The 221,938-nt window shown below is 67.5% G+C and carries 205 protein-coding genes, 1 tRNA gene, 41 pseudogenes and 1 riboswitch (2 of these 248 running past the window's edge); of the genes and pseudogenes, 119 read left to right on the top strand and 128 right to left on the bottom strand.

Annotation, left to right across the window (positions count from 1 at the left end):
* Positions 1 to 576, top strand: the 3' portion of a protein-coding gene (locus K6K41_RS06300) for an exopolysaccharide biosynthesis protein (protein WP_261405662.1). It extends 18 nt beyond the left edge of the window; 576 of the gene's 594 nt are visible here — the last part of the coding sequence; its start codon lies off the left edge, out of view; the stop codon is at positions 574 to 576.
* 30 nt (positions 577 to 606) lie between these two features.
* On the opposite strand, the pseudogene K6K41_RS06295 reads toward K6K41_RS06300, so the two are convergent.
* The 13 genes and pseudogenes from K6K41_RS06295 to K6K41_RS06235 form a co-directional block, all read right to left on the bottom strand.
* Positions 607 to 1,353, bottom strand: a pseudogene (locus K6K41_RS06295) (molybdopterin-dependent oxidoreductase).
* Positions 1,350 to 2,042, bottom strand: coding sequence for a cytochrome b/b6 domain-containing protein (locus K6K41_RS06290; RefSeq protein ID WP_261404349.1), 693 nt, complete (start codon positions 2,040 to 2,042; stop codon positions 1,350 to 1,352). The pseudogene K6K41_RS06295 and the gene K6K41_RS06290 overlap by 4 nt, the downstream one beginning before the upstream one ends.
* A 4-nt stretch (positions 2,043 to 2,046) precedes the next feature.
* Positions 2,047 to 2,871: a glycosyltransferase family 2 protein gene (locus K6K41_RS06285; protein WP_261404348.1), complete on the bottom strand. Its 825-nt coding sequence runs from the start codon at positions 2,869 to 2,871 to the stop codon at positions 2,047 to 2,049.
* Positions 2,868 to 3,410, bottom strand: coding sequence for a class I SAM-dependent DNA methyltransferase (locus K6K41_RS06280; RefSeq protein WP_261404347.1), 543 nt, complete (start codon positions 3,408 to 3,410; stop codon positions 2,868 to 2,870). The genes K6K41_RS06285 and K6K41_RS06280 overlap by 4 nt, the downstream gene beginning before the upstream one ends.
* A gap of 31 nt (positions 3,411 to 3,441) precedes the next feature.
* Complete coding sequence (locus K6K41_RS06275) at positions 3,442 to 4,128, bottom strand: PIG-L deacetylase family protein (protein WP_261405661.1); 687 nt, start codon at positions 4,126 to 4,128, stop codon at positions 3,442 to 3,444.
* Positions 4,125 to 4,346 carry a hypothetical protein gene (locus K6K41_RS06270; protein ID WP_261404346.1) on the bottom strand — a complete coding sequence of 74 codons (222 nt, stop codon included), beginning with the start codon at positions 4,344 to 4,346 and terminating at the stop codon, positions 4,125 to 4,127. Before K6K41_RS06270 ends, K6K41_RS06275 begins: the two co-directional genes overlap by 4 nt.
* Positions 4,347 to 5,226: 880 nt before the next feature.
* Positions 5,227 to 6,261 carry a glycosyltransferase gene (locus tag K6K41_RS06265; protein ID WP_261405660.1) on the bottom strand — a complete coding sequence of 345 codons (1,035 nt, stop codon included), beginning with the start codon at positions 6,259 to 6,261 and terminating at the stop codon, positions 5,227 to 5,229.
* On the bottom strand, positions 6,258 to 7,202 hold the full coding sequence (locus K6K41_RS06260; RefSeq protein ID WP_261404345.1) for a glycosyltransferase family 2 protein: 945 nt from the start codon (positions 7,200 to 7,202) through the stop codon (positions 6,258 to 6,260). Before K6K41_RS06260 ends, K6K41_RS06265 begins: the two co-directional genes overlap by 4 nt.
* Positions 7,199 to 8,293: a glycosyltransferase gene (locus tag K6K41_RS06255; protein WP_261404344.1), complete on the bottom strand. Its 1,095-nt coding sequence runs from the start codon at positions 8,291 to 8,293 to the stop codon at positions 7,199 to 7,201. Before K6K41_RS06255 ends, K6K41_RS06260 begins: the two co-directional genes overlap by 4 nt.
* Positions 8,294 to 8,349: 56 nt before the next feature.
* Complete coding sequence (locus K6K41_RS06250) at positions 8,350 to 8,829, bottom strand: YciE/YciF ferroxidase family protein (RefSeq protein ID WP_261404343.1); 480 nt, start codon at positions 8,827 to 8,829, stop codon at positions 8,350 to 8,352.
* Positions 8,830 to 8,945: 116 nt separating this feature from the next.
* Positions 8,946 to 9,194, bottom strand: a complete 249-nt coding sequence (locus tag K6K41_RS06245; protein ID WP_261404342.1) for a hypothetical protein — start codon at positions 9,192 to 9,194, stop codon at positions 8,946 to 8,948.
* Positions 9,194 to 9,919: a Crp/Fnr family transcriptional regulator gene (locus K6K41_RS06240; protein ID WP_261404341.1), complete on the bottom strand. Its 726-nt coding sequence runs from the start codon at positions 9,917 to 9,919 to the stop codon at positions 9,194 to 9,196. The genes K6K41_RS06245 and K6K41_RS06240 overlap by 1 nt, the downstream gene beginning before the upstream one ends.
* Before the next feature lie 49 nt (positions 9,920 to 9,968).
* The gene (locus K6K41_RS06235; RefSeq protein WP_261404340.1) at positions 9,969 to 10,247 is read right to left on the bottom strand and encodes a hypothetical protein; all 279 of its coding nucleotides are present in this window, start codon (positions 10,245 to 10,247) and stop codon (positions 9,969 to 9,971) included.
* A gap of 308 nt (positions 10,248 to 10,555) precedes the next feature.
* On the opposite strand from K6K41_RS06235, the gene K6K41_RS06230 reads away from it, so the two are divergent.
* Positions 10,556 to 10,765, top strand: a complete 210-nt coding sequence (locus K6K41_RS06230; RefSeq protein ID WP_261404339.1) for a CsbD family protein — start codon at positions 10,556 to 10,558, stop codon at positions 10,763 to 10,765.
* A gap of 135 nt (positions 10,766 to 10,900) precedes the next feature.
* On the opposite strand, the gene K6K41_RS06225 is transcribed toward K6K41_RS06230, so the two are convergent.
* The 3 genes and pseudogenes from K6K41_RS06225 to K6K41_RS06215 all read right to left on the bottom strand — a co-directional run bounded on the left by K6K41_RS06225 (position 10,901) and on the right by K6K41_RS06215 (position 13,982).
* Entirely contained in the window at positions 10,901 to 12,982 is a 2,082-nt protein-coding gene (locus K6K41_RS06225) for a catalase (RefSeq protein ID WP_261405659.1), read from the bottom strand.
* A gap of 144 nt (positions 12,983 to 13,126) precedes the next feature.
* Positions 13,127 to 13,657, bottom strand: a pseudogene (locus K6K41_RS06220) (SDR family oxidoreductase); the annotation flags it as partial.
* Positions 13,658 to 13,802: 145 nt separating this feature from the next.
* Positions 13,803 to 13,982, bottom strand: coding sequence for a hypothetical protein (locus K6K41_RS06215; RefSeq protein WP_261404338.1), 180 nt, complete (start codon positions 13,980 to 13,982; stop codon positions 13,803 to 13,805).
* Between the two features lie 32 nt (positions 13,983 to 14,014).
* Here K6K41_RS06215 and K6K41_RS06210 point away from each other — a divergent pair, with 32 nt between their 5' ends.
* Together K6K41_RS06210 and K6K41_RS06205 are read left to right on the top strand one after the other, a co-directional pair.
* Positions 14,015 to 14,209 (top strand): hypothetical protein, encoded by a 195-nt coding sequence (locus K6K41_RS06210; RefSeq protein WP_261404337.1) that lies wholly within the window; start codon positions 14,015 to 14,017, stop codon positions 14,207 to 14,209.
* A gap of 234 nt (positions 14,210 to 14,443) precedes the next feature.
* Positions 14,444 to 14,911, top strand: a complete 468-nt coding sequence (locus tag K6K41_RS06205) for a hypothetical protein (RefSeq protein WP_261404336.1) — start codon at positions 14,444 to 14,446, stop codon at positions 14,909 to 14,911.
* Between the two features lie 177 nt (positions 14,912 to 15,088).
* Here the strand turns inward: K6K41_RS06205 and K6K41_RS06200 are convergent, their stop codons facing one another.
* The 6 genes from K6K41_RS06200 to K6K41_RS06175 form a co-directional block, all read right to left on the bottom strand.
* A complete protein-coding gene (locus tag K6K41_RS06200; protein ID WP_261404335.1) occupies positions 15,089 to 15,571 on the bottom strand; it encodes a hypothetical protein in 483 nt (160 codons plus the stop codon).
* Between the two features lie 312 nt (positions 15,572 to 15,883).
* Entirely contained in the window at positions 15,884 to 16,165 is a 282-nt protein-coding gene (locus tag K6K41_RS06195) for a hypothetical protein (RefSeq protein WP_261404334.1), read from the bottom strand.
* An 842-nt stretch (positions 16,166 to 17,007) separates the two neighbouring features.
* Positions 17,008 to 17,232 carry a hypothetical protein gene (locus tag K6K41_RS06190; protein ID WP_261404333.1) on the bottom strand — a complete coding sequence of 75 codons (225 nt, stop codon included), beginning with the start codon at positions 17,230 to 17,232 and terminating at the stop codon, positions 17,008 to 17,010.
* Positions 17,233 to 17,616: 384 nt separating this feature from the next.
* A complete protein-coding gene (locus K6K41_RS06185; RefSeq protein WP_261404332.1) occupies positions 17,617 to 17,823 on the bottom strand; it encodes a hypothetical protein in 207 nt (68 codons plus the stop codon).
* A gap of 376 nt (positions 17,824 to 18,199) precedes the next feature.
* Positions 18,200 to 18,974 (bottom strand): IS5 family transposase gene (locus K6K41_RS06180; protein ID WP_428978572.1). Its coding sequence is split into 2 segments (ribosomal slippage): positions 18,200 to 18,646 and positions 18,648 to 18,974, totalling 774 coding nucleotides; the frame shifts between segments, so codons are not numbered across the junction.
* A gap of 354 nt (positions 18,975 to 19,328) precedes the next feature.
* Positions 19,329 to 19,511 (bottom strand): hypothetical protein, encoded by a 183-nt coding sequence (locus K6K41_RS06175; protein WP_261404330.1) that lies wholly within the window; start codon positions 19,509 to 19,511, stop codon positions 19,329 to 19,331.
* Positions 19,512 to 19,663: 152 nt separating this feature from the next.
* Here K6K41_RS06175 and K6K41_RS06170 point away from each other — a divergent pair, with 152 nt between their 5' ends.
* A complete protein-coding gene (locus K6K41_RS06170; protein WP_261404329.1) occupies positions 19,664 to 19,834 on the top strand; it encodes a hypothetical protein in 171 nt (56 codons plus the stop codon).
* A 365-nt stretch (positions 19,835 to 20,199) separates the two neighbouring features.
* Here the strand turns inward: K6K41_RS06170 and K6K41_RS06165 are convergent, their stop codons facing one another.
* Positions 20,200 to 20,358, bottom strand: a complete 159-nt coding sequence (locus K6K41_RS06165) for a hypothetical protein (RefSeq protein WP_261404328.1) — start codon at positions 20,356 to 20,358, stop codon at positions 20,200 to 20,202.
* Between the two features lie 255 nt (positions 20,359 to 20,613).
* Between K6K41_RS06165 and K6K41_RS06160 the strand changes: the two genes are divergently transcribed.
* The 5 genes from K6K41_RS06160 to K6K41_RS06140 all read left to right on the top strand — a co-directional run bounded on the left by K6K41_RS06160 (position 20,614) and on the right by K6K41_RS06140 (position 23,434).
* On the top strand, positions 20,614 to 20,766 hold the full coding sequence (locus K6K41_RS06160) for a hypothetical protein (protein WP_261404327.1): 153 nt from the start codon (positions 20,614 to 20,616) through the stop codon (positions 20,764 to 20,766).
* Positions 20,763 to 20,993, top strand: a complete 231-nt coding sequence (locus tag K6K41_RS06155; RefSeq protein ID WP_261404326.1) for a hypothetical protein — start codon at positions 20,763 to 20,765, stop codon at positions 20,991 to 20,993. Before K6K41_RS06160 ends, K6K41_RS06155 begins: the two co-directional genes overlap by 4 nt.
* Before the next feature lie 565 nt (positions 20,994 to 21,558).
* A complete protein-coding gene (locus tag K6K41_RS06150) occupies positions 21,559 to 21,756 on the top strand; it encodes a hypothetical protein (RefSeq protein ID WP_261404325.1) in 198 nt (65 codons plus the stop codon).
* Positions 21,672 to 22,175 carry an outer membrane protein gene (locus K6K41_RS06145; protein ID WP_315855209.1) on the top strand — a complete coding sequence of 168 codons (504 nt, stop codon included), beginning with the start codon at positions 21,672 to 21,674 and terminating at the stop codon, positions 22,173 to 22,175. Before K6K41_RS06150 ends, K6K41_RS06145 begins: the two co-directional genes overlap by 85 nt.
* A 728-nt stretch (positions 22,176 to 22,903) precedes the next feature.
* Entirely contained in the window at positions 22,904 to 23,434 is a 531-nt protein-coding gene (locus K6K41_RS06140; RefSeq protein WP_261404324.1) for a calcium-binding protein, read from the top strand.
* A 69-nt stretch (positions 23,435 to 23,503) separates the two neighbouring features.
* On the opposite strand, the gene K6K41_RS06135 is transcribed toward K6K41_RS06140, so the two are convergent.
* The gene (locus K6K41_RS06135; protein WP_261404323.1) at positions 23,504 to 23,728 is read right to left on the bottom strand and encodes a hypothetical protein; all 225 of its coding nucleotides are present in this window, start codon (positions 23,726 to 23,728) and stop codon (positions 23,504 to 23,506) included.
* Positions 23,729 to 23,815: 87 nt separating this feature from the next.
* Positions 23,816 to 24,376, bottom strand: a complete 561-nt coding sequence (locus K6K41_RS06130; RefSeq protein ID WP_261404322.1) for a thermonuclease family protein — start codon at positions 24,374 to 24,376, stop codon at positions 23,816 to 23,818.
* A 22-nt stretch (positions 24,377 to 24,398) separates the two neighbouring features.
* Between K6K41_RS06130 and K6K41_RS06125 the strand changes: the two are divergent.
* Positions 24,399 to 24,845: pseudogene (locus K6K41_RS06125) on the top strand (Ros/MucR family transcriptional regulator).
* A gap of 186 nt (positions 24,846 to 25,031) precedes the next feature.
* Here the strand turns inward: K6K41_RS06125 and K6K41_RS06120 are convergent.
* Positions 25,032 to 25,262, bottom strand: coding sequence for a DUF2934 domain-containing protein (locus tag K6K41_RS06120; protein WP_261404321.1), 231 nt, complete (start codon positions 25,260 to 25,262; stop codon positions 25,032 to 25,034).
* A 184-nt stretch (positions 25,263 to 25,446) separates the two neighbouring features.
* Between K6K41_RS06120 and K6K41_RS06115 the strand changes: the two genes are divergently transcribed.
* From K6K41_RS06115 to K6K41_RS06105, 3 genes are all read left to right on the top strand, one after another.
* On the top strand, positions 25,447 to 25,647 hold the full coding sequence (locus K6K41_RS06115) for a hypothetical protein (protein WP_261404320.1): 201 nt from the start codon (positions 25,447 to 25,449) through the stop codon (positions 25,645 to 25,647).
* Between the two features lie 20 nt (positions 25,648 to 25,667).
* Positions 25,668 to 25,895 carry a hypothetical protein gene (locus tag K6K41_RS06110; RefSeq protein ID WP_261404319.1) on the top strand — a complete coding sequence of 76 codons (228 nt, stop codon included), beginning with the start codon at positions 25,668 to 25,670 and terminating at the stop codon, positions 25,893 to 25,895.
* Positions 25,896 to 26,192: 297 nt separating this feature from the next.
* The gene (locus K6K41_RS06105; RefSeq protein ID WP_261401868.1) at positions 26,193 to 27,257 is read left to right on the top strand and encodes an IS110 family RNA-guided transposase; all 1,065 of its coding nucleotides are present in this window, start codon (positions 26,193 to 26,195) and stop codon (positions 27,255 to 27,257) included.
* 449 nt (positions 27,258 to 27,706) lie between these two features.
* Here K6K41_RS06105 and K6K41_RS06100 read toward each other — a convergent pair whose 3' ends face one another.
* The 4 genes from K6K41_RS06100 to K6K41_RS06085 all read right to left on the bottom strand — a co-directional run bounded on the left by K6K41_RS06100 (position 27,707) and on the right by K6K41_RS06085 (position 30,938).
* Entirely contained in the window at positions 27,707 to 28,411 is a 705-nt protein-coding gene (locus K6K41_RS06100) for an anti-sigma factor (RefSeq protein ID WP_261404318.1), read from the bottom strand.
* Positions 28,408 to 28,950, bottom strand: coding sequence for a sigma-70 family RNA polymerase sigma factor (locus K6K41_RS06095; RefSeq protein ID WP_261404317.1), 543 nt, complete (start codon positions 28,948 to 28,950; stop codon positions 28,408 to 28,410). Before K6K41_RS06095 ends, K6K41_RS06100 begins: the two co-directional genes overlap by 4 nt.
* Before the next feature lie 167 nt (positions 28,951 to 29,117).
* A complete protein-coding gene (locus K6K41_RS06090; RefSeq protein WP_261404316.1) occupies positions 29,118 to 30,011 on the bottom strand; it encodes a ferritin-like domain-containing protein in 894 nt (297 codons plus the stop codon).
* 138 nt (positions 30,012 to 30,149) lie between these two features.
* Positions 30,150 to 30,938: an outer membrane protein gene (locus tag K6K41_RS06085; protein WP_261404315.1), complete on the bottom strand. Its 789-nt coding sequence runs from the start codon at positions 30,936 to 30,938 to the stop codon at positions 30,150 to 30,152.
* Positions 30,939 to 31,860: 922 nt separating this feature from the next.
* On the opposite strand from K6K41_RS06085, the gene K6K41_RS06080 reads away from it, so the two are divergent.
* Positions 31,861 to 32,631 (top strand): Crp/Fnr family transcriptional regulator, encoded by a 771-nt coding sequence (locus K6K41_RS06080; protein ID WP_261404314.1) that lies wholly within the window; start codon positions 31,861 to 31,863, stop codon positions 32,629 to 32,631.
* Here the strand turns inward: K6K41_RS06080 and K6K41_RS30945 are convergent.
* The 6 genes and pseudogenes from K6K41_RS30945 to K6K41_RS06060 form a co-directional block, all read right to left on the bottom strand.
* Entirely contained in the window at positions 32,566 to 32,790 is a 225-nt protein-coding gene (locus K6K41_RS30945; RefSeq protein WP_487308380.1) for a hypothetical protein, read from the bottom strand. The two genes, K6K41_RS06080 and K6K41_RS30945, sit on opposite strands and share 66 nt — an antisense overlap.
* 55 nt (positions 32,791 to 32,845) lie before the next feature.
* Positions 32,846 to 33,214 (bottom strand): annotated as a pseudogene (locus tag K6K41_RS30940) (cytochrome c biogenesis protein CcdA); the annotation flags it as partial.
* 83 nt (positions 33,215 to 33,297) lie between these two features.
* On the bottom strand, positions 33,298 to 33,621 hold the full coding sequence (locus K6K41_RS06070) for a thioredoxin family protein (RefSeq protein ID WP_261404313.1): 324 nt from the start codon (positions 33,619 to 33,621) through the stop codon (positions 33,298 to 33,300).
* 103 nt (positions 33,622 to 33,724) lie between these two features.
* A complete protein-coding gene (locus tag K6K41_RS29315) occupies positions 33,725 to 33,859 on the bottom strand; it encodes a hypothetical protein (protein ID WP_315855149.1) in 135 nt (44 codons plus the stop codon).
* Positions 33,856 to 34,305, bottom strand: a complete 450-nt coding sequence (locus K6K41_RS06065; protein WP_315855148.1) for a rhodanese — start codon at positions 34,303 to 34,305, stop codon at positions 33,856 to 33,858. Before K6K41_RS06065 ends, K6K41_RS29315 begins: the two co-directional genes overlap by 4 nt.
* A gap of 8 nt (positions 34,306 to 34,313) precedes the next feature.
* On the bottom strand, positions 34,314 to 35,111 hold the full coding sequence (locus K6K41_RS06060; RefSeq protein ID WP_261404312.1) for a quinoprotein dehydrogenase-associated SoxYZ-like carrier: 798 nt from the start codon (positions 35,109 to 35,111) through the stop codon (positions 34,314 to 34,316).
* A 211-nt stretch (positions 35,112 to 35,322) separates the two neighbouring features.
* Between K6K41_RS06060 and K6K41_RS06055 the strand changes: the two genes are divergently transcribed.
* Positions 35,323 to 35,724 (top strand): hypothetical protein, encoded by a 402-nt coding sequence (locus K6K41_RS06055; protein WP_261404311.1) that lies wholly within the window; start codon positions 35,323 to 35,325, stop codon positions 35,722 to 35,724.
* A 13-nt stretch (positions 35,725 to 35,737) separates the two neighbouring features.
* On the opposite strand, the gene K6K41_RS06050 is transcribed toward K6K41_RS06055, so the two are convergent.
* Positions 35,738 to 36,436: a DUF1223 domain-containing protein gene (locus K6K41_RS06050; RefSeq protein WP_261404310.1), complete on the bottom strand. Its 699-nt coding sequence runs from the start codon at positions 36,434 to 36,436 to the stop codon at positions 35,738 to 35,740.
* Positions 36,437 to 36,474: 38 nt separating this feature from the next.
* Positions 36,475 to 36,747: a hypothetical protein gene (locus K6K41_RS06045; RefSeq protein WP_261404309.1), complete on the bottom strand. Its 273-nt coding sequence runs from the start codon at positions 36,745 to 36,747 to the stop codon at positions 36,475 to 36,477.
* Positions 36,748 to 36,941: 194 nt separating this feature from the next.
* Between K6K41_RS06045 and K6K41_RS06040 the strand changes: the two genes are divergently transcribed.
* The 5 genes and pseudogenes from K6K41_RS06040 (at position 36,942) to K6K41_RS06020 (ending at position 41,497) form a co-directional block, all read left to right on the top strand.
* On the top strand, positions 36,942 to 37,628 hold the full coding sequence (locus K6K41_RS06040) for a metal ABC transporter permease (RefSeq protein WP_261404308.1): 687 nt from the start codon (positions 36,942 to 36,944) through the stop codon (positions 37,626 to 37,628).
* Between the two features lie 84 nt (positions 37,629 to 37,712).
* Complete coding sequence (locus K6K41_RS06035) at positions 37,713 to 38,570, top strand: cytochrome b/b6 domain-containing protein (protein ID WP_261404307.1); 858 nt, start codon at positions 37,713 to 37,715, stop codon at positions 38,568 to 38,570.
* Positions 38,567 to 39,343 carry a molybdopterin-binding protein gene (locus tag K6K41_RS06030; RefSeq protein WP_261404306.1) on the top strand — a complete coding sequence of 259 codons (777 nt, stop codon included), beginning with the start codon at positions 38,567 to 38,569 and terminating at the stop codon, positions 39,341 to 39,343. The genes K6K41_RS06035 and K6K41_RS06030 overlap by 4 nt, the downstream gene beginning before the upstream one ends.
* Positions 39,344 to 39,571: 228 nt before the next feature.
* Positions 39,572 to 39,952 (top strand): hypothetical protein, encoded by a 381-nt coding sequence (locus K6K41_RS06025; protein WP_261404305.1) that lies wholly within the window; start codon positions 39,572 to 39,574, stop codon positions 39,950 to 39,952.
* Positions 39,953 to 40,428: 476 nt separating this feature from the next.
* A pseudogene (locus tag K6K41_RS06020) lies at positions 40,429 to 41,497 on the top strand (DUF2254 domain-containing protein).
* 25 nt (positions 41,498 to 41,522) lie between these two features.
* On the opposite strand, the pseudogene K6K41_RS06015 reads toward K6K41_RS06020, so the two are convergent.
* Positions 41,523 to 42,284 (bottom strand): annotated as a pseudogene (locus K6K41_RS06015) (IS5 family transposase).
* Between the two features lie 74 nt (positions 42,285 to 42,358).
* The gene (locus K6K41_RS06010; protein ID WP_261404304.1) at positions 42,359 to 43,264 is read right to left on the bottom strand and encodes a LysR substrate-binding domain-containing protein; all 906 of its coding nucleotides are present in this window, start codon (positions 43,262 to 43,264) and stop codon (positions 42,359 to 42,361) included.
* A gap of 185 nt (positions 43,265 to 43,449) precedes the next feature.
* Between K6K41_RS06010 and K6K41_RS06005 the strand changes: the two are divergent.
* Positions 43,450 to 44,621: pseudogene (locus tag K6K41_RS06005) on the top strand (MFS transporter).
* A gap of 133 nt (positions 44,622 to 44,754) precedes the next feature.
* On the opposite strand, the gene gcvA reads toward K6K41_RS06005, so the two are convergent.
* Positions 44,755 to 45,657 carry a transcriptional regulator GcvA gene (gcvA, locus tag K6K41_RS06000; protein ID WP_261404303.1) on the bottom strand — a complete coding sequence of 301 codons (903 nt, stop codon included), beginning with the start codon at positions 45,655 to 45,657 and terminating at the stop codon, positions 44,755 to 44,757.
* A 95-nt stretch (positions 45,658 to 45,752) separates the two neighbouring features.
* On the opposite strand from gcvA, the pseudogene K6K41_RS05995 reads away from it, so the two are divergent.
* Together K6K41_RS05995 and K6K41_RS05990 are read left to right on the top strand one after the other, a co-directional pair.
* Positions 45,753 to 46,924 (top strand): annotated as a pseudogene (locus K6K41_RS05995) (MFS transporter).
* Positions 46,925 to 46,954: 30 nt separating this feature from the next.
* Positions 46,955 to 47,716, top strand: coding sequence for a glucose 1-dehydrogenase (locus K6K41_RS05990; RefSeq protein WP_261404302.1), 762 nt, complete (start codon positions 46,955 to 46,957; stop codon positions 47,714 to 47,716).
* Between the two features lie 12 nt (positions 47,717 to 47,728).
* On the opposite strand, the gene K6K41_RS05985 is transcribed toward K6K41_RS05990, so the two are convergent.
* A complete protein-coding gene (locus K6K41_RS05985; RefSeq protein ID WP_261404301.1) occupies positions 47,729 to 48,175 on the bottom strand; it encodes an NUDIX hydrolase in 447 nt (148 codons plus the stop codon).
* Positions 48,176 to 48,306: 131 nt separating this feature from the next.
* Between K6K41_RS05985 and K6K41_RS05980 the strand changes: the two genes are divergently transcribed.
* The gene (locus tag K6K41_RS05980; RefSeq protein ID WP_261404300.1) at positions 48,307 to 48,699 is read left to right on the top strand and encodes a DUF930 domain-containing protein; all 393 of its coding nucleotides are present in this window, start codon (positions 48,307 to 48,309) and stop codon (positions 48,697 to 48,699) included.
* Positions 48,700 to 48,718: 19 nt separating this feature from the next.
* Complete coding sequence (locus tag K6K41_RS05975; RefSeq protein ID WP_261404299.1) at positions 48,719 to 49,396, top strand: MgtC/SapB family protein; 678 nt, start codon at positions 48,719 to 48,721, stop codon at positions 49,394 to 49,396.
* A 7-nt stretch (positions 49,397 to 49,403) separates the two neighbouring features.
* Here K6K41_RS05975 and K6K41_RS05970 read toward each other — a convergent pair whose 3' ends face one another.
* The 6 genes from K6K41_RS05970 to K6K41_RS05945 form a co-directional block, all read right to left on the bottom strand.
* Complete coding sequence (locus tag K6K41_RS05970; protein WP_261404298.1) at positions 49,404 to 50,411, bottom strand: inorganic phosphate transporter; 1,008 nt, start codon at positions 50,409 to 50,411, stop codon at positions 49,404 to 49,406.
* Positions 50,412 to 50,414: 3 nt separating this feature from the next.
* On the bottom strand, positions 50,415 to 51,059 hold the full coding sequence (locus tag K6K41_RS05965) for a DUF47 domain-containing protein (protein ID WP_261404297.1): 645 nt from the start codon (positions 51,057 to 51,059) through the stop codon (positions 50,415 to 50,417).
* Positions 51,060 to 51,112: 53 nt separating this feature from the next.
* A complete protein-coding gene (locus K6K41_RS05960; RefSeq protein ID WP_261404296.1) occupies positions 51,113 to 51,361 on the bottom strand; it encodes a hypothetical protein in 249 nt (82 codons plus the stop codon).
* Between the two features lie 175 nt (positions 51,362 to 51,536).
* A complete protein-coding gene (locus K6K41_RS05955; RefSeq protein ID WP_261404295.1) occupies positions 51,537 to 51,716 on the bottom strand; it encodes a hypothetical protein in 180 nt (59 codons plus the stop codon).
* 175 nt (positions 51,717 to 51,891) lie between these two features.
* Positions 51,892 to 52,569: a substrate binding domain-containing protein gene (locus tag K6K41_RS05950; protein ID WP_261404294.1), complete on the bottom strand. Its 678-nt coding sequence runs from the start codon at positions 52,567 to 52,569 to the stop codon at positions 51,892 to 51,894.
* Positions 52,509 to 52,778 carry a helix-turn-helix domain-containing protein gene (locus K6K41_RS05945; protein ID WP_261404293.1) on the bottom strand — a complete coding sequence of 90 codons (270 nt, stop codon included), beginning with the start codon at positions 52,776 to 52,778 and terminating at the stop codon, positions 52,509 to 52,511. Before K6K41_RS05945 ends, K6K41_RS05950 begins: the two co-directional genes overlap by 61 nt.
* Before the next feature lie 138 nt (positions 52,779 to 52,916).
* On the opposite strand from K6K41_RS05945, the pseudogene K6K41_RS30220 reads away from it, so the two are divergent.
* Positions 52,917 to 54,013: pseudogene (locus K6K41_RS30220) on the top strand (oxidoreductase).
* 31 nt (positions 54,014 to 54,044) lie between these two features.
* Positions 54,045 to 54,426, top strand: a pseudogene (locus tag K6K41_RS05935) (RidA family protein).
* A 65-nt stretch (positions 54,427 to 54,491) separates the two neighbouring features.
* On the opposite strand, the gene K6K41_RS05930 reads toward K6K41_RS05935, so the two are convergent.
* Both K6K41_RS05930 and K6K41_RS05925 read right to left on the bottom strand, forming a co-directional pair.
* Positions 54,492 to 55,259, bottom strand: a complete 768-nt coding sequence (locus K6K41_RS05930) for an SDR family NAD(P)-dependent oxidoreductase (protein WP_261404292.1) — start codon at positions 55,257 to 55,259, stop codon at positions 54,492 to 54,494.
* Between the two features lie 14 nt (positions 55,260 to 55,273).
* Positions 55,274 to 55,972 (bottom strand): NADPH-dependent F420 reductase, encoded by a 699-nt coding sequence (locus tag K6K41_RS05925; RefSeq protein ID WP_261404291.1) that lies wholly within the window; start codon positions 55,970 to 55,972, stop codon positions 55,274 to 55,276.
* A 92-nt stretch (positions 55,973 to 56,064) separates the two neighbouring features.
* On the opposite strand from K6K41_RS05925, the gene K6K41_RS05920 reads away from it, so the two are divergent.
* The 4 genes and pseudogenes from K6K41_RS05920 to K6K41_RS05905 all read left to right on the top strand — a co-directional run bounded on the left by K6K41_RS05920 (position 56,065) and on the right by K6K41_RS05905 (position 58,952).
* Complete coding sequence (locus K6K41_RS05920) at positions 56,065 to 56,976, top strand: LysR family transcriptional regulator (protein ID WP_261404290.1); 912 nt, start codon at positions 56,065 to 56,067, stop codon at positions 56,974 to 56,976.
* Between the two features lie 155 nt (positions 56,977 to 57,131).
* Positions 57,132 to 57,347: pseudogene (locus K6K41_RS29305) on the top strand (NAD(P)-binding domain-containing protein); the annotation flags it as partial.
* Between the two features lie 664 nt (positions 57,348 to 58,011).
* The gene (locus tag K6K41_RS05910; RefSeq protein ID WP_261404289.1) at positions 58,012 to 58,686 is read left to right on the top strand and encodes a LysR family transcriptional regulator; all 675 of its coding nucleotides are present in this window, start codon (positions 58,012 to 58,014) and stop codon (positions 58,684 to 58,686) included.
* Positions 58,683 to 58,952, top strand: coding sequence for a LysR substrate-binding domain-containing protein (locus K6K41_RS05905; RefSeq protein WP_428978571.1), 270 nt, complete (start codon positions 58,683 to 58,685; stop codon positions 58,950 to 58,952). The genes K6K41_RS05910 and K6K41_RS05905 overlap by 4 nt, the downstream gene beginning before the upstream one ends.
* A 39-nt stretch (positions 58,953 to 58,991) precedes the next feature.
* Here K6K41_RS05905 and K6K41_RS29300 read toward each other — a convergent pair.
* Positions 58,992 to 60,405: pseudogene (locus tag K6K41_RS29300) on the bottom strand (amidase).
* A 102-nt stretch (positions 60,406 to 60,507) separates the two neighbouring features.
* Between K6K41_RS29300 and K6K41_RS05885 the strand changes: the two are divergent.
* The 3 genes and pseudogenes from K6K41_RS05885 (at position 60,508) to K6K41_RS05875 (ending at position 64,515) form a co-directional block, all read left to right on the top strand.
* Positions 60,508 to 61,069 (top strand): annotated as a pseudogene (locus K6K41_RS05885) (TetR/AcrR family transcriptional regulator).
* A gap of 992 nt (positions 61,070 to 62,061) precedes the next feature.
* Positions 62,062 to 63,165 carry an alpha/beta hydrolase family protein gene (locus K6K41_RS05880; RefSeq protein ID WP_261404286.1) on the top strand — a complete coding sequence of 368 codons (1,104 nt, stop codon included), beginning with the start codon at positions 62,062 to 62,064 and terminating at the stop codon, positions 63,163 to 63,165.
* A gap of 309 nt (positions 63,166 to 63,474) precedes the next feature.
* Positions 63,475 to 64,515 (top strand): alpha/beta hydrolase family protein, encoded by a 1,041-nt coding sequence (locus tag K6K41_RS05875; RefSeq protein WP_261404285.1) that lies wholly within the window; start codon positions 63,475 to 63,477, stop codon positions 64,513 to 64,515.
* 101 nt (positions 64,516 to 64,616) lie between these two features.
* Here K6K41_RS05875 and K6K41_RS05870 read toward each other — a convergent pair whose 3' ends face one another.
* Together K6K41_RS05870 and K6K41_RS05865 are read right to left on the bottom strand one after the other, a co-directional pair.
* The gene (locus K6K41_RS05870; RefSeq protein WP_261404284.1) at positions 64,617 to 65,612 is read right to left on the bottom strand and encodes a helix-turn-helix domain-containing protein; all 996 of its coding nucleotides are present in this window, start codon (positions 65,610 to 65,612) and stop codon (positions 64,617 to 64,619) included.
* 326 nt (positions 65,613 to 65,938) lie between these two features.
* A complete protein-coding gene (locus tag K6K41_RS05865; RefSeq protein WP_261404283.1) occupies positions 65,939 to 66,712 on the bottom strand; it encodes an alpha/beta hydrolase family protein in 774 nt (257 codons plus the stop codon).
* Positions 66,713 to 67,318: 606 nt separating this feature from the next.
* On the opposite strand from K6K41_RS05865, the pseudogene K6K41_RS05860 reads away from it, so the two are divergent.
* From K6K41_RS05860 to K6K41_RS05850, 3 genes and pseudogenes are all read left to right on the top strand, one after another.
* Positions 67,319 to 68,563: pseudogene (locus K6K41_RS05860) on the top strand (carboxylesterase/lipase family protein); the annotation flags it as partial.
* Positions 68,564 to 68,639: 76 nt separating this feature from the next.
* A complete protein-coding gene (locus tag K6K41_RS05855; RefSeq protein ID WP_261405656.1) occupies positions 68,640 to 68,987 on the top strand; it encodes a carboxylesterase family protein in 348 nt (115 codons plus the stop codon).
* A gap of 418 nt (positions 68,988 to 69,405) precedes the next feature.
* On the top strand, positions 69,406 to 70,470 hold the full coding sequence (locus K6K41_RS05850; RefSeq protein ID WP_261401868.1) for an IS110 family RNA-guided transposase: 1,065 nt from the start codon (positions 69,406 to 69,408) through the stop codon (positions 70,468 to 70,470).
* 369 nt (positions 70,471 to 70,839) lie between these two features.
* Here K6K41_RS05850 and K6K41_RS05845 read toward each other — a convergent pair whose 3' ends face one another.
* Together K6K41_RS05845 and K6K41_RS05840 are read right to left on the bottom strand one after the other, a co-directional pair.
* The gene (locus K6K41_RS05845) at positions 70,840 to 71,277 is read right to left on the bottom strand and encodes a hypothetical protein (protein WP_261404282.1); all 438 of its coding nucleotides are present in this window, start codon (positions 71,275 to 71,277) and stop codon (positions 70,840 to 70,842) included.
* Between the two features lie 171 nt (positions 71,278 to 71,448).
* Positions 71,449 to 72,570, bottom strand: coding sequence for a 2'-deoxycytidine 5'-triphosphate deaminase (locus K6K41_RS05840; protein WP_261404281.1), 1,122 nt, complete (start codon positions 72,568 to 72,570; stop codon positions 71,449 to 71,451).
* A 158-nt stretch (positions 72,571 to 72,728) separates the two neighbouring features.
* Positions 72,729 to 72,808, top strand: a riboswitch (SAM riboswitch).
* 51 nt (positions 72,809 to 72,859) lie between these two features.
* Between K6K41_RS05840 and K6K41_RS05835 the strand changes: the two genes are divergently transcribed.
* From K6K41_RS05835 to K6K41_RS05825, 3 genes are all read left to right on the top strand, one after another.
* A complete protein-coding gene (locus K6K41_RS05835; protein WP_261404280.1) occupies positions 72,860 to 74,059 on the top strand; it encodes an O-succinylhomoserine sulfhydrylase in 1,200 nt (399 codons plus the stop codon).
* A gap of 188 nt (positions 74,060 to 74,247) precedes the next feature.
* Complete coding sequence (locus tag K6K41_RS05830; RefSeq protein ID WP_261404279.1) at positions 74,248 to 74,439, top strand: hypothetical protein; 192 nt, start codon at positions 74,248 to 74,250, stop codon at positions 74,437 to 74,439.
* An 83-nt stretch (positions 74,440 to 74,522) separates the two neighbouring features.
* A complete protein-coding gene (locus K6K41_RS05825; protein WP_261404278.1) occupies positions 74,523 to 75,050 on the top strand; it encodes a DUF3060 domain-containing protein in 528 nt (175 codons plus the stop codon).
* A 417-nt stretch (positions 75,051 to 75,467) separates the two neighbouring features.
* On the opposite strand, the gene K6K41_RS29295 is transcribed toward K6K41_RS05825, so the two are convergent.
* The 6 genes from K6K41_RS29295 to K6K41_RS05800 all read right to left on the bottom strand — a co-directional run bounded on the left by K6K41_RS29295 (position 75,468) and on the right by K6K41_RS05800 (position 82,160).
* Positions 75,468 to 75,827 (bottom strand): glutamine amidotransferase-related protein, encoded by a 360-nt coding sequence (locus K6K41_RS29295; RefSeq protein WP_315855145.1) that lies wholly within the window; start codon positions 75,825 to 75,827, stop codon positions 75,468 to 75,470.
* On the bottom strand, positions 75,820 to 76,278 hold the full coding sequence (locus K6K41_RS29290; protein WP_315855144.1) for a type 1 glutamine amidotransferase family protein: 459 nt from the start codon (positions 76,276 to 76,278) through the stop codon (positions 75,820 to 75,822). Before K6K41_RS29290 ends, K6K41_RS29295 begins: the two co-directional genes overlap by 8 nt.
* Positions 76,275 to 77,456 carry an iron-containing alcohol dehydrogenase gene (locus K6K41_RS05815; RefSeq protein ID WP_261404277.1) on the bottom strand — a complete coding sequence of 394 codons (1,182 nt, stop codon included), beginning with the start codon at positions 77,454 to 77,456 and terminating at the stop codon, positions 76,275 to 76,277. Before K6K41_RS05815 ends, K6K41_RS29290 begins: the two co-directional genes overlap by 4 nt.
* A gap of 159 nt (positions 77,457 to 77,615) precedes the next feature.
* Complete coding sequence (locus K6K41_RS05810) at positions 77,616 to 79,001, bottom strand: aldehyde dehydrogenase family protein (protein WP_261404276.1); 1,386 nt, start codon at positions 78,999 to 79,001, stop codon at positions 77,616 to 77,618.
* Between the two features lie 137 nt (positions 79,002 to 79,138).
* On the bottom strand, positions 79,139 to 80,503 hold the full coding sequence (locus K6K41_RS05805; protein WP_261404275.1) for a glutamine synthetase family protein: 1,365 nt from the start codon (positions 80,501 to 80,503) through the stop codon (positions 79,139 to 79,141).
* A gap of 151 nt (positions 80,504 to 80,654) precedes the next feature.
* Positions 80,655 to 82,160: an amino acid permease gene (locus K6K41_RS05800; RefSeq protein WP_261404274.1), complete on the bottom strand. Its 1,506-nt coding sequence runs from the start codon at positions 82,158 to 82,160 to the stop codon at positions 80,655 to 80,657.
* Between the two features lie 185 nt (positions 82,161 to 82,345).
* On the opposite strand from K6K41_RS05800, the gene K6K41_RS05795 reads away from it, so the two are divergent.
* Entirely contained in the window at positions 82,346 to 83,230 is an 885-nt protein-coding gene (locus K6K41_RS05795; RefSeq protein WP_261404273.1) for a MurR/RpiR family transcriptional regulator, read from the top strand.
* A 10-nt stretch (positions 83,231 to 83,240) separates the two neighbouring features.
* Here K6K41_RS05795 and K6K41_RS05790 read toward each other — a convergent pair whose 3' ends face one another.
* On the bottom strand, positions 83,241 to 83,402 hold the full coding sequence (locus K6K41_RS05790) for a hypothetical protein (RefSeq protein ID WP_261404272.1): 162 nt from the start codon (positions 83,400 to 83,402) through the stop codon (positions 83,241 to 83,243).
* Between the two features lie 100 nt (positions 83,403 to 83,502).
* Positions 83,503 to 84,018, bottom strand: coding sequence for an SRPBCC family protein (locus tag K6K41_RS05785; RefSeq protein WP_261404271.1), 516 nt, complete (start codon positions 84,016 to 84,018; stop codon positions 83,503 to 83,505).
* A gap of 200 nt (positions 84,019 to 84,218) precedes the next feature.
* Between K6K41_RS05785 and K6K41_RS05780 the strand changes: the two genes are divergently transcribed.
* From K6K41_RS05780 to K6K41_RS05750, 6 genes and pseudogenes are all read left to right on the top strand, one after another.
* Positions 84,219 to 85,358 (top strand): outer membrane protein assembly factor BamB family protein, encoded by a 1,140-nt coding sequence (locus K6K41_RS05780; protein ID WP_261404270.1) that lies wholly within the window; start codon positions 84,219 to 84,221, stop codon positions 85,356 to 85,358.
* Positions 85,359 to 85,438: 80 nt separating this feature from the next.
* Positions 85,439 to 86,128 carry a fumarylacetoacetate hydrolase family protein gene (locus K6K41_RS05775; RefSeq protein WP_261404269.1) on the top strand — a complete coding sequence of 230 codons (690 nt, stop codon included), beginning with the start codon at positions 85,439 to 85,441 and terminating at the stop codon, positions 86,126 to 86,128.
* Between the two features lie 153 nt (positions 86,129 to 86,281).
* A pseudogene (locus tag K6K41_RS05770) lies at positions 86,282 to 87,884 on the top strand (inorganic phosphate transporter).
* A gap of 3 nt (positions 87,885 to 87,887) precedes the next feature.
* A pseudogene (locus K6K41_RS29285) lies at positions 87,888 to 88,870 on the top strand (CorA family divalent cation transporter).
* A 221-nt stretch (positions 88,871 to 89,091) separates the two neighbouring features.
* A complete protein-coding gene (locus tag K6K41_RS05755) occupies positions 89,092 to 90,387 on the top strand; it encodes an MFS transporter (protein ID WP_261404267.1) in 1,296 nt (431 codons plus the stop codon).
* Positions 90,388 to 90,400: 13 nt separating this feature from the next.
* A complete protein-coding gene (locus tag K6K41_RS05750; RefSeq protein WP_261404266.1) occupies positions 90,401 to 91,105 on the top strand; it encodes a spermidine synthase in 705 nt (234 codons plus the stop codon).
* A gap of 133 nt (positions 91,106 to 91,238) precedes the next feature.
* On the opposite strand, the gene nth is transcribed toward K6K41_RS05750, so the two are convergent.
* On the bottom strand, positions 91,239 to 91,964 hold the full coding sequence (nth, locus tag K6K41_RS05745) for an endonuclease III (protein ID WP_261404265.1): 726 nt from the start codon (positions 91,962 to 91,964) through the stop codon (positions 91,239 to 91,241).
* Between the two features lie 20 nt (positions 91,965 to 91,984).
* Here nth and K6K41_RS05735 point away from each other — a divergent pair.
* Both K6K41_RS05735 and K6K41_RS05730 read left to right on the top strand, forming a co-directional pair.
* Positions 91,985 to 92,505 (top strand): annotated as a pseudogene (locus K6K41_RS05735) (DUF2244 domain-containing protein).
* Between the two features lie 156 nt (positions 92,506 to 92,661).
* Positions 92,662 to 92,823: a Thivi_2564 family membrane protein gene (locus K6K41_RS05730; protein WP_261404264.1), complete on the top strand. Its 162-nt coding sequence runs from the start codon at positions 92,662 to 92,664 to the stop codon at positions 92,821 to 92,823.
* Positions 92,824 to 92,937: 114 nt separating this feature from the next.
* On the opposite strand, the gene galE is transcribed toward K6K41_RS05730, so the two are convergent.
* A complete protein-coding gene (gene galE / locus K6K41_RS05725; RefSeq protein ID WP_261404263.1) occupies positions 92,938 to 93,957 on the bottom strand; it encodes a UDP-glucose 4-epimerase GalE in 1,020 nt (339 codons plus the stop codon).
* A 211-nt stretch (positions 93,958 to 94,168) separates the two neighbouring features.
* Here galE and K6K41_RS05720 point away from each other — a divergent pair, with 211 nt between their 5' ends.
* From K6K41_RS05720 to K6K41_RS05690, 7 genes and pseudogenes are all read left to right on the top strand, one after another.
* A complete protein-coding gene (locus tag K6K41_RS05720) occupies positions 94,169 to 96,295 on the top strand; it encodes a putative bifunctional diguanylate cyclase/phosphodiesterase (protein WP_261404262.1) in 2,127 nt (708 codons plus the stop codon).
* Positions 96,296 to 96,386: 91 nt separating this feature from the next.
* Positions 96,387 to 97,279: pseudogene (gene argB, locus K6K41_RS05715) on the top strand (acetylglutamate kinase).
* 185 nt (positions 97,280 to 97,464) lie between these two features.
* On the top strand, positions 97,465 to 98,151 hold the full coding sequence (locus tag K6K41_RS05710) for a hypothetical protein (protein WP_261404261.1): 687 nt from the start codon (positions 97,465 to 97,467) through the stop codon (positions 98,149 to 98,151).
* Positions 98,152 to 98,228: 77 nt separating this feature from the next.
* Complete coding sequence (locus K6K41_RS05705) at positions 98,229 to 98,558, top strand: hypothetical protein (protein WP_261404260.1); 330 nt, start codon at positions 98,229 to 98,231, stop codon at positions 98,556 to 98,558.
* Between the two features lie 118 nt (positions 98,559 to 98,676).
* Positions 98,677 to 99,447 carry a pyrimidine 5'-nucleotidase gene (locus K6K41_RS05700; RefSeq protein WP_261404259.1) on the top strand — a complete coding sequence of 257 codons (771 nt, stop codon included), beginning with the start codon at positions 98,677 to 98,679 and terminating at the stop codon, positions 99,445 to 99,447.
* Between the two features lie 139 nt (positions 99,448 to 99,586).
* Complete coding sequence (locus tag K6K41_RS05695; protein ID WP_261404258.1) at positions 99,587 to 100,756, top strand: FIST N-terminal domain-containing protein; 1,170 nt, start codon at positions 99,587 to 99,589, stop codon at positions 100,754 to 100,756.
* 16 nt (positions 100,757 to 100,772) lie between these two features.
* Positions 100,773 to 102,146: an ATP-binding response regulator gene (locus K6K41_RS05690; protein WP_261404257.1), complete on the top strand. Its 1,374-nt coding sequence runs from the start codon at positions 100,773 to 100,775 to the stop codon at positions 102,144 to 102,146.
* Positions 102,147 to 102,156: 10 nt separating this feature from the next.
* On the opposite strand, the gene K6K41_RS05685 is transcribed toward K6K41_RS05690, so the two are convergent.
* From K6K41_RS05685 to pedF, 4 genes are all read right to left on the bottom strand, one after another.
* Positions 102,157 to 102,831, bottom strand: a complete 675-nt coding sequence (locus K6K41_RS05685; protein ID WP_378146877.1) for a response regulator transcription factor — start codon at positions 102,829 to 102,831, stop codon at positions 102,157 to 102,159.
* A 137-nt stretch (positions 102,832 to 102,968) separates the two neighbouring features.
* Positions 102,969 to 104,729, bottom strand: coding sequence for a PQQ-dependent methanol/ethanol family dehydrogenase (locus K6K41_RS05680; RefSeq protein ID WP_261404255.1), 1,761 nt, complete (start codon positions 104,727 to 104,729; stop codon positions 102,969 to 102,971).
* 158 nt (positions 104,730 to 104,887) lie between these two features.
* On the bottom strand, positions 104,888 to 105,742 hold the full coding sequence (locus K6K41_RS05675) for a substrate-binding periplasmic protein (RefSeq protein ID WP_261404254.1): 855 nt from the start codon (positions 105,740 to 105,742) through the stop codon (positions 104,888 to 104,890).
* A complete protein-coding gene (gene pedF / locus K6K41_RS05670; RefSeq protein WP_261404253.1) occupies positions 105,742 to 106,179 on the bottom strand; it encodes a cytochrome c-550 PedF in 438 nt (145 codons plus the stop codon). Before pedF ends, K6K41_RS05675 begins: the two co-directional genes overlap by 1 nt.
* A 177-nt stretch (positions 106,180 to 106,356) precedes the next feature.
* On the opposite strand from pedF, the pseudogene K6K41_RS05660 reads away from it, so the two are divergent.
* The 5 genes and pseudogenes from K6K41_RS05660 to K6K41_RS30210 all read left to right on the top strand — a co-directional run bounded on the left by K6K41_RS05660 (position 106,357) and on the right by K6K41_RS30210 (position 112,178).
* Positions 106,357 to 107,646, top strand: a pseudogene (locus tag K6K41_RS05660) (ABC transporter substrate-binding protein).
* Between the two features lie 245 nt (positions 107,647 to 107,891).
* Positions 107,892 to 108,892 (top strand): annotated as a pseudogene (locus K6K41_RS05655) (PQQ-dependent catabolism-associated beta-propeller protein).
* Positions 108,893 to 109,121: 229 nt separating this feature from the next.
* A pseudogene (locus tag K6K41_RS05650) lies at positions 109,122 to 111,196 on the top strand (4Fe-4S binding protein); the annotation flags it as partial.
* 24 nt (positions 111,197 to 111,220) lie between these two features.
* Positions 111,221 to 111,613: pseudogene (locus tag K6K41_RS30215) on the top strand (FAD:protein FMN transferase); the annotation flags it as partial.
* A 133-nt stretch (positions 111,614 to 111,746) separates the two neighbouring features.
* Entirely contained in the window at positions 111,747 to 112,178 is a 432-nt protein-coding gene (locus K6K41_RS30210) for an FAD:protein FMN transferase (RefSeq protein ID WP_428978594.1), read from the top strand.
* 299 nt (positions 112,179 to 112,477) lie between these two features.
* Here the strand turns inward: K6K41_RS30210 and K6K41_RS05640 are convergent, their stop codons facing one another.
* Both K6K41_RS05640 and K6K41_RS05635 read right to left on the bottom strand, forming a co-directional pair.
* Positions 112,478 to 113,353 carry an FAD-dependent oxidoreductase gene (locus K6K41_RS05640; protein WP_261404250.1) on the bottom strand — a complete coding sequence of 292 codons (876 nt, stop codon included), beginning with the start codon at positions 113,351 to 113,353 and terminating at the stop codon, positions 112,478 to 112,480.
* Entirely contained in the window at positions 113,350 to 114,120 is a 771-nt protein-coding gene (locus K6K41_RS05635) for a GNAT family N-acetyltransferase (protein ID WP_261404249.1), read from the bottom strand. The genes K6K41_RS05640 and K6K41_RS05635 overlap by 4 nt, the downstream gene beginning before the upstream one ends.
* 831 nt (positions 114,121 to 114,951) lie before the next feature.
* Between K6K41_RS05635 and K6K41_RS05630 the strand changes: the two are divergent.
* Positions 114,952 to 115,951: pseudogene (locus K6K41_RS05630) on the top strand (glycosyltransferase family 2 protein).
* A gap of 251 nt (positions 115,952 to 116,202) precedes the next feature.
* Here K6K41_RS05630 and K6K41_RS29280 read toward each other — a convergent pair.
* Positions 116,203 to 116,577 carry a polysaccharide biosynthesis protein gene (locus K6K41_RS29280; RefSeq protein ID WP_315855143.1) on the bottom strand — a complete coding sequence of 125 codons (375 nt, stop codon included), beginning with the start codon at positions 116,575 to 116,577 and terminating at the stop codon, positions 116,203 to 116,205.
* Positions 116,499 to 117,536 (bottom strand): lipopolysaccharide biosynthesis protein, encoded by a 1,038-nt coding sequence (locus tag K6K41_RS05625; protein WP_315855141.1) that lies wholly within the window; start codon positions 117,534 to 117,536, stop codon positions 116,499 to 116,501. Before K6K41_RS05625 ends, K6K41_RS29280 begins: the two co-directional genes overlap by 79 nt.
* Positions 117,537 to 117,645: 109 nt before the next feature.
* Here K6K41_RS05625 and K6K41_RS05620 point away from each other — a divergent pair, with 109 nt between their 5' ends.
* The 11 genes and pseudogenes from K6K41_RS05620 to K6K41_RS05570 all read left to right on the top strand — a co-directional run bounded on the left by K6K41_RS05620 (position 117,646) and on the right by K6K41_RS05570 (position 131,497).
* A complete protein-coding gene (locus K6K41_RS05620; RefSeq protein WP_261404248.1) occupies positions 117,646 to 119,250 on the top strand; it encodes a GumC family protein in 1,605 nt (534 codons plus the stop codon).
* A 310-nt stretch (positions 119,251 to 119,560) separates the two neighbouring features.
* Positions 119,561 to 120,312, top strand: a pseudogene (locus K6K41_RS05615) (polysaccharide deacetylase family protein).
* Positions 120,309 to 121,541, top strand: coding sequence for a glycosyltransferase family 4 protein (locus K6K41_RS05610; RefSeq protein WP_261404247.1), 1,233 nt, complete (start codon positions 120,309 to 120,311; stop codon positions 121,539 to 121,541). Before K6K41_RS05615 ends, K6K41_RS05610 begins: the two are co-directional and overlap by 4 nt.
* Positions 121,538 to 121,879 carry a glycosyltransferase gene (locus tag K6K41_RS29935; protein WP_346433453.1) on the top strand — a complete coding sequence of 114 codons (342 nt, stop codon included), beginning with the start codon at positions 121,538 to 121,540 and terminating at the stop codon, positions 121,877 to 121,879. Before K6K41_RS05610 ends, K6K41_RS29935 begins: the two co-directional genes overlap by 4 nt.
* On the top strand, positions 121,765 to 122,661 hold the full coding sequence (locus K6K41_RS05600; protein ID WP_346433452.1) for a glycosyltransferase family 4 protein: 897 nt from the start codon (positions 121,765 to 121,767) through the stop codon (positions 122,659 to 122,661). Before K6K41_RS29935 ends, K6K41_RS05600 begins: the two co-directional genes overlap by 115 nt.
* 39 nt (positions 122,662 to 122,700) lie before the next feature.
* Positions 122,701 to 124,896, top strand: a complete 2,196-nt coding sequence (locus K6K41_RS05595) for a glycoside hydrolase (protein ID WP_261404246.1) — start codon at positions 122,701 to 122,703, stop codon at positions 124,894 to 124,896.
* A gap of 131 nt (positions 124,897 to 125,027) precedes the next feature.
* The gene (locus K6K41_RS05590) at positions 125,028 to 126,359 is read left to right on the top strand and encodes an O-antigen ligase family protein (protein ID WP_261404245.1); all 1,332 of its coding nucleotides are present in this window, start codon (positions 125,028 to 125,030) and stop codon (positions 126,357 to 126,359) included.
* Positions 126,360 to 126,540: 181 nt separating this feature from the next.
* Entirely contained in the window at positions 126,541 to 127,536 is a 996-nt protein-coding gene (locus K6K41_RS05585; RefSeq protein ID WP_261404244.1) for a SulP family inorganic anion transporter, read from the top strand.
* Positions 127,537 to 127,702: 166 nt separating this feature from the next.
* Positions 127,703 to 128,308, top strand: coding sequence for a sodium-independent anion transporter (locus K6K41_RS05580; protein WP_261404243.1), 606 nt, complete (start codon positions 127,703 to 127,705; stop codon positions 128,306 to 128,308).
* The gene (locus K6K41_RS05575) at positions 128,305 to 129,225 is read left to right on the top strand and encodes a LysR family transcriptional regulator (RefSeq protein WP_261404242.1); all 921 of its coding nucleotides are present in this window, start codon (positions 128,305 to 128,307) and stop codon (positions 129,223 to 129,225) included. Before K6K41_RS05580 ends, K6K41_RS05575 begins: the two co-directional genes overlap by 4 nt.
* 143 nt (positions 129,226 to 129,368) lie before the next feature.
* Positions 129,369 to 131,497, top strand: a pseudogene (locus tag K6K41_RS05570) (molybdopterin-containing oxidoreductase family protein).
* Positions 131,498 to 131,563: 66 nt separating this feature from the next.
* On the opposite strand, the gene K6K41_RS05565 reads toward K6K41_RS05570, so the two are convergent.
* The 5 genes and pseudogenes from K6K41_RS05565 to K6K41_RS05545 form a co-directional block, all read right to left on the bottom strand.
* Positions 131,564 to 132,808 (bottom strand): Shedu anti-phage system protein SduA domain-containing protein, encoded by a 1,245-nt coding sequence (locus K6K41_RS05565; protein WP_261404241.1) that lies wholly within the window; start codon positions 132,806 to 132,808, stop codon positions 131,564 to 131,566.
* Positions 132,809 to 132,917: 109 nt separating this feature from the next.
* Positions 132,918 to 133,214, bottom strand: a complete 297-nt coding sequence (locus K6K41_RS05560) for an AzlD family protein (RefSeq protein WP_261404240.1) — start codon at positions 133,212 to 133,214, stop codon at positions 132,918 to 132,920.
* A pseudogene (locus tag K6K41_RS05555) lies at positions 133,211 to 133,914 on the bottom strand (AzlC family ABC transporter permease). Before K6K41_RS05555 ends, K6K41_RS05560 begins: the two are co-directional and overlap by 4 nt.
* 129 nt (positions 133,915 to 134,043) lie before the next feature.
* On the bottom strand, positions 134,044 to 134,319 hold the full coding sequence (locus K6K41_RS05550; RefSeq protein ID WP_261404239.1) for a hypothetical protein: 276 nt from the start codon (positions 134,317 to 134,319) through the stop codon (positions 134,044 to 134,046).
* Positions 134,320 to 134,527: 208 nt separating this feature from the next.
* Positions 134,528 to 135,550 (bottom strand): polyprenyl synthetase family protein, encoded by a 1,023-nt coding sequence (locus K6K41_RS05545; RefSeq protein ID WP_261404238.1) that lies wholly within the window; start codon positions 135,548 to 135,550, stop codon positions 134,528 to 134,530.
* 344 nt (positions 135,551 to 135,894) lie between these two features.
* On the opposite strand from K6K41_RS05545, the gene K6K41_RS05540 reads away from it, so the two are divergent.
* The 3 genes and pseudogenes from K6K41_RS05540 (at position 135,895) to K6K41_RS05530 (ending at position 136,903) form a co-directional block, all read left to right on the top strand.
* On the top strand, positions 135,895 to 136,125 hold the full coding sequence (locus K6K41_RS05540; RefSeq protein ID WP_261404237.1) for a putative signal transducing protein: 231 nt from the start codon (positions 135,895 to 135,897) through the stop codon (positions 136,123 to 136,125).
* Between the two features lie 141 nt (positions 136,126 to 136,266).
* A pseudogene (locus tag K6K41_RS05535) lies at positions 136,267 to 136,476 on the top strand (tRNA1(Val) (adenine(37)-N6)-methyltransferase); the annotation flags it as partial.
* Between the two features lie 148 nt (positions 136,477 to 136,624).
* The gene (locus K6K41_RS05530) at positions 136,625 to 136,903 is read left to right on the top strand and encodes a hypothetical protein (protein ID WP_261405908.1); all 279 of its coding nucleotides are present in this window, start codon (positions 136,625 to 136,627) and stop codon (positions 136,901 to 136,903) included.
* 66 nt (positions 136,904 to 136,969) lie between these two features.
* Here the strand turns inward: K6K41_RS05530 and K6K41_RS05525 are convergent, their stop codons facing one another.
* Both K6K41_RS05525 and K6K41_RS05520 read right to left on the bottom strand, forming a co-directional pair.
* Positions 136,970 to 137,131, bottom strand: a complete 162-nt coding sequence (locus K6K41_RS05525) for a hypothetical protein (protein ID WP_261404236.1) — start codon at positions 137,129 to 137,131, stop codon at positions 136,970 to 136,972.
* Between the two features lie 141 nt (positions 137,132 to 137,272).
* Positions 137,273 to 137,557 carry a hypothetical protein gene (locus K6K41_RS05520; protein WP_261404235.1) on the bottom strand — a complete coding sequence of 95 codons (285 nt, stop codon included), beginning with the start codon at positions 137,555 to 137,557 and terminating at the stop codon, positions 137,273 to 137,275.
* A gap of 277 nt (positions 137,558 to 137,834) precedes the next feature.
* On the opposite strand from K6K41_RS05520, the pseudogene K6K41_RS05515 reads away from it, so the two are divergent.
* The 7 genes and pseudogenes from K6K41_RS05515 to glyS all read left to right on the top strand — a co-directional run bounded on the left by K6K41_RS05515 (position 137,835) and on the right by glyS (position 144,112).
* A pseudogene (locus K6K41_RS05515) lies at positions 137,835 to 138,662 on the top strand (S49 family peptidase).
* Positions 138,663 to 138,745: 83 nt separating this feature from the next.
* Complete coding sequence (locus tag K6K41_RS05510) at positions 138,746 to 138,982, top strand: hypothetical protein (protein ID WP_261404234.1); 237 nt, start codon at positions 138,746 to 138,748, stop codon at positions 138,980 to 138,982.
* A gap of 127 nt (positions 138,983 to 139,109) precedes the next feature.
* Entirely contained in the window at positions 139,110 to 139,688 is a 579-nt protein-coding gene (locus tag K6K41_RS05505; protein ID WP_261404233.1) for an EF-hand domain-containing protein, read from the top strand.
* Positions 139,689 to 139,751: 63 nt separating this feature from the next.
* Positions 139,752 to 140,671, top strand: a pseudogene (locus K6K41_RS05500) (glycine--tRNA ligase subunit alpha).
* Between the two features lie 34 nt (positions 140,672 to 140,705).
* A pseudogene (locus K6K41_RS30205) lies at positions 140,706 to 141,095 on the top strand (Fic/DOC family N-terminal domain-containing protein); the annotation flags it as partial.
* Positions 141,096 to 141,349: 254 nt separating this feature from the next.
* The gene (locus tag K6K41_RS05495; protein WP_261404232.1) at positions 141,350 to 141,814 is read left to right on the top strand and encodes a Fic family protein; all 465 of its coding nucleotides are present in this window, start codon (positions 141,350 to 141,352) and stop codon (positions 141,812 to 141,814) included.
* A 137-nt stretch (positions 141,815 to 141,951) separates the two neighbouring features.
* Positions 141,952 to 144,112, top strand: a pseudogene (glyS, locus tag K6K41_RS05490) (glycine--tRNA ligase subunit beta).
* A 566-nt stretch (positions 144,113 to 144,678) separates the two neighbouring features.
* Here the strand turns inward: glyS and K6K41_RS05485 are convergent.
* The 3 genes from K6K41_RS05485 to K6K41_RS05475 all read right to left on the bottom strand — a co-directional run bounded on the left by K6K41_RS05485 (position 144,679) and on the right by K6K41_RS05475 (position 146,492).
* A complete protein-coding gene (locus K6K41_RS05485) occupies positions 144,679 to 144,936 on the bottom strand; it encodes a hypothetical protein (RefSeq protein WP_261404231.1) in 258 nt (85 codons plus the stop codon).
* A gap of 70 nt (positions 144,937 to 145,006) precedes the next feature.
* Positions 145,007 to 145,171: a hypothetical protein gene (locus K6K41_RS05480; RefSeq protein WP_261404230.1), complete on the bottom strand. Its 165-nt coding sequence runs from the start codon at positions 145,169 to 145,171 to the stop codon at positions 145,007 to 145,009.
* 22 nt (positions 145,172 to 145,193) lie between these two features.
* On the bottom strand, positions 145,194 to 146,492 hold the full coding sequence (locus K6K41_RS05475; RefSeq protein WP_315855140.1) for an ABC transporter ATP-binding protein: 1,299 nt from the start codon (positions 146,490 to 146,492) through the stop codon (positions 145,194 to 145,196).
* Positions 146,493 to 146,548: 56 nt separating this feature from the next.
* Between K6K41_RS05475 and K6K41_RS29275 the strand changes: the two genes are divergently transcribed.
* Positions 146,549 to 146,677 carry a hypothetical protein gene (locus K6K41_RS29275; RefSeq protein ID WP_315855139.1) on the top strand — a complete coding sequence of 43 codons (129 nt, stop codon included), beginning with the start codon at positions 146,549 to 146,551 and terminating at the stop codon, positions 146,675 to 146,677.
* 519 nt (positions 146,678 to 147,196) lie between these two features.
* Here the strand turns inward: K6K41_RS29275 and oxlT are convergent.
* From oxlT to K6K41_RS05455, 4 genes and pseudogenes are all read right to left on the bottom strand, one after another.
* Positions 147,197 to 148,380 (bottom strand): annotated as a pseudogene (gene oxlT, locus K6K41_RS05470) (oxalate/formate MFS antiporter); the annotation flags it as partial.
* 774 nt (positions 148,381 to 149,154) lie between these two features.
* Positions 149,155 to 149,322: a hypothetical protein gene (locus tag K6K41_RS05465; RefSeq protein WP_261404229.1), complete on the bottom strand. Its 168-nt coding sequence runs from the start codon at positions 149,320 to 149,322 to the stop codon at positions 149,155 to 149,157.
* Positions 149,323 to 149,719: 397 nt separating this feature from the next.
* Entirely contained in the window at positions 149,720 to 150,136 is a 417-nt protein-coding gene (gene dksA, locus K6K41_RS05460) for an RNA polymerase-binding protein DksA (RefSeq protein WP_261404228.1), read from the bottom strand.
* Between the two features lie 164 nt (positions 150,137 to 150,300).
* Positions 150,301 to 150,720 (bottom strand): flagellar assembly protein FliX, encoded by a 420-nt coding sequence (locus tag K6K41_RS05455; RefSeq protein ID WP_261404227.1) that lies wholly within the window; start codon positions 150,718 to 150,720, stop codon positions 150,301 to 150,303.
* 214 nt (positions 150,721 to 150,934) lie between these two features.
* On the opposite strand from K6K41_RS05455, the gene K6K41_RS05450 reads away from it, so the two are divergent.
* From K6K41_RS05450 to K6K41_RS05435, 4 genes are all read left to right on the top strand, one after another.
* Positions 150,935 to 152,191 (top strand): flagellar basal body P-ring protein FlgI, encoded by a 1,257-nt coding sequence (locus tag K6K41_RS05450; RefSeq protein ID WP_261404226.1) that lies wholly within the window; start codon positions 150,935 to 150,937, stop codon positions 152,189 to 152,191.
* Positions 152,191 to 152,532: a rod-binding protein gene (locus tag K6K41_RS05445; RefSeq protein WP_261404225.1), complete on the top strand. Its 342-nt coding sequence runs from the start codon at positions 152,191 to 152,193 to the stop codon at positions 152,530 to 152,532. The genes K6K41_RS05450 and K6K41_RS05445 overlap by 1 nt, the downstream gene beginning before the upstream one ends.
* Positions 152,529 to 153,014 (top strand): hypothetical protein, encoded by a 486-nt coding sequence (locus K6K41_RS05440; RefSeq protein WP_261404224.1) that lies wholly within the window; start codon positions 152,529 to 152,531, stop codon positions 153,012 to 153,014. Before K6K41_RS05445 ends, K6K41_RS05440 begins: the two co-directional genes overlap by 4 nt.
* A 149-nt stretch (positions 153,015 to 153,163) precedes the next feature.
* Positions 153,164 to 153,454, top strand: coding sequence for a hypothetical protein (locus K6K41_RS05435; protein ID WP_261404223.1), 291 nt, complete (start codon positions 153,164 to 153,166; stop codon positions 153,452 to 153,454).
* A gap of 46 nt (positions 153,455 to 153,500) precedes the next feature.
* Here K6K41_RS05435 and flaF read toward each other — a convergent pair whose 3' ends face one another.
* On the bottom strand, positions 153,501 to 153,830 hold the full coding sequence (gene flaF / locus K6K41_RS05430) for a flagellar biosynthesis regulator FlaF (protein ID WP_261404222.1): 330 nt from the start codon (positions 153,828 to 153,830) through the stop codon (positions 153,501 to 153,503).
* Positions 153,802 to 154,236 carry a flagellar biosynthesis repressor FlbT gene (locus tag K6K41_RS05425; protein ID WP_261404221.1) on the bottom strand — a complete coding sequence of 145 codons (435 nt, stop codon included), beginning with the start codon at positions 154,234 to 154,236 and terminating at the stop codon, positions 153,802 to 153,804. Before K6K41_RS05425 ends, flaF begins: the two co-directional genes overlap by 29 nt.
* 136 nt (positions 154,237 to 154,372) lie before the next feature.
* Here K6K41_RS05425 and K6K41_RS29270 point away from each other — a divergent pair.
* A pseudogene (locus K6K41_RS29270) lies at positions 154,373 to 155,603 on the top strand (acyl-CoA dehydrogenase family protein).
* Here K6K41_RS29270 and K6K41_RS05405 read toward each other — a convergent pair.
* From K6K41_RS05405 to K6K41_RS05395, 3 genes are all read right to left on the bottom strand, one after another.
* Positions 155,510 to 156,871: a hypothetical protein gene (locus K6K41_RS05405; RefSeq protein ID WP_261404219.1), complete on the bottom strand. Its 1,362-nt coding sequence runs from the start codon at positions 156,869 to 156,871 to the stop codon at positions 155,510 to 155,512. The pseudogene K6K41_RS29270 and the gene K6K41_RS05405 overlap by 94 nt on opposite strands.
* Before the next feature lie 178 nt (positions 156,872 to 157,049).
* Positions 157,050 to 158,633 carry a flagellin N-terminal helical domain-containing protein gene (locus K6K41_RS05400; protein ID WP_261404218.1) on the bottom strand — a complete coding sequence of 528 codons (1,584 nt, stop codon included), beginning with the start codon at positions 158,631 to 158,633 and terminating at the stop codon, positions 157,050 to 157,052.
* A gap of 182 nt (positions 158,634 to 158,815) precedes the next feature.
* The gene (locus K6K41_RS05395; RefSeq protein WP_261404217.1) at positions 158,816 to 160,411 is read right to left on the bottom strand and encodes a flagellin N-terminal helical domain-containing protein; all 1,596 of its coding nucleotides are present in this window, start codon (positions 160,409 to 160,411) and stop codon (positions 158,816 to 158,818) included.
* Between the two features lie 313 nt (positions 160,412 to 160,724).
* Between K6K41_RS05395 and K6K41_RS05390 the strand changes: the two genes are divergently transcribed.
* Positions 160,725 to 162,245, top strand: a complete 1,521-nt coding sequence (locus tag K6K41_RS05390) for a sulfatase (protein WP_261404216.1) — start codon at positions 160,725 to 160,727, stop codon at positions 162,243 to 162,245.
* A gap of 199 nt (positions 162,246 to 162,444) precedes the next feature.
* Here K6K41_RS05390 and K6K41_RS05385 read toward each other — a convergent pair whose 3' ends face one another.
* The 3 genes from K6K41_RS05385 to K6K41_RS05375 all read right to left on the bottom strand — a co-directional run bounded on the left by K6K41_RS05385 (position 162,445) and on the right by K6K41_RS05375 (position 167,347).
* On the bottom strand, positions 162,445 to 164,001 hold the full coding sequence (locus K6K41_RS05385; RefSeq protein WP_261404215.1) for a flagellin family protein: 1,557 nt from the start codon (positions 163,999 to 164,001) through the stop codon (positions 162,445 to 162,447).
* An 8-nt stretch (positions 164,002 to 164,009) separates the two neighbouring features.
* Positions 164,010 to 165,839 (bottom strand): flagellar hook-associated protein FlgK, encoded by a 1,830-nt coding sequence (flgK, locus tag K6K41_RS05380; RefSeq protein WP_261404214.1) that lies wholly within the window; start codon positions 165,837 to 165,839, stop codon positions 164,010 to 164,012.
* Between the two features lie 146 nt (positions 165,840 to 165,985).
* Positions 165,986 to 167,347, bottom strand: coding sequence for a flagellar hook protein FlgE (locus K6K41_RS05375; RefSeq protein WP_261404213.1), 1,362 nt, complete (start codon positions 167,345 to 167,347; stop codon positions 165,986 to 165,988).
* Between the two features lie 329 nt (positions 167,348 to 167,676).
* Between K6K41_RS05375 and K6K41_RS05370 the strand changes: the two genes are divergently transcribed.
* Positions 167,677 to 168,867: a PQQ-dependent sugar dehydrogenase gene (locus K6K41_RS05370; RefSeq protein WP_261404212.1), complete on the top strand. Its 1,191-nt coding sequence runs from the start codon at positions 167,677 to 167,679 to the stop codon at positions 168,865 to 168,867.
* Positions 168,868 to 168,937: 70 nt separating this feature from the next.
* On the opposite strand, the gene K6K41_RS05365 is transcribed toward K6K41_RS05370, so the two are convergent.
* From K6K41_RS05365 to flgF, 6 genes and pseudogenes are all read right to left on the bottom strand, one after another.
* Positions 168,938 to 169,360 carry an N-acetylmuramoyl-L-alanine amidase gene (locus tag K6K41_RS05365; RefSeq protein ID WP_261404211.1) on the bottom strand — a complete coding sequence of 141 codons (423 nt, stop codon included), beginning with the start codon at positions 169,358 to 169,360 and terminating at the stop codon, positions 168,938 to 168,940.
* Positions 169,361 to 169,419: 59 nt separating this feature from the next.
* Positions 169,420 to 169,545 carry a hypothetical protein gene (locus K6K41_RS05360; RefSeq protein WP_261404210.1) on the bottom strand — a complete coding sequence of 42 codons (126 nt, stop codon included), beginning with the start codon at positions 169,543 to 169,545 and terminating at the stop codon, positions 169,420 to 169,422.
* 287 nt (positions 169,546 to 169,832) lie between these two features.
* Positions 169,833 to 170,600, bottom strand: a complete 768-nt coding sequence (flgH, locus tag K6K41_RS05355) for a flagellar basal body L-ring protein FlgH (RefSeq protein WP_261404209.1) — start codon at positions 170,598 to 170,600, stop codon at positions 169,833 to 169,835.
* Between the two features lie 11 nt (positions 170,601 to 170,611).
* Entirely contained in the window at positions 170,612 to 171,571 is a 960-nt protein-coding gene (gene flgA, locus K6K41_RS05350; protein WP_261404208.1) for a flagellar basal body P-ring formation chaperone FlgA, read from the bottom strand.
* Between the two features lie 5 nt (positions 171,572 to 171,576).
* A pseudogene (gene flgG / locus K6K41_RS05345) lies at positions 171,577 to 172,363 on the bottom strand (flagellar basal-body rod protein FlgG).
* A gap of 31 nt (positions 172,364 to 172,394) precedes the next feature.
* Positions 172,395 to 173,138, bottom strand: coding sequence for a flagellar basal-body rod protein FlgF (gene flgF / locus K6K41_RS05340; RefSeq protein WP_261404207.1), 744 nt, complete (start codon positions 173,136 to 173,138; stop codon positions 172,395 to 172,397).
* A 299-nt stretch (positions 173,139 to 173,437) separates the two neighbouring features.
* On the opposite strand from flgF, the gene K6K41_RS05335 reads away from it, so the two are divergent.
* The 8 genes and pseudogenes from K6K41_RS05335 (at position 173,438) to K6K41_RS05300 (ending at position 181,544) form a co-directional block, all read left to right on the top strand.
* Positions 173,438 to 173,995: a flagellar basal body-associated FliL family protein gene (locus K6K41_RS05335; protein ID WP_261404206.1), complete on the top strand. Its 558-nt coding sequence runs from the start codon at positions 173,438 to 173,440 to the stop codon at positions 173,993 to 173,995.
* A gap of 19 nt (positions 173,996 to 174,014) precedes the next feature.
* Complete coding sequence (gene fliM / locus K6K41_RS05330) at positions 174,015 to 175,160, top strand: flagellar motor switch protein FliM (RefSeq protein ID WP_261404205.1); 1,146 nt, start codon at positions 174,015 to 174,017, stop codon at positions 175,158 to 175,160.
* Complete coding sequence (locus tag K6K41_RS05325; RefSeq protein WP_261404204.1) at positions 175,160 to 175,720, top strand: DUF6468 domain-containing protein; 561 nt, start codon at positions 175,160 to 175,162, stop codon at positions 175,718 to 175,720. The genes fliM and K6K41_RS05325 overlap by 1 nt, the downstream gene beginning before the upstream one ends.
* Positions 175,717 to 176,439 carry a MotE family protein gene (locus K6K41_RS05320; RefSeq protein ID WP_261404203.1) on the top strand — a complete coding sequence of 241 codons (723 nt, stop codon included), beginning with the start codon at positions 175,717 to 175,719 and terminating at the stop codon, positions 176,437 to 176,439. Before K6K41_RS05325 ends, K6K41_RS05320 begins: the two co-directional genes overlap by 4 nt.
* Positions 176,440 to 176,862: 423 nt before the next feature.
* A pseudogene (locus K6K41_RS05315) lies at positions 176,863 to 177,152 on the top strand (GIY-YIG nuclease family protein).
* A gap of 499 nt (positions 177,153 to 177,651) precedes the next feature.
* Positions 177,652 to 179,481: a hypothetical protein gene (locus K6K41_RS05310; protein ID WP_261404202.1), complete on the top strand. Its 1,830-nt coding sequence runs from the start codon at positions 177,652 to 177,654 to the stop codon at positions 179,479 to 179,481.
* On the top strand, positions 179,481 to 181,142 hold the full coding sequence (locus tag K6K41_RS05305) for a hypothetical protein (RefSeq protein ID WP_261404201.1): 1,662 nt from the start codon (positions 179,481 to 179,483) through the stop codon (positions 181,140 to 181,142). The genes K6K41_RS05310 and K6K41_RS05305 overlap by 1 nt, the downstream gene beginning before the upstream one ends.
* A 198-nt stretch (positions 181,143 to 181,340) precedes the next feature.
* Positions 181,341 to 181,544 (top strand): hypothetical protein, encoded by a 204-nt coding sequence (locus K6K41_RS05300; protein ID WP_261404200.1) that lies wholly within the window; start codon positions 181,341 to 181,343, stop codon positions 181,542 to 181,544.
* Between the two features lie 149 nt (positions 181,545 to 181,693).
* Here K6K41_RS05300 and fliP read toward each other — a convergent pair whose 3' ends face one another.
* From fliP to K6K41_RS05285, 3 genes are all read right to left on the bottom strand, one after another.
* On the bottom strand, positions 181,694 to 182,497 hold the full coding sequence (gene fliP / locus K6K41_RS05295; protein WP_261404199.1) for a flagellar type III secretion system pore protein FliP: 804 nt from the start codon (positions 182,495 to 182,497) through the stop codon (positions 181,694 to 181,696).
* The gene (locus K6K41_RS05290) at positions 182,475 to 183,647 is read right to left on the bottom strand and encodes a FliO/MopB family protein (RefSeq protein WP_261404198.1); all 1,173 of its coding nucleotides are present in this window, start codon (positions 183,645 to 183,647) and stop codon (positions 182,475 to 182,477) included. Before K6K41_RS05290 ends, fliP begins: the two co-directional genes overlap by 23 nt.
* Before the next feature lie 311 nt (positions 183,648 to 183,958).
* Positions 183,959 to 184,081, bottom strand: a complete 123-nt coding sequence (locus tag K6K41_RS05285) for a hypothetical protein (RefSeq protein WP_261404197.1) — start codon at positions 184,079 to 184,081, stop codon at positions 183,959 to 183,961.
* A 242-nt stretch (positions 184,082 to 184,323) separates the two neighbouring features.
* On the opposite strand from K6K41_RS05285, the gene flgC reads away from it, so the two are divergent.
* From flgC to flhB, 5 genes and pseudogenes are all read left to right on the top strand, one after another.
* Positions 184,324 to 184,695 carry a flagellar basal body rod protein FlgC gene (flgC, locus tag K6K41_RS05280; protein WP_261404196.1) on the top strand — a complete coding sequence of 124 codons (372 nt, stop codon included), beginning with the start codon at positions 184,324 to 184,326 and terminating at the stop codon, positions 184,693 to 184,695.
* Positions 184,696 to 184,713: 18 nt separating this feature from the next.
* Positions 184,714 to 185,031, top strand: coding sequence for a flagellar hook-basal body complex protein FliE (fliE, locus tag K6K41_RS05275; RefSeq protein WP_261404195.1), 318 nt, complete (start codon positions 184,714 to 184,716; stop codon positions 185,029 to 185,031).
* A gap of 38 nt (positions 185,032 to 185,069) precedes the next feature.
* A complete protein-coding gene (gene fliQ, locus K6K41_RS05270; protein ID WP_261404194.1) occupies positions 185,070 to 185,336 on the top strand; it encodes a flagellar biosynthesis protein FliQ in 267 nt (88 codons plus the stop codon).
* 117 nt (positions 185,337 to 185,453) lie between these two features.
* Positions 185,454 to 186,143 carry a flagellar biosynthetic protein FliR gene (gene fliR, locus K6K41_RS05265; RefSeq protein ID WP_428978593.1) on the top strand — a complete coding sequence of 230 codons (690 nt, stop codon included), beginning with the start codon at positions 185,454 to 185,456 and terminating at the stop codon, positions 186,141 to 186,143.
* Between the two features lie 3 nt (positions 186,144 to 186,146).
* Positions 186,147 to 187,207 (top strand): annotated as a pseudogene (flhB, locus tag K6K41_RS29930) (flagellar biosynthesis protein FlhB).
* 43 nt (positions 187,208 to 187,250) lie between these two features.
* Here flhB and K6K41_RS30200 read toward each other — a convergent pair.
* Together K6K41_RS30200 and K6K41_RS05255 are read right to left on the bottom strand one after the other, a co-directional pair.
* Positions 187,251 to 187,400: a hypothetical protein gene (locus K6K41_RS30200; RefSeq protein ID WP_428978592.1), complete on the bottom strand. Its 150-nt coding sequence runs from the start codon at positions 187,398 to 187,400 to the stop codon at positions 187,251 to 187,253.
* Between the two features lie 107 nt (positions 187,401 to 187,507).
* A pseudogene (locus K6K41_RS05255) lies at positions 187,508 to 188,587 on the bottom strand (phytase); the annotation flags it as partial.
* A 201-nt stretch (positions 188,588 to 188,788) separates the two neighbouring features.
* Here K6K41_RS05255 and K6K41_RS05250 point away from each other — a divergent pair.
* The 5 genes from K6K41_RS05250 (at position 188,789) to K6K41_RS05230 (ending at position 192,752) form a co-directional block, all read left to right on the top strand.
* Positions 188,789 to 188,863: transfer RNA gene (locus tag K6K41_RS05250), tRNA-Val, on the top strand.
* Positions 188,864 to 189,131: 268 nt separating this feature from the next.
* Entirely contained in the window at positions 189,132 to 189,788 is a 657-nt protein-coding gene (locus tag K6K41_RS05245) for a hypothetical protein (RefSeq protein ID WP_261404191.1), read from the top strand.
* A gap of 223 nt (positions 189,789 to 190,011) precedes the next feature.
* The gene (locus K6K41_RS05240; RefSeq protein WP_261404190.1) at positions 190,012 to 190,818 is read left to right on the top strand and encodes a 3-hydroxybutyrate dehydrogenase; all 807 of its coding nucleotides are present in this window, start codon (positions 190,012 to 190,014) and stop codon (positions 190,816 to 190,818) included.
* Between the two features lie 12 nt (positions 190,819 to 190,830).
* On the top strand, positions 190,831 to 191,574 hold the full coding sequence (locus tag K6K41_RS05235) for an acetoacetate decarboxylase (RefSeq protein ID WP_261404189.1): 744 nt from the start codon (positions 190,831 to 190,833) through the stop codon (positions 191,572 to 191,574).
* A gap of 14 nt (positions 191,575 to 191,588) precedes the next feature.
* Positions 191,589 to 192,752, top strand: a complete 1,164-nt coding sequence (locus tag K6K41_RS05230) for a patatin-like phospholipase family protein (RefSeq protein WP_378146203.1) — start codon at positions 191,589 to 191,591, stop codon at positions 192,750 to 192,752.
* Positions 192,753 to 192,786: 34 nt separating this feature from the next.
* Here K6K41_RS05230 and K6K41_RS05225 read toward each other — a convergent pair whose 3' ends face one another.
* From K6K41_RS05225 to K6K41_RS05190, 8 genes and pseudogenes are all read right to left on the bottom strand, one after another.
* The gene (locus tag K6K41_RS05225; protein ID WP_261404188.1) at positions 192,787 to 193,245 is read right to left on the bottom strand and encodes a response regulator; all 459 of its coding nucleotides are present in this window, start codon (positions 193,243 to 193,245) and stop codon (positions 192,787 to 192,789) included.
* 132 nt (positions 193,246 to 193,377) lie between these two features.
* The gene (locus K6K41_RS05220; protein ID WP_261404187.1) at positions 193,378 to 193,866 is read right to left on the bottom strand and encodes an SRPBCC family protein; all 489 of its coding nucleotides are present in this window, start codon (positions 193,864 to 193,866) and stop codon (positions 193,378 to 193,380) included.
* A 90-nt stretch (positions 193,867 to 193,956) separates the two neighbouring features.
* A pseudogene (locus K6K41_RS05215) lies at positions 193,957 to 194,843 on the bottom strand (HpcH/HpaI aldolase/citrate lyase family protein).
* A 292-nt stretch (positions 194,844 to 195,135) separates the two neighbouring features.
* Positions 195,136 to 196,041 (bottom strand): metal ABC transporter substrate-binding protein, encoded by a 906-nt coding sequence (locus K6K41_RS05210; RefSeq protein ID WP_261404186.1) that lies wholly within the window; start codon positions 196,039 to 196,041, stop codon positions 195,136 to 195,138.
* Positions 196,042 to 196,069: 28 nt separating this feature from the next.
* Positions 196,070 to 196,945 (bottom strand): metal ABC transporter permease, encoded by an 876-nt coding sequence (locus tag K6K41_RS05205; protein ID WP_261404185.1) that lies wholly within the window; start codon positions 196,943 to 196,945, stop codon positions 196,070 to 196,072.
* Positions 196,942 to 197,634: pseudogene (locus tag K6K41_RS05200) on the bottom strand (metal ABC transporter ATP-binding protein); the annotation flags it as partial. The pseudogene K6K41_RS05200 and the gene K6K41_RS05205, both read right to left, overlap by 4 nt.
* A 56-nt stretch (positions 197,635 to 197,690) precedes the next feature.
* Positions 197,691 to 197,894 carry a hypothetical protein gene (locus tag K6K41_RS05195; RefSeq protein ID WP_261404183.1) on the bottom strand — a complete coding sequence of 68 codons (204 nt, stop codon included), beginning with the start codon at positions 197,892 to 197,894 and terminating at the stop codon, positions 197,691 to 197,693.
* A 170-nt stretch (positions 197,895 to 198,064) separates the two neighbouring features.
* Complete coding sequence (locus K6K41_RS05190) at positions 198,065 to 198,331, bottom strand: hypothetical protein (RefSeq protein WP_261404182.1); 267 nt, start codon at positions 198,329 to 198,331, stop codon at positions 198,065 to 198,067.
* 186 nt (positions 198,332 to 198,517) lie between these two features.
* On the opposite strand from K6K41_RS05190, the pseudogene cckA reads away from it, so the two are divergent.
* The 3 genes and pseudogenes from cckA (at position 198,518) to alaS (ending at position 205,402) form a co-directional block, all read left to right on the top strand.
* Positions 198,518 to 201,066, top strand: a pseudogene (gene cckA / locus K6K41_RS05185) (cell cycle histidine kinase CckA).
* A gap of 323 nt (positions 201,067 to 201,389) precedes the next feature.
* The gene (recA, locus tag K6K41_RS05180) at positions 201,390 to 202,469 is read left to right on the top strand and encodes a recombinase RecA (RefSeq protein WP_261404181.1); all 1,080 of its coding nucleotides are present in this window, start codon (positions 201,390 to 201,392) and stop codon (positions 202,467 to 202,469) included.
* A gap of 277 nt (positions 202,470 to 202,746) precedes the next feature.
* A pseudogene (gene alaS, locus K6K41_RS05175) lies at positions 202,747 to 205,402 on the top strand (alanine--tRNA ligase).
* A 197-nt stretch (positions 205,403 to 205,599) separates the two neighbouring features.
* Here the strand turns inward: alaS and K6K41_RS05170 are convergent.
* The 4 genes from K6K41_RS05170 to K6K41_RS05155 form a co-directional block, all read right to left on the bottom strand.
* Entirely contained in the window at positions 205,600 to 206,022 is a 423-nt protein-coding gene (locus K6K41_RS05170) for a hypothetical protein (RefSeq protein ID WP_261404180.1), read from the bottom strand.
* A gap of 69 nt (positions 206,023 to 206,091) precedes the next feature.
* The gene (locus tag K6K41_RS05165; RefSeq protein ID WP_261404179.1) at positions 206,092 to 206,310 is read right to left on the bottom strand and encodes a hypothetical protein; all 219 of its coding nucleotides are present in this window, start codon (positions 206,308 to 206,310) and stop codon (positions 206,092 to 206,094) included.
* A gap of 305 nt (positions 206,311 to 206,615) precedes the next feature.
* Positions 206,616 to 207,827 carry an NADP-dependent isocitrate dehydrogenase gene (locus K6K41_RS05160; protein WP_261404178.1) on the bottom strand — a complete coding sequence of 404 codons (1,212 nt, stop codon included), beginning with the start codon at positions 207,825 to 207,827 and terminating at the stop codon, positions 206,616 to 206,618.
* 83 nt (positions 207,828 to 207,910) lie between these two features.
* Positions 207,911 to 208,654: a hypothetical protein gene (locus K6K41_RS05155; RefSeq protein ID WP_261404177.1), complete on the bottom strand. Its 744-nt coding sequence runs from the start codon at positions 208,652 to 208,654 to the stop codon at positions 207,911 to 207,913.
* Positions 208,655 to 208,852: 198 nt separating this feature from the next.
* On the opposite strand from K6K41_RS05155, the gene K6K41_RS05150 reads away from it, so the two are divergent.
* From K6K41_RS05150 to K6K41_RS05140, 3 genes are all read left to right on the top strand, one after another.
* Entirely contained in the window at positions 208,853 to 209,176 is a 324-nt protein-coding gene (locus K6K41_RS05150; RefSeq protein WP_261404176.1) for a hypothetical protein, read from the top strand.
* A 164-nt stretch (positions 209,177 to 209,340) separates the two neighbouring features.
* The gene (locus tag K6K41_RS05145) at positions 209,341 to 210,540 is read left to right on the top strand and encodes an MFS transporter (protein WP_261404175.1); all 1,200 of its coding nucleotides are present in this window, start codon (positions 209,341 to 209,343) and stop codon (positions 210,538 to 210,540) included.
* Positions 210,541 to 210,595: 55 nt separating this feature from the next.
* Positions 210,596 to 211,435, top strand: coding sequence for an RNA methyltransferase (locus K6K41_RS05140; RefSeq protein WP_261404174.1), 840 nt, complete (start codon positions 210,596 to 210,598; stop codon positions 211,433 to 211,435).
* Here K6K41_RS05140 and K6K41_RS05135 read toward each other — a convergent pair.
* The gene (locus K6K41_RS05135) at positions 211,419 to 211,952 is read right to left on the bottom strand and encodes a hypothetical protein (RefSeq protein ID WP_261404173.1); all 534 of its coding nucleotides are present in this window, start codon (positions 211,950 to 211,952) and stop codon (positions 211,419 to 211,421) included. The two genes, K6K41_RS05140 and K6K41_RS05135, sit on opposite strands and share 17 nt — an antisense overlap.
* A gap of 106 nt (positions 211,953 to 212,058) precedes the next feature.
* A complete protein-coding gene (locus K6K41_RS05130) occupies positions 212,059 to 212,508 on the bottom strand; it encodes an RrF2 family transcriptional regulator (protein WP_261404172.1) in 450 nt (149 codons plus the stop codon).
* Positions 212,509 to 212,940: 432 nt separating this feature from the next.
* Between K6K41_RS05130 and K6K41_RS05125 the strand changes: the two genes are divergently transcribed.
* Positions 212,941 to 213,138, top strand: a complete 198-nt coding sequence (locus K6K41_RS05125; protein WP_261404171.1) for a hypothetical protein — start codon at positions 212,941 to 212,943, stop codon at positions 213,136 to 213,138.
* A gap of 289 nt (positions 213,139 to 213,427) precedes the next feature.
* On the opposite strand, the gene K6K41_RS05120 is transcribed toward K6K41_RS05125, so the two are convergent.
* The 3 genes from K6K41_RS05120 to K6K41_RS05110 all read right to left on the bottom strand — a co-directional run bounded on the left by K6K41_RS05120 (position 213,428) and on the right by K6K41_RS05110 (position 216,062).
* The gene (locus K6K41_RS05120; protein WP_261404170.1) at positions 213,428 to 213,877 is read right to left on the bottom strand and encodes an EF-hand domain-containing protein; all 450 of its coding nucleotides are present in this window, start codon (positions 213,875 to 213,877) and stop codon (positions 213,428 to 213,430) included.
* Positions 213,878 to 214,026: 149 nt separating this feature from the next.
* The gene (locus K6K41_RS05115; protein ID WP_261404169.1) at positions 214,027 to 215,340 is read right to left on the bottom strand and encodes an ATP-binding protein; all 1,314 of its coding nucleotides are present in this window, start codon (positions 215,338 to 215,340) and stop codon (positions 214,027 to 214,029) included.
* Positions 215,337 to 216,062, bottom strand: a complete 726-nt coding sequence (locus tag K6K41_RS05110; protein ID WP_261404168.1) for a response regulator transcription factor — start codon at positions 216,060 to 216,062, stop codon at positions 215,337 to 215,339. The genes K6K41_RS05115 and K6K41_RS05110 overlap by 4 nt, the downstream gene beginning before the upstream one ends.
* Before the next feature lie 246 nt (positions 216,063 to 216,308).
* Here K6K41_RS05110 and K6K41_RS05105 point away from each other — a divergent pair, with 246 nt between their 5' ends.
* Positions 216,309 to 216,965, top strand: a complete 657-nt coding sequence (locus K6K41_RS05105; protein ID WP_261404167.1) for a hypothetical protein — start codon at positions 216,309 to 216,311, stop codon at positions 216,963 to 216,965.
* Positions 216,966 to 217,038: 73 nt separating this feature from the next.
* Here the strand turns inward: K6K41_RS05105 and K6K41_RS05100 are convergent, their stop codons facing one another.
* Positions 217,039 to 217,224, bottom strand: a complete 186-nt coding sequence (locus K6K41_RS05100) for a hypothetical protein (protein WP_261404166.1) — start codon at positions 217,222 to 217,224, stop codon at positions 217,039 to 217,041.
* Positions 217,225 to 217,396: 172 nt separating this feature from the next.
* Between K6K41_RS05100 and K6K41_RS05095 the strand changes: the two genes are divergently transcribed.
* The gene (locus tag K6K41_RS05095) at positions 217,397 to 218,071 is read left to right on the top strand and encodes a helix-turn-helix domain-containing protein (protein ID WP_261404165.1); all 675 of its coding nucleotides are present in this window, start codon (positions 217,397 to 217,399) and stop codon (positions 218,069 to 218,071) included.
* Between the two features lie 13 nt (positions 218,072 to 218,084).
* Here K6K41_RS05095 and K6K41_RS05090 read toward each other — a convergent pair whose 3' ends face one another.
* The 4 genes from K6K41_RS05090 to K6K41_RS05075 form a co-directional block, all read right to left on the bottom strand.
* On the bottom strand, positions 218,085 to 219,548 hold the full coding sequence (locus K6K41_RS05090) for a CYTH and CHAD domain-containing protein (RefSeq protein WP_261404164.1): 1,464 nt from the start codon (positions 219,546 to 219,548) through the stop codon (positions 218,085 to 218,087).
* Positions 219,549 to 219,635: 87 nt separating this feature from the next.
* On the bottom strand, positions 219,636 to 220,034 hold the full coding sequence (locus K6K41_RS05085; RefSeq protein WP_261404163.1) for an MAPEG family protein: 399 nt from the start codon (positions 220,032 to 220,034) through the stop codon (positions 219,636 to 219,638).
* Positions 220,035 to 220,166: 132 nt separating this feature from the next.
* Complete coding sequence (locus tag K6K41_RS05080) at positions 220,167 to 221,168, bottom strand: Ldh family oxidoreductase (RefSeq protein WP_261404162.1); 1,002 nt, start codon at positions 221,166 to 221,168, stop codon at positions 220,167 to 220,169.
* A 6-nt stretch (positions 221,169 to 221,174) separates the two neighbouring features.
* On the bottom strand, positions 221,175 to 221,938 hold the 3' portion of the coding sequence (locus tag K6K41_RS05075; RefSeq protein WP_261404161.1) for a hydroxyacid dehydrogenase. The gene runs 169 nt beyond the window's last position; only the last 764 of its 933 coding nucleotides appear in the window; its start codon lies off the right edge, out of view; it ends in the stop codon at positions 221,175 to 221,177.

The raw sequence follows: 221,938 nt of genomic DNA, 5'->3' as shown, positions 1-221,938 counted from the left end.
AAAGTCGCCGACATCCTGGATCGCCTCGACGACGCCGCTGACGACGGCTCGAGCGTCAGTCTCGGCGCCATCGTGGATGCGTTCGGCGCGCGTGGCTACGGTCCATTCCTGATCGCGCCGGCGTTGCTCGTGCTGACGCCGCTTGGAGCGATCCCCGCTGTTCCGTCGCTGCTGGCCGCGCTTATCGCCCTGTTTTCGATCCAGATGACTTTGGGTCGAGACCAGATGTGGCTGCCGGAACGCGTCAAGAAATGGTCTGTGTCACGGGAGAAAGTGGACGCCTCTACGGACAAACTGAGGCCGATCGCGGATCGACTGGACCGGTTGTTTCATGGTCGGCTCGAGTGGCTCACCGAAGGCCCGGCGGTTCGCATCGCGGCCACGGCATGCGCGCTGCTGGCGCTCACCGTGCCGCCTCTCGAACTGCTGCCATTTGCGAGCGCTGCTCCAATGGCCGCGATCGCGGCCTTCGGCCTCGCCCTGACAGTCAAGGATGGCGCGCTGATGCTGGTCGCCATCGGATTGATGATCGCCGCGGTGGCGGTTGGCCTGGGGTTCGCCGCGACGCCTGGCTGACCGAACCCTTCGAAAAGACATCCAAGGACTTCAGATCCCAGCGTACCAAGAAAACCCGAGTTCCGAGAGCATGCTTCCGCGGCCCGCTCCGAGTCCGTCGACGGCCGCGACAGCCTCGATGCTTGTCAGGTACTTCAAAGACTTATAGCCCAGCTGCCGCTCGACCCTAAGCCGGACTGGGGCGCCATGCGCGACCGGAAGGTCGCGTCCGTTCATGCCGTAGGCGAGGATCGTCTGTGGGTGAAGGGCGTCGAAAGATCGTAGCTGTCCCACCAGCCATCGACCGATCGGACGACGATGAAGCGGGCTTCGCGCTTCAGGCCGACTGACGCCAGAAGATGGGACAGCTGGACGCCGGTCCACCCGCCGATCGCCGACCAGCCCTGCTCGCAGGAGTGAAGCGTAATCTGGGTGCGCGCGGGCATGGCGCGCAAGTCGACAAGCGACACAGACGACGGCCGCTCGACCAGCCCGCTGACGCGCAAGCGCCAGTCGGCGAAGCCCTGGGCTTTTGAGCGTTGGTAGTCCGAACTGTCCGGATTGGTGGTGTTGATCGTGGGAAAGACGTCCGAGATCGCGTCCGGCCCGAACTGTCGCGCCAACGGCTGGTTGCGCAACAAAAAAACGCTGGGTGGCGAAGGTCAGCGTGTCCGATAGGCCGTAGACGCCGCCTCTACTCGGTCCGCCTTCGAGGAGATCGCAGCCACCGACTAGGCCGGCGGCGCCGATCGCCGAACCGCCGACGAGGAGCCGACGGCGGCTGAACGAGGTGGTCATGGTCGACGGTCTCCTCGTCCCGTCAGCATTCCGCGGATCAGGGCTTTAGGATCGTTGGCCAAGACCTGCCAGACATGGACGACGACGAACGCCAGCAGGACGCAGGCGCTCAGAAAATGGATCGTCCGCGCCGACTGCCGGCCGCCGAACATCCAGAACAGCTCGGGATAGGCCGCTGTCACACCCGGCGACATGGTCAGCCCCGTAAGGACCATGAGCGGCGCGAGAATGACGATGACGGCGAGGTAGGCGAGCTTCTGCAGAACGTTGTAGCGACGGTCGTTCGCGTTCTCTAAGCGCGAGCCGCCGAAGCGCAGGTGAGCTCGCGCTTCGGAGAGGATGTGGCCTGGCCGCAATTGGTCTCGTTCGGGAAGAAGGCGACCGCGGAGCCGACCGCCGAAAACGCTGGCGACCAGATAGACCGCTCCGGCAATCACCAGAATCCAGGCCGACAGGAAATGGAGGTTCCGGCCCCAGCCTGTCTGCTCGGTGTTGGTCGGCAGGGGCAGCACAATCCAGCCGGGCGATGCGTTCGAGCCAGTCTCGCCCCAGAACAGGCGAGGGAGCGCCAACAGGATCGCGATGCCGCTGACGACGAGCGCGAAGAAGGCCGCAGCGCCAACCCAATGCGTGATGCGCACCCACGCCGGGTGACCCGGATGCTGTGTGTGGATCCGCGCCTCGGTCATCTGGTCAAGCGCTCGTGGCGGACAGCGCCGGTGACATCGAGACTGAGCTTCTGTCGGAGGAGAAGGCGATCTGGCCCTCAGCCTCGAAGGCATTCAGCCAGCCCTCCATCGGCCACCAGCCCCATTTCCGGCGGAAGACCTGTGCGTTCCGGACAATGTCCCCAAGATGCTCTACGGGAGGGTCGCTGACCGGATGGTGCTGGTGGAACACGACGTCGCCGCCAGTGAATAGAAGAGGGACGTCCAGCTGCTTCGCGCGAAAACCGAAATCGGTGTCCTCGCCGCCATAACCGGTGAAGGCCTCGTCAAAACCTCCGATCCGGTCGAACGTCGTTCGCCTGACGCCGAACGCCAGAGACCAGAACAGCCCGTAGTTCGTTTCTCGCAGGAGGCCGGCGTCGGGAAACACGCGCGCGGGATGAGGTCGACCGGCCGCGACGAGCTCGGCTTCGGTCCACGCGCCGCGCGCGTCTTCCGGACCGAGATAGAGCGCCTGCGGACAGACCAGCCCATCGACCTTGTCGAGGGCGCTTTCGATCAGCTCGAGCAGAGCGCGGGACGGGATGCAGTCGGCGTCCAGAAACAGCAGACGATCGCCGCCCGCCGATCGGGCGGCGAGGTTGCGGGCCGTGGCGAGCGGGAGACGCTCGCCCCTCAGCGCGATCCGTCGGATCGGAAACGGGGCGCCGGGGATCGGCGGCGGGGCGTCATTCATATCGACCAGGACGAGCTCGGCCGGAAGCGGTCGGCAACGTTTCAGGCCCTCGACAAGCTGGTGAAGATGAGCGGTCCGACCTCGTGCGAGCGTCAACACGCTGACGCCGGTCATGGCGCGCGCTCCCAGATGTCCAGACGATAGCTCTCGGTCCGTTCGGCTCCGACCGACCATATGAAGGGCGTCGCCGCTTGCGCGAGCTTCCCGACGGCCTCATCGCCGGTCTGCGGATAGTCGGTAGCTCCGGTCCAATGGACCAGGAGCACCCTGCCGTTTTTGGCCAGCGCTTCCGACATCCAGTGGCCGGCCGCGTTCAGATCCCGGTCGCTCCAGTAGTAGGCGACCTCGGAGACGATGATCAGATCGAACTCACCGGGGGGCGCTTGCTCGGGGAATGTCATCTGCCCGAACCGGATGCCTGCCAGATCGGCGCAGCGGCGGCGCGCGCTCGCAAGCGCTGAGGCGCTGACGTCGACCGCGATCAGCTCATCGACGCGGGGCGCGAGCCGGCTCGTCAAAACGCCGTTGGCGCAGCCGATCTCCAGCCCGCGGCGGAACCGACGGTTTTCAAACGCCGCGATCGTGCGATCGTATTTGGCGCGTTCGTAGGCGCTGCTCTCGAACCGCCATGGGTCGGGATCGGCCGCAAACATGTTCTCGAAGTAGGACGGTGGCAGCGAAGCGTCAGGGCGCATGGCGGTCCGCCTTGAGATAGAGAGTGTCCGCGTTTGGCATTCGCCTAAGGCGCTCCGGCACACGAAAGCCTTCTCCGTGGAGCGGCGTCATTTGGCTGCGGTGGGCGGCGAGCGCCAACCGTCTGGGGCCAGGGGGATATGGCCCCGTGCGGAACGCCCGACCCTGCGGAACGTCATTGGCCCAAACGACATAATCGAAGACGTCGATGCGCCTCATCGCTGTGAGCGCGACCTCGCGCGCAAGCGCCGAGGCCGCCTGATGATCGCAGTGCGGATCGAGCGCCGAGGTTGTCGCGATCGCGTCGACAGCCCGCGACCGGCACAGCGCTCCGAGTAATCGGACTGCGTCGGCCCACATCGGCGCGCCGGGACTGGGAGGCTTGGCGTCCGGCCAGTTCAGGAAAACGGGATCGGGGCCCTGAGGAGCAAGCAGCCGAAGGGCTGCGCGCGCCTCTAAGCGCCGGAGCGCTGCGAGATCCGGCGGACCGTCGGAACCATGAGACGCTGATCCGTCGGTGATGAACACGACGCCTGCAAGGCGCCGCTCGGCGGCGCTTTCGGCGATGAGCGCCCCGGCGCCGATGGTTTCGTCGTCCGCATGTGGAGCAAGGACGAGCCATCGCGTGTCGCGCCAACGGGTCGAGCGGAGCGGAGTGGTCAACCGCCCACACTTCACCAAAGCTCGTCTCCTTCGTGCCAAACGTCGCGTTCGAGAAAGGCTTTGGCGGCTTCATCACGGGCGTAGTCGGGACCCGCCTGACGGAGGTAGAGGCTGAGATCACGGATGATCTTGTCGATACGGGTTCCGTCGGCTGCGCTTCTCGTGCCGACGATTCGAGCTGAAATCTCCATGACGTCGAGGGCCGCGCGCTCGACCACGCCGCGCGCCAGCAACACGATCGGCTTTGCGTCCGGATGATCGCTTGCGGCGCGGTCGGCCGCCTCCCGGACCCAGAGACCCCGCCCCTAGTCGCGGCGACAGCGTCCGCGAACTTGGCTCGCTGAAGAGGATCTGAGCGCGCCGCGTCGGACATCGCGGACCGCGTTTCGCGCAGCAACGCTTCCACGCCGCCGAGCTGGACCGCCAGGAAACGCCATGCGCCTGCAGTGAAACGGGGCTCGCGATCGTAGTCACCCGCCGCGCCCAGTAGATCGCGCTCGACCGGCCGAAAGCCCGTCAGGTCGTATGTCCCGCTGATGGTGGCGCGCATGCCGCGCACCCGCCATCCTGAGATGTCGGCCCGTTCCTGCTGGTTGGCCGGGATGATGACGAGACGACGCTCGCCGCTCGAAGGACGGGCCGTGACCAGTGCATAGTCCAGTCGGCCGGCGCCGGTCGCGAACCGCTTCGAGCCTGACAGACGGTCGCCGAACGGATCGGCTTCGAGCGCGACGCCGGGCGGCGGCTCGGTCGCCCAGACGCCGAACATGCGCCCGGCGTCGAGATCGATGGAAAGGCGCTCCAGCTGCTCGGGTGATCCGTACCAGCCGAACAGCTTCAGCGCGTTGACATGCCCCTCATAGATGCGGCCGAGGCTGAGATCGGCCCGCCCGACCAGGCGCAGCGAATTGAAGAGCGCGCAGTTCTCGTCCTGCGGCGATGGAAACGTCCGTCCGCCTGCGGCCCTCGGCGCGAAAGTGCGGTGGCATCCAGCGCGGATTAGAAGATCGACGCTTTCGGCCGGCCAGACGCCTTCTGCATCGTAGCGGAGGCCGAGCGCAGCGACGCGCGCTTCATAGAGCGAGAAATGGAGATCGGTCGATGGAGCCTGCGTCATCGATCCGCCCAATCCAGAATAGTGGCCGCCGCTTTCGCGACGCCGTGCCGATCATGGAAGCCAGCGATCGCCCGGGTACCTATCGCTGAAGCTTTCCGCAGGACTTCGGGCCATTCGCCAGGCTGTGGCCATCGCTGCAGCACGATCGCCGCGCCGGCTGCGTCCAAGGCCTCTGCCTTGGCGCGCTGTTCGCCGAAGGGGCGATCCTCTGGAATGCAGACATAGGCCTTGCCGCAAGCCGCGACCGCGCCGAGCACGCCGTCTCCGGCGCCGCCGACCACAACGCCCGCGGCTCCAATTTCTTCATCGGCATGATCAATCCATCCGGCGACGTCCAGGTTCGGAGGCGCCGGCGACGGGCAGCCGATCGGACCCATCACCCGCCATTGTCGGTCAGGCGTGGCGCGCGCGGCATCGTCGAGATCTTGGACGGTGGTCCGGCTTCCGCCCCGACCGAACGCGACCAAGACCACATTGTCCGTTCGGTCAGACGCGGCGGAATAGGAACCGAGACCCGAGGCGTAGAATGTCTTCGCTCGGACCCAGTCCGGCGCGTCGGCGGTTTCGCAACGTGGATCGAAGGGCGCAAGCAGCGCTTGGGCTCCGCGAAAGGCGTCAAGATGGGCCGCGTCCCAACGCGCGCCGGCGAGCCTCACATAGACGGTGGGCGTAGCGCACAGTCTGGCCAGCATCGCCATCTCGACCGAGACGTCGACGACCATAAGCGCGGGGCGTCGTTCCGCGATCCAGCTTGCGACGAGCCGCGTGCGCTCCCGGACGCCCTCGTGATGGATCGGCGCGTAATGCAGGGCGTCCGGCCGCACGATCTCGCCGTCCGCGCCGTCGAAGTCGTCGCGATCGAACGGTCGGTCGTCGGGCAGCTCGACTGTGTCGAAGGGACCGGACAGGTGCTCGACGCCGGTTCCAATAAGGGTGAAGCGGCCTGGCGCTCGAGCAGCGATCGCCCGCGCGCGCTGTCGATGTCCTTCGCCATGATGATGCACGTAATAGCCGATTGGTCCGCCGCTCATGCTGCGGTCTCGATCACGGCAGGCGTCACGATGATGTTGCAGATCATGGGGGCCAGGTCGGGCTCCAGAGCTGCAACGCGCGCATCGCCGCCGACCAGCCGAACAGAGCGGCGCCAATGCGCGCGCTCCCGCCACTGTTCGAGCGAAGGCGCGGCCATGGCGTCGGCGGCTGACCCGGCGAGCGCTTGCATTTTTGTCGCCATCCCGCCGATCGCGCGGGCGTCCGTCCGCGGCGAGACCCGTGTCCAGACCGTAGCCGGATGCCTGAGCCGAAAGCCGAGCGCTCGGGCCTTCATGACGTAGGCCCCGTCTTCGCCGACCGGAATGGCAGGAACGCCGCCGGTGGCGCGATAGGCTACCGCGGTCGTCGCCAGGCTGCCGCCGGTGTGGTCGCCATGACGAGGCGGCGGGTCCCAGGCCACCGGATCGATCTCGTCCTCGATCGCCCGAACCGCTCGCCAATAGGCTGAGAGGGCTTCCCACCGCGATCGGACGAGGAGCGGCACGGCCTCGTCTTCGCCGAGCATTAGCGCGCCGCCGACGAGGTCGGCGCCGTCGATGATCGTTTCGACGTTTCGCCGGACCCAATCTCTTGGCGGACGAGCGTCGGCGTCGGTCGTGAGGAGCACGGCGCCGTCGTCGCCTCCGACGATGTCGAGGCCGACGTCCATCGCCCGCCGACGGGCCGATCCTGCATGAGCGACGCTCGGTTCGAAATCTTGCTCGTCCACGAAAACGCGAAGCCTGTCCGCCAGTTCTGAGGCGAGACGCTGAACGACATCACGCGATCCGTCGCTCGTGTTGTTGAGCGCGATCACCACGGGCAGCGGCGCTTCCCAATCCTGCTGGGCGAGCGAGCGGAGCAGTCGAGGCAGTCTGTCTTGCTCGTTTCGCGCGGGCACGCACACGCAGACTTGTCGCTGGGCGGTGGAGGAGCTCATACCGCGACCACCAGTCGATCCGCACTCGAGGCCACGGGCTCACATTCGATCATTCGCTCGTAGAGCCGCTCATAGGCGTCGATCATTACCTCGACATCACAGTGACGCTCGGCTCGCCTTCGACAGTCGCGACGACCAAGTCTTTGCGCCATCATGCAGGCTTGGGCCAAGGCTTCGGCATCGTCAGAAGCGGCGAGCACGCCGCACGTGTGATCCAGGACTTCGGCGATCGCCCCGCGCGCGAACGCTGCGACGGGAGTTCCGCAGGCCAACGCTTCGGCGGCCACCAGACCGTATGGCTCTTCCCAGCACGGCGTGAACAGCAGGGCGCGCGCGCCGCCGATGACATCGGCGAGCTCGCCATGATCGAGGTGCCCGAGATGCAACGCGCCGTGACCCAGCCGCGGCCGGATTTCGCGATCATAGTAGGCCGGGTCCGCAATCGGCCCGGCGATGCGCAGGGGCATGCCCACGCGGTGGGCCGCGTCGATGGCGAAATGAAGTCCCTTTTCCGGGACGATCCGTCCCGACCAAGCCAAATAAGGGTCAGGGCAAGGCGTTTCGCGGAAGGCAAAGCGTTCGAGATCGATGCCGTTTAGCACTACGCCCTGGACCGCTGCGATCGGAGCCCACTGGCGCCTGAGCGCGTCCGAGACGGTTACGAAAGTGGAGCGCGACGACCGGCACAGACGAACGCCGCTTTCCAGCCAGCAGAATGGCGGAGTGTGGAGGGTCGTCAGCATGGGCGTCGAGACGGCGTCCGCCATGGCGACCGGCAGGTAGTGCAACGCGTTGTTGTGAATGACGTCGAAGGCTCTCGTGCGTAGCTCGACCATGAGCTTCAGATAGGCGTGGTGTTCCTGAAAGAAGGCGACGTCGGTCGCTTCTGACAGACCGACCTCCTGTATGGCCGTTTCATCACAGATCGGCTCGACTCCAACGGTCACATCCGAGCCGTTCGAAGCAAAGACCGTGACGTCGTGACCACGTCGCCGAAGTCCGCGCGCCAGAAGATGAGTATGAGTCTCGAGACCTCCGGCGAAAGGCTCGCCGATCCTGTACTTGAGATGAGCAATGATGCCGATACGCAAGGCGTTACCTACCGTGTTCGTGGTCGATCACGCGGGTTTCCGCGAGCGAATAGGGTTCAAGCTGCAAGCTGCTCAGCGATCTTGGACAGTCGCTCGTCCGCGGCCTTTTCCTCCTGCAAAGTCTTTTCGAGCAGCGGCGTCGCCTCGTCGTAACCCAGCTTCACCGACCATGATTTCAGCAGCCCGTAGCGAGCCATTTCATAATGCTCGACCGCCTGAGCGCCGCCGATCAGAACGTCGTCCGAGGCTGGCGAGTGGGCGAATTCTTCGAGGTCTTCTTCCATCTCGGAAGTGATGCCCTGCATAGCCTCGCAAATCTTGGCGCGCGGCGACTTCCCGATGATCTCGAAGATCTCGGTCAGGCGCTCAATCTGCGCTTCGGTTTCTTCAAGGTGCTCTTCGAAGGCGCGTTTGAGATCGAGCTCTTTTGCAGCTCGCGCTGATTTCTTGAGCGCGCGCGCCGAAGCTCGCTCGGCGTAGAGCACGTCCTTGAGCGTTTCGTGGAATGCGTCCGCGAGCGTCTTGGTCGTCGTCATCGGCGATCTCCTCGAGCCATACGACTCAAGGAGTCTGCGCCTTGCCCGCTCGTTCCAGTCCGCGGCGAATGAATCTGCCAAAACAGCTCAGTCAGCCATTCGAAGGCTGAAATCGATTATAGGGCTATAAAGTCGGAAAGCTGTTTTCCGATCCAGCGCTCCGCCGCCTCAAGGTTGGCGAACAGAGGCGGCTTGGTGCTGTCGACGCCGTTGAAGCCGGCTTCGAGGCTCCATTGTCCCACCACGGCGCCGTGGCCTGCGTCGTCGAGGCGAACGAGCACTGCGATCAGTTTTTCCTCGTGAAAGACCAGCCGTCCCTCCTCATCCGCAGAGCCGGTGGCGACCTTCACGTGTTTGAATTCCATCACGGACGATCCTCTCGATCCTGCCGGAAATGCAGATAGCTCGGGTCGAAGGCCGCAAAACGCTTGAGCGCCGCGACGTCCGGGATGGTGATCTCGCGTCCTGCCTGAACAATCAGCTTCGAACCACGCAGCCGTTGCAAGGCTCGGTTCACCGACACTGTCGTCAGTCCGACCGTGTCGCCGAGTTCGGCTTGGGATAGCTCCAGCTTGAACCCATCGGCCGTAGCCTGCCCGACGACCTGAAGCCTGACCAGCAGTTCGCAAAGGATGTGCGCCACGCGGGCGCTCGGCGAACGCCGGCCCATGTTGACCAGCCACTCACGCAGGATGGCGGCGTTCACAAGCTCCGACCACCACAACGCCCGCGCCAGCGCCGGACGGGATGTCAGCATCAGGATATGTTCTTCAGTGAGCTCGGCGATCTGGCACTGCGTCCGCGCCGCCATGCCGTGATCCATCTTGTCGAGCAAAAACCCGTAGAGGTCGCAGAAGTCGCCCGGCACCAGGTAACCGATGATCTGCCGCTTGCCGTCGGCCAGCGTCTTGTAGCGGTAGCCGTGACCTTCGATGATGACATGAACGATGTCGGTATGGTCGCCTTCGCTGACGATGTCCTCGCCAGACTTGAGCGTTCTTCCGCGCCCGACGACCGCGTGTAGGAGCTTCTTGTCTTTATCGGGAAGCGGATGCAGAGCTTCAAGCTTTCCGATGATCGAAGTCGACATGCGCTCGTGAGCTCCGATTAAAAAGTTATTGGCTGAGTTGCGCCGTTAATCACACGGCGGTCTCGGCGTCTCGATCGGCGCCCGCGCTATCGATTGTCGATTGCGCTGTCGCCAACGCCATGTCGATCCGCGACGATATATAGGCCGCCATGCGGCCATCGAGTCTCATCTCGTCGAATGCGGCTTTCAGATCGACAAGAGCTTGAACCGGGCTCTGTTGAGCTTGAAGGAGATACGCCTCGATGTGCTGGTCAACAGCTCGCGTGGCGTCGCCTTGCGCTCCGACGACGACGACTAAAGACGCCATGCAGGTCTGGATGTCGCTCATTCCACGTTTGTAAGGCGTGCAATAAAGTGGCGCTATAAACCCCTATAATGTTCGTCGCTGTTTCTGCTTCTGGGCACGGATTGGCGTATTCATATCGCCACCAACAGTACGACGCTCGTCTGCGCACCCGCTGAAACCAGACGGTGCGGACCTATCGACGAAATGCAGGCTGACAGCCTGAACGCGGTCTGTTCGAGATCGCGCTCTCAATGCGCGATGCGCGGGGCTTGGTCACAGGTTCGAGCGATCTCGCAACGATGTCCGTCGGCTGTGCGTTCTTCCCGTACGAACAACAAAAGGAGGCTCCCATGGCTTGGGATCGCGTCGAAGGAAACTGGAAGCAGGCGAAGGGCAAGGTCAAGGAACAGTGGGGCAAGCTCACTGACGACGACCTCGACGTCATCGCCGGCAAGCGTGACCAGCTCGAGGGCAAGATTCAGGAGCGCTACGGAATCGAGAAGGCGAAAGCCAAGGAAGAGGTGGACGCCTGGTCGACGAAGTACGACAGCCGCCACTGATCCCATTTCGAGTTATGGAAAAGCGTCGCGCCCACAAGGCCGCGGCGCTTTTTTCTGGTTCCGAGAAGGCCGTCTGGTGCGCAGCATCGACGGAAGCGACCGCGACTAGTCCGCCGCGGTCGCCGGCGCCCTTTCTCAGGCGAGCGTGCGGACGTTCGGCTCGCGGTCCCAGTAGCGCTTCTTCGCAGCCTCTACGAAGCCGTCGAGATCGACGACGCCCTCGTCCGGTTCAACGCCTGCCTTGTCGAGCAGCGGCTTGGCGGCAGCGTTGTGGCCGATGGCCTTGAGATGCCCGAAGGCGTCCATGACCCACTGCACCGCAGCGCCTTCCTTAGTCAGCCTCGCAGTCGCTTCTTTCGACAGCACCACCGCGCAGGCGTCGACGGTGACGGAGGGCTGGCCGAAGAGCTGCGCGTCCGCGCTGACGCTCGAACCGTCCGACAGCGGCACCGCGCCGACTTTCGGCGCGATCAGCAGCGTATGACCGCCGGCTTTCTTGACCGCGTCCCTGACGCCCTTCAGCTCGGCTGCGTCGCTGCCGTCCGCGAACAGGACGCCGACCGTCCGTCCCTCCAGCGTGTGCTTCTCGAGCGGCCCCCGGATGATCCGCAGGGCCGGCGATGGCTCCATGTCGATCGGAGCCACCTTCGTGGGCGAGGCCTTCGGAAGCTCCATCGCCAGCCCATCTGCGACGCGGCGTGCGAGCTTCTCGTCGACGTTGCGTAGGTTCGCCATCACCGCGCGACGAATGTGCTCGATCGACACCTTGCTGAGCTCGAACACGAAGGCCGATGCGATGTGCGCTTGCTCCGCTGGGTCCATCGAGCGCCAGAACAGCCGGGCCTGACTGTAGTGGTCCGCGAAGCTTTCCGCGCGGATGCGCAGCTTCTGGCCCTGCTCTTCGGCCGGGTAGCTCTTAAAGCCGTTGTCCGGATCTTCGCGCGGACCGCCAATCTCTCCGGCGAGATGCAGCGAGTTCGGCTCGTAGTTGGCGCGCCCCTTCGGCGCCTGCATCTGCATGTGGCCGTCGCGCTGGAGATTGTGGAACGGGCAGCCGCCCTCGCGCCCCTTCGCCTGATTGACCGGGATCTGGTGCCAGTTCGTCGAACCCAGCCGCTTGATCTGGGTGTCCTGGTAGGAGAACAGCCGGCCTTGCAGCAGCGGGTCGTTCGAGTGATCGATGCCCGGCACGAGGTGGCTCGGGCAGAACGCGACCTGCTCGGTCTCTGCGAAGAAGTTGTCCGGGTAGCGGTCCAGCACCAGCTTGCCGACGATCCGGACCGGCAGGACTTCCTCCGGAATGATCTTGGTCGCGTCGAGCACGTCATAGGGCTGGCTGTTCGCGAACTCCTCATCGAAGAGCTGCACGCCGAGATCCCATTCGGGATAGTCGCCGCGGCCGATACGCTCGAACAGGTCGCGACGCTGGTAGTCGGGGTCGGCGCCAGCCGTCTTGACGGTCTCGTCCCAGATCGACGAGGCGAGGCCGGCTTTCGGTTTCCAGTGAAACTTGACGAAAGTGCTCTTTCCGTCCCGGTCGACCAAGCGGAATGTGTGGATGCCGAACCCTTCCATCGTGGCGAAGCTCTTCGGAAGTGTCCGGTCCGACATCGCCCACATGATCATGTGGGTGGATTCCGGCATCAGGCTGATGAAGTCCCAGAAGGTGTCATGCGCGGTCGCAGCCTGGGGATAGCCTCGGTCGGCTTCCATCTTGGCGGCGTGGATGAGGTCCGGAAACTTCATCGCGTCCTGGATGAAGAAGACGGGGATGTTATTGCCGACGAGATCCCAGTTGCCCTCGCGGGTGTAGAACTTGACGGCGAAGCCACGCACGTCGCGCGGCGTGTCGACCGAGCCGGCGCCGCCCGCAACGGTCGAGAACCGCACGAAGACGTCGGTGCGCTGCCCCTTCTTCTGGAACAGGTCCGCCCGAGTGATGTCGGCGAGGCTGTCGGTGCATTCGAAATAGCCATGCGCAGCAGACCCGCGCGCGTGCACGATGCGCTCGGGTATGCGCTCGTGGTCGAAGTGGTTGATTTTCTCCCGGTAGACCTCGTCCTCGAGAAGCACCGGGCCGCGCGGGCCGACCTTGAGCTGGTTCTGGTTGTCGCTGATCGGCGTCCCATGATTGGTCGTGAGGACCGGATGGTCGGCGTCGGTGGTCTGATGGGTTTCGCCGCCGTCGCCGGCGTTTGTTGAAACGTTTTTGGTCATAGCGTCCTCGTTAGACTCAAGGGCGCAACGGCTGCGCTTTACACTAGTTCCAGACCCAAAACGCCTCTCCGCGTGTCGTGGTGATTGGGCAGACGCCATGCCGCTGTCGTCCGCTGCGGCTTCGGTCGAGACTTCTTTCTCGCATCAAACGACCGTCTGGCCGCCCGCGATGGTGAGCAGCGCGCCGGACGTGTAGCTCGCCTCGTCGGAGGCCAGCATGACGTAAGCTGATGCAAGCTCGGCCGGTTGGCCCGGCCGTCCGAACGGCGTCTTCGAACCGAAGGTCTCGACAGCCTCGGGCGGCATGCCCGCTGGGATGAAGGGCGTCCAGATCGGACCCGGCAGCACGGCGTTCACGCGAATGCCCTTGCCGGCGAGAAGCTGGGCCAGCCCGATGGTCAGGTTCGCGATCGCGCCTTTGGTGGCGTATGGCAAGAGCTGGGGCGACGGATCCTTGGAGTTCACCGACGCCGTGTTGATGATGGAGCCGCCGGGCTTCATATGCCGCGTGGCGAGTTGCGTCAGATGGAAGGTCGCATGGACGTTGGTGTCGAACGTCTTGGTCCACTTTTCGAGCGAAACCTCGTCGATCGATTGGAAAGGCTTCTGGTAGGCGGCGTTGTTGACGAGGATGTCGACCCCTCCAAGCTCGGCGACAGCGCGCTCCACGATCTGTTCGCGGATGAGATAGAGGCTAAGGCATTAGAGACGCTTCGCATTCTTGTGGATAGGACGTCCGTCGAAGCGTTGACGCAGTAGGCAGGCCCGTTTGTCGAGGTGTCCATCGGACTGTTAGCTCTCGTCCAGCGTAGTCCTAAGCTCAGTTGATATCCCCCACTCCCTCACTCCGCCCCTCCGCTTCGAGCGCGGCCATCTCTAGAAGGTACGCCAGCGTACTCTCGCCGGCGCGCTTCGCCTGAGCTTGCAGGGCTCGTATCGCCTCCGCCATCTCGCGCATCTGGTTTTCGCCAACGGGCGCTTGTTCATCTTTCGTTCCCATGGAATCAATTCCTCTCAGCCAGGGAGGACGCTATGCCGGACGCCGCCGAGAAACTGTTCGAAGATGAAAGCGTAGAGTGGACTGAAGCCGTCGTCGACGAGCTGATTATAAGGGCCCGCGGGGATGAACGAGCGGCCATCCGCGAGCTTGTGATCGAGCTCGCCGAGGTCCGCGCCGCCGTTTCGCTCGGCTATCTGCGCGGCGTCCAGCCCGAACGGCCCCGATGAGCCGGCCGCGGGGCCCCAAGCGCTACGATCGGATCGAGGACCGGGAAGAGATCAAGGCGATCTGTCTCGAGGCTCGAGACAAGCTGTCGGCAGTCGTGAGGCGGGTAGATTTCGGCGCGCCGCACTACCACGCCACGGTGAACGTTGGGATCGCCCTACGCCGGCTTGCCGAAATGCTTGGGCACCCTGAGCCTGTTGGCCACACGATCGGCTGCAACCCTCCGGGACATAGGCGTGACGACTGAAAGCGACCTGGTCCGGAACGAGCGGCTCAAGGCGCTCGGCCTGATGTTCCATCAGCTGGCGGTCGCGATCTTCGTCGCGGCCGTGGCGGTCTCAATCGCGGCCGCAGTGACGAGCGACGGCTTGGCGCTCCGGTATCTCGCCGCGGCGCCCGTGGGGCTGCTCCTGACTTCTGGCTGCGTCGCGCTCGGGCAGCAGCCGCTTCAGCGAAGCAGCGTCGCCCAGCCGGGTCGCGGCCGGGCTCGCAGGCTAATCGAGCTGGCTCATGTAGACGAGCGTCGCGCCCATGGCGCTTGCTTCGTTAGGTCTGAGCTGCATCTTTACGTGAACCAAGCCGGGATCGTAGATCTCGAGCACGATCTCGCCGTTGACGACGTTGAGCGACTACCTTCGGGCATCTTCTCTCATGACACACTCCATCAGCCGCTGAGTTGCGGTGACAGAGCGTCTCGCGAATAAAAATTGAAGGTAATCGGGTCACACTTAGATCAACAAAATTTGTATAAAATCGGTGGTTATTTGAAATGCCGATGTTTCATTTTGAAACATCTACGCAAGCTTGTCTGGCTGCTTGTTTTGTCCATTCGGATTGAGGACGCCCGCGGTTAGACCGAGCGCCCTCAGTCCGAGAGGCGACTACTTGCTGTACGAAATACCTTTCCAGATGCGCCCTTCATTGCGGTGACGACCGCCCCAAACCGCACCGATCGTGGCAGCCGCAGCTGCGACGAGCGCGGACGCGGCAAGTAAGAAAGCCGTGAGGATGCTGGCTTTGCGGGCTTTCTCGGCGGCGATCTCGGCCTGCGCCTTGGCGTCGTCGAACTGCTTCTGAGCCTCGACCTTCAGCCTGTTCGCTTCGGCCTTGGCGTCATCGACTTTCTTCTGCGCTTCGGCCCGCAATTCCTGGGCCTTCCCGACGGCTTCCTTGACTCGCGCGTCCGACTCCTCGGCGCTCAAGCCGGTCCGCGCCACGACCTGATCTCGGAGAAAGAGCCGATCCCCTTCAGTTATGTTCCCGGTGGTCGCCAGATTGCTCAGGATGGTCGCGGTCTGCTTCTGCGCCGCGGCGGGATCCTGCGGCGTGCTGGCGCCGTCTCGGTTGGGAGCGGGTCGAACCATCTGATCAATGAGATAGTCGACCGGGTTCGAACGCAGCCCTTCGGCAGCGCGTTCTGGACGGACGGCGCCGCGGCGCCCTGTGCGATGCCGCCTGCTGCCTGACCAAGCCCACTGACAGCGCCACCAGCTAACTGGCCCGCTCCCTGAGCGACACCGCCTGCCGCAGACCCTGCCGCCTGCACGGCCGTCTGCGCAGCCCCGCCGATCGTACGCGCAGCGCCGCCGGCGAGCGACGCCGCAAAAGTCCCGGCGACGAGCATTCCAAGGCCCCACACCACTAGGCCGTGAAGACCGTCTCGGGCCGAGGTCTCGTCAGGCGTGGGCGTCGCCGACGCCTCTGCGCATCCGCCCGGCGATATAGCCGCCAAGCAAATAAACAGCCGCTACGGAGACCGCGGTGAAGAGTCCGGTGACGATCAGGCCGAAGGTGCTGACGCCGCCGTCCTTACCGACTGAAACGGAACTGAGGCCAAGGGCCCCCGCAAATGTCGTGAGTACGAGGGACGCACCTCCGGCGACGACTGCGCCGGCGAAGATCGCACCCCAATCGGCATAGCTATGGCTGGTTGCGGCGGGAGATGTGGTCTCGCTCATCAGCGCAATCCAACAGCGACAGGACAGCGAGCACGATGACGACGAGGCCGACTAAATAGATGATCGAATTCATGGATCCCTCCTGCTTCCGCGGAGGAAACGTGCGGCGTGCGTCGATGATCCGAGCCGACTTGGTCCAATGGTCGAATGCCGGCCGTCCGCAGACTCAGGCTAGTGGACGTCGCCGACGGGTTTTGGGCCTGATCAAGATACGGTTTGAGCCTCGAGCCAAGCCATATCGAGAAGGTATTACAACGTCGCGAGGTCGAGGCGGCGAGCCAGCTCCACCCTCCGGGCTAAGCCATGACGCATCACCTTTACGAATCGACCCCTTGCGCTGTCTCCAAAGGGCCACATCTCGCGACGGTCGATCTCAGCCGCTTGGTTGCCGGAAACGGAACCGTTAAGCGCGCGTTGGAACAGCGGGCGCTGTGGGGAACGCAATGACTGATCCTGCCAATCACATTAATGGCTGTTGTATTGGCCATCGCTGGAGCCGCGGCCACCGCGCCGAAGTTCAGACCCGCGACCGAGCTCGCGGGCCATGCGGAGATTTCGGCAGCGTCCGCGATAAGCCAACGTTGACTAGATGGGCGCTTTCGATCGACCCCGAACCGCGTTGACGATCGCCGCGGCCCTGGTCCTCGCCATCGTTCTGCTGATCCTTCTGGACCGGCTGGTTTTCGATCGACCTGTATCGTCGACTGACCCAGAGCGCGGCCGGTGCGCCGTTGCGCGCCAGGCGCTCGACGCATTCGACCAAGGTCGACGCCCACCGGCGGAATGGATCCAAGATCGGGCTGCTGCAGCCGAGGCGGTTAAGGGATGCGATCGGCAGTAGGTTACTTCACCTTGCCCTGCTTCTGTTCGTCCGCCGGATCTTTGTAGGGCCCCTCAGGGCGCTTTTCATGGCGCTCGCCGCCATCTTCGTCTGCCGAGCCTTCAGAGCGCTTTTTGTCTAGTGTTTCAATATCGAGATCTTGAGCCGGTAAGTCGACGGGGCTATCCGACCTAACGTGGCTACCCGTTTCGTCCGATCGCATCGGGGGCATTTTGATCTTGCTCATAGAGCGCTCCTATTGCTTCGTCGCTAGGGAGAGATAGAAAGCCTCAGCTATAAAGCCGCGGCCTCGATGCGTTCATCCCGGGTTTACCGTTGGCCCACCTTTGGGCAGCGGTTCAGTCACTTCGTCCTTGTTCAGCAAGAGCGCCGACGCGGCGACAGCGAGCGCGGCCACGAACGCCAACATGAAGGCGAGAGGCTTCCATCGAGTTTGGGACCGTTGCTCGCTCATGCTCATCTCCTCACGCGTTTCGGAGCTTAAGCACGTGTGAACGCGCAAGGTTCCGACGACAGAGATGGAGCGCTGCCGATCGCGAGCGCCGCGAGGCCGAGATGGAAGCGACGTATCAAACGTAGATAGCTGCAGGGTAGGACTTCCGCCGCACGATCAGAGGCTATTGGCCAATGCCTTCAGGTAGGCCAGATGGCCAGCAATCGTGACTGACCACCCCTCGATCGACTGCCTGACGAAACCGCGCGCTTCGAGGTCTAGCAGCAGCTGCCGATTCCGGATCTCGAGGGCACGCTCGGCCAACAGCAACTTCATGGCCGCGACGTCGGCTTCAGACAGAGGCGGGTCGGCACGGTCAAGCATGGCGGCAATGTGGCAGACGCCGCGGTAGCAGGCGAGCGTCTTAAGACATTGGCGGCGCAGAATTTTCGAGCGCGACAGCTAAGAGACAGGCTGGTGAAGGCCTGCTGAACCTAGCGATCAGGCTGGCGTCAGCTTCGCCGAGATACCCTCAGTGCGCTTCGGCTGGCCCCCGCTCGGAAAAGGCGTTGGACGGGTTTCCGCCCCTCTCCGTTCAAACGGACTGAAGCATGGCCCGTTCGTTTGGGGATCGGACGGGCCGCCTTCAATGAAGATCGCCGACGCTTTCCGGAACTGAGCGAGACGCTGTCTCAGCCTCCAACCAGGCCATGTCGAGAAGATAGACCAGCGTCTTGAGATCGTAGTGGCGCCACGCGCCTTAGGAAGCGGACTCATAACGCGTTGACCAGAGACGCGCGGCGACGAGCTTGATGGCTGCGAGGAAGTTGTCGGCCCTGCGGTCGTAACGGGTGGCGATGCCGCGCATTTGCTTGATACGATTGAAGAAGCGCTCGACGAGATTGCGCTGGCGGTAGACCCAGCGACTGAAACTGAAGGTCGCCTTGCGGATCGAGCGCGGCGGGATGTTGGGCCAGGCTCCGCGGTCTTGCACGAAGGCGCGGACGCCATCGGTGTCGTAGGCCTTGTCGGCGACGACCGCGGCCCCCGGCCGAATGTCAGCCAGCAGCGTCGCGGCGACCGGCGCGTCGCCTGCCTGTCCCGCGGTGAGCTCGATCCGGATCGGTCGGCCCTCGGCGTCGACGAGGGCGTGGATCTTGGTCGTCAGGCCGCCGCGGGAACGTCCCATGCAAGGATCGCCGGAGCCCCCTTTTTGCCCGCGGCCCCATGCTGGTGGACCGGACGCAGGAACTGTCGATCATCACGATGTCGCCGTCGTAAGCCTCCGACACCGCAGCCAGAAGCCGGTCCCAGACGCCGGCCGCCCGCCATCGGCTGAAGCGGTTGTAGAGCGTCGTTCGCGGCCCGTAGCGTTCCGGAACGTCGCGCCAGGACGAGCCCGTCCGGAACCGCCACAGGATGCCGTTGATCACCCGTCGGTCGTCCACCCGCGCGACGCCCCGGGAGTTCCGCGGAAGCAGCGGCTCGATGATCCGCCACTCGTCGTCCGACAGTTCGTGTCGTCGCATGCCCATCTCCTTCAAAGGAGATGGAATCAGCACGCGCTCGAAAACGAAACCCCGTTAATGGGGACGCTCCCTAGTCCCTCTATCTCGGTCGCGATGTAGTCCGCGGCGTGAAGCCGAGAGTGACTTAACCCGCCCTTGCCGTCGCCATTGCTGGCCATGTGCGTCGCCTCGCGCGCAAGTAGAACGCGCTAAACGAAGTTGAGACGGCCAAGGTTGCTTTGAGGAGCGTCATCCTTTTGGGCGCCGGTGCGGCTGGGCGATGACCAGAGCCTCCGTCCAGCCGCCGCCCACCTAGCTTCGGGCGAGAAGCTCGGCAGGCGCCTCATAATGCTAGAGCCGCCGTGAGTCGTTCCCTACGACTTATTTCGCCTTGGCGGCGTCGCGAGCTTTCCGGGCCGCTCGCAGCCGGGCCGTCTTGGCGTCTTCGGCCGCACGGTTACGATCCACTATTTCTTTGGCGGCCTCGGTCGTCTTGTCTAGGCGAGCCGCGACCTTATCGGACGAGAAAGGGTGCGGAGGTGACTTCTTCTCTTGGTCGATCATCTGCGCCCGCTCGTGGAGACAATGACCGAGGGGGAGCCATGTCCCCCAACAGGCTCTCCCCTCGAGGATCGCGGAAGGGTCGGGCCAATCCGCATCCGATCGCTTTTTAGGGCGCCGAGCGCCAACAACTACGATGCGTTTGGCGCATAGTTTTGGATCTCGCGCAGCGCGCGCTCAAGCAAGCCCGCGATTTCGCCGACGTTCGCGCCGGCACCAATGAGTTCCTCAGCCCATTCGGCCAGGCCGAGATCAACCCATCGGAGTTGGGTGAGTATCGAAGGGATATCGTCCATGTCGCTAAGATGACGCAGCTTTTCGAGTGAGCGCTCTATCAAAAGACCTGATGCGACGCACAAAATGCGGCTTTCAACGTGACGGCAAATGAAAAGCCCGCCGCGTCGGGGAGCGCGGCGGGCTTCTTAAAGGCGAAACGCATCGGGGGAAGGTACGCTTCGTCTGCTAGACGCAGCAGGCTGCAAATGGTTCCGCGTCAGGTAGGCGATTGCGCCTCTTCCGGATCTTCAGGAGCAGGCGGCTCTCGATCGTCGTCCGCGCTGCCGGGCTCGGCTTCTTCTCGGGCTTCCTTGTTCGTCGCAGCTGCGGGCTTTTCTCCGCCGCCGACCTCGACGCCAGCCTTTTCGTTCGGCTTTGACGTGTCGGTCCATAGACCGACGGCTTGTCAGTCATGTCAGGCTCGGCGGTTCGCCGGATCGCGCTGCTCGGCCGCGTAGACGTCGCGCGTTCCGCGCTCGGTCAGCCGGCGCTTTTCACCCGTCATCCCCTGGCGGCTCTTGAACGCCGCGTAGGCGATCGTGATCCCGAGCAGGCTCACGCCAAGCACGGTCATCAAGAGCCACAGATCTCCGCCACCATTCGCCATGTGTCTTCTCCCTGATTTCGTGTCCCAAGGAGAAAGGCTCGCGCTTCAAAACGTTCCCGCCTGCAGCCAAAGCGTGATGATCGCCAGTTGAGCGAAGCGCTGGAACGAACCGCAAAGCCCGCGGTTGAGGCCATCGGGAGTCACACTTCGGGTTGAACCATGACGCCACGCCTCGACGGCCTGTCGATTAAGCAGGTTTGCGCACTGAAGACCGTAGAAGCCATGAGGCTCCGCGAGCTCGATCTCGTTCTGTCGGCTCTGGAGGACGACGGACTGATCGAGTGGAAAGAGCGGGCTTGGGCGCTCACGGAAGCGGGCAAATTCGCCGTCCGCCGAAACACGGACCCGCGATCCGGCGAGGTGGTCCGCGCATGACCGGCGCACGCGCCCTTTCGCCGGAAGGCGTCGCCATCCTTGAAGCGTTGATCGAAGGGGCCGACAGCCCTCTGCTGTCCGGCAGCGTTTTCCGCGCGCTGGAAAACACTGGACTGATCCGGCGGCAGGGAGACGGCTGGCTGCTGACCGATGACGGCTTGCGGTCGCTCAACGAAGCGCGCGAACGGATGGCAAGCGATCCGCAAATACGGCATGGGATCGGATGACGTTCGCTGGCCTGTGAATCGCCGCTATTTCCAAGCGATCAGATTGATCAGCCCGATTAGCGCGACGCCGGCCAACGCGTAAGACGCCATCCAGAAAACAAACCGAAGCCCCAAACCCTTCCAACGGGGAGCTGCCTTCGGCTGAGGTAATAAGTCGTGCCCTAAGGTCGTCATGCCCGAGGCTCCATTGGAGCGCCCTCGAGGGGAATAACCGACGGACACACCAAAGGTTCAAAGCGTCTGCCGAACGACGAGAGCAGCGAAGTAACAAGGAGACCGCCCGAGCTTGGTGCGCGACGCAGCTACAGGCGGCCTGTTTGCGCGACGGGACTTCAGCGCGAGAGAAGTCTCGCTGAAGATGGTCAGCAATCACTTAACACGCTGGCGCGCTGGTTCTCTTGGCGTCGTGCTACGAGCAGCCGTTGCGGACGAGCTGTCGACGACTCGCCATGCGCCTGGATAGGCTTTGTTTCCCGCGACTGTTGCGCCAAAGGCGCAGACAAATCAGCCGAATTACACGCATTAGGACACCCATCGCCGGGCTCGCCGGTACCAGGAAACCTAAATGCGCAATCTCTTCGTTGGCGTCGCGGCGGCGGCTCTGCTTTCGACCGGCGCCATGGCGGCCGACCTCCCGATGGAAGCGGCCCCGGCCATCGTCGCCGTCCCCTCGTTCAGCTGGACCGGCGGCTACGTCGGCGTTCAGGCCGGTTACGGCAAGGATCGCCTCGGCGGCGGCGCCTTCAAGCCGAAGGCGCTCTGATCGGCGGCTACGCCGGCTACAACTTCCAGTTCGACAACTCGCCGATCGTCATCGGCGCCGAGACCGATTTCAACTGGTCCGACCAGGACGACAAGATCAGCTTCGGCCCGCTCGGCAGCGTGAAGGCTGACGTGAAGTGGGCCGGCGCCACGCGCGGCCGCGTTGGCCTCGCCTTCGACCGCTTCCTGGCGTACGGCGCCGCGGGCGTCGCTTATTCGCGTGTTAAGGGCAACGCCGCGGGCATCACCTCGTCGCGCACCTTCACCGGCTGGACGGCCGGTGGCGGCCTCGAGTACGCCTTCACCGACAGCGTCGTCGGCCGCGCCGAGTACCGCTACTCCGACTACGGCCGCCGCAACGGCGTGAAGCTGACCGAGAACCGCGTCATGGGCGGCCTCGCGATCAAGTTCGGCTGGTGACGCCAAAGCTGTCGTCCTGACGACGGCAAGAACGAGAGGCCCCGGCATCAACCGGGGCCTTTTCTATGAAGCGCCAAACGTTTGATGACTAGGCCAAATAAGCTCGCTTGCAGGCAACGAATTACGATAGCTAATCTCTAGTTCTCTCCTATATTATTTGGCCACCTGTCAACTCTGTATTGCGACTGTTTATTTTTTACCTGCTCCGCTGTCCTCGCGTGAACCGCGCTCGATACGTTTCGAAGCGCCGCTCCTCGATCATTTCGGCCAACTCACTTTCGAGCCGCTTTTGCGTCAGTCGCGAAGCGCGTAGGTCCAGGCCCAATGAACTCAGGTAGCTGCGGTGGAGCGCGAGTTCCGCGAGCCGCCGTCTTGCAAGAGCGATACGGTCGTCAATCTCCGTGAGAGCGGTGGTCCGTTGATGCATCACCTCACTACGGATCACCCGCCTACCGGATTAATCGAAGGTTAGGCTCTCGCGTAAATTGTCGATTATCTTATTGACCGTTCGGGCCGGCGCGGAAAGGGTGCTGTATAAAAGAAGAGCGCAACCGCATTTGGGTGGATTTGCTAAAAAAGCTTTTTGACAGCTCTTTCTGTTATTACAGAATTGTTCCATCACATATTTCTGAAGCACAAAAATTTTTGCTCGGCGCCATTTGGTTGTGCGCGCCTATGTCTGCCATCGGAGACGCTGCAAGGGTGGCGTACATTTTCAGAGAAATTAGATGGCTAAGATCAACGGCAACGCCAAAGCGAACGAACTTCGTGGCACTGAGCGCGACGACGTTATCAATGGGAAGGGCGGCGATGACGAGCTCGAAGGGCGCGGGGGCAACGACGAGCTCAACGGCGGTTCCGGCAATGACGACCTTGAAGGCGACAGCGGCAACGACACCCTTAACGGCGGCTCGGGCAATGACGATCTCGACGGCGGCTCGGGCAAGGACGTCCTGAAGGGCGGCAAGGGTAACGACGAGCTCGATGGCGGATCTGGCAACGACATTCTGACCGGCGGCAAAGGCTCCGACGTATTCAAGTTCGAACGAAACGACGGAGCCGACACGATCACGGATTTCGCCGGCGGTAAGGATCGAATTGAGTTCGATATCGACGGTCTTGACTTCAACGACCTGACCATCCGAAACAATGCGGACGGCGATGCGGTAATTACTTGGGGTGATAGAGGTTCCTCGATCACGCTCGAGGGCGTCGACGCATCCAAGCTCGATCAGAACGACTTCGTCTTCGACAATTGATCGACTGAACTGCTGTCTTAGATATATGAAGAGCCCGGCGTGCTTTCTCGACGCGCCGGGCTCTCTTAGCTAAGCGCTGCCTTCGCCGATGATCGGAGTGGGCTTGTCGAACTGCTCCTCGACCTCTGGCGCGGAGTTTGGATCAACCGGCTTAACGGCCCCAGGGGTGCCAACAGCCAGATCCGCGTGGATCAGAGCCGCCTGGCGACTAGGGTAATTATCCGAGACCGCATCGCCGATCTTGTAGGCCCAACCGTCGGCTGTCTCGATGATCTCGTATCGATCGTTCGCCATCTTTTCCTCCTCTTCGAGTACGGAACGGCGGTCGGTTGACCTTGTTCCGGATCGAAGAAAGTCGCTCGCGCAGCGCAGGCGCTAGCATCAGGTCGGCCGATCCTTCGCCAGCAAGGACGACCACGGCTTAGCGTGGCCCTCGCGGACCAGCCGCGCGCCCACATCTTCCCCGACTGAATAGACGACGGTCACCGTCCGGCCGTAGCGGTCCCGTCCTCGTCGATCGATCGAGAAATCATTCGGCGCCTTGAGCTTCTCAAGCCGTTCCTGCGCTGCCTGGGCCCGAAGCAGCTCGAGCGGACATTTCGCCCTCCCGAATTCCGGCGCATCGATCGGGCCCGCTTCCGAGCGCAGCGGGATCCGCTCGCCGGACGCGTCAAGCGTGTCGCCGTCGACGTCATAGACGTCGGACGCTAGGGCCGACCCGGGCACCGTAAATGCGCCCGATAAAACGAGAAATGCGGCTAAAGCGCCTCCGAAGGTCCGAATGACGTAGCGTTTCGTGCGCGCGATTAAGCTACAAAATGCCCGGCTGGCCGGACGTCTGCAAGGCGTCTTCATTCCGGAATCATAGGTATTCGTATCGAGTAACTCGCCGCTTACTTCACAACCACCATTGCCAAGATCACGACGCAGCGCAGTTATCAAATCAACGCAATGGAGAATGCAAATGGAAGATCAGGTCGATTTCGTCGCGCTGACGGGAGATGTCGTCAGCGCCTATGTCGGGAACAACTCGGTGGCTGTGGCGGATCTTCCGACGCTCATCCAGTCGATCCATGGCGCGCTCAGCGCCGCCGCCAAGGACAGAAGGCCGAGCCTATCGCCGAGCCTGCGAAGCCCGCCGTCTCCGTGAAGAAGTCGGTCACGCCCGACTTCATCATCTGCCTGGAGGATGGGAAGCAGTTCAAGTCGCTCAAGCGTCCCTCCGGACCAAGTACGACATGTCGCCGAGGAATACCGCGAGAAGTGGGGCTTGCCGCACGACTACCCGATGGTCGCGCCGAACTATGCGGCCGCGCGCTCCGAGCTTGCGAAGCAGATGGGCCTTGGCCAGAAGCGCGCCGCGGCGAAGGCCGCTGCCGCGCCGGCCAAGCGGACCAAAAAGGCCGCGTGACGATCGCTTGGCGGGAAGGACACGAAAGCATTCCCGCCGAGCTCGCTAGGCCAGCAGCCTGGTGCGGGGCGCGGGCGGTGCGGATAGCCCGGTCTCCAAAACTGACAGTCGGGTGGTCAGAAGCGAACAAAAAAGGCGACTCCTGGATCGGAGCCGCCTCGGGTGTGAGGTCGACCAGCTACGCTTTTACGGCTGCGTCGCTGATGGCGGATCGCTCGCCGGCACCGATTCCTCAAGCTCTTGATCGAGCTTTTCGTTCGCCTCCATCGAGCCACCCTTGTTCGCGGCGGCAGGATCATCGCCACTGATGTCCCGCTCCGCCTGATACCAGAACTGCTCGGAGTTCCCTTCCGGCTGCCCAGCCTGCACCCAAAGCTCGTAGGCGCGCTGCTTAATTTGGGCTTCTCGATCGCTCATAGCGCTGGCTCTCTCGAATGATCTCCGACCGCGTCGGATCATCCGCAAAACCCGCGCTCGCCGTCTTCGTTCCAGAAGGAAGTTCACGGGTCGGCGCCGCGGCTCACGACCCTGGCATTTGCGGTCCCTACCGGAACGAACGGACGACTGCTGAGCTTCACATCGGTAGCCGAAGGAGAGCGCCGTGGAGTTCCGGGAGAAGCTGAAAGAGGATCTCGCCATCTTCCGTCAGCGCCTGATCTGGCTCGAGGATGGGACCATGCGGTCCTACGAATATTCGCGCGGCCATCGCATGGACCGCGTCCCCGACGCCATCGATTACACGAAGCGCATCATCGCGGAGATCGAGAAGTGCCTCGCGGAACACAGCGAGCGCGGCGGCTGAGTGAGGCCACGGGAGGGCCCATGAGCACGACCTTCAAATCCAACAATGACAACACTCTGGCGACAGGCAGATCCGAGCCCGACAAGGCCAAGCTTGTCCCATTCGAGGATCGAAAAGACGCCGGCCCGAACAACAGCGAAAAAAGCAAAAGCGATGAGCCGCGGGATGCGGGCGACATCGCGGAAAAGAAACAGGGAAGCGGCGAGCGGACAAAGCGCCGCTCGGGGCTATTTCGCCTGAGAAGCTGACGACTGAAACGGACGACGGGGCGGTATGACACGTGAGGCGGCGACGGGTGGCCGCCTGACGATTGCTCGACGGACCACCGTCGTCTTCCGACGCGAAGGCAGCTACGGCGCTCCCGCATCCTCGCCACGAAGATCAGCGAGATGATCTCAGCTGGCACATCATTTGCGACTGACGCAGTCGCTTCAAACAAGCGGATAGCGGCCCTTCACAACGTCGGCTAATGGGATGGACCGGCTGCTTCCCTCGGCGGGTTAGCCTTCAAGGCTGTTGCCCGCGAAGACCTGGAGAAGCAGCCCATGCAAACGACCCGCGAAACCACAACGCCCGCGCTGACATCCGTCGGAATCGATATCGGCAAGGACGTCTTTCACGTCGTGGGTTTTGGCCCCGACGGGAAGATCGCGTTCCGGAAGAAGATCCGACGGCTTGCCCTCGTCGAGACGTTCAGGGCGCTTCCGCCCTGCATCGTCGGAATGGAGGCCTGTCTGAGCGCGCACTTTGTCAGCCGGACGCTGCGTGAGCTCGGCCATGAGCCTCGGATCATTCCGGCGATCTACGTGAAGCCCTTCGTGAAGGGCCAGAAGAATGACTACAACGACGCAGAGGCGATTGCTGAGGCGGCATTGCGGCCGAACCTAAACCTGGTTCGGGAGAAGACGCAGGATCAGCTCGATCTCCAATCCTGTCATCGAGTGCGCTCGCGGCTGGTGTCCCGCCGCACCGCGACCATCAACCAGATCCGCGCCTTCCTGATCGAACAGGGCATCGCGGTCAGGACAGGTTCGCGCTCGCTGCGCAACTCGCTGTTCGAGATCTTGAGGAACAGGGAGAGCGAGATCTCGCCGCGCATGCACGACCTGATCGTTGGGCTTTATGAGGACTGGCTCTGGTTGGACGAACGCATCGAGACCATCACCCGTGAGATCGAGCAGATCAGCCAGACCGAAGAGAACTGCCGTCGGTTGATGAGCGTGCCGGGTGTCGGGCCGCTCATCTCCACCGGCGTGGTCGCCGCGATCGGAACGGGCGAAGCCTTCGAACGCGGACGCGATTTCGGCGCCTGGCTCGGCCTTGTGCCGCGGCAGTACAGCACTGGCGGGAGGTCGATCCTCGGGCGCATCTCGAAACGCGGCAGCCGCTATCTGAGAACGCTGTTCATCCAGGCTGCGAACGTCATCCTCATGCGGCCGCAGAACTGGGAGCGGTTCAGCTTCGGATCGTGGCTGAAGGAAGCGGCGACGCGCCTTCACCGCAACAAGCTGGCGACGGCGCTGGCCAACAAGCTCGCCCGCATCGCCTGGAGCGTTCTACGTCATGACAGGGCGTTCGACGCTCACCCTGTTGAGGCTACGGCGATCTGAAGCCGTAGCCTCGTTAAGTTCGCGACCGAGAACTGCATGGAACGGATCGATCAACGCGCTCGGAGTCTGATGACCCTTAGGGTCGCTTGGCGACCTGTCCGCTAATGAGACCAAATGCGCGTGCGTATTCCCATCAAGGCCACGGCCCGCGAGCCGATCAAACAGGCCGGATACATATCAGCGACTTCCGCACCAGCACGCCTCAGTTGCGAACAGCAGCCGGTCCATACATTCGGGTCAGGTCGGGACCAGCGCTCACGGCTGAGACGCGCCAAGAACGGACATCCGCCGACGTCCGCGAACCCGACGGGCATGCCGGGTCAAAGAGGCGCCGCCTCGCTGTCAGCGCGCATGGCAGCCTGTCAGCTTCACACGACGGCCGTTAGACAAAACGCGCGGATTGGCTTCCGAACTCGATAGGCTCTTTGAATGTTGCCTCCGCAATCTCTTTAGGATGGACCGATCGACCCGCTCGCGACGATCTGGCCGGTCGGGAGGCCGGTTGGAGATCCGCCAAACGGCTCTACGGACACGGCGAGCGTTGCTCCGTCGATCAACGCGGCGCGGCGATCCTCGGGAATGACCACAACTCCACCGGGACCGGGCGCAAAGACGCCGAGCGATTTTGGCTGACCTGAACCCGGCACAAGCCAAAGCTCTAGAGATTTTTCTTTCGGCTGCCCGCTAGCCGCAGGCGTGACTCGCAGGATGCCTGCTGCCTGATCGTAGGTCGCCACGAGGGATATATTTACATCCGGAGCCGTCAGAAGAGCCACCAACGGCGGCTCGATAGGCTTTTGAGGCAACAGAGTGAAAGCGTAGATGACCGCAGCCGCGGCCGCGGTTGAAGACGCGAAGGAGATCCCCCTCCAGAACGACAGGGAACTCCAGATTTCCAAACGCTGCTCCGCCTCGCCGAACAGGCGACGTTCGATCTCAGCAAAAGCCGCTTTTGGAGGCGCGGCCTCGCCGTAGTCGTCGTTGAACGAGGCGAGCATGGCCTCCCAGCGGCGAACTCGACGGGCGAACTCCGGGTCGTCGGCGATACGCTCATCGGCCTCCGACCGCAGGTCGGCCGACAACGCTCCGACGACGTACTCGCCGGCGAGGATCTCATCAGTGATCTGGTCATTCTGCGAAGGACCAGACGTCATCGCAGCATGCACTCCCGAAGCTTCATCAGGCTGCGTCTCAACCAGGTCCGGACGGTGTTGAGCGGCGCTTCGAGCTCGGCTGCGATCTCGGCGTAGCTCAGGCCTTCGACATAGGCCCGGCGCACCGCGCCGGCATGCGCCGGATCAAGCTCCTCCATGCAGCGGTCGATCCGTCGGCCTTCGTCCGCAAGCACCGTAGAGGTTTCGGGATCGATGGTCGTCTCGTCGGAGACATTGTATCCGTCCTCGAGATCGGCAGCCGGGAGTTGGCGCTTCCGCACGGAGTCGATCGAGCGATGCCGGGCGATCGACGACAACCAGGTGTTCGGACCTCCGGCCGCCGCGTTGTAGCTTTTCGCACCGCGCCAGATCTTGACGTAGCTGTCTTGCAGCGCGTCTTCGGCCTCGTCCCGGTCCTTCAGGATGCGCAGGCAGATAGCATAGAGTTTTGGGCTGGTGGCTTGATAGAGCGCCGCGAACGCAGCGCGATCGCCGTCGGCGACGCGGTTGATCAGTATCGCGATCTCAGGACTCGCCATTATTCGGTGCTATCCAGCGCGGCAGTGCTGCGAATGCTCTGATGGTGGAGCGATCATGAGCGACGAACAGGGTGCGCCCGACGAAAAGGACCCGCGCCTCGGTCATTGGGTGGAGACCGCCGAGGAGGGCCGACCCGCGCTTGCGCGCAGATCGGCCCGGCAAGGCGTCAGGCGAACGCGCCGTTGATGCCGTTCGGATAGAAGCCGCCCTTGGTCCCGTCCGGGCTCAGATAGACGATGTTCTTCACCTGAGGAACAGAGCGGCTGAAGGCGATCCCGTTCGCATCGGTCGGCACGAGATTGGCGGTCTTTGCGTTTCCGATGCCCTGGTCGAGGTCGGAAGCGCCGTCGAGCGAGTCACGGGCGTCCGAGATCGCGCGGGCTTCCTTGAACAGGCCGAGCGAGTAGAGAAGCGTTCGGATGATGCCCGCATGATAGGCCTCGACCCCAAGGATGCCGGCTGCGGCTTCCAGCAGATCCTTGTTGGTCAGCAGGGGCGCTGCGCCCTTGTAGGCCGTGACGCCGACGTCTTCGAAGATATAGGAGGCCAGCAGAAAGTTGGTCTCGTTCGCAAAGGCGTCGAACTCTTGCCCGGCGGTGATCAGGCCGGCCGCAGTCGCAGCGGCGGTGAAGCTCGCTTTCAGGTTGATTTTCGGCCGCGCGACGCGGGCGTCTCCAAGCCCGGCGCGCAGGAACTGGACATGGGCCTTCTCATCACCGGCGATCTCCTCCGCGTAGAGGCGGATCGCCTTGGTGTCGAAGTTGACCTTCCTGCCGCCGACAACGGGACCCTGAGCGCCCTTGCCGTCGATGTCGCTGTCGGAAAGGCCTTTGCCAGTGGTCGCGCGAAGATAAAACTCGGCTTCGAGATATTCGAGATTAAGAGCGAAGTTCAGAACGTCGAGGTCGATGTTCTCGGCCGCAACCGCCTCCCCAGGGCGCGCCGCCCCGAGCACGACGGCGCCTGCGGCCGCAAGCCCGCAGCCGCGCACAAAAGCGCGTCGGCCGGCGTTCCAGTCTATGGCGCGGTCCTTCCCGTCAATGCGATGCTCTTCGGTCATCTTCTTTCATCCCTGTTCAAGATTTTCTGGTCGTCCTCTCGCCGCGCGCGCGGCCGCACTGAGCGGTACGGGAAGCGCACCGTTCGAGTTTCAGGATCGCGTTGAATTCCCCCGTTCGCCGCCCGGCGAAGCCGTCGGTCAGAACTTGTAGGCGACGCCGGCGCGCACGATGTGGGCGACCTGGTCGATCTTGGCTGGCTGGCCGCCGCCGATCGCGTTGACGGCGCGCACGGATTCACGTCCGAAATCGACGTACTGATACTCGCCCCGCAGGATGACGTTGTCGGTAACCGCGTAATCGACGCCGGCGCCGAGAGCGTAGCCGTAGCGCGTCCCGGACTTATCCTTGTCGAAACTGAACGGCGCACCCGTCCGCTTGAAATCGACTCCTTCTGCGATCGCGAGGCCCGCCGTGCCAAAGAACAGCGCACGGTCTACCGCGAAACCGACGCGGCCGCGGATCGTGCCGAACCAGTCGCCCGCGTTCGCCTTGCACACGAAGCCACGGAAGCAGCCGCGGTTCTTGCCGCCGAAGTCGGCGTAGGACAGGTCGGCTTCCGCGCCCACGACCACCTGATCGAACTGATAATTCACCCCGACAAAGCCCGACCCCATCAGCGAGTCGACGTTGTTGCGGTAACGGAAATTGTCGCCCAGCCCGCGGTTTCTGACCTTCAGGTCGCTCCAGGCGTAGCCGATCGCGCCGCCGATATAGACGCCGCTCCAGGAAAAGCTGTCGACCGAAACGACCGCCGGCGGAGCTTCCATTGGAAGGTCGGCGGCGGCGGCCGGCGCTGCGGCTACGCCGAGGATGGCGGCCGCGCTGAGAAGGGTCGTGATGCGCATACGTGTTTCCTCCGATATTGATCGAAGGGTGACGCGCAGGGTTGTCTTCGGCAACAAATACCCAGCAAGAACAGACAGCAATGTGCGACTAGTCACTTAAATCGCACAACAGAACGGCAAAATCTGTAAATACAAATGAATAAGAATTTTTGATACGATCATATATTTAAATCAGATCAGAGATCTTGCTGCGATCTGCTTGATTTTCCTGAGCATGGCCGCAGTCTTGGCGAGGCCTGCACGCTACGCAACCTATCCGCGAATGGCCCGATTCATCGAGGAGGACGTTCCGACCAACGCTTGGTCAGCGCTCCGGCTAATGAAGAGCGCGGCTGGGTCCGAACCACGTTCCCTAGCCGAGCGAAACCTTCCTCGTGGTCTCTCCGTACCTTGAGCGTAAGGGACGCGCTCGATGGACAGCTTTTACGTCTATGACAACTGGACGACCGGTCGCAGCCGAATTCATCGTGGAGAATGTTCGTATTGTAATCGTGGGATCGGCGTCAGCCACCAATCGTCGTCGCCGCACGGAAGATGGCACGGGCCTTTCTACGACATTGAAGAAGCGCAGAAGTTTGCGCATCAGACCGGGCGTTCAGAAGTCTCTATATGCAAAAAATGCCTGTCAAATTGAAAGCATTGCTCCAAATTCATTCTGGTATCCCAGTTAGTCAATGCGTGAGGGTATGAAGACCGAGGCGTCCCTCCAACGTCTCTCGCTAGCTGCTCGGTTTCGCGGATCTACGGAGACCGGCGAATTGGCAGTAGGCCGCCGAAGGCGTTCATCAAATCGAAGTCGAAAAGATGCTGATGGACGGAGAACCTGCGGACTTCTCGCGTGAGAAGAGCGCCGCGGCGGCGCGGGAATTGGCGCGGAGACTATGAACGTCGTCAGGCGGCTCTCGGCTGCGCGTCGTCGCGATTGATCGTTGCCGAGAGGGTTCGATAATAAGGGCGACGGAGCCACAAAGCCCCGCGCAGGCATTTGGGATGGAAGACGTCTATGGCGACCCAGGCGCAAGTCGACCGCTGGGAGGCGGTCTTCCCGTTCATTCGCGAGATGTCGGAGGAGGATCGCGCGCTTGCGCTCCGGAGCGTGCATTTTCCCACGCTCGACGCCGACGCGATCGCCTATGAGCTCGACGGCGACTGCGCCAACTACCTGATGTGCCTCGACGGACGGACGCGGGTGTTCCGCAGGTCGGAGAACGGCCGCGAGGTCCTAATCTACAAGGTCACCTCCGGCGGCACCTGCGTGCTCACCACCCAGTGCCTCCTCTCGGGCAGCAACTTCCCGGCCGAGAGCGTGGCCGAGGCGAAGACCGAGCTGGCGGCGATCCCGGCGAGCGTCTTCTCGGAGCTGATGGGGCGCTCAGCCCCGTTTAGGACCTTCGTGCTGCAGGACTACAGCAAGCTGCTCTCGGGCATGTTCTCGATCGTCGACGAGGTCTCGTTCGCGACGCTCGAGCAAAAGCTCGCCCGCCGGCTGCTCGTCGAGGCGGATGACGAAGGCTTCGTGGCCAAACCCACCAGCAGCTCGCCTCCGACGTTAACAGCGTCCGCGAGGTCGTCTCCCGTCACCTCGGCGAATGGGACGCGCGGGCTGGGTCGCCAACCATCGCGGCAAGGTCGAGATCCGAGACCGCAAGGCGCTGGCCTCACTCAAGATGGCCTGAGGCCGCGAATCGGATCGATCCGCGGCCCCCGATCAGAACCGGGTGGTCAGGGCCGTGAGCCAGTCGGGCGAGGCCTCGACCAGCGCGGTCTCCACTGACTTGTCGACTCCGGTCAGGACGGCCGCGCCGATCACGAGCAGCAGGACCCCGAGCACGACCTTCGCGCCGCGTCCGGTCTCCATCAGGCGTGTCTTCCAGCGCACGAGCGCCTCGCGCGACAGCATCCCGAGCAGCAGCAGCGGGGCCGCCGCGCCCACGCCCGAACGTCACCATGGTAAGCGCCACGGTTCCGAGGTTTTCTCCTCGAGCTGCAAGAACCGACGTCGCGCCGAGCGTCGGCCCCACGCAGGGCGCCCAGACCGCGCCGAGCAGAAGCCCGACGAGGAACTGGCCCGCCAGGCCGGTGCGGAAGACCGTGTCGAGGCGCTCCCCCGCCCAGTTTCCGATTGGGCCTGCGGCGACGGCGAAGCGGGCCTGCGCCGCCGGCACGATCAGGACGAGGCCGAAGACGATCATCAGCGTCGCGGCGACGGCGCGGAACACATCCGCGTCGAGGCCGATCGCGAAAGCCAACGGTCGCGACGAACAGGCCGATCGCGACGAAAGAGCGTGAGGCCGCCCACCAGCGCGATCGAGCCCCATGCGGTGTTCGGAAGCTGCGGCCCCGAGCGCGAGCGGCACGAGCGGCAGCACGCAGGGCGACAGGATGGTGAGGACGCCCGCAAGGAACGCCCAGTCCGAGCGTGCCGATCATGGCTGCGCCCTCACACGGCCTTGTCGAGCAGGTCGGCGATCCACTCGGGTTGCGTCTCGCCGACCGAGCGGCCGACCTCCTTGCCTTCCTTGTAGACCAGCAGCGTGCTCTGGTCGGTCGCGCCCAGCTTGCGGACATTGGCCTTGCCGGTGTCGAAGTCGATCTCGAACGCAGCCATGTCCTTGTATTTTGGCTCGGCCAGCAGCTTGCCGAGGATTGGCTTCTGGGTCTTGCAGATCGGACACCAAGGCGCGCTGATCTCGACGAGGATCGGCTTGCCGGACTTCAGCGCCTCGTCGAAGGCGGCCGGATCGAAGGGCTTGGATCCGGGCATGTCGGCGATCGCCGGGCCGATGGCGGCTATCGTGGCCAGTCCGAGGCGACGAGCATTGCGTTTCGGCGGGTGTGCATCTCGGTCGTCCTCCTATGGGCGCGGTTCAGCGTCCGGCCTCCTGCTTGGTCGCGGCGGCCCAGTCGGGGTCTGCGGGGACGACCTCGGTGTCGCGGTCGGCCTTCTGCCAACCGTCGATCCCCTCCGGGAACCAACTCACCTTGGTGTAGCCCCAGGTCACGAGCCGCTTGCCCATGTTCCAGCTCCCCCAGCAGTCGGGTGGCAGAACGCGACGACGGGTTTGGCCTTGTCGCCGCCCGTCAGGGTCTCGACGCGCTTCTTGAGCACATCCTCCTGCATGGGCGGCAGGTCGCCGGGCGCTGCGCCCGGGAACCAGACGGCGCCCGGGATTGAGCGGTGCTGGGGCCGCCAAAGGGCGGTCGGCGGTAGCGCCGCGGGCTTGTGGTCGGGTTCGGTCACGTCGATGAAGACGGCCCCACCATGGTCGACGAGAGATCCGGCCGCGGCGACGTCGATCACTGCGGCGCCCTTCAGGGTGGATGGCGTGTAGCCGGGGATGGGTCCAGTCCAGAGCCCTTTCGGCTCGGGAGCCGATCCCGATCCTCCGGCCGCGGCCGCGCTGACGAGCGCGGCGGCGGCGAAGGCTGCGAGCGCGAGGCTTCTCATGGCTCGGCTCACTGCGTCTTCACGGGCACGTCGAACGTCTTCTCGAAATGACCGCCCGAGGTGTCGTTGGCCACGACCTTGAACTGGCCCTTGCCTTCCGGCTTGAAGCCGAACTCGATCACCGGGTTGGTCGACAGCGAGATGTCGCTCCTCAGCGAGAACACGTCCTTGTCGTTGTAGGTGACCTTGATGTCCTTGATGTAGTTGGCGGGGGTGTAAATCTGGGAGACCTGATCCTTCTGCATGCCGTTGAAGTTCGGATGCCGGATCATCAGCGTCGCCTGTGCGGACTTGCCCGCGGTCGCCTCGTCCTTCACTTTCAGCCGCATCTCGCCGATGGTCCCCTCGGCGCCGCCCGCGACCGGGGCCGAGCAGCCACCGCTGGCCTTCACGAACTTCACGGTCTCGACGAGCTTGCCGTCCTTGGTCTCGGCGACCGCATGGACGTTCGAGTAGGCGTTCACGCGGGTGCGAAGCCGAAGGAGCCCGGGGTCGCCGGCCGGTCCGAAGTCGATCTTGGCCGCGACCGGGCCGGGGTTCTCGTCGATGATGAGCGTCAGGCCCTTCACTTGGTCGGGGTTCGACACCTTGATGTCCATCGGCACGAGCGCCGCGTCCTCGGCGCGGACGGGAGCGTCGAGCGAGAGGAAGCCGTCCTTCTGCTCGACCTGCTTGTCGCCGAACACGCTCTGACGAAGCTCGGTCCAGCGCTGCTCGCGCACCTTGGCGTCGTCGGCCGCGTGAGCGCCAAGCGCGCTCGTGAGGACCAGCGCGGCGGCGCTGGTGGTGACTGCGATCTTCCTCATGGGGTCCTCCTTCAGACGCTCGCCCTGTTTCTTGGCGGCGATGCGCTTTCTAGATCCGTTATCGCCGCGGCCGGCCCCACTGTCGGTGACCCAGGTCACCGACGCTCGAAAATCGTCAGGCTACGTTGGGCTGACTTCAGGAAACGGCACCTACGCATGACGACTTCAGAACCAGCCGATCGATGGGAGGCGCTTCCCTTTCGTCCGGTTGATGACCGAGCGCGATCGACGGTTCGCGTGGGCCAGCCTGCTTTTCGCCACCCTGAGCCGCGGCACCGTTGCCTACGAGTTCGACGCCCCGTGCGGCGGCTACCAGATGTGCGTGACCGGCGGCACGCGGGTATGCCGGCCCACTGCGACCAAGCTCGACGTGGCGCTCTACAGCGTCGCCGCGGGCGAGGCCTGCGCGCTGACCACGCAGTCCCTCCTGTCAGGCGAGCGGCTCGCGGCGCGTAGCGTGGCCGAGATGGAAACCGAACTCGCAGTGCTGCCGTCCGCGGCCTTCGCCGATCTGATGCGTTCGTCGGCTTCGTTCAGGAATTTCGTCATGCGAGACTATTTTGGATTGGCCTCGAAGCTATCCCTGCTGGTCGAGAACCAAGACCCTCGGTGATGCGCGGCGGACCTCACTGCGTGCCGGCGGCCAGGATTCGACCGCCATTCCGCCCTTGGACGAGGACTGCCAAGGCGAACCCGCCGGCGTCGGACCGCGTCTGCAGCTTGACCGCCTGACCGTCCCAGGAGCCGATCCGGCGAAGCTCGTGCACCACATGGCTGTGCGGAAGCGTCCGCCCTTTATTCTCACCGCGCGACACAGGAACCTCGACCGTCTTCGGATCGTAGCGAACCAGCCAAACGTCAGCGCCGCCCGCTGGGGCCGAGCCGGCCCCGACGCTGATCTTGTCGCCTGAGATCGACAGATCCGGCCCCTCGTCGCCGCGGGCGCTCGAGATCAGTCCTTCGACCTCGCCTATCCGCTGGCCGACTGCGCTCAGCCGTCCGTTGACGACCATCTGAGGTGTGAAAGGCCCGTTCTGACCAAGGCCGGGCTCATACTCGACCTGTCGCTCCGTGAATTCAGGCTTCCCGAAAACATCCTTCCAGCCCAGCCGGTCCCAGTAGGTCACCGAATAGCTCAACGCGAGGACATCCTTTCTCTGCGCGAGCTTGGCGAGGTTCGCGTTGGCCGGCGGACATGAGGAGCATCCCTGGCTTGTGAAGAGCTCCACCACGACAGGTCGGTCCGACGCATGAGCGGCGCCCGACAGCCCGAGCAGCGCGCAGGCCAAGACACCAGCGGAAAGCAGGTCGTAACGGTCGATCATACGTAGCCTCCAGTCGTATGTGTGACGCGAGCCCGCTCTCATGCAGACCTGTCGTAGAACAGCGCCGGACTTCCGGGATTGCGCGGGGCGTCCTTCGCGTCCGTGCTCGCAGCGACGATCGAGGCATCCTTGCCGAACGAGACGACGCGAGCGCCCGGAACGCCGATCGTCGTGACCGCCTCGCCGTCCCGGATCGCAAGCGCCTCGGCCTTCACGGGATTGTTCTTCGGATTGCGCGGATCGCGCCCTTTGCGGGCGACCGCTTCGTCACAACCGGTCTGGCAGACGAACCCGTTCACGACCGACACCATCCGGCCCTCCACATGACGGCGATGCTGCGAGCGTTACGTCGCCCGACATGGGGTCGTTACAGGGCTGCGGACATTCGAAAGCGATCGAGCACCGCTCGCGGCCCGGGCAAATCTTCTTGGACGAATTGCCCGCAATCTATTTGCCGCCGCTTTCCGGAACTCCATGTGCCCTCTCAACCAAGAGAGGAAACGTTATGATCAGGGTCTCAATTCTGGCGGCCGCAGGGCTGCTCGCGTTCACCGCGGCCGGACAGGCCGCGCCCGAACTCGTCCGGGTTCGCGGTACGGTGGAAAGCGCCACCGACAGCTCGATCACGGTGAAGACGAAGGACGGCGGCACGCAGCAGATCGCACTGAAGCCGGAGACGGCGTTCCTCAACGTCGTGAAGTCGAGCCTCGATCAGGTCGGCGACGGCAAGTTCATCGGCACGGCGACCAAGGGCGATAACCCGCCGGTGGCGCTTGAGGTGGTAATCTTCCCCGAAGCGATGCGCGGCACAGGCGAGGGTCATTACCCCTGGGACGAGATCGAAGACACGACCGTTTCCTCGGGCGGATCAAAGACCAAGAGCGCCATGACCAATGGCACGGTCAAAACGCAGAAGTCGGGCGGCGCGACCACGAAGAGCGCGATGACGAACGGTTCGATCAAGTCGAGCAGCGGCGCGGGCGGTGAAAAGACGATCGACGTGACCTACGACAATGGTCAGTCCAAGACCATCAAGGTCCCGCCGACCGCGCCGATCGTCACCTTCGAGAAAGCCGACAAGTCGATCGTTATGAAGGGCGCTCCCGTTTTCTCCATCACGACCCGCGACGGCGAGACCCTGAGCGCCCGGGCGGTCGCGATCGGAAAGGACGGCGTCGTGCCGCCGATGTAACGAAACCCGCGGCTCCATCGAAACGTCTGATGAGATCCTTGCAACGCCGGCCGGCGATATCGCCGGTCGGCCAGGAGCAGCTTGATGGCGACGACCAAAGCGGCTGAAACCGGAACGCAAGCCTCCGGGGCCCGCTGGGTGTTTCGGCATCCGGCGACGATTCGGATCGCGCATTGGGTCAACGTCGTCTGCCTGGCCGTGCTGCTGCTCAGCGGGCTTCAGATCTTCAACGCACATCCCGCGCTCTACTGGGGGCACGTCTCCACCTTCGACACCCCGCTCGTGGCGATGACCGCGACCGAAACGGAGCCGCCGCGAGGCGTCACGACGGCGTTTGGGCAGAGCTTCGACACCACCGGTGTGCTCGGCGCGTCGAAAGACGCCGACGGGGAAATCATCGGCCGTGGCTTTCCCTCATGGGCGACTTTGCCGAGCTACCAAAGCCTCGCGGAGGGGCGGAGCTGGCACTTCTTCTTCGCCTGGCTCTTCGTGCTGAACGGCCTCGTCTATCTCGGCTATGGCGTGGCGAGCGGACAGCTTAGGAAACGGCTGGTCCCATCGGGTGATCAGCTTCGCCATATCGGCGCCAGCGTCATCGAGCACCTGCGCTTCCGCTTCCCGAAAGGCGAAGAGGCGACGCGCTACAACGTGCTGCAGAAGCTGACCTACCTCGTCGTCGTTCTGGGTCTTCTGCCGTTGCAGCTACTCGCCGGCCTTGCTTTGTCGCCCGGCTTCAACGCAGCGGCGCCTTGGGTGATCGACCTCTTCGGAGGCCGGCAGTCAGCCCGCACCATCCATTTCGTTCTCGCCAACCTGCTTGTCCTGTTCGTCCTCATACACGTCGCCATGGTTGTGCTCTCAGGGTTCTGGAACAACGTCCGCGGCATGCTGACGGGCTGGTTCCGGATCGAGCGAACGAACCCGTCGGGAGATCAGGCATGAGCCGCACCCTGAGCCGTCGCGCCGTCCTGCTCGGCGGCTCCGCGGCCGGCGCATCGCTGCTCGCAGGCTGTGACCAGCTTGGGCAGATGCCCTGGGTTCGTCGTACGCTCGAGGCCGGCGAAGACGCCAGCCTCTTCGTCCAGCGGACGATGCTGACGCAGCAGTCGCTCGCCCGGGAATACGCCGAGGCCGACATCTCGCCTTGGTTCAAGCCGAACGGCACGATCGACCCAGTCGACGAGGACTACAAGGCGCTCGTCGCGCGGAACTTCGAGGGTTTTAGGCTCAAGGTCGGCGGCTTGGTGGAGACGCCGCTCGATCTGTCGATCGAGGATCTCCGAAGGCTGCCGTCGCGCACGCAGATCACCCGCCATGACTGCGTGGAGGGATGGAGCTGCATCGGCAAGTGGACCGGCGCTCCGCTCGCCGCGCTCATCGAGAAGGCGCGACTGAAGCCGGAAGCCCGATACGTTGTGTTTCATTGCGCGGACACGATGGAGAACGCCGAGGACGGCTCGCCCGTCCGCTACTATGAGAGCGTCGATCTCGTAGACGCCGTACACCCTCAGACGATCCTCGCCTACGAGATGAACGGCCAGCCCCTAAAGGTCGAGCATGGCGCGCCGCTCAGACTGCGGGTGGAACGTCACCTCGGCTACAAGATGGCCAAATATGTTATGAGGATCGAAGCCGTCGCCAGTTTCGACGAGATCGGCGGCGGCAAGGGCGGCTATTGGGAAGACAATGGATACGCCTGGTACGCTGGTATCTGACATCCGCTCAAATGTGCATTTCAACGAGTCGACGTTCGTTCCGGTCAGAATAAAAATATAATTCTGACATTTTCTGCTTAGCGAGAAACATTCATCTCTATCATTCCGTACTGCTGAGAGACTGACGTCATTTCGGTCAACTTATTCGGGCGTGCCCAGCGGGGCGCAGTATCGCTGCGCTTCCAATGACCTCTCTCGTTTAAGTCCTCAAGCAATAAGGGAAACGTCATGACCCTCAAAAACATCTTCACGACCGGTGCCGCCGCCGCCCTGCTCGCCGCGTCGACTTCTTTCGCGATGGCTCAGGCCACTGGTACGGAAAACAACGCGACCGGCGGCTCGCAGACCGACAGTATGAAAATGAAGGACTCGTCGGGCTCCATGAAGAGCGGCTCGTCCGGCTCGATGGAGATGAAGGGCGAGAAGCCGACCTCCGCCGGCAGCTCCGACAATCAGGCCAAGGACCTTCGCGGCCACAGCGAAACCCGACGAGCGGCTCCGGAAAGTAAGTCTCTAGCCTCGCGGAACGCTTGCGCCCCATCGGCTCGGTCGGAGGGGCGCGCCTTTAAGGCACTGCGGGACGAGCGTCTCAAGCCAGCACGCGCCTGAAGCACTCCCCAACTCCAGGCCACGAACTGACTTTGAGTGGGCAGTCTATCTGCTGGGCAAAGTAAGCGACGATTTGAATTCGTTCCGCAGGGTCGGATCGAGAGCGGAATCTCTCGATCAAAACCTTTGCGATCTTAATTGCCAATCTCAATCTAAACGACGCCTAGATCCCTCACTGACGCGAGAAAACCCGGCAGCGAACAGCGCGCACTTGACCTTCACCGGCGCATCGCGTCCGAAAAAGGATCATCACAGCCGACTTCAAGTTAGAGACCTTCCCATCCAATGACCTCGCGCTGGGCCTGGCTGCTTTCCGTACTCACACGCCGCATCTGGTTCCGGGCGAGCCTGTTTTCGCTGGGCGCGATCGCGACCGCGCTGGTGGCGATCGTCGCCAGCCCGCACATCCCGCGGGACTTCAGGCGCGCAACGGGGCCGACGCGGTCGACAACCTGCTCGGCATCATCGCGTCCAGCATGCTGGCGGTGACGACCTTTTCGCTCAACATCATGGTGTCGGCCTATTCGGCCGCGACCAGCAACGTCACGCCGCGCGCGACGCGGCTGGTGATGGAGGACAGCACCACCCAGAACGTGCTGGCGACCTTCCTTGGCTCGTTCCTCTTCAGCCTTGGGCATCATCGCGCTGAGCGCCGGCGCGTATGGCGACCAGGGACGCGTCGTGCTGTTCATCGTGACGATCGCGGTCATCGCGCTGGTCGTCGTCACGCTGCTGCGTTGGATCGACCACCTTTCGCGTCTTGGTCGCGTCACCGAAACGACCGCGCGTGTCGAGGAAGCGGCAGCTCGCTCGATGCGCGAACGCCGCGAGCGCCCGCATATGGGCGGCGCGCCGCTTGCTGATCCGACGTCCATTCCCGGCGGGGCGCGCCCTGTCCGCGTCGATGCGATCGGCTATCTCCAGCATCTCGACGTCAGGGCGCTGCAGGCCATCGCGGAGGGCGGTCGAGGCGATATCTTCGTCGGCGTCATTCCGGGCAAGCTGGTCGACCCGTCGACCGTGCTCGCCTTTGCGCACGGTATCGACGGCGACGATGTGGAGGCGCGCATCCGCGCCTGCTTCACGATCGGGGACACGCGCTCCTTTGATCAGGATCCGCGTTTCGGCGCCTGCGTCCTGTCCGAGATCGCGTCGCGGGCGCTGTCGCCGGGGATCAACGACCCCGGCACCGCGGTCGACGTCATCGGCCGCGCGGTGCGGTTGCTCGCGATCTGGACGGACGCCCGCGAGAGCGATGACGACCCGGTCGAATTCCCGCGCGTTTACGTCCCGCCGATCGAGCCAGATGATCTCTTCGACGATCTCTTCAGCGGGATCGCACGGGACGGCGCAGGCGTGGTCGAGATCGGCCTGCGGCTCCAGAAGGCCTTCGCGACGCTGTCCCGGTTGGGTGGCGGGCGCTACGTCGAGGCCGCACGCCGTCACTCAGGGCTTGCGCTCGAGCGCGCCGAGGCCGCTCTCACCATCGAGGACGATAGGCGGCGTCTACGAGCGGCCGCCGACTTGCTCGGCGGCGGCCGCTGAGCCCTTGGCGCCCTAGGCAGCGGACTCATAACGCGTTGATCCAGAGGCGTGTCGCGACGAGCTTGACGGCTGCGAGGAAGTTGTCGGCTCTTCGGTCATAGCGGGTGGCGATGCCGCGCATCTTTGATGCGGTTGAAGAAGCGCTCGACGAGATTGCGCTGGCGATATACCCAGCGGCTGAAGCTGAACGTCGCCTTGCGGATCGAGCGCGGCGGGATGTTTGGCCATGCTCCGCGCTCCTGCACGAAGTCGCGGACGCCGTCGGTGTCGTAGGCCTTGTCGGCGACGACCGCCGCCCCCGGCCGGACGTCGGCCAGCAAGGTCGCGGCGGCTGGCGCGTCGCCCGCCTGTCCCGCGGTGAGTTCGATCCGGATCGGTCGGCCTTCAGCGTCGACGAGGGCGTGGATCTTCGTCTTCAGGCCGCCGCGGGAACGTCCCATGCAAGGATCGCCAGAGCCCCCTTTTTGCCCGCGGCCCCATGCTGGTGGACCCGGACGCAGGAACTGTCGATCATCACGATGTCGCCGTCGTAAGTCTCGGACACCCGGGCCAGAAGCCGGTCCCAGACGCCGGCCGCGCGCCATCGGCTGAAGCGGTTTTAGAGCGTCGTCCGCGGTCCGTAGCGCTCCGGCACGTCGCGCCAGGACGAGCCCGTCCGGAACCGCCACAGGATGCCGTTGATCACCCGCCGGTCGTCCACCCGCGCGACGCCCCGCGAGTTCCGGGGCAGCAGCGGGTCGATGATCCGCCACTCCTCGTCTGACAGTTCGTGTCGTCGCATGCCCATCTCCTTCAAAGAAGATGGAATCAGCCCGCGCTAAAAAACGGAACCCCGCTAATGGGACGCTCCCTAGAGCGCCGTCAGCGAAGGCGAGCCGCGAGGAAATCTACGAACGCCCGGATGCGCGCGGGCGTCGAGGCGCCGCCCACGAACACGGCGTGCAACGGCTCAACGTCGCCCGGATTGAACTCCTCGAGGATCGGCGTGAGGCGACCCTCGGCGATCTCCTCCGCCACGCTGAACGCGCCGACGCGCGTGACGCCCACCCCAATCGCGGCGAGCTGGCCGAGCGTCTCGCCATTGTTGGCCTCGATGTTTCCCTTCACCGACAGCGCATAGTCGCGCCCATCGCGCCGGAACGGCCAGGTCGGCTCGATGCGGCGGAAATTGAAGTTAAGGCAGTTGTGGCGGTGGAGATCTTCCGGGATTTCCGGAACCCCATGGCGCGCGAGATAGTCAGGCGATGCGACGATGATCCGCCGGTTCTCGCCGAGCTTTCGCGCCGTCAGCCCGCTGTCTGGCAGCGGGCCGAACCGGATCGCGACATCGGCTTGCCCCGCCGCGACGTCGGCGAGGGTGTCGGTCAGCGCAAGGTCGACCAGGATGTGCGGATAGAGCGCCGCGAACTCGCCGAGCAACGGGACGAGGCGCAGCCGGCTGTGCGCCATCGCGGCGCTGACCCTTAAGCGGCCCCGCGGCGCGCCCTGATCGGCAATCTGCTGCTCGGTGTCGTCGAGATCAGCGAGGATTCTTCTGGCTGCCTGCAGATAGGCCTGCCCCTCGACGGTCAGCGAAAGCGCCCGTGTCGAGCGCAGAAGCAGCCGGACGCCGAGCCGCGCCTCGATCCGATCGATCGCGCGGGCGACCGCCGAAGGGCTCAAGTCCAGCGAGCGCCCGGCGGCCGAAAAACTGCCGTGCTCGACTATGGCGACGAACAGCGACAACGCATGCGCCCTGTCGACGCCGTCGATCAGCTTTGCGTTCAAAGCAAAAATCCTCCGCGTTCAGCGAGCATACTCAAGCGGAGAGTCCGCCGTCATCTATGCGCAAGAAGCAAGATGAGGGGCGGGGCGCATCTAGCGACGTGGCGGCGCGCATCGGCGCATGCGTCCCGGGTCTGTCCGCTTGGCCACATTCCGCACCACCACGCGACGGCCCGAGGAGGCCCGACATGAAACCCAATCTCGGACTGCTGGCGCTCGCCGTCGGCGCCTTCGGCATCGGCGTGACCGAATTCGCCCCAATGGGCCTGCTCCCCGTCATCGCCGAGGATCTCGGCGTCTCGATCCCGACCGCGGGCATGCTCATCAGCGCCTATGCGGTCGGCGTCATGGCGGGGGCGCCGCTGATGACGCTGACCACCGGAAGCGTCCCGCGCCGGACGCTGCTGATCGCGCTTGCGGCGATCTTCACGCTCGGCAATGCCCTCGCGGCCATCTCTGACAGCTACGGCATGTTGCTCGTGGCGCGGCTGATCACCTCGCTCAACCACGGCGCCTTCTTCGGCGTCGGCTCGATCGTGGCGGCGGGCCTCGTGGCGCGCGACCGTCAGGCGAGCGCGGTGGCGGCGATGTTCATGGGGTTGACGATCGCGACCGTGGTGGGCGTGCCGCTCTCCACCTGGGCCGGCCAACATCTCGGCTGGCGCGCCTCCTTCTGGGGCGTCGCGGCGCTTGGCGTCGTGACCATGGCGGCGCTGCGACTCACCCTGCCGCGGCTCCCCGCGGATAATAGCGGTGACGCGCTTGCGGAGTTGCGCGTGCTGGGCGTGGCGAAGTGCTGGGTGCGCTGATCCTGACCGTGATCGCTTCGAGCGCGATGTTCACCGTCTTCACGTACATCGCGCCGATACTGCGAGACGAGACTCAGGCGTCGCTGACCTTCATGACCGCGATGCTGGTCGTCTACGGCGTCGGCCTGACGGTCGGCAACTGGCTTGGCGGCAAGTTTGCGGACCGCTCGGTCGACCGCACGCTCGTCGTGACGCTCGCGTCGCTCACCGCGATCCTGATCGCCTATTCGGTCCTGATGCCCTATGCCGCGCCGTCCGCGTTCGTGATCTTCATCTGGGGCGTGGCGAGTTTCGCGATCGTGCCGCCATTGCAGATTCGCGTCATGGCGGCGGCCTCCGATGCGCCGAACCTCGCCTCGGCGGTAAACATCGGCGCGTTCAACCTCGGCAACGCCATTGGAGCGGCGCTCGGCGGGGCCGTGATTGCGGCGGAGCTCGGCTATCCGGCGGTCTCGCTCGCAGGCGCTGCCACATCGGCGATCGGCCTCGCCACCGTGCTTGCGAAGATGCGCGGCGCTTCGACCTGTGCTGCGGCGGAGCAGCGCCTCTAACGCCGAGGCCGTTCACGGGGAGATAGCGCGCCGAAAAACGAGCAGTCCGGGCGTCTGCATTGGGTCGCGGCTGAAGGCCCTGAGCCCAGATGCGCCATAAGCGGTCTCTCGGGTCTCATCCGAAGTCAGACGTTCAGTCGTGCGCCTTCCTGGGCGCCTGCGCGATCCTACGAAGCCATCCGCAGAATGATCTGACGGCAGGATCGTCCGCAAAACCTTCCGGCACATAGGTGTAATAGCTCCGCGCCGGCAGCGCCGGCTGTTCGAACGGAATGACGAGCCGCCCCGCAGCGACGTCGTCGGCGACGAGCGCCGTCGGCCCCATGGCGACCCCGACCCCGTCGAGCGCCGCCTGGAGCGTGAGGTAGAAGTGTTCGAGCGTGACGGAGCCCGCCGGCTCAAGATCCGGAGCCCGCGCCGCGACCAGCCATTGCGCCCAGACTCCCGGAAGTGTCGCCGAGTGCAGCAGCGTGTGCCGGGCAAGCTCCTGCGGGCGAGCGAGAGGGTGACGCTCGACCAGCGCCGGGCTGCAGACTGGGATTCGCGTCTCGGACAGGAATTCTTGGGCGACGTGGCCGGGGACCTGATCCGGCCCTCCGCGGATCGCGACGTCATAGGGCTCGTTAAGATCCGGAATCCGAGCGTTCGACGTCGTCAGGCGAACCTCAAGATGAGGATTGGCCATCTGGAACGCGGACAGACGCGGGATCAGCCACCGCAGTGTGAAGGTGGCGAGCGCGTTGACCCGAAGCAGCCGTGACGATCGCTGCTCGATCTGCCGGGCGGTCGCGGCGGCAACCCGGTCAAGCGCCGGACCGATCTCGGCGAGGTAGGCGGCCCCGCGATCAGTCAGCGTGACGCGCCGATGGCTTCTCGTGAACAGCGCGTGCCCGAGCCAGTCCTCGAGCAGCCGGACCTGTCGGCTGACGGCCCCATGCGTGAGGCCGAGCTCTTGCGCGGCCTCAGTGAAGCTCTGGCGGCGGCCTGCCGTCTCGAAAACACGCAGCGCGTTCAGCGGTGGAAGGCGGCGGCTCATCTGCGTTAGCTTTTCTCACGCAAGGCGTCAGGATAACTCGTTTGCAGCAAGGTCCTGCGGCGCGCAACCTGACCACACCTGCCGCATCGAACATCATGCGTACCGCCATGACAATCGCTCACGCGCCCGATCGACGGGGCGCGAACCGCACGCTCGCGGTCTCGGGCCTGCTGCATGCTCTGCACGACGGCTTCATTGACCTGATCTACGTGCTGCTGCCGATCTGGCAGGCCGAGTTCGGGTTGAGCTACAGCCTGCTCGCCGTGCTGCGCGGCCTCTACGCCGGCTCAATGGCGGCGCTGCAGGTGCCGGCCGGCCGGCTTGCCGAGCGGATGGACGGGCGTGTGATCCTTGCGGCCGGCACGATCCTCGCAGCCGTCGGCTACCTGCTCGCCGGCCTGTCCGGCGGCGCGCTGGGCCTCTGCGCGAGCCTTGCTTTGTCGGGCGCGGGATCGAGCACGCAGCATCCCGTGGCGTCGGCGGCGGTCTCGCGCGCCTACGGGTCCGCCGCGAGAGGGCCGATCGGCACCTACAACTTCACAGGCGATCTCGGGAAGGCCGCGCTCCCGGCGCTCACCTCGCTGCTCGTCACCGCCATGCCCTGGCGGCATGCACTCTGGCTGATCGCCGCCCTCGGGCTCATCGTCGCGGCGACCGTCGCCGTCATGCCGAAGATCTCCGCTTCGAAGACTGAAAAGGCCGCGCCTTCCGGCGAGGGCCGCGGCGGCTTCCGGCTGCTGTGCGCCATCGGCGGTCTCGATACGGCGGCGCGGATGGGCTTCCTGACCTTCCTGCCCTTCATGCTCCAATCCAAGGGCGCGGGCTTGCCGACGATCGGGACGGCGTTTGCGGCGGTGTTCATCGGCGGGGCGTTCGGCAAGTTCGCCTGCGGGTGGCTCGGACAGCGGGTCGGCGTGCTTCGCGCCACGCTGCTGACCGAGGGCGCCACCGTCTGCCTCATCGTCGCGACGATGGTCGCGCCGCTCTGGCTCGATTTCGCGCTCCTGCCGCTGGTCGGGATCGCGCTGAACGGACCTCGTCGGTCCTCTACGGCACCGTGCCAGAGCTCGCGCCAGCCGGCCGCGTCGAGCACGCCTTCGCGGTGTTCTACACCTTCGTCGTCGGCTCGGGCGCGGCTGCGCCGGTGCTGTACGGCGTGCTGGGCGACATCGGCGGCTGGTCTTGGGGAATGGCGAGCGCCGCAGTGACGGCGCTGATCACACTGCCGCTCGCCGTTCTGCTCGCGCCGCGTCTGGCGTCGCGCTGACACGCAGCATCGCTATCCGGAGAGACCACCATGGATATCGCCTCCCATGCGCCCGTCATTCTGATCACGGGCGGAAGCCGTGGCGTCGGCGCTGCGACCGCGAGGCTTGCTGCAGCGCGAGGCTATGACGTCGCGATCAGCTTCGTCTCGAACGAGGCCGCGGCCAATTCGGTGGCGGCCGACGTCGAGGCCGCGGGTCGCCAAGCTCTGGCGGTCCGCGCGGACAGCGCCGATCCGGCCCAGGTCGAGAAGCTGTTCGCGGCGATCGATCAGACGTTCGGCCGGCTCGACGTGCTGGTGAACAACGCCGCGATGCTCGCCCGCCAGTCCCGGCTGGAGGATCTCGGCTTCGAGCGCATGCAGCGGATCTTCGCGGTCAATGCGATCGGCCCGATGCTCTGCGCCCAACAGGCAGTCAGGCGGATGTCGCATCGCCACGGCGGACAGGGCGGCGTCGTGATCAACATCTCCTCGGCGGCCGCCCGGCTGGGCAGTGCGAACGAGTATGTCGATTACGCCTCGTCGAAAGGCGCGTTGGAGACCTTCACGATAGGCTTTGCGAAGGAGGTCGCGCGCGAAGGCGTCCGCGTCTGTTGCATCCGCCCCGGGCACATCTACACCGACATGCACGCGAGCGGTGGGGAGCCCGGACGGGTCGATCGTGTCAAGGACTCGATCCCGATGGGCCGGGGCGGCCAGCCGGAAGAGGTCGCTCGGGCGATCCTGTGGCTCGCGAGCGACGAGGCGTCCTTTGTCACCGGCACGTTCCTCGACGTCACCGGCGGAAAGTAACGTGTGGGAAACTCAGCCGTCCCGCCTGATGCGCTTGGGCAAGTCCAGCAGGATCATTTGCAGCCGCTCTTCCTCGACCGCGGCGGAAGCCTCGTCAGTCCTGAACCAGCGCCTTACACGCTCAGCCTTCTCCGGCCAGTCCTCGAGCTCTTCCTGAACGAGCAGCGGGAACACCTCGACCTCGCAGATCTGGTTCGGTCCCTTGCGCATGACCTTGAGATAGTCGAACGCGCCGATCGCGGGCCCGCCTTCTCCACGCACGCCGGCCTCCTCGTAAGCCTCGCGCATCGCCGTCCCGAGCGGGCCGAGCTTCTTGATCGGCCAGCCCTTGGGCACCATCCAGCGATGGGTCTCGCGGGTGGTGACCAGCATCACCTCGAGACGGCCGTCGGAGCCGATCCGGTACGGCGCGGCGCCGAATTGCTCGCGAACCTTCGTGCGTCGAAACTTCCTGCTCATGCTTCGTCATAATTGGTTGAATCGGTGAACATTTCGAGCGAATCCGGGCCGTTGGAACACGATTTCGGTGGGTCGTCTGCTTCGCTCCGTCGATTGAGGCGGCTCTGTTCCTAAGGCCACGGAGGAAACGGATGAGAGGAACGTCGTTCCTCGTCGCTATTGCCCTGCTGGTGGTTCAGGCCCCGGCCGTGGCGCTAGAAAGGTCGCTTGAGGCCAGTCTCCTGCGCCTCGATCCCGAGACTCGCTTCCACCAGCTCTGCGACATCGAGACGATGCGGCGGATCTCGGCCGCCAATGGCGCGCTCCATCCAGACCGGATGGTGATGGACGCCGAGCGGGAGGCGGAGCTTTCTGGCGACGAGATCATCGGGCGGGGCGCAGCGATCCGCAGCGGCGGGCGCTGGTATCGTCTGACGTTCCGATGCCGGGCGACGTCCGACCGACTGACGGTGCTGGAGCTGAACTACCGGATCGGCGCCGCCATTCCCGAAAGCCGCTGGGACGAGATCGGGCTCTGGCGCTAACCTGAACAGGGAGGTCGCGATGACCAACGCCGAACTGGTGATGCGCCTCGGGGCCGCCGCCGTCGCGGGCGGCGTGGTGGGCGTCGAGCGAGAGCGGCTGCAATGGGCCGCGGGCCTGCGCACCCACATGATGGTCTGCGTCGGGGCCTGCCTCGCCATGATCGTCTCGGCCTACGGCTTCGACGACATCCGCGCGACCGGACAGGTCTCGTTCGATCCCTCGCGCGTCGCAGCGCAGGTGATCTCCGGCGTCAGCTTCCTCGGGGCCGGAACGATTCTCTTGCGCGGCGAGGTCGTGCGCGGCCTCACCACCGCGGCCAGCATCTGGGGCGTCGCGGCGATCGGGCTCGCGATCGGCGGAGGGCTCTACGTCGCCGGAACCGCCGCGACGCTGATCATTGTCGGCATTCTCGCGGGCGTGAAACCGCTCGAGGAGCGCTACCGCGACAGCATGAAGAGCCGCGCGCTGACATTCGTCGCCCCGCGCGGCGCGCTCACCATAGACAAGCTCAACGAACTCGCCGGGCCGCGCGCCTCCCGGGTGCGGACCTTCGTGGCGCGCCCGGCGGAAGAGGACGGTCAGGACGAGATCGTCATCACGTTCGTACGGCTCTCCCAGACGAGCGTCGATGAGATCGCCGCCAAGGTCGCGGCGCTTCCGGAGGTGAAGACGAGCAAGCGGGCCATTGAGGACTAGCGGCCGATCACTGGAACAGCGCGACCAGCCAGTAGGTGCATGCCGAGATCGCCGCTGCGGCCGGCATCGTCAGCACCCAGGCGATGACGATGTTGCTCGCGACGCCCCAGCGGACCGCGGAAGTCCGCCGCGCTGCCCCGACGCCAACAATCGCGCCTGTGATGGTGTGCGTGGTCGAGACCGGAACGCCGAGCCATGTCGCGGCGAACAGCGTGATCGCCCCGCCGGTCTCGGCGCAGAAGCCCTGCATGGGTTTCAGCCGCGTGATGCGCGAGCCCATGGTATGGACGATGCGCCAGCCGCCCGAGAGAGTGCCGAGCGCCATCGCGGCCTGGCAGGACAGTACGACCCAGAGCGGCACGTGGAACTCGCCCGAGCCGTAGCCGGATGAGTAGAGCAGCACCGCGATGATCCCCATCGTCTTCTGCGCGTCGTTGCCGCCATGGCCGAGCGAATAGAGCGAGGCGGAGACGAACTGGCCGATCCGGAACGTGCGATCGACCATGAACGGCGTCTGGCGCACGAACGCCCAGGTGACGGCGAGCACCAACAGGATCGCGAGGAAGAAGCCGACCGCCGGTGACAGCACGATGGCGGCCGCGGTCTTGAGCAGTCCTGCCCAGACGATCGACGACAGGCCAACCTTGGCGAGGCCAGCGCCGACCAGCCCGCCGATCAGCGCGTGGCTCGATGAGGACGGGATGCCGAGCGCCCAGGTCAGCAGGTTCCAGACGATCGCGCCGATCAGCGCCGCGAACACGACGGCGGGCGTGACGATCTCGGCGTCGATTATGCCGCGCCCGATGGTCTCGGCGACGTGCAGCCCGAAGAACAGGAAGGCGATGAAGTTGAAGAACGCCGCCCAGATTACGGCGTAGCGCGGGCGCAGCACCCGGGTCGACACGATGGTGGCGATCGAGTTCGCGGCGTCGTGCAGCCCGTTCAAGAAGTCGAAAGCCAGCGCCACGCCGATGAGCGCGACGAGCAGCGGAAGCGAGATAGCCGCGTCGCCCACGGGTCAGACGTTCTCGATCACGACGCCGCTGATCTTCTTTGCGACGTCCTCGAAACGATCGACCACGTCCTCGAGTCCCCCATAGATCTCGCGGCCGATGATGTAATCCATCGGATCGCTGCGGCCTGCAGTCCGGAACAGCTCTTTGACGCCCTTGTCGTGCAGGTCGTCCGAGCGGTTCTCGATCGCGATGATCTGTTCAGTGAGTTCGCCGAGCCGATCCGCGTTCTGGCCGAGCGAGGAGAGCAGCGGGATCGCCTCAGCGGTGAGGCGGGCCGCGTCCACGATCGTTACGCCCATCTCGCGCATGATCGGGTCGAAGGTCTTCAGTTCGTAGAGCGTAACGGCCTTCACCACCTTGTTCATCTCGTCGACGGAGTCGTCCATCGCCTGAATGAGCTCCTGGATGTCGGCGCGGTCGAAGGGCGTGACGAAGCTGCGGTGAAGCGCCTGCTGCACCTCGCGCGCGACGTCGTCGGCGAGGTTCTCCTGCCGAACGACCTCGGCGGCGTGGGCCGCCACCTCGTCGCCGCCCTCGAGCATCTTCTGGAAGGCGGCGGCGCCGGCGACCAGAATCCTCGAATGCTGTTCGAACAGCTCGAAGAAGCGATCTTCCTTCGGCATCAGTCGGCGGAAGAACCTGAGCATCAGACCTCCGGGGCGCGAGGACCTCTAACTGGACCAGCCCAGAAAGATCGCAACTACGTGATCGGCATTCCGATGTCGCCAACGAACGCGACCTCCCCCGGACCGGGCCCGAAAGACTCGATCGAGGACGAAGGATTGGGACCGGAGACCACCGGCGTGTCGACATCGACGCCGGCGGCGGCCGCCACCGCGGCAAGCGCCGCGCCCTGGTCGGCGATATGCACCGCCCAGAACAGTGGATTGCCCTTAGGCCCGGTCTCGAAAGCGATCAGCCAGCCTTCCATATCGGCGGCGAGTATCACGTAGGCTCGGGCCCAAACAGTTCGCCAGAGGTCGAGGGGCGGCCCTGAAGCCGGCCCCTCTGGCCGCCTCCCGGGGTTGGAGACTCCGGAAGCGGTTGCGTCACATTATGTGGCGATCGGGAACGAAGACTTGCGCACGGGTTGCGTCCTGCTGTCGCTCTCTCGGAGTTCTCGGCTAACGGAGCTTGGCGATCCCGATGCCGTCGAGCTTCGCGCGGTCCTTGATGGATTCTTCGCTGCGAGTCATCGCTTTCGAGATCGCCTTGAGCGCCATGCCCTTCCCGGCGAGCAACTTCAGTTTCGCAAGCTCCTCACCAGTCCACGGCTGGCGATGCCGTTCAAATCGCTCTTTCACGGGTAGCTCCTGCTTGCCGATGCGCTTGCGGCTCTCTCCCCGTCTATAGCAGCGACGGCAAGGCTTTTGACCGCGGGTGTCAGCTAACGCGCCACTAGTCTGGGCGCTGTGCGTCAACAGCAGACTTCGAAGATCGTCCTGTAAGCCGACATGCAGTACGCCGTATTCGTTGAGGTCATCCCGGCGACTTCGATAGTCGGACCTTCATCTCGTCGATGAAGTGCCGGACGCGGGCGGGCACGTGGCGGCGCGTCGGAAGCACGGCCCATATCGCGAGCGGTTCGGTCTCCGCATCGTCGATCGGCACAGCCACGAGACTTCCATTAGCCAAGTCTTCAGCCACATCCCAATATGTCAGCAGCGCAAAGCCCGCTCCGGCGCGGCAGGCGGCCCGGACCGCATCGACGCTGCTCGCCGACAACCGCCCTGCGACCCGTTTCGCGACCCGCTCTCCAGCCCGGCTGAACACCCACGCGTCCATCGCGTGAATGGTTAGGCAGACGTGGTCATCGAGCTCAGCGAGCGTCTGCGGCGCGCCGTAGGCCCGGAGGTGACCGGGCGCGGCGCACAGGATCCGCGGATTGTCCGCGACCTTGACGGCGATCAGCCCGGATTCCTGCAGCGTCGCGACGCGGATCGCGACGTCGATGCCGACCGCCACGATGTCCACGATGCCGTCGCTCAGCGTCAGGTCGACCTTAAGGAGCGGGTTCTCCGCCATCAGGCGCACGGCGAGCGGAACGACGATGGATCGGCCAATGAGGTTCGGGGCGGTGATCTTGAGGACGCCGCTTAAGCCCGCTTCCCGCCGTTCAGCAAAGGCCGAGGCGGCCGCCTCGCGCGCCTCCAGCATCGACTGCCAAGCGGTAAGAACGTCTCGCCGTCGCTGGTCAGGGAGACCGAGCGCGTGGTGCGGTGAAACAGCCGAACGCCGAGTTCCTTCTCAAGCGCTGCGAGCCGTCGGCTGACCGCCATCGGCGACAGCCCGGCCTGACGGCCGGCGCCCGACAGGCTACCGATCGACGCGATCGAGCAGAACAACGCAACGTCGCCGAGGTCCATATCGTATCACTGAACGATAAACTGCTTCTCGTCGAGCCGTGGTTCCGGGCACCGCGACGCCTGTCTATCTCCAACGTACGCAATTGAGCGGTTCGAACCTCTCTCGAAGGCGCTGCGGACCGAACGAAAGGACGGACAATGTCCGGCGACACTCTCTTCACGAAATACGATATAAACGGGCTGACCCTCCGCAACCGGTTCGCGGTCGCGCCCATGACGCGCGTCAGCGCCACAGCAGACGGGCTCGCGACAGAGCGGATGGCCCGCTACTACGAACGCTTCGCGCGCGGCGGGTTCGGCCTCGTCATCACAGAAGGGCTCTACTCCGACCAGGCCCATGCGCAGGGCTACCTGCATCAGCCCGGTCTTTCCGACGCGGCGCAGGCTGTCGCTTGGAAGCCGGTCGTCGAAGCCGTGCGCCAACACGGAGCGCGCATCGTCGCGCAACTCATGCATGCCGGCGCTCTGAGCCAGGGCAACCGCTTCCGGTCGACCTCAGTTGGACCGTCGGCGATCCGGCCCAAGGGCGAACAGATGGCGTTCTATCGCGGCCGGGGACCTTACCCCGCGCCCGTGGAGATTACGGAAGAGCAAATCGCCGACGCCGTGGAGGGGTTCGCCGCTTCGGCGGCCCGGGCCGTCACCACGTCGGGGTTCGACGGGGTCGAGATCCACGGCGCGAACGGCTACCTGCTCGACCAATTCCTCACCGACCACACGAACCGGCGGACCGACCGCTGGGGTGGCGATACGCGGCGTCGCATGGAGCTGACGCTGGCGATCTTTAGCGCCGTCCGTGAGCGGATCGGTGCTGCAGTCCCGGTCGGGGTCCGGATCTCGCAAGGCAAGGTCAACGACTTCTCACACAGATGGGCGGGACGTGAGACGGACGCCGAGGCGATCTTCGGCGCGCTCGGCGATGCGGGCGCCGACTACATCCACGTCACCGAGCATGAAGCCTGGCGCCCTGCATTCGAGGGCGGCGATACGAGCCTTGTGGCGCTCGCCAGGCGCTATGCGCCGGCCATCGCGATCATCGCCAATGGCGGGCTGCACGATCTCAGCCGCGCGACGGGGTCATCAGCCAAGGCGCGGACGTCGTCTCGCTCGGCAAGGGCGCGCTCTCCAACTCAGACCTTCCCATCCGGGCGCGCGAGGGGCTCGCCCTTGAGGCTTTCGACCCCGCGATCCTTGGTCCCGTCGCGAACGTCAAAGATCGGGAACTTGCCGCCTGAGGCGGCTCTTTCCCAACCCATGGAGAAAATCATGCTGGAACGCGTCGTCACCGACCCCGACAACTATGCGCCATACCTGCTCTCGCAGGGCATTCGCTTCGGCGACCTACTGTTCATCTCGGGCCAAGCGGGCGCGGGCGACGACGGAAAAATCGTCGAGGGCGGCTTCCGGGCGCAGGGCGAGCAGGCCTTCGCCAACCTCCGCCGGGCTGGAGGCCGGCGGATCGAGCCTCAAGGATGTGATCAAGGTGACGATCTACGTCACCGACATGGGACAGTTCGCCGAGGTCGTCGAACTCAGGCGAAAGTTCTTTTCCGAGCCCTATCCGGCAGACACGATCGCCGAGGTCCGGGCGCTCTACGATCCGGCCGCGATGATCGAGATCGAGGCGATCGCGGCCGTCCACGCGTGAACCATGCCGCGAGGCATCCGACGGTGCAGCTTCCGAGAAGCCGACCGTCGCCTGCCTGAGCAGTCTTAGAGCCTGTAGCCGCCGCTCGCTTCGACGACCTGACCCGTGACCCAGCGCCCCTCGTCGGAAGCGAGGAAGGCCACGACGGAGGCGACATCGGACGTCTCGCCGAACCGGCCGAGCGCGGTGTCTGCCTCGATCGCCTTCACCATCTCGGCGTTCTCGCGGACTGCCGCGTTCATGTCCGTCCGGATCCAGCCCGGCGCCACCACGTTCACGGTGACCCCGCGCGGCCCGAGCTCCATTGCGAGCGCATGGGTCAGGTTGTTGATGGCGGCCTTCGCCATCGAGTAGATCGGGACCATGGGCTGCGGCCGGGTGGCGAGCGCCGATGAGATGTTGATGATGCGGCCGCCGTCGCGGAGACGGCCCAACGCCGCCTGCGCCATGAAGAACGGCGCGCGGGCGTGAACAGCGATCATCGCGTCCCAACCTTCCGGCGTGGCGTCGCTGAGGCCGCCCCACCCGGAATTGCCGGCGTTGTTGACCAGGATGTCGAGAGCGCCGTTGCCATTGCGCGCCATAAGCTGACGGTCGAGCCGATCGAACAACGTCGGAATGCTCGCCGCGTCGGCGAGATCGGCCTGGAGCGCGAAAGCGGTTCCGCCGGCCGCCTCGATGGCGGCGACAGCCTCATCCGCGCCGCCCTTGCTGGCGTTGTAGGTCAGCGCGACGGTCGCGCCGTCGCTGGCGAGACGTTCCGCGATCGCGCGGCCGATGCCACGCGAACCGCCGGTGACGAGAGCGGTCTTCCCGTTCAGTGACTTGGACATCTGCTGATCCTTTCTCAAACGACACGCTCGCGCATGACCGGGCCGGGGCTCGCCTCGATCACGGTCAGGGCGAGACGGATGAGGTCGGGGTCGCCGCCATATTCGTGGTCGGCGACGTGGTGGAGGAAGAGGCCGAGCTGCTCGATCTGCCGGGCGCCCTTCAGCGGTCCCGCGGCGAGCGGCCTGAAGCCGGCGTCCTCGATGAGCTTGCGCGTGATCCGCCCGGCGTCCGCGTCGTCGGTCACGTAAGGCACGCCCGGCCGAGTCGGGGCCGTCTCCCAGACCGACGCCTCGAGCACGGGAGCCGCCAGCGTGCTGAAGGCCTTCACGACGCGCGCCTTCGGCAGACGCTTCTGCAAACCCTCTGCCGTCGAACTGTCACGCATGAACTCGACGTCGTGGAAGTGCTTGAAGTCAGCCGTGACGCCGAGCGGGTTCATGGTCTCGATGACGATCTTTGCGTCGAGCGCGTCAGCGACTGTGGCGACGATCGTCTCCACCCGCGGCCAGTAAACCGAGAACAGGACGACCTCGCCAAACTCTGCGGCCTCGCGGATCGTGCCGAGGCGAGCCTTGTCGCCAAGCTCCGCCAGGAGAGGTTCGAGCTTTCGATCCTCGCCGTCCTTGGCGAGGACGAGCTCATGTCCCGCCGCCGCCCATGCCCGCGCGAGCCGGGCCCCGATGTTCCCCGTGTTGAGAATGCCGATTTTCATATGGGTCTCCGCGCCAGTTCGATTGGCGTGGCGGAGAGCTATGATGTCGCGTTTAGTGGATAAACCGGCTGGCCAGCACCACCTTGTCGCTCATGGACGCGACAATCGATCCCGCTCAGCTCAGGGCTTTTGTGGCCGTCGTCCGGTCCGGCTCCTTCACGCGGGCGGCCGAAGCGTTGGCGACTCGCAAGTCCCATCTCAGCCGCCTGGTGATCCGGCTCGAAGCGCGACTCGACGCGCAGCTCCTGCATCGGACCACACGATCCGTCACCGTGACAGAGCTCGGCCAAGAGGTGTTCGAGCGCGCTGTCGCGATTCTCGCCGCCCTGGAGGATACCGATCGGCTTGCAGAGAGCGCCAAGGGCGAGCCGCAAGGCGTGCTGCGCCTGACCTGCGGCGAAGAGTTCGGACTTTGCGTCGTCAGCCGCTGGATCGCCGGCTATCTTGCCGCTCATCCTAAGGTGCGGGTCGAGGCCGATTTCACCAACCGCATGGTCGACATCGTCAGCGAGGGCTACGATCTCGCGATCCGGGTCGGCACCCTGGGCGACGGCGATCTCACCGCAGCCAAGCTCGGGGAGGCCGACTACGCCCTGTTCGCAAGCCCTGACTACCTTAAGGCTCGCAACGCGCCGAAAGTGCCGCGAGACCTCGGCGCCCACGAGACTGTGGTGTTTGCGGCTGCCGGACGAAGCGCCGAGCTCAAACTGAGCCGCGGCGCCGACAGAGAGATCGTTCGCCTCGTTCCGCGCCTCCTGGTCAACAACAACCTCGCCGCCCGTGACGCCGTGGCCGCCGGCGTCGGCATCGGGCTGCTGCCGCGCTTCCAGGCCGCGCAGCTCCTGACCGAAGGCCGCATCCAAGAGGTGCTTCCGGGCTGGTCGAAGCCGCCGGCCCCAGTCCACGCCGTGTTCTCGTCGACCCGCTATCCCACGCCGAAGGTCCGGGCCTTCGTCGACCATGCGAAGAGAACCTTCACGTCGATGATCGCGGTCCCGGCCTGACGGCTGGACCGCGCTGACTGTTGCGTGCAGGGGCAACGGTCCATTGCCCCTGTCGTCACTGTCAGCCTTTCAAGGCGATCCATAGCTCTGGGTCCGGACGCGCCCGCCGGAAAAGTCGGCGGCGCGCCGCGGCCAGCTTATGGAGGGATCATCAGGTGACAGCACAATCGGAATCATCGGCTCGGGCCTCGTGGAAAGGCCGTCGCGCGGCTCGCCGTCAGGGCGGGATACAAGGTCGTGTGAGCAACTCGCGCGGCGCCGAAACGCTGACGGGCCTCGTCGCGGAGCTCGGCCCGCTTGCCCGCGCGGGCTCCGTTGAAGAGGCGATCGCGGCCGGGGACATCGTCACGGTCTCGGTTCCACTCGCCGCCTTCGAGGCGCTGCCGTCCGACGGCTTCGCCGGGAAGCTCGTGCTCGACCAGACGAACTACTATCCGGGCATGGGCGATTTCCGCCGCGCCGATCTCGACAGCGGGGAATTGACCTCGAGCGAGCTTGTGCAGCGCCACCTTCGCGGCGCCCGGCTCGTGAAGGGGCTGCACAACCTCAGCTGGATCCACATGGAGAGCAACGCCCGGCCCAAGAGCGACGCCGACCGGACGACCCTGCCGATCGCGGGCGACGACGCCGTGGCCAAGCAGGCTGTGACCGAGTTCGTCGAGGCCATCGGCTATGACGTCGTCGACGCCGGCTCGCTCGCCGAAAGCTGGCGCATCGAACCCAACACGGCGATCTACTTCTGGCGCTACGCGCCGGTCGTCCCAGAGGGCGTAACGGGCGCCGAGGCCAAGCGGATCTATCAGCAGCGGGGCGAACCCGTTTTCTCCCGATCAGGCTCGGACGCTGATCCGAGAGGCCGTGCGCCCGTCGCCGATCGGTGGGACGCTCGAAGGCATGCCGCAGGTCCACATCGATCTGTTCCTCGAGCAGGCGAGCCCCGAAACCGTGAAGCAGTGATCCCGAACGCGCCGGACGCTGTGCGCGGCGTCCGGCGCTTGATTGCCCGATCGCGTGGCAGATGGAAAAATGTTGTCCATGAAGACAACAATCAGCTTTTCCGAGATGCAGGCTTTCGTCGCGGTGGTGACGGAGGAGTCGTTCACCGCGGCCGCCGAACGCCTGGAAACCGACAAGGCGCGGGTCAGCCGGATCGTCCAGCGCATCGAGGAAAAGCTCGGCGCGAGGCTTCTGAACAGGTCGACCCGGCGGCTCAGCGTGACCGAAGTCGGCCGGGACTATTTCGAGCGCGTCTCCTCGATCCTAGCCGCCGCGGAGGCCGCCGAAGCAACAGTTGCGCAGCAGTCCCGGGAGCCGAAGGGGCGCCTGAAGATCACTGCGACGCCCGAGTTCGGAACGACCCGGGTCGACGGCTGGATCGCCACCTATCTGCGCACATGGCCGAAGGTCACCGTCGAGACGGTCTACTCGATCCGCGCCGTCGACATCATCCACGAGGGGATCGACGTGGCCATCCGGATCGGAGCGCTGCAGGATTCCGAGCTCTCGGCGCGCAAGCTCGGCGACATCACCTACGGCCTCTATGCGTCGCCCAGCTATCTGAAGAGCGCTGCGCCGCTGCACGCAGTCGACGACCTGAAGCGCCATGACCTGATCATGAAGACGGCAAGCGGCCGCGCCGTCTGGACGCTGGCCAGTGGCACGTCACGGAGAAGGTCTCGCAGACGCCGCGATGCGCGCTCGACAACATGATCGCGCTGAAAAACCTCGCCGTGTCGGGACTTGGAGTGACCCAGCTTCCTCGCTTCATGGCCGCGCCGCATGTCGCCGACGGAACCCTGGCTCACGTCCTGCCCGGATGGGCGAACGCGCCGATGCCGGTCCACGCCGTCTTCGCCTCGACGCGGTACATGGACCCGAAAGTGCGAGGCTTCGTCGATCTGTGCCGAGAGGCTTTCCAGGACGGCCCCGAGCACGGAGCAGACTCTAAACACTCAGCGGCCGCGGCGCCCTCGTAGAGAGGATTTCCACGAGGGCGCCTCGTCGAAGGTCAGCCTTCACCCCAAGAGATTGGGCCGTAGGCCTCGAACGGGGCTGACCTCTTCGAGCAGCGACGCGAGATGAAGGATGGTGGGCTCAGTGCGCCAACCGCCGATGATCTGGACGTTGATCGGCATGCCGTCCGTGCTCGTGCCGAACCGCATCGACAGGCCTGGCAAGCCGGTGACGTTGAGCGGCACGGTCGCGGCCTGGAGGTAAGTCGCATCCACCGTACGGCCGTCGATGACGAGCTGCTCGACGCCATGCCGGTGCGCCGGGATCGGCAGCACCTGCGTGATCAGCGCGTCGTAGTCCCTGAAATAGGCCGCGTAGCCGTCGCGCAACCGCTCCGCCGCCTGCTCCCCCTCGATGTAGTCGTCCATCGCCGTATCGGGCAGCGAGAGCATGGTCCTGGCCATCTTGTAGAGCTCGTCCTCGCGACGTCCGGCCGTCGCCGCCCTGAAGGCCGGCTTCATCTCCATGACGTGGAGGCGGTTGAAGACGTCGAGCGCGAAGTCCCGCTCCAGCGCCGGGATGCTCACAGGCTCTACGAGAACGCCGAGGCCCTTGAGCGCGTCCCGCCGCCGCCTCGACAGTCGCCGCAACTTCCGGGTCGACCGGCCCGAGGCCAGGCCCGACCATCCACCCCACGCGGAGCGGCCGGTCGGACGAGCGCGCAAGCCCGGCGCCGACTGCCGCGCTGCTGGCGAACGCGTCGAGGCCGTCGGGGCCGGCCAGTTGCGAGATGGCGAGCGAAAGATCGCGAACGCTGCGGGCCATCGGGCCGACATGCCAGAAGCGCCGCGGCGCGCGGGGCCAGATCCCCGTCATCGGCACGAGCCCATGCGTCGCCTTCAGCGAGGCGATACCTGTCTGGGCGGCTGGCCCGCGCACCGAAATCGCGAGGTCCGTGCCGAGCCCAAGCGGCGACATGCCTGCGGCGATCGCCGCGGACTCGCCGCCGCTCGACCCGCCCGGCGTGCGTTCGGGATCCCACGGGTTGTTGGTGCGGCCGGAAAGCAGATTGTCGCTCTCGATCCAGTAGGAGAATTCAGGAAGGTTGGTCTTTGCGAGCAGAATGCCGCCGGCGTTCTTCAGGCGCGCGACGCTGGTCGCATCCGTCTCCGGCGTGCGGCCCCTGAAGATCGGTGAGCCCCTCTGAGTCGGCACGCCGGCCGTGTCGATGGAATCCTTTACGGTGAAGGGCACGCCGTGGAGTGGGCCAAGCGCTTCGCCGGCGAGCACCGAGGCCTCGGCGACTTTCGCGGCCTCGTGCGCACCGTCCGCGACCGTGACGATCGCGTTGACATGTCCGTCCACCGCTTCGATGCGGTCGAGATGAGCGCGGACGATCTCGACCGGCGAAACTTCGCGGGTGCGGATGAGTTCGGCGAGCCGTGTCGCGTCGGAGAAAAGGATGTCATCGGTCATAGCCTAGCCTCTACCTAACGTTCGTTAGGCATCAATTGGATGGTGATTTTCGTTCCGTCAAGCCCTATCTAACGATCGTTAGGTTCATTGGGGCAGACAGCCGTGACCACGAATTCCCGAGAAGCGATCCTCGCGGTGGCGACGCTGAGCGCACAGGCGCACGGCTATCTCGGCATGAACTTCCGCGACCTCGCGGCCGAGGTGGGGATCAAGGCTGCGAGCATCTATCACCACTTTCCGAGCAAGGCCGAGCTCGGTGCGGCCGTGGCCAGGCGCTATTGGGAAGACGCCGCAGCCGTCCTCGAGGCGATTTCGGACGAGGCCGCTAACCCGGCCGAGGCATTGCGCCGCTACCCCGCAACGTTCCGTGGCGCTCAAGAACGGCAACCGGATCTGCCTGTGCAGCTTCATGGCAGCCGAGTTCGACGACCTGCCCGACGTCGTGAAAACGGAGGTGCTCGCATTCGCCGACGTCAACGTGGCGTGGCTGACGCGGCACGTGTCCGCCGCGGGGCTTGCCCCTGCCGGGGAAAGCGAAGCGAGGGCTCGTTCGATCTATGCCGCTATCGCCGGGGCCCAGCTCGTCGCGCGCAGTCGTTCGGACGTCTCGATCTACGATGCCCTTATCGACGGCTATCGCGCCGCCGGGCTGCTTCCCGACTAACTTGACTGGACTTGTTTGCAGTGGATCCGGAAACGGTAGGGTGAGCTCGGCGGCGCACTTCTTCGACTAAACCTAGCAGCCGACGTAGCTGCCCAAGTTGAGGCAAAGCGGCTTGTGCGGACCATGGATCGATTGAGCTCGACGTTCCCAGAGTACTATCTCTAACATCCGAGCCGGAAGCAGACGCCGCCCGCTTAAGCCGTCGCTGCTTCCCGAACGACTTACAGCGGACGCGAAGCCGATATGCCGGTTATCACGCCCTTAAGTCTGGCGGCCAACATTTTGTCGACGCTCGCGGTAATCGCGCTAGCGGCTCGCGGATGAGGACGCCGCGTTTTCCAAGACAACGCCAAGCCTGCCTGAAGCTGGACGATTTCGCCATAACGCGCTCGAACTCGTCCGAGACCTACACGTCGCCGACGAGCGACGTCGCGCGGATGTTAGCGGCGACGTCATCGAGCGCCGACTCTCGGCGGCCGGTGGCTAAAACATGGGCTCTGACCTGAACGAGCCTCTTGGCCGAAACGAGGCCAGGCCCGATCGCGCCCTTTGCCTAGCGGTCGTGCAGCGAACGCCGCTTCCAGTTCGCCACACGCCGAGACTCGGAGAAAGCCATCGGCGGACAATGGCCGGCGGCTTCCCGCAGCTCTCATTGTCTCGACGCTGGAAGCCGCCGTCAGGTGGAGAGACGCCGCCGGGCTCGGCTCGCGTCTTCAGCAAAATATCAGGGAGGAGCAAATGCCGGAAGATCAGGACTCCGTCAGACGCCGTCATACCCATGACGGCGTCTTTTTGCTTGCCGCGCAATTATCTGCGGTTCGACGTCGGCGGCCGGGGCGTGGGAAAACCCGCTAGAGAAGCGCTACACGTCAGGACCTCTGGAGGTCTGCGACCAGGGCGCCTTCTTCGTTGGCGGCGTCCCGAAAGTCACGAACTACGCGACGTCCTCGGACGGAGGGCCACCACAGCAGATCACGATCGGCCAGTCCTACGTGCAGTTCCAGATCCCGGCCGAGCGCCGGAAGTGGCCGATCGTCATGATCCACGGGTCGACGCATACGGGGGCGGCGCTCGACGCGACGCCGGACGGCAAGGAGGGCTGGTACTCCTACGCCGTGCGCAACAACCTCGCGACGTTCATCGTGGACCAGCCCGGACGCGGCCGGTCCGGTTTCGACCAGTCCGTAATCCTAGAAGCGAAGGGCAAGAACGACTGGAGCCTGATTCCGTCGAGCTTCGGCCGCATCACCGACAACGGCGCGTGGACGACGTGGTTCGGCCATCTGCTTCCGAGCGGATCGGACATCACCACCGGCACGATGATCCGTCACGGCGATCCCGGCGACCCCGACGGTCCGGAGGATTTCAACCAGCCGTCCGAGAAGCACGGACGCTATCTTCCGGCCTTCCCGATCCCTCCGGTGAAGAACTCCGTCGACGCTGACGTCGTCGCGCGGGAGGGCGCGATCGGTCCGGCGCCGAACCCGAAGAACAACCTCTATCTTGGCCTCGAATACTACAAGCAGTTGGTTCCGAACGGCGAAGTGACGCTACCGGGATCCTTCTGTCCAACCTGCAACCCGCAGACTCTCAACGCGATCGACACCTGGCTTCCGAACGCGCTCGCCGATCTCGTCGAGGGGCTCGGCGGCGCGATCGTCTCGCCGCACTCGCAGTCGACCTCGTCGGTGTTCCACATGGTCCGCATCCTGCGCGAGCGCGGCCAACTCCATCTCATCAAGGGCATCATCATCCCCGAGGGAGCCGGCACCAATCTCGAGGCCGCGGGCCTGACCGGCCGGGACTTCGACACGATCCCGTTCCTGCTGGTGAACGGCGATTATCGCCCTCTCGCGACGCGCCAGATCAACTACGCGGCCGTCGCGGCGATGAACGCCAGCCGGTCCCGCAAGGTCGGGCCGGCGCTTGCGCTTAACATCGAAGACCCGCGCTTCAACGGCAAGCTCAAGGGCCATACTCACATGGGCATGCTCGGCTCTACCGCGCTTCGGGAGTTCGACTTCTTCCTCGAATGGGCCGACGAGAACATTCCGAATCCGATGGTGAAGGCCTCGTGCAAGGCCAAGCGCGACTGACCTTCCGACGCCTGTGTCGAGGCGTCTGACATCAAAGGGAGTGGCGGCCGCAGGCGCAGCCGCCACTCTGCATTTGGCCGTTCGCGCCTCCTTCGGCCACGGGCGCCCAAACGATGCGCTGAACGCCGGATTTCATGCGCTCAGCGCTGAGATGCCGCGTAAGGTCTCATTACGCTCGACCTCTCGTTCAGGGAGGACGCAATGACTTCGACTTTGAAAAGGACTTCGACTTGCGCGGCCTGGGCCGTCGCATTCGCGATCGGCGCGGCTGGAGGCGCGGAGTCAGCGCTGGCGCAAGGGTGGTCCGATGTGAAGGCGTCGCCGCCGCTGACCCTTCAGGGGCAAGGCAGCTTCTTCGTCGGCGGCGACGTCGAAAAGATAAAGACCGAATACCTGACCTCTCCGGATTACGCCGGAAAGATCATGACGGACCAGATGTACGTGCAGTTCCAGCTGCCGGAGAAGACCAACAAGCAGTTCCCGATCGTCTTCATGCACGGCTGCTGCCTGACCTCCAAGACATGGGAGACGACGCCCGACGGGCGGATGGGCTGGTACGAGTACTTCACCCGAAAGGGCTTCAAGACCTTCATGGCCGAACAGGTCGGCCGCGGCCGATCGGGCTTCGATCCGACGCGTTTCGCGCGGGTCAACGCCGGCGACGCGCCCAACACCGACAACCCCAACATCCTCGTCGCGACGGATCGCTTCGCCTGGAACGTCTTCCGCTGGGGCGACTACGAAACGAAGACGCCCTATCCCGGCCAGCGCTTCCCGATGCAGACCGTCGGCGTCGGCGAGAACGCGGGCTACAGCTTCTACAAGCAGGTCATCCCGGACCTGAACGCGACGCTGAGCGACGCCGCCTCTCCCGACTGCAACGGCGGCACCTGCACGCCGATTGAGCCGGACGCGCCTTATAACAGCCCGGACAATCTGGCGCGGCTTTCGAACCAGCTTGACGGCGCCATTCTGGTCGGCCACTCGCAGTCGTCGAGCTTCCCGACCCGCGCCGCGCTTCGGGGCGCGGCGAAGACAGTGAAGGGCATCATCCAGCTCGAAACCGGCTGCTTCACCAACCTGACGGCTGATCACATCAAGATCCTGAAAAAGATCCCGATTCTGATCATGGTCGGCGACAACTACACGGTTCCGCAGCCGACCCCGGCCTGCGTGACCATGCGCGACCAGATCAACGGCGCCGGCGGCGACATGACCTTCATCTCGCTGCCGGCGATCGGCATCAAGGGCAACAGCCACATGTTCATGCAGGACACCAACAATCTCGAGGTGGCCGACGTGATCATCGACTGGATCAAGCAGCACGTGGCCAAGGATCGCCGGGGCTGACGGCTTAGACCGCCGAACCAAGCGAGCGACGCGCGGCCCTGATCGGCTGCGCGTCGTAAGATCCTGCGGCTTGGAAGCGATCCGGGCGATAGACCGAGCCTTCAGCCGAAAAAGGCCCGATCCCCCCGTATGGCGCGGGGCTGGGCGCCGAAGTGTCGGCGGAACGCTCGGTTGAACGTCGACAGGTCGTTGAACCCCCAGCGGAAGGCGAGCTCCGAGATCGACGCGCGCCGGCCGCAGGCCGACGTCAGTTCGGCGCGGACCCGCTCCAGTCGCTCGACCATCACGTAACGGCCGAAGCTTGTTCCGAGCCGGGCGAACTGCTTGTGGATCTGACGGGTCGACACGCCGAGCTCGGCCGCCACGCCGCTCGGCGAGAGGTCGGGCTCCGCCAAGAGGTCGTCGATCACGCCGAGCATCGCCCCGGTCGGCCCGCGGGCGCCGCGATGAGGCAGAGGCTCGGCCGAAAAGCATCCGAGCGACAGCGGCAGCAGCGCGACGCAGGCCTCGAACACCGAGGCGAGTTCGTCGGGCGACGACGAGCGCAGATTGCTCGCGAGCATCCGGAGACACGACGACAGCGGCTCGATCAGCCTGTCGCCCGGCACGACGGTGTTGAGCGAGCGCCCGGACATGCCCGGCACGTCCGCGAAACGCGACATCGGGATGCAGAACCCGACGCTGCGGTTCAGCGCGCCGGCCTTTTCCGTCAGGTGGATCGGCTTGTGGCTATGGTAGAGAATGAGGTCCCCGACCCCCGCGACGTTGCGCCGATCGGCCTGCTCGAGGCTCATCTCGCCCGACAGGATGTAGTTCCCGTAGAGCGACTCGGTCGGCGACGCGGCAATGTTCGCCTTGCTCTTGATCGCGCGAAGCCCCGTGGTGGCGCTGACGCCGACCGCGCATTCGCCCAAGCCGATGCTCTCGATGCGCCCCTCGAACGGCGTCTCGTCTTCGACGGGTTCGGGCGTCCAGGGCATGTAAGAGGAGCAGACGCCCTCCCGATAAACCGCAAAGGCGCGCTTCGCCGAAGCATACTTGCTGTCCCAAACCTGGAGTCGAGGCGTCTGGGGCCGCTTCGTTTCGATGCTGTCCATGGCATGTCTCCCCACGTCGGCGCGGCCGCCGTCAAATAGGAGACGTGCAGAAAGGCGCGACGCTTTATTTTGTTTATACGACACGCACGCAACGAACGAATTTGTTCATTTCTCCTTTCGCTATATTCGAGCGCTGGATCACGCTAAACAGATGCGTTATTAAAAGACATATCCAGTTTAGCGCATGTATTTCTTCTTATTGCTGAGATGTTACTATGTCGGTGCGGGCTGACAAGACATCCAGAAGTTGAAAGATTACGGGAAAACAAGCCGCGGCCTCCGACGCGGCGAATGAGCGCCGCGTCGGAGGCTCTGCGGCCCGCGGCTCAGTCTCCGGAGCGGTTCTTGCCGACGGCGCGCTTTGCCGTGCGCCGCAGGGCGTTGTCGCGGATCCAGTCGAGCATCCAATCGGCGACCTCGAGATTGTTGCGGTCCTGCATGAGCATGTGGGTGTTGCCCTTGAAGCCGAACTTCGGCAGCTCGGCGAGAAGCGCGGTCCCACCCGCCGCCTTCAGGCGCCGCACGAAGGCCTTGCAGTCCGCCAGCGCCTTGGTCCAGAGCGGCCCGGAGATCTTCGAGTCCCCAAGATGGTCGCCGAACACGATCAGCGTCGGGATCTTGGCGAGGCTCGCGAGTTGCGCGTCGGTCGGCGGCGGGCACTGCCCCTCGATCGACACGACGCCGAGCACGTTAGAGCTATCCGCGAGCGCCGCCTGCTCGGGAAAGAAGCCGGACTCCGAATGGCCGACAAGCACAGCGCCGCCGGCCGACCGCGCAAGATCGGCGAGGTTGGCGTAGGTCGGGTTCGGAGTGGGCAGCGTCGCGTTGAGATCGGGAATGACCTGATTGCCGAACTCGCCGAGCGCCTCGATCGGGAATTGCTGGTCCGCGAAGGGCTCGGGATATTGAGGGCCGAAGCGGAACAGGTCCCAGGCGGCTTCGCGCCCGAAGGTGAAGATGGCCGGCAGCTTCTCGGGCGGCTTCTTGCCGAGCCGCACCTGGTTGATCGTGGTCGCGTCGAAGCCGGACCGGGCCCGCGACGACTGGTCGGGCAGATAGACCGCGTGGCCGCGCCGGACAAAATATTCCGCCCAGCCCATACGGCCGTCCGGCGTGTCCTCCAGGTCTTCGCGCTGAGGCAGCAGCCGTGCAGCAGCACGATCGGCGCGCGGCTCGCCTCGCCCTTCGGCGCCTGGAACTGCACGTACATCTGACCGGTCTTGATGACGTCCGTGTTTGAATAGCCGATCTGGCCGGCGGGATTGCCCGTGGTCGCGTTGGTGCGGGTTTCGAAGCCGCCGACGAAGAAACTCCCTTGGTCCTTCAGCACAAGAGGGGCGGTCAGGTCCGGACGGTCCGCCGCGACGCCTGCGCCGACGCCGGCGATCGCGAAGGCCAAAGACCCGACGACAAGCGTCGCGACGCTCCTTTGATGTCTCATGTGATGCTCCTATCGGTGCGCCGAACGGCGCAGGCCGAGATCACGCCATGTCTCGCGCGCGGTCTCGGCGCTGAGCGACCTTCAATCAGCGTCGGGCGCACCGCGCGAGCCGCCTGAGAATGCGCTGAACGCCCAGTCGGCGTTCGCCCGCCGCCGAGACGCCTGCGCCCAAACCTCGCTCAATCGGCCGACCGAAGCGGCCCCGATAAGGCCGCCGGCCGGCCCGGCGTCACCGCCGCGCCAAAGCAGCTTTAGGGAGGCTGAGATGACTGGAAGGATTGGAACGTGGACACGCGCGGCCGTCGGGCGCGCCACCGCCGCCGGCGCGATGCTGCTTGCGAGCGTCGTCGCGGCCGGCGCCGCGGGGCCGCTTGTGAAGACCGACAAGGGCGACGTTCGCGGCTTCGTACAGGAGGACGTCGCGCGCTTCTACGGCATCCCCTACGCCAAGCCGCCGGTCGGCAAGCTGCGCTGGAAGCCTCCGGTGGAGGCCGACGCCTGGAAGACGACGCTCGACGCCGTCTCTTTCGGCCCGCAATGCCTGCAGGTGACGACGCTCGGCCCGTTCGCCGGGCCGCAGAACACCAACGAGGATTGTCTCTATCTCAACGTTTACGCGCCACTCACCGCGCTCGGCGGCACGAAGCTTCCGGTCATCGTGTGGATCCACGGCGGCGGCAATGTCGACGGGGCGAGCGACGCCTATGACGGCTCGAAGATGGCCCGCGACGGCAAGACCATTGTGGTCACGCTGAACTACCGCCTGAACCTGATGGGGTTCCTCGCCCATCCCGCGATCCAGGCCGAGGGCGAGCTTTTCGGCAATTACGGCATCATGGACCAGCAGGCCGTGCTGCGATGGGTTCAGGCCAACATCGGAGCGTTCGGCGGCGACCGGAAGAACGTCACGCTCGGCGGCCAGTCGGCCGGCTCCTCCGACACGATGGCGAACATGACCTCGCCGCTCTCGGCGGGCCTGTTTCACCGCGCCATCCTGCAAAGCGGCGTGGGCTCGACGACGCCGCTCGCCACCGCCGAGACCAACGCCAAGAATATGGCGGTGGCGGCCGGTTGCGGCTCCGGCGTCGACGAAGCGACGGCGAAGTGCCTCCGGAACCTGCCCGCCGAGGCGGTCTTCAAGCTCGCCGGCACGCAGAGCGCCAACGGGCCCTACATCTCAGGGCTTATCGAGGACGGAACCATCATCCAGCGCCGCTTCGTCGACACGCTGGCCTCGGGCGTCTTCAACAAGATGCCGGTGATGAGCGGCGCAACGATCGACGAGGCGACGTTCGGCCTTGGGATCACGCAATACTTCCGGCCCGGCCGGACGCCGTTCACCGAGGCCGACTATGACGCCAAGATCGCGACCTATGGCGCGGCGACCTTCCCCGCCGACGCCCAGCGCCGCGTGAAAAGGCTCTATCCGCTCTCGAAATACGAGTCGCCGCTGCTGGCGCTCGACGCGATCCAGAGCGACACCACCCAGTGCACGCAGCACAACACCAACGTGCTGCTGTCCGATCAGGTGCCAGTCTACGCCTACCAGTTCGCCGACCGCACCGCGCCCACCCTACTTCCCAAAGATGCCCGGTTACCTGTCGCTCGCCTATCACACAGCCGACATCCAGTACCTGTTCATCGGCTGGCACGGCGGCGACCAGGGCATCCCGCACGACCTCAACAAGCAGCAGCGGAAGCTCTCCGACGAACTGGTTGCCGCCTGGACCAGCTTCGCCTGGAGCGGCAATCCGAACGGTTCCGGCAACAGCCCATGGCCGCGCTTCCGGGCCAAGAAGAACCTTCCCGGCGTGCTCGAACAGAACATCCCGTTCTCGACCGCCATCACCGACGCGGAGTTCGTCGCCCAGCACAAGTGCGACCTCTGGGACTCGATCCTGAGCTATCACCCAACGAAGACTGCATCGAACTAAGGTCCGAACGGGACTTTAGCGGTCGCCGGCGTCGTCTGGCGACCGCCACGTATTCAAATGGAATATTGAGCCCTTGCTGGAATCAAAAGGACTCCTGCCAAGCAATTATCGCTTAGGTCCGAATAGGGTTAGCGGCTGCTGCGATTTGGGCAGCGGTCGCATGGTTGGCGCGGGTGTAGCTCTCAAACGGAGAACGCAGCAAAATGCGTTGTGCCTCCCGTCTGGCGGCGCGCGTTAGCATTCTTCGTCCAGAAGATCCTTCAGCGCGGCGTTGGCGAGCATAAAACCGGCCAGCATCCGTCGACGCTTCCGGCCGAGAGCAGACCCTCCGAGCGTCGGCTAATGGGATGGACCGGCTGCTTCCCTCGGCGGGTTAGCCTTCAAGGCTGTTGCCCGCGAAGACCTGGAGAAGCAGCCCATGCAAACGACCCGCGAAACCACAACGCCCGCGCTGACATCCGTCGGAATCGATATCGGCAAGGACGTCTTTCACGTCGTGGGTTTTGGCCCCGACGGGAAGATCGCGTTCCGGAAGAAGATCCGACGGCTTGCCCTCGTCGAGACGTTCAGGGCGCTTCCGCCCTGCATCGTCGGAATGGAGGCCTGTCTGAGCGCGCACTTTGTCAGCCGGACGCTGCGTGAGCTCGGCCATGAGCCTCGGATCATTCCGGCGATCTACGTGAAGCCCTTCGTGAAGGGCCAGAAGAATGACTACAACGACGCAGAGGCGATTGCTGAGGCGGCATTGCGGCCGAACCTAAACCTGGTTCGGGAGAAGACGCAGGATCAGCTCGATCTCCAATCCTGTCATCGAGTGCGCTCGCGGCTGGTGTCCCGCCGCACCGCGACCATCAACCAGATCCGCGCCTTCCTGATCGAACAGGGCATCGCGGTCAGGACAGGTTCGCGCTCGCTGCGCAACTCGCTGTTCGAGATCTTGAGGAACAGGGAGAGCGAGATCTCGCCGCGCATGCACGACCTGATCGTTGGGCTTTATGAGGACTGGCTCTGGTTGGACGAACGCATCGAGACCATCACCCGTGAGATCGAGCAGATCAGCCAGACCGAAGAGAACTGCCGTCGGTTGATGAGCGTGCCGGGTGTCGGGCCGCTCATCTCCACCGGCGTGGTCGCCGCGATCGGAACGGGCGAAGCCTTCGAACGCGGACGCGATTTCGGCGCCTGGCTCGGCCTTGTGCCGCGGCAGTACAGCACTGGCGGGAGGTCGATCCTCGGGCGCATCTCGAAACGCGGCAGCCGCTATCTGAGAACGCTGTTCATCCAGGCTGCGAACGTCATCCTCATGCGGCCGCAGAACTGGGAGCGGTTCAGCTTCGGATCGTGGCTGAAGGAAGCGGCGACGCGCCTTCACCGCAACAAGCTGGCGACGGCGCTGGCCAACAAGCTCGCCCGCATCGCCTGGAGCGTTCTACGTCATGACAGGGCGTTCGACGCTCACCCTGTTGAGGCTACGGCGATCTGAAGCCGTAGCCTCGTTAAGTTCGCGACCGAGAACTGCATGGAACGGATCGATCAACGCGCTCGGAGTCTGATGACCCTTAGGGTCGCTTGGCGACCTGTCCGCTAATGAGACCAAATGCGCGTGCGTATTCCCATCAAGGCCACGGCCCGCGAGCCGATCAAACAGGCCGGATACATATCAGCGACTTCCGCACCAGCACGCCTCAGTTGCGAACAGCAGCCGGTCCATACATACGGGTCACGGGTGGCCAGTAGGCCTGATGCGCCAACCACCGCAACGTCTAGATCGCCTTCGTAGCTGCGGAACGTGTGCTCGATCCAGCGCGCCGATGTCGCTTGGCGCCGGCGATAGCTGCCTGGTGCGCGTTCCTCAGTTCAGGCGTAGCCGCGCCGATCGGTACAGGTCCTCTCCGAAGACCGGCATTTCAATCTCGTAGGCGTCGATAAACGCCCGGATCTCAGGCTTGGCCATCGGTTCGCGGAAGATCGAGCCGTTTCCATAGAGCTTCTGAAACGCCAAGCAAAAATCGTCGAGCCGCTCTTCAGCCAACGCCGCCTGAAAATTTTCCGCGCTCGGCTGCACGTACTGTCCCCAACCAACGCCGCGTTCTAGCTCAGCGCGAACGCGCCGAACGATTGCCTCGGGGGTGACTTCAATTCCGAGGACAGCGAGTTCCCTCGGCGCTTCTTCTACGATTCCGCAGAGCCCTCTCACGCTTAGTGGTTCGATAACGCCCGTCCTGCGCTGCTCGAGAATGCAGGGGGAGACAAGGAAATCATCATCGTCGATGCCAGCAAAGTCGGTCATTCGGGGATCTCTAGGTTTGCCAAACTGGAGCTACGCTCGAAATTCGTTGTTAGAAGGACTCATACAAACTCTTGAGTTTTTCAATTGGTGCGCAAATATTGCTGGCAGCTTGAGCAAAATAGGCCGCTCTAGAGCGATGTTTGCTGAGATTCCAAGGTCACCCGCCCGCCCTCACGGCGCCCGAAAATGCTTGGAGAGCTTCAACTTCTGGCCCTGGTAATTCGACGTCTTGAGCTCGCCGTAGAGCGTCGCCGGGCGCTCCAGCATGCGCTCGTAGACGAGGCGGCCGACCGTCTGGCCGTGTTCGAGGATGAACGGCACCTCGTGGGAGCGCACCTCGAGCACGGCGCGCGCGCCCGAGCCGCCGGCCTCGAAATGGCCGAAGCCGGGATCGAAGAAGCCCGCATAGTGCACGCGGAACTCGCCCACCAGCGGATCGAACGGCGTCATCTCGGCGGCGTGGTCGGGCGGCACCTGCACGGCCTCGCGCGAGGCGAGGATGTAGAACTGGCCCGGATCGAGGATGAGGCCGGAACGGCCGGCGCGGATCGGCTCCCAGAAATCCTCCACCGCGTTGGCGCCGGGCGCATCGACGTCCACGACGCCGGTGTGGCGCTTCGCCCGCCAGCCGACGAGGCCTTCGCCGTCGCCCTTGAGGTCCACGGTGACCGCGACGCCGCCCTTCACGTCGGCCGCGTCGTCGTCGACGAGGCGCGCGCGCGTCTGGAGGTCGGCGAGTTCGGCGTCGGTAAGGCGCGCCTCGCCGCGGCGCAGCCGAAGCTGGCTGAGGCGCGAGCCGGCGCGCGCCAGCACCGGGAAGGTGCGCGGGGAGATTTCAGCGAACAGCGGGCCGGAATAGCCGGCCGGGATCTGGTCGAAGGCCCGCGCGCCGTCGGCGATGACGCGGGTGAAGACGTCGAGGCGACCCGTCGAGCTTTTCGGATTGGTGGCGGCGGCGACGTCCGCCGGCAGGGCGAGCCGCTCCATCAGCGGCGCGATGTAGACGCAGCCGGTTTCGAGCACCGCGCCCTGTTCGAGGTCGATGGTGTGGAGCGTCAGCTCCTTCAGGCGCTCCGCGACCGAGGCCCCGCCCGGCAGGAAGCTCGCGCGCACGCGGTGGACGACCGGCCCGAGCCGCAGGTCGAGGCTCGCCGGCTGGATCTGGTCGGCGGCGACCGGGCGGTCGAGCGCGATCGCGCCCTCGGCGATCAGTCTTTCGATCGCCTGCGAAGGCAGAATGCCGCCGATTTGATCCGAACCGAGCAAGGCGCGCTCCCGAACTGTCGCCGTCATGCCCGAGCTTGTCTCGGGCATCCACGACTTTGCATCGCCTCGCTCTACGCCGAAGTCGTGGATACCCGGCTTCGCCGGGCATGACGGGCGTGGGGCGGTCGATATCCGGCTTTACCGACAAGCGGCGTTGACGCCAAGCGCCGCGGGGCGTAACTCCAGCGCTCTCCCGTGGTTCTTTGGGCCGGCCGGCTTGCAGCCACGTTAAACGAAACCGCTAAAAGGCCGGACGCGCGACGCCCAAGGGTTTTCTCACCGTCGCGGCCCGGCCGATCCTTCTGAGGTCGCCCCCATGGCCCGCGCATCGCTCCCCAAAGACCGCCAGCTCCATGACGCCACCCGCCTCGTGCACGAGGCCGAGGCGCGGTCCGGCTACGGCGAGATGTCGGAGGCGATGTTCCTCACCTCCGGCTTCGCCTACGAGACCATGGAGGCGGCCGAGGCCCGCTTCGACGGGCGCGACCCGGGCTTCATCTATTCGCGCTTCTCGAACCCGACCGTCTCCACCTTCGAAAAGCGCATGATCGCGCTCGAAGGCGCCGAGGCCGGCCGCGCGACGGCCTCGGGCATGGCGGCGGTCACCGCAGCGATGCTCTGTCAGGTCAAGACCGGCGACCACGTGGTGGCGGCCAAAGCCCTGTTCGGCTCCTGCCGCTACGTCGTCGAGGACCTGCTGCCGCGCTTCGGCGTGCCCTCGACGCTCGTCGACGGCGGCGATCTCGACCAGTGGCGCGCGGCCGTGCGCCCGAACACCAAGGCGTTCTTCATCGAGACGCCCACCAACCCGACGCTCGAGGTCTACGACATCGAGGCGATCGCCAAGATCGCCCATGAGGCCGGGGCGCTGCTCGTCGTCGACAACGTGTTCGCGACGCCGATCCTGCAGAAGCCGCTGAAGCTCGGCGCTGACGTCGTGGTCTACTCGGCCACCAAGCACATCGACGGGCAGGGCCGCACGCTCGGCGGCATGGTGCTGGGGTCGGAGAAGTTCGTGATGGACCACCTCCACACCTTCCTGCGCCAGACCGGGCCGTCGCTCTCGCCGTTCAACGCCTGGACGCTCGCCAAGGGGCTGGAGACGCTGGCGCTGCGCGTGGAGCGCATGCAGGCGAGCGCGGCCGCCATCGCGGACTATCTCGCGGCCCATCCGAAGATCACGACCCTGTCCTATTGCGGGCGGCCCGACCATCCGCAGGCGGCGCTCGTGAAGAAGCAGATGTCGGGCGGCGGCACGCTGGTGGCGTTCCGCGTCGACGGCGGCAAACAGGAGGCGTTCCGGCTCGGCAACGCGCTCGAGGTCGTCAAGATCTCCAACAATCTCGGCGACGCCAAGTCGATTCTGACCCATCCCGCCACGACGACGCACCAGCGCCTGTCGCCCGCTGACCGCGAGGCGGTGGGGATCGTGGACGCCACGCTGCGGCTCTCGGTCGGGCTCGAGCATGTCGACGACCTGATCGAGGATCTCGACACCGCGCTGAAGGCCGTCTGAGACGCGTGTTAACGCCTGCTTCACCATGGTCCGTTTCGTGACGTAACCCGACGCGCAGTCGCCGCGTTCGCGGGGTAGAGATCGCTCGCCCGGGAGCCAGGACGGCTCCATGAACGGGGCTTGGAACAAGCGATCAGATCACCGAGGAGGACGACGGCCGGCACGCGGCCGTCTGAGGAGACGCGCGCATGGAGTATCGGGTGTTCCAGAACCGGGGCCGGAAGACCAACGACGACGACCGGCCCAAGACCTTCGGCCGGAGAGCTGTCTATACGCCCACGCCGGCCGAGGACGAGGTGAGCGCGGCGCAGCTGCTGAAGGCGCTCGCGCTCGGCCTCGGCATCGGCGCGCTCGCGGCGTTTTTTGCGCCCGCGCTGTGACCTGAGGGCCGCTTGACCCAGGGGGCTTCGGCGCGATGTCCGGCGCGGCCCGCCGGAACCGGGCTCGTTCGAGGGGATTTCGCATGACCATCCGTTTCGCCCGCATCGCGCCCGGCGCGAGCCTCGCGCTTGCGCTCGCCATCCCGGCGTCCGCGCTCGCCGAGCCGCTGAAGATCGAGGGCGTCGGCATCAGCCGCGAGGTTCCGTGCGGCGGCGAGGACGTCGGGATCTACGGTGCGGAGAACAAAATCGAGCTCACGGGCGCCTGCGGGAAAGTCATCGTCTACGGTTCGGCCCACGAGGTGACGTTCGAGGCGGCGAAGGAGATGCTGGTCTCGGGCGTCGGCCACAAGGTGCGGGGCGGCGAGACGGGCGCGCTCGGCGTCGACGTCACCCAGAACGAGGTTGCGGCGACGATCAAGCCGACCGAGGGCTCGGCCAGGGTCGAGATCGCGGGAGCGCAGCAGAAGGTGACGCTGATCCTGGCCGGCGCCTCGACGCTTCAGGTGAACGGCGCGGACAACGCCGTCGAGTGGAAGACCGCCGACGGCGCCCCGAAGCCGAAGATCTCGTCGATGGGCGCCGCCAACACGGTGAAGCAGGCGAAGTGAGGGGCTTCGGCGGGGGTTAGGGCAGTCCGGACCAGGCGGCGTCGCCTCGACCGTCATGCCGAGCTTTGCTCAGGCATCCACGACTTTGGCGTAGGGCTCTACGATCCCAGAAAGTCGTGGATGCCCGCGCTGCCGCGCGGGCATGACGGCGGTGAGCGAGATTGACCCCATCATACTCTTGGCGAGGCGCTTTCGATCGTCATGCCCGAGCTCTGCTCGGGTATCCACGACTTCGGCGGGCGCTCCGCGATCCCGGTAAGTCGTGGATGCCCGCTCTGCCGCGCGGGCATGACCGCGGTGTTGCGTCAGCGTCGAGCGAGAAAATGCGCCAGCACGCGCGGCGCCCTCACGCCCCCCCGCGCGCGCTCATGGCGGGGCCGACCTGATTCCTCAGCCAGTTGGTGAGCTCGGCGCGCCTCAACGCAGGCTCCAGCACCGAGGTCGAGACGCCGAGCCGCCAGGCGAGGTCCTTGCGGCCGGGCTCGGCGTCGAGCGCCACGAGATCGGCGATGTAGGTCGCGGCCCCTGCTCGTCGCGGAAGAAGCCCTCCTGCATCATGATCGGCGTGTAGCGGGTGAGGATCCCGCCGAGCTCCGCGAAGGTGTATTCGGGGTGGAACTGGACGCCCCAGAACACGCCGCCGCCATGGCGGATCTCGGCCGCCTGCACGCTGCAGAGTTCGTTGGTGGCGGTGACGGTCGCGCCTTCGGGCAGGCTCGCCACCTCGTCGGAATGGATCGCGGGGGCGTCGAAGACCTCGAGGCGCCCCTCATGCATCGGATGGGCGCGGCCGGCTTCGGTCAGCCGGATCGAGCGCGATGCCGATCTCGCGGCCGGCGGGATTGAGCTTCACCTCTCCGCCGGCCGCCGCCGCGGCCACCTGCAGGCCCCAGCAGGAACCGAAGAACGGCAGCCCGCTCGCATAGACCGCGCGCGCGAACTCGACCTGCGCCAGCGACTCGCGCTCGGCCTTCCAGAGGTTGAGGCCGGAGCCGGTGATGGCGACGCCGTCATAGCCCGAAAGATCCTCGCCGGACGGCAGGTTCGCGCCCTCGTCGGCCGGGAAGCAGAGATCGATCTTGGCCTCGAAGCCGAGCTCCTTGGCGAGTCCGCCGAGGACGCCGGCGTAGAACGCGCTCGGGGTCTGGCCGGAGGTTTTCGCATGGCGCTCGCGGAGCGCCGGGGTGTTGCCCTCGGCGACGAGCAGGCGGACGGGGCGGGCGGTCACGAGGCTGCGCCCTTCGCCGCCTCGAGGTCGCCGCGGATGGCGGCGCGGAACAGCGTCTCGAAGTTCGCCGCCTTGAAGGGCAGGGGATTGCCGCCGGTCGACGGGTCGGCCTCGGCCTTCGCGGCGAGCTCGCCGATCCGGCTCTCGTCGACGCCGAGGTCCGCAAGCGTATTGGCCACGAACAGCTTTTCGCGGAACTCCAGCACCCAGCCGATGAAGCCGTCGAAACCGCCCTCGATGTCGAAGGATTTCGCGATCCGCGAGAACCGCTCCTCGATCGCGGGGCGGTTGGCGAGGAACACGTAGGGCATCACCACGCCGTTGGTCAGGCCGTGATGGGTGTCGTAGATCGCGCCGACGGGGTGCGACATCGAGTGGATCGCCCCCAGCCCCTTCTGGAACGCGGCCGCGCCCATGGAGGCGGCCGCCAGCATGTTGGCGCGCGCCTCGATGTCCGAGCCGTCCGCGACCGCGCGCGGCAGATAGGTCTTGATGAGCCGCGCGCCGTTGACCGCGATGCCGTCGGCCATCGGGTGGAAGCCGGGCGCCGAAAACGCCTCGAGGCAGTGCGCCAGCGCGTCGAAGCCGGTCCAGGCGGTGAGCTTCGGCGGCAGGCCGATGGTGAGCTCGGGGTCGGCGACCACCACGACGGGCTGCATCTTCGGATGGAAGATGATCTTCTTCTCGTGGGTCTCCTCATTGGTCACCACCGCCGCGCGGCCGACCTCCGAGCCGGTGCCGGCCGTGGTCGGAACGGCCACGATCGGCGCGATCTTCGCGGCGTCGGCCCTCGTCCACCAGTCGCCGACGTCCTCGAAATCCCACACGGGCCGCGTCTGCCCGACCATGAAGGCCACGAGCTTTCCGACGTCGAGCCCCGAGCCGCCGCCGAAGGCGACCACGCCGTCGGCCTCATGGGCGCGATAGGCCGCGACGCCCGCCTCGACGTTCGCGTTGGTGGGGTTTCCCTTCACGTCGGAAAAGAGCGCGACCTTCAGCCCCGCGCCGTCCAGCAGGTCGAGGGCGCGTTTGGTGATGTCGGCGTCCTTCAGCCCTGCGTCGGTGACGAAGAGCGGACGCGTGATCCCGGCGGTCCCGCAGGCGGCGGCGAGCTCCGAGATCCGGCCCGGGCCGAACAGAACGCGGGTGGGGTAGTTCCAGGAGGAGGTGAAGGTCATGGGCAAAACTCTTTGGGGCGCCGCGTCCGACGATCTCGCTCCGAAACGCTGCGTCATCCTCCGGCTTGTCCGGAGGATCCAGGCCAGAGCGCGGAGCTCTACGCCGACCGTGGATCCCCCGGACAAGGCGGGGGATGACGACTGAGGATCAGGTCAGGGTCACGACGCCTCGCGCAGGTGAAAACTCTTCGGCCGGGTCAGCTGATGGAAGCCGATCTCGGAGAGCGAGGCCCCGCGGCCGGTGTCCTTTACGCCCGTCCAGGCGAGCGCGGGGTCGAGATAGTCGCAGCGGTTCATGAAGACGGTGCCGGTCTCGATCCGGTCGCCGAGCGCTTCGGCCGCGGCGACGTCCTTGGTCCAGATCGACGCGGTCAGGCCGTAGACGCTGTCGTTCATCAGCTTCAGCGCCTCCTCGTCGGACGATACCTTCATGATCCCGACCACGGGCCCGAAGCTCTCCTCGGTCATGACGCGCATGGTGTGGTCGACATTGGTGAGGATCTGCGGCGCGAGATAGGCCGTGCCTTCCTTGTCCGCGGCGAAGGCTTGTCGGTCGAGATGCGCCTTCGCGCCGGCCGCGATCGCCTCCGCGGTCTGGGCGCGCACCACGTCGGCGAAGCGGCGGTTCGCCATCGGCCCAAGCGTCGTCGCGTCGTCGAGCGGGTTGCCGAGCACATATTTGCTCGTCAGCTCCACCGCGCCTTCCACGAAGCGGTCGTAATGGCTTTCGTGCACATACACGCGCTCGATGCCGCAGCAGCACTGGCCTGAGTTGAAGAAGGCGCCGTCGACGAGGTTCTCGATCGCGAAGTCGAGGTCGGCGTCCTCGCGCACATAGGCCGGGTCCTTGCCGCCGAGCTCGAGGCCGAGGCTCGCGAAGGTGCCGGCCGCGTCGCGCTCGACGGCCCTGCCGCCGGCGACGGAGCCGGTGAAGTTGATGTGGTCGATGACGCCGGAAGAGATCATCCGGCCGGACTGCTCGTGGTCGAGCACGATGTTGGCGAAGAGGCCCTTGGGCAGGTCCGCCTTGTCCATGGCCTGCTGGAAGCGCTCGCCGACCAGGATGGTCTGGGCGGCGTGCTTCAGCAGCACCGAGTTGCCGGCGATGAGCGCCGGGACGATCGAGTTCACCACGGTGAGAAACGGATAGTTCCACGGCGCGATGACGTAGACGGTTCCGAGCGGCGCGCGGCGGATGAAGCGCTTGAAGCCTTGCGTTTGCGGCGGGACCACGTCGGCGAGCGAGGCTTCCGCCGTCTCGACGCACCAGCGCACCCGCTCATCGACGCCTCGCATCTCGCCGCCGTAGCGGACGGGCCGGCCCATCTGCTGGGCGAGTTCCGGCACGATCTGCTGGTTGAGAGCGAGCAGCTCGCGCAGGAAGTCGAGCATCTTCGCGCCGCGCTCGGCGATCGGGACCGACGCCCATTCGGCCTGCGCGCGCTTGGCCCCGGAGATCGCGGCCTCGATCTCGGCCGGCGAGGCGACGGGCCTGCGGGCGAATTCGGTTCCGTCGATGGGCGAGATGCAGATCTGGTCGGTCATGTGTCTCACGTCGTCATCCCGGCCGGAGCCGAAGGCGCAGAGCCGGGATCGTTGTCAGGAAGAGGCGCTCATTTCGGAGAACGACCCCGGTTCGGCCTCGCGGCCGTCCGGGATGACGCTCTCTCCGTGAGCGCGGCTCAGATGATCTCAAAGTACCGCGCGAGCTCCCAGTCGGTGATCGCCTTGTTGAACTCGCGCTGCTCCCAGTCGCGGGTCGCGGCCCAGTGCTCCACGAAGGCCTCGCCGAACAGCTCCTTGGCAGGCTTTGACGACGCGAATTTGGCCGCCGCCTCGCCGAGCGTGCGCGGCAGCGCGCGCTTGGCCTTGTGCTTCTGCTCATAGGCGTTGCCCTGGACGGGCGCGTCCGGCTCGATCCTGTTCTCCACCCCCCAGAGGCCTGAGCCGATGGCGGCTGCGAGCGCCACATAGGGGTTGATGTCGGCCGCGGCCACCCGGAATTCGACCCGCTGGCTCTTCGGCCCGCCCTCGATGACGCGGAGCGCGCAGGTGCGGTTCTCGACGCCCCATGTGGCGTCGGTCGGCGCCCAGAAGCCGGGGATGAGGCGGGTGTAGGCGTTGACCGTCGGCGAGACCATGGCGAGGACCTCCGGCATCAGCGCCTGCTGGCCGCCGATGAACCAGCGCATCACGTCGGACATCGAGCCCCTTTCGCCCTTGGCGTAGAAGGCCGACTCCCCGTCCTTCAGGAGCGAGACGTGGAGGTGTCCCGATTGCCCCGGCCAGTCGGGCGACCACTTCGCCATGAAGGTCGCCATCAGCCCGCGGCGCTCGGCCAGGATCTTGGTCATGGTCTTGAACAGCGCGCCGCGGTCGGCGGCCTCGAGCGCGTCCGAGACCTCGATCGCGGCCTCCAGAACGCCCGGCCCGGTCTCGGTGTGCAGCCCCTCGATCGGAAAACCCATGTCGTTCCCGAGCTTCAGCAGCTCGGCGTAGAACTCGGCGTGGACGCCCGAGCGCAGCACCGAATAGCCGAAGAAGCCCGGGGTCATGGATCTGAGGTTCTTGTAGCCCTTTTCGCGCACCGAATGCGGGGTCTCCTCGAAGAGGAAGAACTCGAACTCGACCGCGGACTTGACCTCGAAACCCATCGAGGCCGCGCGGTCGAGGACCCGGCGCAACGTTCCGCGCGGGCAGAGCGCCTCCGCCTCGCCGGCGAACTCGGCGAGCACGAACACCATGTCGCCCTCGAGCGGCAGGTCGCGGGCGGTCCCGGGCAGGAGACGGACGGCGGCGTCCGGAAAGGCGGTGTGCCAGCCGGTGAAGCGGGCGTTGTCATAGAGCTGGTCGTTCGAGTCCCAGCCGAAGATGACGTCGCAGAAGCCAAAACCCTTCTCGAGCGCCGAGGCGAACTTCTCGCGGCTCATATATTTGCCGCGCAGCACGCCGTCGGCGTCGGTGACGCCGACCTTCACATGGGTGAGGCCGCGGCCGTCGATCAGGTCGAGCAGATCCTTGGCGGACTTTTGTTGTTTTTTGCTCATCGGGTCCCGCTGGCTTGAACCCCTTGTCCCGGACGTGATCCGCAAACCTGAGAAAGGGGACGAACGGTTCTGCTCGTCTTGGAGCCGCCGCGTTTCCGGATCCCGGACCACGGTCCGGGACAAGAGCGCGGCGGCTCCGGATCTTACTCCATCAATGCGACTCGTAGGCGTCCTTGCCGCCCGACTGGGCGAACTTCTCTTCCGGCGACAGGACGAGCTTGTGACGGCCGACGAGGCCGAAATACGCGGTCATCACCGCAAACCAGACCAGCACCCAGAGCACGCCCTTGGTGAAGTTCGGGTCCTGCACCTGGTAGCCGAGCGTCACCACCGCGATCACGATGGTGGCGACCGCGCCGGGCACGCCGAGAGGGGAGCGGTAGGGCCGCTCGATGTGGGTCGCGTTCTTGCGCAGCAGGATGAACGAGGCCGCCTGCGCGATGTAGGAGAACATCGCGCCGGAGACCGCCATGTTGAGCAGCACCGAGCCGATGGTCGAGCCCGCCTGCTCCGCGCCGAGCGAGAACCAGATGATCAGCATGACGCTCAAGCCCACGGCCGCGCCGACGATCATCGCGACATGCGGGGTCTTGAACTTCGAGTGCGTGACCGAGAGCCCGCGCGGGAAGTAGCCGGCGCGCGACAGCGAATAGATCTGGCGGCCTTGCGCATAGATGATCGTGTGGAAGCTCGCGATGAGGCCGGTGAGGGCCACGACGCCGAGCAGCACCACGCCGGTGTCGCCGTAGATCGCCCGCAGGCCGTCGAGCAGCGGCTCGAGCGAGGTCGAGAGCTTGAACGAGCCGACCCCGATCACCGAGGGATTGAGCAGCACGATCATGAAGGCCGAGAGCATCAGCGTGCACATGCCGAGGATGATGCCCTTGGGCATGTCGCGCTTGGGGTCGACCGACTCCTCGGCCGCGAGCGGAAGCTGCTCGATGGCGAGGAACAGCCACACGGCGAAGGGCAGCGTGGCGAGCACGCCGGAGAAGCCGAACGGGAACCAGGAGCCGCCGCCGTCGGGGAGCTCGACCGCGGCTCCGTCGGGGCCGACGCCGATGTTCAGCGCGAACTTGTTGAAGTCCATGTGCGGGATGGCGCTGATCCAGAAGAAGATGAGCACCGCGAGCGAGATCAGCGTGATCACCATCGTGACCTTGAACGACAGTTCGAGGCCGAAGACGTTGAGCGCGACGAAGATCGCGAAGAACACGATCCATACGATCGGCGAATAGATCGGATCGATGCCGACGATCGAGTTTACGTAGGACGTGATGAAGGTGACGATGACCGCCGGCGTGATGACGTATTCGACGTTTTCGCAGAGGCCGGTGAAGAAGCCGCCCCAGCGGCCCATCGCGGTGCGCGCGAAGCTGTAGGCCGCGCCGGTGTGCGGCAGCGCCGCCGACATCTCGGCGATCGAGAAGGTGAGGCCGAGATACATGACCGCGATGATCATGCCCGCGACCAGCATGCCGCCCCAGCCGCCGGTGGCGAAGCCGAAGTTCCAGCCCGAGAAGTGCCCCGAAATCACCGCGCCGACGCCGAGCGCCCAGAGGCTCGCCACGCCAGCGTAGCGCGTCAGCCCGCGCTTGGCGAAATAGTCCGCGTCGACCTGCTGATAGGTCGCGCCCGTTCCCGTCGGTTCTGCCATTTGGTCCGCCCCGTTGCGGGCGACGGCGGCGCGGTTTCATGTGTCCCGAACATGCCGTCGCGATGCCCCCCGCCGGCCCGTCCCCCTGACGGCGGGTCGCGGTTGGAACGAACGTTCCGTTGACGAAACATTTCTGTCAAGATGTTGTGAAGAGGCCGTCGAGAGCCGAAGCAGGGAGCGTCGTGATGGGACCCAATCCGGAGGGCGCGACCCCGGCGACGGTCGCGCAGGCGCTCGGCGCGATCGCCTCGCAGCTGACGCCGCAGGAGCGCAGGGCCGCCGACCATCTGGCGACCCATTATCCGATCGCGGGCCTCGCCCCGATGGCGCGCTTCGCCCGGTCCGCGGGGGCGAGTTCGCAGACCGTGCTGCGGCTCCTTGCAAAACTCGGCATGGACAATTGGCGCTCGTTGCAGGACCGGCTGCGGAGCGAGCTCGCGGCCGAGCGCGCCTCTCCGCTCGGGCGCTGGACGGCGCATCGCGCCGAGCTCGCGCCGAAGGGCGGCGACAGCCTGCAGGCCTTCGGCGACCATCTCGCGCTCAACGTGCAGGCCGCGTTCCGCGACCTCGACCGCGCCCAGTTCGAGACCGCGGCCCAGCGCCTGGCGGATCCGCGCCGTCGCGTGCTCGTGGTCGGAGGGCGGCTCAGCCAGTCGCTGGCGCGGCTCAGCGTGCGCCATCTCGAAATCATCCGCGGCGGGGTGGAGGAGGTCGGCTCGCTGTCCTCGACCTGGCCCGACAGGCTGATCGACGTCGGCCGCCGCACCGCGGTGCTCGCCTATGACGTTCGCCGCTATCAGCCGGACGTGGTGCGGCTCTGCCGCTTCTGCGCCGAGCGCGGCGCCGCCGTGGTGCTCATGACGGACGCGCCGGAGGCCCCCGCGGCCGCCTTCGCGGAGGCGACGCTCGTCGGCCCGACCGCAAGCGCCGGCGCATGGGATTCCTTCACCGGCCTCGTGGCGCTGACCGAAGCTCTGCTAGCCCGGGTGACGGAGCTGTCCTCGCAGGAGGCGTCCGAACGGCTCGCCCGGCTCGAGCAGATCCGCGAGCGGGTGCTGGACGGGCGGTAGTCTTCTCGGCTCAGGCGGGCGGGCGCTGCATGAAGCCGAAGTAGATCGCGATCCCGACCACCACGACGATCGCGGCCACCAGCATGATGCGGCCGACCGAGCCGCTGCGCTCCTCGGGCTCCTTCGCCTCTTCCGCGGCCGCCACTTCGACGGGGTCGGGAACGTCGGGCACCGAGGTCGGCGCGATCGGCGTGGGCTCGAGCGGCGCGCGCGGCGCGTCCTCGACGGTGGGCGGCGCCTCGAGCGTCGGCGCGGGCTCGGCCGCCGGCTCCTCATGGACGAGCGGCGGGGCGTCGGTGAGCGCGGGGCTCGTCGGGCGCGGGCGCGGGCGATCCGCCCGGCAGCGCGCCGGCCGCCGCGAGCTCGGAGAAACGCGTGAAGAAGGCCTCGATCGACTGGCGCGCGACGCCGGTGACCAGGCGCCCGCCGAGCTGGCCGATCTTGCCGCTCGGCTCGATGCGGCCCGAATAGGCCACGAGCGTTTCGGCGCCGTCTTCGGAGAGGGTGATCTCGCCCTCGCCCTCGCCGCCGCCCGCGGCGGGATCGGCCGCGGTCGCCGCGATCGCGAGGCGATGCGGCTCCTCGGCCTGGCTGATCCTCACGCGGCCTTCGAGCGTCGACTTGAGCGGGCCGACCTTGATCTCCGCCGCGCCCTCGAAGCCGCCGCCGCCCGCCGGCGCGAGGTCGCGGCAGCCTGGGATGCAGGCCTTGAGCGTCTCCTGATCCTGCAGTCCCGCCCAGACGGACGCGCGCGGAGCGGGAATGCGGTGGGATCCGGAAATGTCCATCGGGGGTCCGTGCAGACGGTAAGCGGTTCGGGAGGATCTAGGGCGTCGCGACGAAGACGACGGCTGGCGGGGACAAAACTGGGCGAGCGTAGAAAACGGTCCGCCCATGGGCGGTTCGCGTCTTGCCACAGTTCCGGGCCGCTGTTTAGTCGCGGCAGGACTTGAGGCGGGGGCCGGTCATGACTTTTCGCGAAGCGTTGATGCGTGCGTTCGTGGTCGGGGCGCTCGCAGGCGCGCCGATATGCGGCGAAGCTTCGGCCGCCGATCCGCTGCCGGGGGATTGGGCGCAGCCGAAGTTCGACGCGGCCGGGGCGGCCTACAATCCGTTCGAGACCGCGATCTCGACGGACACGGCCAAGAAGCTGGTCCGTGGCTGGAGCTCGAACGCGCAGACGCGGGTCTCCGCCGGCCCGGTGACGGCCAACGGCTTGGTCTATTTCACGTCCGGCTCGCTTCTGTCGGCGCTCGACGTCGAGAGCGGGCGCAAGGTCTGGGTCCACGACTTCGACAACGCCCGCGTCCAGACGACGCCCGCGGTCAGCGGCGGGCGGCTCTATGTCGGCGACGGCGAGCAGGCGTTTTACGCCTTCGACGCCGCGACGGGTAAGCAGAAGTGGCGGGCCTCGCTCAGTTGCTCGGCCTACAGCGTCTCTCCGATCGTGGCCGGAGGCGCGGTCTATTTCGGCTGCGACGACAACCGCCTTTATTCGCTGACCGCCAAGACCGGCGCGCGCCGCTGGTCGACCGACATGAAGGGCCCGCTCGTCGCCGCGGCGGCCACGGACGGAAAGAACGTCTTCGCGACCAACAACTACGGCGTTCTGACGGCGCTCGCGGCCAAGACCGGCCAGGTAAAGTGGACGACGAAGCTCCAGATCCTCTCCGTGGCTACGCCCGCGGTGGTGGACGGGACGGTCTACGTCACCGACGCCGGCGCCGTCTGGGCCTTCAGCGCCAAAAACGGCAAGCGGCGCTGGAAGTCGGCGCCCTTGGGCGCGACCGGCGGTTCTCCTGCGGTCGGCGAGGGCGTCGTCGCGGTGACAGACTCCAACGGCGTCTATGCGTTCGACGCGCGAACCGGAAAAACGCGCTGGACGTTTCAGACCGCGACCAACCTCAACGCGACGCCCGCGATCGCGAACGGCCTCGTCTTCGTCGGCCTGACCGAGGGAAACGTCGCGGCTCTCAGGCTCACGGACGGCCGCGAGATGTGGCGCTCCAAGCCGGGCGTTCCGGCCTTCACGACCTCGCCGGCGATCGCGCGCGGCTCGCTCTTCTTCGGGACGAGCGAGTGGAGCGCCGGGGAGGGACAGGTCTTCCGCTATCTCCTGAAGGAGTAGGCGCGCGCGGCTCCGGCGGCGACAGGCGCGGCCCGGGGGTGCTAAGCAGCCGGGATCGCCGACGCATCAGGGAGCCCGCCATGTCCGACTTCGTCTTCGAGCCCGCGCCGCAGGCCGCTGTCGCGGTGCGCGGAACGTCGGCGCTCTTTCCGGCGCGGCGGGTCTATTGCGTCGGCCGCAACTACGCAGCCCACGCGGTCGAGATGGGCCACGACCCCAACCGCGAGCCGCCGTTCTTCTTCATGAAGACGCCGGACGCGCTGCTGCCCGACGGCGCGACCTTCCCCTATCCGCCCGCGACTTCGGACGTGCACCACGAGATCGAGATGGTGGTGGCGTTGTCGGGCGGCGGCGTCGACGTTGCGGAGGCCGACGCGCTCGGCCTCGTGTTCGGCTACGGGGTGGGGATCGACTTCACCCGCCGCGACCTCCAGGCCGAAGCCAAGAAGCTCGCCCGCCCCTGGGAGGTCGGCAAGGCCTTCGACCACGCCGCGCCCTGCGGCGCGCTCGCGCGCGCCTCCGAGATCGGCCATCCGACCAGCGGCGCGGTGACGCTCGACGTCAACGGCGCGCGCGTGCAGGAGGGCGACCTCAACCAGCTGATCTGGACCGTGCCGGAGATGATCTCCGGCCTCTCGCGGCTGTTCGAGCTGCGCCCCGGAGACCTGATCTTCACCGGCACGCCCTCCGGCGTCGGCCCGGTGCGGCCGGGCGACCGGCTCGAAGGCGCGGTCGCGGGCGTCGGAACGCTGTCGCTCGCCGTCGGCTGAGGACGGTCCGCCTCCATGTCCCTCACGCCGTCGTGAGGATAAACCGTTAACGGTTCACGAAAGCGTCATCGGCCGGAAATAACGTCCCCGTGATCGGCGGGGACGCCGGCGCGAGGTGCGCCGGGCGCCCCGTCACGCGTCCGGAACCCCTCCATGGCTGACACGACATCCCACCCCGCGCTCGCGGCCCCGGCCGGGCCGCGCGGCGGAGCGGCGCTTTTCGCCGGCGGCGCCTTCGTCGCCATCCTGCTCATCGGCCTGGTCTATTCCGGCGCGAGCCTGATCCACGACCTCCAGGTCGCGCCGCCCGCGGGCTCGCTCGTCTACGTGCTGCTGTTCCTGGCGCTGCTCATCGCGCTCGGCTTCGAGTTCGTGAACGGCTTCCACGACACCGCGAACGCGGTCGCGACGGTCATCTACACCCACTCGCTGAAGCCGAACGCCGCCGTGGTCTGGTCGGGCGCCTGGAACTTCCTCGGCGTGCTCACCTCCTCGGCGCGGTCGCCTTCGGCATCGTGTCGCTGCTGCCGGTGGAGCTCATCCTCAAGGTCGGCACCGACGCGGGCTTCGCGATGGTGTTCGCGCTGCTGCTCGCCGCGATCATCTGGAACCTCGGCACCTGGTGGTTCGGCCTGCCGTCCTCCTCCTCCCACACGCTGATCGGCTCGATCATCGGCGTCGGCCTCATGAACCAGATGATGGCGCCGGCCGGCAGCGGAACATCGGGCGTCGACTGGAGCCAGGCGGCCGGCATCGGCAAGGCGCTGCTGCTCTCGCCGCTGATCGGCTTCTGCGCGCCGCGCTGCTGCTGCTCGCCATGAAGGTGCTGGTGAAGCGCCCCGAGCTCTACGAGGCCCCCAAGGGCGACGCGCCGCCCCCGCTCTGGATCCGCGGCCTGCTGATCCTGACCTGCACGGGCGTCTCCTTCGCGCACGGCTCCAATGACGGCCAGAAGGGCATGGGCCTCATCATGCTCATCCTCATCGGCACCGTGCCGACGGCCTACGCGCTCAACCGCGCGGTCGAGCCGAGCCATGTCGCGGCCTATGAGATGAACGCCCAGGGCGCGGTTCATGCGCTCGCCGCCCATGCCAACGGCGCTCCGGCGTTCTCGGGCGATCCGCGCGCGGCCGTCACGGCCTTCGTCGGCTCCCGCACGCTCCAGCCGGAGACGGTCCCGGCGCTGCAGAGCCTCATCACGATCACGGCGAACGACGTGAAGGGCTACGGCTCGGTCGCGGCGGTCCCGGCGACCGAGGTCGGCAACGTCCGCAACGACATGTATCTCGCCTCCGAAGCCATCCGCATCATCGCCAAGTCCGGCCAGCCGGCCCTGTCGGCGACCGAGGCCAAGGCGCTGTCGACCTACAAGGGCTCGCTCGACGAGGCCACCAAGTTCATCCCGACCTGGGTGAAGGTGGCGGTCGCGATCGCGCTCGGCCTCGGCACGATGGTGGGCTGGAAGCGGATCGTGGTCACGGTCGGCGAGAAGATCGGCAAGACGCACCTCACCTACGCGCAGGGCGCCTCCGCCGAGCTCGTCGCGATGGCGACCATCGGCGCGGCCGACGTCTATGGCCTGCCGGTCTCGACCACCCACGTGCTGTCGTCGGGCGTCGCCGGAACGATGGCGGCGAACCGGTCGGGTCTTCAGGTCTCCACCATCCGCAACCTCGCGATGGCCTGGATCTTGACGCTGCCGGTCTCGATCGCGCTTTCTGGGGCGCTCTTCTGGATCCTGCGCCATATCTTCTGATGCATGTTCACCTTTCATGACCCGCGGCTGATCTGCGGGTTCCAGGCCTCGGAGACGGGCGACGTCAGGCGGCTCGACTGGGAAACGGTCGACGCCGCGCTGGCGTCGCCCGGCTCCTTTGTCTGGATCCACCTCGACGTCACGGATCTGCGCGTCCAGAAATGGCTCGAGGAGCAGCCGGACCTGCCGGTTCCGGCGCGCGACGCGCTGCTCGACGACGACGAACTCGTGCGGCTGCGCGAAGCCGGCGACGACGGCCTCGCGGGCGTGCTGAGCGACCTCCATCACGATTTCGAGGACGACCCTTCAGCGGTCGGGGCGTTGCGCATCTTCTTCGACGAACGCCGCGTCGTGACGGCCCGCCGCCATCCGCTGCAGGCGACCGACCGGCTGAGGCGCGAGATGGACCGGCCGACCGGCAAGGTCCGCTCGCTCAATCTCGTGGCCGACCTGCTGCAGCATCTCGCCGACGCCTTCCTCGGCCTCGTCAAGGAGGCGACCCACGACCTCGACGCGGTCGAGGCCGCGATCCTCGACGACGCCGCGCGCGGGGCGGCGGATCTCGGACGCGTCCGCCGCCTGCTCGCGCGGTTGCGCCGCCATCTCGGGCCGCAGCGGCTCGTGCTCGGACGGCTCGCGGCGCGCCCCCCAAATGGGCCCCCGAGGACGACGTCGCGGCGCTGCGCGACGCGGTGGCGCGCATCGATTCGGTCGGCCACGACCTCGACCTCGCGCAGGAGCGCGCCCGCCAGCTTCAGGACGAGCGCGCCGCGATCCTCGCCGAGATCACGAACCGGAACCTCTACGTCCTGTCGATCGTGACCGCGGTGTTCCTGCCGATGACGCTCGTCACCGGCGTCTTCGGCATGAATGTCGGCGGCGTTCCGGGCGTGGAGAGCCCGCACGGCTTCCTCTGGACCATGGTCCTGATGGCCGGGACCGGCCTTGCGACCTACGTGTTCCTGAAGGTCACGCGCATCGTCTGAATCGGCGGGGACTGCGCGCTTCGAGACGCCCGCCGCAGGCGGGCTCTTCAGCATGAGGATGGTCTCCGCTCGGCCCGAAACCAACGCGCCTCATGCTGAGGAGCGACGCGAAGCGGCGCGTCTCGAAGCACGCAGTTCGTCTCAATCGCGCGCCGGCCAGTTCCCAAGACGGCGCATGGGGTCTATGGCCACGGCCTCGAAATCAAACCAAGAAAACTGCCGTGTCCGACGCTTCCGCCGCCCCGAGGAACTCCCCCGCCCGCGTGCTGTTCGCGAGCCTGATCGGCACCACGATCGAGTTCTTCGACTTCTACATCTACGCGACCGCCGCGGTGCTTGTGTTCCCGAAACTGTTCTTCCCCGGCGGCGATCCCGCGACCGCGACGCTGCAGTCCTTCGCGACCTTCGCCATCGCGTTCTTCGCGCGGCCCGTCGGCGCGGCGCTGTTCGGGCATTTCGGCGACCGGGTCGGGCGCAAGGCGACGCTCGTCGCGGCGCTGATGACCATGGGCCTTTCGACCGTCGCCATCGGCCTGCTGCCGACCTACGAACAGGCCGGCCTGCTCGCGCCGCTGCTGCTGTGCCTCTTCCGCATCGGCCAGGGGCTGGGTCTCGGCGGTGAATGGGGCGGGGCGGTGCTGCTCGCCACCGAGAACGCGCCTCCCGGCAAGGAGGCCTGGTACGGCATGTTCCCGCAGCTCGGCGCGCCGATCGGGTTCCTGTGCTCGACGGGAAGCTTCCTCATCCTCACCGATACGCTGAGCGACGCTGACTTCCTGTCCTGGGGCTGGCGCATCCCCTTCATCGCGAGCGCGGCGCTCGTTCTCGTGGGGCTCTGGGTGCGGCTGAAGATCACCGAGACGCCCGCCTTCCAGAAGGCGATCGAGCGCGAGGAGAGGGTGCGGGTTCCGATGGCGGAGGTGTTCTCGAACCATTTCCCGACGCTCGCCATCGCGACCGTCGCCGCCGCCGCCACCTTCGCGATCTTCTATCTGATGACGGTGTTCACGCTGAGCTGGGGCACCTCCACGCTCGGCTACACGCGCGGGCAATTCCTGCCGATGCAAATGATCGGCGTGCTGTTCCTTGGCCTGATGATCCCGGTCTCGGCCAAGCTCGCCGACCGTTTCGGCCGCGCCGAGACGCTGATCGCCGCGAGCCTCGGAATCGTGGCCTACGGCTTCGCGTTCGAGCCGCTGTTCGTGGCCGGCGACGCGGTCTCCGTCACCGTCTTCCTGTCGATCGGCCTCGGGCTCATGGGGCTGACCTACGGCCCGTTGGGCGCGGCGCTCGCGGAGCTCTTCCCGACGGCGGTGCGCTACACCGGCGCGTCGGTCGCCTTCACGCTCGCCGGCATCCTCGGGGCCTCGCCCGCGCCCTACATCGCGACGTCGCTCGCCAAGAGCCACGGCGTCGCGGCGGTCGGCTGGTATCTTTCGGCGGTCGCAGGCGCCGCGGCGCTGTCGTTCCTGCTGATCGGCTGGAAGTTCCCGACGAGCCGCACGGTGCGCGCATGATCGCGGCGCGCCCATGATCCCCTGGGAGCAGCTCGACTCCGCCCCGGCGCCGGGCGGCAAGCACGACCTGCGCCTGTTCAGGCGCGGCCAGGAATTCTCCATCCGGCTCGGCCACAACGAGCTGATGAACAGCCGCCTGAGCGGCTCGGAAAAGGCGCTCGCGACGCTGTCCTGCGGGCGCATAGCCGCGCGCAAGAAGCCCAAGGTGCTGATCGGCGGGCTCGGCATGGGGTTCACGCTCGGCGCGGCGCTGAAAAGCCTGCCGGCCGACGCCACGGTGGTGGTGGCCGAACTCGTGCCGTCCGTCGTCGTCTGGGCGCGCGGACCGATGGCGGAGATCTTTGGCGGCAGTCTCGAGGATCCGCGCGTGGAGATCGTGGTCGAGGACGTGGCGCGCGTCATTGAGGCCGGCGGCTGGGACGCGATCATGCTCGACGTCGACAACGGCCCGGAGGCCATGACGTCCACGGGCAATGACGATCTCTACGGCGAGTATGGCCTCGGGATGGCGCGCGCGGCGCTCAAGGGCGGCGGCGTGCTGGCGGTCTGGTCGCAGGGCCCGGACAAGGCCTTCGCCAAGCGGCTGCATTTCGCGGGCTTCAAGGTGGAGGATCACCGCGTCTACGCCAGCGACAGCGGCAAGGGCGCCCGCCACGTGATCTGGCTCGCGACCAAGACCGACGTGCCCGAGCGCGGCCCGTCGCGGAAGCGGCGCTGAGCGAAGGGCGAAGATCCTCGCCGTCATGCCCGGCGAAGCCGGGCATCCACGACTGCGGGACAGAGCGCGGCGCTTCGAGAAGTCGTTGATACCCGCGCGAAGGCGCGGGCATGACGGCTGAAAGCGCTGCGCCTTAAACCACTGCCCGTGCGCCCTTTCCCGGCACGGACTTCGGCTCGAACGGGCACAGGTCCTCGATGATGCAGCGCCAGCATTCGGGCTTCCTCGCCTTGCACACGTAGCGGCCGTGCAGGATGAGCCAGTGGTGGGCGTGGCGGCGGTAGCGGTCGGGCACCACCTTCTCCATCCCGAGCTCCACCGCGAGCGGCGTCTTGCCCGGCGCGAGCTGCGTGCGGTTGCCGACGCGGAAGAGATGGGTGTCGACCGCGATGGTCGGCTCGCCGAAGGCGGTGTTCATCACGACGTTCGCGGTCTTGCGGCCGACGCCCGGCAGCAGCTCGAGCGCCGCGCGCGAGGGCGGAACCGAGCTTCCGTGCTCGGCGATCAGCCGCTCCGACAGCGCGACGACGTTCTTGGCCTTGTTGCGATAGAGGCCGATCGTCTTGATGTGTTCGCGCACCCGGTCCTCGCCGAGCGCCACCATCGCCTCGGGCGTCGCGGCCTCGGCGAAGAGGCGGCGCGTCGCCTTGTTCACGCCGACGTCGGTGGCCTGCGCGGAGAGCACGACGGCCACCAGCAGCGTATAGGGGTCGGTGTGCTCGAGCTCGCCCTTGGGCTCGGGGTCGCGCTCCTCGAAGCGGCGGAACATCTCCTCCACGGTCGCGGGCGGGAGCCTGCGCGGAGCCTTGGCCTTGCGCGGCGCTGATTTCTTCGGGGCGGGAGACTGACGGTCGGCCATCGCGCCCTTATACTGAGGCTATGAGCGAGCGCGCCAGCACCGACGACATCGTCGACCGGCCGGTCTTCGCGGCCGAGATCCGGCCGCACCGCTCGCTCGGCCCCAAGGGCTTTGCGATCGTCATCGGAAGCTTCGCGGCGCTCAACGCGCTCATCAGCCTGCCGTTCTTCCTGATGGGCGCCTGGCCGATCGTCGGCTTCCTCGGCCTCGACGTGCTCGCGCTCTGGCTCGCCTTCCGCTTCTCCTTTGCGCAGGCGCGCGCCTGCGAGCAGGTGGTGCTGACCTATGTCGAGCTGCTCGTGCGCAAGATCTCGCCGAGGGCGCGGCCCGCGAATGGCGCTTCAACCCGCTCTGGGTCAGGCTCGAGACCGAGCGCGACGAGGATTTCGGCATGACGCGGGTCGCGGTCGCGGCGCGCGGCTCCTCGCTTGATCTCGCCGGCGCGCTCTCGCCCGACGAGCGCGCCGATTTCGCCGACGCCTTCGGCCGGGCGCTCGCAAGCGCCAAGGCCGGGCCGAGGCTCTCCGCGCCGGAACGCTGAGCGGCCCCGTCGATTGCGGCGAAAATCGTCGAATCAGGAAATTAGTCCGGAACAAGCGGGTCACGCGCGCGTTTTTACATGGCGACGGCGCGTAAAATCGGGAGCGAGCCGGCGCGATAACCGTTCCCGAGTGCGTTTCGCGAAAGGAATTTGAGGATGGGTCCGCTGATCGGCATTCTGATCACCGTCCTGGTGATCTTCCTCGTGCTCTATCTCGTCGGCATGCTGCCGATAGACGGCCGGGCGAAGCAGATCGTCCGGGTCATCGTCATCATCATCGGCATCATCTCGCTGCTGAAGTACCTCGCGGTCTTCTGATCGCGCTAAAGTTCAGCGCGGACTTGATCCGGGCATCCGTCAGGGGCGCGTGCGCGCCCGACGGATCGCCGGGTCAAGCCCGGCGACGACCGCCTGGGCTGATGTCTTGATACGCTATCCGGCGCGCCGTCTCGCTTTCGCGGGGCGGCGGGTTTCGTTCGCGCGCCAGCGCTGCTCGAAGCGCAGCGCGTCGCCCACGATCAGGTCGAGATCGGCGCGCTCGGGGCGCCAGCCGAGCGCCTCGCGGATCGCGCCGGCGTCGGCGATCGAGACATATGGGTCGCCCGGCCGGGCAGGCCGGGCGGTCACGGGGAAGTCGACGCCCGAGACGCGCTTCACCGAGGCGATCACGTCGCGCACCGAGTAGCCCCAGCCATAGCCGCAGTTGAGCGTGAGGCTCCGTCCGCCGGCCCGAAGATGGCCGAGCGCCGCCACATGGGCGTTCGCAAGGTCGCGGACATGGATGTAGTCGCGCACGCCGGTGCCGTCCGGCGTCGGAAGGTTCGTTCCGTAGACCTCCAGCCCGCGGTTGAGTCCGAGCGCGGCGCGGATCGCGACGGTGATCAGGTTGGTGGCGCCGGGCAGGCGCTGGCCGGTGCGCAGCAGCGGATCGGCGCCCGCGACGTTGAAGTAGCGCAGCGTGACGAACTCGATCCCGTGCGCGGCGGCGACGTCGGCGAGGATGCGCTCCGACATCATCTTCGAGGCGCCATAGGGCGAGGCGGGGGCGAGAGGCGCGTCCTCGCGCGTCGGCGTCGGCGGCGAGACGCCGTAGACGGCGGCGGTCGAGGAGAAGATGAAGCGGCGGACGCCTGCGTCCCGCACCGCGCCGAGCAGGGCGAGCGTCCGGCCGGTGTTCGCGACGTAGTAGCCGACCGGGTCGGCGACCGACTCCGGCGCGACGATGCGGGCGGCGAAATGCGCGACGGCGTCGACGCCGTAGGACGCCGCGAGCCGACGCACGAGCGCCTGGTCGCCGACGTCGCCGACGACGAGCGGCACGCCCTCGGGCAGGGCCTCGCGCGATCCGGTCGACAGGTCGTCGAGCACCACGCAGGCCTCGCCCGCGTCGCTGAGCGCGTGGACCATGTGGGAGCCGATGTAGCCGGCGCCGCCGGTGATGAGGACCGCCATGGGGACAGGCTCCTTGAGGCGGCCGCTTCCGCAACGTCGGCGCCGTTTCGACCGATATCCCAAGGCTCCTTTCGGTTTCGTTGAAAGTCCAAGCCGATCACACGCGATGGGGGTAGCTAAAAACCGTCTGTTCGAAGCATCAACCGTTCATTCACCCTTCCGAACGACAATCGCACCCTGTGGGAAAAGGCCTTTGCGTGCGGTTTTTGCGATGACAGGTGACGACAGCCGGACCGACGGCCAGCCGCTCAAGCGCTGGTGGCGGGGCCTTGCGGCGCGCGCGACGCTGCTCGTCGGCCTGCTGCTCACCGCGCTTTCGCTCGTCCTCATCCTGACCAACGCCGCCAACGTCCGCGACGCCGGCGAGCGCTCGATCGAGCGCAACGCCGTGGCCGAAGCCGAGCGCGCCGCGGCGGCGATCGAGCGCTCCCGCTTCGCCGAGGAGCGGTTCGGCGACCTCGTGCGGATCGCAGGCTTCGACTACGCCTATCTCGTCGACGCCGAAGGCGCAGTGATCGAAGGCCAGGCGCCCGCGCGGCCCGCGCCGCTGCTCTCCGAGACCGGCGTCGACGGCACCGAGCGCTCCGCCTTTGCGGTGATGGTCCGGCAGGACGGATACGCCCACGGCGCCAAGGCGCTGACGCTCTCCTCGGGCGTCCGCGCGACGCTGCGCTTCGGGGTGTCGCTCGCGCCTGCGGCTTCGGCCGGGTTCGACGCCGCCGTCCACGGGCTGATCACCACGCTCATCTTCCTCGCGCTCGCGCTTCCGGGCCTTGCGATCCTCGTCGACCGCGCCGCCTCGCCGCTGCGCGCGCTGACCCGCGCCGTCATGCGGCCGGGCGCCGGCGACGCCGCTGTCCGCGCCGCGGGCGAGCGCAGCGACGAGGTCGGGGCGCTTGCCCGCGCGCATCTCTCGATCGCCCGCGATCTCGCCGAGAACGCCGACGCGCTCCACCGCCTTACCTTCGACGACCCGATCACGCGGTTGCCCAACCATGCGAGCCTGACGAGCCGCCTCGCGGCCGCGCTTCAGCTCGGCCGCTCGCTCGCGCTGGTGCGCGTCGAGATCGCGGGCCTCAGCCGCATCGCGGCCGGTCTCGGGCAAAGCCATGGCGACGAGACGGTGCGCGCGGCCGCCCGGCGCCTGTCGTCGGCCGTCGAGGGCTGGGCGCGCGGCCGCGGCCTCGACCGCGACGACGGCGAGCCGTCGATGATGGTCGCCCGCGCCTCCGACAGCGGCTTCTCGATCCTCGCCCCCGACGCCGACGCCGACGCCGCCCGTTCGCTCGCCGAAAGCGCGGTGGCGGCCTTCGAGGCGCCGCTCGTCGTCGGCGAGCACCGCATGATGACGACGCTCTCGGTCGGCGTCGCGCTCGCGCCGGAAGACGGCGACGAGGCCGGCGCGCTGATCCGCAGCGCGGCCGCGGCCGTCTCCGCCGCCCGCGTGGCCGGCCCGCAGAGCGTGCGCTTCGCCGGCGCCGAGTTGAGCCGCATGGCCTATGGCCGCCTGCGGCTCGAGCAGGATCTTCGCCGCGCCATCGAGGCCGGCGAGCTCGAACTCCACTTCCAGCCGCAGATTTCGCTCAAGGGCGGCGTCGTCTCGGGCGCCGAGGCGCTCGCGCGCTGGCGGCACCCGACCCGCGGCATGGTTCCTCCGGGCGAGTTCGTGTCGGTCGCCGAGGAATGCGGCCTGGTCGAGCCGCTCGGGCAGTTCGTCATCGCCGAGGCAAGTCGGGTCGCGGCCGACTGGCACAGCCGCGGGATCGACGTGCGCGTCGCGGTCAACGTCTCGCCGCTGCAGTTCCGGCGCGCGGGATTCGCCGAGCGCACGCTTGAGATCACCGGAGCGGCGGGCGCCGATCCCTCCCAGCTCGAGCTCGAGATCACCGAAAGCGCCGCGATGGGCGATCCGCAGCACGCCGCCCGCGAGCTCGCGCCGCTGAAGGCTGCGGGCCTTCGCATCGCCATCGACGACTTCGGCACCGGCTATTCGAACCTCTCGGCGCTGACGCGGCTGCCCTTCGACGTGCTCAAGATCGACCGCGGCTTTGTGCGCGACGCGATCGACGAGGCCGGCGCGCGCGTGGTGGTCGGCACCGTCATCGGCATGGCCGAGAACCTCGGCTTCGAGACCATCGCCGAAGGCGTCGAGACCGAAGAGCAGCTCCGCTTCGTCACCGACCACGGCTGCACCTATGCGCAGGGCTATCTGTTCGGCCGCCCGATGTCGGTCGCGGCCTTCGAGGCGTGGTACGCGGAGCGGCGCGTCAGCGAGCTCCGCGCGGTCGGCGAGCGCCGCGGGAGCCTCCGGCTCGCGGTCGGCGGCCAGCGCGCCTGAAGAGGCTTCTTGCGCGACGTCATTGAGCCGTCGCGAATGACCGTCTAGAACCGCCGGCCAACCGCTTTCCACGCCGAAAGACGCGAGGCCGATGACCGCCGCTCCCAATCCGCACGACACCGCCCGCATCCTCGTCGAGGCGCTGCCCTACATGCAGCGCTACGACGACGCCACGATCGTGGTGAAATATGGCGGCCACGCCATGGGCGACGCGGACGCGGCGCGCTGGTTCGCGCAGGACGTCGCGATCCTCAAGGAGGTCGGCATCAACCCCGTAGTGGTCCACGGCGGCGGCCCGCAGATCGGCAAGATGCTCGACCGGCTCGGCATCAAGTCCGAGTTCAAGGCGGGGCTGCGCGTCACCGACCAGGCGACCGTCGAGGTCGTCGAGATGATCCTCGCCGGTTCGATCAACAAGAACATCGTGGCGTCGATCAACGCCGAGGGCGGCCGCGCCATCGGCCTCTCGGGCAAGGACGGCGGCATGGTGACGGCCCGCAAGGTCACCCGCTCGATGATCAACCCCGACACCAATGTCGAGGAGATCGTCGACCTCGGCTTCGTCGGAGATCCGACAAGGTCGACCGCACGGTGCTCGACTGGGTGATCGCCTCCGACCAGATCCCGGTCGTGGCGCCGGTCGCGTCCGGCTCGGACGGGGCCACCACCTACAACGTCAACGCCGACACCTTCGCGGGCGCGATCGCCGGCGCGGTCGGGGCGAAGCGCCTGCTGCTGCTCACCGACGTTCCGGGCGTGCTCGACAAGAACAAGAACCTCATCGACCAGCTCTCGATCGAGGAGGCGCGCCGCCTCATCGCCGACGGCACCATCACGGCGGGCATGATCCCGAAGGTCGAGACCTGCATCTACGCGGTCGAGCGCGGCGTCGAGGGCGTCGTGATCCTCGACGGCAAGACGCCCCACGCGGTTCTGATCGAGCTGCTCACCGAAGGCGGCGCGGGCACGCTCATCACCCGCTGACGGGCGCGGACGATCCGCCGGCGGCGGCCGACATCGGGCCGTCGCCGGCAAAACTCATCAATCGACGATAAATATTCGCGCCCTTTCCTCAAGTCGATCTCCTCAACTTTACATGAGGCTCTTGAGCGTTTCGAAGTTCTCGGCGAGACTTGACCTTCCGGTCAACCATCGTCCGGGAGGACGCTATGAAATTGCTGGCGTTTTTGCTCTGCGTCGCGGCTCTGGCAGGCGCGGGGAGCGCGCTCGCCGAAGAAAGCGAAGCCCCGGCCAAGCCGCAGATCGACATGCGCGGCTCCTGGATCGGGACGATCAACCGCCTCAGCCAGCGGTTCTCCATCACGCAGCAGGTCGACGGAAAGCTGACCGGCTTCGGCGATTACGGCCTCTACAGCTGGGGACTCGACGGCGTCCTGAAGGGCCGCAAGGTCACGATGGCCTGGCCCTACAACGAGGTGAAATACACGGTGGCCCTCACCGGCAAGGTCGATCGCAAGGGCCGGAAGATCATCGAGGGCCTCTGGGAGGACACGAACGGCGTTTCGGGGACCTGGGTCGGGGCGCGCTCCGGCGGGACCGACAGCCTCGTGATCCGCGGCAAGGTCTCGAAGGCGCGCCGGGGCGGGGCGACCGTCACGCTCGCGATGCGCGAAGCCGGCGTCGTCTCCGCGGTGCAGCAGGTCAAGCCCGACGAGCAGGGCAAGTACGAGTTCTATCTCGACGGCCCGGGCGCCTATCAGGTGGAAGGCTCGCTCGGCTACTGCGTCGCGCAGTCGTCGCCCTGCGAGCGGCAGAGCGCGCTGTTTGAACTGGTGGACAGCGGCAAGCGCACAGAGCGCGTCGAGACGCTGAACTTCGTCCAGGAAGCGCGCTGAGCGGCGGCTTCGGCGGGCGCGCCTTCGCGGCCAAGCGTCGCTTCGCCTGAAGCCCTGATCTCGGCTAGAGTGCCGGCATGAACGTCGTTCAGTTCAAGCGGCCCGAACCCAAGAACGCCAAGCTGGCCGTCGCGCGGCGCGGCCTTGCCGAATTCGCGGCCGCCATGGCGGTCATCGGGCTCGTGTTCTTCCTGCTGCCGACCGTGTGGTCGAGCGCGCCGCAGGAGATGCTGGTCGTGATCCATCTCCTCGTCGCGGTGGTCTATTTCCAGCAGGGCCCGCGCATCGCGGCGGGCCTCTGGATGGCGCTGACGCTCGTCTGCCTCGTCATGACGGGCGCGCCGTCGCCCGTCACCTACGGACTGTCGCGCGGGGCCGCGGCTCTTGACCAGGCGGCGACGCCCTGACGGCGCGGCCGCCCCGCCTTGGAAAAGCCGCGGCTCGCGGCGACAACGGCTCGTTCACCATGTCCGGGCGATCATCCGGATGTCGCGACGTCCCGTCGCGCGGGCTGAACGGTCTTCGATGAACAAACCTCCCGCCTCCAACTCCTTCACCGGCGCCACGACGTTGCGCGAGCATGTGCAGGAGGCCGAGGCCAAGGGCTTCGATCACGTCGACACCTGGGTGTTCGACCTCGACAACACGCTCTACCCCGCCTCGAGCCGGCTGTTCGACCAGATCGACGCCAAGATCACGGCCTATGTGATGCAGCGCTCCGGGCTCGACGGGCTCTCGGCGCGCGCGCTCCAGAAATACTACTACCGCCGCCACGGCACGACGCTCGCCGGCATGATGAGCGAGGACGGGCTCGACCCGCACCACTTCCTCGCTTTCGTCCACGACATCGACCATGCGGTGCTGGCGCCCGCGCCCGACCTCGCGGCCGCCATCGCGCGGCTGCCGGGGCGGCGTTTCGTGCTGACCAACGGCTCGCGCCGCCACGCCGAAAGCGTCATCGCAAGGCTCGGGATCTCCGAGCTGTTCGAGGACATCTTCGACATCGCGGCCGCGAGCTTCGTGCCCAAGCCCGACGCGGCCGCCTATGACGCCTTCCTGAAGCTCCACGGCATCGAGCCCTCCAAGGCCGCGATGTTCGAGGATCTGTCGAAGAACCTTGTGGTTCCCCATCGCCTCGGCATGCGCACCGTGCTGGTGACGCCGCGCGACGGCGAGCCCGAGGGCCTGGAGCGCCTGACCTCCGCCACGGACGCCCATGGCGGCCCGCATGTCGACCACATGACCGACGATCTCGCGGGCTTCCTCTCCGCGCTCGCGCTGGTGGCGGCCGACTGAGGCCGCGCGGCCGCGGAGCCGTTCAAGCTCAACCTAAGTGCGCACGGCCGGTCCCTTGCAGCCGGCGCCGCCAGCGGTCTACGGTCTTTCTAAAGAGGGCCGAAAAAGAGCCCCGACGTCCCACGGGAGGACTTCGGATTTGACAGAGGCGCGCGCCGTCAGCCACCGCTGCGGCATCAAGACCGCGTGGGTCGACGGCGCGGCCACGGCGGAAGGCGCCGTCGCGTCCGTCGCCGCAGCGCTGTCTGGCGAGCCTGTCGGCCAGCTTCTCGTGTTCTTCTCGTCAGCCTACGCCGCGGACGAGATCAACGTCGCGTTCTCCCGACGCTTCGCCGGCACGCCGATCGCCGCCTGTTCGAGCGCGGGAGAGCTCAGCCCCGCGGGCAATCTCGACCGCGGCGTCGTGGCGGTGGCGTTCCCGAAGTCGGGTTTCCGGATCGTGTCGGCCTCGCTCCCCAACGTCGACGAACTCGACGTCGAGCGCACCGCCGACATCGTGCGGTCGCTGCGCCGCCGGCTCGACGCCGCGCCCGACGCCAAGGCCGGGGCGAGCCGCTTCGCGCTCTCGCTCATCGACGGCCTCGCCAACGCCGAGGAGCGGGTCGTCTCGGTGATCGACCAGGCGCTCGACGGCATTCCGCTCGTCGGCGGCTCGGCCGGCGACGACCTCGCGTTCCGGCGGACCGCCTTGATCCATGACGGCGAGGTGAAGCTCACCGCCGCGATCCTGATGATCGTGGAGACCGACTACCCGGTCGAGATCTTCAAGACCGACAATTTCGAGCCGACAGACGTCAAGTTCGTGGTGACGGCCTCCGACGACGGCGCGCGCACGGTGCGGGAGCTCAACGCCGAGCCCGCCGCGACCGAATACGCCATGGCGGTGGGGCTCGACCCCGAGAACCTGTCGCCGATGAGCTTCGCCTCGCATCCGCTCGTGGTGCGGGTCGGCGGCGAGTATTTCTGCCGCTCGATCCGCCGGCTCAATCCGGACGGTTCGCTCTCCTTCTTCTGCGCGATCGACCGTGGGCTGGTGCTGACGCTCGCGCGCCCGCTCGACGTCGTCGAGGTGACGCGGGCCGAACTCGAACGCCTCGAGGCGCGGCTCGGCGGCGTCGACCTCGTGATCGGCTTCGACTGCGTGCTCCGACGCCTCGACGCCGAGATCCGCCAGAAGCGGCGGCCGATCTCGGATCTCTACCGCCAGTACAACGTCGTCGGCTTCGAGACCTATGGCGAGCAGTACCGCTCGATGCACCTGAACCAGACTTTTACGGGCGTCGCGATCGGCTATGCTGGGGCGGCCTGAGCCTCGCGGACGTCCAATGAGCCTTGCCGAAATCCCTGACGACACGGCGGAGCTGAAGCGGCGCATCGCCAAGCTCGAGCGCATGAACGCCGCGCTCATGGACCATGTCGAGCGCTCGACCGACCGCCAGGGCTCGGCCTATTCGCTGTTCCAGACCGCGATCACGCTCGACACGCGGGTGCGCGACCGCACCGAGGAGCTCACCAACCTGATGCTTAGCCTCGAGCGCTCCAACCGGGCGCTGGTCGAGGCCAAGGAAGAGGCGGAGTTCGCCAACCGCTCGAAGACGCGCTTTCTCGCGGCCGCGAGCCACGACCTGCTGCAGCCGCTGAACGCCGCGCGGCTCTCGATCTCGACGCTCGCCGACATGCCGCTCGGCGTCGAGGCGCTCGCGATCGCAGGCCAGGTGGAGCGCGGCCTCAAGACCATCGAGGACCTGATCAAGGCCCTCATCGACATCTCCAAGCTCGACGCCGGGGTCGTGCGCCCGAACGTGCGCTCGATCTCGCTCAACGACGTGCTGGAGGACGTGGTGGCGACCTTCGAGCCGGTCGCGAGCCGCAAGGGCCTGCGCTTCGTGGTCAAGACCGGCCAGCTCGCGGTCGAAAGCGACCCTGTGCTGCTGAAGCGCATCCTGCAGAACCTCGTCTCGAACGCGGTGCGCTATGCGCGGCGCGGCGGCGTGCTCGTGCGGGCGCGCTCGCGCGGCGGCTCCTGCCTCATCGACGTGGTGGACACCGGCCCCGGCATCACGCCGGCCGACCGCGCGCGCATCTTCGAGGAGTTTTATCGCGGTGAGGGCGCGAGCGGCGACGCCGAGATCGGACTCGGGCTTGGGCTCTCGATCGTGCGCCGCATGACGCTCGCGCTCGGCCACAGCCTCAAGGTCTCGTCGAAGGTCGGGCGCGGCTCGCGCTTTCGCCTGCGCCTCGCGCTGGCGCAAGGGGAGGTGCGCGAGCGCAACGAGACCGGCGCCTTCATGCCGCCGGTCTCGACCACGCTCTCGGGCTCGCGCATCGTCGTGGTCGAGAACGACGTCGGCGCGCGCGAGGCGCTCGTGCGGCTGCTGGTCTCCTGGGAGGCGACCGTCGTCTCCGCCCACGGGCTGGAGGAGCTGAAGCAGGCGCTCGCCGGACAGTCCGAGCCGCCGCACATCGCGCTCATCGACTACCACCTCGACGGCGGCGTCTATGGCCTCGAGGTCGCGGCCTGGCTGCGCGCGACCTACGGCGCCGACACGCCCGCGATCGTGACGACCGCCGACCATTCGGCCGAGGTCGCAGCGGAAGTGCGCGCGGCCGGCTGCGAACTGATCCACAAGCCGATCAAGCCGGCTTACGTGCGCGCGCTGATGTCCCACCTCGCGCCGTCGGTGCGGCGAGGGGAGTAAGGCGGGACGCTCAGTCGACCTTCGCCGGCCCGCTCAGGATCACGTCGAAGTCGAGCGCCGAGGTCTCGATCACGGCTTGGGTGCGGCTTGCGACCCCGAGCTTGCGCATGATCTCGGAGATGTGGGCCTTCACGGTGGATTCGCCGACGTTCAGCTCGTAGGCGATCTGCTTGTTGAGCTTGCCGCGCTTGACGAGCGAGAGCACGCGCATCTGGGCGGGCGTCAGCGTCTTCAGCCGATCCAGCATGTCGGCGCCGGCGCGCGAGGGCCGGGCGGTCTGGGTCCGGCGATATTCCTTCGGCAGGAACACCCCGCCGCCCAGCACCTCGGTGATGGCTTCGGTGAGAAGCGCCTTTCCGGATGCCTTGGGCACGAAGCCGGCCGCGCCGCAGCGCATCGCCTCATGGACGATCTGGGCGTCGTCGAGCCCTGAGACCACGAGGATCGGCACGCGCGGAAAGCGGCCGCGGATCTGGATGAGGCCGTCGAAGCCGGTGACGCCCTGCATCGAGAGATCGAGCAGGATGAGGTCGATGGCGTCGGAGCGGGCGAGCATGTCGCATGCGCTCGTCAGCGAGTCGGCCTCGTCGACCTGGGCGTCCGGAAACGCCACATGGACGGTCGACAGCAGCGCTTCCCGGAACAACGGATGGTCGTCGATGATGGCGAAATGCACGACCGATATCCCCCGAACGAACGCGTCCCTGACCGGAGGGTCAGGTCCGGCCTCCGGCGCTTGCGCTGTCGGGCTCGCATGCGCCGGAGGGGACGGAGCGGCCGACCGGAGATCCCGGCCGGCCGCGTCCGACTTCCGCTCTTCCCTTAGCGGGAGGCGACTTCCTTCGGAAGCTTGAAGGCCCAGAAAGACCCGCCCTGGTTGATGCCGGCGGTGGATTTCGCCACCTCGCCGCCCCAGAGCGGAACCGCGCCGCCCCAGCCGGCCGCGACGCCGACCCACTGCTCGCCGTCCTGCTCCCAGGTGATCGGAGAGGCGACGACGCCGGTGCCGACCTGGAACTTCCAGACTTCCTCGCCGGTCTTGGCGTCGAAGGCCTTGAGGAAGCCCTCGGGCGTGCCGGTGAAGGTGAGGCCGCCGCCGGTGTTCAGGACGCCGCCCCAGAGCGGAGCCTTGTTCTTGTACTCCCACACGACCTTGCCCGAGGTCGGGTCGATCGCCTTGAGCGAGCCGATGTGGTCCTCGAAGATCGGCTTGATGGTGAAGCCGGCGCCGAGATAGGCCGCGCCCTTCTTGTAGGAGACGGGCTCGTTGTGGATGTCCATGCCCCACTCATTGGAGGGGACGTAGAACAGCTTGGTGTCGGGGTTGTAGGAGATCGGCATCCAGTTCTTGCCGCCGAGGAAGCTCGGCACGGCGAAGACGCTGTCGCCCTTCTTGCCGTCGCCGGACTTCGAGGGGTCCTTCGGACGGAAGTTGTCGTCGTAGACCGGACGGCCGTCGGGTCCGATCTCCTTGGCCCAGTTGATCTTCGAGACGAACGGGGTCGCGGAGATGAACTTACCGTTGGTGCGGTCGAGGACGTAGAAGAAGCCGTTGCGGTCGGCGGTGGCGCCGGCCTTGATGGTCTTGCCGCCCTTCTGGAGGTCGAACGACACGAACTCGTTCACGCCGTCATAGTCCCAGCCGTCATGCGGGGTGGTCTGGAAGCCCCACTTGATCTCGCCGGTCTCCGGATCGAGCGCGATGCGCGAGGCCGACCACTTGTTGTCGCCCGGGCGCAGCCAGCTGTTCCACGGGCCGGGGTTGCCGGTGCCGTAGTAGATCAGGTTGGTCTCGGCGTCGTAGGTGCCGCCGTTCCAGGTGGCGCCGCCGCCGTATTTCCACATGTCGCCGGGCCAGCTTTCGTTCGTCTTGCCCGTCATGGTGGAGGGCTTGCCGTTGAGCTCGCCGACATGGCCTTCGATCACCGGCCGCTTCCAGACGATCTCGCCGGTCTTGGCGTCGCGCGCCTCGACGCGGCCCACGATGCCGAACTCGCCGCCCGACACGCCGGTGATGATCTTGCCCTTCACGATCATCGGGGCGGAGGTGAAGGAGAAGCCGGCCTTGAAGTCGTCGACGTCCTTCTTCCACACCACCTTGCCGGTCTTGGCGTCGAGCGCGACGAGCTTGGCGTCGAGCGTGCCGAAGATGAACAGGTTGTCGTAGAGCGCGCCGCCGCGGTTCACGACGTCGCAGCAGGGCAGGATGCCTTCGGGAAGACGGGCGTTGTACTCCCAGATCTTCTCGCCGGTGCGGCTGTTGATCGCCCAGGCGCGGCTGTAGGAGCCGGTGATGTAGAGCACGCCGTCCTTGACGAGCGGCTGGCTCTCCTGGCCGCGCTGCTTCTCGCCGCCGAAGGAGAACGAATAGGCCGGGATGAGGCCCTTGATGTTGTCGCGGGTCAGCGTCTTGATCGGGCTGTAGCGCTGGCCCTGGTTGCCGAGCCCGTAGGAGACGACGTCGTCGACCGTCTTGGCGTCGTTGGCGATGTCTTCGTCGGTGACCGCGAGCGACGGCGAGACCGCCCCCGCCAGAAGCGCCGCCGCGCCAGCGGCGGCAAGCAAGGTTGCGCGGAAGGTCATTGGTTTCTCCCCTGAGAGCGCGCCATCTCCCGGCGCTGCTGGACCGGCGCGCTTGTCACGCGCGCTTGATCCCAGTGGGGGGACGTTAGACGGGGCCGGGGACCTTGCTTATTGCCATTAAGTACACCCTAAGAAGAAACGTAAGTGACTGATTCTTATTAATATCCGGCCGGCGGAGTGAAGCTCGCGCCATGGGCCGCGAAGATCTTCTCCATCTCGCCCGAGGCGCGCATTTCGGCCAGCGCCTCGCCGATCCGATAGGCGAGATCGCGCGAGTCCGTCTTCACCGCTCCGCAGAGCTCCCAGCGCGGGCGGATGAGGTTCGAGCCGGCGAGATCCTTGAGTTCCGCGTCCTTCACGCCGGCCTTTGCGAGCGTCGACTCGATCGCCGAGCGCGCGCCCGCGAGAAACTGGGTCTCGCCGCTCCGGAACGCGTCGGCGGCGTCGCCAAAATTGCGGTAGTGGCGGATCGACTCGCGCAGCGTCCCGCCATTGGCGAACCCGATCAGCGCGTCCACGGGGCTCGTGCCCTCGACCGCTACCGATTTGCCGGCGATGTCCTGAAGATCCTGGAACCCGCCCTCCACCACGCCCGCCCGATAGGCGATCGCGAGCCGCTGCTCGACGTAAGGGGCGGTGAAGAACACCAGCTCGTTGCGCATCTGCAGCAGCTTGTCGGCCGGCACGCTCAGCATCAGGTCGGCGAGCGTCGAGCCCGCGAGGTCGCCGCGCCAGAGGTTGAGGCGGAAGTCGCCGTCGACGTTCTCGGACGCCTCGACGATCCGGATCTCGGGCTTCACGCCGATCGTCTGCGCGATCCGTTTCGCGACGTCGACGTCGATGCCGACCGGCTTTCCGCCGGCGTCGTCGGAGAAGGGCGCGTTGTCGCGATAGAGCGCGACCCGCAGGATCCCGGAGGCCGTCACCTCGTCGAGCGGACGCGCGACAGCGGGCGCGGCCAGGCCTGCGCCCGCGAGCGCCCCCAGGAAGAGGCGGCGGTCGATCCCTCGCATCACTCGTCGACGTGCACGGATTCGATGTAGCTCCGAATGGCCCAGAGGCCTTCCTGCGAGATCACCCCGGCGAAGGACGGCATCTTCGTCATGCCGTTGATGATCGCGCCGCCCTGGACGCGCTGCGAGAACCACTCGTCGCCTTCCTTGCCCTTCTCGAGATGGCGAAGGTCAGGCGCGAGGCCGCCCGAGATCACCTCGAGGCCGTGGCAGCGGGCGCAGTTCTGGTTATAGCCTGAGGCGCCGATCGCGATCGCCTTCGGGTCGCCGCGATAGGGGTTTTCTTCCTTCCACTCCTCGCCGAGCGGCGCGAGCCCGTCGGTGTTGACCGGCTGCGGCTGCACGTCGCCATGCGCCCAGGCGCGCGGCGCGAGCGCGGCCCCGGCGAAGAGCGCGGCGGCGCCGACGGCGAGCAGAACGAGGCGAGAGGCTTTCATGTCAGGCGTCCTTCCCATTGCGGCGCGGACGCTAGCAACGGGGCTGGGGCCCCCACATTGTTCTTAGGTACACCTTATAGCCGTTCCAGCAGCGGCCGATTTTTGAGGCGCCAATAAGTACAATCCCGCGCCCGGCGCCGCTCCCTATCCTCCGGGCGGTACGCAGGAGCAGCGGCGATGCGCGGCGACAGGACAGGCCTAGCGCACACCGCCGCGATCGTGGCGGCGACGATCGCGACCACCCTCGCGCCAGGCGCGGCGCCGGCCTTTCCCGCAGCTCCGCAGCAGACCGCGCAGACCGAAAGCGCCTCGCCCGCGCAGGCGCCGGCCCCGACGGTCCGCAAGCCGCGCGAGCTGAAGTTGGTTTCGATCCACTACTTCGAGCGCCGGTCGAGCGCCACACGCCGCGCAACAACGAGGACCCGGTTCCCGACGACCAAGGCCTCAAGGGCGCCGAGCTCGGCATCGCTGACTCCAACGCCACCGGGCGCTTCGTCGGGCTGAAGTTCGACCTCAAGACCACGGTGGTCGAGCCCGACGGCGACCTCGAGCGGCCTTCGCGGAGGTGATGGCCAAGGACGCGCCGCGTTTCGTGGTGGTGAACGCCCCGGCCGAGGATCTGCTGGCGCTCGCCGACGCGGCGGCGGCCAGGGACGTCGTGCTGTTCAACGTTTCGGCGCCGGACGTGCGCCTGCGCGACGCCGACTGCCGCGCGCGCGTGCTCCACGTTATCCCCTCGCGCGACATGCTGGCCGACGCGCTGATGCAGTTCCTCGCCTTCAAGCGCTGGACCCGCATCCTGCTGGTGGCGGGCCCGGGGGAGGGCGACCGGCTCTACGCCGACGCGATCCGCAAGAGCGCGCGCAAGTTCGGGCTCAGAATCGTCGAGGAGAAGCCCTTCGACGCCCGCGGCGCCGACATCCGCGACACCGCGACCGACGAGCTGACGCTCGCCTCCCGCGGGGCCGAACACGACGTCGTGGCGGTCGCCGACGAGGCCGACGAGTTCGGCGACAACCTTCCCTACAACACCGCAAGCCCGCGGCCCGTCGTCGGAACCCACGGCATGGTCCCGGCCGCCTGGGGCAAGCCCGTCGAGGCCTGGGCCGCGGTGCAATTGCAGGGGCGGTTCAGGAAGCTCGCGGGCCGCCGGATGGATCCGGTCGACTATTCGGGCTGGATGGCGGTCCACGCGGTCGGCGAGGCCGCGGTCCAGCTCAAGAGCGCCGATCCTGCGGCGATCTCCGCGCTGCTGCGGAGCGAGACGTTCGAGGTCGGCGGCTTCAAGGGCCGAGCGCTCAGCTTCCGCGCCTGGAACGGGCAGCTGCGCCAGCCGGTCTACCTGCTGTGGCCCGGCGCCGTGGTCGCGACCGCCCCGCTCGAGGGCTTCCTCCACCAGCGCACCGAGAGATGGACACGCTCGGCCTCGACCAGTCGGAAAGCGCCTGCAAGGCGATGAGGGGATGAGATGACGAAGACCGCGCCTCCCGGCCGAATGGTGATCAGCCCGCTTTCTCCCCTCCCCCTTGCGGGGAGGGTCGGGGTGGGGGGTGGTTCAGAATGAGGCGGAGAGGGCCACGCAGCTCTACGCCGACCAAGAGAGCTCTGTTCTGAACCACCCCCACCCTTACCCTCCCCGCAAGGGGGAGGGGGTGGATAGGTCGCGGCCTCCGCTCGTCGGCGACGCCGACGAGCGCGAGGCGCTCCGGCGCATGCGCGCGGCGCTGGCCGCGGTCAGCCTCGGCTTCGCGGCCTCGATCGCGGGCGCCGGCTCCGGCAACGCCCATGAGGTCTTCGTCACCAACGAGCGCGACAACACGGTGTCGGTGATCGACACCGAGCAGAAGGTCGTGACGCGCACCTTCCCGGTCGGCCGGCGGCCGCGCGGCCTCACCTTCTCGCCGGACGGCAAGATCCTCTATGTCTGCGCCTCGGACTCGAACGCCGTGCAGGCGATCGATCCCGACAGCGGCAAGATCCTGCACGACCTGCCTTCGGGCGAAGACCCCGAGCAGTTCTCGCTCTCGCCCGACGGGACCAAGCTCTTCATCGCCAACGAGACGACGCGCTCACGACCCGTGGTGGACGTCGAGACGCGCAAGGTGCTGGCCCAGATCGAGGTCGGGATCGAGCCCGAGGGCATGGCCGTGAGCCCCGACGGCAAGACCGCGGTGACGACGTCGGAGACCACCAACTGGTCCACTGGATCGACGTCGACAGCCTCACGTCCAACGACGCGACGCCGGTCGGCCAGCGGCCGCGCCACGCCGAGTTCGACCTCGACGGCAAGCGGCTTTGGGTCTCCTCGGAGGTCGGCGGCACGGTCGCGATCATCGACGTCGCCACCAAGCAGATCGTCCACACGATCGAGTTCGCGATTCCCGGCGTGGCGAGTGACCGCGTCCAGCCGGTCGGCGTGCAGCTGACGCGCGACGGCAAATACGCCTTCGTGGCGCTCGGCCCGTCGGACCGCGTCGCGGTGGTGGACGCGCAGACCTATGAGGTGAAGTCCTACATCCTCGTCGGCCGCCGCGTTTGGCACCTCGCGCTCACCCCCGACCAGTCCATGCTGTTCACCACTAACGGGGTTTCGGGCGACGTCACCATGGTGGACGTCGCGAGCCTCAAGCCCGTGAAGACCGTGAAGGTCGGCCGCTTCCCCTGGGGCGCGGCGGTGCGGCCCAGGGCGCAGCCCGTCGCCGACCGCAAGTAAAGGCGCGGCGTTTGGAGCGTTGGACAAGCCAGCTGCGTGCTTCGAGACGCCCGCCGACGCGGGCTCCTCAGCATGAGGTTTGTTGAGGATGCCAGCCGCGAAGGACTGGGGAGAAGCTGCGACGCGTCCGCATCGGAGTCCGTCATGCCCGGCGAAGCCGGGTATCCACGACTTCGCACGGCGCGGAGCCCTACGGTCCAGTCGTGGATACCCGCGCTGGCGCGCGGGCATGACGGCGCAGGCGATCGCAGCGGCAATTCTTCTGTTTTTGGCGTTGCTCGCCGCCTTCCCCGCTCAAGCCGGAACCCTCGATCGCGCCGGCATGGAGGCGGCGTTCCCGCTTCCCCTCGTCGCGGCGAGAAGGACGACCGGCTGCCGATCTGGCCGATCATGAAGCAGCAGGCCGGCTCCTACGAGGTCCTGGCCTATGCGTTCGAATCCATCGACTTCGCCGCGATCCCGGGCTTCGGCGGCGCGCCCCCCAACCTGCTGATCGCGCTGAAGCCCGACGGGACGTTCCTCGACGCGAAAATCCTGTCGCATCACGAGCCAGTCTTCCTCGAGGGGCTTGGCTCCGCGCCGCTCGTCGCCTTCGTCGACCAGTACGCCGGCATGTCGGCCAAGCGCGCGATCAGCGTGGGGCGCGCCAACGCCCGCGCCAACGGCGCGCCGGCGTCATCGGTCGTCGACGGCGTCTCGATGGCGACCGCCTCCACCCGCGTCGTCAACGAGACCATGCTGCTCTCCGCGCTCGCCGTGGCGCGCGCCAAGCTCGGTTTCGGCGCGGGGCGAAGCGCGGGCCTCAGGGTCGAGGCTAGGCAAGACGGCTTCGAGCCGCTTGGCTGGGACGAACTTCTCAAGCGCGGCTACGTGAAGCGCTTCACGGCGACCAACCGCGAGGTCGACGCGGCCTTCGCCGACACCTCGACGCCGGACGGAGACGAGGAGGGCCGCGAGCGGCCCGACGAGCCCTTCATCGACGCCTATGTGACCTATCTCAACGTCCCCTCGATCGGCCGAAATCTCCTCGGCGACAGGGCGTTCGACAAGCTCGTCGCCGAGATCGGTCCCGACGCCCACGCGCTGCTGTTCCTCACCGCCGGCCGCTGGAACGCGCTCGGCGAGAGCTTCGTCATGGGCTCGCTGCCCGAAAACCTCGCGGTTATCCAGGACGGGCTCTCGATCAACGCCCGCGACCTCGCGATCGATCGTCGGGGCGCGGGGACCAGACGGCATGCCGGCGGGGCCCTGGTCGATCATGAAGATCACGCCCGAGGCCGGTTTCGACCCGTCCTCGCCCTGGACGCTGCAGCTGACGGTGACGCGCGAGCGCGGGCAGATCCTGACCGAGCGGGTCTCGAAGAGCTTCGAGACCAAGTACGAGCTGCCCCAAGACCTCTTCACCAGGACGAAGCCGGACTTAGGGCCGACATGGGTCGACAGCTGGACGGCGCGCTGGCCGGAGCTCGGGCTGATCGGCGCCGCGCTCCTCCTGCTGACGCCGACGCTCGCGCGCGAGCGCGGGCTCGTCGCGGACGGGCCGCGCTTCGGCTGGTTCCGGCTCAGCTTCCTCGTCTTCACGCTCGGCTTCGTCGGCTGGTGGGCGCAGGCGCAGCTTTCGATCGTGACGGTGGTGGGCGCCGTGCGGGCCGCGATCTACACCCACGACGCCAGCTTCCTGCTCTACGACCCGCCCTCGCTGCTCATCTGGGCTTCGCGCTCGCGGCGCTCGTTGTGTGGGGGCGCGGAACGTTCTGCGGCTGCTCTGCCCCTTCGGCGCGTTGCAGGAGCTCGCGGCGTGGCTCGCCAAGCCCCTCGCAATCCGCCAGCGGCAGGTCTCGCCAGCGCTCGACCGATGGCTGCGCAAGCTCAAATATGCCGCGCCTGGCCGGGATCGTCGCGGCGGCGGCGAGCGCGTCTCCGCTCGCCGACATGTTCTCCGAGGTCGAAGCCGTCAAGACCTCGATCACGCTCTACTTCGTGCGCTCATGGCCGTTCGTGGCCTACGCGGTCGGGCTCATCGTCCTCAACCTCTCGTCTACAAGGCGTTCTGCCGATATCTCTGCCCGCTCGGCGCTTTTCTCGCGATCGGCGGGCGCCTGCGGATGCTCGACTGGATCCCGCGCCGCGCCGAATGCGGAAGCCCCTGCCAGCTCTGCAAGGTGCGCTGCCGCTACGGCGCGATCGATCAGGCGGGAAAGGTCGACTACGCCGAATGCTTCCAGTGCATGGACTGCCGTGACCATTATCCACGATCCCAACCAGTGCGTTCCGCAGATCCTCGCGGCCAAAACGCCCAAACGTGCGTCTCGCCACGGAGGCGGCCGAATGAGCGGTTTCAGCCGTCGCAAGCTTCTGGCCGGGGGCGCCGGGACGCTCGCCGCCGCCGCGGTCGGCGGCGCAGCGTTTCGGGAGCTCGCCCGTGCCCATGGCAAGCAGGTCGCGACCCGCGCAGGCGTCGCGTTCGGCACGACGGTCGCGCTCACTTTCCGCGGGCCCCGACGCACAGGCGCTCGAGGCCTCAATCCACGACGGCTTCAGCGAGATCCGCGCGCTCGAGCGCGCCGCGAGCCTGATGCGGCCCGACAGCGAGCTGTCTCGCCTCACCGCGCGGGCGCGCTCGATCGGCCGGACCCTCGGCTCGTCGCGCTCGCCTCCTACGCGCTCGCCCTCGCCGAGCGCTCCGGCGGCGCGTTCGACCCGACCGTCCAGCCGCTCTGGACGCTCTGGGAGCGCACGACGCGCGACGGCCGCCGGCCGGACGAGGCCGAGCGCGCGAGGCGGTCGCCCGGGTCGGCTGGCGCGACGTCGAGGTTTCCGGCGAGCGGATCGCGTTCCGCCGCCCGGCGTCGAGATGACGCTGAACGGGATCCTTCAGGGCTACGCCGCCGATCTCGTGATCGCGGCGGCGCGGCGCCACGGCGTCGCCGACGCCTTCGTCGACACCGGCGAGTTCGGCGCCTTCGGGCGTCACCCGGATGGCGCCCGTGGCGGCTCGGCGGCCGCACGGCCAAGGAGGGCGGCGAGACCGACGTTCTGTCGAGCGATTTTCAAGGTTTCGCCGCGACGTCGGCGGGCGCCGGCACGCCGTTTTCGAAGGACGGCGCCGACAACCACATCTTCGACCCCGCACCGGCCTCTCGCCGCAACTTCTCTCGCGCGTCGCCGTCTTCGCGCCGAGCGGGATCGAGGCGACGGGCTGTCGACCGCGATCTATGTGATGGGGAAGGCGAGGGGCGAGGCGCTTCTCGCCGGGCGGCCGGGCTACGCGCTCGACCTCATGTGAGGTTCGCCGCCGCATGGGCGTGCCCGTGCGGCAGCAGATGGCGGAACCGCCGAACAGCGTCGAGCGCAGCCGCCGAAGCCGCCAGCGCGGGCTCTGGTCGAAGCGGATCGAGCGCGATTCGACGCTGATCTTCTCGGCGTTGGCGTCGCGCGCGCGCTTGGCCGGGTCGGCGTAGAAGCTCGCGAGCTTGGCGGCCGACATGCCGGGCGTCTTCAGCCATTCGGGGATGTGGTCGCGGGCGAGGATCACGGCGTCGTTCAGCGCCTTGTCCATGCCGGTGCCGGTGATCGGGCAGACGGTCATGAAGGCGTCGCCCACCGCCACCACGCCGTCGCGCTCGATGTCGAGCTGCGGGCGAGGTCGATCGGGCGGATCATCACCGGGCCGGAGACCGCAAGCTCGCCGTATTCGCGCCGGAACGCCGGCATCATCTCGTTCAGCGTCCTGTTCGGGTCGTCGCGGAGCTCCCGCGTCCAGTCCTCGAAGGGCGAGCGGTAGACGAAGAGGTTGGCGCGCATCGCGTTCCCGATCGGGAACAGGGTGAGATAGGCGAGCTTGTCGCTCGGGCCGTCGCCGGCCCACACCAGCGAGGGGAACGGAAAGTCGGACGGCGGGCGCGACAGGTCGAAGCCTGCGGTCAGCGAATGGTGCCGGCTGTAGACGTCGCGGCTCATGCCGGCCTTCTTCAGCGCCGCTTCGCTGAGGCCGGTCGACATCACGAGCAGGCGCGAGCGGACCGATCGGCCGTCCGCGAGCCTCAGGAACTGCTGGTCGGGTCCGGTCTCGATCGTCTCCACCCGGCCGACGATCTGCGCCACGCCCGCCGGCAGCGCGCCGCGCATCGCGTCCACGACGGCGCCGTAGTCGCCGCCATATTCGCGCTTCGGGTCGCGTTCGACGATGTGGCCGAAGCGGCGCAGCCAGCAGCCGTCGAAAGCGGTGAAGACCGAGCGCGCCGCCGCGCCGAGGCCCGCCTCGTCGATCATCGCGATCTGGGCCTCGCCGATCTTCTCGGCGCGATATTCGGGCGGATGCCGGTGGTGGCTCGCGATCAGCGCGACCGAGATCCCGCGTTTGGCGAGCATGCCGGCGGCTGTCGCGCCGGCCGCGCCTGCGCCGATGATGGCGACGTCGACGGCGGTTTCGGTTTCGGCTGCGACGACGATTTCGCTCATGACTTGTCCTGCGCCCCTTCGGCGACAGGCTCCGTCTCGCGGCGGAGCTTGCGAAGCATGACCCACTTCAACGGCCGCAACTTCTGCCAGAGCGCGGACGCCCGCAGCCGCTTCAGACCTTCGGCGCGCGCGAGATAGAGCCTCCCCAGGAGACTCTGCGCCTCCGTCATCACGGAGAGCGCGATCGTCACGTCGCAATGGTCTTTCTTGTAGGCCTCGTCGCCCACCCCGAGGTCGGCGGTCTCCACGCCCGCCTCGTGAAGGCGCTTGATCAGCATGAGGTAGAGAACCTTGCCAGGCGAATAACGCCCGTAGACGCTGCCGTCGAAGCTGCCGACGAGCGCGTAGTAGCGGCGATCGTGGATCAGGCTCCATTGCGCCGCCACGATGTCGCCGCCGAACGACAGCGCCGAGAGGTGGAGCGCGCCGGACTCGGCCATCGCTTCGGTCGCGCGCTCGTAGAATTCGCGCTTTTCGGGCTGGGCGTCGAAGCCCGGCACCCGGGTCTCCTCGAACCGCTTCTGCTTCTGCTCGAGCAGCGCCGCGAGGATGCGGTCGCGGCCCGCCTTGTCCTCGGCGACGAGCATCTCGACCGGCACGGTCTCCTGCAGCGAGGCGATGCGGCGCAGGCGCTTGCCGTAGAAGACCTGACCCTTCTCGACCACGGCCCAGGGCTTCGTCAGGTCGGTGGCGTGGCAGGATTCGGGGTTCTCGCCGGTGGCGAGGAGGTGGAACGGATTGACGATTCCGCCGACCTCCGCCGGCATCTTGTCGAACAGCGCGACGTCGAAGGCCGGCAGCGCGGTCTTGATCGCGCTCCACGCCTCGTTGGCGTTGCGGGGCGACCATTCCCACGGCGTTTCGAACAGCGGGGGCGTTGTAGTCGGCCGCGCCGCCGTCGACGAAGGAGAGCGCGCGCGCGCCGGCCCGGCGCGTGATCGCGAAGGGGACGAGCATCGCGAGCGCGCCGTCGGCGTCGCGCACCTCGACGAAATAGGTCCGGGCCCGGGCCGCGCGGCCGAAGGTCTCGACCCAGACCTTCCAGGAATTCGACGGTCTGGAAGACGTGGCAGCGGCCTTCGTACTCCCGGCTGCTGCGCGGCCAGTGGGCGGGCAGGGCCGTGACGTCGTCATGGACGCGGATCGCGAAGCGTTGCGCGTCCGCGCCGAACACGCGGCGCGCCGGAAGGAGCCGTGCGGCCTGCCGCGCTGCGGGGCCGGAGCCCTGCAGTTGGAGAGCGTCATGCGTCATCGGTGCGCCTTGAGATGTCCCGCCAAGGCGGCGCTCTGCGCGTCGCCCCGTCGCCGCGCATCCTGTGCCTGTGGTCGGGGCGAGGCAAACGATCGTTCCGGGCCTAGTTGACCGACCATTAAATTTTGAAACGAATTGGACTGACATCGGCGCGGGGGTTTCGGGTTCGTTTCTCCCCCATGCGGTTTTCCCCCTCCAGCGTCGCGACCCTACCTAGGGCCGATCTGGAAAACGTGACCGGAACGCCTCGCAATTTATCGATCGGCTTCCACGCTTTCTAAAGCGGGCCGCGTCACGATGGGGGCGATCGCGGCCGCCTGCGGCCCGCCCACTCGGACCTTCGATCATGTCAGTCTCGGTCATCATGAAGACCCTGAACGAAGAGAAGCGCATCGCCGCCGCGATCGAGAGCGCGCTCGAGGCGCTTCAGGCGGTCGGCGGCGGCGAGGTCATCGTCGCCGACAGCGGCTCGCGCGACCGTACTGTCGAGATCGCGTCCGGCTACGACGCCAAGGTCGTCCAGATCGTCGCCCCGGCGCGGCCGAGCTGCGGTCTCGGCCCCCAGCTCGGGTTTCAGTACAGCGGCTGCGAGTTCGTGTGCCTGATGGACGGCGACATGATCCTCGATCCGGGCTTCCTGCAGGAGGCGCTCGGCTATCTCGCGGCCCATCCGGATTGCGCGGGCGTCACCGGCCATGTGGTCGAGATGAACGTCGAGAACCTCGAATTCACCCGCCGCGTGCGCCGCGCCTCGCCCGAGAACCGGACCGGCGCGATCGACCGGATGAACGGCGGCGGCCTTTATCGGCGCGAGGCGGTGGAGAAGGCCGGCTACTTCTCCGACCGCAACCTCCATGGCTACGAGGAGTTCGATCGGCGTCCGCCTGCGCGCGCTCGGCTTCACGCTGCACCGGCTCGACCGGCCGTTCGTCCAGCACTTCGGGCATACGCTCAACGCCTATGCGCTGCTGGTGCGGCGGTGGAAGTCCAAATATTTGCGCGGCGTCGGCGAGCTGCTGCGCGCGGCCTGGGGCAAGCCCTATTTCGGCATGCTCCTGAAGGAGCTGCCGGAACTCAGGCTCTGGGCGGGCGTCTACGGCTGGATCGCGGCCGTGCTCGTCGCGCCGCTGCTCGCGCCGAGCCTTGCGCTCGGACTTGCGGCGTCGCTCGCGATCCTGGCCCTGCCGGTCGCCGCGATGAGCCTCAAGCAGAAGAGCCTGTCGCTCGGCGTCTACGCCGTGGTCGCCTGGCTGTTCCACGCCGCGGCCCTGCCGCTCGGCTTCTTCCATCCGCGGCTGAAGCCCGAAGCCTGGATCGAGAGCAAGCAGCTCCCCGGCCGCGCCTGAGCACGCGTCAGGCGCCGGCGTCGATCCCGCGGCGGAACCGCGATCGCGACGGGCGAGGGGAGCGCGCTGGCGGCGTAAAACAACGTCGATCGCAAAAGATCCGCGCGAGGCCGGAACCTTCCGCCGGCTCGCGCGTCTATGATGTGAAACGCGCTCCCCCGACGCGTTTCGTCTGATAAGAAGCCCGGCGCGCCCCCCCGACGCGCCGGGCTTTTTCATGCGCCGACGGCGTCTTGAGACCGTTTGGAGCGTCAGGCCGGCTTCGCCGCCATGCCTTCGGCCTCGTCCTTGGCCTGTTCCTTGGCCTTGGCGGCCGCCTCGCTCTTGCGCGCCATGTGCATGAGCATCGCCCAGGTGGCGATCGTCACGCCGATCTCGGTCACGTAGAGCGAGATGAAGGTGCCGGTCGGCGGCCACCACCAGGTGCCGAAGGCCACGAGCCCTGCGCCCAAGATGCTCGCGGTGTTGACGATCAGCGCGCGCGCGCCCTGATGGCTCGAGGCGCCGAGCAGGTCCATGGCGACCGACCAGATCGCCACGAACACGATCAGCCAGCACATCGTGCGCACGAAGGGCACGAGCGAGACGTATTCGTGGCCGAAGAGATAAGGGAGCAGCGGCGCCATGATGAAGAGGCCGAGCCCGTGCCGAGGCCGAGCACCACCGCGCCGGCCAGCACCTTCCAGAGCATCGGCAGCGCGTTGTGGACGCCGTGCTGGCTCGCGACCGCAAACCGCGGATAGACGAGGCGGTTCAGCGCGTCGATCGTCAGGTAGCTGGAGTCGAGGATGCGCCGGGCGACGCCGTAGCTGCCCACGACCTCGATCGAGGAGACGAGGCCGAGGATGAACAGGTCGCAGTTCTGGCGGATCGCGCGGAAGATGAACTGCGAGCTGAAGAACACGCCGGGCTTCACCTCATCGCGCACGATCCCGAATTTCGGGCGGCCGAGCTCGCGCGTCTTCCAGGCGAAATAGGCCGCCACCACGACATGGCCGCCGAACTGCCAGGCGGTCCAGCCTTCGAGCGTCGTGACGCCGAAGATCGGGCAGGCGAGCGCCGCGGTCGCGGTGCGGGCGAGCGCGAAGAAGATCACCGAGCGGTTGGCTTCGGCGAACATCGAGTGGCTGATATAGGCCTGCTCGGTGAGCAGGATGACGCGCACCAGCACGATGTTGGTGACGAGCAGGAACGCGATCGCCACGACGTTGCGGACCGGATCCTCGTCGACCGTGATGATGAAGGGCAGCGCGCCCATGCCGATCGCGACGAGCGCGGCCCCGGTGATCGCGACCAAGGTCAGCGTGTGGCCGAGCATCGTCGGATACATCGCGCGGTCGCGCGCGACGCGGCGGATCAGGCAGTCGTTCGCGCCGAGCCCGCAGAGATGGACCGCGACCGTCGTGATGGCGGTGACCTGCACGTAGAGGCCGAACTGCGAGGGCCCGAGCCAGCGCGCCAGCAGCGCGAAGGTGAGAAGCTGCGCGGCGTTCGCCGCCACCAGCGAACCGCTCGAGGCCATGTAGGAAAGCCCGATCGGAGCGAGCCGGCGCACGCGGGCGATATGGGTCTGGATCTGAGGCACGCCGCGGTTTCTACTCCCGGAGGCGTTATGGTTTGATAAAGCGCCGGCGGCGACGCCTGCGTTATTGTTAACCAAATGTTCTGGCTGCCTCTTTTAGGATCATGTCTCGATGACGGCGGGCAGGCCCCTTGGGCTGCGCCTTCCGAGGGTCTGGAGAGCGCGTCGGGATGTATACGCTGCGGGACGCCGCAAGGGCCGCGAAGCGGGATGCGTTCGAGCACGCGCCCGCGCCGGAGCCGCGCGCCCCGGGCCGGAACCGCTCCCCGTCGCTCCGCGCGAGGCCGCTCGCGGCTGGAGCTTCGCCGGCCGCTCCCAGCGCTATGCGCCCAAGCCTTATCCCGCCCGCCCCGGCGTCCGTGAGTTCGAGGACGAGGCGCGGTCCGACACGGCCTGGCGCGAGGCCGAGACGCCTGCGCCCGCGCCTGCGGCGAGAGCGGCTCCTGCGCCTGCCGCGGCCCCGGCTCCTGCGATGGCTCCCGCCGCCGCGCCCGCCCGTACGAAGTTCGTGCGCCTGCCGCAGATCGAGCCCGACGACGTCGTCGACTGGCTCCTGGCGGGCAAGCGCTGGATCGTGCTCGGCGGCCTTGCGGGCCTCGCTGCGGGCGTGGCCTTCGGCATGCTCGCCCAGCCCCGCTACACGGTCTACACCGACATCCTGGTTCCGCCCTCGAACCTGCAGGTCGTGAGCAACGACCTTTACGCCCAGGGCATGCAGAGCGACGCGCAGATCCTCGAGGTCGAGAGCCGCATGCGCGTGATGACGTCGGGCAATGTGCTGCGCCGCGTCGCCGAGAAGCTCGACCTCGTCCATGACGACGAATTCAACGCCCCGCCGAAATGGTGGGACATCCGCGCCGCGCTCGCGCCGAAGAAGGAGGCCGAGGACCCGATCGTTCCGGTGATGCGCGAGCTCTCCGACCGCATCAAGGTCGGGCGGCAGGACCGCTCCTATCTCGTGACCGCCGCGGTCTGGACCTGGGATCCGAACAAGTCGGTGCGCGTCGCCGACGCGCTCGCCGAAGCGTTCCGCCAGGAGCTCGCCCGCGGCGAGGCGAGCGGCGCGGCGCAGGCGGCCGAGACGCTGAACGACCGTCTCGCGGGCCTGAAGGCCGCGGTGTCGGCGGCCGAGGACAAGGTCCAGGCCTTCCGCCGCCAGAACAACCTGCAGCAGAGCGCCGCCAACACGCTCGTCAGCACCCAGTCGATGCAGCAGATCAACGCCAAGCTCATCGACGCCCAGGCGCGCGAGACCGAGGCCGCCTCGCGCTATCGCCAGCTCACCGAGGCCGCGCGCGCAGGCGCGCTCGATCCGTCGAGCTCGCTGCAGTCTCCGACGCTCACGCAGCTGCGCGTGCAATACGCCGAGCTGAAGCGCCAGGTTGAGTCGATGTCGCTGACCTACGGGCCGCGGCACCCGGCGCTCACCACGATCCGCACCCAGCTCAAGGCCATCGAGCGCGAGGTCTACAACGAGACCCAGCGCATGATGACGGCGGCCAAGGTCGACCTCGACCAGTCGCGCCAGACGCTCCAGATCCTGACCAAGGACACCGAGAAGGCCCGCAGCTCGGTCTCGGTCGACGACGAGGCGCAGGTGAAGCTGCGCGAGCTCGAGCGCGACGCGCAGGCCAAGGGCTCGATCTATCAGGCCTTCCTCACCGCGCCGGCGAGGCGACGCAGCGCGAGCAGGTCGACGCCACGAACACGCGCGTGATCTCGACCGCGGTTCCGCCGGAGCGCCGCAGCTACCCGCCGCGCACGCTATCTCGCGGCCGGCGGCGCGATCTTCGGGATCGGCTTCGGCGTCGCGCTGGCGCTCGCCTTCGGCTTCCTCGGCGCCTATCGGCGGATGCTGCGACAGTCCTGACGCGTCAGCGCGATAGCGACGATTTTAACGGTCTGTCGGCGATCGCAAGGCGACAATCTTAACTTGCAGGCGCGATAACGCTTGGCCCGGGCCGCCGTCCTCTCATCCGAGGGGCCGAGGCGGTTCGGCCGCTCGAACTGGGCCCGACGCCGTGGGGATGATTGAAAAGCTCGACGATCTCTACGGCCGCGCGACCAACAAGGCGCTGCGGCTCAGGGCCTATCGGCCGGCGATCGTCGCGACCGCGACCCCCATCGTCTCCTTCACCTTCGACGACGTGCCCGACACCGCGCTGACGGCCGGCGCCCGCATTCTCGAGGCGCACGGCGTGCGCGGCTCGTTCTACATCGCCGGCGGTCTCGCCGGCCGCGTCGAGCCGGGCCGGACGCTGATCGACCTCGACGGCTGCCGAGAGCTCGCCGCGCGCGGCCACGAGATCGGCTGCCACACCTACGCGCATGACGCCGTCCGCCGGCTCGGTCCTTCGGCGCTCGCCGCCGACCTCGACCGCAACGCCGCCTATCTCGGAGATCGAGGGCGCGCGGGCGCGGCGCAACTTCGCGTTCCCTTACAATGCGGGCTCGATCCCGGCGCTTCCCGAACTCGGCCGGCGATACCGCACCTGCCGCGCGGCGGCGACAGGATCAACCGCGGGCCGACCGACCTCAATTTCCTGAACGCCGTCGAGATCCGCCAGCCGGAAGAGAGCTCGCGCTGACCGCGCGCATCGAGGAGGTCGCGCGCGAGCCGGGCTGGCTGATCTTCTTCACCCACGACGTCGCCGAGACTCCGACCGACTACGGTTGCCGCCCCGAGACGCTCGACCGCCTCGTCGGCCATGCCGTGGCCAAGGGCTGCGTCGTCGAGACCGTGGACGCCGCGCTTAACCGGCTGGGGCTCGCCGCGTGAGCGCGCCGCGGCTCCTCGCCATCAACAACTACTTCTATCGCCGGGGCGGGGCCGAGGCCGTGTTCCTCGACCAGATGAGGATGTTTTCGGAGATCGGCTGGGACGTCGTGCCCTTCGCGATGCAGCACCCCGAAAACGACAACAGCGCCTACGCCCGCTATTTCGTGTCCGAGATCGAATACGGGCGCGAGAGCGGGCCGCTGACCAAGGCCGCGCAAGCCGCCAAGATCATCTATTCGTTCGAGGCGCGCCGGAAGCTGAAGGCGCTGATCGAGAGCGCCCCGCCGGCGCTCGCCCACGCCCACAACGTCTATCACCACATCTCGCCGTCGATCTTCGACACGCTCAAGCGCGCCGGCGTGCCGACGGTGATGACGGCGCACGACCTCAAGCTCGCCTGCCCGGCCTACAAGATGCTGTCGCATGACGGCGTCTGCGAGCGCTGCAAGGGCGGGCGCGTGCACAACGTGCTGGTCAACCGCTGCATCAAGGGCTCGGTCGCGCTGAGCGGCCTCGTGATGGTCGAGACCATGACGCATCGCGCGCTTGGCCTCTACCGCGACAAGGTCGACCGCGTTGTGGCGCCGAGCCGCTTCTACCGCGAGAAGCTCGCCGAATGGGGCTGGGATCCGGCCCGCATCGCCTATGTGCCGAACTTCGTCGACGCCGCCGCCATGCGCTCAGACTGGGACGAGGGCGACCATTTCGTCTTCGCCGGCCGTCTCGGCCATGAGAAGGGCCTTTCGACGCTCGTGCGCGCCGCCGCGATGTCCGGTGAACGCGTCATGATCGCAGGGACGGGACCGGAGGAGGCGGCGCTGAAGCGCCTCGCCGCCGAACTCGACGCGCCCGTCACGTTCCTCGGCTACGTCTCGGGACAACCCCTTCTGCAACTCATAGGTGAATCGAGGGCGCTTGTGCTTCCCTCCGAATGGTACGAGAACGCGCCGATGAGCGTGCTCGAAGCCTACGGACTCGGAACGCCGATTCTGGGCGCCCGCATCGGCGGCATCCCCGAGCTCGTCCGCGAGGGCGAGACGGGATTGCTCGCGCGCTCCGGCGACGTCGAGGATCTCGCGGGCGCGATGTCGCGCATGGCCGCGCTCCGCTCCGGAGAGCGCCGGCGCATGGGCGCGGCGGGCCGCGAATGGGTGCTCGCCGACTTCTCGCAGAACGCGCATCGCGACCGGCTTCTCGCGCTTTACCGCGACCTCGGTGTCGCGGCGTGAGCGGCTCGCGGCCCAAGGTCGTCTTCCTCGGGCTGCGCGGCCTGCCGAACGTCCAGGGCGGGGTCGAGACCCATGTCCAGGCGCTCAGCGTGCGGCTGGTCGAGCGCGGCTGGGACGTCGAGGTGCTGGGTCGCGCGCCCTATCTGCCGGCCGGCGGCCCGCGCGTCTGGAAGGGCGTCAAGGTCACGCCGCTCTGGGCCCCAAGCGCACGAGCCTCGAGGCCATCTGCCACACGCTCGTCGGGCTGGTGGCGGCGCGGCGGCTCAATCCGGACGTCGTCCACATCCACGCCATCGGCCCCTCGCTCGCCGCGCCCGTCGCGCGCGCGCTCGGGTTGAAGCTCGTCGTCACCCATCACGGCTTCGACTACAACCGGCAGAAATGGGGACGGTTCGCTAAGACGGCGCTCCGCCTCGGCGAGCGGCTCGGCATGCGCTTCGCAAACCGCCGCATCGCGATCTCGCAGGAAGTCGCGACCTATGCGGAGCGACGCTACGGCAAGCCGGTCAGCTTCATCCCGAACGGCGTCGACGTCGCGGGCAAGCCCAACGACGTCTCGGCGCTTCAGGCCTTCGGCCTCGAGTCCGGGCGCTATGTCGTGATGGTGGCGCGCATCGTCCCGGAGAAGCGCCAGCTCGACCTGATCGCGGCCTTCGCCAAGCTCGGCGACCTCGGTTTCAAGCTCGCGCTCGTCGGCTACGCCGAGCATGGCGGCGACTATTTGCGCCGGGTCGAGGCCGCGGCGAAGACGACGCCCGGCGTCGTGATGACGGGCTTCAAGGTGGACGAGGAGCTCGCGCAGCTCTTCGGCCATGCGGCGCTGTTCGTGCTGCCTTCGAGCCATGAGGGCATGCCGATCGCGCTGCTCGAGGCGCTGGCGCTCGGCGTGCCGGTGCTGGCGAGCGACATCTCGCCCAATCTTGCGCTGCGCCTGCCGCCCGACGACTATTTCCCGCTCGGCGACGTCGACCGGCTCGCCGCCGCGATGCGCGAGAAGCTCACCACCCCGCCCGATCCCGCCGCGGTCGCCGCTCGGATCGTCGAGACCGAGCAGGCCTATGGCTGGGGGCCGGTGGTCGACGCCACGATCGCGGTCTACGACGAAGCGCGGGCGAGCTAGCCTCACGCCCGCTCACATGGCGCCGACCGGAGCTCAAGGATGATCCGCTGGCTGGCCTTCGTCGTGGTCGCAGGGGGGCTCGTCGCGCTCGCGGCGTTCGACGTCGCGCCGCCCGCGACGTCGGCCTCCAACGACTGGGTTCCTGTCCGCGAAACCAATCTCGAGGTCGCGGCCGGCAGCCCGCTGGATTTCTCCCGCATCCTGAAGAGCCCGCCGGTCGAGGCCTCGAACCGCATCCTCGTAAACGCCCAAGGCCGGTTCGCGCGCGCCGACGCGCCGGAGGCGCCCGCCCGGATGATGTGCGCCTCGCTCGCCTGGAGCCCGGCCTCCGGAGGCTTTCCCGACAAGCCGACCGCCGACCGCTACGCGCTCCAGCTGAAGCGCCACGGCTATGATCTCGCGCGCTTCCACTTCGTCGACGCCGCGCTGATGTTCGGCCGCAAGCGCGACTTCGATTTCGACCCGGACACGCTCGACCGCGTCAACTACCTGATGGCGGCGCTGAAGAAGAACGGGATCAGCTGGATCCTCGACGGCCTCACCTCCTGGCGCGGCGGCTATGGCGGCTTCGACGACCGCTGGGATCCGTCCTCGGACCTCAAGCTGCGCGTTCTCGTCGACGACGACGCCTTCGAGCACTGGCGCCGGCTCGTCACGATGACGCTCGGGAGCCTCAATCCTTACACCGGCAAGCGTCCGATTGACGATCCGGCGCTGACCCTGGTGGTGCCGGTCAACGAGGGCGGCGTCGAGTTCGACAGCATCCTGCGCGAAAAAGCCGGCGTCCCGCATTATTCCCCGCTGCTCGAGCCGAAATGGAACGGCTGGCTGCGCGCGCGTTACCGGACCACGGATGCGCTGTCGACCGCGTGGGGCGGGCTCGGCGCCGGCCAGAAGCTGGAGACGGGCGCGATCGACCTGCCGACGAGCCGCTACGAGAAGAGCGCGCGCATGCGCGACTTCCAGGCGTTTCTGGTCGACGTCGAGACCAAGGCCGCGGCGCGCATGACCCGCGTGATCCGGGACCTCGGCTATTCCGGCCCGATCGCGCCTTACAACAACTGGCCGAGCCTGCAGACCGCGCTCTCGCGCCGGAACCAGGACGCCGTCGCGCTCAACGCCTATCAGGACTGGGTCGGGGGCTATCAGCCGGGCTCGAAGATCGGTCAGGTGAGCTCGATCGGCGACGGCGCGTTCTATGTCCGCGCCATGGCGGGCGGGCGCTGGCTCGACCGGCCCTTCGTCATCACCGAGTACGACCACCTGTTCTGGAGCCGCTCGCGCTATGAGGCGGGCCTCGTGTTCCCGGCCTACGCCGCGCTCCAGGGCTGGGACGCGATCTGCCGCCACGCCCACGGGCCGATCATCCTGGCCTATGGCGAGCCCTATCTCCACAAGCGCCAGATGCTGCCCTACGCGATCGCGCTCGACCCGGTGGCGCGCGCCGGCGAGACGCTGGCGGCGCTGCTGTTTCGCCGCGGCGACGTGGCGGAGGCCAAGACCGTCGTGCCCTTCGCGGCGCGCGGCGAGCAGGATCTGACCGACTCCATGCAGTCGCGCGAGGCCGATCCGCTGACGCGCCTCGCGCTCGTCGCGAAGATCGGCCTGAAGGACGCCGACAGGATCGCCCCCGGCGAGCTCGCGGTGCGCCAGCCGCGCGACCCGCGGCAGGCGCTCGAAATCTTCGGCGAGCTAAAGGCCAAGGGGCTGCTGCCGAAGGACGCCGGCGATCCCGCCGCCGGCCGGACCGTCAGTCAGACCGGCGAGATCGTGCTGAACGAGGGCCGCGGCCGCATCACGCTCGACGCGCCGAACACCAAGGCGATCGCGTTCGGGACGCTCGACGAGCCGGTCTCCATCGGGCCGCTGACGGTGGCGAGGGCCGATGTCGGCGCGCTGTTCTCGGTCTCCTCGCTCGACGGCGAGCCCGTCGCGAAAAGCCGGAAGCTGCTCGTGATCTTCGCCACCGACGCCCGCAACTCCGGCATGCGCTTCCGCGACGCGGCGGAGAAGACGATCGAGGATTTCGGCCGCCTGCCGGTGCTGATCCGCCGCGGCGAGATCGACGTGAGGCTCGCGGGCAAGGGCGCATGGCTGCTTTCGCCCGTCGGGCTCGACGGCGCGGTGGGCGCGCCCGTGGCCGCCGGCGACGGCGAGCTGTCGACCCGGCTCTCCAACGTCACGCAAGACGGCCCGACGACCTACTTCCTGATCGAGCGGCCCGAAGGGGCGTGACCCGGCCCCCGTCCGTCACGACAGCCAAAAGCGATCGTCTGCGTTTCGAAGCAAGCTGTTAACCAAGCTTTCTTCGCCGGGCCCTAAAGTCACGCCGTCGGGCGCTTCGCGCCGCCCCCGGACCTGAAGCAATGTCGCTCGCCGCCAGCCCGCCGATCTCGCCGCCGGCCGCCGCCAGCACGGAAGGCTTCGGCTTCGGCGCGTTCCTGTTCGCCGCGACGCTGCTATTCTATCTCATCACCACCACGCCCTTCGCCGACCTCACGGCGCTCGCCTCGGTGGACGCCGCGGCCGAGAAGTCGAACCGCATCAACCAGCTGGTGTTTCTCGGCCTGACCGGCGCAACCTGGATCGCGGGCCTCATGTCGCCGATGCGCGGCGAGATCATGCGCCCGCGCATCCTCATCTTCATGATGCTGCTGTGGTTCGTCGGGATCTCGGTGATCTCGTCGAACGCGGGCCTCGCGGTCAAACAGGTCATCCTCGCGACGCTCACCATCGTCAACGCCAGCGTGTTCCTGCTGTTGCCGCGCACCGACGGCCAGTTCGCGCGGTTGATGGCCTTCGGGTTCCTGGCGATGCTCGCGCTGTCCTACTGGGGCGTCGCGTTCATGCCGCGCTACGCCATCCACCAGGCCGACGAGATCCGCGAGCCGATCAACGCCGGCCTCTGGCGCGGCCACTTCATGCACAAGAACGTCGCGGCCGCCATGATGGTGCTGGCGGCCTTCGTCGGCATGTTCACATGGCGGATGGGCATGAAGATCCGCGGCGCGATCCTCGTGGTCGGCGCGCTGTTCTTCCTCGCCCACACCGGCGGCAAGGCTGCGACCGGCTCGCTGCCCGCGGTGCTGATCATCGCCTGGATCTTCGAGCGCTTCCCGATCGCGCGCGCGCCGATCGTGCTCGGCGGCGCGGCGTTGTTCAACTTCATCGCCATCGGCTCGGCCGGCTATCCGTCGATCAACGAGTTCGTCACGAGCCTCGGGATCGACCCGACCTTCACCAACCGATCCGACGTCTGGCGCGTGGGCTTCGCGGCGTTGTCGGAGCAGCCGTGGACGGGCCACGGCTTCCAGAGCTTCTGGCAGACCGACGAGATGTTGGCCAAGGCCGGCCGCGGCCGCGACTGGGCCTATGCGGCCTTCAACGGCCACAACGGCTTTCTTGACCTCGCGCTCACGACCGGCATCCCCGGCTTCATCCTCGCGCTGACCTGGATCCTGGTCCTGCCGCTGCGCGACGTCTCCCGCGCCAAGCGCACCGACAACAATCCGGCCGTCACCACGCTGTTCATCCGCATCTGGCTCTACGGCATCTTCCAGGCCTGTCTGGAGAGCGTGTTCTTCCAGTCGGGCAGCCCGCTCTGGGTGATGATGATGGTGGCGGTGTTCGGCCTCAGGTTGCAGGCGCGCGCCGATGTCGTGAGCGACCGACCCGAGACGCCGCCGCTCCCCGCATGATTGCGCCAGCGTGCTGTAATTCCGATCGATCTTATAGGTATTCGTTGAACGCAAAGGCTGCGGAGACGAATGCGCGCTTGTGTTCAGTTAGGTAATTCCAATTAAACTGCTGAATGCCTCGCCGTTTGATTGTTCCCTCCGCCGACGCCTCCGTTCGGCCCGCGCCGGTCGGCTTGCTCCCATGGGGCTGACGTCCGGCTGGTGGCGGGCCGTGACGCCGCGCACCGCCCGCGCCGACGCGCTCGCGGGCCTGCTCGGCGCGTTTCTCGTGCTGCCGCAGGGGCTCGCCTTCGCGACGCTCGCCGGGCTCCCGCCGCACTACGGCGTCTTCAGCGCGATCGTGCCGACGATCGTCGCGGCGGTGTTCGGCTCGAGCCTCCACGTCGTGTCGGGCCCCACCAACGCGAATTCGCTCGCGATCGTCGCGGCGCTCAGTCCGCTCGCGCTCGTCGGAACCCCGGATTACGTCGCGCTCGTGCTTGCGGTGACCGCGATGGTGGGCGTCATCCAGCTCGCCGTCGGCGCGTTTCGCCTCGGCTTCGTCACCGACTTCATGTCGCCCTCCGTGCTGCTCGGCTTCACGAGCGGGGCGGCCGCGCTCATCGCCTGCTACGCGCTGCCCGAACTGCTCGGCCTCCAGCTCAACGCCCACGGGCCCTTCGGGCTCGTCGAGGCGGTGTTCACCTATTGGCGGCTCATCAACCCCTCGGCCGTCGCGATCGCCGTCGTCACCCTCGCGGTCACGTTCCTGGTGCGGCGTCTCGTGCGGCCGGCGCCCTTCATGCTGTGCGGGCTGCTGGCCGGCTGGGCGCTCTCGGAAGCGATCGTGCGGCTGTGGGGCGACGCCGACGTCGCGCTCGTCGGCGGGATCCCGGCCGCGCTGCCGGGCTTCACCCTGCCGATCCCGCCGCTCGGGCGGCTCGGCGAACTGCTGCCGATCGCGGGCGCGCTCGCCATCATCGCGCTCGGGCAGTCGGTCTCGATCGCGAAGGCCATCGCGGCGCGATCTGGCCAGCGCGTCGACGTGAACCGCGAATTCGTCGGCCAAGGCCTCTCCAACATCGCGGGCGGGTTCTTCTCGGCCTATCTGTCCTGCGGCTCGCTGAACCGTTCTGTGCCGAACTTCGAGGCCGGCGCCCGCTCGCCGCTCGCGGCGGTGTTCTCCGCGCTTTCCTGATCGCGCTCGTGGCGGTGGCGGCCCCCTGGCTCACGCGCCTGCCGGCGCCGGCGATCGCCGCGTCCTCGCCTACACGGCCTGGAGCCTGTTCGACGCCCGGCGTTTCGCCGAGATCGCGCGGATCAGCCGGGGCGAATTCGCCATTGCGGCCGCGACCTTCGCCGCCATGCTGGTCGCGCCGTTCCATGTCGCGATCCTGACCGGCGTCAGCCTGTCGGTGCTCGCCTATCTGCACCGCACGTCCCGGCCGCGCATCCATGCGCTCGCGCCGGACCGCGACACGGAGGCCGGGCGCCTCACCCCGCTCGACGAGCTCGCCGCGCCGGTCGAGTGCCCCCAGCTCAAACTCGTGCGCATCGAGGGCTCGGCCTATTTCGGCGCCGCGCAATATGTCGGCGACCGGCTGCACGAGATGCGCCAGCGCAGGCCGGGCCAGAAGCGGCTGCTCGTGATGGCCAAGAGCATGAACTTCATCGACATCGCGGGCGCCGAGCTCTGGGAGCTCGAGGCGAGCCGGCGGCGCCAGGCGGGCGGCGACCTCTATTTCCATCGCCCGCGAAGCGCCGTGATCGAGACCTGGAAGAAGTCCGGCTTCCTGACGCGGCTCGGTCGCGACCACCTGTTCGACTCCAAGCGCGAGGCGATCGCGACGATCTTCTCCCAGCTCGACCCGGCGATCTGCGCCGGCTGCACGGCGCGCATCTTCAAGGAGTGCGGCCCCGCGCCGGCCTCCGCGACGGTGGGTGACGCGCGCGGGGAGGGGACGCGGTGACGCTCGAACAGCTGCGCATCTTCGTCGCCGTCGCCGAGCGCGAGCACGTCACCCGCGCGGCCCACGACCTGCGCCTGACGCAGTCGGCGGTGAGCTCCGCGGTCTCGACGCTCGAGGGACGCTACGCCACCAAGCTGTTCGACCGCATCGGCCGCCGCATCGCGCTCACCGACGCCGGCCGCGTCTTCCTCGGCGAGGCGAGGGCCGTGCTCGCGCGCGCCGCCGCCGCTGAGGCGGTGCTCGGCGATCTCGCCGGCCTCAAGAAGGGCCGGCTCGCGCTCGCGGCGAGCCAGACGGTGGCGAGCTACTGGCTGCCGGCGGTGATCCACGCCTTCCAGGAACGGTTCCCGGGCGTGGCCGTCACGCTCGACATCGCCAACACCGAGATCGTGGCCGAGGCGGTGATGGACGGCGCGGCCGATCTCGGCGTGGTGGAGGGCGCGGTCGACGAGCCGGCGCTCGAGGCCACGCCCGTGGCCGAGGACGAGATCGTTCTGGTGGTCGGTCCGGGCCACCCCTGGGCCGACGGGCGGACGCTCACGGGCGTCGACCTCGTCAAAGCGCGCTGGGTGCTGCGCGAGCCGGGATCAGGCACCCGCGCGGTGCTCGAAGCGGCGATCGCGGAGGTGGGCGTCGGCGTCGGGGCGCTCGACGTCGCGATCGAGTTCCCGTCCAACGAGGCGGTTCGCGCGGCGGTCGAAGCCGAGGCCGGAGCCGCGGTCATGTCGCGGATGGTGGCCGCGGCCTCGCTCGCCTCGGGCAAGATGACGGAGGCCGCCTTCGCGCTGCCCAACCGCCGCTTCTTCGCGCTGCGCCGGCGCGACCGCTACGTCACCAAGGCCAGCACGGCGTTTCTGGAGATGATGGCCGAGATCGGCGAGGCGCCGTCGAAGCCGGCTTCGGCGCCCAGCCTGTAGCCCATTGGTTGCACGAACATTGGGCTTACGTCGCCGTGATATTTGAGTTCTTCTAGCTCCAGAGCGCCGCGCGCGCCGGATCCGAGATGTCGGCCGGCCGTGACAAGAGCGTCGACGAAAGCCGTCACGCTTCGGAGGGAGCCATGAACGAGATCGCAAAGCCCGAAACCTTTTTCGGCGCCTGCCCGCACGACTGCCCCGACACCTGCTCCATGCTGTTCGAGGTCGACGACGGCAAGCTCCTGAGCGTGCGCGGCAATCCGGACCACCCGATGACGCGCGGCGGCCTCTGCGTGAAGGTCAAGAACTACGAGGAGCGCCACTACCACCCCGACCGGCTGCTCTACCCGATGAAGCGGGTCGGCCCGAAGGGCTCCAAGCAGTTCGAGCGGATCTCGTGGGACGAGGCGCTCGGCACGATCGTGGAGCGCTGGACCGACATCATCGAGAAACACGGGCCGCAGGCGATCGCGCCCTACAGCTATCTCGGCCATCAGGGGCTGGTGCACGGCCTCAACGGCGGCGACGCCTTCTTCAACCGGCTCGGCGCCTCGGTGATGGAGCGCACCTTCTGCGGCGAGGGCTCCTGCACCGCCTGGCTGCTGACGCTCGGGCCGACCGCCGGCCTCGATCCGGAAAGCTACATCCACTCGAAATACATCGTCATCTGGGCGTGCAACTCGGTCTCCACGAACCTGCACCACTGGGCGATCGTCCGCGACGCGCAGAAGAAGGGCGCCAAGGTCGTGGTGATCGACGCCTATGCGTCCCGCACGGCCAAGAGCGCCGACTGGCACATCTGCCCCAAGCCCGGCACCGATGGCGCGCTCGCCATGGCGATCATCAACTCGATCATCGAACAGGGGCTCGTCGACCAAGATTATGTCGACAACTACACGGTCGGCTTCGAGGAGCTGAAGGAGCGCGCCGCGACCCGCACGCCCGAATGGGCGGAAGAGATCACCGGCGTCCCGGCGGCCGACATCAGAAAACTCGCCTATGAGCTCGCGACCGAACAGCCGGCGGCGATCCGCATGGGCGTCGCGCTCGAGCGGCACTATGGCGGCGGCCAGACCATCCGCGCGGTCTCCTGCATCCCCGGCCTTACCGGCGCCTGGCGGCATGTCGGCGGCGGCGTCACCCAGTTCCCGGTCTGGGAGCATCCCTACAAGTTCGACGTGATCTGCCGGCCCGACCTCATCCCCGAGGGCACGCGCGTGATCTCGAACCTCCAGATCGGCCGCGCGCTGCTCGGCGAGGGGCTCTCCGACGGCCCGCCGATCATGTCGCTGATGTGCTGGAACTCGAACCCGGTGACGCAGGCGCCCGAGACCGACAAGATCGTCGAAGGCCTGATGCGCGAGGACCTGTTCATGGTCTCGGCGGAACACTTCATCTCCGACACCGCGTCCTACGCCGACATCCTGCTGCCGGCCTCGATGGGCGCCGAGATGGAGGACATGATCCTCTCCTGGGGCCACCTTTACCTCACCTACAACACCAAATGCGCCGACAGCCCCGGCGAGGCGATCCCCAACAACGAGATCTTCCGCCGCCTTGCGGCCCGCTTCGGCTTCGAGGAAGAGAACTTCAAGTGGTCGGACACGGAGTGCCTCGAGCGCTATGTCGACTGGTCGTCCCCGCCTGCGAGGGCGCGGACCTCGACTACATGAAGAAGCACGGCTACTGGCGCCTGAAGGTCGGCACCCCTGACGACCGCGCGCCGCACAAGGAAGGAAACTTCCCGACCGCGACGGGCAAATGCATGTTCATGGTCGAGGGCGCGAAGAACTTCGTCGCGCCGCCGTTCCGGCAGATGTACGAGGCGTTCCAGCCGGGCGAGGACCTCGATCCGCTGCCCGACTACATGCCTGCGCGCGAGAGCCACACGGCCGACCCCGAGCTCGCCAGGCGCTTCCCGCTCAACATCGTGAGCCCGAAGAGCCACGCCTTCCTCAACAGCTGCTACGCCAACATGAAGGACAAGCAGCAGGTGCAGGGCGAGCAGTTCGTGCTGATCAGCCAGGCCGACGCCGACGCCCGCGGCATCCTCGACGGCGACCGCGTGAAGGTCATGAACGACCGCGGCGCCTTCAAGGGCGTGGCGCGGATCTCGGACGACGTGCGGAACGGCATCGTGGTGGCGACGCTCGGCTACTGGCGCCAGCTCAACGACGGCACCGTGAACTCGATCTCCTCGCCGAAGTTCGGCGACATGGGGCACTCGCCGACGTTCTCGGACAATCTGGTAGAGGTCGCGCGGGCAAATTGAACGCCGCGGGGTAAGAAAAAAGGCCCCACCATTGTGGGGCCTTAGTCTTTTGACGATGCCGAGCGCTTATTTATAAAACTGAATGCTGACACCGTCGACCAGATCATCAAAGTTCATTATTTCAAGGTCTCGATAGTCTGAAGCTATTTCACGCCACATTTGAGGTGTGAAATCTGACCTGCGACCCACAACAAGCCATCTGCGCGGTTTGAGAACGCTGAAGCCATATCTATTTTCAAACCAGCGTCTATTGTTAGGATCGTCGAAATAGGAGGCATAAACCCTTGTCTGAGAAATATATGAGTTTAACCAAGATGCAAAACTCTCCCTGTTTAGTTCACCTACCACTCCCTTCGATGAAATATACGGGAGTTTGAATTCAACTATATCTGCAAATCCATTAGGTTGCACCACAAAAAAGTCAGGCTTTATTGGTGGCTTGGACTCGCTCTGCCACTCGCAGGTGAGTTCGGAGTGCGCGTCGGCTGCGCCAAAGCGCATCGTTATTAGGAACTTATTTTCATCTTGAGCAATAAAAGATGTTATTTTTGTTTCCCTATTTTCCCTATTTCCCCAAATCTCAATAAAGCGATTGATTATTGGCAATTTTCTATACTTATATTCGGTTGGAAGTGGATATCTGTAGTCAGCATCATGCTCAACCAGCTTATTCAGCGGACCTAAATTGAGTTTTATATTATAATAATCGTCATCTCTATCTTCGATAGAAATGGGAAGCGCATCAAGCCATTTAATATGTCTAGTAATTAATCCAGCATCATTTGCATCGAAAAATCTGCCATTCACTATTCGACAAAAATGGCCGGGCTCTAGAACCGGTTTAGGTGCATTAAGACTTATGATGCTCTCTTGTGCGGCAAAATTCCACCCCAATTCGTATAACTTATCGTGTCCTCTATTAGTTGGCCAAATATAATCTTGAGAAAATGTTGGCATCTTGAGTTCAAAATCGACCGTCGAGTCTGATCCAAATCCTATGATCTTTTCGAGGAGATTTCCTTTGTCATCAATAAGGTCAAAACATTTCACGTTCATATTTATACCGTCAGGCATCTCGTCAAATAATTCAGAACCTAGGTACTCGATCGCAATATGAGTCCTGCCGACATAAACTGCAATCTCTTTGAAGTTAACAAGAAATCCAGTTACGGACCCCCTTAATCTTGGGTCAGCCTCCACCTTCTTGCGTAAGGGACCCCAATAGCGCTTTGCGAGAGCTTCAAGGAAACCATTTACCGTTGGCCATATTGTTAGATCTCTGTCGAATTTATCCTTATCACTTTCATCCATAGAGCTGCTCCGGAGAGTTTTTCGCGATTGGTCATTAACATGAAGTCAGTTCGCCAACGCCACCATTAGTGGCCGTTCCAATGTCATGATTACAAAAGCTCTGAACCGATCACCCCATCAGCCACCGCCCCGCCACCAGCACCGCGGCGCCTGCGAAGAACATCGTCATTAGCCCCGCGCGCAACGCCACCAGCGCGGCCACGATGATCGCGCAGAACTCCAGCGGGCCGGCGGTGGTCAGCGCTGGCGCCACCAGCGTCGTCAGAACCGCGGCGGGGACGGCGTCGAGCGCGGCTTCGAGGCGCGGCGGCACGCGCTCGAGGCGCGACAGCGCCAGATGGCCGCCGATCCGCGTGAGATAGGTGACGACCGCGCCCGCCAGGATGATCCAGAGGGTCTGCGTCATCGCGCGCCGTCCTTGCGGGGAGGCCAGAGCGCGGCGAGCGCGACGCCGGCCAGGCCCCCGATCGAGACGTGCCAGGGCGAGCCGACATATCTGTAGGCGAGCATCGAGGCGGCGGCGCTTGCAAGCATCACCGGCCCCCAGAGCGGGCGGTCGCGAAAGCCCATCACGAGGCCGAGGAAGTAGATCGGCAGCAGGAAGTCGAGGCCGAGCGCGTGCGGGTCCTTGATCAGCCCGCCGAACGCGGCGCCGACCGCCGTCTGCGCCGTCCAGCAGGCCCAGAGCGAGAGGCCCATGGCGAAATACCAGCCGGGCTCGACCGGAAGCCCCGCGCCGGCCTTGCGCTCTCCTTCCGCATAGACCGGGTCGGTCAGCAGGAAGAAGGCGGCGGCTTGCCGGAGCTTCGGCCAGTGCGCGATGCGCCGGCCGATCGCGGCCGAATAGAGCACGTGGCGGAAGTTCACGGCGAAGATCGCGAGCACGATCAGCGCCGGATGGGCTTTTTGGCCGAAGAGCTCGACGCCCCCATCTGGCTCGCGCCGCCGAGCACCGCGGCGCTCATGAGCGTCGCCTCGAGCGGCGTGAGGCCGTTCGCGACGCCGAGCGCGCCGAACAGCATGCCGAAGGGCGCCATGGCGGTGACGACCGGCAGGCTGTCCTTCAGGCCGCGCAGCACGGGGCTTGGCGCATCGTCGGCGCGCATGGGCGAGGGGGAGGGCATGCGGAACTCCGGCGGGAAGGGCGGTTTAGCGCTCCGTTGGCCGGAAGGACACCCTGTGCGGGACTTCCCCTCCCCCTGGCGGGGAGGGGAGCGGAGGAGGCGCGGGAGACCTCAGCCCTTGGCGTCTTCGGCCGGTTCTTGGCCCGCGCCTTCCGCCTGGTCGGCGGCCTCTTCGGCCTCATGCATCATCAGCGTGACGTCGTTGGGCGTGAGGCCGTATTTCGCCATCAGCCGCAGCGTCATGGCGACGGCGCGGGGCGCGTCCTTGCGGTCCTCGTCGCTCGCCCAGCGGCGCGTGGTGCGCTCGTCGGTCTGGAAGAACTTGCTGGCGGAGGCGAGCGACAGGCCGACCTCCTGGAGGGCGGCGCGATATTCGGCGGGCGTCATGGGGCGTCTCTTTCTCGAAGCGCGCGAGCCTGCGCCGGTCATCCTGGCCGAAGAGCCCGGATCCGGAGCCGCGAGGCTCGCGCGGTTTCGCTGACGTCCGCGTTTCCGGCTCCCGGGTCAAGCCCTGGGATGACGGCGGAGGTTCAGGCGCTCTGTCGGCGCGCGATCCCGGCCCGGCTTCGGCCGCCCGGGGTGACGTCCATCGCCCTCAATGCGCGCGGGCGGTGACGAACTCGACCACGTCGATCAGCGCGCGGGCCTCCGGCTTCTCGCGGAAGAGGCCGAGCGCGTCGCGGGCGATCGCGCCGTAATGGCGCGCGCGCGCGATCGTGTCGTCGATCGCGCCGTGCTTGCCGAGAAGGCGGATCGCCTCCTGGAGATCGGCGTCGTCGGCCTCGCCGTTTTCGAGCGTGCGCTTCCAGAAGGCCCGCTCCTGCGCGTCTCCCCGGCGATAGGCCAGCACGACGGGCAGCGTGATCTTGCCCTCGCGAAAATCGTCGCCGACCTTCTTGCCGAGCTTGGCTTCGCGCCCGCCATAGTCGAGCGCGTCGTCGACGAGCTGGAACGCGACGCCGAGATTCATGCCGTAGGAGCGGGCGGCGGCCTGCTCCTCCTTCGGGCGGCCGGCGATCACCGGCCCGACCTCGCAGGCGGCCGCGAAGAGTTCGGCGGTCTTGCCGCGCACCACCGCGAGATAGTCGTCCTCGGTCGTCGCGGTGTTCTTGGCGGCGGAGAGCTGCATCACCTCGCCTTCGGCGATGACGGCGGCGGCTTCGGAGAGAATGCGCAGCGCCTCGAGGCTGCCGACCTCGACCATCATCTTGAAGGCCTGGCCGAGCAGGAAGTCGCCGACCAGGACGCTCGCCTCGTTGCCCCAGAGTTTTCTGGCCGCGAGCTTGCCGCGCCGCATGTCGCTGTCGTCGACGACGTCGTCGTGGAGGAGCGTGGCGGTGTGCATGAATTCGACGGCCGCGGCGAGGCGCACGTCGCCGTCGCCCTCATAGCCGCAGAGCGAGGCGGTCGCGAGCGTCAGCATCGGCCGCAGGCGTTTTCCGCCCGAGGAGATCAGGTGGTTGGCGACCTCGGGGATCATCGTCACGCTCGAGCCGGTGCGCGACAGGATGAAGGCGTTGACGCGCTCCATGCCCGGCGCGACGAGCGCGACCAGCGGCTCGATGCCCGCGGCGCCGTCCGCCGGCGGACGCTTCTCAAATGATGCGACTACGCCCAAACCTCGCCGCTCCTTCAGGCCGGCCCTCACGAGGGCCGGACCGTATCGACCGCCCCATCAAGGAGCAAGCCGGAAAGGAGGGGGCGGAGCTGGGGCCCGCGTCAGCCGCCGATCAGCGCGCGGGCGGCGAGCAGCTTTTCGGAGGCGAGCACGAGGAGGAGCAGGGCGAACAGCAGGGCGGCGAGCTCGGTTCGCATTTTGGGCTCCCTCGACTTCATGCGGCGACGGCGATCTAAATGCCTGCGTCGGCGGGCCGAAGTTGGGCCGATATGGGGCCTTTTTCGCCTTATCGATGAAGCTTTGCTAACCACGTTTCCCGACCCGCCGCGAAAGGCCGCCTCGCCGTGCATGAGCTGATCCGCACCAACGACCTCGTCCTGCTCTCCTTCGTGCGCGCGGCGCTCGAGGACGAGGGGATCGAGTTCATCGTGGTGGACAACAACATGAGCGTGCTGGAGGGCTCGCTCGGGATTCTGGCGGCCCGCGTGCTGGTGCCGGAAGCGGACGCGGCGGAGGCGCGCAAGGCGCTCGGCGAGCGCGGGATCGCGCATGAGCTCAGGCCCGAGACCCCGTGATCGGATAGGCCCGGCGAGGCGTCATGAACGAAGAGGTCAGCGACGACGGATTTCTGGGCGGGCGGCTGCGCCTGCTCCAGCCCGACGCGACACCGCTTCGGCGGCGACGCCGCGCTGCTGGTCGCGGCCGCGCGCTCGCTGATGGTCGAGGGCGCCGTGGTCGCGGATTTCGGGGCAGGCGTCGGCCCGGTCGGGCTCGGCCTCGCGGCGACGGGCGCGGCGAGGGTCGCGCTGGTCGAGATCGACCCGACGCTCGCGGCGATCGCGTCCCAGAACGCGGCGCGCAACGGCCTTGCGGAGGCGGCGAGATCCTGCGTCTGCGACGTCGCGGATCTCTGCCGGCCGGCGCGCCGCAGGATCGCCGAGGGCGCCTTCGACCTCGTCGCGGCGAACCCGCCCTTCGACGACGCTTCGCTTTCGCGCTTCGCCCGATCCGGCGAAGGCGCTCGCGCATCAGGACGACGGCCTGTTCGCGCAATGGGCCGAGGCTGCCCTGAGGGTGCTGAGGCCCGGCGGCGCGTTCGTCGCGATCCACCGTCCGCAGGCGCTCGGCGACATCCTGTCCGGGCTCGGGCGCGGCTTCGGCGACCTCCGGATCAAGCCGATCCAGCCGCGCGCCGACGCGCCGGCCGCGAGGCTGCTGGTCGCGGGCCGCAAGGGCGGACGCGGGCCGCTCGGTTTGCTCGCGCCGTTCGCCCTCCACGGGCCGGACGGCCGTTTCACGCCCGAGGCGGACGCCGCCCAGCGCGGCGAGAGCGTCGTGGAGCTGACCGGCTGAGCGGACACGGAAAAGGGCCGGCGCCCTTTCGGACGCCGACCCTTGCGCATGCGTGGCCGAGCGAGATCAGCGGCAGACGCGATAGCCGCGCTTGTTGATCCAGCAGCGGCGGCCATAGACCACGCGCGGCGCGATCACCACGCCGACGCGCCGGCCGCGAGGCTGCTGGTCGCGGGCCGCAAGGGCGGACGCGGGCCGCTCGGTTTGCTCGCGCCGTTCGCCCTCCACGGGCCGGACGGCCGTTTCACGCCCGAGGCGGACGCCGCCCAGCGCGGCGAGAGCGTCGTGGAGCTGACCGGCTGAGCGGACACGGAAAAGGGCCGGCGCCCTTTCGGACGCCGACCCTTGCGCATGCGTGGCCGAGCGAGATCAGCGGCAGACGCGATAGCCGCGCTTGTTGATCCAGCAGCGGCGGCCATAGACCACGCGCGGCGCGATCACCACGCCGACGCGCGGGCCGCGATAGCCGCCACGATAGCCCCAGCCGGCGCGGCGATAGCCCCAGCCGCGGCGATAGTAGCCGACCGGCATGATCTGGGCGTGGGCAGTGTCGAGCGTCACGCCGACGGAGACCGGGGCGGCGGAGGCGGCGCCGGGGGCGAGGGCGAAAGCGCCGGCCGCGAGAGCGGCGCCGAGAACGTAATTGCGGACCATGACGTGGCTCTCTCCAAGGCGCCCGTGGGACGGCGGCGGGATCGTTGTCCGCCCGGTCGTCGTTCCCCCCTCCGCACCTTGCGAAGGCGAAAACGGGGCCCAATTGATCTGGAGGCTAGCGGCCGTCGTCTGAACCGGCGCCGAGCGGGTCGTTCAACAGGCGTTCATCGCCTCTGGTCGCCCCGTGACGCCGGCAGGCGCCGACGCTATCTCCTGAGCCCATGAACGCACCCAGAGACATCTCCCTGCGCGAAAAACTCAGCCCCTATCTCCCGTCATGGTTAAGCAAAGACGACCCGTCGTGCCGGTGGTGCGGCTGCAGGGCGCGATCGGGATCGGCACGCCGTTCAAGCCCGCTCTGACGCTCGCCTCCGTGGCCGGCCCGCTCGAAAAAGCGTTCAAGACCAAGGGCGCGAAAGAAGTCGCGCTGATCGTCAACTCGCCGGCGGCTCGGCGGCGCAGGCGCATCTGATCTACGCCCGGATCCGTGAGCTCGCGGAGGAGCACGACATCGGCGTCGCGGCCTTCGTCGAGGACGCGGCGGCCTCGGGCGGCTACATGATCGCCTGCGCGGCCGACGAGATCGTCGCCGATCCGGCCTCGATCGTCGGGTCGATCGGCGTGGTGTCGGCGGGCTTCGGCTTCGACCGCGCGATCGAGCGCTGTCGATCGAGCGCCGGCTCTACACCTCGGGCGAGAACAAGGCGATCCTCGATCCGTTCAGCCCGGAGAAGGCCGAGGAGGTCGAGCGGCTGAAGGATCTCCAGCGCGAGATTCACGAGCTTTTCATCGCCCTCGTGAAGGAGCGCCGTGGCAAGGCGCTGGCGGAAGACCCGGACCTTTTCACCGGCGCGTTCTGGACGGGGCAGACCGGTCTGACGCTCGGCCCTCGTCGACCGGCTCGGCGACGTGCGCAAGACCATGCGCGAGCGCTGGGGCGACAAGGTCGAACTCCGCCCGATGACGCCCAAGGTCTCGCTGCTGAAAGCGGCTGACCGGCCGGGGCGGGCAGGGGGCCGAACTGACCTCGCTCGCCGCCGGCCTCGCCGAGGACGCCGTCTCCACGCTCGAGGCGCGCGCGCTCTGGGCGCGGTTCGGGCTTTAGCGGAAGCGCTCGGGCCGTCATGAGCGCGCCACCATCGCCGCCGACTCTCACCCCGTTGACGAAACGCCCTGGAGCCCAAGCGAATGCCGCCCTTGATCGTTCTCGCCGCCGCGGCCGCCGGCGCCCTGTTCGGCGCGAAGGCGCTGAAGCGCGAATGGGCGCGCGTCAACGCCCGCCTCGACGAGGCCGAGCGCGCCGACGCCCGCCCGCGACCGCACGGCGCGCCCGACGCTCAAGAAAGATCCGACAAGCGGCGAGTGGCGCCCCGAGTGACCTCGCGCCGTCGCCGGCCCTACGACGCCTTCCACAAGGAGACTTAAACCACCATGCGTTTCGCCATCCTCGCGGCCTTCGCGCTCGGCGCGGCCCTCGCGCCCCCACGGCGTTCGCCCAGAACGCCAAGGCCCGGCCAAGGCGTTCGAACGGCTGGACAAGAACAATGACGGCGTGGTCGACGCCGAGGAGGCCAAGGGCCAGGCCCAGAAGTTCTTCAAGCGCGTCGACAAGAACAACGACGGCGTGATCGACGCCGAGGAGTGGAAGGCCTTCGTCGAGAAGGCCGCCCAGAAGAACGACAAGGCCAAGGAGCGCGCCGAGAAGCGCCTCAAGCGCCTCGACCGCAACGACGACGGCAAGATCACCGAGGCCGAGGGCGTGCGGGCGCCGGGCTGGTTCAAGAAGGCCGACAAGGACGACGACGGCAAGGTGAGCAAGGCCGAGATCGACGCCTTCGCCGAGCGCCGCGGCAAGAAGGACGACGACAAGAAGGGCAAGAAGAAGGACGACGAGGCCGCGACCGAGCAGCCGAAGTCGGAGGCCCCAAGACCGAGGCTCCCAAGACCGAGGCCCCGAAGACCGACGCGCCGAAGACGGACGCCTCCAAGCCCGCGCCGGCCGCCGGCGCCGCGTCCAAGCCCGCCGATCCGGCCGCCGACGACGACGATGAGGACGACGACGACGACGACGACGCGATGTGATCGCCTCGCCGCATCGCCCGCCGGCCGACGCGTTCGGCCGGCGGCTTGACCCTCCCGGGCGCCGCAACTAGCGTCCGCGCGCCTTCCGCGCCCGGACCCGATGACCTTTTCCATGACCGACGACCCGCTGAGCCCCGCCCGCTCGTTCCAGGGCTCATCCTCACCCTGCAGCGGTTCTGGGCCGCGCAGGGCTGCGTCATCCTGCAGCCCTACGACATGGAGGTCGGCGCCGGCACCTTCCATCCGGCCACGACGCTGCGCGCGCTCGGCCCGCGCCCCTGGAAGGCCGCCTATGTGCAGCCCTCGCGGCGCCCGAAGGACGGGCGCTACGGCGAGAACCCCAACCGGTTCCAGCACTACTACCAGTTCCAGGTCATCCTGAAGCCGAGTCCGGAGAACCTGCAGGAGCTCTATCTGGAGAGCCTGAAGGCCATCGGCCTCGACCAGAGCCTGCACGACGTGCGCTTCGTCGAGGACGACTGGGAGAGCCCCACGCTGGGCGCCTGGGGCCTCGGCTGGGAATGCTGGTGCGACGGCATGGAGGTGAGCCAGTTCACCTATTTCCAGCAGGTCGCGGGGGTCGACTGCTCGCCGGTCTCGGGCGAGCTCACCTACGGGCTCGAGCGCCTCGCAATGTACATCCAGGGCGTCGACCGCGGCTTCGACCTCAACTTCAACGGCCAGGACGGCGCCGACAAGATCACCTATGGCGACGTCTTTAGACAGGCCGAGCAGGAATACTCCCGCTTCAACTTCGAGCACGCCGACGTCGAGCTGCTGAAGCGCCATTTCCGCGACGCCGAAGGCGAATGCGAGGCGCTGCTGAAGGCGGGCGAGGCCGAGGGACGCCACCTCATGGCGATGCCGGCCTACGACCAGTGCATCAAGGCCTCCCACGCCTTCAACCTGCTCGACGCCCGCGGCGTGATCTCGGTGACCGAGCGCCAGAGCTACATCCTGCGCGTCCGCGAACTGGCGAAGGCCTGCGGCGCCGCATGGCTCAAGACGGAATCCGGCGGCGCGGCGGCGTAAGTTTTATACGAAAGCGGCTTCTCGTATAAAATCAATGGTGCTAATTGCACCCAGCGACATAAGTTCGGCGAAGAATTCTCGAAAACGCCGGTTTGGTATCAAACGCGGGCGCAGTTTTGCACCGATGGACAAAACGGCTTTCGGGTCTTCACCGGCGGGTTCGCTCGCGCCCACGATCGGCGGACAGTTCGCCTTCGTGCCGCATGATCTGCCCCCGGAACTCGATCTGTCAGCTCTTCTCGTGCCGCTGACGCAGGCCACGCAGGCGCTCGGCCAGCTCAACGGCGTCATGACGACGTTGCCCGATCCCTATCTGCTCATCCGGCCGCTCGAGGCGCGGGAAGCGCTCACCTCGTCGAGCATGGAAGGCACATACACGACAGTCGACGCCTTGTTGCTCGCCGAGGCGGGATTCGAGGGCGCCAGACAGACGGCCGACACGCGCGAGGTCCACAACTATGCAAGGGCGCTTCGCAACGCCATCAAGAGCCTCGACGAACTGCCTCTGTGCCTGAGAACGATCAAGTCGGCCCACGCCGATCTTCTCAAGGGCGTCGGCCGGGGCCGCGGCGCCGCGGCTGAAGCCGGCGAGTTCAAGTCCAGCCAGAACTGGATCGGCTCAGCTTCGATCAAGAACGCGCGATTCGTCCCGCCGCCGCCCAGATCGCTCGCGATCGGATGCATGCGCTCGAACTCTATATTCAGCGGGAAGACCGCCAGGCGCTTCCCGCGCTGCTCGACGCAGCGCTCATCCACTATCAGTTCGAGACCATTCATCCGTTCGCCGACGGCAACGGACGCGTCGGCCGCATTCTTATCCCGATCGTCCTGGTCGACCGGAAGACGCTCAGTCATCCGGCGTTGTTCATGAGCCCCTATCTCGAGGCCCGGAAAGACGACTACATCGACCGAATGCTCCTCGTCTCCCAAGCGGGCCGATGGACGGACTGGATCGTCTTTTTCCTCGAGGCGGTCGAAGAAACGTGCAAGCAGACGATCGAAACTGCAAATACGCTGTTCGCGCTGCGGGAGCGATACAGGAAAAATCTTCAAGAAGCCGGACGGTCCGCGCTTCTCTTGAAAATAGTGGACTACCTGTTCATCAATCCGGTATTCACCACCCGCAGCTTGCTGTGTTTTTGAGCATTACGTATAGGGCGGCGCAAAATAACATTGATATTGTAAAGAGTGTTGGTGCGATCGAGGAAGTTCCCGATACGTCGCACCCGAAATACTTCGCCGCGCGTGAGATCATGTCAACAATAGCATCTGGTCAGTAAATGCCCGACCTCCTTCTCGAACTCCTTTCCGAAGAGATTCCGGCGCGCATGCAGGCGCGGGCGGCCGACGACCTGAAACGCCTCGTCACCGACGCGCTCGTCGAGCAGGGGCTGGTCTATGAGGGCGCCAAGGCCTTCGCGACGCCGCGGCGGCTGACGCTCGTGGTCGGCGGCCTGCCGGCCCGCCAGCCGGACCGGCACGAGGAGCGCAAGGGCCCGCGCGTCGGCGCGCCCGAGAAGGCGCTCGAAGGCTTCCTGAAGGCCGCTGGGCTGAGCTCGATCGACGAGGCGACCGTCCAGTCCGACCCCAAGGGCGATTTCTACGTCGCGCGCATCCACAAGCACGGGCGGGCGGCGACCGAGGTCATCGCCGAGATCGTGCCGGCGGTGATCCGCGCCTTCCCCTGGCCGAAGTCGATGCGCTGGGGGCCGGGACGCTGCGCTGGGTGCGGCCGCTCCATTCGATCGTCGCGACCTTCGGCTCGAGCCAGGAGGATCCCGAGGTCGTGGCCTTCGAGGTCGACGGGATCGTGTCGGGCGACGTGACGCGCGGCCACCGCGTGCACGCGCCGGATCCGTTCCGCGTGCGCCGCTTCGAGGACTACGAGGCGGGGCTGCTGAAGGCCCATGTGGTGCTCGATCCCGAGCGCCGCCGCGACGTCATCCGCGCGGACGCCCGCACGCTCGCCGAGGCCCAGAACCTCGAACTCGTCGAGGACGAGGGCCTGATCGAGGAGACGGCCGGCCTCGTCGAATGGCCCGTGCCGCTGATGGGCTCCTTCGACGAGGAGTTTCTGGAGGTGCCCGACGAGGTCATCCGCGCCACCATCCGGGCGAACCAGAAATGCTTCGTGCTCCGCCGCACGGGGCCCGCGCCGAAGGCCGCGCCGGAGGGCCGGGTCGGCGTCGGCTTCGGCTCGCTGACGCGGCGGCTCGCGTCCGGCGCCGCCGACGAGGCGGAGGCGCCGCAGAAGCCCGGCCGGCTCGCCAACCGCTTCATTCTCGTCGCCAATCTCGACGCGACCGACGACGGCGCCGCGATCATCCACGGCAATGAGCGCGTGGTGCGCGCGCGGCTCTCCGACGCCCGCTTCTTCTGGGAGACGGACAAGAAGACCAGGCTCGAGGACCGGCTCGAGAAGCTGAAGTCGATCACGTTCCACGAAAAGCTCGGCACCCAGCATGAGCGGGTGGAGCGCATCGCGCGGCTCGCCAGGGAGCTTGCGCCGCTGGTGGGCGCCGATCCGGAGAAGGCTGAAGTGGCCGCGCGCCTCGCCAAGGCCGACCTCGTCACCGAGATGGTGGGCGAGTTCCCCGAGCTTCAGGGCTTGATGGGCCGCTATTACGCCGAGGCCGAGGGGCTCGACCCGGAGATCTCGGCGGCGCTTGAGGAGCACTACAAGCCGCAGGGGCCGTCCGACCGCATCCCCGCCGCCCCGGTCTCGATCGCGGTCGCGCTCGCCGACAAGATCGACACGCTGGTCGGTTTCTGGGCCATCGACGAGAAGCCGACCGGCTCGAAGGACCCGTATGCGCTGCGCCGCGCCGCGCTCGGCGTGGTGCGGATCGTGCTGGAGAACGGGCTGCGGTTGCGGCTGCTCGAGACGCTGGGCGACGCGGTCGGCGCCGACCTGCTCGCCTTCCTGGCCGATCGCCTGAAGGTTCAGCTTCGCGACCAGGGCGCGCGGCATGATCTCGTCGACGCCGTGTTCGCCTCGAGCGCCGCGACCGCGAGCGACGATCTCGTGCTCGTCGTCCGCCGCGTCGAGGCGCTCGGGAAGCTGCTCGAGACCGAGGACGGAAAAAACCTGCTCGCAGGCTACAAGCGCGCCGCCAACATCCTGCGCGCCGAGGAGAAGAAGGACGGGGCGGGGGCCTTCGAGGGCGCGCTCGATCCCTCGTTGCTCGCCGACGACGCCGAGATCGACCTTTCGGCGACGCTCGACACGGTCGAGCCCGCGGCCGCCGAAGCCCTGCGGCAGGAGGATTTCGCCTTCGCGACCGGCGCGCTCGCGACGCTGCGGCCGAAGGTCGACGCCTCTTCGACCAGGTGACGGTCAACGCGCCGGATCCGGCGCTGCGCGCCAATCGCCTGAAGCTGCTGGCGCACCTGCGCCACGCCACGCGCGCGGTCGCGGATTTCGACCGCATCGCGGGGTAGGGGCGCGCAGGCGGCCTCTGTCACGAGGCCGCCGATCGCTCCGCGCGATCCTCCACGCGTCATCCCGGCCGAAGCGCCGGGATCCAGACACGCGTCGCTTCGAGCGAAGCCGTCGCCGTCGACGCCTTCGTCTCGACCGCTGTCGGTTCTGGATCCCGGCTCAAGGCCGGGATGACGGGGTGTGGTTCGAACGCCCTTCAGAACGTCTGCGGCGCGTTCTCATCTGCGCCCGCAACGCGCCGTCGATCGCTTCGCGCGCGACCCTCGACGCGTCATCCCGGCCTTGAGCCGGGATCCAGACACGCGTCGCTTCGAGCAAAGCCGCCGCGGCCGCCGACGCCCTCATCTCGATCGCCGTCGGTTCTGGATCCCGGCTCAAGGCCGGGATGACGGGTGTGGCTCGGGGCGCATCTCCAAAGACGCGCGGCGCGCGAGCGGCCCGAGGCGTGGGCCGGGCGCAGCGATCCTTGGCCAACAAAAAAGCGGCGCCCGGAAGCGCCGCCTGATGTCGTGATCGAAAACCTACGGAATTCCCCGATCACGGGGAATTCCGGGATCGGGCGCGTTCAGGTCCGCAGCTTGCCGGTTCCGGCGGCGTCCGCGGCGAGCGCTGCGGCGGCGATGGCGGGCTCGGGAAGCGTCCGGATCTGCGATCTCAGATGGGCGGTGGCGAACCCGCGATAGACGGCCTGTTCGAGCGCCGAGGCGACGCCCAGTCGATGTCTGTGGTCCACGATCGCGCTCCAGGCGCGGTCGGGATGGTCGCGGCTGAAAAGATCAGCGGCCAGCGTGTCGATGGCGTCCCGATCTGCGGGTTCTCCCATAGGCGTCCTCCGTGCTGACGGCTCCAACGGCCTCAACGTACGAAAGTTTCATAAGGCTGCGACATTTTTTTCACGCCTGAGGCGGAACGGCGCCGAAAAAAACGCGTTCCAGAAGGCGGGTGCCGCGACTCAAGCCTTTGGTTTCGCTGAAGGGCCGGTCGAACCCGCGTTGCGCGAAAGTGATCGGCCGCTTGCTTTGGCGCAGGCGAAGTTCGAAACGGGCGGCGCCCGACATACCGCACGGGCGCGAATCGCCGTTATTCGGCCGCCTCGTCCTCGGTCTCGCCGTCGTCCAGGAAGCCGCCGGACTGGCGCCGCCACAGATCGGCGTAGAGGCCGTCGCGCGCGATGAGATCAGCGTGGGTTCCCTGTTCGACGATGCGGCCGCGATCCATCACCACGAGCCGGTCCATGCGGGCGATGGTGGAGAGCCGGTGCGCGACCGCGATCACGGTCTTGTTCGCCATCAGGTCGTCGAGGCTCGCCTGGATCGCGGCCTCCACCTCGCTGTCGAGCGCGGAGGTCGCCTCGTCGAGCACGAGGATCGGCGCGTCCTTCAGGATCACGCGCGCGATCGCGACGCGCTGGCGCTGGCCGCCGGAGAGCTTCACGCCGCGCTCGCCCACATGGGCGTCGTAGCCGCCGCGGCCATGGAGGTCGGTGAGGCCGGTGATGAACTCATGCGCGGAGGCGCGTCGCGCCGCGGTCTCGATCTCGGCCTGGGGCGCGCCGGGGCGCCCGTAGGCGATGTTCTCGGCGATCGAGCGGTGCAGCAGCGAGGTGTCCTGCGTCACGACCGAGATCGCGCCGCGAAGGCTCTCCTGCGTCGCGTGCGAGATGTCGCGTCCGTCGATCAGAATGCGGCCTTGGGCCGGCTCGAAGAAGCGCAGCAGCAGATTGACGAGCGTCGACTTGCCCGCGCCGGACCGGCCGACCAGCCCGATCTTCTCGCCCGGCCGGATGTGGAGCGTGAGGTCGTCGATGACTTTCCGCGGCGTGCCGTAGCCGAAGGTGACGTTTTCGAGCCGGATGTCGCCCTTTTCGACCGCGAGCTCCTCCGCGTTCGTCCGGTCCGGCAGATCGAGCGGGCGCGCGATGGTGCCCACCCCTTCCTGCACCACGCCGACGTTCTCGAAGATCGCCGAGACCTGGAACGCCACCCAGCCGGACATGGAGACGATCTGCCAGGAGAGCGGCACCGCCATCGCCACCACGCCGACGCCGATCGCGCCCTGCGAGGCGAGCCACACCGACGACACCGCGATCGCCGCAACCAGCAGCGCGTTCAGCAGCTGCAGCGTCACCGCGAACATGGTGACGAGCCGCATCTGGCGCTGGAACAGATGGTTCAGGCTGTCCATCGACTCGCGCACATAGTCGTCTTCGTCGCGGGCGCGCGCGAACAGCTTCACGGTGAGGATGTTGGTGTAGCTGTCGACCACGCGGCCGGTGACCTGGCTGCGCCCTTCGGAAGCCGCGCGCGAGCGGTCGCGCATGCGCGGCACGAACCAGCGCAGCAGCGCGGCGTAGGCCACGAACCAGACGCCGAGCGGCAAAGCGAGCCACAGGTCGGCGTTGAGCGAGGATCAGCGCGGTCGTCCCGTAGACCACGATGTGCCAGAGCGCCTCGACGGTCTGCACCATGCTTTCGCGCAGCGCCGGCCCCGTCTGCATCACCTTGGTGGCGATGCGGCCCGCGAAGTCGTTCTGGAAGAAGCCCCAGGACTGGCGGACCACGTGATAATGCGACTGCCAGCGGATGAGGTTGGAGAGGCCCGGCCCGATCGCCTGGTTGGCGACGAGCCCGCGCAGGAAGAGCGTCGCGGGGCGCAGGATCAGCACGACGCCGATGAGCCCTGCGAGCGTCGGCCAGCCTTCGGCGAGCAGGCGCTCCGGCGGCGTCGAGGTCACGAGCGTGACGAGCCGCCCGATGAAATAGGGGATCGAGGCGTCGCCGAGCGCGAGCACGAGGCCGATGACCAGCAGCCCGGCGAAGAGTCCCTTGGCCTGCCGCAGGAAGTGCCAATAGAACGCGCCGAGCCGCGCCGGCGGCTCGGGCCGCTCGGGCGTCGCGGTCACGTCGATGAGGGACTCGAAGAAGCGGAACATGCGTCCGCTATGTGGGGCTGCGGCGAGGCGAGGGTATGGCGCCCCGAAACGACGACGGGCCCCGTGAGGGGCCCGCCGAATTCTCAAGTTTCGCGGAGGCGTCAGGCGAGCGCGGGCTTGCCGACATCTCTTCGGTCTCCTTGGCCTTCAGCGCCGAGGAGTAGGCCACGTGCTGCTTCAGGATCGGACGGAGCGCCACGACCGCGAGGAAGGCCGCGAGCAGGTCCATGCAGGCCACGGTGTAGAGCACGGTGGACCAGGTGCCGGTCGCTTCCATCAGCAGGTTGCCGACGGGCACGAACAGCGCGCCGATGCCCTTGGCGCAGTAGAGCACGCCGTAGATCTTGCCGATGTGCTTGGTGCCGAAGGCGTCGCCGGCGAGCGCCGAGAACAGCGAGTACACTTCGCCCCAGGCCAGGAACACCACGCCCGACAGGATGAGGAAGGCGTAGGGGTTATGGCCGAAGTAGCCGAGCGCCACGATGCCGAAGCCCTCGAGCGTGAAGGCGATCACCATCGTCTTCTCGCGGCCGATGTTGTCCGAGATCCAGCCGAACAGCGGGCGCGAGATGCCGTTCATGATGCGGTCGAGCATCAGCGCGAGCGGCAGCGCCGCCATGGTGAAGAAGTAGAGGTTACCGAGTAGTTCTTGACGCCGAGGTCCTGCGCGATGACGCCGAGCTGGGCGACCGCCATCATGCCGCCGGTGACGACGCAGATGAACATGAAGAACATCAGCCAGAACAGCTTGGTGCGCATGGCTTCGGTCAGCGTGTAGTCGCGGCGCGACTGAGCGAGCTTCTCGGAGACCTTGACCTCGCCGGTCTTGGGCGAGCGCAGGAACATGGCGGCGACGAAGGCCAGCACGCCCTGGAGGACGCCGAAGAACAGGAAGGTGGACTGGAAGCCAGACGACTGGATCATCGCGGCGATCGGCAGGATCGTGGCCGCCGAGCCCATGCCGTAGCCGCCGGCGGTCAGGCCGACCGCGAGGCCGCGACGGTCCGGGAACCACTTCAGCGCGTTGTTGATGCAGGTGGCGTAGATGCAGCCCACGCCGACGCCGCCCACGGCCGCGCCGAGGTAGAAGCCCATCAGCGAGGTGGCCTGCGAGTTCACGACCCACGAGAGGCCCATGAACACCGCGCCGAACGCCACCATGGCGCGCGGGCCGTACTTGTCGATGAAGTAGCCCTCGATCGGGGTGAGCCAGGTCTGCACCAGCACAAAGATCGTGAAGGCGATCTGGATCGAGGCGCGGTCCCAGCCGAAGGTCGACTGAATTTCAGGGACGAACAGCGTCCAGGCGTACTGGATGTTGGCGGTCGCCACCATGCAGACCACGCCGACCAAGATCTGAAGCCAGCGCGTCTTTTCAGAGACGTGGGGCTGGCCCGGCGCGCCGGATGCGGGATTTGACGCGACTGCGGTGGGACTCACTGGCGTTTCTCCTCGATTGTTTTCTGTTTTTCAGATTTTCTGGCGTCATGCATGCCAGCCATTCAGCTAGCTTGACGTCTTTTTGGCTCGGCCAACCGGCCGGCTAAGGCTTTCGGCGAAGTCTTCGGGCGCGCAGCAGGCCGTCGGCCGGGATGCGCGAAGCGCGGCGCAGTGACGCGGTAATGCCGTCTCCGATCGACCGGTCGAACACGCGTCACCCCCGACGTTCGCCGTGAAACTGGCCAGCCATGCGCCTCCGCATGTCTGGTATGCCAAACATGGCATACCAGTTTGTCGCAGGTAAAGACCGCCGAAGGGATTGAGAACAGACGATCGAGGCTCCGAGCTCCATCCCAAGAGAGCGTCGGAACGATCGTCAAAGCCGATCGCTCGATGCTCCGCAATCGTGTTTGTGACGCGCTGCGGCATCGGCCCATGCGGGCGGAACTCGACAATTCGGCTCAGACGCGGTCCCGGTCTGCTGCGGCGCATCACCGCAGTTCGATGCGTGAAGCGAGATCGAACGAGTGGCCGCGGGCATCGCTTGCAGGTGCGCGTCACGAAAACGTGAAGGTTGTAATCGGCCGCTTATCCGCGACGCCCGGGCGTGGTCGCGGCGGCGGGCGCCTGCTCGCGGCAGGGCGGCTCCGCGAAGCCTCCCGGCTGGGCTCAGGGCCGTACGATCTGGACCATGACCTGGCGCCCGCCGCCGCTATAGGCCGCGGCCACGTCGCCGTTGGAGAGGACCGCCAGCCCGCCCCGCACGAGGGTCTTCATGAACTTGGTCTGTCGGGCGGCGGGCGCCTGTTTCAGCCCGTCGTCGAACCGGCGAAACACCAGGCTGCGAAACTGGCCGAATTCGCCGATGCAGTCCTCGCTGACGAGCAGGAAGCCCCCGCCGGGCAGACGCGTGGCCGTGACCGTGCCGATGATCAGGTTGCTGAGCGGGCTGCTTCCATCTGAGCAGCGGCATGTCGGCGTCGAAAACCTGGGCCAGAAGTTCGAAGCTAGTCGATCTGCGGGCGGGCGAAACAGTATAAATACGTATTCAGATGTATATGCGAGAAGCGCCGCCTGTCCGGGGCGGGGCGTCGCAAGAAGCCAAACTGTGCAGCGGTAGGGAAATACGTTGGCGCGGGTCGATCGCCGACATGCGCCGTCGCGCCTCCCGTCGGACGTCCCGGCCGGGCGGCTTGGCCGCCCGGCCATGGGTCACTGACGTCGGGACGACGTCTCAGTCGTCGCGATAGACGCGCTCGCGGCGCTCGTGGCGCTCCTGCGCTTCGATCGACAGCGTCGCGATCGGGCGGGCGTCGAGGCGGCGCAGCGAGATCGGCTCGCCGGTCTCCTCGCAATAGCCGTAGGAGCCGTCCTCGATCCGGGCGAGCGCCGCGTCGATCTTGGCGATCAGCTTGCGCTGCCGGTCGCGGGCCCGAAGCTCGATCGCGCGGTCGGTCTCCGAGGAGGCGCGGTCGACGAGATCGGGGTGGTTCTGGTTCTCGTCCTGCAGGTGCTCCAGCGTCTCGCGGCTCTCCCGCAGGATCTCGTCCCGCCATGCGAGCAGCTTGTCGCGGAAGTAGCGCTTCTGGCGCTGGTTCATAAACGGTTCGGCCTCGCTGGGCCGGTAGTCCTCTGCCAACTCGACGCTCATCTTCAGGGCCTTCTGCCTTGCCGCAGGCGGGGTGTCGGTTGCCGCGGAATATAGCGGTAACGCTATCGAGCGACAATCTATCTGTGCGTCATGAAACCTTTGAAATCACAGGCTATTTCGCTTCTACGCAGTTTACCGGACCCCGCCTCGGGGCCTTTTTGGGCTTATCGCCCGCGTTTGGCCAGCTCCACCTGGGCGCGCAACTCGATCGCCGACAACGCGTCGTCGAGGCCTGCGTCGTCGGTCGCGGCGCGGCGTTCGGCGAGGCTGTCGACCAGTCGCTTGAGGCTCGCCGGGTCGTCGCGGCCCTCGATCAGCGCGAGCTTCATCTCGTCGAGCGCGTCGAGCAGCCCGCGGCCGCGGCGGATTTCGCGTTTGCGGCGCTCCCTGGCGGTCTCGGGCGGGACGGCCTGAAGCGCGATCAGCGCGTCGAGCCCGGGCGCCGCGCGCAGGGGCGCGGCGCTTTTCGGCGCGGCGGCCTCGGCTCCCTCCGACAGGCTGAACGCGCCGGAGGCCGCGCCCGGCCGCGTCGGCCCCGAGCCGGCGACCACGCGCCCCAATCCGTCGATGCGCATCGTGAGCATCCCCTGAAGCAACAGGGGAACCATGGCCCGCGCATGGTTAATCCCGCCTTAACGTCCCGGCAGAAATTGCCGGGCGCGGCCGGTCTTGCCGGGCGCCGAAGAGCCTTCTGCCGGGCGCCGGACACGGGAATGCGCTCAGATCTCAACGATCCTGAAACCGGCACGGGCTTCGCATGGGAAACGGCGAAGTTCTCGTGGGGTGTTGGGTCCGTCCATGCCGTCGCTTTTCGATCGTCTCGTCGCAGGTCTGGCCGCCGCCGCGCTCGTGGTCTCGACCTCGGCCGCGGCCCATGCGGCCGACGCCGCCCCGGCGCCGCGCGCCCAGGCGGCGGGGCAGAGCGGAACGCGCGCCGCGACGATCCAGACCGTCTCGGTCAGCAAGCGCGCCTTCGCGGGCGAGGACGACGGCGGCCCGAGCCGCGGCGGCGTCCAGTCCCGCATCAAGGACCTGACCGACATCGAGGGCGTGCGCGAGAACCAGCTCGTCGGCTACGGCCTCGTGGTCGGCCTCAACGGCACGGGCGACTCCCTGAACGCCGCGCCCTTCACCCGACAGTCGCTGCAGTCGATGCTGGAGCGCCTCGGCGTCAACACCCGCGGCCAGACGCTCAGGACCAAGAACGTCGCGGCCGTGATGGTGACCGCGAACCTGCCGCCCTTCGGCACGCAGGGCACGCGCATCGACGTCACCGTCTCGGCGCTCGGCGACTCGACGAGCCTGCAGGGCGGCACGCTGATCGTCACCCCGCTGATGGGCGCCGACGGCGAGGTCTACGCCGTCGGGCAGGGCTCCGTCGCGGTGATCGGCTTCAACGCGCAAGGCGAGGCCGCGCAGGTGGTGCGCGGCGTGCCGACCACCGGCCGCATCTCGAACGGCGGCCTGATCGAACGCGAGATCCCGTTCGCGCTCAACAATCTGACAACGGTTCGGCTTGCGCTGCGCAACCCTGATCTGACCACCGCGCGCCGCGTCGCCGGCGCCATCAACGCCTTCATCGGCTCCGGCGTCGCCGAGCCGATCGACCCCTCGACCGTCACCGTCCAGGTGCCCAAGCAGTATCACGGCAACATCGTGCAGTTGCTGACCGAGGTGGAACAGCTCAAGGTCGAGCCCGACCAGCTCGCCAAGATCGTGATCGACGAGCGTTCGGGCATCATCGTCATGGGGCAGGACGTGCGCGTCTCGACCGTCGCGGTGGCGCAGGGCAACCTCACCGTCACCATCACCGAAAGCCCAATGGCGAGCCAGCCGGAGCCGTTCTCTGACGGCGAGACGGTCGTGACCCCGCGCACCGACATCACCGTCGACACCGACAAGGAGCGCCGCCTGGCGGTGCTCAAGGAAGGCGTCAACCTGCGCCAGCTCGTCGACGGGCTGAACGCCATCGGCGTCGGCCCGCGCGACCTCATCGCCATCCTGCAGGCCATCAAGGCCGCGGGCGCCCTCCAGGCCGAAATCGAGGTGATGTGATGGCGCTGTCGTCGCCCGCCGCCACCTCCTCGGCGGCCTCCGTGATGAATGCGGCGCTCGCGGCCCAAAAGGCCTACGGTGCCCACCCGGCCGCCAAGGCGCCGAACCGCGTCGACCAGACCGCGGAGGATTTCGAAGCCGTGTTCCTGACCCAGATGATGGAGCGGATGTTCGAAGGGCTCGGCGGCGACGGTCCGCTGGGCTCGGGCGAAGCCGGCGGCGCCTATCGTTCAATGCTCGCCGACCAGTACGGCAAGACCATCGCGGCCGCAGGCGGAATAGGCATCGCCGAGGACATCCGCCGCGAACTCATCGCGCTTCAGCAAGGAAAGACGTCATGACCCTCCGTCGCCGCTCCGTGCCCGCCGTCGTCGCCCGCGCGCCGATGACCCCGCAGGAAGCCGCCGAGCGGATCTCCCGGATCGCCGGCACGGTCGAACGCCTCACCGCCGTCATCGCCGAGGAGACCCGCCTCGTGCGCGTGGGCGCCTATGGGGCGGCCAACGAACTCGCCTCCGAAAAGGCCGAGCTGTCGGGCCGCTACATGCTCGACGTCGAGGGCCTGCGCGCGCAGGAGCAGGCGGTCGCGGCCCAGGACGCGGGCGCGATCGGCGAGGTGAGCGAGCTCCACGTCGCGTTCCGCGCGGCGCTCGAAGAGAACCTGCTGGTGATCGGCACGGCGCGCTCGGTCGCCGAGAGCCTGCTGCGCGGCGTCGCCGAGGAGATGGGCTCGAAGTCGCAGCCCAGCGTCTACGACCGGACCGGCGGCGGCTACGGAAAGCCCGCGGCGGCGGCGCCCATCGCCGTATCGCGCGGAGCGTGAACGTAAAATCTTAAGCAATCAGGACGTGTGGCGTTAACCCCATCTCCTAACATCGAATTAACAGGTCACGGCTATCCTCACGGTGAGCATCCCTCATTGGATGTCGCATTCGCCGTGGGGTTGAGGAGATGGACGCCTCGTTTGGAACAGTGACGACTTCGCTGGCGCCTGTGCGCCGAAGCCCGGAGTCCGTCCAGCCTGTCGCCGCTCCTGCGGCCGGTCCCGCGGAGATCACCGTCCGTCCCGATCTCGCGATGAACGCCCAGCGTTCGGTCGAGAAGGACGCGCAGACCGGCTCCCTGGTCTACCGTCTCGTCGACGTCGCCACCGGCTTCGTCGCGGTGCAGACGCCGAGCGAGTCGCGCCTCAGGCTCCGCGCCTATATCGACGGCGTGACGGCCCAGAGCGCGCCCGAGCCTGCGCTCGAAGTCACGGCCTGATCCTCTAAGCCTGAAATCCGGACCTCTCGAGCCTGCGGGGCTGGTCTCAGCCGCGCAGGCCTTCGGCGATGTTGCGGTTGATGTCGATCAGCGCCGGGAGCAGCTCGGGCTTCGGATTGATCTCGATCTCGCTCGACCGCCGCATCGAGAACATCGCGATGTTGCGAAGGTTCGTCTTGGTCGTGGCGTCGAGCGGATTTTCGGGCCGGCTGACCGAGCTCAGGAAAATCGTCCAGAGCTTGCGGTTGAACTCGGCGGCCTCGCGGGCCGCGTTGCGGTCGAAGGGCTCGGCCGCATGGGCCGCGGCGAACCGCGCCGCCGCCCTCAGGAGAAGCTGAGCCTCCCGCTCACGGGGACTCGCCGTCGTCTGCGCCATCCGCGCGTAGGCTTGCGCCCCGTTTTGCATGCTCGAAGATACTCGCTTCGTGCGCGACGAGTTTCCGCGCTTCCCGGAAGGCTTTGTAAAGCTGTCCGGTTAAGACGTGGTTATTCACCGCCTCGAAGAATGGGATCATGCTCGGCGCCGCCTTCATCGCGCCGCGCGCGAGTTCGGTGTAGGCGGGCAGGAGAGCGTCGGGCGAGCCGGCCAGATACATCATCTGCACCACATAGGCGATGCGCTTGGCGGGGGTGTCGGCCGCCTCTTCCCTGAGGATGTCGCGCTCGCGCAGCACCGGCTCTGAGCCGTCGATCATCAGGCTCGAGCGGGTCTGGCCGTTGGTGACGACCGACCGTCCGATGACGACGCGTTCGCCGGGCTTCAGATCGACCTTCAAAGTCATGTGATGCGGCTCTCGGCTTGGCGCTGCGGCCATGCGGCGTCCCAGACGAACATCGCATGGCCGCCGCGGTCTCGGACGCTACGCATAGCGCATGACGACGACAAAAGGGGAGACCGATCCCGACATGCCCGAACCCATGCGCAACTCCGCCTCCGATCCGATCGCGCCCGAGCCGCCGAGCCTTCCCTCGCCCTGGGCGAGCCCGGAGCGGATCGCGCTGATGGAGGACGCGCGCGCCTTCGCCCGCGATGTCGTGCTGCCGATCGCCGACCGGCTCGACCGCGAGAAAGGCGAAATGCCGCGCGAGCTGATCGAGCAGATGGCCGAGAAGGGCTGGTTCGGGCTCACGATTCCGGCCGAGCATGGCGGCATGGGGCTCGGCGTCTTCGAATACTGCCTCGTCTCCGAGGAGCTCGCCCGCGCCTGGCTCTCGGTCGGCTCGATCCTGGCGCGAGGGCAGGGGCTCGGCACGCAGACGCTCGACGAGGAGCGCCGGAAGACGCTGCTCGCCAATCCGCGAAGGGCGAGTGGATCGGCTCGATCTCGCTGTCGGAGCCGGACGCCGGCTCCGATCTCGCGGGCGTCAGCACGCGCGCGGTGCGCGACGGCGACCACTGGGTGCTGACCGGCAAAAAGCGCTGGGCGGGATTCGCCAAGGGCGCGGACTTCATCGAGGTCTGGCCCGCACCCGCGACCCGGAGGAGGGCGAGCCCCGGTCGGCGGGGCTCGAGCCGTTCCTGGTGGTCAAGGAGCCCGGACGCTTCCCCGCGGGCGTCGCCGGGACCGTCATCGACAAGATCGGCTATCACGGCTTCCTCACCTTCGAGCTCGAGCTCGACGGGGTGAGGGTGCCGGAAAGCGACCGGCTGACCGGGCTCTACGGCGACGAGGGCGCAGGCGCCGACGCCGGCGGCTTCGCCGCCGTCCAGCGCGGCCTCAACATCGCCCGCGTCCACACCGCCGCGCGGGCCGTGGGCGTGGCGCGCGCCGCGGTCGAGGACTGCCAGCTCTATCTCCAGGAGCGCGAGCAGTTCGGCCGGCCGATCGGCGAGTTCCAGGCGCTGCGCTTCGCGCTCGCCGACATGGCCGCGGAGGTCAATCAGGCCCGCGCCTTCTGGCGCCAGGCCGCGCATCTGCTCGACCAGGGCGAGGCCGCCGAGAGCGAGAGCGCGATGGTGAAGCTGCTCGCGACCGAGATGGCCGTGAAGGTGACCAATCAGGCGATGCAGCTTCACGGCGGCAACGGCTACACCACCGAGCGCCGCGTCGAGCGCTACTGGCGCGACGCGCGGCTGACGACGATCTTCGAGGGCACCAGCGAGATCCAGCGTCGCATCATCTCCGACCGCATGCTGGGCAAGGCGTGAGGGCGCGCGCCGGCGTGGGGCGCCGTCTCAGGGCTTGGCCTTGAGGAGAGCGCGCCCCTCGCGCCGTGCGGATCCTCGTCGCCCTCGTAGGGCGCGGCGGTGAAGCCGAGCGCGGCGTCGCCATTGGCGAGCGGGGCGAGCCGCGGCATCGTTTCGCCGGCCGCCGAGGTCTTCGTCAGGCGCGCGACCGGGCCCGGGACGCCGGCGGCGGAGACGAGCGTTCCGCGAATGTCGTTGTCGCTCTTGTCGTCGGACTTCGGCGTCAGCAGGTGCCAGGCGACGAGCAGCCCCGCGGCGGTGTCGGCGAGCGCATGGGCGCGCTCGAGGGACTTTTCCTTGACCGTGTCCTCGATCGCGATGCGCCCCGCCGGCTCGCCTTTGGCGGTCAGGAACCGGCCCCTGAGCGTCGTGTCCACGACGATCGGCACGTCGACCGCGCCCGAATAGACGTTCTCCTGCCAGGCGACCGCAAAGCCGCCTGCGGCGCGCGGCGCGATCCGGACGTTCTCGTGGAACCGGTCGTTCTGCTCGTCGAGCCGGATCGGCTGTCCCTTGGCCTTGCCGGCCGCCGAAAACTGCTGGGCGAGCACGCGGACCAAGTTTTGGTCGCGGCGGACATACGCCATGACGAAGCCGGCTCCCAGAGCGGCGATGGACAGGCTCGAAAAGCTGCTGTTCTTCGGCGCGGCGATCTTCGTCAATCCGCCCACGGCTCCGCCGGAAGCGTCGAAGATCCGGACGTTCATCGCGACCTTTCCGGTGTCCGACGCGCTTCGCCAGACGACCGCGAAACCGCCGCCGGACAGCGCAGCGACGGACGGGCTCGTGGAATTGAGCAGGGGGTCGGCCGAGACCTCGATTTCGGCCGAGACCAGCCGTCCGTCCGGCCGGGCGACGCGCGCGAACACCGCGCCGCGCAGCCCCGTGCCGGCGGTCCAGGCGGCGGCGACGCTTCCGTTCTTCAGAAGCGCCATCGAGGCCTCGGACACGCCGAACTCCGAATGGCCCCGGAACGAGAGCTGCGACGGCCGGCCCGGCGCGCCGTCGGCGCCGACGGGCCGCACGAACAGGTCCTTGCCCTCGGCGTAGGCGTAGAGCGCGCCGCCGGCTTTGAGGCCGGCTACGGCCCTTGCGCTCGACATGGCGCCGGCGCCGACCTCGAAGGCCTTCGTCGGGGTGACCTTGGGTCTGGCGTCGGCCGCGCCGACGCTTCCCAGCGCGACGCCTAGGGCGGCGCCCGTGAGGCGAAGACGGAGAGAAACGAGCATCACGCCCCCGCGATCCGCGACTGATCGCGGATTTTGGCGCGCCGGGCGCGGAAATGACAATCGTCCCTTGGTTCCTGTTCCGAGGCGTCCGGCCGACGCTCGCGACAGCGCTCAAACGAAGACGGGCGGGACCCGATGTCCCGCCCGTCTTCGGAGGCCTTTCAGATGGCGCTCTGGCTTACCGGAGAAGCTGGAGGACCGCCGATTCCTGCTGGGTCGAGATCGACAGCGACGAGACGATGAGCTGCTGGCGGGTCTGCAGGGTCGCGAGGTTGGCGGCTTCCTCGTTGGTGTCGGCGGCGGTCAGGATGTGGGCGCCGTCGTCGAGGGTGCCGATCATGTCCTTGGTGAAGACCTCGCGGGTCTGCACGATCTGGAGCTGCGAGCCGAACTTCGAGGACTGCGCCTCGATGGTCTGGAAGGCGCCGTCGAGCCGGTCCAGAACTTCCTGGATCGAGCCGGAGTCGTAGAACTGGCTGTCGGAGATCGCCGCGAGACCGATGCCGTCGGCGTCGAAGGTCACGCCCTTCACCTCGAGCTTCGACGAGCCGTCCTCGTTGAAGATCACGTCGAGATCGTCGCCCATCAGCAGGTTGACGCCGTTGTAGTTGGCGTCCTTGGCGAGGTTGTTGATCTCCTTCATGGAGTCGTTGAAGTCGTCGGCGAAGTTGGCGCGCTTGAGCGCGGCCGCCTCGTCGAGGACCGGCGCCGAGAAGGCGCTGTTCGTGAACGGCTTGCCCGCGCCCACCACCGAGCCGCCGATGTCGAGCGGGGTGGAGTTGGCGATCGAGTTGTCGGCCGAGATCTTGAGCGAATGGGTGTTGATGTCGAAGGTGGCGTCGAGCAGCACGTTGTTGTCGTCGAAGAACTTGTTCAGCTCCTCGATGCTGTCGACCTGGCCCATCGCCGAGCCGAAGATCACCGAGACGTTCTGGCCGTTCTTGTCCTTCACCACGAGGCTCTTGCCGTCGAGGACGCTCGGCGTCGTCGTGGCGGCGAGGCCGGTGTTGGTCTGGTTCCCGAGGCCGGTGCCGTCGGTCGTGTTGTTGTTCGTGTCGGTCTCGGTGTAGCCGGTGATCGCGATCGAGGAGCTGGCGCCGGCGGTGTTGGACGAGATGGTGACGGCGTTGCCGGCGCCGCCGACGCTGACGTTCGGGCCGAGCTTGGCGCCGAGGATCTGGCGCAGCTCCGCGGGGCTGTCGATCACGTTGTCGCCGTTGCCGGCCGCCTGCACGGCCGCCTGGTCGATGGTGATCGGGGTCGCGGCGCCGCCGTCGACTGCGATGTTGAAGGTCAGCGTGTCGGCGGCGTCCGTCAGCGTCGTCGCCGAACCGAACGTGAAGCTGACCTGGCCCGACGTCGGCGAGTTCTGGACCGCGCCGCCGAGCAGGTTCTTCGAGGTCGCGCCGTCGCCGAGGTCGCCCGAGGTCACGGCCGCCTTCTCGGAGACCGCGAGCGGGGACTGAAGCGCGGCTCGCGCCGTCGCCTTGAGGCCTTCGACGATTTCGGTGATGGCCCGGATGCCGTTGTCGGCCGCCTCGAGCGTCTTGATCGAGTTCGCCACGCTGTCGAGCAGGCTCGAGAGGTCGGACGACCTTCGATCGAGCGCGTTCGCCGTGAAATAGCTCGCTGGATTGTCCAGCGCCGAGTTCACCTTCTTGCCGGTGGCGAGGCGCTCTTCGGTCTGGTTGAGCAGCTCGGTCGTCGACTGCAGCGTGCGCAGGTTCGAACGAACGGCTGAATTGAGAACCACGTCGGCCATGGCCAAATCGCTCCAGTCGGGAGACGCCTCCGATGGGCGCAATGGCCAAAGTCTGTTAACCTTAATCAGGAGTTAATGGTTAACGGCTTCCTGTTCATTCGCCGTCAAGCCTTGAAAACTGAGCAAAGAAAAGGGCGGAAGCCGAAGCTTCCGCCCTTCTTTCGTTTCGGAGGAGGCGTCGATCAGCGGAGAAGCTGAAGGACGTTCTGCTCCTGGCTGGTCGAGATCGACAGCGCCGAGACGATGAGCGACTGGCGGGTCTGGAGGGTCGCCAGGTTCGCGGCTTCGGCGTTGGTGTCGGCCGAGGTGAGGGCGGCGGAGCCGTCCTCGAGCGTGCCGATCATGTCCTTCGTGAAGTCCTGACGGGTCTGGACGATCTGCAGCTGCGAGCCGAACTTCGAGGACTGGGTCTCGAGCTTCGACGAGACGTCGTCGAGAGCGCTGAGAACGTCGTTGATCGAGTTCGAGTCGTAGAAGTCGATGTTCTGCAGGTCGCCGAGCTGGAGGCCCGTGGCGTCGAACTGCACGCCCTTGACGTTCAGGTTGGACGAGCCGTCCTCGTTGAACACGATGTCGAGGTCGTCGCCGTTCAGAAGGTTCACGCCGTTGTAGCTGGCGTCCTTCGCGAGCGTCGAGATCTGCTTCAGCGCGTTGTTGTAGTCCTTGACGAAGCTGTCACGGACGTCCTTGCCGGCGCCGCCCACGACGGGCGTCGAGAAGGTCGCCGCGCCGTTGAAGGCCTGGCCGGTGGCGACAGCCGAGCCGGTCAGCGTCGCCGGGGTGGAGTCGGCGGCGGCGTTCGTGGTCTGCAGCGTCAGCGTGCCCTTCTTGGTCGCGGGGTCGACGGCCACCGTGCCCTGAAGGTCAATGTTGTTGTCGTCGAAGAACTTGTTCAGCTTGTCGAGGGTGTCGATGCCGCCGCGCGAGAAGGTCACGGTGCGGTTGACGCCGTTCTTGTCCTGAACCGTCAGCGACTGGTTCTGCAGGTTGACGTCGGTCGGGGCGGTGCGCGCCGTGGTGCCGGCGGTGAGGCCGAGCTTGGCGAGCGTGCCGGTGCTGCCCGAGAGCGTCAGATCCTGGTTGGTGCCGGTCGAGATGCTGATCGCGCCAGCGGTGACCGACGACGCGGTCGAGGCGCCGGTGATGCTGTCGATCTTCTGGATCAGGGTCGTGACGTCGTCGGTGATGTTCACCTGGTTGCCGGTCGCGCCCGAGGACACGAAGTCGATCTTCGTGCCGTTGACCGTGATCGACTCGCCGGCGGCGATGCCGCTGGCCAGGCTGTCCGACGTCGTGCTCGCAGCGCCCGAGAGCTTGGTCGCGCCGGTGATGGCGACGGCCGTGGTGCTGTTGTTGTTGAGGACGGCGGTGCCCGTCGCCGAGTTGTTGGTGAAGGTGCCGCCGATCAGGTTCGACTCGGACAGGTTGGCGATCGCGGCCGAGGTGACCGACGCCTTCGAGGTGACGGCCTGGGTCGACTGCACGGCGCTGCGGGCGGTGGCCTTGAGCGACTCGACGACTTTGCTGATGGCGGTGATGCCGTTGTCCGCGGCCTTCAGCGTCTGGACCGAGTTCGAGACCGAGTCGAGCAGGTTGTTAAAGGTGCTCGCGCGGCGGTCGAGGGCCTGAGAGGTGAAGAAGCTCGCCGGATTGTCGAACGCCGAGTTGACCTTCTTGCCGGTCGAGAGGCGTTCTTCGGTGCGGTTCATGAGGTCCGTCGTCGACTGCAGGGTGCGCAGGTTCGAGCGAACGGCGGAATTGAGGGTGATCTCAGCCATGGTAGTTCTCCTGTCCTAGGAGTTTTGAAGCGCCTCGTCCTGAAGCACGTGCGGACAATCGGGCCCGGCCCTCTAAGCAGGAGTTAATTCGACCTCCGGGATTCCACGGCTTCGCGCCAAAGCGAGCCGTATGGTTAATGGAGCGTTTTCAAGGCCTTGGCGTCATGTTTGGCCGCATGGCCGCGACGGTCGCCCAGCCCCAAGAAACGCAGGCATGCCAGGCCAAAGGCGACATACAAAATACTAAATCAATAGACATTATATAAAAACTTGCTAGCGTCCGCCGTCCTGCGGTTTTGGGGGGAGCGCGGACGTGGAACCACTCACTCGGCGGCGGTTGCTCGTTAACGGAGCCGAGGCCGCGGCCGGCGCGGCCCTCGGCGCGGCGGCGATGGCGGCGCCTGCGGTCGCCAGGGCCCCGAAAGGCGGCGACCGGCCGAACGTCTTCTTCGTCGCGATCGACGACATGAACGACTGGACCGGGTGGCAGGGCGGCTATCCGCTCGCCTCCACGCCCAATCTCGACCGGCTGGCGGGGCAGGGCGTCGGCCTCCACCGCGCCTATGCCGACGCGCCGGTCTGCCAGGCGGCGCGCGCCGCGGTCCTGTTCGGGCGCTATCCGTGGCGCACCGGCATCTACACCAACGCCTGCTTGAACTGGCCGCGGGTCGCGCCCGACCGCGTCTCGCTCGTGCGCGCCTTCAAGGACGCAGGCTACCTCACGACCTACACCGGCAAGATCCATCACATGGACTGGCGCTGGAACACAGCGCCCAACGATCCCGCCTCATGGACCGACCCGCTGCCGCGGCCGCAATGGGCCGACACCGGCAAGGAGCCGCTGATCTGGCGGGCCGAAGGAACGCGCGAAAAGACCGAGGACATGCGCTGCGCGAGGCTCATGGTGGAGAAGCATCTCTCCAAACGCCACGACCGGCCGTTCTTCGCCGCCTTCGGCCTGCGCAAGCCTCATCCCAAATGGGTCGCGCCGCAGACCTATTTCGACCGCTTCCCCCAAGCCGACGAGATGCCGTACCCGCTCGGCGCGCTCGACACGCTTCACAGCGCGATGGCCAGGAACGAGGACGTCAAGGATCTGCCCGAGGCCGGGCGCGCGATGGCGCGGCAGCGCTATTCGGACCATCTCGACATCGCGGGCAAGGGCGCGTGGAAGGCCTATGTGAAGGGCTACCTCGCCTGCATCGCCGAGGCCGACGACGCGATCGGCGTCGCGCTCGACGGGCTGGCGAAGGGCCCGAACGCCTCGAACACGATCGTCGTGGTCTGGAGCGACCACGGCTGGCAGCTCGGCGAGAAGTGCACGTGGCAGAAGTTCACGCTCTGGGAGCGCGCTTTGCGCGTGCCGGTGATCTTCGCCGGCCCGGGCGTGAAGCCGCGGGCGAGCCGCGCGCTGTTTTCGACCACCGACCTCTACAAGACCCTGACGAGCCTGGCCGGCGTCGACCGTCCCGACGACATCGACGGCGCCGACCATGCGGCGTTCCTGAAGGGAAAGGCCAAAAGCGCGCGCGACGCGGTGGTCTCGTCCTGGGCCTTCGACGTCGACGGAGACGATCCGGCGAAGATCTCAAAGGCGCGGCGCGACCTGCATTTCTCGGTGCGCACGGAGAGCCACCGGCTGATCGCCTACGGAAACGGCGACCTCGAGCTCTACGACCACCGCGTCGATCCTTACGAATGGACCAATCTGGCGGAGCGAAAGAGCGAGCGGGACCGGGTCGCGAAGATGCTGGAGCGCGTCCCCAAGACGCCGGCGCCGCCGGCCCTTGGCGCGAAGTCGTCCGAGGTCGCGGCGGCCGACGACGACGACTGAACCGGGCGAGGGGGCGTTTTCCGCCGCGGCTGCGTCTCCCGCCGCCGTCACGCCCGGCGGCGGCCGGGCATCCACGACTTTCTGGGATCGTGGAGCTCTGCGCCGAAGTCGTGGATACCCGCGCTGCGCGCGGGCATGACGGTCCCTCCGCCGTCAGCCCCGGCGCTTAGCACGCCCGCTCACGTCGGCCTCACGTCGTTCAGAGGAAGTTGACGAGCGAGAGCTGGCTGAGGTTCGCGGCCACCTGATAGCTCGCCTGCAGCTGGTTCTGCAGCGACAGGATCTTGGCCGCGACCTCTTCCTTCGACACGTCCTCGACGTTCGAGATCAGGTTTTCGGCCATGGTCTTGGACGCCGAGTGGCGCGTGTTCGCGGCCTTGATGGAGGTCGAGACCTGCGCGAGGTCGACCGCCATCGTCTGGATGTCGCTCGAGGCCTTGGCGTCGCCGAGCGTCGAGACCGTGCGGGTGGCGAGCGCCGCATAACGCCCCTTGGCGTCGGCGTCGTCGGCCGAGAACGTCATGGCGGAGAACACGGCGAGCGTCTGCACCACGCGGCGCGGCCCGTCCTCGTTCGCCCGCGCGCCATAGGCGACGCTGATGCCGTCGTCGATCTTGGCCGCGGCCGTGAGGCGCGGGTCGCCGGCGGCGTCGTCGCCCACATACCAGGCGACCGTCTTGTCGGCCGTGCCGGTCGAATCGAGCGAGGTCGCGGACTGGAGCGCCGCGATGCGCTCGGCGTCGCTTGCATAGGTCCCGTCGAAGCCCGCGACGCGCGAGGGCTCGGCGCCCGGCGCGACGTCGAAGAACTCGGTTCCGGCCTGCATGGCGGACGCCGAGGTGAGCTCGGTCGAGGCCGCGGTCTTGAGCGCGCCGTCGAAGGCCGCCTGCATGTTGGCCGCGGTCTCCTCCGGGGTCGCGCCGATGCGGAACTCGCCCCTCTGGAGCGCGGAGGAGTCGTCGGCTCCCTTGGCCGAAAGCGTGATCTCGGTGGTGGTGCCGTCCGGCATTGTGAGGCCGACGCGCGCCTGGTCGCCGACGTTCGGCTGGCCCGTGAAGCCGAGCGTGACCGCAGGCGGCGTGCCCGTCGGGCCGCTCGCGACGCCGTTGGTCATGGACGAGGAGAGCGAGGTGATCTTGAAGCCGAACGGCCCGGCGCCGGTCTCCGACACCGAGAAGCTTCCGCCGGAGGCGGCCGAGACCGACAGCCGTCCGCGCCCGTCCGCGCCGAGATCGGCGAGCTTGCGCTCGGAGATCACGGTCCGCAGGCCCGCCTTCTGGCCGTCGTCGGCGAGCATCGCCTCGGCCGAGATCACCGGCTTCACGTCGGTCGAGCGGCCGGAGAACGCGTAGCGGCCGCCGACGTCGAGATTGAGCGCGGCGATCGCCTCCTTGAGGTCGACGGCCGCCTGGCTCTGCGCGATCGTGACCGAGCCCGACGTCAGCATGAACTCGTTCGGGTCGGTGAGCTTGTATTCGGCGGCGAGGTCGTCGAGCCGCTCGAGCGTCGTGTTCATCAACGAGACGCGCGTGTTCACCGTCGCGTTGACCGACTGGTAGGACGCGATCTGGCCGAGCTTCGAACGCATCGCGAGCGAGGTCGCGGCGCCGTCGCCCAGGCCCGCATAGCTCTGCGAGGCCTTGCCGGTCGCAAGCTGCACCGACAGGCTGTCGAGGTTCGAGTTGATGTCGGCTAGCGCTCTGGTGAGGCTTGGCCGTCCGATGCCGCTTGCGGCGTAGGGCCCGATCGACGTCATGAGCGCCCTCAGATGTTCATCAGCATGTCCATCATCTCCTTCACGGTGGAGATGACGCGGGCGTTCGCCCCATAAGCGGTCTGGAGCTGGATCAGGCGACCCATCTCCTCGTCGGTGTTGACGCCGGAGGCCGCCGAATAGCTGTCGGTCAGCGTCGAGACGACGAGCGACTGGCCGTCGGCGACGCGGGTCGCCGACGCGCTCGCGCTCGCCTGGTTGGCGATGACGCCGTTTGCGAACTCCGCGATCGAGCCGGTGAAGGGCCGGTTCGTCGAGCCGAGGCCGCTCGAGGCCGAGAAGCTGCGGTCGGCGGTCAGCGCGTCGCGCAGATATTCGGCGCGCGCCGGATCGCCGGCCGCGGTCGTCGCGTCATAGGCCACGAGCTTGGAGTCGTCGGCCAGAAGCGCCGGATTGACCGTGATGCGCGCCGCGAAGCCCGCCTGCTGCGAGCCGCCGTCGAGGCTGCCCGAAAAGGGCTTGGAGCCCGAGCCGTCGACGAACAGCGGAATCGCGAGCCCGTCGCCCGACAGCGCCGTGGCGGTGAGCTTCGAGGAGCCGCCGGCGATCATGAGCGCCGGATCACCGGAGGTGAAGGCGAAGCCGGTCGCGCTCGCGCTCGCGTCGATCGCGATCCCCTTGGCCGCAAGCGCCGCGTCGAGGTCGGCGGCGGCGGTCGGGGAGGAGAAGTCGACGCCGATCACCGTGTCGTTCGGGTCGGCGGTGAGCGCGTCGTCGAGCGGCAGGGCCGACGGGTCGCCGACATTGACGATCGTCACCGACTTCGTGACGCCGCCTGACGTGTAGGAGACGCTCAGCCGGTCGCCGGCGAGCGCGTTCTGCGTCGTGAGGTCGACGCCGCCCGTGATCGCCGTTCCCGCGACCGTCTTCGAGCTGAACGCCTGCGCGAGGTTGGCGGCGAGCTCGTCGAGCTGGCCTTGCGCCTGCGGCAGCGTCTTGTCGCGCAGATCCGCGAGCGACTTCAGCGCGCCGGACCGCAGCGCGCCGTCGGCGAGAAGGTCGGCGGAAAAGCCGGAGGGACGGGTGAGCTTGATGGTTCCGAGCGAGCCGTTCGCGACCGAGTCGCCGGCCACGATCGTCGAGGTCGGCTCGAATTCGAGCGTCGCCGCGACCCCGCCCTCGAACAGCGACAGCCCGCTCTGCGTCTTGATGCGGAGCTGCCCGTCGGCGAGCTCGTCGATCTTGACGTCCATGAGGCCCGACAGCGCGTCGATCGCCTGGTCGCGCTGGTCGAGCAGCCCGGTCGGCGTCTGCCCGTTGGCGCGCGCGACGGTGATGTCCTTGTTGAGCTTCTCGATGGTCTTCAGCGCCGCATTGGCCTGGTCGACCCCCGACTTCATGCCGAGATCGGCCTGCGAGCGGAGCGCCTGCACGTCGGTCGAGGCGGCGTTCAGCTGCTGGGCGAGCGTCTGCGCCGCGGCGAGGACGCCTGCGCGCGTCGCCTGATTGTCGGGCGTCGTCGCGAGCGCGTCGAGCGAGCTCGAGAAGTCCGAGACGAGCGTGTCGAGCGAGAGGTCGCCGCCGGGCGTGCCGAAGGTGGACTGGAGCTGGGAGAGATAGGTGGCGCGGGTCGAGGCGTAGGCCGCGCCCGAGGACTCGGTCCGGAGCTGGCGCTGCAGATAGGCGTCGAGCTCGCGGCGGATGTCGTCGACGCGCACGCCGGTCGTGACGCCGCCCGCCACCGACTGCTCGGTGACGAGGCTGCGCTTGACGTAGCCGACCGTGTTGGCGTTCGCGACGTTGGACGCCACGAGGTCGAGCCCGGCCTGGCTGGCCTTGAGCCCCGACAGGGCTGCGCCGAGCGCGCTCGACAGACCCATTGCCCGTCTCCCGGACTGTCCGGCCGCGCACGTGGCGAGGCCGTTTCAGGACAAAAGGAGACGAAGCGAAAGAAGCCGATTGAGCGTCTTCCGCTCCGTCTCTGGCGAAACGATGATGCCTTACTTTGCCGTCGAGGTGATTTACCTCAGCGGATCATGCTTAACGTTTCCTGAAGCATGTCGTCTGCGGTGGAGACCACGCGCGTGTTGGCCGAGTAGGCCTGCTGGGTGACGATCATCTTCGTGAACTCGTCCGCGATGTCGACGTTCGACAGCTCGATCGCCGAGCCGACGATCGCGCCGGACGCGTCGCCGCTGAGCGGCGCGCCGGAGGCGACCGTCTGGGCGTAGGCGCCGCCGTCGAGATGGGCTAGGCGGTTCTCGGCCGTGAAGGTCACGACCGGGACCTCGAACAAGGTGCGGGTCTTGCCGTTCGAATAGGTCACGTTGACCTTGCCGCCGTCCGCGATCTCGACGCTCTGGGCGGTGCCGGAGGCGTTGCCGTTCTGCGAGATCGCCTTGGTGGTCGTCGTGCCGTTGCTGTCGGCGTACTGGGTCAGCCCCGTGCCGCTGTCGACGCTGACGTTCCCGATGTTCGCGCCGTTCAGCGTCATGCCCGTGATGGTGGTCGAGCCGCCGACCGGCGAGGTCAGCGCGCCCTTGGCGTCGAAGCTGTAGTCGCCGACCTTGGTCCAGGCCGTGTCGGTCCCGGTCGCGTTGGTGTCGGACTGGTAGAACATCGCCCAGGTGTCTTCGGTCGGCGGCGTCGCCGTCGGGTCGCCGTTCGCGGTCTTGCCCCAGCGGAACTGCACGTCATGCGCGCCGCCGGTGCTGTCGTAGACCGTGATGGCGTCGCCCGGGATCGTGCTCGCCATGAACGCCGTGCTCTGGTCGGCCGTCACGTCGCCGGTGATCGTGCCGTCGAGCAGCCAGGAGTTCGGGTCGGCCGCGTCGTAATTGGTGGTCTGCGGCTCAGTCGGCAGGTTGGCCCGGTAGTTGATCGAGCTGGTGACGGTCGCCGGATAGCTGTCGTTCTGCAGGCGGATCGGCTCGGGCGTCGAGCCGACGCGGTTGCCGGTGACCGGATCAACCGCGATGCCCTTCAGGTAGTAGCCGGCGCCGTTGACCAGATAGCCGTTGCGGTCGAACTCGAAGTCGCCGCGGCGGGTGTAGAGGTCGCCGCTGAAGTCCTGCGAGCCGTTCTGGTCGCCGAGGCTCGAGGCCACGATCAGGAAGCCCTGTCCGTTGACCGCGATCGAGGTGCCAGAGTTCGCGGGCTGCACCACGCCGCCGACATCGTTGGTCTGGCGCGAGAACGCCTGCACCGAGCCCGAGACCTGGCGGCGGAAGTTGAGGTCGCCGCCGAGCACGAGGTCGGCGAAGGAGGTGTCGGTCCGCTTGTAGGCCGCGGTCTGCGAGTTCGCGATGTTGCCCGAAATGTTGTCGAGCGCGAAGGACTGGGCCTGAAGCCCGCTCACCGCGGTCTGCAGAGCGTTGAAGATACCCATTGCCGTCTCCAGAACAGCGACCCCGGACGTGGGCCCCATGGCGCCACGAAAATTCCCGAGATCCCCGGAGCAAGCCGTGGGCCATATTGAAAATCGTTTCGAATCAAAGCCTTATTGGATGGGCGCTTTCGCCGGGTCCATGTAGCCGTTGCCGGGCGGCAAGAACTGCCGGGGCGAAAGCGCCGGGCGCGGCGAGCCTCCATGACACGCGCGTGATCCGTCGTGATTTGATCTCGATCGTCTGGGACATATCTGCCGCCGTGAACGGGACCAGTCGCCATGCGGCGGCTCGCGCCCGACGACCTGACCTTCGGCCAAGGAGCTTCGACATGGCGTTTCCGTACGCTGGCAGGAAAGCGCTGATGGCGGCGGCCGCGGTCGCGGCGGTGGCGGCGGGCGGGGCTTCGCTCGCGCTCGCGCAGTCGAAGAAGCCCTCCGAGGTCGTCGCCTCGGAGAAGCAGTCGTTCTCGATCGAGACGGTGGCCGAGGGGCTGGAGCGGCCCTGGGGCCTCGCCTTCCTGCCCGACGGCAAGATGCTCGTGACCGAAAAGGCCGGGCGCCTGCGCATCGCCTCGCCCGACGGCAAGCTGTCGGCGCCGGTCACCGGCATGCCCAAGGTCGACGCGCGCGGGCAGGGGGGCCTGCTCGACGTCGCGGTCGCGCCGGACTTCGCCGACACGCGCTTCGTCTACTTCACCTTCTCCGAGGCCGGCGAAGGCGGCGTCAACGGCACGGCGCTCGCCCGCGGCAAGCTCGCGGCCAACGGCGCGCGGCTCGAAGACGTTGAGGTGATCTGGCGCCAGGCCCCGAAATACGCCTCCACCAAGCATTTCGGCTCGCGCATCGTCTTCGCCGCCGACAACACGATGTTCGTGACGACCGGCGAGCGCTCGGACCGCGAGTTCCGCGTCAAGAGCCAGGCGCTCGACGAGACGCTCGGCAAGATCGTGCGCCTCACGCGCGAGGGCCAGCCGGCGGCCGGCAACCCCTTCGCCGACGACCCGAAGGCCAAGCCCGAGATCTGGTCCTACGGCCACCGCAACGTTCAGGGAGCGGCCATCAACCCGGCGGACGGCAAGCTCTGGACGACCGAGCACGGCCCGCGCGGCGGCGACGAGCTGAACCGCCCCGAGCCCGGCAAGAACTACGGCTGGCCGGTCATCACCTACGGCAAGGAGTATTCCGGCACCGACATCGGCCCTTCCGAGAAGGAGGGCATGGAGCAGCCGGTGCACTATTGGGTGCCCTCGATCGGCGCCTCGGGCCTCGTCTTCTATACGGGCGACGCCTATCCGGCCTGGAAGGGCTCGGCCTTCGTCGGCGGCCTCGCTATCCCGACGCTCGCGCGGCTCGAGCTCGACGGGGCCAAGGTCACGCATGAGGAGCGCCTGCTCAACGACCTCGGCGAGCGCATCCGCGACGTCCGGCAGGGCCCGGACGGGCTGCTCTACGTCCTCACCGACAGCGAGGAAGGCGGCATCCTGCGCCTGAAGCCGGAAAAGGCGAAGGCGCGGAGCTGAGCGTCGCGTCGACCGCCTAAAGCGGAGCGCGGCATGGCCGCGATCCGCCGTGGCGTGGTCGGGGCGCGGCCTATTTCCGCCCCATGATCTTCCCCGCGACGCTGCCCATCGGGAAAGCGGGACCGGTGTCGACCTTTCTGCCAGGCGACACGTCCTCGTGGCCGAGGACGTCGGCGAACCCGTACTTCTGGTGCAGCGCCACGCCGATCTCGATGACGGCCTCGATCTGATCCGCCGTGTAGCGCTGCCAACCCGCCGGCGTGTTTTCGTGCTTGTGGGTGGCGACGATCACGTCGGCGTCCGGCACGACGTTGTTGGCCCAGTTGCGCCACTTGCCGTCCGCGCCTTTGCTCAGCCTGCCGGCGTTCGCGATCTCGATCCCGATCGAATATTTGTTGAGCCCGTCGAGCCCGCTCCAGGAGCTCTTGCCGGCGTGCCAGGCGATGCGGTTGAACTCGACCATCTGGGTCGTCGCGCCGTCGCGGTCGATCACGAGATGGGCGGAGGCCTGCGCCGCCGGGTTCTGGAACCAGCTGATCGCGCCGTCGGCCCTCAGGCCGCGGTGTAATGCAGGATCAGGTAGAGCGGCTGAAGCGCCGCGCCCCGGTTCGGGCTCGCCACGAAGGGCGCCGGCGCGCCGTTCGCCATCAGCCGGTGATTGTTGACCGAAAACACCATGCGCTCTCCTCCGCGGGCTGGGACGCGCGCCGATTGCGGCTGCGTCTCGAATATCCGTTTAAGTTGTGCAAACTTACAAACACAACTTTAGAGAGCGATAGGGCGTGCGAACACGTACGTAGTCGGGCCCGGCGTCGCCGGCCTCGTCGGACGGAAACGCCGACGGCCGCCGGGGGGAGCCGGCGGCCGCGGTCGGGCGGACGTTTCGGGCGGGTGGACGCCCGAAAGGCCGCGGTCCGCGGGAGCTGGGTGGAGCCGCTCCCGCGAAGTTCGATGCGTCGGATGGGTCAGAAGGGCAGCAGCACGTCCATCACCTGCTGGCCGTAGCGCGGCTGCTGCACGTCGGTGATCTGGCCGCGGCCGCCATAGGCGATGCGGGCCTGGGCGATCTTCTCCGACGGGATCGTGTTGTCGGCGTCGATGTCCTCGGTGCGCACGATGCCCGCGACGATCAACTCGCGGATCTCGAAGTTCACCCGGATCTCCTGCTTGCCCTCGATGACGAGCGAGCCGTTCGGGAGCACCTGGGTCACGACCGCGGCGACGTTGGTGGTCAGCGTCTCCTTGCGGTCGACCGAGCCTTCGCCCGCGCTCGAGGAGCTCGAGGAGGCGTTGGCGAGGTTCGAGGGATCGAACCCACCCGGCATGATCTTGGCGACCTTGGTCTCGAAACCGAGCAGGTTGTTGACGCCGGACTGCTCGGCGTTGGTGCGCGAGCGCTTGGTGGCGTTCTCGATCTCGGCCTTGTCGGCGATGTTGACCTTCACGGTCAGCAGGTCGCCGACCTGCTTGGCGCGAGGATCCTTGAAGAAGCCCTTGGCCCCGCCGCGCCACAGCGAGTTCGGCGCGTAGGAGACCGGCACGGCTTCGGGCATCGGCATCGACACCTTCTTGTAGCCGGGCTGGGTGGTCGGGTTGTCGATCGCCGACAGCGCCGGCTCCTTGCCGATCTGGGAGAGGCGGTCGGCCGTGTTGCAGGCGGCGAGCGGCGCCGCGGAGCAGGCGAGCAGGGCGAGAAGGGCGAGGCGACGCCCGGAAAACTGACGCGTGGACATGGGAGCCTTCCTCAGCGACGGGCGAGGGCGGTCGGGGCGGAGGTCACGGTCACTTCGGAGGGACCGGTGACCACGCCGTTCACGACGCGCTTCGATTGCAGGTTCTGGACGGTGATGAGGTCGCCGGCGGCGCCGGCGGCGAGCGCCTTGGCCTTGAGCGAGAGCGAGACGCCCGACGTGGCGTAGATGAGCGTGACGAAGGCGCCGCGCTCGACATGCTGCGGGCGCATCAGGTCGCCCGAGCGCAGCGGCTGGTCTTCGCGAAGCGCGCGCTTGGCCGCGAGCCCCGCGACCTCGGTCGGGCGAAGCGCGTCCTGCGCCTGCGCCTTGGGGCGGCGGTCGGCGCGCACGTCGGCGGCCGAGACGATGTCGCCGCGCGACAGCGCGCGGGAGAGCGTGGCGACCTCGACGGTCTCGACGGCCGCGCCGGTGACGCGGATCGGCGCCGTCCCGCGGGCCGCGCCCGCGACCTGGAGCAGCGCGTCGAACCGGCCGGTCTTGAGATCGACGACGAAGCGCGCGACCTCGAGCGCGCCGGAGACGCCGGCGTCGAGATGGACGGCCGCCATTTCCGGATCGAGCGTGGTCTCGACGGCCTCGACGTCGCAGCCATAGTCGGTGGCGGCGCGCGCGGTGATCGCGCCGGTCATCTGCTCGAGGCTGACCTCGCGGCTCGCGCGGGTGACGAACACCTCGCGCACGCCGTTGGCCTCGACGCCCTGGACGCCGGCGCGGCGGGCGGCGGCGATGGCGGCGGCGGCCGGCAGCGGGCCGGTCTGGCCGGGATCGGGCGCGCGGAACAGCGCCACGCCCTCGAGGCCGTGGGCGCCGTCGATCAGGTCGCCGACGGTGACGATCTCGCCCGAGACCAGCGCCTCGGCGCGCAGCGTCGGCTGCGCGAAAGCGGGCGAGGAAAGCGCAGGCAGGGCGAGGACGGGGAGAAGCGCGAGCGCGCAGGCGAAGCGGGTCATGGTCCTCACCGCATCATCGACGAAGCGTTCTGGAGCATCTGGTCGGCCGAGGAGATCACCTTCGAGTTCATCTCGTAGGCGCGCTGGGCGGCGATCAGGTCGGAGATTTCGGTCACGGCGTTGACGTTGGACTGTTCGAGATAGCCCTGCAGCAGCGTGCCGAAGCCTTCGCCGCCGGGAACGTCCTGGAGCGGCGCGCCGCTCGCCTCGGTCTCGAGGAACAGGTTGTCGCCCTTGGCCTCGAGGCCCGACTTGTTGATGAAGCGGCGAGCTGGAGCTGGCCGAGCGCCTGCGGCGCGGTCTGGCCCGCCACCGTCGCCTCGACCTGGCCGGCCGCGCTGATCGCGACCGAGATCGTGTTGTTCGGCACCGTGATGCCGGGCGAGACCGTGTAGCCGTCGGCGGTCACGAGCTGGCCGTTCGGGTCGAGCTCGAACGAGCCGTCGCGGGTGTAGGCGGTGGTGCCGTCCGGCAGCTCGACCTGGAAGAAGCCCTCGCCGCGGATGGCGACGTCGTAGGTCTTCTCGGTCGGCGAGACGGTGCCCTGGCTCATGACGCGGGGCGTGGCGACGAGCTTCACGCCCGAGCCGATGTCGACGCCGGTCGGCAGCACGGTGCCGGCGTCCGAGCTCGACGAGCCGACGCGGCGCATCGACTGGTAGAGCAGGTCCTGGAACTCGGCCCGCTGGCGCTTGAAGCCGGCGGTGCGCATGTTGGCGATGTTGTTCGAGATGAGCTCGACGTTGAGCTCCTGGCCGCCATGCCCGAAGAGGCGGTGTACAGCGCGCGCATCAGGCGGCTCCTGCGGTGTTGGAGGCGGCGGTCACGACGGCACCTCGGCGAGCTTCTCGATCGCGGCGCGGCGGATCTCGTCCTGCTTTGACAGGAGCGAGGTCACGCTCTCATAGGCGCGGGTCACCTCGACGAGGCGGCTCATCTCCGCGACCGGCTTGACGTTAGACTTCTCGATCGCGCCCTGGACGATGCGGACGCGGGCGGTGGCTTCCTGCGGCTCGGCGTCGGAGCGGAACAGGCTCGCGCCTTCCTTGGAGAGGTCCTGCAGGCTCGAGAACCGCGCCACGCGGAGCTTTCCGCGCACGCCCTCGTTGGTCGAGATCGTGCCGTCGGAGGAGATCGTGAGCCCGCGCTCGTTGGGGCCGAGCTGGATCGGGCCGGAGGTCGAGAGCACGCGGGCGCCCTCCGACGTCACCAGCACGCCCTGCGAGTTGATCTGGAACGCGCCGTTGCGGGTGTAGCGGGTCCCGCCCGCGCCCTCGACCACGAAGAAGCCCTCGCCGTCGATCGCGACGTCGGTGTCGGCGCCTGTGGTCTGGATCGCGCCGGCGGTCTGGTCGTGCCAGGTGGCGAGATCCTCGACGAAGGACAGCGTGCGGTCGCGGCGCTGGAACGTGTCGTCCCGCGCCTTGGGCATCAGATACTCGCCGAACGTCATCTCCTCGGCCTTGAAGCCAGAGGTGTTCATGTTGGCGACGTTGTTCGAAATCACGTCGAGCTCGCGCCGCAGGGCGACCTGCCGCGACAACCCGACAAGAGAGGCGTTTTCCACCACACGCTCCCGAGCCGCTGTCTTAACGACGTTCGCCTGTCCTTCCCCGACCTGCGATCCGTCGCCAGAACCATTGCAGCCGGCGTGCCAGATGGATGAATCGTTCGAATTTGAACGAAAATTCAGAGAAACCCACCCGGCAGAAACAGGTCGCGGCCGCCCGCCCGGCGCAATTTGCCCGGCAGCTTTTGCCGGGTCGCAAGGCTTCGTTAACCTTTGGGACCTATCCGTTAACCATGGCCGGCGAACCCGTCGGCGGCGACGGAGCGCGGCGTCATCCACGCCGCGGAGGCTTTGACATGGCGGACGAGAACGAAGCCGGCGCGGCCGCCGAGGGCAAGCCCAAGTCGAAGAAGAAGCTCATCATCATCGCGGGCGCCGCGGCCGCCGCGCTGCTCATCGGCGGCGGCGGCGCGTTCTTCATGATGAAGGGCGGCAAGGAGGACGGCCACGGCGAGGCCCACGCCGAGGCCTCGGGCGGCCACGGCGAGGAGAAGGCCGAGGGCGGCCACGGCGGCGGCCATGGCGAAAAGGGAGCCGAGACCGCAGGCGCGGCCTTCGTCGACCTGCCGGAGATGACCGTGAACCTCGCCACCGTCGACCGCGAGAAGCAGCGCTACGTGCGCCTGTCGGTCGCGCTCGAGGTCGACGAGGCGAAGTCCGCCGAGACCATCAAGCCGATGATGCCGCGCGTGCTCGACAGCTTCCAGACGCATCTGCGCGAGCTCCGGCCCGACGACATCCGCGGCTCCTCCGGGGTGTATCGCCTCAAGGAAGAGCTGCTGCGCCGCGTCAACACCGCGGTGGCGCCGGCCAAGGTCGACGCCGTTCTGTTCAAGGAAATCATCGTCCAGTAGGGCGGCGGGGCTTAAAGTTATGGCCGGCGGAACCCAGAGCGACGACGACATTGCGGCCGAATGGGAGGCCGCGCTCTCCGAGCAGGGCGGACCGGCCGCGGCCGATTCGGCCGACTGGAACGCCTCGGCCGAGCCGCCGAGCGCCCGCAAGGCGGTCGACCGCGTGCTCAACCAGGACGAGGTCGACGGCCTTCTCGGCTTCGACCCCAATGCGCTCGGCCTCGCGGACCAGTCCGGGATCCGCGCCATCATCGATTCGGCGCTCGTCTCCTACGAGCGCCTGCCGATGCTCGAGATCGTGTTCGACCGGCTGGTCCGGCTGCTCACGACGAGCCTTCGCAACTTCACCTCCGACAACGTCGAGGTCTCGCTCGACGGGATCAAGTCGGTGCGCTTCGGCGACTATCTGAACTCGATCCCGTTGCCCGCCATCCTCTCGGTGTTCAAGGCCGAGCAGTGGGACGGCTTCGGGCTGATGACGGTGGACAGCGCGCTCACCTATTCGATCATCGACGTGCTGCTCGGCGGGCGGAACGCCTCGGTGAAGATGAAGGTCGAGGGCCGGCCCTACACCACGATCGAGACCTCGATCGTCCAGCGCATGGTCGAGGTCGTGCTCGAAGACGCCGAGGCCGCGTTCCGGCCCGTGACCCCGGTCAGTTTCTCGTTCGACCGGCTCGAGACCAATCCCAAGTTCGCCACCATCACCCGGCCGGCCAACGCCGCGATCCTCGTCACGCTGCGCGTCGACATGGAGGAGCGCGGCGGCGTGATCCACATCGCGATTCCCTACGCCACCATCGAGCCGATCCGCGACGTGCTGATGCAGCAGTTCATGGGCGAGAAGTTCGGCCGCGACGCGACCTGGGAAGGGCATCTGGCGACCGAGATCTGGGCCGCGCGCACCGAGGTCCACGCCGTGCTCTACGACCAGCGGCTGCCGCTCAAGACCATCCTCGACCTCGACGTCGGCGACACGCTGATGCTGGACGTGAAGCCCGACGCGCTCGTCGAGCTGCGCTGCGGCGACGAGGTGCTGACCCATGCGCGCATGGGACGCTCGGGCGAGAAGGTCGCGATCCAGATCGCGGCTCCGCTGCGCCCCTCGCGCACCACGCTCGCGGCCTTCGAGGCGGCGGGCCAGATCCGCAAGGAGGCCTCGTGATGGAGAACGTGGTCGGGCTCGCGATCGAGTCGCTCGTCGCCGTCCTGCTGATCGCCACCATCGCCTATTGCGCGGTGCTCGACCGCAAGCTCCGGCGCCTGCGCGCCGACGAGACCACGATGCGCGACACCATCGTCGAGCTCGTCACCGCGACCCATGCGGCCGAGCGCTCGATCGCGGCGCTGCGCGCCACCGTCTCTCAGAGCGAGGAGACGCTCGCCGACCGTCTCGGCCGCGCCGAGACGCTGTCGGAGCAGATGGCCGGCCAGCTCGGCGAGGGAGAGGCGGTCATCGAGCGCATCGCCAAGATCGCCAAGGCCGCGCGCGACCACGCCCAGCGCGAGGCCGAGACCGCCGAGGTCGAGCGCGTCAAGGCCGCCCGCGAGGAGATCCGCCAGGAGGTGCGCCGCCGCGCCGAGGCCGAGGCCGAGGCCCAGCGCGCCGCCGAGGAGGCGCGCCGCGCCGCCGAAGCCGCGCTCAGCCCCTCGGCCGCGGCCGCCGCCGCCGCTGAAGTCTTCTCCAACCGCATTCGTGCGCTGAGCATGGGGAGCGCCTCGTGAGCGCTGCGTCCCGCATCCGGCTGATGCCGGTCGTCATCACCGCGGCCGCGGCTTTGCTCGGCCTGAAGGCGATCGGGATCGCGACCCACACCAGCTATCTGTTCGTGCCGCCGGCCGCCGCCGCGAGCGCCTCGCACGGCGCCGAAAAGCCTGCGGTGGCCGACGACCACGGCGCCAAGGAAGGCGCGCCCGTCCAGCCGCGTCCGGTCGAGAAGCCGCCGGTCGACGCGAAGGGCGAGCTCACCGTCGAGGAGAGCTCGCAGAAGGCGCTGACCGAGGCGCTGTCGAAGCGGCGCGAGGCGATCGACGCCCGCACCAGCGAGCTCGACATGCGCGAGGCCACGCTCAAGGCGACCGAGAAGCGGCTCGACGATCGCCTCAACGAGCTGAAGCGCCTCGAGCAGGCGATCGGCGACGCCGACAAGCGCCGCGCCGAGCTCGAGCAGACCAAGTTCAAGGAGCTCGTGATCCTTTACGAGGGCATGAAGCCCAAGGAGGCCGCGCGCATCTTCGAGAAGCTCGACGCCCAGGTTCTGCTCGACGTCGCCTCGCGCATGAAGCCGCGCACGCTTTCGGTGGTGATGGGCGTGATGGAGCCCGACGCCGCGCAGAAGCTGACCGTGGCGCTCGCCCGCCGCGAGGCCTCGCCGCCCATCGCCGAGACCGCCTCGGTCTTGCCCGCGGAGCTGCCCAAGATCGAGGGCCGCCCGAACCGCTGAGGGCGCGATGACGGCGGCGGGCGTGATCTCCGAGTTCCGCCACCGTCATGCCCGAGCTTTGCTCGGGTATCCACGACTTGGGCGTAGCGCTCGGCGATCCCGGAAAGTCGTGGATGCCCGGCTGCCGCCGGGCATGACAGTGTTGAGTGTGATCGGCTAGTTCCGCCACCCGTCATGCCCGAGCTTTGCTCGGGTATCCACGACTTGGGCGTAGAGCTTCACGTTCCTAGGACGTCATGGACGCCCGCCCGCCGCCGGGCATGATGGCGGCGGGCGTGATCGGCGAGATCCGCCACCCGTCATGCCCGAGCTTCGCTTGCGTATCCACGACTTGGGCGTAGTGCTCGACGCTCCCGGAAAGTCGCGGCCGCCCGGCCGCCGCCAGACGTTGCGCGCACTCACGAAAGCCAGCAGCATCTGCGGATGTACGCCGCCTTCGCCTACATCATGACCAACCGGAAGGACGGCGTGCTCTATGTCGGCGTCACGAACGACCTTGTCCGCCGCGTCTTCGAGCATCGATCCGGCGCCGCCGAGGGTTTCACCAAGCGCTATGGCCTCAAGGCGCTCGTCTGGTTCGAGGCGCATGACTACATCCGCGCCGCGATCGCGCGCGAGAAGGACCTCAAGCACCTTCGCGGGCGAAGAAGGTGCGCCTGATCCACGACGCCAATCCTGACTGGCGCGACCTCTGGCCGGACATCTGCGCGTAAACCGTTCCACCCGACATGCCCGAGCTTCGCTCGGTATCCACGACTTTGGCGTAGCGCTCGACGATCCCGGAAAGTCATGGACGCCCGGCTGCCGCCGGGCATGACGGCGGCGGATGTGATCGGCCGATTCGGCCATCCGTCATGCCCGAGCTTCGCTCGGATATCCACGACTTCGACGCAGCTCTCGACGATCCCAGAAAGTCGTGGATGCCCGGCTGCCGCCGGGCATGACGGCGGCGGGTGTGATCTGCCGATTCCGCCACCCGTCATGCCCGAGCTTCGCTCGGGTATCCACGACTTCGGCGTAGCGCTCGACGCTCCCGGAAAGTCGCCGACGCCCGGCCGTCGCCGGGCATGACGGCGGTGCATGCGCGATCTCATCGCGTTCGACCTTGAAGCTTCGGGGTCGCGGTAACGTCTCGCCAACGGCTTTCTGTCTTTAGTCGCTCTCTGGACAAGGCGGCGGACGCGCCGCCGTGATGCGACGGGAGCGGGACAGGTGGCGTTTCGGACGCGCGCGGCGATGGCCGGCCTGACGCTCGCGCTCGCGATCGGCGTCTCAGCGCCCGCGATGGCGGCCGCCACGGGCGCCGTCTCGGCCGCGATCGCGCCCGAGGGCTACGCCCGCATCTCCTTCGCGTTCGACCGGCTGCCCAAGCCGAACGTGCGCATCGCGAACTCCATCCTCATCGTCTCCTTCGACGAGCCCGTGACGCTCGACGCCGAGGGCCTGGCGCGCGGCCTCGGCAAGCTCGCGAGCGTCGTGCGCCTCGATCCGGACGGCACCGCGATCCGCATCGCGCTGCAGACGCAGGTCAAGCTCGCGGTCAACGAGGCCGGCGAGACGCTGTTCGTCGACCTGCTGCCGCCGAGCTGGAAGTCGCTGCCGCCGCCGCTGCCCGCCGACGTGATCGCGAACCTCACCCGCGAGGCCCGCGCCGGCCGCGAGCTCCGGGCCGAAGAAGCCCGGCGCGCCGCCCGGCCGCTCGCGCGGCTGACGCTCGAGGGCGCGACCCATCCGACCTTCAACCGGCTCGTGTTCGGCCTCGGCGGCGACGTCGACGTCGACTTCAAGCGGCTCGGCGACAAGGTGCGGGTCGTGATCGGCGCGTCCTATCGATTCGACGCCCCCGCCGCCCGCGCGCTCCTGCCGCTCGACTTCGCGGGGCTCACCTCCGAAAAGCTCGGCGACAAGATCGTGGTGAACGTGCCGGCCAAGGGCGCGGGCGAGGCGAGAGGCTTCCGCGACGGCGACGACTTCATCCTCGACATCGACCGTCCCGCGCCGCGCGCAGAGGGGGCCGACGCCGGCCACGCAGAGACGGGCCACGCCGAGACCGCGCATGACGCGGCCGCCGCGGCCCCGGCGGCGACGCTCGCCGCCGCCACCCCCGCGGAGGCCGCCGCCGCGCTCTCCGCCGCCGCGCACCCGCAGCCGGCGATGACGGCCGCGCATGACGCCGCGCCGCCTTCGCCCCAAGAGACTGAGCGCGAGTCGGCCGCTCACGGGCCGGACGCCGCCGCCGCGCCCGGCGTGGCGGCGCATGACGAGCCCGCCGCGCCCTCCGCCGCCCCATCCGCCGCGCCGAGCGCCGTCCCCGCCGCCGCCGCCGGCGTCGGCGAGGTCCGGATGGCCGGCCACACCGCCCGGCTAGTCTTGCCCTTCGCCCGTCCGGTTCCGGCCGCGATCTTCCGGCGCGGACGCACATTGTGGGGCGTCTTCGACGACGTCGCGCCGCTCGACCTTTCGGCTTTCACCCGCGATTCCAAGGGCTTGGTGACGGCCGTTTCGCAGAGCGCGCTCGATCGCGGGCGCGTCGTGCGGATGACGCTCTCCGACGACGTGCTCGTCTCCGCCCAGGCCGACGGCGCGAGCTGGATCGTCTCGCTCGGCGACGAGGTGCTCAGCCGCTCGGGCGTCGTCGATTTGAAGCCGAGCTTCGACCGCGACGGCCGCGCCGCCATGCAGGCGGATGCGCCAGGCCTTGGAACCGTAAGGACAATTCCCGATCCGGAGGTCGGCGACGAGCTCACCGTGGCGACGCTTGCGGGCCCGGCCCGGGGCGCGGAACGGCCGCGCAGCTTCGTCGAGTTCCAGTCGCTCGCCACCGCGCACGGCCTCGCCTTCCTGCTCGGCGCCGACGACGCCCGCGTGGTCGGCGCCTCGACCAGCTCTTCGTCGAGCGCGACGGCGGCCTCACGCTCTCGGCCGCCGACGCGACCGCGGACGCCACGCCCAAGCGCAAGAACGACAACGGGGTCACGCTCGGCGCCGAGACCTGGGCGGCCGACAACCAGAAGCCCTTCGCCGAACGCGAGAACGAGCTGATGGGCGCAGCCGCCATGGCCCCGGTCGACGACCGGCAGGAGGCGCGCCTCGATCTCGCGCGGTTCTATCTGGCGCGCCAGCGTCCGGCCGACGCCAAGGCCGTCCTCGGCGCGATCGTCGACGACGGCGGCCTGAGCGAGCGCGACGAGCGGCTCTCGATCATGCGCGCGGCGGCCGAAGTCGGCCTCGGGCGGGCCAAGGAAGCGCGTGCGATTCTCGCCGCGCCGTCGCTGCGCCTGCCGTCCGAGGCCGCGCTGTGGCGCGCCGCCGCGGAGGCGGAGGACGGCCAGACCGGCATGGCCCGGGTCTCGCTCAAGCGCGGCGCGCCCGCGCTCGACGACCTGCCGCCGGAGCTGCAGGCGCGCTTCGTCGGCCTCGACGTGACGCTCGCCCTCGACGCCGGCGACGCCGCGACCGCCGCGGCGGAGTTCGAAAAGCTCGACGTTCTCCCCGCGATCGACGGCGTCGCGCAGCGCGACCTCGTGCGCGCCCGTCTCGCCGAGGCGCTCGGTCGCGCCGACCGGGCGATCGCCTCCTATGAGAGCCTCGCCAAACGCGCCGGCGGCGCCGCGGGCGCGGAGGCGGACCTTCGTGGCGTCGAACTTGGCCTGAAGACCGGCAAGATCGACGCCCCGGCCGCGATCGACCGGCTCGAGCGGCTCGTGACGGGGTGGCGGGGCGACTGGATCGAGGCCTCCGCGCTGTCGCGTCTGATCCAGCTCTACGCCGACGCCGCGCGCTGGCGCGACGCGTTCTCGACCCTGCGCGTCGCCGTCCAGGCCTTCCCGGACGCCGACGGCACCCGCGCGCTCCAGGACAAGATGCAGGAGCGCTTCACCGACCTTTTCCTGGGCGCCGGCGCCGAAACCTTGCCGAAGCTCGACGCCCTCGCATTGTTCTACGACTTCAAGGAGATGAGCCCGGGCGGCAAGCGCGGCGACGAGCTCGTGCGCCGTCTCGCCGACAAGCTCGTCGAGGTCGACCTGTTCGACCAGGCCGCAGACCTGCTCCAGTACCAGATCGACAACCGCCTTGCCGGGGCGGCTCGCGCCCAGGTCGCGGCGCGCGCGGCCCTCGTCGACATGATGAACGGCAAGCCCGCCAAGGCGCTCGAGGTGCTGCGCAAAACGCGCCAGGCGGACCTGCCGGGCTCGCTTCTGCGCACGCGCCTGCGGCTCGAGGCGAGGGCGCTCGCCGAAACCGGCCGCGTCGACCTCGCGCTCGAGATCGCCGACGGGCTCGAGGGGCCGGAGGCCTCCCGGTTGAAGGCCGACATCCTCTGGGCGGCCCGGCGCTGGCCGGAGGCCGGCGAGGCGCTCGAAACGGCGCTCGGCTCCGCCTGGCGTGCGCCGTCGCCGCTCGACGCCAGCCAGCGCAGCGACGTGATGCGCGCCGCGATCGCGCTGTCGCTCGCCGAGGACGGGTTCGGGATCGACCGCCTGCGCCAGAAGTTCTCGGCCAAGATGGCCGACGGCCCGCAAGCCTCGGCCTTCGAGGTCGTGACCGCGCCGATCGAAGCGCGGGGCGACGCCTTCCGGGAAATCGCGCGGACCGTCGCCGCCAGCGCGTCGTTCGACGCCTTCATGAAGGAATATCGCGCCCGCGGGGCCGAGGAGGCGGCGGCGGCCGCTCCCTCGGGCGCGCAACCCCCGAAGGCCTGATGATCTTGGCGGCGCGGAACACGGTCCTGCGAGCCAAGACTTATTTCCCGCTTAAGGCGTCGAAAGACGTGGTGCGACAGGCTCCGCCATGCGAGAATCCTTCATCGCTGGGCATCGCTTCATGGCCGCCAGCGACTGAGAGTCGGGCTAGGCCTTGGGCTTCGTCCGCGCTCCCGCCGTTCGGCCCGGGAGCGCTCCATGTCGTATTACCGGCTCTATTTTTTAAGTCCGGACAACCGGATCTCGCGCTTTGTCGAGCTGTTTCACGACAGCGACCAGCAGGCGCTCGACGACGCCCGCGGTCATGTCGGCGGCGAGGCGATGGAGCTGTGGAACCAGGAACGGTTCGTGGCGCGTATCCCGGCTGAGGAAATGACCGCCAAGTCAGGCGCGCCCGCCTAGGTCTCTCCTTGCGAGGGCCGTTCCGACGGGTCTCGTTTCGCCGGTATGGGGCGCGGCGGATCGCCCGGTTTGCAAGCTCCGACGGCGCTCTAAACGGTCAAAACCGCCATATCGCCTGAGGTGTGGGGACCTCCAGCGGGAGGGCGACGCTAGGCTCCGCCCGTGTAGCTCTGCACGAGGCTGCCTGCGACCAGGTTCCAGCCGTCCACCAGCACGAAAAAGATGAGCTTGAACGGCAGCGACACGATCGCGGGCGGCAGCATCATCATGCCCATCGACATGAGCACCGAGGCCACCACCAGGTCGATCACGAGGAACGGGACGAACAACAGGAAGCCGATCTCGAAGGCGCGGCGAAGCTCCGAGATCATGAAGGAGGGCACCAGAACCCGCAGCGAGACCTGCTCGGGCGTCTCGGGATTCGGTTCGCGCGAAAGGCCCTGGAACAGCGCCAGATCCTTCTCGCGCACATGCGCCAGCATGAAGGTGCGGAACGGCGCGGCCGCGCGGGTGAAGGCGGTGGCGTCGTCGATCTGGCCTGCGAGCCTCGGCTGGACGCCGTCGGTATAGGCCGCCTGGAACGTCGGCCCCATCACGAAGGCGGTCAGGAACAGCGCGAGCGCCGTCACGACGGCGTTGGGCGGCGCGGTCTGGGTGCCGATCGCGGTCCTGAGCAGCGACAGCACCACCACGATGCGGGTGAAGCACGTCACCATCACCAGAATCGAGGGCGCGAGGCTCATGACCGTGATGAGCGCGACGATCTGGAGGGCGCGCTCGCTGGCGCCGCCCTGGCCGAGATCGAGCGTCATGGTCTGGGCGGCGGCCGAGCCCGCGACGAAGAGCGCCGCGCAGCCGAACGCCCAGCCGGCGACCCGCCTCACGCGGCGGAGCGCGGCCCCGACGCGGAGCCGCGTCGCGGTCGGGTCCTCAGCTCTTGGGCTTGCCGACATCCCGCCCGAGCAGGTTCGCCATGTCCGCCTCGAGCGACGCCAGCAGATCGTCCTCGGTCGAAGCGTCAAGCTCGGCGCGCTTTTCGGCCTTCACTTCGGGAGCCGGCGCCGAGGCCGGGGCGGACGGGGCGGGAGCGTCGCCGCCCATCGCCGGCATGGCGCGGGGCAGGTCGGGCTCGGCCGGGGCGGCCGCGGGCCGGGGCGCTGCGGGCGCCACCGGACGCTTGAGCGCGGCGGCGAGGCGGTCGGCGAGCTCGTTCGAGCGGGCGACGGGCTCGGCCGAGCGGGCCGCCGGACCGGCGATGATCTGCTGCGGAACCGGGCGCGGAGCGACGGGAGCTGGAGCAACAGGAGCCGGAGCGGCGGGAGCAGGGGCCTGCGGAGCCGGAGCGGGGGGCGGCGGAGGCGGCGTCGCGGGACGCGCGGGCTGAACGACCGCTTCGGGCTTCGGAGCCTCGACCTTGGGAGCCTCCACTTTCGGAGCTTCAACCTTGGGAGCCTCGGCCTTTGCGGGCTGCGCCTTCGGCGCTTCCACCGCTGCGGGTTTCTGGGTTTCGGCGGCGGGGCGGGCGACCGGCTGGACCTGCGGCGCAGGAGTCGGCTGAGCCGGGCGCGGGGGGATGGTCGGGGCCCGCTGCGCAGGCTGCTGCGCAGGCGTCTCCGCGATCTTGGGATGGACCCGGGTCTGGTCGGCGGGCGTCGGCGCGGCGACGACAGGGGCCGGCGCGGCTGGCTGCGGGGCGCGCGGCGCGGGCGACGGAGACGCCGGGATCGGCTGGGGCGGAACGGTGCGCGCGGGCTGAGGCTCGACCTGGCCGAGCGGGCCCGGTTCGCGCATCTGCTGGACGCCCGGCGGCTGGCGCAGAATGCCGCTCTCGACCACCACGTCGTTCGGCCCGCCGATCATGACGAGGTGCTCGACATTGTCGCGGCGAACGATCACGAGCCGGCGCCGCCCGTCGACGGCGAGCACGTCGAGCACGCCGAGCCGCGGCTGGCGCGAGCGTCCGGAGCCTGCCGTGGGGCCGAAACGCTGGCCGCCGAACCGACGGATCAGCCAGGCGGCGATCACGATCAGCAGGATGACGACCACGAAGGCCAGCAGGAACTTGAGGGGCGTCGGGACGTCGCCGAGGAACTGGTCGAACACGCGAGATACCTCACTCTCGAAGGCGCGGTCGGAACGTGCGGCCCGGCCGGCGCATGCCCGCCGGGTCGATGCATGAAGATCACACGACCGCGACAGACCGCTTCGTCATAGCCAGAGTCACGCGCAAGGTGAATTGAAACTTAACGTTCTTAACGCCTCGTTAACCATGGAGGCGGCAGATTTTGCCGGGCGGCGGCGCAAATCGCGAAAATGGAGTTCGGCGCCGCGACTGGGGAAAGACCCGTGAACGGCATCTCGGAACCATCGCTGATATCGGCGCTGAAAACAAAGATGCGCTGGCACGAGGCGCGTCAGAGCGTGCTCGCCGAGAACGTCGCCAACGCCTCGACGCCGAATTTCCGCGGCCAGGACCTCACGCCGCTCGACCTGTCGAGCCCGGGGACCGCGCCGGTTCGCACCGACAGCCGCCACATGACGCTGGCGTCCGTTCAGGATCTCGGCCGCGCCGGCCCCGTGGACGGCTTCGCCCGCACTCCGGACGGCAACGGCGTGACGCTCGAGGAGCAGATGTCCAAGACCGCCCAGAACCAGATGGACCACCAGATGGCCGCGATGCTCTACAGCAAGAGCCTCGGCCTTCTGCGCACCGCCCCTCGGGCGGCGCTGAGGAGGCGACCCATGGACCTTTCCCGCGATCGGCCTCGCGGCCGCCGGCATGAAGGCGCAGGCCGGGCGCATGCGCATCATCTCGGAAAACATCGCCAACGCCGATTCGACCGCGCGCACGGCCGGCGGCGAGCCCTATCGCCGCAAGGTGCCGACGCTCCGAGCGACCTTCGACGACGAGCTCGCGGCGCAGTCCGTCACGCTCGGCCGCATCGAGCGCGACCGCTCGGACTTCCGCGTCAAGTACGAGCCCGGCAACCCGCTGGCCGACGCCAAGGGCAACGTGCTGATGCCGAACGTGAATTCGCTCATCGAGCAGACCGACATGCGCGACGCCCAGCGCTCCTACGAGGCGAACCTCAACATGGTCGGAGCGGCGCGCCGGATGATCTCGCGCACGCTCGAGATCCTCAGGGCCTGACGGGAAGGATAGACGGACATGACGAGCCCCACGGCGGCCGCCAGCGCCTACGCGTCCATATCCGGCCTCATGGGCGGCGCCGCGGGCGGCGTCCAGAGCCCGTTGGCCGCGCCGAAAGGCGGCGGCTTCGGCGACATGCTGGAGCAGGCGATCTCCGGCTTCGCCGAGCAGGGCCGCCAGACCGACGCCAAGGCCATGGAGGCGATCTCCGGCAAGGGCGACGTCGTCGACGTGGTGACGGCCGTCGCCGAGAGCGAGCTCGCCCTCGACACCCTCGTGAGCGTCCGCGACAAGGTGATCGCGGCCTACGAGGAAATCATGCGCATGCCGATCTGACCGGCGGCGGTCAGTTCGCACCCAGCAGGTTGAGGCCGATGACCCCTCCCGAAGTTCTCGACGTCGCGCGCGACGGGCTCTGGACGATTCTCAAGGTCGGCGGCCCGCTGATGGTGGTGACCCTTGTCGTCGGCGTCGTGGTGTCGCTCATCCAGGCGCTGACGCAGATCCAGGAGACGACGCTGGTGTTCGTGCCGAAGATCCTCGCGCTCTTCGCCGCGATGCTGCTCGCGCTGCCCTTCATGGGCGACGCGCTCGCCGGCCATATGGGCCGGATCGCCGAGAAGATCGTCTCGGGCGGCTAGCGACTCTGGTACAGATCGGCGTCTCGAACCGCCGCGCGGGCGCCCGATGACCCTGCAGATCCTTCCCGCGAAGTCGCCGCTTTCGTGCTGATCCTCGCTCGGGTCGGCGCGCTCGTCATGCTGCTGCCGGCGCTGGGCGAAGAAAACGTCTCGCCGCGCTTCCGGCTGACGATCGCGGTTCTGCTCGCCTTCGTGTTCTGGCCGTTCGCGCGGCCGCTCTACCAGATCGACGCCGGCGACCCGATGCGGCTCGTCGGCCTCCTGATCTCCGAGATCGGCGTCGGGCTGATGCTCGGCCTCGTCGGGCGCTTCATCATGTCGGCGCTCTCGGTCGCCGGAAACGTGATCGCGAACCAGCTCGGCCTCGGCTTCGTCATGACCGTCGACCCAACGCAGGGGCAGCAGGGCGCGATCGTCGGCACGTTCTTGAGCCTGCTCGCCATCGCGCTCATCTTCGCGACCGACCTCCATCACCTCGTCATCACCGCGATCGGCCAGAGCTACGAGGCGTTCCGCCCGGGCGTGATCCCGGACATCGGCGACGCCGCGAAGCTCGCGCTGTCGTCGGCCGCCGACGCCTTCCGGATCGGCGTGCAGATCTCCGCGCCGTTCCTCGTCTTCGGCCTGATCTTCAATCTCGGGCTCGGCGTGCTGGCGCGCCTGATGCCGCAGCTTCAGGTGTTCTTCGTCGCGGCTCCGCTCACCATCATCGCAGGCATCGGCCTGCTCGCCATCACCATCGGCGTGTTGATGTCCGTCTTCCTGGACGGCCTGTCGGACACGCTCCGCCTCTTGCTGGGCCGTTGAGCCATGGCTGAGTCCGAAGGCGGCGAAAAGACAGAAGAACCGACCCGCAAGCGCCTCGACGACGCCCTCAAGAAGGGCGACGTCGCGAAGAGCCAGGAGCTCAGCACCTGGTTCGGCCTTGCGGCCGCGACTCTCGTGGTCTCGATCTTCGCCGACGGGACGACGGCGAGCCTCGGCCAGACGCTGACGCGCTTCCTCGCCTCGCCGGAGCGGATCGCGGTCGACGGCGCGTCGCTGCGCGCGATGTTCGGAGGCCTCGGGCTCGCAGTCGCGGCGGCGCTCGCGTTGCCGATGCTGATGCTGGCCTTCGCAGGCATCGCCGGCAACATGGTCCAGCACCCGCCGATCGTGACCGCCGAGCCGATCACGCCGAAGTTCTCGAAGATTTCCCCGGCCTCGGGCTTCAAGCGCATCTTCTCGGTCGAGGGGCTGCTCAACTTCTTCAAGGGCCTCCTGAAGATCCTGATCGTCGGGATCGTCATCTGGATGGTCGCGTGGCCCGAGCGCACGCGCCTCGCGACCCTCGCCGAGAGCGACCTCGCAGGCCTCTTGCCGCTTCTCAAGGAGCTCAGCCTCGAGGTGATGGTGGCCTCGGTGATCGTGTTCGCCGCGATCGCGATCGCCGACTACCTGTTCGCCCGCCACCGCTGGCGCAAGAAGCTGATGATGTCGCTTCAGGAGATCAAGGACGAGCACAAGCAGCAGGAAGGCGACCCGCACATCAAGGGACGCATCCGGCGCTCCGCCAGCACGGTCGAGGAAGCGCATGATGGCGGCGGTGCCGGGCGCGACCGTGGTCATCGCGAATCCGACCCACTTCGCGGTCGCGCTGAAATACGAGGCCGGCATGAACGCGCCGATGTGCGTCGCCAAGGGCGTCGACGCCATCGCGCTGCGCATCAGGCGGGTCGCCGAGGAGGCCGGCGTCACGGTCATCGAGAACCCGCCCGCTCGCCCGTTCGCTGCACGCGGCGCTCGAGATCGACCGGGAGATCCCGGCCGAGCACTACAAGGCGGTCGCCGAGGTCATCGGCTTCGTCATGCGGCGCAGGGGCGGGCGGTAAGTCCGCCGACCCCGGAGGTTCACATGCGGCCGCCCGGGAAGCGTCACCGCGTCCGGCGCGGATCGAACGCCTTCGGCGCGATCATCAGCTTCGGCGTGAAGCTTTCGGCGATCTTCTCCCACGGCACGAACTTGAAGTTCGTCTGCGAGGGATCTCCCGAGAAGATGTCGCCCTTGTAGCCGTCCTGCGTGATGAACAGGCCCTTCTTGAAGCCCGGCAGCCCGAAGGAGATGACCTCGGCCCGTCGCTCTCCTGCACGGCGTCGATCTTCTTGCCTTTGCCGACCCGGAAGGAGCCGATCAGCTCCGGCGTGTCGTCGCCCTTCAGCTTGAACACGACGAAGCTGTCGTCATAAGGCGCGTCCGGCGTCGGCGCGTCGCCATGGGCGTTCCCCTGGCTCGACGCGATCAGATAGGCGTTGTCGTCCTCGCCATAGAAGACGCAGAGCCCCTCGACGTCGCGCGAGATGACGCTGTCGGGATTGTGGAACGAGCTCTCCTTCGAGCCGCGGGTCTCGTAGATGAGCTTCGGCTTCATGTCGGAGCGCACGCGGATCGGAATGCGCCAGATCCCGACGTCCTCCTGGCCTGCGTAGAGCACGCCGGCGCGCAGATCGACCGCGAGGCCCTCGAATTGCGGGCTCCAGTCCTTGAGCGGATCGTTCTCGTTCTCCTCGCGCAGGTTCTGGCCCTTGTGCACGACGGGCACGCGGAACTCGCTGAAATACACCGCCTCGACGGTTCCGCCCTTCCGCGGGACAAGGCGGAAGACCCCGAGGCGCGGTTGGCCGCGCTGCGTGCCGACGGCGAAGACGGCGCCGCTCTCGGGATCCTTGATGGCGGTCAGGCCATAGACGGTGTTCTGGTCCTCGAGCGGATTGTCCTCGAGGCCCTTGCCGTTCTCCTTCGGGCGCTGCGGAAAGGCGCGGCGCGGGTTCTTCGCGGTGATTTCGACCAAAGGCCCTTCGTCGTCGTTCGCGTTCTCGGGCCTTTCGATCTTGAAGATTCGAATCACGTCGAGGCCGCGGTCGCTCGCGATGGCCGCGTCGATCTTCGAACCGTCGGCGAGCTTCAAGCCGTAGACCACGTCGACATTGTTGATGCGGCCGCCGTCAGGCGCGGGATCGACGCGCTGCACGAGCTTGCCCTTGAGGTCATAGACGCGGACGCCGCCGTTCTTGACGGCGGTGACGACGAGGCTGTCGGCGCCGTCGCCCGGCGCGACCCAGACCGCGGGATCGTCGGCGTCTGCGTCGAGATCGCTTTCGGTCAGCGTCTCGGTCTCGAGCTTCGGCTTCACGACGCCGATCTCGGGAGCCTTTGAGAATGCGGGATGCGCAATGAAAAGCGCGGCGATCGCCGCGCTCAGGAGGAGAGGCATGCGCATGGCGTATCTCCTGGAAAAGGCGGGCCTCCACGATGGCCGACGAGGCCCCCGGAAGGTGGCGCCGTCGCATGACGGACCGTTGACGCGCGCACGATAGCGAAAGATGACGCGAAGCGCGCTTGTCACCCGCGTAACGATCCGATATAGCCCGCGCTCTGATCCGGACCGCCTCCCGCGGCGGTCCGTAGGACGGTCGGGCGTGTAGCTCAGCGGGAGAGCACTACGTTGACATCGTAGGGGTCACAGGTTCGATCCCTGTCACGCCCACCATCCGTTCCAGATATTCTTACATGGCTGAAAACCGTTCGCTCTCTCGGGCGGACGCATCGGGCTAAGCGTGACGCCTTTGGCGATCATCGACGGGCGTCCGTTCCGTCCGTGAGCTGAAGACCCGCCCGTTTTGCGTGGCTCAGGAAGCTGTTACGGTCTCGTCGGCAGAGCGGGCTAGATCCAGCTTGACGAGTGTCTTGATGGTCGGTCCAAAAGCCCGTGGGTCGCGCGATCGGCGACCGGCCCTGCAGGACGGCAAGGATCGGCTATGGGCGAGTGGTTCTATGATCTTCCGCCGGACGAGCGTCGGGACCTAACGCGCAAAGCGATCTTCGAGAAGCGGACGCTTATCGAGCGGTGGTCGGGCGCGTCAGGCCTTCCGGAAGAAAATTGGGCTCCGCGCGCGGAGTTGGCCGCCAAATTTCTCAAGAACGCCAAGATTGTGGTGGATTTCGGCGCGTCTGCCATGACGCTCGAGCGGTTTTTGGCGCCGGACGTCCAGTATATTCCGGTCGACTGCGTACGTCTCGACCTTGTCATCGAGGCGAAAGCTTTCGACTCTCCCGAGGAGAAAGCAGCAAAACTGGCCGAGATCGCTCCGTTCGATTATTCGCGCGTCCATGTGGTGGATTTCAACGCCGATCCTCTTCCCGATTTCGGCGCTGACACCGGCGCGGCGCTGGGGGTTCTTGAATACATCTATGATCCCCTGCCTCTTTTGAAGTCGATGCGCGCCCAGCTGAAGCATCTTGTTTTGAGCTACAATCTGCGCACGGGAAAATGCGTGCTCGAACACCGCGAGCGTCATGGCTGGGTAAGTCATCTTACGCGCGCGGAAATCGAAAAGATGATCGCCGATGCCGGCTTCATCGTGGACGCAGAGGTTCATCTGGGAGGAAAGTCCTGGATGTGGAGCCTCAGGTAGTCACAGCGTGCTCTTGCGACGATGACATCACCCCAATCAACGTCGGCCGCTGGCTGTCGGCCTTCGAACTGAATCGCGCGGGCCGTCCTGGGCACTTGCGGGTCGCGGCGGGCCTGGCGCGAGGTTCATCACAGCGACATCTCGGCGTGCGTCAACACGTAGGCGACTGATCTTTCGTCCCGGGACGCCGCTCCTCCGGCGCTCCCACACGCCGGGGTGCGACATGTCAAATCTTTCCGAGCAGCCCGACCTCAGGGGTCGGCGCGCGATCGTCACCGGTTCGACCAGCGGGATCGGGCTCGGCGTCGCGCGAAGGTTCGCGGCGCTCGGCGCCGACGTGGTGCTGAACGGTCTCGGCGACGCCGCCGACATCGAGGAAAAGCGCGCCGCCATCGAGACCGAATTCGGCGTCCGCTGCCTCTATTCGCCCGCCAACATGATGTCGGGCGCGGAGATCGCGGAGATGGTGGCGCTCGCCATCGACGGCCTCGGCGGCTGCGACATCCTCGTGAACAACGCCGGCATCCAGCACGTCTCGCCGATCGTGGAGTTCCCCGAGCCGAAGTGGGACGCGATCACCGCGATCAACCTCACCTCCGCGTTCCACGCCATCAAGGCGGCTCTGCCCTCGATGCAGACGAACGGATGGGGGCGGGTGATCAACGTCGCCTCGGCGCATGCGCTGGTGGCCTCGCCGTTCAAGTCGGCCTATGTGGCGGCCAAGCACGGCATCGCGGGCCTCACCAAGACGGTCGCGCTCGAGGTCGCCAGGGAAGGCGTCACCTGCAACGCGATCTGCCCGGGCTATGTGTGGACGCCTCTCGTCGAGGCGCAGATCCCCGACACGATGAAGGCGCGCGGGCTGACCAAGGAGCAGGTCATCAACGACGTGCTGCTCGAAGCCCAGCCCACCAAGCAGTTCGTGACGATCGAGCAGGTCGCGGGCCTCGCGGCGTTCCTGTGCTCGGACGTCGCCGCCTCGATCACCGGCGCGATCATCCCGATCGACGGCGGCTGGACGGCGCACTGAGGAGATCAGCCCATGAAGCTCGCCGACGTCCGCCGCTCCTATGCGATGCCGATCACCAACCCGGCCTATCCGCCCGGGCCGTATCGCTTCTACGACCGCGAATATCTGATCGTGACCTATCGCACCGACATGGACGCGCTGCGCGCCGTCGTGCCGGAGCCGCTCGAAGTCACCGAGCCGCTGGTCAAGTACGAGTTCATCCGCATGCCGGATTCGACCGGCTTCGGCGACTATACCGAGAGCGGCCAGGTCATTCCCGTGAGCCTCGACGGGCAGCACGGCGTCTACGTGCATTCGATGTTCCTGGACGACGACGCGCCGATCGCGGGCGGCCGCGAGATCTGGGGCTTTCCCAAGGAGCTCGCCAATCCGAAGATCGTCCACGAGGGCGAGGTCATCATCGGCAAGCTGCATTACGGCTCGGTGCTCTGCGCCGTGATGTCGATGGGCTACAAGCACCGCCCCGTCGATCATGACGTGATCGCGAAGTCGCTCGCGGCCCCGAACTTCCTCGTGAAGGTCATTCCGCACGTCGACGCCACCCCGCGCATCTGCGAGCTCGTCCAGTACGGGCTCGAGGACGTCGTCGTGAAAGGCGCCTGGGAGAGCCAGGTCGATCTCGAGCTGTTCCGCCACACGATCTGCGACGTCGCCAAGCTCCCGGTGCTCGAGGTCGTCTCGTCGGTGCACTTCATCGCCGACCTGACGCTTGGGCTCGGAAAGGTCGTGCACGACTACATGGCCGATCCGGCCTGACGGGGAGCGAAGCGATGGACCAGATCGTCAGGAAGCGGAAGAGCGAGACGCCGGACATCGCCGCCATGCTCAGGGAGTATCAGTCGGTCGCGCTGGTGCTGCAGGGCGGCGGCGCGCTCGGCGCCTATCAGGCGGGCGTGTTCCAGGCGCTGAAAGAGGCGGGGGTCGAGGCCAACTGGCTCTCGGGCGTCTCGATCGGCGCGATCAACGCGACCATCATCGCGGGCAACAAGCCGGGCGACCAGCTCGACCGGCTGCGGGACTTCTGGGAGACGGTGTCGGCCCGCAAGGTCTGGCACTTCAATCCCGAGGGCGACTTTTTCCGCCGGCTGCGCAACCAGATGTCGTCGATGATGACGATGAACTCCGGCTTGCCGGGCTTCTTCAAGCCGCGGGACATGAACCCCTGGCTCAATCTGCCGGGCGCGGACGGGGCCACGAGCTTCTACGATACGGGCGAACTCGAACACACGCTTGACCGGCTCGTCGACTGGCGCATCGTCAACGACGGCGAGCGGCGGCTCTCCGTCGGCGCGGTGAACGTCCGCACCGGCAATTTCCGCTACTTCGACAGCGCCATCGAAGTCATCGGCCCCAAGCACGTGATGGCCTCGGGCGCGCTGCCGCCGGCCTTCCCGTCGATCCAGATCGAGAACGAATTTTACTGGGACGGCGGCATCGTCTCCAACACGCCGCTCCAGTATCTGCTGGAGCAGGAGGAGGTCCACGACACGCTGGTGTTCCAGGTGGACCTGTTCAGCGCCCGCGGGATCCTGCCGCGCGACATGCCGGACGTCCTCGCCCGGCACAAGGACATCATGTATTCGAGCCGCACCCGCAACAACACGGACACGTTTCGGCGGATGCACAACATGCGCCTGAAGCTGCACAAGGCGCTTATGCGCGTGCCGCCGGAGGCGCTGACAGCCGACGACAAGATTTTCCTCGCCTCGATGGAGGACGTTCCGCAGATCAACATCCTGCACCTGATCTACCAGCAGAAGATCTACGAGAGTGACGCCAAGGACTACGAGTTTTCCGGAACATCCATGAGGGAGCACTGGGACAGCGGCTATCAGGACACCCGCAAGACGCTGAGGAACCGCGCCTGGCTGGTGAAGCCGCCGGAGACGATAGGCATGACGGTGCACGACGTGCACCGCGACGATCCGAGCTGAGCCGAGCCGCCCCGCGGGGCGCTTCCGCGCCCTTTCAGGCCGAGAGACGACGCTCGGCCTGCTGGGACGACGGCAGGGGGCCGGACCCCAGCCAGCGGGGTCCGAGATCGAGCCCCTTGGGCGGCGCGCCTGTCGCCTCGCCGGCGACGCGCGCCGCGATGTAGGTGAGCGCGGCCGTGACGAGGCGCGGCGAATAGGGCTTGGCCATCACCGCGCAGGCGCCGGCGAGATCGGCTGGCAGCATCGACGGATTGGCTGTGGTGAACACGCCGGCGATGTCGCGGGCCGCGGCGGCGCGCGCGACGTCGGCGCCGGTCCAGCCGTCGGCGAGGCGAAGGTCGATCAGGGCGAGATGGACAGTGGTCGAGGCCAGCAGGGCGATGGCGGTGTCGCGGTCGGCCGCGAGCCCGACGAGCTCGTGGCCGGCCTCCGTCACCAGCGGGCTCAGCGCGCCGGCCACCGCCATGTCGTCCTCGACGATCAACACCCGCATGCGCTTCCCCCGAATCGCCCGACGGCCTTCTGGTAGCCGCCGGCAGGGGCGCGCGCCACGCGCCGATGGGTCGCCTTGACGTCGGGCCTTCGTCCCATATCGGGACGCCTAAGACCGCGCGACCGGATCCGCTCAGAGGGTCTTCGCAAGCGCCTCGAGCTGGTCGGCGCATTTGCCCCAGCCCTCGTGGAACCCCATGGCCTCGTGGGCCTTGCGGTCCTCGACCGTCCAGTGCCGCGCGCGGGCGACGTAGCGGGTCTTGCCGCCTTCGTCGGCGAAGGTGAGCGTGCAGGCGAAGAACGGCTTCTCGGACGGCTCCCACGCCTTCGTGAACGCGTCGGTGAAGACCAGCTTCTCGTTCGGGACGACCTCGAGATAGACGCCGCTGTTCGGATATTCGTTGCCCTCCGGATCGGCCATCACCACGAGCGAGGAGCCGCCCGGCCGGAGGTCGATCTCGGCGTGCGGCACCGTCCAGGGCTTCGGGACGAACCACTGCTTCATGAGCTCGACCTCGGTCCAGCACCGCCAGATCTTCTCGCGGGGAGCGTCGAGCAGGCGGTCGAGGACGAGTTCGCGGGTTTCGGCGGCCTCTGGGGCGGACGTTTCGGCGGCGGTCATGTCGTGTCTCCGTCGGTTCTGCGTGTCGTCCCGAGGACGAGCGGCGCGCAGGCTAGCCGACAGAGATCCGAAATTTTTCTCCGTCGCGCTTCACGTTCCCTTGGCCACGATCGCCTCGTGCCAGGCGACCGCCCGGCGCATCATGCCGAGATGCTGGCGCTCGTACATGCGCCCTTCGATCTTGAGCGCGCCGGCCTTGCCGTGCTCCGGCTCGTCGAAGATCGAGATCACCTTGCGGGCGCGCTCGACCTCGTCGCTGCTCGGCGCGAAGCAGGTGTTGGCCGGCTCGATCTGGCTCGGATGGATGATGGTCTTGCCGTCGAAGCCGAGGTCGCGCGACTGGCGGCATTCCTCGCGGCAGCCCTCGACGTCCTCGATGTCGTTGAACACGCCGTCGAGGATGGTGAGGCCGTTGGCGCGCGCGGCCGCGAGCGCCATCATGATCCACGGCATCATGGGAGCGCGGCCCTTCACGATCTGCGCCCAGGTGTCCTTGGCGAGGTCGTTGGTGCCGAGCACGAGGCAGGTGAGCCGGCAACCCGGCACCGTGCGGCGGCCTTGGCGATCTCCTGGATGTTGAGGATCGAGGCCGGCGTCTCGATCATCGCCCAGACGTCGATGCCCTCCGGCGCGTCGAGCGCCTCGAGCCGGTTGGCGATGTGCTCGAGCACCGCGGTCGACGACACCTTCGGCATCAGGATCGCGTTGGGCTTGGCCTCGATCGCGGCCTGCAGGTCGGCCTCGCCCCACGGGGTCTGGGGCGCGTTCACGCGAATGACGATCTCGCGGTTCCCGTAGCCGCCTTCCTTCACCGCGCGGCACACCTGTTCGCGGGCGATCTCCTTGGCGTCAGGCGCGACCGCGTCTTCGAGATCGAGAATCAGGCTGTCGGCCGCGAGGGTCTTCGCCTTGTCGAGCGCGCGCTGGTTGGAGCCGGGCATGTAGAGGACGCTGCGGCGCAGGCGAAGATCGGCCATGGGGCGCTCCCGTTGCGTGATATATCGGGAGCACTTCCTAGCAGAGATCCGCGCCGTGGAGCGACGCCGATCTTCAGACTTTCTTCCGATCAGGGTTCAGCGAAAATGAAAAAAGGCCGGGACAAGCCCGACCTTCTCTCTGCGTCCCGAAAGGCTCCGCCAGTACATCCGTGGTCGAACGCCTGGAGACGCGATCCGGCTCGCAGGCCGGACATGAGATGAAACTGCGCCCGTATGGTTAAGGATTCATGAACGCGCGATCACGAAGCCGTCACTGAGGGCGCTGGCGCGTTCAGCTCGACAGGGCCGCGGTGAGCTCGCGCAGGTTCGAGCGCATCATGTCGACGTAGGTCGAGGCGGGACCGCCGGCGGGCGACAGCGCGTCCGAATACAGCGCGCCGCCGACGCGCGCGCCGGTCTCCTTGGCGATGCGCTCGATCAGGCGCCTGTCCGAGATGTTCTCGACGAACACCGCCGGGACCTTGGTCTCCTTGATCTGGCGAATGATCCTGGCGACGTCCTTGGCGGAGGCCTCGGACTCGGTCGAGACGCCCTGGGGCGCGATCACCTCGAGGCCGTAGGCCATCGCGAAATACCCGAAGGCGTCGTGCGAGGTGATGATGCGCTTGCGCTCGCCCGGGACCTTCGCCCAGGCGGCCTCGATCTCGGCGTCGAGCGCCTCAAGTTTTTCGGTGTAGCTCTCGGCGTTCGCCCGGTAGGTCTCCTCGCCGTCGGGGTCGGCGGCGATCAGCGCGTCGCGGATGTTGGCGACATAGACCACGACGTTGCGCACGTTCTGCCAGGCGTGGGGGTCGACCGAGCCGTGGCCATGATCGTGACCGTGGTCGTCGTCGTCCTTGAGTTCGATCGGGGTCACGCCCTTGGTGGCGACCACGACGGTCGCCTTGCCGCCCGACGCCTTGGTGAGCTTCGAGATCCATCCTTCGAGGCCGAGGCCGTTCTCGAACACGATCCTGGCCTGCGCGACCTTCTTCGCGTCCGCCGGGGAGGGGGAGAACACGTGCGCGTCTCCGTCGGGGCCCACGAGCGTCTCGACGCTCACCCGCTCGCCCCCGACCTGCTTCACGAGGTCGCCGAGGATGGAGAAACTCGCGACCGTCTTCAGCGGCTCGGCGGCGGCGGGCGACGCGAACAGTCCCGCCGCAAGCGCTGCGGCGGCGAGAGAAAAGAGACGCATGGGGGCGCTCCCTGTTGGACGAGAAGGTTCAGGCCGCGCGGTGTCGGCGCGCGGGCAGCAGACGCCAGACGAGGCCGGCGCTCGCGCCGAAGGCGATCGAGACGAGGTAAAGCGCGCCCGCGGCGAGCACGATCGCGGGGCCGCTCGGAACGCCGGTGTGGTAGGAGCCGAGCAGTCCGAAGAGGCTGGCGAGCGCCCCGACCGCGATCGCCGCCACGAACATTCCGGACAGGCGCGCGGACCAGAACGCGGCGCTTGCGGCCGGCAGCATCATGATCCCGACCGAGAGCAGCGTTCCGAGCGCCTGGAACCCGGCGACGAGATTGAGCACCACGAGGCCGAGGAAGACGAAGTGGGTCGGTCCGCCGGACCGGCTGACCGAGGCGAGGAAGCCCGGGTCGACGCATTCGAGAACGAGAGATCGATAGAGCGCCGCGAGCGTCAGCAGGGTCAGCGAGGACACGCCTGCGAGCAGGAACAGCGCGTCGTCGTCGAGCGCGAGCACCGAGCCGAACAGCACGTTGAGCAGGTCGACGTTCGAGCCTTTCAGCGAGACCAGCGTGACGCCGAGCGCGAGCGACAGGAGATAGAAGGCCGCAAGCGCGGCATCCTCCTTCAAAACGCTGGTGCGCGTCAGGAGGCCCGCCAGCACGGCGACCGCGACGCCGGCCGCGAGCCCGCCGATCGTCATGGCGGGCAGCGACAGGCCCGCGACCAGGAAACCCACGGCCGCGCCCGGCAGGATCGCGTGCGCCATCGCGTCGCCCGCCAGGCTCATCCGCCGCAGCATCAGGAACACGCCGATGGGCGCCGACCCGACCGACAAAGCGAGCGAGCCGACGAGAGCGCGGCGCATGAAGTCGAACTCGACGAAGGGGGCGACGAGCGCGTCGTAGGGGGTCATGCGGCGTGGTCCACGGCGCAGACGGGCGCGTGGTCGTCGAAGGCTTCCTGCATGCCGCGGGCCTCGAGCAGGCGCTCGGGGCGCAGCGCCTCGGAGGTTGGGCCCCAGGCGACCTGGCGTCGCGCAAGAAGCAGCGTCTCGGGGAAGGCGCGGCGGACCGTCTCGAGATCGTGCAGCACCGCCACCACGGTGCGCGTCTCGGCCCGCCAGCGCGCCACGAGCTCGAGCAGGTCCGAGACGGTCTTGGCGTCGATCGCCGCGAAGGGTTCGTCGAGCAGGATCACGGCGGCGTCCTGCAAGGCGAGGCGGGCGAACAGCGCGCGCTGAAGCTGGCCGCCCGAGAGCGTGCCGATCTGGCGTCGCTCGAAACCGGAGAGCCCGACGCTCGCGATCGCCTCGGCCACGGTCGCGCGGTCGCCTTTCGACAGGCCGCCGAACAGGCCCCTGCGCCGCCAGAGGCCGGTGGAGACGAGGTCGAACACGTCGATCGGAAAGGACCGGTCGAGCGCCGCGGCCTGCGGCAGATAGGCGATCTCCCGCACTTTCAGCGCGCCGCGGTCGATGCGTCCGCCCAGCGGCTTCAGCGTTCCCACGAGGCCTTTCAGCAGCGTCGACTTGCCGGCGCCGTTCGGGCCGACGACCGCAAGCAACGCTCCGGGCGCGATTTCGCCGGTCAGGTGATGGACGGCCGGATGCCGGTCATAGCCGAGCGTCACGTCGTCGAGCCGGATGGCGGAGGCGGCGCTCACGACACGACCCACAAGACGCCGCCCCAGACGAGCGCGACCACGGCGAGCGCCGCCGACAGCCGCGCGGCGGCGGAGGCGCGCAGCAGCGACCCGGTCGCGTCAGGCGCGGGACGTCCCGATTGAAGACGACGATGGCCGCCATGATGATGGCCGTGCGCATGATGGTCGTGCGCGTCGTGGCCGGAATGGTCGTGAGGCATGAGGCGACGCCGGGAGGTCGAGAGATCTCAACGTTATAATGTTACAGAAGCGACGCGCAAGCCATCCGGATGCGCGTTTTGAGCGCAGGCCGGGCAGCGGCGCGCGACCCGGCGGCAGGCGCGCAAGCCAGCGGCAGCCGTGAAACCCAAAGGATAGTCAGGGAGGAGCTTCAGCCCTGCGGCTGCTCGGCGCCGCGGCGGCCCGGGTCGTTCTTGAGAGCCGAGCGCACGAAGGCGACGACGGCCCACACGCCGAGGCACAGGCCCGCGGCCTCGAACCCCCAGGCGAAGTATTCGCCGAGGCCGAGGAAGCCCGCGATCGCCCAGCCGCCTGCGACCGCCGCCGTGATGGTCTGAGCCGCGATCAGAATCACGGCCGAGACCAGAGTGACGCGCGCCAGCGGCGTCTGGATCGAATGCGACGTCTGGTCGGTCACGGAAGGCGAACTCCGAAGGCGTGAGGCCGCGCGGCCTCGTTTCGCGGACTTTTAGCACGCCGGGCGCGCGCGTCGAGCCCCTCGGGTCCGCCTCCGTGTTGCGCGGCCTCTCGTCTCGCCGCATCTTCGCAGCGACGTCGAGGGTCTCCCGGCCCGCGCGAATCGCAACGTCCGTCAGGAGCCGCCATGTCGAGCCTCGCCGAGGGCGGCGAACGCGCCGCAGAGCCGCCGATCGACCGGTCGGGCCGTTCCGGTTCGATCGGCCTCGTGGCGCTGCTGGCCGTCGCCCTCGTCGGGGCGGGGCTCGCGATCTCGTTCCTGAAGGGCGAGGAGGCGCAGCCGTGGATCCTCGCGCTGCTCGCGATCCTTTCGGTCGTCGGCGTCTTCGCGCTGTTCGCCGCCGCCATCGGCCTCGTGCAGGTCGGCTCGCGCGGCGCGCGCGACGAGCTTTCCCGCGCCATCGTCGCGACCGACGAGCACGGCGTGCTGGTGACCGACCAGAGCGGCCGGATCGTGCTCGCCAACGACGCTTATCTCGACCTCACGCGCGCTGAAGGGCCCGCCGCCGCCCGGACGGTGGAGCGCGTCTTCGCCGGCAACGCCGACGTCGCCGAGGCGATCTACCGGCTCTCGCAGGCCGCGAGCGGCGGCAAGCGCGCCTTCGAAGAAGCGCGCGCGCGACGCCGGACGGGCGGCGCCTGGTTCCGCATCGGCGTGCGGCCGGTGACGCGCGCCGGCGCCGCGGAGACGGTCTGGACGCTCTCCGACGTCACCGGCGAGCGCGAGCGCCAGGAGAACGTGTTCCAGGAGCTGCAGCATGCGGTCGACTTCCTCGACCATGCGCCCGCCGGCTTCTTCGCCGCCGAAGCCGACGGCTCGATTGTCTATATGAACGCCACGCTCGCCGGTTGGCTGGACCAGGATCTCACCCGCGTCGGCCCCGGCGCGCTGAAGCTGCGCGACATCCTTGCGGGCGAAGGCGCGGCGCTCGTCGAGGCGGCGGCCCCGGCCCCGGGCGGCACCTCGACCGAGATCATCGACGTCGATCTGAGGACCCGCGGCGGCCGGCCGACGCCGGCGCGGCTGCTGCACGCCGTCGCCTGGGGGCAGGACGGGGCGGCCGGCGCCTCGCGCACGCTCGTGCTCGACCGCGGCCCTGGCCAGGACGTCTCCGAGCCCCTGCGCGCCGCCGAGGTGCGGTTCGCGCGCTTCTTCAACAACACGCCGCTCGCGATCGCGACCGTGGACGCGCGCGGCCGGATCGCCCGCGCCAACGCGCCCTTCGCCAAGCTTTTCGGCGACCGGCTGCGCGGGGAGGGCGACGAGCGCTCGGTGTTCGCCTGCCTCGCCGCCGAACGCGACCGCACCGCGCTCGAGGCCGCGGTCTCGGCGGCGGCGCGCGGGGAGGGCGACATCGCGCCCGTCGAGGCGACCCTGCCGGGCGAGGCCGGACGCTCCGCGACGCTTTTCGTCACCCGCGTCGACGATCGCGACGGCGACGACGAGGCGGCGGTGGTCTACGCGCTCGACACCACCGACCAGAAGGCGCTCGAGGCCAAGTTCGCCCAGAGCCAGAAGATGAACCCGTCGGCCAGCTTGCGGGCGGCGTCGCGCACTTCAACAACGTGCTCGCGATCATCGGCTATTCGGACCTGCTGCTCGCCAATCACCGGCCGACCGACCCGTCCTTCCAGGACATCATGCAGATCAAGCAGAACGCGAACCGGGCCGCGAGCCTCGTTCGCCAGCTGCTGGCCTTCTCGCGCCGCCAGACGCTGCGCCCGCAGGTCATCGCGCTCGGCGACGTGCTGGCGGACGTGCGCATGCTGCTTTCGCGGCTGCTCGGCGAGAAGATCAAGCTCGAGGTCGTGCACGGGCGCGACCTGTGGCTGATCAAGGCCGACCTCAACCAGTTCGAGCAGGTGATCATCAACCTGGTGGTGAACGCCCGCGACGCCATGATGGACGGCAAATCCGGCGCGGAAGGCGGCCTCGTCACCATCCGCACGCGCAACATCGCCGCCGCCGAGGTTCCCGCGCTCGGCCACGCCGAGATGCAGGCGGCGGACTACGTCCAGATCGACGTCGAGGACACCGGCCCCGGCATTCCGTCCGAGATCATCGACAAGATCTTCGAGCCGTTCTTCTCGACCAAGGAAGTGGGCAAGGGCACGGGCCTCGGGCTCTCGACCGTCTACGGCATCGTGAAGCAGACCGACGGCTATGTGTTCGCGGTCTCCGAGCCCGGCCGCGGCGCGATCTTCCGCGTGTTCCTGCCGCGCCACCACGCCGTGGCCGAGGACGAGGCCAAGCCCGCGGTGGCGGCCGCCGCGCCCCAGCAGGACATGACCGGCTCCGGCACCGTGCTGCTGGTCGAGGACGAAGACGCGGTGCGGGCCTTCGGAGCCCGCGCGCTCGCCTCGCGCGGCTACACCGTGGTCGAGGCGCGCTCGGGCGTTGAGGCGCTCGAGCAGATGAAGACCCACGGCTCCGAGATCCAGCTCGTGGTCTCGGACGTGGTGATGCCCGAGATGGACGGGCCGAGCCTGCTGCGCGAGCTCCGCAAGACGCAGCCGACGCTCAAGATCATCTTCGTGTCCGGCTACGCCGAGGACGCCTTCAAGAAAAACCTGCCCGAGGGCGAGACCTTCTCGTTCCTGCCGAAACCCTTCAGCCTGAAGCAGCTCATCCAGGCCGTGAAGGAGACGATCGGCGACGGCGCGGCGGGGAGTTGAGTCCGCGAGGCCCTCGCGTGGAGCCGCGGCCGTCGTCGCGGCCTTGAGCCCGGGCGGAGAACTGAAGGTCTGTTCAATCAAGGCGTTTCGGTTCGTCCGGCGTCTTCTGTTTCGCCGGCGGATCTGGATCCCGGCTCTCCGGCCGGGACGACGGCGGCGGGTTCTGCGATCGATTCGCCAGACGATCCGCGCCCCCGGATCAACCGCTAGCGTGTTCCGCTCGCCCTCAACCCCATATGTTCTACTTGTGTTCCGTGAACAAAAACGGTACATCTCATCGCGTTGAAGCCCCGCAGCAGCCCGTGCCATAAGGAGCCCCCGCGATGCCCCAGCCCTCGCTTCGTCTCGTCGAAGGAAGCTCCATGGACAAGACCAAGGCGCTCGACGCCGCCCTGTCTCAGATCGAGCGCGCCTTCGGAAAAGGCTCGATCATGCGACTCGGCGCCGGGCAGGCCGCGGCCGAGATCGCGACCGTCTCCACCGGCTCGCTCGGCCTCGACATCGCGCTCGGCGTCGGCGGCCTGCCGCGCGGCCGCATCGTCGAGATCTTCGGCCCGGAAAGCTCGGGCAAGACCACGCTTGCGCTGCACACCATCGCCGAGGCCCAGAAGAAGGGCGGCGTCTGCGCCTTCGTCGACGCCGAGCACGCGCTCGATCCGGTTTACGCCCGCAAGCTCGGCGTGAACCTCGAGGATCTGCTGATCTCGCAGCCGGACACCGGCGAGCAGGCGCTCGAGATCGCCGACACGCTGGTGCGCTCGGGCGCGATCGACGTGCTGGTGGTCGATTCGGTCGCCGCGCTCACGCCGCGCGCCGAGCTCGAGGGCGAGATGGGCGAGGTGCAGCCCGGCCTTCAGGCGCGCCTGATGAGCCAGGCGCTGCGGAAGCTCACGGGCTCGATCTCGAAGTCCAACACCATGGTGATCTTCATCAATCAGATCCGCATGAAGATCGGCGTGATGTACGGTTCGCCCGAGACCACCACGGGCGGCAACGCGCTCAAGTTCTACGCCTCGGTGCGCCTCGACATCCGTCGCATCGGCGCCATCAAGGAGCGCGACGAGGTCGTGGGCAACCAGACCCGCGTCAAGGTGGTCAAGAACAAGGTCGCGCCGCCGTTCAAGCAGGTCGAGTTCGACATCATGTACGGCGAGGGCGTGTCGAAGACCGGCGAGCTGATCGATCTCGGCGTCAAGGCCGGCATCGTCGAGAAGTCGGGCGCCTGGTACTCCTATGACAGCCAGCGTCTCGGCCAGGGCCGTGAGAACGCGAAGGTCTATCTCAAGGAGAACGTCGAGATCGCGCGGCGGATCGAGTCGGAGGTTCGCCAGGCCTCGGGCATCATCGCCGAGAAGATCTTCGACCAGGTCGACCCCAACGATCCGGACGTCGACGCCGATTAAGCAAGAGCTCGCGACGGCCTCGCGACGAGCGGGTCGGCTGACCGAGAGGGTTTCAGAAAGGCCCGCGCCGGCTTCTCCGGCGCGGCCTTTTCGTCGTCGAGGGCGGCGGCGGACGGGATTTCTGGACATCGCGAGAACGCCCTGGCTATGGTGCCGCCGCGCCCCGTGGCGCGGCCGCGAGCGCCGCGCCACGGGGCGCCGGTCATTTCCGGCGACGCCTGCCGCGTCGCCCTCCGGGCGACCGCCTTTTCTAGAGATCCAGGCGAACTTCAGCGCGATGAGCGGCGTCAACGAAATCCGCAAGACCTTCCTCGACTACTTCGCGACCGAGGGCCACGCCCCGGTCGCCTCGGGTCCGCTCGTGCCTCGGAACGACCCGACGCTGATGTTCACCAGCGCCGGCATGGTCCAGTTCAAGACGCTGTTCACCGGCGTCGAGAAGCGCGCTTACGCCACCGCGACCACAGCCCAGAAATGCCTGCGCGCCGGCGGCAAGCACAACGACCTCGACAATGTCGGCTACACGGCGCGCCATCTCACCTTCTTCGAGATGCTCGGCAATTTCTCGTTCGGCGACTATTTCAAGGAACGGGCCATCGAGCTCGCCTGGAACCTCGTCACCAAGCATTTCGACATTCCGGCGAGCCGGCTGCTCGTCACCGTCTACATCGACGACGACGAGGCGGCCGATCTCTGGAAGAAGATCGCGGGCTTCTCCGACCGCCGCATCATCCGCATCGCAAGCTCCGACAATTTCTGGGCCGCAGGCGAGACCGGCCCCTGCGGGCCGTGCTCGGAGCTCTTCTTCGACCAGGGCGAGAGCGTGTTCGGCGGCCCTCCCGGCAGCGCGGACGAGGACGGCGACCGGTTCCTCGAATTCTGGAACCTGGTCTTCATGCAGTACGACCAGATCGCGCCGGGCGACCGCCGCGACCTGCCGCGCCCCTCGATCGACACGGGCATGGGCCTCGAGCGCATGTCGGCGCTGCTGCAGGGCGTCCAGTCGGTGTTCGAGACGGACCTCTTCCGCGCGCTGATCCGGGCGAGCGTCGAGGCCTCCGGTGTGCCGGCGGAAGGCGCAGCGCTCGCGAGCCACCGCGTCATCGCCGATCACCTGCGCGCATCGAGCTTCCTCGTCGCCGAGGGGGTGCTGCCGGGCAACGAGGGCCGCGGCTACGTGCTCCGCCGCATCATGCGCCGCGCCATGCGCCATGCGCAGCTCATCGGCGCCAAGGAGCCGCTGATGCACCGCCTCGTGCCCGCGCGCGCGCGAGATGGGCGGCGCCTACCCTGAGCTCGTGCGCGCCGAAGGCCTGATCGCCGAAACGCTGGAGCGCGAGGAGACTCGCTTCCGCCAGACGCTCGCGCGCGGGCTCGGCCTTCTCGACGAGGCGACCGACGGCCTGACGTCCGGCGGCAGCCTCTCGGGCGAAACCGCCTTCAAGCTCTACGACACCTACGGTTTCCCGCTCGATCTCACGCAGGACGCCCTGCGTCCGCGCGGCATCACGGTCGACACCGCCGGCTTCGACGCCGCCATGGCCAAGCAGAAGGCCGAGGCGCGCGCCGCCTGGTCGGGCTCGGGCGAAGCCGCGACCGAAACGGTGTGGTTCGGCCTGCGCGACCGCGTCGGAGCGACGGAGTTTCTCGGATACGCGGAAGAAAAGGCGCAAGGCGCCGTCGTCGCGCTGCTTCGCGACGGTCAGGAGGTCGAGCGGCTGAACGCCGGCGAAACCGGCGCGGTGGTGCTGAACCAGACGCCGTTCTACGCCGAATCCGGCGGTCAGGTCGGCGACCACGGCTCGATGGCGGGCGACGGCGCGAAGCTTCGCGTGACGGACGTCTCCAAAAAGCTCGGCGACCTCTTCGTCCATACGGTCGAGGTCACGGAAGGCTCGGTCGCGGTCGGCGACGAGCTGACGCTCGAGGTCGAGCATGCGCGCCGCTCCGAGGTGCGCGGCAACCATTCCGCCACCCATCTGCTGCATGAAGCGCTGCGCCTCACGCTCGGCGACCACATCGCCCAGAAGGGTTCGCTGGTCGCGCCCGATCGCCTGCGCTTCGACTTCAGCCACCCCAAGCCCATCTCGGACGCCGAGCTGAGCGAGATCGAGCGGCTGGCCAACGCCGTCGTCTGGCAGAACGATCCGGTGGTCACCCGCGTGATGCCGGTCGCCGACGCCATGGAGTCGGGCGCCCGGGCGCTCTTCGGCGAGAAGTATGGCGAGGAGGTTCGCGTGGTCTCGATGGGCCGCGCGGCCGAGGGCTCGAACAAGGCGTTTTCGGTCGAGCTCTGCGGCGGCACCCATGTGGCCTCGACCGGCGAGATCGGGCCGATCACCATCGTGGGCGAGAGCGGCGTGGCGTCCGGCGTCCGCCGCGTCGAGGCGCTCACCGGCGAGGCGGCGCGGCTTTATCTCGAAAGCCAGAACGCGCGCGTCGCCGATCTCGCGGCGCTGCTGAAGGCCCCTGAGGCTGAGGTCGTGGCCCGCGTGGAGACTCTCATCGAGGAGCGCAAACGCCTCGAGCGCGAGCTCGCTGACGCCCGCAAGAAGCTCGCCATGGGCGGCGGAGGCGGCGGCGCGCAGGACGCGACCCGCGAGGTGGGCGGCGTGAAACTGTTCGCCAGAACCGTCGAAGGCGTCGAGATGAAGGATCTCAAGGGCCTCGTCGACGAGGCCAAGAAGTCGCTCGGCTCCGGCGTCGCGGCGATCGTGGGCGTCACTGCCGAGGGCAAGGCCGGCGTGGTGGTGGGCGTCACGGCGGACCTGACCGCGAAGTTCAACGCCGTCGACCTCGTGCGCGTCGCCTCGGCGGCGCTCGGCGGTTCGGGCGGCGGCGGTCGGCCCGACATGGCGCAGGCCGGCGGACCGGACGGCGCGAAGGCGGCCGAAGCGCTCGACGCGGTGGCGGCCAAGCTCGAGGCGGCCTGAGCGGACGACGCAGCAGCCGCTTGAGCCGATGGGGACGTTGGCGCAGTCAGCCGATCGTTCGCGCGGCGAGCTTCTGCCAGACGACATGCCGGCGAGGCTCGGGCCGAACGAGCATCCGTCGGCGAAGACGCAACGAAAAGGCCGCCGGGCGATCGCCGGCGGCCTCGTCTCTCTCCGGCGATCGTGCGCCGTGACGCTTAGCGGCGGTCCTGCGGACCGCTGACCTCGGCCGAGGGCTCCTCGCTCATCTGCGCGTCAGACCTGTAGCCGCGCGGCTCCGAGACGGACCGCGTCTCATATCCGCGTTCCGATCCGCGCCGCAGCTCCGCCGAGCGATAGCTCTCGGACGGCGCGACCATCTGCTCCTCAGCCGCCGAATAATCGCCTCTTGCGACCGTGTCCTGCTGGATGGTGCGGTGCGCGGCGGCCCCGGCCTGCCCCTTGCCGTCGACAGGCCAGACTGGGCGACCGCGTAAGTCGCGCTCGAGGCGAGAATGGCGGCGGCGGCGAGAGCGGCGTTTCTGAAAATCATAGACATAATTGTTTCCTGTACAGTTTCGATGCGAGGCGCCGAAGTCTGGCGTCGGGCTTCGACAGACCAACAGGTCGTGGCGCCGCATCGTTCCGCTGAAAGTCAGCGTCGCGAAAATCGTGATCGACTTGCACAGTCGATGTCCTGTGGCGCGAAATTAGGCGGGTTTGGATCGGCGCTGGTTGCTGATCTTGATCTCATGCTCGATGCGAGCGACGCGCTTGCGGTCCAGCTTGGTCTTTTCGACCATGGTCTGCTGCGCTGCGCCCACGCCGGTCGGCTGCGGATGGACAGGCGTCGCCTGCGCCGAGGCGTAGGTCATGGCGGCGGTCACGAAGCCGAAGAAAAGCGCGGTCTGTTTGGCCGAGTCCGTCATCGTCGTCGTCCCTCATCTCGTTCAAGGCGGCCCTGCTTGCGCACGGTGACGCCTCTCGACAATGGAAGGACGGTATCGGGGCGCGGATGAACCGCGCGCGAAGCAGCGATTTAGGTGAGGTTCAGAGAGATGAACGCGGGTTCATAATGTCTGTGCGACAGTTGGCGGTAAGATGCGCCGAGAATGTGGGGCCAAACACGACGTCACGCCACCGCCTTTGCGCAGGTGATCATGACTTCGGATTATGGGATAAGCATCGAGCATGACGGGCGGCGCGGCCAGAACCGCGCCGCCACGCCGAAACCTCAGGCCATGGCCTTCTGGAGGTTCTCGTCGACCTTGTCGAGGAAGCCCTCGGTGGTCAGCCACTTCTGCTCGTCGCCGACGAGCAGCGCGAGGTCCTTGGTCATGAAGCCGCTCTCGACCGTGTCGACGCAGACCTTCTCCAGCGTCTCGGCGAAGGTCTTGAGCTGCGCGTTGTCGTCGAGCTTGGCGCGGTGGCCGAGGCCGCGGGTCCAGGCGAAGATCGAGGCGATCGAGTTGGTCGAGGTCGCCTTGCCCTTCTGGTGCTCGCGGTAGTGGCGGGTGACGGTGCCGTGCGCGGCTTCCGCCTCCATGATCTTGCCGTCCGGGGTGGTGAGCACCGACGTCATCAGGCCGAGCGAGCCGAAGCCCTGCGCCACCGTGTCGGACTGGACGTCGCCGTCATAGTTCTTGCAGGCCCAGACATAGCCGCCGGACCACTTCAGCGCCGAGGCCACCATGTCGTCGATCAGGCGGTGCTCGTACCAGATCTTGGCGGCGGCGAACTTGTCCTTGAACTCCCCGTCGTAGACCGCCTGGAAGATGTCCTTGAAGCGGCCGTCATAGGCCTTGAGGATCGTGTTCTTGGTCGAGAGATAGACCGGGAAGCCGCGCGCGAGGCCGTAGTTCAGCGAAGCGCGGGCGAAGTCCTTGATGGACTCGTCGAGATTGTACATCGCCATGGCGACGCCTGAGCCCGGCGCGTCGAACACCTCGTGCTCGATCGTCGTGCCGTCTTCGCCCACGAACTTGATCGTCAACTTGCCTTTGCCCGGGAACTTGAAGTCCGTCGCGCGGTACTGGTCGCCGAAAGCGTGGCGGCCGACCACGATCGGCTGCGTCCAGCCCGGCACGAGGCGCGGCACGTTCTTGCAGATGATCGGCTCACGGAAGATCACGCCGCCGAGGATGTTGCGGATGGTGCCGTTCGGCGAGCGCCACATCTTCTTGAGGCCGAACTCCTCGACCCGCTGCTCGTCGGGGGTGATCGTCGCGCACTTCACGCCGACGCCGTGCTTCTTGATCGCTTCCGCCGCCTCGACCGTCACCTTGTCCTCGGTCGCGTCGCGGTGCTCGACGCCGAGGTCGTAGTAGTGCAGGTCGAGGTCGAGATAGGGATGGATCAGCTTGTCCTTGATCGACTGCCAGATGATGCGGGTCATCTCGTCGCCGTCGAGTTCGACGACTGGATTGGCGACCTTGATCTTGGACATGTGGCTCGGATCCTTCGGGAAGGGGGATGGTGCGCCGCACGCTCTAGCATGTGGGCGCGAACCCCGCCAAGGCTGAAGGGCGGTCACCAGTTCTGCTTAATCCCGAAGTAGCCCAGCAGCATGCGGCCGCCGGAGTTGGTTTCGGCCTCGAACTCGGCCGTGAGCGAGAGGCTCGGCGCGATCTCGACGCTGGTCTTGCTGTTGATCCAGAGGGCGTCGCGGGTGAGGTGGGAGGTTCCCCGGCGGGTCTGGGCGACGCCGCCTTGCGCGAAGGAAGCGTAGAAGCCGTGGCCGACCTTCTGCTCGCGCGCCCAGCCGACCTCGAGGCCCGACACCACCGCCTTGCGGCGTCCGACCGTTCCACGGAACTCCTGCTTTGCTTCGAGCGTGGTGGTCATGACGGACGGATCGGTCTCGACCGAACTCGAAAGCGAGGCGCCTTGGCCAAAGGAGCGCGTGAGGCGAGACGAAAAACCATCGGTCGAAGCGTCGAGCGGCGATCGGCTCCGGTCGGGGCGGCCCGCGCCATAGACCGACGCCTTGGCCGTCCATCCGGGGGCGAGTTCGAGGCCGCGCGATCCCGCCGCCGAACCCTCGGAGAACGGATCGTCGAGGTCGTCCGCGGCGTCTGACAGCCGCAGCGTCGCGCGGCGGCGGGAGGTGAGCCCGTCGGCGTCCGGCGCCCGAAACAGCGCCCCGGCGAAAGCCGGCGCCATCGCGGCGCTCCGGCGCTTCGCGGCGACGGCGCCCGAGGGCGAAGTCGCGATCGCGCAGGCCATGGCCGCGGACAAAGCTCTCCCGAAGACGGCGTGCAACGCGCGCGTCATGGTGAAGTCCTGTGAAATATAGATGCGATCTTGGCGCCGAACGCCTGCGCATCGGCCGTATCTATGCTTAGCGCATCCAAGCTGACGCGAAGCTGACCCGCTGCGTCAGGCAGGCATGGGGCGGCGTCCGTTAGGTCTTGTCTCCATCGGCTCGGGGCCCGCAGCCCTCATCCCGCCGAACCCGAGAAAGGATACGTCATGATCGTTCGTACGCTCATCGCCCTCGGCGCTCTTGCGGTCGCCGGCGCGCTTCCCGCTTCCGCCGCCGTCGCCCCCGCCACGGACGCGGCCGTCTCCCACCCGGCCGCCGCGCTCGTTCTCGCCCGCCACGGCGCCGACGACGGCGCGAACCACGACAAGAACGACGACAAGGGCCATCACAAGCGCGGCTCCGGCCACGCCTCGGCCTCCGACGCCGCCCCGATCGTGCTCGCCCGCCACGGCGCCGACGACGGCAAGAGCCATGACAAGAACGACGACAAGGGCGGCCGTCGCGGCCGTGGCCGCGGCAAGGACGACTGACCTCAGACTGACCTCAGCGGCGGCGCCTCCCCTCGCGCCGCCGCAGCCGGAGCCGGCGGCGCGCCGCCTCTCCGCGCATTCCTGTCTTGCGCTGCAGCATCTGGCGCGCGGGACCCGGGGGGCTACATGAGCCGGAACCTCTCAGGAAGTTTCCGGCGATCCCCATGTCCAGCACCGAGACCCTTGGCGCGAGCCGCGCGATCGACGAGGCGCCGAGCACGGCCGTGGTGCTGGCCGCGGCGGTGGCCTGCGGGGCGATCGTCGCGAACCTCTATTACGGCCAGCCGCTCGTCGACCTGATCGCGCGCGATCTCGCAATCGCGCCGTCCGCCGCGAGCGCGGTCGTCGCCCTGTCGCAGATCGGCTACGCGGTCGGCCTCATCCTGATCGCGCCGCTGGTCGACATCTTCGAGAGCCGGCGCCTGCTCACCATCACGCTCGGCTTTGCGGTCGCGGCGCTCGTCGTAGCGGCGCTCGCGCCGACCGGTTCGGTGTTCCTCGCCGCAGCGCTGCTGATCGGCGTCTCGTCGGTCGCCGCGCAAATGCTGCTGCCGCTCGTCGCCGGCATGGCGCCCGAGGCGACCCGCGGGCGGGTGGTCGGCACCATCATGAGCGGCCTCTTGTTCGGCATCCTTCTCGCCCGCCCTGTCGCGGGCGTGGTCGCGGATTTCTTCGGCTGGCGCGCGGTCTTCGCGCTTTCCGCCGTGCTGATGGCGGCCGTCGCGCTGATGCTGCGCGCGCTGATCCCGTCGCGGCGGCCGGAAGGCGGCATCGCCTATGGGGCCTTCCTCGCCTCGATGCTCGACCTCTGGAAGACCTATCCGGAGCTTCGCCGCCGCGCGCTCTACCAGGCGACGATGTTCGCCGCCTTCTCAATGTTCTGGACCGCCTCGCCGATGCGGCTGTCGGAGGGCTACGGCCTGTCGCATTCGCTTATCGGCCTGTTCGCGCTGGCAGGCGCGAGCGGCGCGTTGATCGCCCCTGTTGCGGGCCGTCTCGCCGATCGCGGCTTCACCCGCCCCGGCACGCTGCTCGCGATCTCCGCCGTGGTGATCGGCTTTGCGGCCGCGGCCGGCGACCTCTGGATGGGCGTCGCGGCGCTGCTGTTCGGCGCGGTGGTGCTCGACATGGGCGTGCAGGCCAACATGATCTTCGGCCAGCGCACCATCTACGGCCTGAACCCTGCGGCGCGCGGGCGCATCAACGGGCTTTACGTCGCGGTTCTGTTCCTCGGCGGCGCCTTCGGCTCGTCGATCACCAGCCCCTTGATGACCAATTTCGGCTGGGCCACGACTGCGCTCGTCGGCGCGGCCTTGCCCCTGGCGGCGCTGCTGTTTGCTTTCGCCGAGCGTCGCAAGGCCTGACGGTTTTGGCTGACGCGTGCTATCGGGGCGCTCCGTAACGTCCCAGTGAACGCGCATGGCCGGCACCGACCACACCAAGCAAGACCTCTCGCTGAGCCTGCCCTCAGGCCCCGCGATCGTTCTCGTCGAGCCGCAACTCTCAGAAAACGTCGGTTCGGTCGCGCGCGCCATGGCGAACTTCGCGCTCGCCGATCTGCGGATCGTGAACGGCCGCGCGAAAGCCTCGGACGAGAAGGCGCGCATCTTCTCCGCCGGCGCGACCCATGTGCTCGACGCGGCGCGAAACTTCGAGACCGTCGAGGAGGCGATCGCCGACGCGACGCTGGTCTTCGCCACGACCGCGCGGGAGCGGGGGCAGGCCAAGCCCGTCGACGCGCCGGAGGCGGCGGCCGCCCGCGCGCTCGGCGAGATCACCGCTGGCGGGCGGGTCGCGATCCTGTTCGGGCGCGAGCGCACGGGGCTCGAGAACGACGAGGTGGCGCTCGCCGCCCGCGTCGTCACCTATCCGGTGAACCCCACCTATGCGAGCCTCAACCTCGGCATGGCGGTGCTGCTCATGGGCTACGAGTGGTTCAAGGCCGCGGCCGGCGGCGCGCCTGCCTTCGAGATGCCGTCCCGCGCGCGTCCGCCCACCCATGAGGAGACGCTGGCGCTGTTCGCCCATCTCGAGGGCGAGCTCGAGGAGGGCGGCTTCTTCCGCTCGGCCGACAAGCGCGCCTCGATGGTCCGCAACATCCGCAACATGATCCACCGGATGGAGCCGAGCCTGCAGGACGTCCGCACGCTCCACGGCATGGTGGCGGCGCTCGTCGACGGGCGGCCGGGCCCGAAGGGCAGGGGTCGGACCTATCTGAAGCCGCTGAAGGACGCCGACGACGTCACCTCCGGGAGCTGAGCGGCCCCAGCAGCCCGGCAAGCGCGCCGATGGCGGCGGAGCCGAGCGCCACCAGCCCGTCGGGAATCGCGATCACGAGGCGCTGGGCCGCCTCGACGAGCTTGTCGGCCGCGGCGTCGGGGTCCGGAGCGGCCGCCCCTCCGGCCGCGGCAGGCGCGGCGCCGGGCGCCCCTGCCGCTGGGTCCACGGCTGCGGCGGTTTCGGCGATCAGCGGACCCACCTGACGCCAGGCGAGAAAGCCGATCGCCACCACGACGATCACCGAGACGAGGCTGAGCGCAGTGACGGCGATGAGATAGACGCGGCTGTCGGCGTAAGCCTGCGTGAGGTCGCGGTCCGCCTCGGTCTTTTTGAGCGCGAGGCTGTTCGCGCCGTCAGTCTGCGCGATCGACTTGTCGACGAGCCCCTGCAGAACCTGGGGTTGGCCAAGCGTCGTGACGAAGTTCGGATCCTTGACGATCTCGCTCGAGATGACGTCGGCCATCACGTTGGCGGATCGGGGGTCGTTCGAGGCCATGGCGGTTCGGTCTCCGGCGGTGTCGCGACAGAGTGTGACGAAGCGAAAAAGCACGTAATACGTGTAATTGTAGATATGGTTGCGTCAGGGTTGTATTTCGGACTCGTCAGATCTCGTAGACGAAGCTCGCCATGTCCGGTTCGCCGAGGTCGCGGAGCTCGGCGAGCGAGGCGCGGTCGAGCACGTCGGCGATCGCTTCGCGAACCTCGAGCATGACGAGCCTCACCTCGCAGGTCTCCTGGTCCTCGCAGTCCTGGCAGGCGGAGAAGGCCGACTTGCTCGCGCAGGCGATCGGGGCGAGGGGGCCGTCGAGAACGCGCAGAATCGCGCCGACCGCGATCTCTTCGGGGCGTCGCGCCAGCATGTAGCCGCCGGTCTTTCCCTTCTTGCTCCACAGCATGCCGGCGTTGCGGAGTTCGCCGAGGATGGCGTCCAGAAATTTCTTGGGGGCGCCGATGGCGCTCGCGATGTCGGCCACGAAGGCCGGCGAGCCCTGGGGCAGCTTCGCGAGATGCGCCATGGCCTTGAGCCCGTATTTCGCTTTCTTGGTGAGCATCCGGCCCTCCGCCTTGCGCCCCTCTCGCGTTCGTCGCGAAGGCTGCGTCGGCGGTCCGAAATTATATAATCTATCGAAATGATCAAATGTATCTTGACGCGGCGCCGCGAGAGGGACATCGTCAGCCTTGTTCCGGTCGATCCCTGAAGTCCCCCCCATCGACCGGGGCCGCGGTTTTTGAAGGGCAGCTTGCGCCGCGATCCCCAAGGCTAAAGCGCCGCGACGCGCGCCGGCGCTTCGTGGAGACCCTCACGGAGCGTCGGCGTGTCTTTCTCCTTGATGTCCTCAATGTCCCGACTCGAGACCCGGCCCATGAGCCGGCGATGTCGCCGCTGAAACGACGCTTCGCCCGGCGCTGGAGCCGGGCTCGCTTTTTCCAGGGACAATCGAGATTCAAGGGAGCGCGCGAGCCGGAGCGCCGCGCGTCGCGTCATGAATTCTGCAGTGCTGATCGAAATCCACGGCGTCGAAGCCGGCCTCGTCGTTCGCGACGAACGCGGACAGTTCCGCTTTTTCGCCGCGGCCCGCGAGGCCTTCCGGTTTGAGGGCCGCTTGTTCCGCAGCGCGGCGGACGCCCGCCGCGCCGTCGCCGAAGCGATCGATCCGAAGCCTTCGCGCAGAGGCGGGTGAGGGCCGCTCGGGTCCTTGGACCCTCGCGGGCTTCCGGTTTTACGCCTTCGCCGTGAACAGGCTCGAGATCGCCTCGTCCATGAAGCTGGCGCTCGACGAGGCGTAGGTCCCGCGGGCGCTGAGCAGCTCCGACAACGACGTGAGCAACTGGTCTGTCTCGTCCTCGGTCTCGTCCGACGCCTCGGATCCGCCTCCCGCGGGCGGCGCCGGCGGCGGTCCGCCTGGCCCTTGAGGACCCTGAGCCGTGCGGAACGCTTCGTCCTCGTCCGAGGAAATCTCGCCGTCGCCGTCAGAGTCGATTTCGGAGAACAAGCTTTCGACGTCGTCCGACGAGACCGACTTCGGCCCTGCCGCCGTAAAACTCGTCGAGCGAGATCGAGCCGGAGTCGTCTGCGTCCGCTTCGGCGAAGAAGCCTCCGCCCGGGCCGCCTGCGCCGCCGGGCGGCGGCGGGCGGGCCGCCTCCTGCGCGCCGAGCAGGGCGCCGGCGCTTTCGGACGAGAACTTGGCGAGCCCCTGGGCGATTTCGCCTTCGGTGAGCGAACCGTCCTCGTCTGAGTCGAGCGAGGCGAAGGCCCTGGCGAGCGCGTCCTCGCTCTTGTCGGCTGACGTCGTCTCGAGGCTCTGCCCGAGCGGGGTGAACTCCTCGAGCGACGCCGTCCCGCTCTTGTCCTGGTCGAGCGCCTTCATCATAAGGCTCGAGAGCATCGAGCTCCCGCCGCCGACTGCTCCAATGCTCATGGCCCGCATCCTTTCGCGTGACAGGGCGACTTTGTCCTCCGCGGCCATCGCGGGAAAAAGCGCTGTGACGGAAAGGCTTGCGCCGCGACGATCACGCGAACGTTAACAAACCGCCCCTGAAACAACTCATCACGGGCGGCAACGTTCGGTTACGAGGCGCGGCGGCTCCAGGCGGTTGCTGCGTCACCCTGCGCCTTCGCGAGCGGGAGCGTGACGACCTGGACGAGGCCGCCCGAGGGCCTGTTCGCGATCGTCAGCCCGCCGCCGTTGCGGGCCACGATCTCCTTGGCGATGGCGAGGCCAAGCCCTGCGCCGGGCGTCGTGGCCTTGCGCGCCGGGTCGACGCGGAAGAACGGCTCGAAGGCGCGTTCGAGCAATTCGGGAGGGATGCCCGGTCCCTCGTCCTCGATCGCGACCACCACCTTGTCGGGCGTCACGTCGACCGAAAGCGTCGCCGACAGTCCATGGGTCGCGGCGTTGACCACGAGGTTGCGCAGCGCGCGCTTCATCGCGAGCGGCCGAACCAGGGCCCGGGCGGGCGCAGCGCGCGTGACGCGCACCGGCAGTCCGATCTCGCTGAGCTCCGCGGCGATCTCGCTCGTCATCTTGGCGACGTCGGCTGTCTGAGGCGCGTCCGGGTCGACCTCCTCGCGCACGAGCCGGATGGCGCTGTCGGCGATCCGGTCGAGCTCTTCGAGGTCGGCCAGCCATTTGCCGCGCTCCTCGTCGTCGGCCAGGAACTCCGCCCGCAGCCGCATGCGCGTCATGGGGGTGCGCAGATCGTGCCCGGCGGCCGCGACGAGCCGCATCCGGCTCTCCATCGCGGTTTTGAGGCGCAGCGACAGCTGGTTGATGGCGCGCGCCGCGGCCCGCACTTCGGGCGGCCCTTCCTCCGGCAGCGCCTTGAACTCGCCGTCCGGGCCGACGGCCGCGACCGCGCGCTCCAGAACGGAAAGCGGACGCGTCGAGCGGATCACCACAAAGGCCGCGAGCCCCGCGACGCCGATCGCGATCAGCACCAGCCAGAACGCGAAGACCAGCCACTCGCGACGGCCGGGGCCCGGCGGCGGGCCGGTCTCGATCGAGAGCCATCGACCGTCGGAAAGCCGCACGGCCGCGGTCGCGGGCGCGCCGGGCGCGGGTTCGACCACGCGCGCCTCGCCGTGCGCGCCCTCGCGCCGAAGCGCTTCCTCGAGCTTCTCGGACGCGCTCTCGATCTCGGGCCCGGGCGGCGGCGCGGAGCCGATCGAGACGGCGCCGCCGGCCACCAGCTTCTCGAACTCCGCCGTCGACAGCCGTTCGACGGCGCGGACCGCCATCGCGAGCTGGGCCGCGGCGCGGCGCGGACCGCCGGGCGGCGGCGGGGGCCCCAGAAACTGCAGCGCAAGGACTGTCGCGACCCCGACCACAATCAGGATCGCAAGCGTCAGGAGCGCGGCGACGCGGACGCCGAGAGCGTTCATTCGGGCGCCGCCTCCGTCTCCACCCGGGCGGTCATCTGATAGCCGCCGTTCCGCAGCGTCTTGAGGATCTGGAACGCGCCCTGGTCGCCGAGTTTGCGTCGCACCCGGCTCACGAGCACGTCGATCGATCTGTCGAACGGTCCCAGGCTGCGCCCCTGCGTGATGTCGAGCAGCTGCTCGCGCGACAGCACGCGGCCCGGGCGTTCGAGAAACGCCATCAGCAGGTCGAACTCGCCGGCGGTCAGCGGCACCTCAGCGCCGGTCTCGTCGACCACCCGGCGCGAGTCGGCGTCGGCCGTGAAGCCTGAGAAGCGATGGCGTCGGCCCGAGGCGGGCGGCGTCTCGCGCTGCTCGCCGGTCCGGCGCAGCACGGCGCGGATGCGCGCCACCAGTTCGCGCGGGTTGAACGGCTTTCCGACATAGTCGTCGGCGCCGATCTCGAGCCCGATGATGCGGTCGACGTCCTCTTTCAGCGCCGTCAGGAGGATGACGGGCACGCCAGACGTCGTCCGGAGGTCGCGGCAGAAGTCGACGCCCGAGCCGTCCGGCAGCATCACGTCGAGCACGACGAGATCGGGCCTGCCGCGGTGCAGCTTTTCCTTCAGCTCCTTCAGGCTCGCGGCGAGCGAGACCCTCAGGCCCTGGGTCTGGAGATAGCGCCCGAGAAGCTTGCGGATCTCCTCGTCGTCGTCGACCACGAGGATGTGGGGAGAAGCGTTCACGTCGGTCCTGTCTTTCGCCGAGACGCGTCGGCCCTCGTCGAGAACGACCTGCCGGCGCGAGGCGCTTTTTAGCCGATCGCCGCTCGCCGGGCGAAACCGTCCGCGTTGCCGAACGTCTCGCCTGTGGTCTCCGCAACGTTCGGAAACGAAAATCGCCCTGCCGGAAACGTTTCCACACCGCCCGGACGTAAGCGCGCAACGCCTGGCCTCCATGGTGGCTCCCGACGAAACCACAGGGAGACGCCCATGAAAGCGTTCCACCTCGCCTTCGCGCTTGGCCTTGGGGCCATGGTCGCGGGCTCGCTCGCCTGGGCGGCCCCGGCGACGGCGACGAAGGATCAGGACAGGGCCGTGACCGTGCTGGCCCGAGCCGATTTCGACCCAGCGGCCGGCTGGCCGGACAGGCCGCCTCATCCGCGCGGTCCCAAGCCCTTCGGTCCAAAGGGGCCGCATGGCTGGCGAGGCGGCCCGCCGCCCGGACCGAAATTCGGCCCGCCGCTCGCCGCCGTGCTCGCCGCGCAGGAAACGGCGATCGGCATCCGCTCCGGCCAGCTCGACGCGTGGCGCGATTATTCCGACGCGCTGCAGGCGATGCTCGCGCCGCCGAAGCCGCCGGCCAAGACCGACGCTCCGGAGGCTTTCTCCGCGGAGCAGGCGATGGCCGATGACGCGGTCGCGCGCGGCCGCGCCGCGGAAAAGCTGAAGAGCGCGATCGAGGCGCTCAAACCGAAGCTGACGCCTGAACAGCTCGAACGCGCCGCGCTCGTCATGGGGCCGGACGGTTTCGGTCGAAAGGGCTTCGGATCTGAAGGTTTCGGCGGCTCGAAGGCGCCGCCGTCACGCCCCGACGAGCCGTCCCCCGGCTCGAGCGGGATGGAGCGAGGACCGGCCCAGCCCGGCTAAGCCTCGTCTCCACGAGCGGGCGCGGCGTCCCCCACGCGTCGCGCCCGCTCGGTCTGTCGTCGAAGACTGCAAACTAGACGTAGACGCGCTGGTCGATGCTGAGCAGGCCAAGCTGCGTCACCTCCCACCCGTCGAGCGAAAAGGCCACCAGACCGCGCGCGTGAAGATTTGACAGGGTTTCGCCGTCGAACACGCCGAAGGCGTCGCGCACGACCAGCTGATTCAGCGTGTCGCGCTCTTCCGCGCTGAGCTCCGTCATGCCGTGTCTCCCCGATAGTTGCCATCCGATAACGATGGAGGCCGATCCGGGTTCCACAATTGCTTCGCGCTCAATGCGTCGCAGGGCCGCGACGCGTGAGTTCCGCCGTGCGCCATCGGCGGCTATGCTTCGGTTCTCCCGGCGTTCGCCGGGACAGGCGCCGAGGAGCACGATGGCAAAAAGATCCTCCCAAGAGGCCGCCGCATCCGTCGACGCTTCGGCGATCGACGACGCGGAGGATTACGTCACCGGATCGGGCGCTCCGGCGGCGCAGGAGCGCCGCACGCTCGAACAAGCGATCGGCCTCCAGATCCGCCACCACCGCAAGCTGATGGGGCTGACGGTCGCCGAACTCGCAGGCGCGGCCACGGTGTCGACCGGCATGCTCTCGAAGATCGAGAACGGCCAGATCTCTCCCTCGTTGACGACGCTGCAGACGCTGGCGGCGGCGCTCAACGTGCCGATCAGCCTGCTGTTCTCCGAATTCGAGGAGCGGCGCGACTGCTCGCACGTGCCGGCCGGGCAGGGCGTGGTGATCCAGCGGCGCGGCACCAAGGTCGGGCACCACTACGAGCTGCTCGGCCACATGCTTGGCGGGCCGGTGGCCTGCGAGCCCTATCTCATCACCCTGACCGAGGACGCCGCCCCCTTCACCGCCTTCCAGCACGAGGGGACGGAACTCATCCACATGCTCACCGGCGAGGTGGTCTACGCCCATGGCGGCAACAGCTATCACCTGAAGCCCGGCGACACGCTGCTGTTCGACTCGGGCGCGCCGCATGGGCCGGAGCGCCTGCTGAAGAAGCCGATGACCTATCTGTCGATCATCATGTACGAGAAAGACTGACGGCGCGGGCGGCTCACCGCCAGAACGGCTCGGCCGCCATCAACGCCTTGCGCGTCTCCTTGGCCTCCTTCAGCAGCGCGTCGGCGCGCGCGTCGCCGTCGGCGGCCGTGACGCCCGCCGCGAAGGCCGCCGAACGCGAGCGCCCTGTCTGGGCTGCGTCCGCCATCAGCTCATGTCCGGTCGCCACGTCGTTGAGCGCGCCGAGACGGCCCTGCAGCCGCTTCACCGCCTTGACGAAGACCACGCGCTTCCGCTCGCGCTTCGGCTTGTCGGCGAAGAGGTCGGCGAAGAATTCCGATCCGTAGCGCAGTTTTTTGGCCGAGATGCGCGCGTCGTGGCGTTTCTCGTCGGTGATCTTGGTGATGCGCCGGCTCTTGCGGCGGACCTGCCGGTAGCGCTTCTCGAGCACCGTGGCGGCGAAGTCCCGCGCCGGACCCGCGATCTGCCTGGCGATCTGCTCATCGCGCGAGCGCAGCCAGGCGCCGACATTGATCCAGCCAGCGAGTTCGACCACGAGCCTGCGCCACTCGTCGGACCGCAGCGTCGCGAGCGCCCCGTCATAGGCCTTCGCCTTCTGGGTCTGAAGCTGCTTTTCGAGGTTGAGCAGCCCGGATTCATCCGGCCGTCGCTCGCGCTCGTCCGCCAGCGTCTCGGCGAGGAATACGTCGAGATCGCGGGCCGGACCAAGCGGTTCGGACAATCGCTTCAACTCCGCCTTCAGCTCGTCCGTGCGGGCGTGCCGGAGCAGCGGGCCGAACAGCGAGAAGGCGGAGCGCAGCCGGCGGATCGCGACGCGCGTCTGGTGGAGGGCGTCCGAATCGCGCCGCGCCAGCATCACGTCCTCGTTCATCCGCAACTGCACGAGACAGGCGTTCGCGATCGCGCGGAACGCGTCGGCGGCGCTCGGCTCGTCGCCGAACGGCACCGGCTGGGCATTGGCGACGTCGTTGAGCCGCCCTTCCAGCAAGGCGTGGCCGCGCGCGCTCTTGCTCGCGACGCCGAGCCGCAAGGGAGCGGCGGCCATGATGTCGGCGGCGAGCGCGAACAGGTCCTGCGGCGCGCCGGCGAGAAGCTCGAGCTCCACCTCGCCGACGGCGATCGCCGAAACCGGATCCGCCGACTTGAAGATCCGGCCGCGGTCGATCGCAATCTCGATACGCGAGCGGCCGCGCGTCACCTGTCGGACCGTGCGCTCGACCGCCACCGTGAACAGCGCGTCGAAGGGCTCGTCCGCCGAGAACAGGCCAGCTGCGGGCGTGCCCTTCAGGCTGTTGAGGTCCGGCTCCCGGCGTTCGACCGCCGATTCCCATTCTCCGCGCGCGAACAGGCCGTCGCCGCGCGTCTTCACGGTCTGGAGGCGCCGGCCTCCGTCGATCTCGCGAATTCTGAGCGCGACCCCGGCTTTGTGCAGCCGCAGGTCAGGGGCGTCGAAATAGGTCGAGGACAACGACGTCGTGCGCGCGGGGCCCGCTTCCATCAGCGGGCCGACCTCTCGAGCGCGTCGAGGTCGGAGGCGTCGCCGACGAGCTTGAGCTCGATTTCCTTGTTGGCGGCCATGGGAGCGTCAGACCGTGCGCGCGAGCAGCGTCACGGCGGCGATCGTCATCACCAGAATGGTGGCGATGATCCCTCCGCCGCGGCAGGCGAACTGTTGCGGAGAATTCTTCGGCGCGATCATGCCGATCGGATGCAGAATCCGCGCGACGAGGAGCACGACCAGCAGCGTCGTCACCAGTCCGCCGCCGGCGCCGGAGGCCTCCAGCAGGCCGATGAGGATCAGCGTGAGCGGGACATATTCGATGAAGTTGCCGTGGCTGCGAATGCGCTTCAGCAGCGTCTGGTTTCCCCCGTCACCATGGAGCACGTCGCTCGAGAACCGGCCGGCCACCACCCAGAAACTGAGTCCCGCATAGACCAGCGCGAGCAAGGCGGCGAAGACCGCAGTGGTCGCAGGAAAGATCATCGGGCGGCGGTCTCCTCGGGGCGTGCGGCCGCGACGGCGGTCCGCGACCATCCGAGCGACATAGCGCGTCGGCGCGCCGCCGTCCGCCGCCTTCGCCGAATAAATCTGAGAGGGCGCCCGCTATGCGCGTCTTCAGGCCGCCCGGGCCTGCGCCGTCAGGTCGGCGAGGACGCTCTCGGAGACGTCGAGCCCCTCCGTTTGGGCCTTGGCGCGCAACGCAAGGCGGCGCGCTCCGGGCAGCCTCGCGCCCTCCTGGGCCTCGATCGCCCCGGCGAGGACGGCGAAGCGCTCCGGCGCGCTCGACGAGAAGGCGGCGGGGTCGAAGGCGAGGATCAGCTGGCCGACGCCGGGAGGTCCGCCCTCGTCGTCGAGGAAGCTCGAGGCCTCGGCCGCGAACAGCGAGCCGGTCAGGCCGGCCGCCAGAAGCTCGACCATCAGCGCGAGCGCCACCCCCTTCGCGCCGCCGAGCGGGGCCATGGTGCCGGAAAGCGCGGCGGCCGGATCGGTGGTGGGGCGACCCTCGGCGTCGAGCGCCCAGTCGTCCGGTATCGCTTCGCCGCGCTGCTTGGCCGCCAGCACGTTTCCGCGCGCGACCTTGGAGAGCGAGAGATCCACCACGAGCGGCGCGCGGCCGGGCAGGGGGCAGGCGAAGGCGATGGGATTGGTGCCGAACACGGCGGCGCGCCCGCCATGCGGCGCCATGGCTGCCGGCGTGTTGGCGAACAGCATCGCGACGAGCCCGGCTTCGGCGAGCGCTTCCACCGGCTGGCCGGCCGCGCCGCAATGATGGGAGCGGCGGATGGAGGCGGCGGCGAGCCCGGTTTCGCGCGCTGTGGGGGGGAGCGCCGCGACGGCCGCGTCGAGCGCCGGATAGGCGAAGCCATGGGCGGCGTCGATCGCGACGACGCTTGGGCGCGGCCGCGTGACGACGGGCGTCGCCTCGCCGTCGACCTTCCTCGCGCGGAGCTGCGCGGCGTAGGTCGCCACGCGCGACAGGCCGTGGCCCTTCAGCCCGTCGGCCTCGGCCCCGACGAGGGCGCGCGCGACGCTGGCGGCGTTCGCGGGCGCCGCCCCGTTACGCTCCATAGCGGCGGCGACAAGACTGCGGGCTTCGGCGAGCGTCAGCTTCGGCATCGCGGCTCAGGCTCCCGTCAGGCGCTTGGCGACCGACGCCGCCGTGACGCCCGAGACGCGCACGTTCGATTCCGCCGTGACGCCCGCCACATGGGGGGTGAGGATGAGGTTCGGGACCCCGGCGAAGATCTCCGCCGCCGCGCCCCTGAGCGGCTCGGCGTCGAACACGTCGAGCGCCGCGCCCCCGAGACGCCTCTCCTTGAGCGCGCTCGCGACCGCCGCTTCGTCCACGACGCCGCCGCGCGCGGCGTTGATCAGGATCGCGTCCCGCTTCATCGACGCGAGCGCTCCGGCGCCGATGAGGCCGCGGGTGCCGTCGGTCAAGGGCACGTGCAGAGAGACCACGTCGGAGGTCTTGAGAAGTTCGGGAAGCGACATCGGGATGGTCTGGCCCCATGCGGGGGAGTCGGCCGGCACATAAGGGTCGTGGCCGACGACGCTCATTCCGAGCGCGATCGCCCGGCGAGCGGTCTCCCGGGCGATCGAGCCGTAGCCCACAAGTCCGAGGCGCTTTCCGGAGATCTCGCGGCCCGCCGACAGCGCGTTGCGCGGCCAGGCGCCTTGCGCCATCTCGGGCGTCGAGACGTACGCGCCGCGCAGCAGGACCATCGCGGTCCCGATGACGTATTCGGCGACCGAGACGTCGTTGGCGCCGGTTGCGGGGAAGACGTCGACGTTCCGGGCCTTGCAGGCGTCGACGTCGATGTTGTCGAGCCCGACGCCCAGCCGCCCGACGCAGATCAGCTTCGTCGCTCCCTCGAGCAGGGCCC

Origin of the sequence: Chenggangzhangella methanolivorans (genome assembly GCF_019797865.1) — a bacterium.
GTDB classification, from domain to species: domain Bacteria; phylum Pseudomonadota; class Alphaproteobacteria; order Rhizobiales; family Methylopilaceae; genus Methylopila; species Methylopila methanolivorans.
The sequence above is the reverse complement of the archived record's forward strand: the minus strand, read 5'-3'. Positions and strand labels throughout refer to the sequence as shown.

Coding starts and splice junctions, on each gene's coding strand:
- K6K41_RS05445 (WP_261404225.1), top strand. CDS start 152,191: ATGGCGCTGTCGTCGCCCGCCGCCACCTCCTCGGCGGCCTCCGTGATG.
- K6K41_RS06200 (WP_261404335.1), bottom strand. CDS start 15,571: ATGGTTCGACCCGCTCCCAACCGAGACGGCGCCAGCACGCCGCAGGAT.
- K6K41_RS05165 (WP_261404179.1), bottom strand. CDS start 206,310: ATGACGGACTCGGCCAAACAGACCGCGCTTTTCTTCGGCTTCGTGACC.
- K6K41_RS05105 (WP_261404167.1), top strand. CDS start 216,309: ATGAAAGCGTTCCACCTCGCCTTCGCGCTTGGCCTTGGGGCCATGGTC.
- K6K41_RS05240 (WP_261404190.1), top strand. CDS start 190,012: ATGTCAAATCTTTCCGAGCAGCCCGACCTCAGGGGTCGGCGCGCGATC.
- K6K41_RS05810 (WP_261404276.1), bottom strand. CDS start 79,001: ATGACCGACCAGATCTGCATCTCGCCCATCGACGGAACCGAATTCGCC.
- K6K41_RS05945 (WP_261404293.1), bottom strand. CDS start 52,778: ATGGACCTCGGCGACGTTGCGTTGTTCTGCTCGATCGCGTCGATCGGT.
- K6K41_RS05130 (WP_261404172.1), bottom strand. CDS start 212,508: ATGCTCACCAAGAAAGCGAAATACGGGCTCAAGGCCATGGCGCATCTC.
- K6K41_RS05965 (WP_261404297.1), bottom strand. CDS start 51,059: ATGCTCAGGTTCTTCCGCCGACTGATGCCGAAGGAAGATCGCTTCTTC.
- K6K41_RS06040 (WP_261404308.1), top strand. CDS start 36,942: ATGATCAGGGTCTCAATTCTGGCGGCCGCAGGGCTGCTCGCGTTCACC.
- K6K41_RS05840 (WP_261404281.1), bottom strand. CDS start 72,570: ATGACGGCGACAGTTCGGGAGCGCGCCTTGCTCGGTTCGGATCAAATC.
- K6K41_RS05300 (WP_261404200.1), top strand. CDS start 181,341: ATGTCGTATTACCGGCTCTATTTTTTAAGTCCGGACAACCGGATCTCG.
- recA (WP_261404181.1), top strand. CDS start 201,390: ATGCCCCAGCCCTCGCTTCGTCTCGTCGAAGGAAGCTCCATGGACAAG.
- K6K41_RS05905 (WP_428978571.1), top strand. CDS start 58,683: ATGATCGCGCTGAAAAACCTCGCCGTGTCGGGACTTGGAGTGACCCAG.
- K6K41_RS05775 (WP_261404269.1), top strand. CDS start 85,439: ATGTCCGACTTCGTCTTCGAGCCCGCGCCGCAGGCCGCTGTCGCGGTG.
- K6K41_RS06215 (WP_261404338.1), bottom strand. CDS start 13,982: ATGGGAACGAAAGATGAACAAGCGCCCGTTGGCGAAAACCAGATGCGC.
- K6K41_RS05805 (WP_261404275.1), bottom strand. CDS start 80,503: ATGAGCAAAAAACAACAAAAGTCCGCCAAGGATCTGCTCGACCTGATC.
- K6K41_RS05520 (WP_261404235.1), bottom strand. CDS start 137,557: ATGGTCCGCAATTACGTTCTCGGCGCCGCTCTCGCGGCCGGCGCTTTC.
- K6K41_RS06240 (WP_261404341.1), bottom strand. CDS start 9,919: ATGTCGACTTCGATCATCGGAAAGCTTGAAGCTCTGCATCCGCTTCCC.
- K6K41_RS05845 (WP_261404282.1), bottom strand. CDS start 71,277: ATGACCGACTTTGCTGGCATCGACGATGATGATTTCCTTGTCTCCCCC.
- flgK (WP_261404214.1), bottom strand. CDS start 165,839: ATGGGTCTGTCGAGCGCGCTCGGCGCAGCCCTGTCGGGGCTCAAGGCC.
- K6K41_RS05440 (WP_261404224.1), top strand. CDS start 152,529: ATGACCCTCCGTCGCCGCTCCGTGCCCGCCGTCGTCGCCCGCGCGCCG.
- K6K41_RS05480 (WP_261404230.1), bottom strand. CDS start 145,171: ATGTCGGGCGCCGCCCGTTTCGAACTTCGCCTGCGCCAAAGCAAGCGG.
- K6K41_RS05100 (WP_261404166.1), bottom strand. CDS start 217,224: ATGACGGAGCTCAGCGCGGAAGAGCGCGACACGCTGAATCAGCTGGTC.
- K6K41_RS05590 (WP_261404245.1), top strand. CDS start 125,028: ATGTCGCTCGCCGCCAGCCCGCCGATCTCGCCGCCGGCCGCCGCCAGC.
- K6K41_RS05550 (WP_261404239.1), bottom strand. CDS start 134,319: ATGACGCCCGCCGAATATCGCGCCGCCCTCCAGGAGGTCGGCCTGTCG.
- K6K41_RS05245 (WP_261404191.1), top strand. CDS start 189,132: ATGGGCGAGTGGTTCTATGATCTTCCGCCGGACGAGCGTCGGGACCTA.
- K6K41_RS05565 (WP_261404241.1), bottom strand. CDS start 132,808: ATGGATGAAAGTGATAAGGATAAATTCGACAGAGATCTAACAATATGG.
- K6K41_RS05120 (WP_261404170.1), bottom strand. CDS start 213,877: ATGAGCATTGGAGCAGTCGGCGGCGGGAGCTCGATGCTCTCGAGCCTT.
- K6K41_RS05090 (WP_261404164.1), bottom strand. CDS start 219,548: ATGGAAGCGGGCCCCGCGCGCACGACGTCGTTGTCCTCGACCTATTTC.
- K6K41_RS06165 (WP_261404328.1), bottom strand. CDS start 20,358: ATGACCGTGCTTGGCGTGAGCCTGCTCGGGATCACGATCGCCTACGCG.
- K6K41_RS06080 (WP_261404314.1), top strand. CDS start 31,861: ATGGCGACCCAGGCGCAAGTCGACCGCTGGGAGGCGGTCTTCCCGTTC.
- K6K41_RS05150 (WP_261404176.1), top strand. CDS start 208,853: ATGATCGTTCGTACGCTCATCGCCCTCGGCGCTCTTGCGGTCGCCGGC.
- K6K41_RS29295 (WP_315855145.1), bottom strand. CDS start 75,827: ATGCATGAGGGGCGCCTCGAGGTCTTCGACGCCCCCGCGATCCATTCC.
- K6K41_RS06250 (WP_261404343.1), bottom strand. CDS start 8,829: ATGACGACGACCAAGACGCTCGCGGACGCATTCCACGAAACGCTCAAG.
- K6K41_RS06160 (WP_261404327.1), top strand. CDS start 20,614: ATGAGGCTCCGCGAGCTCGATCTCGTTCTGTCGGCTCTGGAGGACGAC.
- K6K41_RS05985 (WP_261404301.1), bottom strand. CDS start 48,175: ATGAGCAGGAAGTTTCGACGCACGAAGGTTCGCGAGCAATTCGGCGCC.
- K6K41_RS05720 (WP_261404262.1), top strand. CDS start 94,169: ATGACAGGTGACGACAGCCGGACCGACGGCCAGCCGCTCAAGCGCTGG.
- K6K41_RS05375 (WP_261404213.1), bottom strand. CDS start 167,347: ATGGGTATCTTCAACGCTCTGCAGACCGCGGTGAGCGGGCTTCAGGCC.
- K6K41_RS05115 (WP_261404169.1), bottom strand. CDS start 215,340: ATGAACGCTCTCGGCGTCCGCGTCGCCGCGCTCCTGACGCTTGCGATC.
- K6K41_RS05405 (WP_261404219.1), bottom strand. CDS start 156,871: ATGCTCGTTTCTCTCCGTCTTCGCCTCACGGGCGCCGCCCTAGGCGTC.
- K6K41_RS05780 (WP_261404270.1), top strand. CDS start 84,219: ATGCGTGCGTTCGTGGTCGGGGCGCTCGCAGGCGCGCCGATATGCGGC.
- flgH (WP_261404209.1), bottom strand. CDS start 170,600: ATGTCCACGCGTCAGTTTTCCGGGCGTCGCCTCGCCCTTCTCGCCCTG.
- K6K41_RS05360 (WP_261404210.1), bottom strand. CDS start 169,545: ATGGTGTTTTCGGTCAACAATCACCGGCTGATGGCGAACGGCGCGCCG.
- K6K41_RS05855 (WP_261405656.1), top strand. CDS start 68,640: ATGCCCGGTTACCTGTCGCTCGCCTATCACACAGCCGACATCCAGTAC.
- K6K41_RS05930 (WP_261404292.1), bottom strand. CDS start 55,259: ATGTCCAAGTCACTGAACGGGAAGACCGCTCTCGTCACCGGCGGTTCG.
- K6K41_RS06265 (WP_261405660.1), bottom strand. CDS start 6,261: ATGAGCGGCGGACCAATCGGCTATTACGTGCATCATCATGGCGAAGGA.
- K6K41_RS05395 (WP_261404217.1), bottom strand. CDS start 160,411: ATGGCTGAGATCACCCTCAATTCCGCCGTTCGCTCGAACCTGCGCACC.
- K6K41_RS05080 (WP_261404162.1), bottom strand. CDS start 221,168: ATGCCGAAGCTGACGCTCGCCGAAGCCCGCAGTCTTGTCGCCGCCGCT.
- K6K41_RS05510 (WP_261404234.1), top strand. CDS start 138,746: ATGCCGCCCTTGATCGTTCTCGCCGCCGCGGCCGCCGGCGCCCTGTTC.
- K6K41_RS05495 (WP_261404232.1), top strand. CDS start 141,350: ATGCATGCGCTCGAACTCTATATTCAGCGGGAAGACCGCCAGGCGCTT.
- K6K41_RS05865 (WP_261404283.1), bottom strand. CDS start 66,712: ATGGGCTGGGCGGAATATTTTGTCCGGCGCGGCCACGCGGTCTATCTG.
- K6K41_RS05195 (WP_261404183.1), bottom strand. CDS start 197,894: ATGCCTCACGACCATTCCGGCCACGACGCGCACGACCATCATGCGCAC.
- K6K41_RS05750 (WP_261404266.1), top strand. CDS start 90,401: ATGATCCCCTGGGAGCAGCTCGACTCCGCCCCGGCGCCGGGCGGCAAG.
- K6K41_RS05085 (WP_261404163.1), bottom strand. CDS start 220,034: ATGATCTTTCCTGCGACCACTGCGGTCTTCGCCGCCTTGCTCGCGCTG.
- K6K41_RS05220 (WP_261404187.1), bottom strand. CDS start 193,866: ATGACCGCCGCCGAAACGTCCGCCCCAGAGGCCGCCGAAACCCGCGAA.
- K6K41_RS05335 (WP_261404206.1), top strand. CDS start 173,438: ATGGCGGACGAGAACGAAGCCGGCGCGGCCGCCGAGGGCAAGCCCAAG.
- K6K41_RS06105 (WP_261401868.1), top strand. CDS start 26,193: ATGCAAACGACCCGCGAAACCACAACGCCCGCGCTGACATCCGTCGGA.
- K6K41_RS05920 (WP_261404290.1), top strand. CDS start 56,065: ATGGACGCGACAATCGATCCCGCTCAGCTCAGGGCTTTTGTGGCCGTC.
- K6K41_RS05485 (WP_261404231.1), bottom strand. CDS start 144,936: ATGGGAGAACCCGCAGATCGGGACGCCATCGACACGCTGGCCGCTGAT.
- K6K41_RS06225 (WP_261405659.1), bottom strand. CDS start 12,982: ATGACCAAAAACGTTTCAACAAACGCCGGCGACGGCGGCGAAACCCAT.
- K6K41_RS06120 (WP_261404321.1), bottom strand. CDS start 25,262: ATGAGCGATCGAGAAGCCCAAATTAAGCAGCGCGCCTACGAGCTTTGG.
- K6K41_RS05450 (WP_261404226.1), top strand. CDS start 150,935: ATGCCGTCGCTTTTCGATCGTCTCGTCGCAGGTCTGGCCGCCGCCGCG.
- K6K41_RS05230 (WP_378146203.1), top strand. CDS start 191,589: ATGGACCAGATCGTCAGGAAGCGGAAGAGCGAGACGCCGGACATCGCC.
- K6K41_RS05325 (WP_261404204.1), top strand. CDS start 175,160: ATGGAGAACGTGGTCGGGCTCGCGATCGAGTCGCTCGTCGCCGTCCTG.
- K6K41_RS06290 (WP_261404349.1), bottom strand. CDS start 2,042: ATGACCGAGGCGCGGATCCACACACAGCATCCGGGTCACCCGGCGTGG.
- K6K41_RS06090 (WP_261404316.1), bottom strand. CDS start 30,011: ATGACCGAAGAGCATCGCATTGACGGGAAGGACCGCGCCATAGACTGG.
- K6K41_RS05975 (WP_261404299.1), top strand. CDS start 48,719: ATGACCAACGCCGAACTGGTGATGCGCCTCGGGGCCGCCGCCGTCGCG.
- K6K41_RS06025 (WP_261404305.1), top strand. CDS start 39,572: ATGACCCTCAAAAACATCTTCACGACCGGTGCCGCCGCCGCCCTGCTC.
- K6K41_RS05235 (WP_261404189.1), top strand. CDS start 190,831: ATGAAGCTCGCCGACGTCCGCCGCTCCTATGCGATGCCGATCACCAAC.
- K6K41_RS05210 (WP_261404186.1), bottom strand. CDS start 196,041: ATGCGTCTCTTTTCTCTCGCCGCCGCAGCGCTTGCGGCGGGACTGTTC.
- K6K41_RS06100 (WP_261404318.1), bottom strand. CDS start 28,411: ATGACGTCTGGTCCTTCGCAGAATGACCAGATCACTGATGAGATCCTC.
- K6K41_RS05870 (WP_261404284.1), bottom strand. CDS start 65,612: ATGGACAGCATCGAAACGAAGCGGCCCCAGACGCCTCGACTCCAGGTT.
- K6K41_RS05990 (WP_261404302.1), top strand. CDS start 46,955: ATGGATATCGCCTCCCATGCGCCCGTCATTCTGATCACGGGCGGAAGC.
- fliP (WP_261404199.1), bottom strand. CDS start 182,497: ATGTCGGCAAGCCCAAGAGCTGAGGACCCGACCGCGACGCGGCTCCGC.
- K6K41_RS05285 (WP_261404197.1), bottom strand. CDS start 184,081: ATGTGGCGGCTGTCGGTGCGAACCGGCGCGGTCCCCGGGCTCGACAGG.
- K6K41_RS05925 (WP_261404291.1), bottom strand. CDS start 55,972: ATGAAAATCGGCATTCTCAACACGGGGAACATCGGGGCCCGGCTCGCG.
- K6K41_RS05980 (WP_261404300.1), top strand. CDS start 48,307: ATGAGAGGAACGTCGTTCCTCGTCGCTATTGCCCTGCTGGTGGTTCAG.
- K6K41_RS06185 (WP_261404332.1), bottom strand. CDS start 17,823: ATGCTTGACCGTGCCGACCCGCCTCTGTCTGAAGCCGACGTCGCGGCC.
- K6K41_RS05705 (WP_261404260.1), top strand. CDS start 98,229: ATGAACGTCGTTCAGTTCAAGCGGCCCGAACCCAAGAACGCCAAGCTG.
- K6K41_RS06175 (WP_261404330.1), bottom strand. CDS start 19,511: ATGATCGACCAAGAGAAGAAGTCACCTCCGCACCCTTTCTCGTCCGAT.
- K6K41_RS05140 (WP_261404174.1), top strand. CDS start 210,596: ATGGCCGGCACCGACCACACCAAGCAAGACCTCTCGCTGAGCCTGCCC.
- K6K41_RS05910 (WP_261404289.1), top strand. CDS start 58,012: ATGAAGACAACAATCAGCTTTTCCGAGATGCAGGCTTTCGTCGCGGTG.
- K6K41_RS05825 (WP_261404278.1), top strand. CDS start 74,523: ATGACCATCCGTTTCGCCCGCATCGCGCCCGGCGCGAGCCTCGCGCTT.
- K6K41_RS06035 (WP_261404307.1), top strand. CDS start 37,713: ATGGCGACGACCAAAGCGGCTGAAACCGGAACGCAAGCCTCCGGGGCC.
- K6K41_RS05305 (WP_261404201.1), top strand. CDS start 179,481: ATGGGCGCAGCCGCCATGGCCCCGGTCGACGACCGGCAGGAGGCGCGC.
- K6K41_RS05595 (WP_261404246.1), top strand. CDS start 122,701: ATGATCCGCTGGCTGGCCTTCGTCGTGGTCGCAGGGGGGCTCGTCGCG.
- fliQ (WP_261404194.1), top strand. CDS start 185,070: ATGACCCCTCCCGAAGTTCTCGACGTCGCGCGCGACGGGCTCTGGACG.
- K6K41_RS06150 (WP_261404325.1), top strand. CDS start 21,559: ATGCGCAATCTCTTCGTTGGCGTCGCGGCGGCGGCTCTGCTTTCGACC.
- K6K41_RS05620 (WP_261404248.1), top strand. CDS start 117,646: ATGACGGCGGGCAGGCCCCTTGGGCTGCGCCTTCCGAGGGTCTGGAGA.
- flaF (WP_261404222.1), bottom strand. CDS start 153,830: ATGGCGCAGACGACGGCGAGTCCCCGTGAGCGGGAGGCTCAGCTTCTC.
- K6K41_RS06285 (WP_261404348.1), bottom strand. CDS start 2,871: ATGACCGGCGTCAGCGTGTTGACGCTCGCACGAGGTCGGACCGCTCAT.
- K6K41_RS05385 (WP_261404215.1), bottom strand. CDS start 164,001: ATGACGTCGATCGGGCCCTACGCCGCAAGCGGCATCGGACGGCCAAGC.
- K6K41_RS05850 (WP_261401868.1), top strand. CDS start 69,406: ATGCAAACGACCCGCGAAACCACAACGCCCGCGCTGACATCCGTCGGA.
- K6K41_RS05800 (WP_261404274.1), bottom strand. CDS start 82,160: ATGGCAGAACCGACGGGAACGGGCGCGACCTATCAGCAGGTCGACGCG.
- K6K41_RS06070 (WP_261404313.1), bottom strand. CDS start 33,621: ATGCCCGGATCCAAGCCCTTCGATCCGGCCGCCTTCGACGAGGCGCTG.
- K6K41_RS29275 (WP_315855139.1), top strand. CDS start 146,549: ATGTGCCAGAGCGCCTCGACGGTCTGCACCATGCTTTCGCGCAGCGCC.
- K6K41_RS05675 (WP_261404254.1), bottom strand. CDS start 105,742: ATGCGAGGGATCGACCGCCGCCTCTTCCTGGGGGCGCTCGCGGGCGCA.
- K6K41_RS30210 (WP_428978594.1), top strand. CDS start 111,747: ATGACGCTGAACGGGATCCTTCAGGGCTACGCCGCCGATCTCGTGATC.
- K6K41_RS05400 (WP_261404218.1), bottom strand. CDS start 158,633: ATGGCCGACGTGGTTCTCAATTCAGCCGTTCGTTCGAACCTGCGCACG.
- K6K41_RS06235 (WP_261404340.1), bottom strand. CDS start 10,247: ATGAGCGACATCCAGACCTGCATGGCGTCTTTAGTCGTCGTCGTCGGA.
- K6K41_RS05135 (WP_261404173.1), bottom strand. CDS start 211,952: ATGGCCTCGAACGACCCCCGATCCGCCAACGTGATGGCCGACGTCATC.
- K6K41_RS05370 (WP_261404212.1), top strand. CDS start 167,677: ATGGCGTTTCCGTACGCTGGCAGGAAAGCGCTGATGGCGGCGGCCGCG.
- K6K41_RS05425 (WP_261404221.1), bottom strand. CDS start 154,236: ATGACTTTGAAGGTCGATCTGAAGCCCGGCGAACGCGTCGTCATCGGA.
- flgA (WP_261404208.1), bottom strand. CDS start 171,571: ATGACCCGCTTCGCCTGCGCGCTCGCGCTTCTCCCCGTCCTCGCCCTG.
- K6K41_RS06045 (WP_261404309.1), bottom strand. CDS start 36,747: ATGGTGTCGGTCGTGAACGGGTTCGTCTGCCAGACCGGTTGTGACGAA.
- K6K41_RS06245 (WP_261404342.1), bottom strand. CDS start 9,194: ATGGAATTCAAACACGTGAAGGTCGCCACCGGCTCTGCGGATGAGGAG.
- K6K41_RS05205 (WP_261404185.1), bottom strand. CDS start 196,945: ATGACCCCCTACGACGCGCTCGTCGCCCCCTTCGTCGAGTTCGACTTC.
- K6K41_RS05835 (WP_261404280.1), top strand. CDS start 72,860: ATGGCCCGCGCATCGCTCCCCAAAGACCGCCAGCTCCATGACGCCACC.
- K6K41_RS05680 (WP_261404255.1), bottom strand. CDS start 104,729: ATGACCTTCCGCGCAACCTTGCTTGCCGCCGCTGGCGCGGCGGCGCTT.
- K6K41_RS06155 (WP_261404326.1), top strand. CDS start 20,763: ATGACCGGCGCACGCGCCCTTTCGCCGGAAGGCGTCGCCATCCTTGAA.
- K6K41_RS05730 (WP_261404264.1), top strand. CDS start 92,662: ATGGGTCCGCTGATCGGCATTCTGATCACCGTCCTGGTGATCTTCCTC.
- galE (WP_261404263.1), bottom strand. CDS start 93,957: ATGGCGGTCCTCATCACCGGCGGCGCCGGCTACATCGGCTCCCACATG.
- K6K41_RS06195 (WP_261404334.1), bottom strand. CDS start 16,165: ATGAGCGAGACCACATCTCCCGCCGCAACCAGCCATAGCTATGCCGAT.
- K6K41_RS05125 (WP_261404171.1), top strand. CDS start 212,941: ATGAATTCTGCAGTGCTGATCGAAATCCACGGCGTCGAAGCCGGCCTC.
- nth (WP_261404265.1), bottom strand. CDS start 91,964: ATGGCCGACCGTCAGTCTCCCGCCCCGAAGAAATCAGCGCCGCGCAAG.
- K6K41_RS05700 (WP_261404259.1), top strand. CDS start 98,677: ATGAACAAACCTCCCGCCTCCAACTCCTTCACCGGCGCCACGACGTTG.
- K6K41_RS05690 (WP_261404257.1), top strand. CDS start 100,773: ATGAGCCTTGCCGAAATCCCTGACGACACGGCGGAGCTGAAGCGGCGC.
- K6K41_RS05145 (WP_261404175.1), top strand. CDS start 209,341: ATGTCCAGCACCGAGACCCTTGGCGCGAGCCGCGCGATCGACGAGGCG.
- K6K41_RS06280 (WP_261404347.1), bottom strand. CDS start 3,410: ATGTTTGCGGCCGATCCCGACCCATGGCGGTTCGAGAGCAGCGCCTAC.
- K6K41_RS06030 (WP_261404306.1), top strand. CDS start 38,567: ATGAGCCGCACCCTGAGCCGTCGCGCCGTCCTGCTCGGCGGCTCCGCG.
- K6K41_RS06065 (WP_315855148.1), bottom strand. CDS start 34,305: ATGAGAAGCCTCGCGCTCGCAGCCTTCGCCGCCGCCGCGCTCGTCAGC.
- K6K41_RS06055 (WP_261404311.1), top strand. CDS start 35,323: ATGACCGAGCGCGATCGACGGTTCGCGTGGGCCAGCCTGCTTTTCGCC.
- K6K41_RS05710 (WP_261404261.1), top strand. CDS start 97,465: ATGAAATTGCTGGCGTTTTTGCTCTGCGTCGCGGCTCTGGCAGGCGCG.
- K6K41_RS06230 (WP_261404339.1), top strand. CDS start 10,556: ATGGCTTGGGATCGCGTCGAAGGAAACTGGAAGCAGGCGAAGGGCAAG.
- K6K41_RS06050 (WP_261404310.1), bottom strand. CDS start 36,436: ATGATCGACCGTTACGACCTGCTTTCCGCTGGTGTCTTGGCCTGCGCG.
- fliE (WP_261404195.1), top strand. CDS start 184,714: ATGACGAGCCCCACGGCGGCCGCCAGCGCCTACGCGTCCATATCCGGC.
- K6K41_RS05170 (WP_261404180.1), bottom strand. CDS start 206,022: ATGCGGCGCCACGACCTGTTGGTCTGTCGAAGCCCGACGCCAGACTTC.
- K6K41_RS06095 (WP_261404317.1), bottom strand. CDS start 28,950: ATGGCGAGTCCTGAGATCGCGATACTGATCAACCGCGTCGCCGACGGC.
- fliM (WP_261404205.1), top strand. CDS start 174,015: ATGGCCGGCGGAACCCAGAGCGACGACGACATTGCGGCCGAATGGGAG.
- K6K41_RS06135 (WP_261404323.1), bottom strand. CDS start 23,728: ATGGCGAACGATCGATACGAGATCATCGAGACAGCCGACGGTTGGGCC.
- dksA (WP_261404228.1), bottom strand. CDS start 150,136: ATGAGCGTCGAGTTGGCAGAGGACTACCGGCCCAGCGAGGCCGAACCG.
- K6K41_RS06210 (WP_261404337.1), top strand. CDS start 14,015: ATGCCGGACGCCGCCGAGAAACTGTTCGAAGATGAAAGCGTAGAGTGG.
- K6K41_RS06260 (WP_261404345.1), bottom strand. CDS start 7,202: ATGAGCTCCTCCACCGCCCAGCGACAAGTCTGCGTGTGCGTGCCCGCG.
- K6K41_RS05950 (WP_261404294.1), bottom strand. CDS start 52,569: ATGCTGGAGGCGCGCGAGGCGGCCGCCTCGGCCTTTGCTGAACGGCGG.
- fliR (WP_428978593.1), top strand. CDS start 185,454: ATGCTGCTGCCGGCGCTGGGCGAAGAAAACGTCTCGCCGCGCTTCCGG.
- K6K41_RS06110 (WP_261404319.1), top strand. CDS start 25,668: ATGAGCACGACCTTCAAATCCAACAATGACAACACTCTGGCGACAGGC.
- K6K41_RS06060 (WP_261404312.1), bottom strand. CDS start 35,111: ATGAGGAAGATCGCAGTCACCACCAGCGCCGCCGCGCTGGTCCTCACG.
- gcvA (WP_261404303.1), bottom strand. CDS start 45,657: ATGAGCCGCCGCCTTCCACCGCTGAACGCGCTGCGTGTTTTCGAGACG.
- K6K41_RS05160 (WP_261404178.1), bottom strand. CDS start 207,827: ATGTCCAAGATCAAGGTCGCCAATCCAGTCGTCGAACTCGACGGCGAC.
- K6K41_RS29280 (WP_315855143.1), bottom strand. CDS start 116,577: ATGGCGCCGCTGCTCCCTTATCTCTTCGGCCACGAATACGTCTCGCTC.
- K6K41_RS05095 (WP_261404165.1), top strand. CDS start 217,397: ATGGCAAAAAGATCCTCCCAAGAGGCCGCCGCATCCGTCGACGCTTCG.
- K6K41_RS05795 (WP_261404273.1), top strand. CDS start 82,346: ATGGGACCCAATCCGGAGGGCGCGACCCCGGCGACGGTCGCGCAGGCG.
- K6K41_RS05455 (WP_261404227.1), bottom strand. CDS start 150,720: ATGCTCACGATGCGCATCGACGGATTGGGGCGCGTGGTCGCCGGCTCG.
- K6K41_RS05830 (WP_261404279.1), top strand. CDS start 74,248: ATGGAGTATCGGGTGTTCCAGAACCGGGGCCGGAAGACCAACGACGAC.
- K6K41_RS05785 (WP_261404271.1), bottom strand. CDS start 84,018: ATGGACATTTCCGGATCCCACCGCATTCCCGCTCCGCGCGCGTCCGTC.
- K6K41_RS05585 (WP_261404244.1), top strand. CDS start 126,541: ATGGGGCTGACGTCCGGCTGGTGGCGGGCCGTGACGCCGCGCACCGCC.
- K6K41_RS05155 (WP_261404177.1), bottom strand. CDS start 208,654: ATGACGCGCGCGTTGCACGCCGTCTTCGGGAGAGCTTTGTCCGCGGCC.
- K6K41_RS05560 (WP_261404240.1), bottom strand. CDS start 133,214: ATGACGCAGACCCTCTGGATCATCCTGGCGGGCGCGGTCGTCACCTAT.
- K6K41_RS06190 (WP_261404333.1), bottom strand. CDS start 17,232: ATGAGCAAGATCAAAATGCCCCCGATGCGATCGGACGAAACGGGTAGC.
- K6K41_RS06140 (WP_261404324.1), top strand. CDS start 22,904: ATGGCTAAGATCAACGGCAACGCCAAAGCGAACGAACTTCGTGGCACT.
- pedF (WP_261404253.1), bottom strand. CDS start 106,179: ATGAAAGCCTCTCGCCTCGTTCTGCTCGCCGTCGGCGCCGCCGCGCTC.
- K6K41_RS05580 (WP_261404243.1), top strand. CDS start 127,703: ATGCTGGTCGCGCCGTTCCATGTCGCGATCCTGACCGGCGTCAGCCTG.
- K6K41_RS05640 (WP_261404250.1), bottom strand. CDS start 113,353: ATGAGCGAAATCGTCGTCGCAGCCGAAACCGAAACCGCCGTCGACGTC.
- flgC (WP_261404196.1), top strand. CDS start 184,324: ATGAAGGCGCAGGCCGGGCGCATGCGCATCATCTCGGAAAACATCGCC.
- K6K41_RS05635 (WP_261404249.1), bottom strand. CDS start 114,120: ATGCCGGCGGAGGTCGGCGGAATCGTCAATCCGTTCCACCTCCTCGCC.
- K6K41_RS05815 (WP_261404277.1), bottom strand. CDS start 77,456: ATGACCTTCACCTCCTCCTGGAACTACCCCACCCGCGTTCTGTTCGGC.
- K6K41_RS05225 (WP_261404188.1), bottom strand. CDS start 193,245: ATGCGGGTGTTGATCGTCGAGGACGACATGGCGGTGGCCGGCGCGCTG.